This window comes from Deinococcus yavapaiensis KR-236, assembly GCF_003217515.1.
Lineage (GTDB): Bacteria > Deinococcota > Deinococci > Deinococcales > Deinococcaceae > Deinococcus_A > Deinococcus_A yavapaiensis.
Window position 1 is genome coordinate 193,042 of record NZ_QJSX01000002.1, and the last position, 173,057, is coordinate 366,098.

The window sequence follows — 173,057 nt, forward strand, 5'->3', positions numbered from 1 at the left end:
TCGATCTTCGCGAGGCGCGTTCCGACGTCGGAAGGGACGCTCGCTGCGGAAGTGGAGGTCGTTGCGCCGACCGCCGCGTCGCCCGCCAGCAGAGCGTGCGTGAGGGCGAGCTCGAGGCTCAGCAAGTCCGCCGAGCGCGCGAAGCGCGCTTCCTGCTCGTCGAGGGCCGCTTGAAGCTTCAAGAGCCGCCCGAGTTCGGCGCCCTCGATGCGCTCGCCCGTGCCGAGCCCGAGCGCGGCGTGAATGGCTTCGCGCAACGCGGTCTTGAGGCCGTCCACGACCGTCCTCGCCGCGTACCCCTCGCGGTACAATTCGCTCGCGCCCGCGAGCAGGGGCTCGACATCGCCGAGGGCGAGCGCGCGCGCCATGAACAGCGTGCGCTGCGACGGCGGCAAGCCCAAGGCGGCCTCCACGCCCGGGCGCGTGACGTCCTCACCTGCCGCGAGCATGCGTTCCAAGAGGCTCTCGCCGTCACGCATCGCGCCGTCCGCGAGGCGTCCGATCAAGGCGAGGGCGTCCGGCTCGGCGCGCACGCCTTCGCCTTCGCAGATGCGCGCGAGCTTTCCGGCGATCTCCGTTTCGCTGAGGCGCCGAAAGCGGTAGTGCTGGCAGCGTGACAAGATCGTCGGCAGGATTTTCTCGGGCTCGGTCGTGGCAAGCACGAAGATCACGTGGGACGGCGGCTCTTCCAGCGTCTTCAGCAAGGCGTTGAAGGCCGCGCGGGACATCATGTGCGCCTCGTCGAGGATGTAGATCTTCTTGCCGCCTCGCATCGCCGCGAGGCCGACCTTTTCGCGCAGTTCGCGCACGTCGTCCACGGAATTGTTGCTCGCCGCGTCGATTTCCAGCACGTCCGGATGCGAGTTCGAGCGAACCGCCATGCACGAGGAGCACTCGCCGCACGGCTTCACGCCGTCGCGTTCGCAGTTCGCCGTCATCGCGATGAGGCGGGCCGTCGTCGTCTTGCCGACGCCGCGCGGTCCGCTGAACAGGTACGCGTGACCGACGCGGCCGCGTTCGAGAGCGGCGCGCAGCACGTCCTTGACGTGTTCTTGGCCGACCACCTCGTCCCAGTGGACGGGACGGGCGCGCTGGTAGATGGCGCTCACTGCGGGCGACTCCGGAAGACGAACTTCACCGATCCAGTTTAGCGCAGACCGTAGGACGGCGGGCGCCCGAAAGCAGACGTGCGACGTGCCTCCCCGCGCGGGGCGCGTAGGGCCGTCGCGGCCGAAGTCACCGCGCGCCGCTGAGGGCGTCGAGATCGCGGGCGATGCGTTCGAGCGCGCCGCCCGCCCCGATGCGCTCGCGGCCCGCTCGTGACGCGGCGTCGTACGCGCGGTCGTTCGTCACGAAGCGTCGTACCGCGTCGGCGACCGCGTTCGGTTGAGCGTCGACGAGGGTCAGGGCCTCGCCGAGCAGGCGCTTCTGACGCCGCGCGAAGGTCGCGACGAACTGCGGACCGAGCGTCGGAAAAGCCACCACGGGCACGCCGAGGCCGGCGAGTTGTTCGGACGCGGTGCCCGCCGTCCCAATCGCGAAGCGGGCCGCTCGGGCGACGCTGCCGAAGGCGCCGCGCAGCACGGTCACGGTCGCGCCACCTTTGGAAAGGTGAACGGCCGCGTCCCCGAGCGGCTCGGTCGTCCATCCAGGCAAGTCGGGCAGGGCGCTCAGCGGTCCCGCCCACGCGACGACCGCGCGAAGTTCCCTCAGGCGAGCGGCGGCCTCGAGCATGATCGGCAAGCTGGAGATCGCGTCGCCTCGGCTGCCCGGCAGGAGCGCGAGGACGGGCCGATCATCGAGCAGGACGCTCAAGTCACGCTCGGGTTCGGGCAGGACGTCCATCGCGAACGACCCCAGGTAGCGTGCGGCGACCCCGCGCCGTCTCAAGTGTGCCGCGGACGCTTCGTCGCGCGTGAAGACGCTCCAAGCGCGGCGTTGAAGCGCTACTTCCGGCGGCAAGAAGACGTTCGCGCCGAGCGCGTTGAGTTCACGCAAATGGTCCGCGAGCGTCAAGCGTTCGGCGTAGCGGACGGTGACGAGCGGTTGGAGCTGCACGAGCGGTCGGCCCGCGCCCGAGGCGAGCGTTGCGAGCAGCAGCGCGTACGCGTCCCCAACGCTCACGACGACGTCGGCGCTTCGGGCCGCTCGCGCGCCCGAAGCGAGCTGCCGAAACGACGTGCCGATGAGGCCCGCTGCCAAGTCCGCCCGCAAGTTCGGGAAGCTCGCGAAGGGAAAGCCGCCCGACGGCAACGCGAGGGGCGGCCCGAGAACGTGGGCGACGCTCGCGTACGCCCGCCCTTCGCCGACGAGCGGCAACGCGAGAACGTCCGAGCGAAGGAAAGCCGCGAGCTTCGCGCCGATGAGATCCTCGGCGGTGCCGTTCGAAACGATCAGCACCCGCCCCGCGGGCGCGCGGGTCAAGGTTCGAAAGAGTCCTGGAAGGCGTAGCGATCGCCGCGCACCCAGTAATTCACGTACGACACGCGCCGCGCGCCGCTGTAAGTCGTGCGGCGCAACAAGAAGGCCGCCGTGCCGATCGGGACGCGCAGCAAGTCCGCTTCCTCTTGGCGCAGATTGACGGCTTCGAGCGTCTGCTCGACGCGCGTCAGGCCGAGTCCCAGCTTGCCGACGAGCACCTCGTGGATGCTCTCGACGGCGAGGTTGTGCGTCAGCAGTCCGGGCGCGATGGCGGCGTTGATGTAGCGCTTCTCGATGACGAGGGCCTCGTCGCCCGCGCTGCGCAGGCGATGCACGAACGACACGGGATCGCCCGGTTGCACTTGCAGCACGATCGCGATTTCCGGAGTGGCGGCGACTTCGGTGGCGCGCAAGACGACCGTGCGGTGGTCGGGGTGACGCGCCCACTCCTTGAAGGGCCGCACGCGAAACATCCCTTGTCGGAAGCGCTTCCCGGTCGGGAAGGTTCCGGCGCCCTGGACGCGGTACACGTACCCCTCGCGTTCTAGCTCGTCGATCGCCCGGCGAGCCGTCATCCGCGAGACGTCGAACTCACGCGCGAGTTGAGGCTCGCTGGGGAGGGGTAGGCCTTCCACGTAGTGCCCTCCGAGCAGACGCTCCTTGAGGGTGGTTTTGATGAGGGGGTATTTCGCCACGGTGCCTCCGAAGAATGAGAGAGCCTTAACGGGATCTTAGTGGGCACACTATACAAGCTGTCCAGATGACCGGTGTGAGACACGCACGATCAGCCGCCGATGTGCGACATTTCGATTTTGCGCCGCGCCCCGACCTCGAAGCGTTCCTCCGAGTAGCGATCCTTTCGTCCCGACCACACCTCGCTTAACAAGGTGAACAACGCGTCGTCGTCCGCGCCCGCCCGAAGAAGCGAGCGGAAGTCCGTTCCGTCTGACGCGAACAGACAGGTGTACAACATCCCTTGCGCCGACAAGCGCGCCCGCGAGCAATCACCGCAAAACGGCGCCGTCACGCTGGAGATGAGCCCCAATTCGCGTCCCTGAGCGTCACGGTAGCGCGCGGCGACCTCGCCCTTGTAGTTCGCGTTCGTCGCCTCGAAGCCGCCTCCAAGCAAGTCCAGCACTTCGCGCGACGGCACGACCTCCGTCATGTCCCAACCGTTGTGGTTGCCGACGTCCATGAACTCGATGAACCGCACGACGTGCCGGTCCCTCAAGGCTTCCCACAAAGGACGCAGCTCCTGCTCGTTCGCACCGCGCTGCACGACCGTGTTGATCTTCACGCCCAAGCCCGCGTCCAACGCCGCCTCGATGCCCCGCAGAATCCGCTCGGGATGCACGCCAAGGCCGTTCATGCGCCCGAACACCTCGGGATCGAGCGCGTCGAGGCTCACGGTGACGCGCGCCAAGCCCGCCTCGCGAAGAGGCGCGGCGAGCGACGGCAGCAGCAAACCGTTCGTCGTGAGGGCGATGTCGTCCACGTCCTCGATGCCTCGCAAAAGCGCCACGAGCTCGGGCAAATCGCGGCGCAGCAACGGCTCGCCGCCCGTGAGGCGAAGCTTTCGCACGCCGCCTCGCACGAACACCCGCGCGACGCGCTCGATCTCCTCGAAGCTCAGCAACTCGCTTTTCGGTAAAAAGGCGTACTGGGGTCCGAAGACCTCGGCGGGCATGCAGTACGTGCAGCGCAAGTTGCAGCGATCCGTCACGGAGATACGCAGGTCGCGAAGCGGGCGGCCCAGCGCGTCGTGCAGCGTCGTCCGAGAAGGCTGGGAAGTCACGACACCTTTATAGCGGCTTTACGAAGAGCCAACCAAGAACAAAACGACTATCGTCGAGCGCCTCGCCCCGCGGAAGTTCGCTACGATGCGCTCGTGCATCCCCGGGACGTCCTCTCGAGCGCTTTCGCCGCCGCCGTGAACGCCGCGCGTCCCGAGAGCGTCCTGCCGCGCTTCCTGCCCGAACCTCCCGCCGGACGTACGGTCGTCGTCGGCGCGGGCAAGGCCGCCGCCCGCATGGCGCTCGCCGTCGACGCCGCCTGGCCCGCCGATCTGACGGGCGTCGTGATCACGCCCTATGGCCATGCGGGTGAACGTCTGCCACAGCGAATTCGCGTGTTGGAGGCCGCTCACCCCGTTCCCGACGCCGCCGGGGAAGAGGCGACGAGAGAAGTCCTCGAAGCCGTTTCCAACCTCACGCCGAACGACCTCGTGCTGTGCCTGCTCTCGGGCGGCGGATCGGCCTTGCTGACCGCGCCGCGAGGCGTGACCTTGGCGCGCAAAGCCGAACTCACGCGCGCCCTCCTCGCGTGCGGAGCGAGCATTCACGAAATCAACGCCGTCCGCAAGCATCTCTCGCGCGTCAAGGGTGGCGGCCTCGCGAACGCCGCGAAGCCCGCGCGCGTCGTGTCGTTGATCGTCTCGGACGTCGTCGGCGACGACCTCTCTACGATCGCGTCCGGTCCCACCGCGCCCGACCCCACGTCCTTCACGGAAGCGTTCATGGTCTTGATGCGCCACGACGTGGCCGTGCCCGACGTGCGCCGCTTCCTGTCAGACGGCGCGGCCGGCCGACACGCCGAGACGCCGAAACCGGGTGACGAATTGTTCGGGCGCGTCGAGAACCACCTCGTCGTCACGAACCGCCTCGCCCTCGACGCCGCGAGCGTGCATCTCACGCGACTCGGCTTCACGTCGAGGATCGTGAGCGACCGCATCGAGGGACCGGCCCGCTCGGCGGCCCGTGCCCACGCCGCGCTCGCGCGTGACCTCGTTTCGGGGCGGGCGCTCTTGTCGGGAGGGGAGACCACGACGATCGTGCGAGAAGGCGCGGGACGGGGCGGGCGCAACCTCGAATTCCTGCTCGCCCTCGCCGTCGAACTCGGCGAGGATCACGGCTTGTACGCTCTCGCCGCCGACTCGGACGGAATCGACGGCACGAGCTTCGCGGCGGGCGGCTTCCTCACGCCAGATACCTTGCGGCGCGCACGCGACCTCGGCCTCGACGCCCGCGCCTTTCTAGGCGCTTCGGACGCCCACGGCTTCTTCGAGGCGCTCGGCGACCTCGTCGTGACCGGACCGACCGGCACGAACGTGAACGACATCCGCCTCGTCGTGCGGGCGTGAGCTTAACGTCCCGCCGCACATCGACCCCATGCTGATGATCGTCGCGTCGCACGTGGAAGCGGCGACCCTGGAGCGCTGCCCGTCGTTTTCGGAGTCTTCGGGACCGTTCGAGGTTGGCAACGGGGCGTTCGACGAAGTCCACGCCGACGAGCACGTCAGCTTCGAGGACGGGCTTCCCGGCGTGGACGGCGAAGGCTTCGAGCTCGACCTCGAAACCCTGCGCAAAGAGTCCCAGCGCACGGTTGGCTCTCCCGAAGAAGGCGTCTTCCAGGAGGACACCGTCTTCGTGCTGCGCCACGAGCCCGGCCGCTGAACCTGAAGCGGCAGTGCGAGTGATCCCAGGGGATCGCTCGCACTGCCGCTTCGGCGCGTCAGTAGTCGAGCACGCTCTTGATCGCTCGGGCGACGCGAGCGGGATTGGGGCGGTACGTGTCCTCGACGCTCGTGAACGGGGGGTACGGCGCGTCGAAGCCTGTCACGCGCACGACGGGCGCGAGAAGAGAGTCGAGCGCCTCCTCGGCGATCACGGCGGCGATTTCCGAGTGGAAGCCCGCCGTTCTCGGCGCTTCCGTCACGATCACCGCGCGGCCCGTCTTGCGTACCGACGCCAGCACCGCGTCCTTGTCCATCGGGACGAGGGTGCGCAAATCGATGACCTCCACCGAGATGTCGTGCTCGCGGGCCGCGTCCGCCGCTTTCGTGCACACCTCCACCATGCCGCCGTAGCAGATCACCGTGACGTCGTCTCCCTCGCGTACCGTCCGCGCCTTGCCGAGAGGCGTCGTGAAGTACCCCTCGGGCACCTCCTCTTTCACGGAGCGGTACAGCTTGATCGCTTCGAAGAAGAACACCGGGTCGGGGTCCTCGATCGCGGCGAGCAGCAAGCCCTTGGCGTCGCTCGGCGTGGAGGGAATGACGACCTTCACGCCCGGCGTGTGAGCGAGAATCGCTTCGGGTGAGTCGGCGTGTTGCTCGGGCGTGTGAACGCCTCCGCCGTACGGTGCGCGCACGACCATTGGAACCGAGAAGCGTCCGCGCGTGCGGTGACGGTACCGTCCGACGTGGCTGAGAATCTGGTCGAGCGCCGGATACAAGAAGCCCGCGAACTGAATCTCGGCGACGGGCCGCATTCCGGCGAGGCCCAACCCGACGCCCATGCCGACGATGCCCGCCTCGGCGAGGGGCGTGTCGAACACCCGCGCGGGGCCGAACTGCGCTTGAAGGCCGTCCGTCGCGCGGAACACCCCGCCCATCACGCCGACGTCCTCGCCGAACACGCACACTTTTTCGTCACGGGAGAGCGCCAACTTGAGCGCGTCGTTGATCGCGGCGACCATCGTCATCGTCTGCGTTTTCTGCGCGGTCAAGGTCATGCTCCGTACTCCTCGAGAAGAAGGGCCCGCTGCTCGCTCAAGGCGGGCGTTGGCGTCGCGAAGACGTGATCGACGATTTCCGACGGCGTCGGTTCGCCGTAGCTGTCGGCTTCCAGCACCGCCGCCTCGAACTCGTCGGTGATTTCTTGTACGAGCGCCGCTTCGTGCTCGTCACTCCACGTGCCCCTCGACGTCAGGAAGGCTCGCAGACGCACCACGGGGTCCTTCGTGAGCCACTCTTTGGTGAGGTCCTCGGTTCGGTAGCGTCCGGGGTCGTCGCTGACCGTGTGCGGCTTGACGCGGTACGTCACCGTCTCGATCAAGGTGGGCCCTTCGCCGCGACGCGCTCGCTCCACCGCTTCGCGCGTCGCGTGGTAGACCGCGACGATGTCGTTGCCGTCCACGCGCACGCCGGGAATGCCGTATCCGTCGGCGCGCTTGGACAGGTTGACGGCCTTCGTCTGCGCGCTCGTCGGAACCGAGATGGCCCAGCCGTTGTTCTGCAAAATGAACACGCACGGCGCGCTGAGGGCGCCCGCGAAGTTCAGCGCTTCGTGGAAGTCTCCTTCCGAACTGCCTCCGTCTCCGATGAACGCCATGGCGACGTTGCTTCTTCCCTGCATTCGCTCGGCGAGCGCGCATCCCACGGCGTGCGGGTACTGCGTGGCGATCGGAATGTAGAACGGCAGCACCTTCAGACCCTCGGGCATCGCCCAACCGTGCGGACTGGTGCGCCAGTACAACACGACTTGCGCGATCGGCAAGCCGTACGTGAGGGCCGCGCCCGTGTCGCGGTACGTCGGCAGCAACCAGTCGTCGTGCGTGAGCGCGAACGTCGTGCCCGCCTGGGACGCTTCCATGCCTCCATACGGCGGATACACGCCCATGCGCCCTTGACGGTGCAGCACGACCGCGCGTTCGTCGAAGTGCCGAATGCGCCGCATCGCGCGGTACAGGGCCAGCAGCGTCTCGTCTCCGGGCAGCAGGTCGGGCGAGACGAGCGTCCCGCCTTCGTCGATGATTTGCAGCATGTCCATTGCTTGACCTCAATCCACCTTACTTCGTATTGATCCAGACGCTCTTCGTCTCGGTGTACAGCGACAGGGCTTCCTCGCCCATTTCGCGGCCCCACCCCGACTGCTTGTAGCCGCCGAAGGGTGAAGCGGCGTCGAAGGCGTTGTAGGTGTTGACCCAGATCGTGCCCGTGCGAATTCCGGCGGCGACTCTGTGGGCGCGGCCGAGGTTCTCGGTGTACACGCCCCCAGCGAGGCCGTAATCGGAGTCGTTGGCGATCTCGATGGCTTCCTCTTCCGAGTCGAACGGCATCAAGACGGCGACGGGTCCGAAGATTTCCTCGCGCACGACGACGTTGTCTCGATCCGACGTGGCGAGAATGCCGGGCTTGAAGAAGAAGCCGGGACCGTCCACGACCTCGGCGCCCGCGAGAAGTCGCGCGCCCTGCTCGCGTCCCTGCGCGACGAAGCTGGCCACGCGATCTCGTTGCTGAGCGCTGACGAGCGGACCCATCGTCGTTGCCTCTTCACGGCCGTCGCCGAGCTTGACGTTGTCGACTTCCCGCGCGAGCAGTTCGGCGAACTGATCGTGAATGCTTCGTTCGACGAGGACGCGGCTTCCGGCGATGCAAATTTGCCCTTGGTTGTAGAAGACGCCCATCATCACGCCGCGTAGCGCCCGCTTGAGGTTCGCGTCCGCGAAGATCAGGTTGGCGCTCTTTCCACCGAGTTCCAGCGAGACGCGCTTGAGGTTGCCCGCGCTCGCCGCGACAATCTTCTTGCCGACCGCCGTGGAACCCGTAAAGCTCACCTTGTCGACGCCTCGGTGCTCCACAAGGGCCGCGCCGACGCGTCCGTCGCCCGTGACGACGTTCAAGGCGCCCGCCGGAAGGCCCGCTTCGCGCGCGAGCTCGGCGAGGCGCAAGGCGGTGAGCGGCGTGTGCTCGGCGGGCTTGAGGATGACCGCGTTGCCCATCGCGAGGGCGGGCGCGAGCTTCCAAACGGCGATTAACAGCGGGAAATTCCACGGTACGATCGCCGCGACGACTCCGATCGGCTCGCGCAACGTGTAATTCAGCATGCCCGGAATCGAGACAGGATTCGTCGAGCCGCCGAACTTCGTCGTCCACCCCGCGTAGTATCGGAAGTGCTCGGCGGCGAGTGGCACGTCGCCGCCCTTCGCTTCGCGCAAGGGTTTGCCGTTGTCGAGCGTTTCGAGCAGGCTCAACTCGTCGCGGTGACGCGAGATGAGGTCGGCGAGCTTGTTCAGTACGCGGGCGCGGCTGGCGGGCGTCTGGTTCGCCCACGTCTTGTGACCGACTCTCGCAGCCTGAACCGCTTGATCGATCAAGGCCGCGTCGCTTTGCACGACGCGCGCCAAGACGTGGCCCGTGGCGGGGTTGAGCGTCGCGAACGTCTCGCCGCCCGTCACCCAGTCGCCGCCGATGAACACGCCATGTTCGCGTTCCAGGAAAGCGGAAAGGTGTTCCACGCGCGAAGTCTAACACGAACGTTCGTTTTCCCCGTTGCTCGGCGCTGGCCTCTGCCCGTTCCACTCCTTCTGCTAGGCTGTGCTCATGATTCGACGCGCCGTGATGGTGACCCTGCTCGCCGCCCTCGTGACGCCCGGGGCGCTCGCCGATCATCAAAACGAGACGCTCAAGGGATTGCGAACCGCCGACCTCTGCGCGCCCGAGGTCTACGCGTACCTCGACGAAGACCGCGACGACGACTTCGAGGTGCTGCTCGTGAACGCGCTCAACCGCTACTCGCAAGCGCAAACCTTCACGTGGGGCGACGACAAGACCTGCACCGTCGAAACGTCGCTCGTGCTGAGCGCCTACGAGGAGGGCCGCGGCTCGTTCGTGTACATGCTGACGCTTTCGCTCGATCTCAAGGACGACACGACCGTGCTCGTCGGCGGCCGGCGCGTCAAGCTCGTCGCACCGACCATCTGGCAAAGCTCGTACTACGGTCGGTACGCGAGCAACTTCGAGGATCTCGCCTCGCGCGACTTGCGCGACTTGTTCTCGTCGTTCACGGGCGCGTGGCGCGGTACGCATCCCTGAATCGGCGTTCGACGCGAGAATCCGCCGTGCGCTACGCTGAATCGATGCGAGCCCGCCTTGTCGCCTTCGACCGTTCGCGGCGTCCGGCATGACGACCTGACCCCTCATGTCGAGTCCGTTCGATCGCAAAGAGCAAATCTTTCGTGTGAGCGCCCGCCTCTTTTCCGAGGCGGGTTACCGCGCGACGAGCATGCGTGACATCGCCGCCGCGCTCGACATCAAAGCGGGCAGCTTGTACTCACATATTTCCGGGAAGGAAGACATCCTTTGGGAAATCGTGAGCCGCGCGGCCGACGAATTCGACGCGGCGCTCGCGCCCGTGCGGACCTCGACGCTGCCCGCGCCCCGCAAGCTGCGCTCGGCCTTGCTCGCTTACACGGAGGTCGTGGCGCGCAACCTCGAGTTCGCGTCGGTGCTCTTCACCGAGTGGCGGCACTTGCCGCACGAGCGGCGCGTCGAGGTGACGCGCCGCCGCGACGCGGTGGAACGCGTCTTTCGCGACATCGTCGCCGAGGGTGTCGAAAGCGGCGCGTTCGACCGCCGCGTGAACGCGAAGCTCACGACGATCCTCGCGCTTTCAGGCGCGAACTGGCTGCCGAACTGGTACCACGAGGGCGGATCGCTCTCGGCGAGCGACGTCGCAGAGACGTTCGCCGCGTTGCTGCTGCAAGGTGTGGAGCCGCGTTCCTGAGCGCGCTCAAGAGCCGCTCGTCACCTTGAGGCCCACGATCGCCACGATCATCAAGACGACGAAGAACAGGCGGGCGACGTTCACGGGCTCGCCGAACAGTACGACGCCGAGAATCGCCGCGCCGACCGCTCCGATTCCGACCCACACGCCGTACGCCGTGCCGATCGGCAACGTCTTCGCTGCGAGGCCCAGCAAGCTCATGCTCGCCACCATGCTGATCAGCGTCAGAATCGTCGGGACGAGCTTCGTGAATCCGTTCGTGTACTTCAATCCGATTGCCCACCCGACTTCGAGCAGGCCCGCCAGCACCAGCAGCGACCAAGCCATGACGGCCCCCTTTCGCGCGTCGTCTTGTCGAACCGGGTACGGCGCGCATCTCGTCCGGGGAGCCCAAGGGCCATCCGAGAATCAAGGTAGCAAGAGCGTGTAAGCAGGAATTGAGGATTCACCCCAGGCGGCTGAGCACGAACGCCGCGAGGAAGCCGAGGGTCGTGACGAGGCCGACGCTCGGCCCGCCTTGCTCGTGTGCCTCGGGGAGCATGGTGGACGCGAGCATCGTGATGATGGCGCCGGCGGCGAAGCACTGGATGAACGCGAGGGTCGTGGGCGCCGCGTCGCCGAGCAGCACGTAGCCCAACCACGACGAGAGGCCCGACACGAGCAGCACGGCCGTCCACGTTACCAGGATGCGCCGCGTGGAGTAGCCGGCCTTCTTCATGCCGACGGCGCTCGACAAGCTTTCGGGAACGTTGCTGAGAAACACGGCGACCACCATCGCCAAGCTCACGCCGCTTCCGCCGAGCAGAGAAGCGCCGATCGCGACCGACTCCGGAATTCCGTCCATGAGGCTGCCGACGAGAATCGAGAGGCCGCTGCCGCCCTCCTCGTTCTTCATGTGGTCGCCCGACCGCTTGCGGTGCCGGGCGCCCCGGCGTGAAACGATTCGGTCGACGAACCAGTACGCCACCGCTCCGACGACGAGGCCGAGGAGCGCGACGTTCAAGCCGCCTTTCTTGGCCGCCTCGTCCACGAGCTCGAAGGCGACGCTGGAAATCAGGACGCCCGCGCCGAGCGCCATCACGTAGCCGATGACACGCCGCTTCGTCGGCACGTACAGCCCGATCAGCGCTCCGATCAGCAAGGCCAGTCCGCCGAGCGCTCCCCAGACGAACGCCATGAGTGCCATGAGGTCAAGGTCGCACGCGCGGCGCGCGGTCGGACGAGAGCCGCCTTGAGCGTTCCGTGGGTGACGAGGGCGGACGAAAGGCACTGTGCAAAGCAGGAGGCGTGAGCAAGGCCGCAGCGAAGATTGTAGACAGGCTCGTTGACAGCCACTGCGGCGCTTCGTAGACTGAACCTAACTAATGTTAGGCAGCCTCGGTTGCCCTCGCCTGCTCTTCTCGTGGAGGACCGCATGACGACGCTCATCAACGAAGATCCTGCCAAGCTCGCCGCCTTCGAAGCTCGCATCGCGCGCGGCGAGAAGATCGAGCCCGGCGACTGGATGCCAGCCGAGTACCGCCGCCAACTCATCCGGATGATCAGCCAGCACGCCCACTCCGAGTACGTCGGGATGCTGCCGGAGGGAGCCTGGATCACGCGGGCGCCCAGCCTGCGCCGCAAAATGATTCTCATCGCCAAGGTGCAGGACGAGGCGGGCCACGGTCAGTACCTCTACCACGCCGCCGAAACGCTCGGCGCGACGCGCGAAGAGATGATGGACGCGCTTTTGACGGGCCGCGCGAAGTACTCCAGCATCTTCAACTACCCGAGCCTCACGTGGGCGGACGTCGGCATGATCGGATGGCTCGTGGACGGCGCCGCGATCCGCAACCAGACGATGCTGGCGGGCTGCTCGTACGGTCCGTACTCGCGCGCGATGGTGCGCATCTGCTCCGAGGAGACCTTCCACCACAAGCAGGGCAAGGAAATGATCCTCGCGTACGCCAACGGCACGCCCAAGCAACGTGCGATGGCGCAAGACGCCCTCGACCGCTGGTGGTGGCCTTCGCTCATGATGCTCGGCCCGCACGACCAAGACTCGCCGAACTCGGGCCCCCTCATGAAGTGGGGCATCAAGCTCAAGAGCAACGACGAGGTGCGCCAGGAATTCATCAACGAGCACGTTCCCGAACTGCAGGAGGCGGGCCTCACGATTCCCGATCCCGACTTGCATCAAGACGAGCACGGCAACTGGGTCCACGGCCCCATCGATTGGAGCGAGTTCTGGCGCGTCGTGAAGGGGGGCGGCCAGTGCAACAAGGAACGCATGGACGCCCGCAACGACGCCCACGCCGAAGGCGCCTGGGTACGAGAAGCGATGCAGGCGTACGCGAGCCGCGCCCTGCAAGCGGCGGATTGAGGCGAGCGACATGACAACCGAAACGCAGTGGCCACGCTGGGAAGTCTTCAAGCAAGACACGCCCTCCAAACCTCACCAAGCGGTCGGCAGCGTTCACGCCGCCGATGCTCAGCACGCCCTCGTGACCGCCCGCACGGTCTTCGTGCGCCGTCCCAGCGCCGTCAGCTTGTGGGTGGTGCCCGCTGACGCCATCTTCGCCAAGACGGCGGAGGAACTGCAGAGTCGAGAAGCGCCCAGCGAAGCACCTTCGCCGCTCGCCGAGCGGCCTTCGCCCTTCCTCGCCTTTCGCAAGACCAGCCACAAGCGGTCCATGACCTTCGTGGACTTCGCCGGACAGGTGGACGCCGTCAGTCCCGAGGAAGCTTTGGACCTCGCGCGCGAACGCTTCGCCGACGGAGTCGCGCTCGCGTGGTGGATCGTGCCCCTGGGCGACGTCACGAAGAGCGACGACGACGCGGACACCATCGAGAGCTGGTTCGCGCCCGCCAAGGACAAGACGTACCGCCAGCAATCGAGTTACGGCGTGATCGGCTCGCACGTCAGCAAGCACAAACAGGGGAGGGCGACCGAATGACGACCCTCGAAGAGGCGTTGATCGCCAAGCTCACGGGCCTTGCCGACGACGAACTCGTCTTGTCTCACCGTAACGCCGAGTGGGTCGGGCACGCGCCGATCCTCGAAGAGGACATCGCCTTGGCGAACCTCGCGCAAGACGAACTCGGGCACGCCACCTTGTGGCTGAGCGTGCGCGGCGCCCTCGACGGCTCGGACGCGGACCGCCTCGCCTACTTCCGCGACGCCGCCGAGTTTCGCTCGTCGCGGTTCGTGGAGATGCCGCGCGGCGACTGGGCCTTCACGCTGCTACGCCAATTCCTGTTCGACGCGTACGAAGCCTTGTGGCTCGACGCCGCCAAGGACAGCGCCCACGTACCGCTGCGAGACGTCGCTCAGAAGATGCTGCGCGAGGAGAAATTCCACCTGAGGCACACCAAGATTTGGGTGGAGCGCCTCGGCCTCGGCACCGAGGAGTCCAACCGCCGCACGCAAGCCGCCTTGGACGTCTTGTGGCCGCTCGCCGCGCAACTCTTCGTCGAGATTCCCGGCGAGGATCTCCTCCTGCAGGCGGGCTACGTGCCGAACCTCGCGGACGTGCGCGAGAAGTGGACGGCCCTCGTCACGGCACATCTGCAAGCGTCGGGCCTCACCGTTCCCACGACGACTCCGCCCGCGTTCTCGCGCCAAGAGCACAGCGAGCACCTCGCGCCGATGCTGCGTGAAATGCAGGAAGTGGCCCGCGCCGACGAAACGGCTCTCTCTTGGTGACGTCATGACCGTGATGCTCGGCGAAGACGCCATTTGGAACGCCCTCTCGACGATCGCCGACCCGGAGATTCCCGTGGTCAACATCGTCGAGATGGGCATCGTGCGCGAAGTCCACCTCGACGGGGACACGGTGACCGTCACGATGACGCCGACTTTCAGCGGTTGCCCCGCCCTGCACGTCATGCGCGACGACATCTCGCGGACGGTTCGATCGCTGGGTCTCTCGCCCCGCGTCGAGACCGTGCTGTCGCCGCCGTGGTCCACCGATTGGATCACGTCCGAAGCCAAAGGCAAGCTGGAAAAGTACGGCATCGCTCCGCCCGCGCCCGCGTCGGGCACTTTGATCACCCTCGACGAGGACCTCGTGCGCTGCCCGAAGTGCGGCTCGTTCGACACCACCGTGAAGAACACCTTCGGTCCGACGCTGTGCAAGACGATTCACGTCTGCAACGCCTGCAAGGAGCCTTTCGAGGCGTTCAAGAGCTTGTGACGGACCTCAGGAGCGCGAGGAGCGCGCCATGAACGCGCGCAAGGCCGCGTTGAAGGCTTCGGGTTCCGTGCGCATGGGAAGATGACCGACGCCCGGCAGCAACTCCAAGCGCGCGTTCACGAGCGTACTCGCGAGGTAGCGTCCGACGGCCTCGGGCACGGCGGCGTCCGCGCGCGTCTGCGTCACGAGGACCGGAAGCGTGCAGTGCGGCAGCCACGCTCGAAAGTCGGCCTCGAAGATCGCTTGTCCCACGACGCGCACGACGTCGGGCAACACGCAATCGACGCCCTGCGCGACGTCCTCCAGCGTGACGGCCGCCGCTTCGCCGAGCAGCATGTCGCGCACGGCGTCCCGCCAGCGGGCGCGACCGTTCACCATCGCGTAGAAGGCGTCCAGGAACGCGCGGTCGAAGCCGCCGACGTACCCGTCGTCGTCGAGGTAACGCGGCGAGCCCGCCACGAAGACGAGGGCGTCGAAGCGCTCGGGGCAGATCGTGGAGGCGATGAGGCCCGTCATGGCGCTCATGGACGCCCCGACGAAGGTGACGCGCCGCAAGCCGAGCTCCTCGATCAAGCGCACGAGGTCGAGCGCGTAGCCTTCCAGCGTCGCGTAACGCCGCGCGCTCCACAAGCTCGCGTCGGCTTCACCGAAACCGGCGAGGTCGTACGTCACGACGCGGTGCGAATCCCGAAACGCTCTCACTTGCGCTTCGAAGACGCGCTGCGTGCAGCAAAAGCCGTGCGCGAACAGCAACGTCCTTTCGCCGTCGCCGTACACGCGTACGGCCGAGCGCTCGGCGAAGGTCGCGGCGGATGCGCCGAGGGCAGGCTCCGGGCGCACCGAGAAGTCGGAGACCGAGGTGTGTCGCTTCATAAAATCTCCCACGATCGTTGAACGTACCGTCACCTTACGGCACGCGTCGCCTCGCCGCTCATCACATGACGACATCGTGAAGGCGGGCGAAGGGCTCACGACCAGGTGGCGTTGAGCTCGTCGCGGAAGGCCCGCGCGGCGCGCACGCTCGCCTGCACGTCGAGCCCGCCCGCGTACTGAATGCCACGGCTCGCGTTCACGACCGCGCCGAGCCCGCCGGACCGAAAGGCGGGCGCGAGTTCGGACGCGCGGGCACCCTGCACGCCGAGGCCGGGCAGCAGCAAGAGCGCCTTGGGCATGAGTTGGCGAAAGGCGGCGAGTTCGCCAGGATGCGTGGCTCCCACGACGGCGCCGACGCACGACCAGTCACCGCCGTCCTCCTCGCCCAGTCGCGCGACTTCGCGCGCGACCTTCTCGGCGACGCCGCCGTCCTGCAGATCCGCGCTGCCGGGGTTGCTGGTCCGCACGAGCACGAAGATCGCGCCGCCTTCGCGCCGCGCGACGTCCACGAAGGGCGTCAAGGTCTCGAAGCCGAGGTAGGGATTCACCGTCAAGGCGTCCCCCGCGTGCGCGCCGCTCAACCACGCCCGCGCGTACGCGGTCGCCGTCGAGCCGATGTCGCCGCGCTTCCCGTCGAGGACGACGGGCAACCCGAGCGTCCTCGCGGTCGCGCACACTTCCTCCAACAGGAGCAGGCCGTCGAGCCCGAGCGCCTCGTAAAAGGCGAGTTGCGGCTTCATGCAGGCCACGAGGTCGGCGCAGGCTTCCAGCACGTCGAGGGTGTGCGCTTTCAAGTGGGCGAAGTCGCGGTAAGCGTCGATTCGAGGATCGAGCCCGAGGCACAAGCGTGAGTTCACTTCGAGAACGCGTTGCGTGAGGGTGTCGGCGAAGGTCATGGCGAGCCATTGTACCCTCGCTACCGTCCTCAAGACTTCCGGAACGCGCCGTGACGGTTCGATGGACCGTGAGGTGAGAAAAACAGCTTTCGAATTTAAGGAGCCGAGGCGTACCGTGATGCCTACGAGCGGCACCCTCGCGATCACGCGCACGGTGCGCGCGATCGTTCGGTGTGGCGTCGTTCAACGCGTGTCCTTCCGCCCACGGCGGTCCTTCACAACGGAGCTCTCCTCATGCGGACATCCTCTCGATCGTTCGGCGTTTCCCGTTCGCTTTCCTCGCGCGCGCGCCGCGCCTGCACAACATTCACCGTTTGCGCCGCGCTGACGCTCGCGGGAGGCCTGGCTCAAGGTGATTCGCGCGTGTCCGCCCGTCAAGCGCTCGACGAGGTTCTCGCCGTGATTCCCGGCATGAATTGTGACGAGCCCGAAGTCTGGACCGTCGAGGGTGACTCCGAGATGGCCGCGCGCTCGCTCATGAACAGGTTGATGGAACGTGGCTGGGACGTGATAGAGCACGGCTCCACCGGCAGCGGCTACGCGATCATCGCCGATCCCGATCCTGACGACCCCGCCGCCTACGCGATCGGCGGACTCGTCTTCGAGGAAGTCGAGCCGAACGTGTCCGCCGCGTACATCACGCGCTGCACGCGCGATTCTCAAAACGACTTCGTCGATCCGAGCTACTTTACCTGACGAATCGGCGCGTCACGTGACGCTCGACGTTTCCGGCAGCGCGTGAATCTTCCCGGCGTGCCCGCTCAAAAAGCCGCCTTCGTATCCGCGCCGCAGCGCCATCAACTCGGCGACGACGCTCAAGGCGACTTCCTCGGGCGTCTCCGCGCCGACGTGAAGACCGACCGGGCTTCGCGTGCGCGCGAGGGCCTCGGACGTCGGCGTGAATCCTTCGCTTCGCAACTCGTCCAGCATGCGCTCGAAGCGCGTCCTCGGGCCGAGCACGCCGACGTACCCGGCGGGTAAGGTCAGCAGGACGCGCAACGTCTCGCGGTCGCGCGCGAGATGATGGTTCATCACGACGGCCGACGTGCGCGCGTCGAAGGTCAGAGCGCCGCTCGTCACGGCGTCCTCGAACTCCTCGGGAGCGAGCAGGTGGCGCGTGGCGGCCGGAAAGCGTCCGCGCGTCAGGTAGGCTTCGCGGGCGTCCACGACGTGCACGTCGTACCCGAACTCGTCGCCGAGCCGTGCGAGCGGAATCGCGTCGTGCCCCGCGCCGAACAACACGAGCTTCGCGCTTTGCTGATGCACGCCGAAGAACAAGTCTGCTTCGCCGAACTCCTCGGCGGACACGGTTGCCGCGCCGCTGTACGCCTCGGCTTGGGCGAGCAGGGAGCGAGCGTGCCGCGTAGCCGCCTCCATCAAGCCGAGGGCGACGTCGCCGCGCCGCGTTAACATTCCGAGCGGAGGGCCGCTCGAGGAGACGAGCAAGTGTCCTTGAGCGCCTGTCAGGGGTGTGACGAGCACGGCGCTCTCTCCGCGCTCCAGCACGCTCAACCATGCTTCGAGGACGTCGTCGCCCGTGACGCGCTCCACGAGGATGTCGACGTTGCCGCCACAGCCGATGCCGAGGCTCCAAAGGGTGTCCTCGCTCAAGTCGTAGTGACGCAAGGAGCGCTCGCCGCTCGCGATGACGTCCAGGGCGGACTCCACGACTTCCGGCTCCAGGCACCCGCCCGACAGCATGCAAGCTTGCGCGCCGTCCTCACGCACCAGCATGGACGCGCCCGCACGGCGGTAGGCGTTGCCGCGCACGCGCACCACGGTCGCGAGCGCGACGCGTTGACCCAGCCTTTTGGCTTCGTGTGCGGCTTCCACGAGTTGCCGCGTCTCCGAGCGTTCCATGGTTCCTCCGAGCGAGTTGACGTTACGCTCGGAGTCTACCGCGATTTACTTCGAGCCGGACGGCGGCGTTCGGAGTGAAGGCGCCGCGATCGCCTCGACGACCGTGAACGTCCAGCCTTTCGCGCCGCTCGGCCAATCCGCCGAGGATGGAGCGCGGTCGAAGCGCGCTTGAAGAAGCGCGAGGCCCGGCTGGGAGGGAGAGGCGAGCAACTCGCCACCCAAAAATCCATCTTGCTGCGCGATCTCGCGCAGCAAGGTCCTCAGAGCGTCCTCGGCACCCTCACCTTTGAGCTCTACGTACGAGACGAACAGGTCGGGACTCAGCCTTCCACGTAATCGCGCAGCAAGTCGATCTTGACGATCATCGGCGTGCGGGGCCGCACGATCGCTCCCATCGCCTTGAGCTTGCCGAGGCTGTGGCTGACCGTTTCGCGCGTCGCGCCGACCATGCGCGCGATGTCTTCCTGATTGAGCTTGAGGCTGAGTTCGGTGCCTTGCGGATGCGGCTTGCCGAACTCGCGCGCCAAGCGGTACAGCAAGCTCGCGACACGCTCGGGCGCGCTGTACGCGTTCACTTCGGCCGTCCACGCCTGCGCTTCGAAAAAGCGCGCCGCCATCAGACGGATGAGCTTCATGGCGAGGGCGGGCTTGCGCTCCAACAAACGCTGCAACTCGTGGCGCGGCAGCACGATGAGGCGCGTGTCCTCGATCGCCTCGGCTTGGGTGGGGCGGCGTTCTTCGGGCTCGAGCAGCAGTTCGCCGAAGGTGTCGTGCTGCCCGACCACGCCGAGAATCGCCTCCTTGCCGTTCGGAAAGAGCTTGCTGATCTTCACGAGGCCGCTGCGCACGAAGTACAACGCGTCCGCCGGGTCGTCCATGCGGTAGATGACTTGGCCCGGCTCGTAGTTGCGGTAGGGGGTAGCGGCCGCCACCCGCTCCAGTTCGGCGAGTTCCAAGTCGGCGAACAACTCTGTACGCTTCAGGTGCCAAACCAAACTGGGGTAATTCATGACTGATTGTAGTTATACCAGTTCGTATGTCGGCAGCGCATGATTTTCAACGACTCCTGAGCGTTGCCGTCAATGAAAAACCCCTCTCGCTTCCGCCGGAATACCAAGCTCAGGACAAGAAGCGCCACAAGTAGCGCGACGCCAACGAACGGTATGGTCGCCACGCCTCGCTCACTTCCGGGCCGGCGTCCTCGCCGTACAACGCCTTCACGGCCCGCCGGATGCCGCCGTCTCCCCACGAGAAGACGTCGGGCCGACCCAGCGCGAACAACAAGAACATCTCCGCCGTCCAGCGGCCGATGCCAGGAATGCTCGACAAGGCGGCGATCACGTCCTCCTCGGACGCGCCTTCGAGGGCGCCGATGTCCAGCACCCCCGTCTCGGTGCGGTGGGCGAGTTCGTGGACCGTTCGAACCTTCGCGTTCGACAAGCCCGCTCCACGCAACGCTTCGTGCGGCAGCGCGGCCAACTCGTGCGGCGCGAGGTTCGGCGCGAGTTCGCGCACGCGCCGCTCGATCGCGTCGGCGGCCTTCACGCTGACTTGCTGTCCGATCACGCTGCGGACGAGCGACGCGAACGGTGAGGAAGCGGGCGGCAAGGGCGCCAGTTCCCCGACGCGTTCGATCACGAGCGCGAAGACGGGATCTCGGCGAAGATGGTCCGTTGCGGCGGAAGTCGAATCGGGCGTCATGAAACGAAAAAAGCGGCTTTTTCAGCCGCTGATAACATCAACATAGCGTGGAATCTTTTATTCGTCAAGAGTATGCACGCCGTGGTTGTTCCGGCGATCTCGCCGCACCATCAGCCCGAAGGCGACGACCGTCACGACGCTCGCGAGCCCCAGCGTCCACAGCAACCGCGCGACGTCCGCGCCCACGAGGACGATCAGCACGATCACCGGCGACGACCCGAGGGCCGTCGACAGCAAGAACTTGCGAAAGCCGTACTTCGCGGTGCCCGCCACGATGCTCACCGCGTCCGACGGTAGCAGGGGAGAGAGGCGCGCGGCCACGATCGCCCAAAAACCGTAACGCTCCACGAAATCGTGAATGTCGACCGCCGCCTTCGGATTCACGAAGCGCTCCATCGCCCGCCCGCCGAGCGTTCGGCCGATCCAGTAGCCGAGGCTCGACGCGAGCAGCAGCCCGCTCCACGCCAAGAGCCCGCCCCACAGCGGCCCGTACGCGAGGACGGACACGATCATGATCGGCAAGGCGGGCAGCGCGGCGAGCACGGCCTGAACGAGATTCAGCGCGAGCAGCGCGATGGGACCCCACACGCCGAACCCTGCCACGAGGTCGCGAAGCCGAGCCTCGTCTCCCACGCGCAACGCCGCCAAGGCCGCGTTGGCAAATTCGCGCACGTCGGGCACGAAGAAGTACGACGAGACCGCTCCCAACAGCAGGCCGCCGAGAATCAGAATGTCGAGGAGCGAGCGACGTGCCGAACTTCGGGCGTCGAAAGGCGAGGCGTTCATGCGCTCAACCTGCCGCGCGAACGTGAAGAGGAACCGTGAGGAAGCTGACGTGCGTCATGACGTTGTTCCGTACGACGCCGCGCCGCTACAAGTTCCAGCCGCCCGCGACTTCCATCACCTGTCCCGTCACGTACGAACTCGCGCCCACGAAGAACAGCACGGCGTCGACGACTTCCTCCACCGTTCCGAGCCGCCCCGCCGGGATGTCCGTCACGGGTTGCGACACGGACGTCTCGATCACGCCGGGCGCGACGACGTTTGCGGTGATGCCGTGCGGCGCCTCCGTCTTCGCGATCGCCTTCGTGAGGACCACCACGCCGCTCTTCGCCGCGACGTACGGCACGATGCCCGGCCGCGCGAGCAAGTTGGCGGCGCCCGCCATGCCGAAGTTCACGATGCGCCCGAACTTCTGCGCGCGCATGAGCGGCACGGCCGCGCAGCACGTCGAGAAGGTCGCCGTGAAGTTCGAGTCGAGCATGTCTCGCCACTCCTCGGGCGTCGTCTCCCACCACGGCTTCTTCACGTAGTTCCCGACGACGTTCACCAGCACGCCGAGCGAGCCGAGCGCCGCCTGCGCTTCTTCCACGACACGCCGCGCGTCGTCGGGAACCGTGAGATCGCCTCGCACGAGAATTGCTCGCCGCCCGAGGGCCTCCACGCGCCGCGCCGTTTCCCTCGCGTCGTCCGCCGAGCCTCGGAAGTGCACGGCGACGTCGTGTCCACGCTCGGCGAGTCCGAGCGCGATGCCGCGCCCGATGCCGCGCGCGGCCCCCGTCACGAGCGCCGTCGACACGGCGCTCGCCTCAAGCGTGCTCAAGAGCGTACTCCACGAGCGTCCTCGTGTAGGTGTTGAGGTCGAACGTCAAGGCGGCTCGCAAGTCCACCCACGCCCACTCCACGATCTCCTCGTTCGGCGTCACCGTCTCGTCGTTCGTTTCGGCGAGGAAGTCCACGAGGACGAAGTGCGCCTCCTTGTGAAACTCCGGGCTCAAGACTGCTTCTTGCAGTTGCGCGAAGCGAGCGTCGCGCAGCGTCAAGCCGACTTCCTCCCGAAATTCACGCTTCACGGCCGCCTCGAAAGGCTCGCCGTACTCGACCTTCCCGCCCGGGACGCCCCAGTGGCCGCGCCACTTCGTCGTTCGCGCGATGAGCCACTTCCCGCTCGGCCCCTTCACGAGCGCGCCGACGCATACGACCGGCTTATCCACGGCGTCCTCGCACGGCCTGTTCCCGCGCGGCTTGCACGCCGAGCAGCACGAGCGCTTGAAGCGGCAGCGACGCCAGGTACCACCTCGGCTTGCCAAGCGCGATCAGCGCGCCCGCGAACGCGAGTTGCGTCGTCAACCCGAGGTTCGCGGCGACGTGCGTAGCGAACCTCGGGTGGTACGTTCCCCGGTCCTCATCGCGTCCGTCGACCATCCGAAAGCGGCGTTCGAACACCTTCGTCAGCACCTTCTCCTGAGGCACGAACCACACGTCGTACACGCTCCTCAAGGTGTTCAGAAGCGGGCCGTCGCTGCCGAGCTTCGGTTCGGGCCGAAACACCTCGCCGCGCGCTTCCCGGTACCCCTTCTCCAGCAGGAAGTCCGCCGTGAGGATCAATCCTTGCAAGGCGAGGGCGGGCAGGCCGAGGCGGCGATCCATCGCGAGCAGCATCGCGGCGTTCACGACCGTGTCCATCTCCGTGTCGAGGTAGCGCCCCACCGCGCTCGTCTTGCTCGTCGCGCGCGCCAGTTGTCCGTCGGCGTTGTCGAGGACCGTCTTGACTTGAAGCAGCAGCGCGGGACGAACGCGCTCTCCGCGCGCGATCTGCCTCGCCGCCATCAGACCGAGGCCCGTGTGGAACATCACGACCGCCTCGGGCGGCACCTTCAGCTTCGCGAGAGGCGGCACGAGGAGCTGCGCGAGCGGTCGGTACACGAACTCGTTGAGGACTTCCACGCCCGGCCGCTGCTTGCGCGTTTCGCGAAGCCCGGGCGTCTTCACATCGGACATGACGAAGAGCGTAGCAGGGAGGCGCGTGAAGTGTGCGACAAATAGCCCAGTCGCCGCGCCGCCTGCTCGTTGACTTCAGGGCGGCCCGCGAGTACAAAGACATATGGAGAAACTCAGCGTCGACTTCTCGTCGGCTTCCTCGTTTCGTGCGTTGCCCGCCACGGTCGGCATGTTGACCTTCACGGCCGGGACGCGTCTGCCCGCGCAGGGCGTGAGCGTACACGCGCAAGACGAAGTTTCGTTCATCCTGAAAGGCGAGTTGCGAGCCACCTCGGGCGGCGAGTCGTGGACGCTGCGTGAAGGTGACGTCACCCTCATTCCGGCGGGCGAGGAGCATTGGGCGGACGTCGTGTCGGACGTGACGCTGTGCTACGTGCTGCTGGAGCGGCCTACCGAGAGGAACGCTCCTTGAGTCCGAGCTGGTTCGCGCGGCGCTTGCTGCTCGCCCTGTTCGCGGCGTTCGGCGTGGTCGTCTTGGTGTTCACGCTCATCCGCCTCGTGCCCGGCGACGTCGTCACGCAGCTCATCGGAATCGAAGGCAACGTCTCGGCCGAAGGCCAAGCGGAGCTTCGGCGCTTGTTCGGCCTCGATCGACCGCTGCCCGTGCAGTTCGCCGCGTGGTTCGGCGACCTCGTGCGCGGCGACCTCGGCACGTCGCTGCGCACGGACCGTCCCGTGTTGCAAGACTTGCTGCTGCGCTTCCCGGTGACGCTGCAACTCACCCTCATGGCGATGCTGTTCGCCTTGGTCGTCGCCGTGCCGCTCGGCGTCGTGGCCGCGCGGGCGCGAGGAAAGTTCGCCGACTTCGCGTCGAGCACCTTCGTCCTGATCGGCCTCGCCGCGCCCGAATTCTGGCTCGCCATCTTGTTCATCTTGCTCTTCTCGGTGCAGTGGGGCGTCTTTCCGCCGAGCGGTTTCGTGCCGATCACCGAGAGCCTCGGCAGCAACTTGTGGCACATGTTCATGCCCGCCCTCGCGTTGTCGCTGAGCTTCGCCGCCGCCATCACGCGCATCGTGCGCTCCAGCCTCCTCGAAGTCCTGTCGCTCGACTACGTGCGCACCGCGCGCGCCAAAGGACTCGCCGAGCGGCGCGTGCTGTACCGCCACGCGATGCGCAACGCCCTCATTCCCGTCGTGACCGTCATCGGGTTGCAGTTCGGCAACCTGCTCGGCGGCGCGGTCATCGTCGAGCAGATCTTCGGCTTGCCCGGCATCGGCCGCTTCGCCCTCGAAGGCATCAACTTGCGCGATTATCCCGTCGTTCAAGGCGCGGTGCTGTGGATCGCCGTGAGCTTCGTTCTCGTGAATGTCGTCGTGGACGTTTTGTACGCCCTCATCGACCGACGCGTGGTGTACTCTTGACGACCTTGCCGAACCCGAAAATCATGTCGCCCGCGCGGCGCTCCCTGCGCCTGTTCGTGCGCTCGCCCGGCGCGATGATCGGCCTCGTCATCGTGCTGGCCGTCGCGCTCGGCGCGATCTTCGCGCCGTGGGCGGCGCCGTACGACCCCATCCGCTTCAATCCCGTCGACCGCCTTCAAGGCCCGTCGTTCGCCCACCTTCTCGGCACGGACCTCTACGGACGCGACACCTTCTCGCGCGTCATGCACGGCGGGCGCATCTCGCTGTCCGTCGCGACGCTCTCCGTGCTCTTCGCCCTCACGATCGGCGCGTTCTTCGGAGCGCTCGCCGGCTTTCTCGGCGGCGTCGTCGACACCGTCGTCATGCGCGCCACCGACATTCTGCTCGCCTTTCCGGCGGTGCTGCTCGCCATCGCCCTGCTCGCCTTTCTCGGCGGCGGATTCTGGAACCTCACGCTCGCCATCGCCATCGCGTTCACCGCTCCGTTCGCCCGCGTCGCCAGGGCGAGCGTCTTGCAACTTCGCGGCGTGATGTTCGTCGAGGCGAGCACCGCCCTCGGCGCCACGCCCACTCGCCTCTTGTGGCGCCACGTCCTGCCGAACGCCCTCGCGCCCCTCATCGTCGAGATCACCTTGCGTCTCGCGTACGCCATCCTCGCCGAGGCGGCCCTCTCGTTTCTCGGACTCGGCACGCCGCCGCCCGCTCCCGCTTGGGGTCAGATGATCGCCGACGGACGCCCCCTGCTCGAACAAGCGCCGTGGGCATCCATCGGTCCCGGCCTCGCCATCATGATCGCCGTGCTCGGATTCAACTTGCTCGGCGACGGCTTGCGTGACGCGCTCGATCCCCGACTTCGTTGATCCACCTCTAGGAGGAAAGAATATGAAACGACTGCTGCCCATCACCCTGCTCATGACCGCCGCGCTCGTCACGTCGAGCGCCTTCGCCCAGACCGCCGGAGGCGTGCTGCGCGCGGGCATGCAAACCGATCCCGTCGGTCTCGATCCGCACGTCACGCAGGCGACGGCGACGCGCAACCAGCTCGAGAACGTGTACGACACGCTCGTCGCGTTCGACAAGTCGGGCCGCATCGTTCCGTCGCTCGCCACGAAGTGGACGACGAGCAAGGACGGCCTCACGTGGACGTTCACGCTGCGTAACGACGTGAAGTTCCACAACGGACGCTCCTTCGTCGCGTCCGACGTCGTGTATTCCATCAACCGCATCAAGGATCCCGCCACGAAGTCTCCGCGTTCGGGCGACTTCGACCTCGTGCGCTCGGTCTCCGCTCCGAACGACCGCACCGTCGTCTTCACGCTCTCCAAGCCGTTCTCGCCGTTGCTGTCCAAGCTCGCGTTCACCCTCAACGTCATCGTGCCCAAGGAAGCCGCCTCGACCCTCAACACCAAGCCCGTCGGTACGGGTCCCTTCGAGTTCGCCGAGTACGTGCCGCAAACGCGCATGGTGCTGCGCAAGAACACCGACTTCTGGGGCCGCGACGCCAAGGGCAACCGCCTGCCGTACCTCGACGGCATCACCTACTCGTACCTGCCCGATCCCACCGCGCGCGTCGCCGCCCTGCGCGCGGGCACCGTCGACTGGATCGAGTACGTGCCCGCCGCGAACATCCGCGAGTTGCGCGGCAACACCCAGCTTTCCGTCGTCGGCGGACCGAGCGCCAATTACCGCTCGCTGTTCATGAACGTGCAAAAAGCTCCTCTCAACGACGCGCGCGTGCGCCGCGCCATCTCCCTGGCCATCAACAACCAGGAAATCGTGGACGTCGCGCTGCTCGGCGACGGCGGCATTCCGGCGACGGGAACGACCGTGCCGCGCGGCAACTACTACGCCATCGCCGACAACACGGTCGGCAAGCCCAACCTCGCCCGGGCGCGCACCCTGCTGCGTCAAGCGGGATTCCCGAACGGCTTCCCGATCGAGCTCAAGGTCACGAGCACCTACGACTTCCTGCGCGTGCCCGCCGAACTCATCCAAGCGCAACTCGCGCAGATCGGCATTCGCGTCAACATCGTCGCGCAAGAGTGGAGCGTGTACCTGCCCGACATCCTGCGCAAGAACTACACCATGACGATCCTCGGCGAGTCCGGCCAAGGCGACCCCGACGACTACCTCTACAATCCCTTCGCGTCCGACAGCGGCGGTAACCTCACGAACTTCAAGGACGCGCAGATCGATCAGTGGCTCGAGCAGGCCCGCGCGACGTCCAGCGCCTCGTCGCGCCGCGCCTTGTACAACCGCGTTCAGCGCCGCCTCGTCGAGCTCAGCCCGATGGCTTTCTTGTACAACTCCACGCAGTACGAAGCGATGCGCGCGAACGTGGAAGGCTTCGAGCACTTCTCGAACACGTCTTACCTCGGCCTCAGGACGACTTGGTTGAAGAAATAAGCTTCGCGCTCGCTCACCCCGACCCCCTCGAAGGGGGTCTTTTCGTGGCGCCGTATTCGCCTCTCATGTCCGCCGCCCGAACGCGCGGGGGTTATGCGCTACACTGACTCGTTACCCCGTACGGGGAGGTTTCTTCATGGCGAAAGCAAAAATCGTGACTTACGGCTGTCAAATGAACGAGTACGACTCTCACCTCGTCGAGAGCCAACTCGTGTCGTTCGGCGTCGACATGGTGGACTCCATCGACGAGGCGGACTTCGTGCTCGTCAACACCTGCGCCATTCGCGGCAAGCCCGTCGAGAAGGTGCGTACGCTCCTCGGAACTCTGCGCAAAGCCAAGCACGAGCGCGGCCTCGTGGTCGGCATGATGGGCTGCTTGGCGCAACTCGAGGAAGGCCAGCAGATCGCCCGCAAGTTCGAGGTGGACGTCTTGCTCGGACCCGGCAGTTTGCTCGACATTGGCAAGGCGCTGGAAGCGAACGAGCGCTTCTGGGGACTGCAATTCAAGGACGAGATCAACGACCACATCGTGCCTCCGCCCAAGGGCAAGCTCGGAGCGCACCTCACCATCATGCGAGGCTGCGATCACCACTGCACCTACTGCATCGTGCCGCAAACGCGCGGTCCGCAAGTCAGCCGCTCGCCCGACTCGATTTTGCGCGAACTCGACCAACTGCTCGAAGCGGGCATCGTCGAGGTGACGCTGCTCGGGCAGAACGTCAACTCGTACGGCATCGACCAAGGACGGCGCGTGCCCGGCCTTCCGAGCTTCGCCGAGCTGCTGCGCCGCGTAGGCGCGTCGGGCGTGAAACGCATCAAGTTCACGACGAGTCACCCCATGAACTTCACCGAGGACGTCGCGGTCGCCATGGCCGAAACGCCCGCCGTGTGCGACTTCATCCACCTGCCCGTGCAGAGCGGCTCGAACCGCGTGCTGCGAAGGATGGCGCGCGAGTACACCCGCGAGAAGTACCTGGAACACGTCGAGACGATCAAAAAGCACCTGCCGAACGCGGTGTTCGCCACGGACATCATCGTGGGCTTCTCCGGCGAGACCGAGGAAGACTTCGAGCAGACCCTGTCGCTGTACGACGAGGTCGGGTACGACGCCGCGTACATGTTCGCGTACTCGGCGCGTCCCGGCACGCCTTCGTACAAGCACTTCGAGGACTTGCCGCGCGAAGTCAAGGTCGAGCGTCTCGCGCGCCTCGTCGAGAAGCAAAAAGAGTGGTCGATGCGCAAGAACGCCGCGCACGTCGGCAAGGTCATGGAAGTCCTGCTGCGCGGCGACGCGCACTCCGACGGCTTCTTGGAAGGGCATACCCGCGGCAATCACCCTATCGTCGTGCCGAAGGCCCTCGGAGCTTCGGGCGCCGGTTTGTATCGAGCGAGAATCGAGCACGCCACGCCGCACATGCTGTACGGCAAGCTCGTGAACGCGCACGGCGAGGTGCTGCCCGAGTTGCCGCGCTTCGATCCCGCCTCCGCGGAACTCGCCAGCCCCCTGCCGATGGCGTGAGGCATGACAAAGAAGAGAGGGAGGGGTTTTCCCCTCCCTCTCTTCTTGTGCGGAGCGCTCAACGCACGTCGACGGTCGCGGTCGCCGTGCCCGCGTCGTACGTCGTGAACGTCAGCGTGTAAGTCGCGGCCGCTTCGATGGCGGGAACCGAGACGGAGTACAGGCGGCTTTGTCCAGCTTGCAGGGTCGTCGTCGGTGCGTCGGCGACGCACAAAGTCGCCGCGATGTTTTGCAAGTCGAGTTGCTCGCCGCTCGCGCTTCTCGCCTCGATGCCGACGGGGCACAACTTCGTGCCGACGCGCTGCGCGGAGGCGCTCTTGTTGGTGAGCGTCAAGACGACGTTGAAGGATCGTCCGGCCGTGGCGACGCTCGGAGCGCGGGCCGTGAGGGTGAAGTTACGGGCGACGCTCGGGGTGTTGGCGGCGGGAGTCGAGGTCGTGGTGGACGAAGTCGTGCTGCCGCTCGCGGTGGACGCCGAGCCGCCGACGTTCACGCGCACGGGCTGACCGGAGAGGAAGACGGGCGCGTCGTTCGCGAAGCCTTTGACCCACACTTCCACGACGTACTCGCCCGGCTCGAGGTTAAGGTCGCGCTCGAACTTGAACTCGCCGTTCGCGGCGAGCGTCTCGGCGCGCAGTTCTTGCGTGCAGATGCGCGGTTCGGCGCGAGGATACACGACGTCGCGCGTCCCGACCCGCAAGACGCGCACGTGCGGCGCGAACGCGCACTCTTGGAAGTTGTTGCGTCCGAGGCTGAGCGTTTGCGAGGTGGACGTGGTGTTGCGCACGGTCGCGCTGACGTTGACTTTGCCGCCCGTTACCGTGGCAGCCGTGGAGGAGATCGTCAGGCCCGAGGTGTTCGCCTGGTTGGACTGCGCCAACGTGCCGACGCTCAGCGAAAGGCTAGCGAGCGCCAGAAGAGAGCGGAAGACGGATTTGGTCATGACCGCACTGTAAACGCCGTGCGTGACACCTGCCTGACCGCACCTCCATCCTTCCTTGGGCGAATCTCATGAAAGCATTTCTTACGGCGTGGCGCCCTCGACTTCGCTTTGCTGGAGGCGTGACGACCTTGATTCTCGGCGCGACGGGCGGCCTCGGCTCGGCCCTCGCGCGCGTCTGGCCCGACCGTCCGCTCGTCGTATCCGGGCGCGACGAAGCGAAACTCTCCGAACTCGCGTTCGAGCTTGGCGCGAGGCCCTGCAAGGCGGACGTTGGTTACGAGAGCCACGTGCAAAAGCTCTTCGCGTCCATCGAAAGCGTCGGGGCCGACCTCGACACCATCGTGTACGCCGCCGGGAGCGTGGCGCCCGAGCCGCTTTCGGGCGCGAGCGCGGACGTGACGCGGCGGGTGTGGAACGCCAACTACTTCGGCGCGTTGTGGACGTTGAAGCACGGCTTGCCGAAGCTGAAGTCGGGCGGCAGAGCGTATTTCGTCGGCGCTCGCCCGGAACTCGTGACGGCGCGCGGCTTCGCTCAGTACGCGGCGAGCAAGGCGGCTCTGGCGCGGGCGCTCGACATCGCGCGCCTCGAACACCGAGGCGTGACGATCACGCTCGTCTTGCCGCCCGCCGTGGACACGCCCTTGTGGAGCGCCGTGGGCCGCGTTCCGAGAGGCGCCTTGCGAGCGAGCGAGGTCGCCGAGGCGATCCTTCGCGACCGACTCGAGGACGCGGGGCAGACCGAGCTTCGCCCTGAGTAGCTTCTCACGATGACGTCCGAATGCCTTTTTCGCCTTGACTCGCCCTCCACTCGGTGACCCTCGACACCCGCGCGCCCCGCTCCTCTTCGCACAATCGCGGTGATTGCCATTTCGCAAGGAGGATTCGTATGACGAGAATCACCGCTGTCTTCGATTCGCAGCAGCACGCCGAGAACGCCATCGGGGAATTGCGCCGCATGGGTGTCACGGACGCGTACCTCTCGGTCATCTCTCGGCACGAGGGCACCTCAAGATCCGACGTCGGCAGCACGAGCGGCCTCATGGCGGGCGGCACGGGCGGCATCACTCCGAACGCGCCCGTCAGCGCCGACTCGGCGGGCTCGCTCGGCACGACGACCGGACCGGGGCTCAGCGCCCTCAACACCGACACCGGCCTGCCCGGCACGACCAGCGGCATGCTGACCGCCGACGCGATCGGCGGCACGACGCGTGACGGCCTCACGCCCGGCACCCAGACCGATTACCGGACGACTCCCACGTACGCGGGCGGAACCTTGACGCCCTCGAACGCCGACGGCTCACGCCGCGCCGACGAAACGTACCCTCCGGTGGGTGAGACGGCCACGTACGCCACGGACCGGACGACGGGCGCGCACGACCGTCCGCACGACGCGGCCGACGGGGCCGGAAAGGGTCTCCTCGCGGGCGCGGGCATCGGCGCGCTGTTCGGCCTCGCCGCCGCCGCCATTCCCGGCATCGGCCCGTTCATCACGGCGGGCGCGCTGGCGTCGACGTTGGGCGCGGCGGGCGGCGCCGTCGTTGGCGGAGCGCTCGTCGGAGGCGCGGCGGGCTCGCTCGCCGGAACCCTCGCTCAGCTCGGCTACACCGAGAACGAAGCGCGCACGTACGGTGAACGGATCGAGCGGGGCGGCGTCCTCGTCGCCATCGAGAGCGGTTCGGGCATCGCCGACGCGACGGTCATCGACGTCTTGCAACGTCACGGCGGGCACATCCACACCGCCTGAAGCCAGTTCGCGCTCGGTCCCCCTTCCCTTCGGAAGGGGGACTTCAGGTGCGGACGGTTTGCAGTTGACGCGCGACTTCCGCCACGGCCAGCAGGGCGTGCTCGCGGCCGTTTTCGATGAAGACCTGATTCGTGCGGCCCGCGAAGCCCGCGCTTCCCACGACGAACAAGCCTGCCACGCTCGACTCGTAGTGTTCGTTCAGGACGAGGCAGTCGTCTTCTTGCTTGGCCAAGCCGAGGTCGGTGAGGAAGCTCAGGCTCGGCTTGTAGCCCGTCAGGACGAAGGTGAAGTCCGTTTTCAGCTCCCACGGCTCGCTTCCGTCGCTCGGTTGCACGACGACGCTGTCCTCGCGAATCTCCACGACACGGCTTTCGAAGTGCGCGGCGACGCTGCCTTCCTTGATGCGGTTTTCCAAGTCGGGCTTCACCCAGTACTTCACGGTCGGCTTGAGATTCGGAGCGCGCACGACCATGGTGACCTTCGCGCCGCCCCGCCAGAGGTCGAGCGCCGCGTCCGCCGCCGAGTTGCCCGCCCCGATGATCGTCACGTTGAGGTTCCAGAACGGGTGCGCCTCGGTGTAGTAGTGACTGACGTTCTCGGCGTCCTCGCCGGGAATGCCGAGCATCACCGGGTGATCGTAGTAACCGGTCGCCACGAGCACCCGCCGCGCTTCCACGACGCCGTCCGTGCCGTCCTTGCGGTTCACTTCCACCGTGAAGCCCGCCGGGGCCTTGTGAACGCGCGTGACTTCGGTGTACTGCTCGATGTCGAGGTGTTCGCGCGCGGCGACGAGGCGGTAATAGGAAAGCGCCTCCTTGCGGTCGGGCTTTTCGCGCAGCGTCACGAAAGGGTGCCCGCCGATTTCCAGCTCCGGGGCGGTCGTGAAGAAGGTCATGTACGTCGGGTAGTCGAAGATGGCGTTCACGACGCACCCCTTCTCCAGCACGACGTAACTCAGGCCCGCGCGCTTCGCGGCGATGGCGGCGGCCAATCCAACAGGGCCGCCGCCGACGATGGCAAGGTCGTACATCACGGCGACGAGGCTATCACGAGCGTTCGCCGAGAACCGTGACGCCTCACCGTCCCGCGCTGAGGCTCGACCCGACGCTCGCGGCGATCACGAGGGTCATGGCGAGAAGTTGCTGAAGCGTGAGGGCCTCGCGCAAGAACAGGAAGCCGACCGTGGCGGCGATGGCGGGTTCGAGGCTCATCAGGATGCTGAAGGTCTTCGAGGGCAAGCGCCTCAGGGCCATCATCTCCAGCGAGTACGGAACGGCGGAGGACATGAGGGCGACGCCGAGCCCCAGCATGATCGTCGTCGGAACGAGCAAATCCGCGCCTCCTTGAGCGAAGCCGATCGGCAAGGCGACGAGCGCCGCGACGATCATGCCGACCGCCAGTCCTTGCCCGCCGCTGAACGCTCGACTGACACGCGCGCCGAGCAGGATGTACGCCGCCCAGAACCCCGCGGCGAGCAACGCGAGACCCACGCCGAGCGGGTCGAGGCTGTTCGCACCGTGAATCGGCGCGATGAGGAGGATGCCGGCTGCGGCGAGCACGACCCACAAAAAGTCCAACTTGCGCTTCGACGACAAGACGGCGACGCCGAGCGGTCCGACGAACTCGAGCGTCACGGCGATGCCGATCGGAATTCGCTCGATGGACGCGTAGAACGACAAGTTCATGAGGCCGAGCGCGAGGCCGAACACGACTGCCAAGCCGAGTTCGCCGCGCGTGTGCGCCCGGACGTTCGGACGCCACAAAAGCGCGAGGATGACGGCCGCGAATCCGATGCGCAAAGCCGACACGCCGAACGGCCCGACGACCGGAAAAAGGCTCTTGGCAAGCGCCGCGCCGCCTTGGATGGACACGGCGGCGAGCATCACGGCGAGCGTCGGCGGGAAGTTGAAAGGGGAAGGCGCAGCCCGCTCTACGCTCAAATTCGGCCTCGCATGCCGGCCACTCTACAAGAAGACGGGGCCGCTTGGCCCCGTCTTCGTTCACGTTGTCAAGTTCAGGCCCACTTCAGCAAGCCGAGTTCCAAGTCGTTCGACAAGCCCTCGTGCGCGGGCAGGACGCGCGCTTTGATGGTGTACAGGCCGCTGTTTTCGAGGGGTACGCGCGTTTCGTACGTACCGCCGTCGTTCACGGCGAGCGGCACGCTCGTGCGTGATCCTTCCCCTTCCAAGATGGCTTCGACGCGCACGTCGCGCGGCGTGAGGCCCGCGAGGTCGAGGCTCGCGCGCACCGTGACCGCTTCGCCCGGCTCGGCCGTGGCGGGCACGTCGGCGGACGCTTGAATGCTCACGCCGTTCCAACGATCGCGCACGTACCGCTTCCAGCCCGCGAGCTCCTTCGCGACGGCGAAGTCGTTCGTCTGAACGTTCAAGGCGCGTCGCGTGAGCGGCAGGTAGTACTTCGTGGTGTAGTCGATCACTTGACGTTGCATGGAGAAGTCGGGCGCGACCGTCATGATGGCGCGCCGCGCCTTTTCGAGCCACGCGTGGTTGAAGCCGCGCTCGTCTCGGTGGTAGTACAGCGGCACGATGTCCTCTTCGAGCGTTTCGTAGAGGCTGAACGAGTCCGCGTCGTCCTGAGCGTCGAGGCTGCTGAATTCTCGCTCGTCGCCGATCGGGTAGCCGTTCGTGCCGTCGTAGGATTCGCGCCACCATCCGTCCAGGATGGAGAAGTTCAGCGCGCCGTTGAGGCTGGCCTTCATGCCCGACGTGCCCGAGGCTTCGAGAGGGCGGCGCGGGTTGTTCAGCCAGATGTCGACGCCTTGCACGAGGTGCCGAGCGACGTTCATGTCGTAGTTTTCCAGCACGACGATTTTGCCCTTGAACTCGGGTTCCTGCGACAGACGGTACAGTTCTTGGATGAAGGCCTTGCCGGGATTGTCGGCGGGGTGGGCCTTGCCCGCGAAGACGAACTGCACGGGCCGCTCGGGATTGTTGACGATGCGCGCGAGGCGGGCGCGGTCGCGGAAGAGCAACGTGGCGCGCTTGTACGTCGCGAAGCGGCGGGCGAAGCCGATGATGAGGGCGTCCGGCGACAAGACGTTCGAGGCGGCCTTGATGTCGGCGGCGCTCGCCCCGTTACGGCGCGATTGCTGAGCGACGCGTTCGCGCACGAAGTGGATCATGTCGATCTTGAGGTCGCGCAAAGTCGCCACGAGGCTTTCGTCGGCAATGCCCGGCAAGGCCGCTTCCCACATCTCGCGGTCTTCGAGACGGTCCTTCCAATCGTCGGGCAGGACGGTCGCGTAAAGGTCGCGCAGTCGCTGCGCGAGGAAGGTGAGGGTGTGGACGCCGTTCGTGACGTGTCCAATCGGCACTTCCTCGGGCGCGGCGCCCGGATACAGGAAGTTCCACATCTTGCGGCTGACTTCGCCGTGCAGTTCCGACACGCCGTTCGCGGCGCGTGACAAGCGAAGCGCGAGGACCGTCATGGAGAAGGTCGGGCCCCACGGCTGGTCGTGGCGGGCGAGCTCGGTCATGCCTTCCCAAGTCGTGCCCATTTGCGTGGGGAAGTCGCTGAGGTAACGTCCGATGAGGTCGAGCGTGAAGGCGTCGTTGCCCGCCGGAACGGGGGTGTGCGTCGTGAAGATCGAGCCGCTCGCGACCGCTTCGACCGCCGACGCGAAGTCGAGACCGTTCGTGACGAGTTCGCGAATGCGCTCCAAACCCAAGAAAGCCGCGTGCCCTTCGTTCATGTGGAACACCGTCGCGTCCACGCCGAGCAGACGCAGGGCGCGCACGCCGCCCACGCCGAGAATGAGCTCTTGTTGAATGCGCCACTCTTGATTGCCGCCGTAGAGACGCGCGGTGAGAGAGCGGTCGTGCTCGTCGTTCTCGGGCAGGTTGCTGTCGAGCAGGTAGACGGGAATGCGCCCGATCTTGAGTTCCCACACGCGCAAGTGCACGTTGCGGCCCGCGATGGCGATGGACAGTCGCGCCTCGTCACCGCTCGGAGTGCGGGCGGGCTTGAGGGGCAAGGTGGTGAGGTCGAGCTCGTCGTACGCTTCCTCCTGCCAGCCGTCACGGTTGATCATTTGGCGGAAGTAGCCTTGGTGAAACAACAGGCCGACGGCCACGAACGGCAAGCCGAGGTCGGACGCGCTCTTGCAGTGGTCGCCCGCCAACACGCCGAGGCCGCCCGAGTAGATCGGCAGGCTTTCGTGAAAGCCGTACTCCATCGAGAAGTACGCGATTTTGCCGAGGCCTTGCGCGTGGCGAGTCGTCCAAGTCTCCTGCGCGTTCATGTAGGCGTCGAAGTCTTCGAGGACGCGTTGGACGCGCGCGACGTAATGCGAATCTCGCGCGAGTTCGTCGAGGCGGCTTTGGGAGCTTTCGAGGAGGGTGCGGACAGGATTGTGGTTGAAGCGCTCCCAAAGTTCGGGATTCAAATCGCGGTAGAGAGCCGAGGCGTTCGGCGTCCACGTCCAGTAGAGGTTGTAAGCCAGTTCCTCCAGCTGCCGAAGGGCTGCCGGGAGCTTCGGCAGGACGGTCACTTTGCCGAGAATGTTCATACCGCCCGATTCTACATCAAAGTGTCAACTGGACGCTTATCCCCACGGGACAATTGCCCGTCGCGTCAACCGCCCAAGTAGGCGTGAAGCACGCGCTCGTCGTTCACGAGGCGAGCGGAGGGACCGCTGAAGGTGATGGAACCAGCCTCCAGCACGTACGTCCGCGCGCTGTGATTCATCGCGAGCTTCGCGTTTTGCTCCACGAGGAGAATCGTGACGCCTTGATCGGCGAGCTCGCGAATGATCGTGAAGATCTCCAGCACGATGATCGGCGCGAGGCCGAGCGAAGGCTCGTCGAGCAGCAGCAGCTTCGGGCGGCTCATCAACGCCCGCGCGATCGCCAGCATCTGCTGCTCACCGCCCGACAAGGTCCCGGCGAGCTGATGCCGCCGTTCTCCCAAGCGTGGAAAGCGCTCGTACATGCGCCGCAAGTCCTCCACGACTTCTCGGCGGTCGCCACGCAAGTACGCGCCGAGCTCCAAGTTGTCCTGCACGCTTTGCCGCGCCAGCACCTGACGGCCCTCGGGACTTTGGGCGATGCCAAGCCGCACCACCGCGTCCGGGGCGAGCCGCGTGAGGTCTTGCCCGCGAAACACGATGCGGCCCTCGCGCACCTTCAACAGCCGCGACACGGCCCTGAGGGTCGTCGTCTTGCCCGCCCCGTTCGCTCCGATGAGCGTGACGACCTCGCCTTCCTCGACGGTCATCGACAAGGAGCGAATCGCCTGAATGGCGCCGTAATTGACGCTGACGTTGTCCAATTCCAGCAAAGCCACGCTTCGCTCCTTTCAAGCCTCGGCGCCGAGGTACGCCTCGACGACCTTCGGGTCGCGCGAAACGCTCGCCGGGTCACCGACGGCGATGAGCTCGCCGAAGTTCAGCACGGCGATGCGGTCGCACAAGTTCATGACGAGGGGGACGTGGTGCTCGATCACGAGCACGGTGAGGTCGAAGCGATCCCGAATCGTGCGGATGAAGGTCGTCAACACACTCTTCTCCGCCGAGTTCATTCCGGCGGCGGGCTCGTCGAGCAGCAGCACTTTCGGTTGTGACGCGAGGGCCCGCGCGATTTCGAGACGTCGCTGATCGCCGTAACTGAAGTTCGCGGCCAGTTCGTGCGCTCGGTCGGCCAGTCCCACGAGGTCCAGCAACTCCCAAGCCTGCTCGCTCACCGCGCGTTCCTCGGCTCGGTCCGCACCAAAGATGCCGCGCCAGAATCCGGCGCTCGTTCGAGTATGTTGCGCGATCTTGACGTTTTCGAGCGCGCTGAGCGTGCGGAAGAGGCGGATGTTTTGAAAGGTGCGGCTCAAACCGAGCGAGGCGACGCGGTGCGGAGCGGCGTTCGTCACGTCGCGTCCCTCGAACTGCAAAGCTCCGCCCGAGGGCGGCGTCAAGCCCGTCATGAGATTGAACAAGGTCGTCTTGCCCGCCCCGTTCGGCCCGATGAGCCCGAAGATCTCGCCTCGCCGCACTTCGAACGATACGTTGTTCACGGCGACCAAACCGCCGAAACGGCGCGTGAGTCCGCGCGCCTGCAAGATCGGCGCGCCGGATGCATCGGAAGTCACTTCGCCACCTCCGCCTTCGCGGGCCGCGCGGACGGAGCGCGGCGGCGCGTGAACAACCCGACGAGACCTTGCGGCAAGTACAAGCTCGCGAGGACGAGGACGAGGCCGTTAATGACAAGCCGCCAATCTTGCAAGGGACGCAGCACTTCCGGCAGGGCGGCGAGCAACGTCCCGCCGAGCACGGGCCCCCACATGTTGCGGCTTCCACCGATCAGGACGTACGCCAAAAAGGCGATCGAGGCGTCGAAGGTGCCTTGCCGCGCGTTCCAGGTGTTGAGGAAAGGCGCGCTCATCGCTCCGACGATGCCGGCGAGGACCGCGCCGATCACGAACGCCAGCACTTTGTAGCGCGTCGGCGGGATGCCCATGGCGTCCGCCGCGAGTTCGTCGTCGCGAATGGCGCGAAAGGCGCGCCCCGTGCGAGAGCGTTCGAGTTGCCGCGTGAACAGCAGGGTCACGGCGAGCAGCGGCAAGAACAGCAGCAGGTACTGCCAGCGGTCCTGAAAGCCGAACGCCTGCGGAATGCCGAACAAGCCGACCGCGCCGCCCGTCACGTCGAGGTTGAGGGCCACGTACTGCAGGATCTGCACGAAGGCGACCGTCGCGAGCGCGAGGTAGATGCCGCGCAGCCGCAAAGCAGGAATGCCGACGAGCAAACCGAGCACCGCGCAAATCAGCCCGGCGACGAGCCACGTCAGCACGAACGTCCAGTTGCCGAGCGCGTCGCGCAGGCCCGCGAACGCCGGATTGACCAGCAGGATCGCCGCGACGTACCCGCCGAGCGCGTAGAAGCCGGGCGACGCGAGGCTGAGTTGACCGGACAGCAGGGGAAAGTACAAGCTCAGACCGAGCAGCGCTTGCTGAACGAGCGTCGCGAGCAAAAAGCCGTAGTTTTGCAGAAAGTCCACGCGCCGCCTCACACCTTCTGAATGACCGCTCGACCCAGCAATCCTTGCGGACGGACGAGCAGGATGACGAAGAGAATCGCGAACGCGACGGCTTCCTTGTACGCGCTGAATTGCGCGGGCACGAACGCTTCGGCCAGACCGATCACGAGTCCGCCGACGACGGCGCCGGGAATCGAGCCCAGCCCGCCCAGCACGATGACGGCGAGACCTTTGAGGCCGTACGTCACGCCGAAGTACGGCCCGGAGATGCCGAAGGACGTCGACACGAGCGTTCCGGCGAGGCCGCCGAGAAAGCCCGAGAGGAAGAACGTGATGAGGATGTACCGATCGACCGAGATGCCGAGCAAGCTGGCCGTCGCGGGATTCTCGGCGACCGCACGAAGCGCCTTGCCGATCTTCGTGCGGCCGATGACGTAGCCGAGCAGCAGCAGGATCACGAGGCTCACCACGAAGATGATCACCTGCACCGTGCGAATGACGATGGGGGTATCGCCGACGTCGAAACGTACGGCGGGAGGCAAGCTTCCATAGATCGTGCTGGGAAAGGAGTAGATTTCCGCGCCGACGAGCAACTGGATGAGATTGACGAGCACGAGCGCCACGCCGAGGCTCGACACGAGCGCGAGCAAGGGGTCCGCGCCGCGCGCCCGCAGGGGACGAAAGGCGAAGCGCTCGATCAGCACGCCAAGCAGTCCGGCGAGCAGCGAGCCGAGCAGCAAGGCGAGCGGAAAGCCGATCGGCGAGCCGCCCTCGACGCCGGGAAACAGGTCGACGTTCTTCAAGATGCCGTTGATGCCGAATTCTCCCACCGCGAGCGTGAACGTCAGGTACGCGCCGAGGGCGAAAATCGCTCCGTGCGCGAAGTTGATGATGCCGAGAATCGAGAAGATGAGCGTGTAGCCGAGGGCGAAGATGGCGTACACCGAGCCGATGGAAAGGCCGTTGAGCAGGTTCTGCAAAAACTGCGCGAAGTCCAAGGCGGGCTCCTTTTGAAAGCCGTCAGCCATCAGCGACGCGAGGAGCGCCACGCTGACGGCTGACGGAGAACGCGTTACTTCAGGAAGACGAACGAGCCGTTGCGCGCGTCCTTCATCTTGATTTGCGCGACGTAGAATTCCTTCTGATTGAGCTCGCCTTCCTTGTCGAACGAGATCACGCCGAGCGGGGTGCGGTAACTGCCGACCAAGATGGCCTTGTTGAGTTCGGCGCGCAGATCGTCAAGGTCCCACGTGTTCAGCTTCTTCTTGCGGTCGATCTTGCGCAGAGCTTCGACGAACACCTGCACGCCCGTGTACGCCTGGGCGGCGAACTGAGGCGGGTCCTTCTTGTACTGCGCGCGGTATTCCTTGACGAACACTTGGTTGATCGCGCCGCTCTGCTGAGGCGAGTACGCCTGCGCGATGAGAATGCCGTCGCAGTCACGTCCGCACACCGAGAAGATGTTCGAGGTGTTCAGGCCGTTGCCGCCGATGATCAGGCCCTTGTACCCGAGTTGCCGCAACTGCTTGACGAGGTTGCCCCCGTCGGCGGCGAGGCCCGAGATGATGACGAGGTCGACTTTGGCGCCGAGAACGGCCGTGACTTGCGTCGTGAAGTCCGTGTCAGTCGTCTGGAACTTTTGCACCGTCACCACGTCGAGTTTTTGCGCCTTCGCGGTTTCTTGGAAGGTTCCTGTCTCCGAGACGCTGAACGCATCGTTTTGCGCGTACAAGACCGCCACCCGCTTGATGTCCGGATCGAGCTTCAAAGCTTGCTTGACGGCGTTCGGAGCGACCACGGCGACCGGGGCGGAGACACGCGCGATGAAGTCGCCGATCTGTGGAATGCCCTTGGCGGTGTTGCTCGGTCCCAGCACGGGCACTTTGGCGCGTTCGGCGATCGGGTCGGCGGCGAAGGCGTGTTGAGAGAGGGTCGGGCCCACGATGCCGACGACGCCGTCTCGAATGAGGTTCTGGAAGGCGTTGATGGCGCCCGCTTCGTCGCCGCCCGTGTCTTGAAACACGAGCTTGATGGGCGTGCCGTTGATGCCGCCTTGGTTGTTGAAGAACTTCTCGGCGAGGCGCGCGCCGATCACCTGCTCTTGCCCGAGAAGCGCGACGTTGCTTGTTTGTGCGACGGCCACGCCGATCTCGATCGGCGTAGCGACTTTTTGAGCGACGGTGAAGGAAAACAATCCAAGCGTCACGGCCAACAACGTTGCACGCTTCATACCAACCTCCTGGGGGTCCTACTCGAACTGTGAGTGGCGTTAGTATAGCGAACGATTTCACGAAACGATAGACGTCGAAAGGGAAGGAGGCACACCGTTCGTGGTGTGCCTCCTTCCCTGCCGAGAAGTCAGATTTCGATCGGTACGTCCACGCCGAGCTCGGCGAGCACCGTCCGAATCGCCTGCGCGTCGATGCCGCTTCGGGCGTGCACGCTCTCCACCGAGGCGTGCTCTTGAAATTCGTCGGGAATGCCGAGGACCCGCACGGGCGTCTTGAGTCCCGCCTCGCTCAGGAACTCCAGCACCGCCGAGCCGAACCCGCCGACGCGCGTGTTGTCCTCCACCGTCACGAAGGCGCGCGCCTTGACCGCGAGTTGCCGCAGCATCGCCTCGTCGAGCGGCTTCACGAAGCGCGCGTTCACGACGCCCACGCCCGGCAAGTCCTGGACGGCCTTGAGCGTGTACTCGAGCGCCTTGCCGCCCGCCAAGACGACGACGGCGTCGCCTTCCACGAGGCGCTCCCACGTGCCCCACTCCAAGTCGGGCCACGTGCCTTCGGGAACGCGCTCGGTGTTGCCGCGCGGGTAACGAATCGCGACGGGACCGCCGATCTTCATGCCTGCCTTCAGCATTCCACGAAGCTCGGAGGCGTCCTTCGGCAAGCCGATGCGCACGTTGGGGATGCTTCGGAGAAACGAGAGGTCGAACACGCCGTTGTGCGTCGCGCCGTCCGGCCCGACGACACCGCCACGGTCGATCGCGAACATCACCGGCAAGTTCTCGATGGCGACGTCGTGCACGACTTGATCATAGGCGCGCTGCAAGAACGTCGAGTAGATCGCCACGATGGGTCTCAAGCCCTGCAACGCCATGCCGGCCCCGGACGTCACGGCGACTTCCTCGGCGATGCCGACGTCGAGGTAGCGATTCGGGTGCTCGCGGCTGTACTTCACGAGGCCCGACCCTTCGCGCATCGCGGGCGTGATGACGAACACCCGCGGATCGTGGCGCGCGAGTTCCGTGGCGGCGTCTCCGAAGGCGGTGCTCCACGAGTACGCGCTGGACTTCGGCGCCTCGCCCGTCTCCGGATCGAACTTGCCGGGACCGTGCCACTTGATGGGGTCGGCCTCGGCGTAATCGAGGCCCTTGCCCTTCTTCGTCACGACGTGCAGAATCGTCGGGCCGTCGAGCTCCACGAGCTTTTCCACGAGGTACACGAGCTCGAGGACGTCGTGGCCGTCCACGGGACCGACGTAGCGCACGCCCATCGCCGCGAAGGGATTCACGGAAGCGGGGTCGAAGAAGTGCCGAGCGGAGTCCTTGGCGCGCGAGAGCATGTCGGCGAGCGGCTTGCTGAACGCTCCGACCGCCTTCTTGCCCGCCCCCTCGGACTCCTGGAACCACTTTTGCACTTGCAGGGTCCGCATGAACTTGTTCATCGCGCCGACGTTCTCGGAGATGCTCATCTCGTTGTCGTTGAGGATGATCAGCATCTTCTTGCCCGAGTCGCCGATGGTGTTGAGGGCGGCCAGGGCCATGCCGCCGGTGAGCGCTCCGTCGCCAATGACGGCGGCGATGCGGTAGTCCTGCCCGAGGCTGTCGCGCGCGTACGCCATCCCGAGCGCGTTCGCGAGGCTCGTCGAGGCATGCCCCACGGTGATCGCGTCGTGCTCGCTTTCGGAGACTTTCGTGAAGCCGCTCAGGCCGCCTTCCTTCTTGATGGTCGGCATGCGGTCGCGCCGACCTGTCAGCATCTTGTGCGCGTACGCTTGGTGGCCGACGTCGAACAAGATACGGTCGCGCGGCGAGTTCAGCACATAGTGAAGCGCCACGATGATCTCCACGGCCCCGAGGCTCGACGCGAGGTGCCCTCCGCCGAGCGAACACACCCGGATGATCTCGTCGCGAAGCTCGCGCGACACGTTCGGAAGGTCCTCCTTGCGAAGCTTCTTGAGGTCCTCCGGCGAAAGAATGGCGTCCAGCAGCACTTCCTACCTCCTTCGAGCCGCGTCAGCGACTCGAGTAATTGCGCCCGACTTGCAGCAAGCTTTCGGGCGTGCGCACTTCACCGATGTACGGCGCGAACCACAACTCTGACGACGCCGGAAAGAGGTTGCCCGCTCCCGTCTCGACGATCTGACGGTTCACGACCCACACGTCTCGCCGCTCTCCGCTCGGCAGCGTGACCGTGCGTTGTTCTAGCACCGTGAAGCGGTATTCGGCTTTGCTTTCGTGTTGCACCTTGCCGTCTTGCAAGACGCGAACGGTCATGTCGCCGCTCCACACCAGTCCCGCGCGCCACTCGCTCGGCGCGGGGTACTCGCGCATTGGAGGCGTCAGCGTCACGAGCAGGCCCGGAAGCGAGAAGCCCAGCAGGAATTGGCCTTGGCCGTTGACTTGTCGGTACAGCGAGCGGTCCACGCCGCGCCCGAAGAAGCGGTACCCCGTGGCGGCGTCGTTGCCGAGCAGCGTCGGACCCGTCACCGACAGGACGTAGCGTTCGCGAGTCAAAGCTTCGCCTTCGGGCAGATACGACCAAGACAAGCCCGTCTCCAGCGGGTAGAACGAAGCGGTCGAAGGCGTCGTGGACGCCGTGGCGGTCGGCGGCGTCTCCGCCTGCCGAGGCACACACGCACCCAACGCGAGGAGCAACGTAGGCGCCAAGGCCAAACGGCGCAACGAGGACGGACGGGGAAGCACGAAGTTCAGCATAGGAAGCCCTGCAAAGCGCGACTGTTAAGTTTAAGAGGATTGCGCGCTCCGCCGAAGGGCAGGATAGCCCAACCCCATGAGGACGCGTATCCCCACGCGGTCGTAGCACTCGTCGTAAATCCTTGAAAGCGGGCTCTTTGTCCGCTTTCAAGGTCTTCGAGCGATCACAGCTTGATTTCGTCCTTGTCGTAGAGGCGCAAGTCGGCCGTCGCTTCTCGTAGCGTCTCGCCGCGCGCGCGGTCCAGGTATTTTTGCGCGGAATCGACTTGCGTCGAGAGGACGTCGACGGTCTTTTGCATGTTGCTCAGCGCCTGGCTCTTGTAGTCGCTGATGGTGTCGAGCGCCGCGTACACGTTGTCGAACGCCGCTTTGAGCTTGTCGAGGCTCACGGTCGCGCTCGCCGCGCCCTCGTGAATCGCTTGGGATTGCTGGCGCAGCATCACGGACGTGCTCTCGATGAGGTTACCGGTGGTCGTGTTGAGGGCCGTGATCTGGTCGAGGACGAGCTTCTGGTTGGCGAGCGCCTGCGACACGAGAACCGCCGTGCGAAGCGCGGACATCGTCGTGGTCGTCGCGCGGTCGACGCCTTTGATGAGCTCCAAGTTGTTTTTGCGCACGAGGTCGAGCGCGAGGTAGCCCTGCACGCACACGGCGAGTTGCGTGAGGAGGTCCGTGACCTTTTGACGCGTGTAGAACAGCATCTCCTCCTTGACGATGCGGGCCTTTTCGGGATCGCGCTGCTCCAACTCGTACACCTTCTCGGCGAGGGCCTCGTCGAGGCGGCGCCCCACGTAGACGTATTGGCGCAACTTCTGCATCGTTTCCCAGAGGTTGACCTTCTCCTGCTCGATGGAGGCGTTGTCTTTGCGAAGCTCGTCTTGCGACTTCATCAAGGTGGTCAAGATGGCGTTGAGGTGTCCTTGCGCCGATTGATACTTCAAGAAGTAGTCGTGGACCTTGGCGGGCATGGGAAGCAAGCCGAAGAGGCGGCGACCGCCGAACATGTCGCCTTGCCGTGAGGGATCGAGGCCTTCGACCGTCTTGCGAAGCTCCAGCAGGCCCTTGGCGATGCCCGACTTGTCGTCGTACAAGCCGTTCTTCGTCGCCGTCATCGGCTTTTCCAGCAGTCGGTTGGAGACGCCCGCTGCCGCTCGCATCTCGGCGTTACCGAGGTTGTGGATGGAATCGATCTTGCTCTTGAATCCTTCGCTTTGCACGTCGAGGGTCAGCACGGCGTCGATGAACTGACGAGCTTGCTGATCGAGCTTCGACGCTTGATCCGGCGTGATCTTGACCATCTCACCGCTTTGTTGCGGCGTCACCGCGGGCGTCGGCGTGGGCGGCGTCAACGTCTCGGGCGGCGTGAGTTCGGGCAGGCCGTCGTTTCGGTTCGGATCGCTCATACCCTAGAGTACGCGCGCGTGCGGGGGAAGGTTGCGTCGCCCAAAAGGCTGAGTTGGAGGCGACACACCCTAATATTCCTTGACAAGAATATTCCTGTTGAGTTATAATCGATCCACGAAGAGAGGAAGGAGGTGATGGCACACGAACGCCGCGACCTTGAGCGCCTTGGCCGAACCCAGTCGCTTCCACATCGTCGAACTGCTGATCGAGCGACCCTTGACGGTCGGCGAAATCGCGACACGGCTGCACATTCGTCAACCTCAAGCGTCCAAGCACCTTCGCGTCCTGAGCGACGCGGGCATCATCGAAATCGAAGCGGTGGCCAATCGGCGCATCTGTAAGCTGCGCGCCGAGCCTTTCCAAGAGCTCGACGACTGGCTTCGGCCGTACCGACGACTGTGGGAGGAAAGCTTCGATCGTCTCGACGAATACTTGCAGCAACTGCAGCAGTCCGAATCCACCCCCGAACACGAGGAATGACGGCTGCGAGCCACAGGAGGTTTCTTATGACCAGCACCACGCCCTTCCCGATGACGTCACGCGTCGAAGCAGGCCGAGAACTGATTTTGGAGCGGATCTTCAAAGCGCCCCGCCACCTGGTCTTCGACGCCTTCTCGCAAGCCGAACACCTCAAGAAGTGGTGGGGGCCGCGCGGCTGGGACTTGTCCTTCTGCGCCGTCGACTTTCGCCCCGGCGGCACGTGGCACTACTGCATGAAGTGCGTCGACGAAGCCCAAGGCGCGTTCTACGGCATGGAATCCTGGGGCCTGGGCATCTACGAGGACATCGAGACGCCGAGACGTATCGTCTACACCGACCACTTCTCGGACGCCGACGCGCGAATCAACGACACTATGCCGTCGACGCTCGTGACGCTGACGTTCGAAGAAGTCGACGGTGGAACAAAAATCGTCAACCGTGCCGTCTACGCTTCCGAGGAAGGCTTGAAGACCGTTTTGGACATGGGCATGCTGCAAGGCGTGACCGAGACGTGGAACCGCCTCGCCGAACACCTGGACGCCGAACAAAGCTGACGTTCGCCCCCTGCTCGTAGAACGTTGGAAGGCCCGCTCGTTCGAGCGGGCCTTCCAACGACAAGCCGGGGGCGCCGCGCGAACGTCAGCTTTGCTGACCGCCCGAGCTCGATCCGCCCATGCCGAGCTGGGACTTGAGCTTCTCGAGTTCGTCGTCGATGGCCTTGTCGCGTCCGATGTTCTTGAGTTGCGCGTCGAGGTCGTTCTCTTCGCGCAACGAGCGCATGGCGCCCGCGCGGTCTTCTTGCTGGGCCACGCGGCGCTCCATCTCCTCGAAGGCGTCCATGGCGCTGCCCGACTTGTCGAAGCCGCTCATGCGCTCCAACGTCTGGCTGGCCTTTGCGGTTTGCGCGCGGGCTTGCAGAAGTTCCTTCTTGGATTGGAACTCGTCGATCTTGCCTTCGAGGGCGCGCAGTTGCGTCTTGAGTTCCTCGACGGTCGCGCTTTGCGTCGCGACTTGCTGGGAGAAGCCCGCGGCGATGTCCTCGTAGTTCTTCTTGCGGCGCAGCGCTTCACGCGCGAGTTCCTCGCTCCCCGCCTTCAGGGCTTCGGCGGCTTTCTCGCCGTACTCCTGCGCGAGCCGGGTGTTGGTGTTTTGCTCGCGTTCGAGCTTGCTCAACTGCGCCATCGAATCGGCGACTTCGCTGCGCGCCTGCGCATACGCGTCGCGCATGTCGAGCAAAGCCTGCTCGATGATCTTGGTGGGGTCCTCGGCACGCGAGATCAAATCGTTGACGTTCGCGCGAAGCAGACGGCTGAGTCGGTCCAGGATGCTCATTCGTTCCTCCTGTACCACACTACGAGGCGAACGAGGCCACGGTTGCAGCCCGACCTCAATTCGTCCTTCATCTCCCTTCACGCTCTTCCTCGAAACGCGTCAGACGGCGGTCAGGCAAAGCGCGCGAAACGCCGCGTACACTGCGGTCATGCTCAAGCCGATCTTTTCGACGCCCCTCGCGCGGGCGTTGTCCTTGGCGGTTCTCGGCACGGCACTGCTCGGCGGGTGCGTGCCGCGCGTGCCCGTCGTGCAAGTCCCGACCTTCGAGGTGCAAGAAATACGTCTCACGAGCGTGGGCTTCACGGGGCTGATTCCGTCGAGCGCCACCTTGTCGTTGAAGCTGCGCGTGCAGAACCCCAACCCCTTCGGCATTCGAGTGGCCCGTGCGGGCGGATCGCTGTTCCTCGACGGGCAGAACGCGGGCTCGATCGAACTCCCGAACGTCGCCCTCTCGGCGAACGGCGAGGCGACTCAAAGCGCGGACGTGACCTTGCCGCTCAATCTTTCCAACGCCGCGACGTTCCTGCGCGCGGCGCGAGGCGAGGCGGTGAGCTACCGAGTGGACGGGACCTTCTCGGTGGACGCGGGCCTCTTGGGACGACCGACGTTCGGACCGTTCACGTTGGCGCAAGGCGTGCTGCGCCAGCCGCGCATCCTGCCGTGAGCCACGAAGTGAATGCGGCCGGCGATCTCGGCATCTGGGCGTACCGTCCCGACGTACCGCTGCGTGGTGCCCCTGACGGCCAACTCGCGGACTTGACGTTCAGCGCGAAGGACTTGTTCGGCGTGGCGGGATGGCCGCTCACGGGAAGTACGAGAGCGTCGCTGCCCTTCGTCGAGGAGAGCCCGGTCGTGCGCACCTTGATCGATGCGGGCGCGACGCTCGTCGGCAAGACGCACTTGCACGAAGTGGCGCTCGGCGTGCTCGGCACGAACGCGTTCGGCGGAACGCGCAATCCGCTGGACGCCGAGCGAGTGGCAGGCGGATCGAGCGGCGGCGCGGCGGCGTCCGTCGCGACCCGTGAGGTGAACTTCGCGCTCGGCACGGACACGGGCGGCTCGGTTCGCGTGCCCGCGGCGTTTTGCGGCGTCGTGGGCTTCAAACCGACGTACGGCACCTACTCGGCGCGCGGGGTGCTGCCGCTCAGCTTGACGTGCGACCACGTCGGGACCCTCTCGAACAGCACGGAGGTCTTGGCACGCGTGCACGAGGTGCTGACGAGCGAGCAGGCGAGTCCTATGTCGTGGAGCGGCGTGAGGATCGGCGTGTGGAACGTCGAGAACTGGCTCACGCCCGACGCGGCAAACGCTCTCAGGGCGTTCGAGGCGCGCGTATTGGCGCTCGGCGCGACGTCGAAACCCTTCGACTTTCCGGACGTGATGGGAACGTACTCGCCGATCGTGCTGTCGGAAGCGGCGGAGGTGCACCGCGAGGCGCTCACGACCGAGTCGCCGGGGTTCTTGCCGTTCACGCTGGGCTTGTTGAGGGCGGGCCAAGCCTTGACGGCCCAAGAGGTCGAGGCTGCCCACGAGCGGCGTGACCGCCTCGGACGGCAATTGACCGACGTGTTCGGCGCGTTCGACGTGCTGCTCGCGCCCGCCGTGCCGAGCGTCGCGCCACGGGTCGGTGAGGAGGAATTGACGCTGTCCACAGAAACGCTGCCGTACCGCGCGGCTATCCTGCGTTTGACGGCGCCTTGGAGTCTGCTGGGCGTTCCGACGATCTCCTGGCCGCTTCCCGGTCCGAACGGGCTGTCCCTCGGCGTGCAGATCATCGCGCCTCGAAAAGCGGACGCACTCGTCTTGGGCCTCGCGCTGACACTCGAACGGCTCGACCTTGAGCGAGCCTTCCCCGAATCTCGAAGGTGAAAAGATGAAACGACTGCTGACAATCTCCGCTTTGCTCGCCGCCACCCCGTCCGCGTCCGCTGCCTTCGGGTGGGGAAGTGTGAACCTCACGACGAACGCGGCGACCGTGAACGCCGGGGTGGCGTTGCTGCCCGTGCCCTTCATCGGGACTTTGGGCGTCGAAGGCGGTTTCGAGCGGCCCACCGGCACGACCGCCAACGTCCTCACGGTCGGCGCCACCCTGCGCGATGTCGGCGTGCCCCTGACGGACACGGACTTGTTTCTCGGAGCGGGCATCGTGTTCTCCGCCACGCCCGAGCCTTATCTGCAAGGCGGCTTGCGCGCGAACCTCATTGGTCCGCTGGGCCTCACCGCCACCGTGCGCGCCTACCCGGCTTCACGAGGATTCCGCGCGGGACTCGGCGCCGAGATTCGCTTCTAATCCTTCTCTTTAGATGGCCTTCATGTTCGCACGGCAGACTCTGCCGACATGCGCCTGCTGATCCTCGAAGACGACCTCGACATCCGTGCCCCCCTCGCTCGCTTTCTTCGGGAGGCAGGCTTCGCCGTCGACGAGGCGAGCCGCGCCGACGAAGCGCTGAGCTTGTGTGAAGCCTACCCCCATAGCGCCGTCATCGCCGACATTCGCTTGCCGTGCGGTGACGACGCGGGCTTCACCTTCGTTCGGGCGCTTCGCTCCAAGAACATTCCTGTGCCCGTCTTGATGCTGAGCGCGCGCGACGGCCTCGACGATCGACTCGAAGGCTTGGAACGCGCGGGAGCCGACGACTACCTCACCAAGCCCTTCCACGTGCGTGAAGTTCTCGCCCGCGTTCGTGCGCTGCTGCGGCGCGGCGAAGGCGGCGTTCGCCTGGAGGTGCTGTGGCAAGACGTCGAGATGAACTGGACTTTGAAACGCATCACGAAGGCCGGGCAGGCGGTGCACCTCACTGCCAAGGAACTGAGCGTGCTCGAACTTCTGAGTACGCACCCCGGGCGCCTCTTTTCGCGTGAAGACATCATCGACCGTGTTTGGGAGGAGTCCTACGGCGTCAACGAGAACATCATCGACGTGTATGTCCGTAACATCCGCCGTAAGCTCGGACAGGACATCCTGGAGACCTTGCGTGGAGGCGGGTACCGCTTTCCGGCGAGCCGCGCGGCATGAAACGCCTGCCCACGGCACACCTTCGAACGCTGCGTGTCCGCATGTCGTTCGCGGTCTTCGTGCTGCTCGCCTTGGCGCTCGGCGCGCTCGTCGTCTTGTCGAGCGTTCAATTGCGCCGCACGAGTCTCGAAAGCCTCGATGCCCTGCTCGCCGAGAAGGCGCGCCAAGTGCATCATCACATGCTCGATTCGTCCGCCTCGCCCGAGGCATTGCGTGACGTGCTGAGCGACGGGGTGATGCTGGTGGACGCCCGAGTCTCGCTCGGTGCACGTCGCTGGTGGGAAAGCGACGTGCGCGACATGCCCCACGCTTCGAGCCTCGGCTTCTCCGACGTCGACGGCTGGCGCATGCTGCGCGTCGAAGCCAACGGGGCCGCCATCGAGGTAGGACGGCCGCTCGCCGTCGTGTGGGCGACGCAGCGAGACTACTTGCGGGCGGCCCTGCCCGTCGCGCTTTTCATCACCGTGATCGGCTGGGCGCTCGCGTGGATGGTGGTCCGCTTCAAACTGCGGCCTCTGCGTGACATCGCCGAGTGGGCGGCGCGCCTCGACACGCGCACGGACGACCTCACCCCGCCCGCCTTGAAATACCCGGACGAGATCGCCACGGTCGCTCGCGCCTTGTGGTCGGGCGTGATGCGCCTCAGGAAGGTTCGCGAGCGTGAGCGAACCTTCCTGGCAAACGCCAGCCATGATTTGCGCACGCCGATCGCCGCCCTGCAAGCCGAAGTCGAAGTGGCCCTCAGCCGTCGGCGCACCGCCGACGAGTACCGCGAGGTGCTGGAGCGCGTTTGGACGAAAACGCAGCATTTCGAGCGCCTCAGTGTGAACCTGCTGACGCTCAACCGCGTCGAGACCGCCCTGCCCGACTTACGTCCACTCGATCTGTGGAGCGTGGCGGCAGAAGCCGTGGACCGCTTCATGCCGCTCGCGCTTTGCCTTAACATCGACTTGGACGTGGAGGGCGAGCCGAGCGACATCGAAGGCGATGAAGTGCTGCTCGCGCGCCTGCTCGACAATTTGTTGCAAAACGCCTTTCGAGCCACCTCTCCGGGAAAAGTCCTCGTCGCGGTGCGCGGCACGACGCTCGTCGTGGAAGACAATGGCGTCGGCTTCCCGGACGAGGTCCTGCGCCGCGTCGACGCCGCTGGATCCAGGCGAACGCAAGGCTTCGGGGTCGGGTTGAACGTCGTGTTCAGCATCGCCGAACTGCACGGTGGAAAAGTCACGCTGGAGCGCATGGAGGAAGGCGGGAGCCGCGTGACCGTGACCCTGAGAGCCGCTCACGATGCCCGAGAGCGCGCCGCCTAGACTGAAGGCCTCATGCCACCGCGCCTCCTCGCGTCACTCGCTGCCTGGTCGTTCGCGCTGTACTCGTCGTCGCTCGCAGCGCCCGACGTGTTCGTCGCCTATCCACCGAACGCGTCGAGCGTCGCCTTCGATCACGTTCTCTTCGAAGGCTCCGTGACGCCCGGCGCGACCCTCTCCGTCGACGGACAACTCCTGCCGGTGGATCCCGACGGCTTGTTCATCGCGTGGTTGCCGCTGCGTCCGGGCCTCAACGTCTTGAAGCTGCAAAGCGAACTCGGCGGCGAGCGCAGCGACGTGGAGTGGTGGGTCACGTCGAAGCCCGACGTCGCCCTGCCAGCCGTTTCGACGGCGCTGCGCCTCGAATCGATCGAGCCGCGAGCGAGCGTGGAAGTTTTCGACCTCTCGGGAAGCTTGGCGGCGCGAACGATCACGATTCGCTTTCACGGGGCGCCGGGCGGAACGGCGACGTACCGAGCGGGGTCGAACGCGGAGCGGCCCATGACGGAACGCCTCGACGTACCGGGCCTCTACGAGGCAAAGCTGATCTTGGGAACGTCCGACCGCTTCGTGAACCTACCCGTGACCTTGGCGCTCGTGGGACGAGACGGGCAACGCGTCACGGCCACGGCGCCCGGAACGTTGAGCGCTCGACCGGGCGGGCCCAGGAACGCGCTCGTCGTCGCGCCCGACGTCGGCATGGGAGTGAACTCGTATCTCACCGCGATCACCGACGAGGACGGCTGGCCCATCGTCTTCTCGAAGGCTGGGCAAAGCTTTCCGGTCGTCGCTCGCGTCGGCGATCGACTGCACGTCGCCCTCGAAGCGGGCCGCTTGGGATGGCTGCCGTCGAGCGCCGCCTCGTTGTCGTCAGCGCCCGCCGCGCCGTTGACGGCTCACTTGAGTTCGCCGAGCGTTCGTGCCCTACCGGGGGGCAGTCCGAGCGACGCTTCGTTCGAGGAAGTGCGCCTGCCCCTCACGGGGCGGGCTGCCTTCGAGGTGGTGCAGCCTGACGAGGGTAACTTCGCGCCGCTCAGGCTTCGCTTATTCGGAACGTCGAGCGAGGCTGACACGATAGAGGGAGCGGGCTTCGTGCGGACGGTCGACGTGACTCGGGACGCGGACACGACGAACGTGACGCTGCACTTCGCCGGGTCGGGCGCGTGGGGCTACACGACGACCTTCGACGGCAATGACCTCGTGGTCCGCGTGCGCGTTCCGCCGATCTTGGACGACGCTCGTCCGCTTTCCGGACGGCGCGTCGTACTCGATGCGGGTCACGGCGGCCGTGAGCTCGGGGGCGCGGGCAGTTTGCGGGTCCCGGAAAAAGACCTCGTCTTGCCGGTTACCCTGCGGCTCGCGCAACTTCTGCGCGAGCGTGGCGCGACCGTCTTCCTGACGCGCCAAACGGACGTCACGGTGCCGTTGTACGATCGGGCGCTCTTCGCCGAAGCGCAGAACGCGGACGTGCTCCTCAGCATCCACGCCAACGCGTTGCCGGACGGACAGCCTCCGGCCTGCTGCCGAGGAGCGGGCGCGTACTACTTTCAACCGGGGGCGAGGCGCCTCGCCCGCACCCTCGTTGACGCCGTCGTGGCGGGCGTGCCCGGCAGCGTGCGCGACACCCAAGAGGACGGCAGCGGGGTTTTCCGCCGCAACTTCGCGCTCGCCCGCCCGAGCACGCAGCTCAGCGTCCTGATGGAACTCGCTTACCTCACCGACCGGGACGACTTGCGTTTGCTGATGAGCGGCGCGGGAAGGGAAGCGTACGCACGCAGCCTCGCCGACGGCCTCGAAGCGTACTTTCGCGCGTCAGCGCAAACGCCCTAGCCCCTTGCGAATGAGCTGATCGGCGCTGAGCGAGGGATCTTCGGACAGCAACTCGGAAACGACGGCGCGCACGCCGAGTTCACGGAAGCCGAGGGCAAGCAAGGCGTCCACCGCGTCGCGCTCCGCGCTGGAGTTGAGGCCCATGGGCCGCTTCGACGCCGAGACCTCGTTGGCGAGCCGAGGCGGCAACTTGCTGCGAAGCTCCAGCGTGAGACGCTCGGCGGTCTTTTTGCCGACCCCCGAGACGCTGCTCAACAAGCCGATGTCACCGTTCAAGATGGCGTGGGCCAGCACGGCCGATGGCATGGCGCTCAGCAAGGCGAGGGCGAGCTTGCCGCCGACGCCCGACACGGACACGAGGTAATCGAACAACGTCCCGAGGTCGGCTTGATGAAAGCCGAAGAGCGTCCAAGCGTCCTCGCGAACTTGCAGGCGGGTGTGCAGCGTGGCGACTTCGCCGATGGTCAGCGTTTCGAGCGTCGTCTTCGGGCACAACGCCTCGTAGCCGACGCCACCGGCCATGATCACGGCGCTGCTTTCGCGCAACTCGCGCACGGGCCCTTCGAGAAAAGCGATCACGATTCATCTTACCAGCCGCCTGCCACTCTGTTCGTAACAGAACGCCGCTCGTCGCTCGCGCTTCACCTTCGTGCGCTAAGCTCCGTGGGTGCGCCGTAGAACTTGGCAACTCGTCAAAGACTGGGTGCTCGGCGCCATCGTGCCCGTGTGGATCGTCGCGACCTTTTTGTGCATGCTCGCCCGCGTGGACGGCAACTCCATGAATCCCACCTTGCACGACGGCGATCTGCTGCTGCTCTACAAGTTGCCGCGCTGGTTGCACGTCTGGAGCGGCAACCACGACGACTGGCCACGCCGAGGCGACATCATCGTCTTCAAAGGCCCGGCGAATCAACCTGAAAGCTACGAGACGACGATGTTCGGCTTGAAGCACCGCCCATACCTCATCAAGCGTGTCGTCGGGCTCGCCGGGGACACGATCGAGATTCGTGGTGGCTGGCTGTACCGTGACGGACGCCGCGTCGCCGAGAGCACCACGACCGGCGAGGCCGGACAGGACGAAGCCCAGGTCGTCGTTCCCGAAGGGCACGTGTACGTTCTCGGCGACAATCGACGGCTCGGAGAAAGCGTGGACTCGCGCTACTTCGGCTTCGTCGCGTATCGAGACGTCGCGGGCGTGATCGGGCCGAAGTTGTGGAGCGCGCCACCCTGAGTAAGATGACCGCATGACCTCGCAAAACCCGGCGTTCGAGCATATCGTGGTGGAGGTGCGGCCCGGTCACGTCGGCCTCGTTCGCCTCAACCGCCCCAAGGTGCTCAACGCCCTCAATGCTGCCACCCTCGCCGAGATCGTGACCGCCGTGCGCGCATTCGACGCCGACTCGAACGTGGGCGCCATCGTCATCACCGGGAGCGAACGGGCTTTCGCCGCCGGAGCGGACATCGCCGAGATGAGCGGCAAGAGCGCGGCGGACTTGCTCGCCGACGTGCGCCTCGCGCAGTGGGAAGCGCTGCGCAAGACTTCCAAGCCCTTGATCGCCGCTGTCGCCGGTTTCGCGCTCGGCGGAGGCCACGAACTCGTCATGGTGTGCGACATCGTCATCGCCGCCGAGAACGCGGTGTTCGGTCAGCCCGAAATCAACCTCGGGATCATTCCCGGTGCGGGCGGCACGCAGCGACTCGCTCGCGCGCTCGGCAAGAGCTTGGCGATGGAAATCGTGCTGAACGACCGCCGTCTCAGCGCCGACGAAGCTTTGCGGGCGGGGCTCGTGAGCCGCGTCGTGCCGACCGAGCGCGTCCTGGACGAAGCCTTGAGCGTCGCGCGCCAAATCGCCGCTCGGGCGCCCGTCGCCGTGCGCCTCGCGAAGCAAAGCGTCCTCAAAGCCTTCGACACGACCCTCGAAGTCGGCTTGGAGTTGGAACGGCACAACTTCTACCTCTTGTTCTCCACCGAAGACCAAAAGGAAGGCATGCGCGCCTTCCTGGAGAAACGCCCGCCGAATTGGAAGGGACGTTGAACGAGCGCCAAGGCATTCGGCCTTGGCGCTCGTTCGACACACCCGTGGGCGCCGTGTTCATTTTCTCCGAATCCAGCCTCGGCGTCACACTTCCTGCGGCAGCATGACGGGCTTGATCGCGTTGCCCGCGCGAACCGCCTCGAAGACCGCCTCGAAGTGGGTCATCGGTACGTGGTGGCTGATGACGGCCCGAAGGTCGACTTTGCCGCGCGTCACGAGTTCGCGCACTTGATACCAAGTCTCGAACATCTTGCGGCCCGAGATGCCCGTGACGGTCGCCGCCTTGAAGACGATGTCGTTGGCGAGATCGAACTCGATGGCGCCCGCCGGAATGCCGAGCAAGCTCGCGTGCCCGCCGTACGTCAGCGATTGGAAGCCTTGGCGAATCGCCGCCTGATTGCCGCTGAACTCCAGCAAGGTGTCCACGCCGTCTCCACGGGTCGCGTCGTACACGGCCTTCACGACGTCCGTGCTTCTCGGGTCGAGCGTGAGATCTGCGCCGAGTTCGCGCGCCTTGTGAAGCCGCGTCTCGTTCGGGTCGGTCGCGATGATGAGCGACGCTCCGCTCGCCCGCGCCACTTGAATCGCCATGAGGCCAATAGGGCCACAGCCCGTCACGAGCACCGTCCGGCTCGACACGCCAGGTCCTGCCAACGTCGTTTGAACGGCGTTTCCGAAGGGCTCTTGCAGCGACGCCACTTCCCACGGCATGTCCGGATCGTTCACCCAGGCGTTTTCGGCGGGAATCACCGCGTACTGCGCGAAGATGCCCGGCATGTCCACGCCGAGGATGCGCAAGTTCTTACAGATGTGCTTGCGGCCCGTGCGGCACTGAAGGCAGTGACCGCACGCCACGTGCGTCTCTGCGCTGACGTGATCGCCGACCTTCACCATGTCGGGATTGACGCCCGGCCCGACTTGCACGACCTTGCCGGTCATTTCGTGGCCGAAGACCATCGGCGCGGGAAAGCGCGAGCGTGCCCACGCGTCCCAGTTGTAAATGTGCATGTCGGTGCCGCAAATGCTCGTCGCCATCACCTCGACGAGAATCTCGCCGTGACTTGGCGTCGGCTCTGGAACTTCGATAAGTTGGGCGCCCGGTCGGGCTTCTTTGAAAAGGGCTCGCATAAAGCGATTCACTGTAACGCAAACGAGCGTTAGGGAGGTGATCTTGCCGTGATGCTAAGAAATCAATTCGCCGCCCGGAAATACTTCAGAAAATCGTATCCGAGTGCCCACTTTCTTCGCTTACGCTCGACGCATGAATATCACGATTCTGTGCGATACGAACGATCTCTCCGGAGGCGCTTCCGGACGCGTCGTGGAAACGCAACTCGGCTGGCTCAAGCTCGGAGACCGTGTCTTGCTGCATTTGCACGGCGCGGAAGGCGGTCGGAGCTCGCTGCAGTTTCGAGGTCGCGAGTACGACGTCGTCGTCCACGCCTTCTCCAGCTATCCCAGCGGTCGGGCGCGCGTGTTCGCTCGAATGCTCGCCTGACGTCAAGCGCTCGGCGGCGGCTCGATTCCCGTCGCGAACAACTCGTCGCCACGCGCTTCGAGCCGTACCCTCGGTAAAGGGTACAGCGCCCGCCCGATGACGCTTCGTCCCTCGCGCGCCGGATCGAACACCGAGAAATGGCACGGGCAACCCAAGACGGGGTGATCCGGGCGGTAGTTGTACGTCAACGCGACCGCGTCGGGATTCGGCAAGTGGTTCACCAGACACCCGAGGTGTGTGCACACGCGGGAAAACGCGACGAAGTGCGCGCCGGACGATGTCAGGCTGTACGCGGTGGGGCGCTCCAACCGCACGAGGACGCACGACGTGCCCGCGAACGAGAAGTCGCGCATAGAGAAGGGCTCCGGGAAGTCAGCGATGGCGGCGACGCGCCGAGGAGGCTTCGAAACGTACTTCGGCGCCCCCGCCTCGCGCTTGTCGAGCGTGACGTGCTTGGCGTAGTCGATCATGTACCCGAAAGCTCCGAGCGTCGCGCCGACTGGCAGCACCCACCAGTACTCCAACAGCTTGCGGCGCTCGATCTTACGTACCGTGCGCTTCGGAAAAGACGGCTTGGGCGTGGGCGCGTCGCTCACGTCAAGAGCCTCCCTGCCAGCTCCTCAGCAACTTCACGAGGGCGTCGAGCCGCTCGTTGGACAGCTCGGTCGCGTCGTAGGCGGGCATTCCGGCGGCGCCGCCTCGCACGACCGCCTTGATGGCATCCTCGCTCAAACGCGACTCTTCGAGGCTCGGTCCGACGCCTCCTTGCCCTTCGGTGCCATGACACGAGGCGCAACTCGCCGCGTACGTCGCGCGCCCGAGGTCCGCCGCGCTGTCCGCGCCGCGCAACGTCGCGATGAGTTCGTCGGCGTCCCGTCCTTGCGGGTTGAGGGTCCGGTAGCGCTCCAACGCCTTCAACGCGCCTGGCACGTCTCCGCCGCGGGCGAGGGCGAAGCCGAGAAAGAGCTGCCCTTCGTCGCTGTTCGGCTCGAGCCGCGCGGCCAAATCGATGAATTGGTACGCTTCTCGCAGCTTGTCCGGATCTTGCAGCAGCACTCCGCCAACGCGGCGCAGCGCTTCCGCCTGCCGTGGATCGACGCGCAGCGCGTCGGCGTAAGCGCGGGCGGCATCCTCGAAGCGGCCCGCCTGGAAGTTGGCGCGGCCGAGCGTCATGTACGCTTGGAGGGTCTTCGACGACCTCGCCGCGCGCTCGAGCCGGGGAATGTCGAGCGCGCTTCTCAAGGCGTCCTGCTCGCCCGCCCCGAGACCCGCGAGTTGCCAGCGCGGCAGGAACGTGAAGGCGCCAATCGCCACGAGCGCCATCGCGCCGACGAGAGCGACCATGCCGGGCCGAACGGGGGAGACGCCGGGACGCTTCGGCGTGACGGGCAGTGCTTCGAGGGCGCTCAGCGCGCGGCCCGCGCGGCCCTGCAAGCGAAGCCGCTCCTTGCGCGCGGCTTCCTCGTCCGCTTCGCCACGCTCCACCGCATCGTCGAGTTCGCGAATGGCGGCGAGGACGACGCCGTACTCCTCTTCGAGGTCCGCGCGCACCTCGTCGGTCGCCGACGTTTCAGGAGCCGCCTTGCCCAGGGGACCGGTGACGACGATCAGGGCGGCGACGATCGAGACGACGAGGGCGACGACGAGGAGAATCAAGGCGTGTCCTTTCGAAGATCACGCTCGACGCGGGCGACCAACGCCTCGTCGACGCCTTCGCCGCGTGGCGCGCTACTCGCGCCGCGCAAGTAGCGCGCCAGCAGAAACGACCCGCCGAGCAGCGCGACGCCCGGAATCGCCCACAGCGCCAAGTTCACGCCTCGCATCGGCGGGTCGAGCAACACCGTTTCGCCAAAGCGCGACGAGAAGTAAGCGTAGATGTCCGTGTCGGAGCGCCCCGCCGCGATTTGCGCGCGCACTTCGCGCATCATGTTCTGCGACAACTCCGACGGAGAGTGCGTGATCGGCACGGCGCTGCACACCGGGCAGCGCAAGTTGTCCCCGATGCGTTGCGCTCGCCTTTCTTGCGTCGGCGTGAGGTTCTGCGCGGCGGCGATCGTCAAGGCGAACACGACGAGCAAGGTCAGGAGGCGGCGCACGCTCACAACTCCACCCCGAGCTTCGCGAGCTCTTGCGTGAACTGATCGCGCACTTGCGTGAGGTCGATGCGGAAGTGCCGGACGATCTTGCCGCTCGGATCGATGACGAACGTTTCGGGCACGGCGCCGACACCGTACTCAATGGCCGTCTCGGAGTTAGGATCGAGCGCGGTGGGAAAGGCGAGTCCGTACTCCTGCTTGAAGGCCTGGGCGTCCTTCTCGCGGTCTTGGAAGGCGATGCCGACGACGGCGAGGCCGCTCGCCGACTGCTTCTCGGCGAGTTGGCGCAGCAGCGGCGCTTCCTCTCGGCACGGCACGCACCACGACGCCCAGAAGTTCACGACGACGGGCCGTCCCTTGAGCGACGCGAGGCTGACCGTGCCTCCGTCGAGGGTGGTGAGGGTGAAGTTCGGAGCTTGCTTGCCGACGAGCGGCCCGCCCGCGTCTTGCGGATTGCCGCGCAGCAGCGCGAGGGCGAGGATGGCGACGAGCGCGGCGGCGAGGATAGGGGGGATCCAGCGTTTCAAAGTCTCACTCCAGATGCTCAGTCGGTGGCAGGGGCGACGCGTGTGGAGCGGCTCGGAACCCGCGCCGGGGCGGGCGCGGCGAGCGTGAGGCCCGCGCCGAGCACGACGACGAGCGTGCCCCACCAAATCCACGAGACGAGCGGCGACTCGATAAGACGAATGTTGACCCACGCGCCTTTCGCGTCGTACGCGGTCACCACGAGGTACGTGTCGCCGAGCAAGGCGTAGCGTACGGCGGGCGTCGCCACGGGATCGCGTGAGGTGACGTAGGCGTTGTTGCGCGGTCGGTACTCCACGCCGTCCACCAAGACACGGGCGTACACGGACTGACGGTCGGGCAGCCGCTCGGTGCCCAGCCCGAGGAAGGTCAGGCGCTCGTGCAAGGCTTTGTGCGCCTTGTTCTGCTCCAGCGTCACGATCGTCTCGGCGCGGTACGTGCCGCTGAAGGCGAAGCCGAGCGCGACGATCGCAATGCCGAGGTGCGCGAGGTACGCGCCGTAACGACGAGGCTGCTCGCGCACGAGCGTCACGAGGCCCGCGCGCCGCTGACGAGCGGCCCGCACGGTGAGTTGCGCGAGCCCCGCGATGTTGTACGCGACGAGCCCGCAGGTGAGCAGCACCCCGATTTCGTGCGCGCCGACCGCCAGTCCGGTCAGCACGGCGAGCACGAACATGAGGGCGGGAAACCGCAAAGCGTTCAGCAACTTCTCGCCCGGCGCGCGCCGCCACGGCAGCAGGGGGCCGACGCCCATCAAGAACAGGATGAGGAGCCCGAGCGGAATGGCGAAGACGTTGAAGAAGGGTGGTCCGACGCTGATGCGCGTTCCTTGAATGGCCTCCACGAAGGCCGGGAAGAGCGTTCCGACGACGACCATGATCGCGAACACGAGGAAGACGACGTTTCCGGCGAGGTACGCGCCTTCGCGTGAAACGGGTTGGTCGACGCTGTGCTCGTCGCGCAAAAGCGGCGCGCGCCACGTCGCGAGGACGAGGCCCCCGAGGATCAGCACGCCGAAGAAGCCGAGGAACACCGGGCCCACCGGCCCGTTGCCGAAGGCGTGCACGCTTTGTACGACGCCCGAGCGGTTGAGGAACGTTCCGAGGATCGTCGCGGCGTACGCCGCGACGATCAGCCAAACGTTCCAGCGCACAAGGATACGGCGACGCTCTTGGACTTGCAGCGAGTGCAAAAAGGCCGTCGCGAGCAGCCAAGGCACGAACGACGCGTTCTCGACCGGGTCCCACGCCCAGTAGCCGCCCCAGCCCAACACCTCGTAACTCCACCAACCGCCCGCGACGATCGCGGCCGTCAGGAAGGCCCACGCCACCAACGTCCAACGGCGCGTCTGCACGAGCCACAGGTTGCCCGTGCGGCCTGTCAAAAGCGCGGCGACGCCGTACGCGAACGGCACGGCGAGTCCCACGAAGCCGATGTACATCAGCACGGGGTGTACCGCCATCATCCAGTGGTTTTGCAAGAGGGGATTGGGTCCCGCGCCTTGAGCGGGCGGATTGGCGACCGGGGTGAACGGACTGGCGACCGTGGCGTTCACGCCGACGAAGAACAGCAGGCTCACGAACATCGACGCGAGCACCCAGGGCTTCAGGGCGTCTTTTTTCGCGACGGTCGCGACGAGGAAGGTGAAGAGCGCGAGCAGCCACGCCCATAGCAGAATCGAGCCTTCCAGCGCGCCCCAAAGCGAGACGATCTTCACCCACAGCGGCGAAACCGTCATCGAGTGATCGGCGACGAACCTCACGCTGAAGTCGTCGCGCAAAAGCGCCGACCAGAGAGCGATCAAGGCGAGGGTGGCGAAGCCGAACACGGCCCACGTGACGCGCGACGCGCTCTCCGTGAGGCGGTCGTCGCGGCGTACGCCGCCGAGCACGGCGAGCGAGAAGCCGCTCAGCGTGAAGGCGAGCGCGGCGAGCAGCGCGACTTGACCGAACGCCCCGAGCGGCGACAGGTCGAACGAGATGAGGTTCAGCACAAGAAACGCCTCCGAGGCGAGAAGTTCGACGACGTGAAAGCAAGAAGCCCGATCAGTCTACGAAGAGGCGGGCGGTCAGGTGTCCCTTCGCGCTTACTTCGTGTCTTCGAGCTTGGTGTTCTGCAGCAGGCGCTTGATGTCCGCTTGGGACTTTGGCGCGGCGTACTCCTCGGAGTGCTTCACGAGAAGATTGCTCGCTTGGAAGGTGCCGTTTTCCATCTTGCCTTCCACGACGACGCCGTTGTTGTTCTTGAACAGGGCCGTCACGGCGCCTTGGTACTTCACGGGGTACGACGCCGTTCCGTCGGTGATCGTGAAGTGCAACGCCTGCGACTTCGCGTCGTACTCGGCGTTTTGCACGAGGCCGCCGAGGCGCAAGGTGCGGTTTTGGAACTGCGCTGCCTTCTCCTGGTACTCCAGGGGCGTCAGGAAGTACACGAGGTTGTTGCCGAGGCTGGAAAACAGCATGTACCCGCCGCCCGCGACGAGAAGGGCGAGGGCGAGGGCGTACGGCAGCGGATTGCGCCTGCGCCGCCGAGGCGGCGCGAGGGGAGCGCCTTGCGTGGTCACTCGTCACGCTCCCGCCGCAAGCGGTAGAAGAGCAGGCCGACATAGCCGATCAGCGCGGCGAGGGTCACGCTGTACATCCACCAGACGAACGGAGCGAATTGATCCATCTCAGACCTCCTTGAGAGTCGGCGCGCCCGCGCGAACGTCGAACTCGCGTTCCTCGCGAGCTTCGACTCGCGCGGCCAACTTGGCGCGCAGACGCAGGAAGAAGAAGTACATGATGCTGAAGGCGAGCAAATTGAACAGCAGAGCTTGCACCATGCGCGGGTCCGCGCTGATGTTCGTCTTGCCGAGCAACTGGAACGTCGGGGTTTGATGAATGGAGCGCCACCAGTACACGCTCATGTAATTGACGGGAATGTACAGTGTGCCCGCGATGCCGATGACGGACGCGACGCGAGCGCGCCGGTCCGGATCTTCGATGAGGCCGCGCACGAGAAAGTAGCCGCCGTAGATGACGAGCGCGAGCGCCGTCGTGACGAGGCGCGGATCCCACGTCCAATACGTTCCCCAAGTGGGACGCGCCCACAAGCTGCCGCCGAGCAAGGTCAGCGCGGTCAGCAAAAGGCCGATTTCCGCGCTTGACATGGCAAGTCGGTCGAAGCGGCGCTGGCGGGTGATCAGGTAGACGAGGCCGAACAAGAAGGTGCCCCCGTACGCGATGTACGACATCCACGCGCTCGGCACGTGAAGATACATGAGCCGCACGAGGTCGCCTTGATTGACGTCAGGCGGCGACACGAACGCGAAGTACAAGCCGACGGCGAAGGAAACGAAGGTTGCGACCCCGAGGACGGGGGTGATGCGGTCTTTCATGCGTGACTCTCCTGAGCGAGGACGGCGCAGTCGCCGACGTCCGCACGACGCGGAAAAAGACGACGGTAGCGACCTCAGAATGCCGTTCCGGGCGGCGGTTGCCAAGGGCGAATATCCCATTGTATACGCCCGGAATCGCGTTCGGACGGCGGCTTTCAACTCTCGATGGCGTACGGAAAGAGCAAGGTGGAGATGACAATCGCGGCGACGTCGTACAGCAGCAGCAGTTGAACGGCCGCCGAGGTCTCGGCGCTCAGCCCTCCCGCGAACAAGAGGCCCGTGGCGCGCACGCTGAACAGCACGACGGGCACCAACACCGGAAAGGCGAGCACGGGCAGCAGCGCTTCGCGCGCCCGGAGATTCACGGTGATCGCCGCGTAGAAGCAACTCGTCGCCGCGAAGCCCACGAGACCGAGCAGCACGACGAGCGCGAAGCCGAACCACGACGAGGCGGACACGCCCGCGTCCGGACCGAGGCCGTACACGAGCGCCGCGATCGGCACGACGAGCACGGCGAGCACGACCAGTTGCACCACCGTCGACAAGAGCTTGCCGAGGTACAGCGTCTCGTGGGGCACCGGGTAGAGGGTCAGCGCTTCGAGCGCGCCCGCTTCCTGCTCGGACGCGAACGCTCGCCCGGCGGCGATCGCGGCGGCGAGGGCGAGGGCGCTCCACAAGATGCCCGCCGCCGCGGTCCTGAGGCGGTTTTCGTCCGGCCCAAGCGCGAAGCCGAGAATCAGCATCAGCATGCCCGCGAAGAACACCGTGGACGTGAGGACGTCGCGCGTCCGTCCAGACAAGCGTCCGTCCTTCGCGGCGACGACGAACACCGCGCGCCAACCGACGCCGCTCCTCACGCGTCTCCCAGCTGCCCGCTTCGCATAAACAAGGTCCGGTCGGTGACGCGGGCGGCGAGATCGGGCTCGTGCGCGGCGAGGATGAGGCTGCTGCCCGCCTCGCGCGCTTCGCGCAGCAATTCCAGCGTGAGCTGCCGACCCGCCGCGTCGAGATTCGCGAACGGCTCGTCGACGAGCAGCAAAGGCGGGCGGAGAAGGGCCATGCGGGCGAGCGCGGCGCGCTTTCTCATGCCCGCGCTGAGAAAACGCGTGCGGCGATTGGCGGCGCGCGAAAGATCCACGCGCGCGAGCGCCGCCTCCACGTTGCCTTTCTTGCCGTGCATGTCGAGCGCGAAACGCAAGTTCTCGGCGGGCGTGAGGTCCGGGTAGAGGCCCATCTCGTGCGACAGCAGGTGTACGTGCTCGCGTACCGAGCGGCGGTCACGCACGTCGAATCCGAGAATGCGGCCCTCGCCACGCGTGGGTGAAATTGCCGAGGACAGCATTCTCAGCAGCGTCGTCTTGCCCGCTCCGTTCGCTCCGAGAATCGCCACGCCTTCCCCGATCCGCACGTCGAGGTCGAGGGAGCGCAGGACGAATTCGCGCTCCAAACGCACGAAGATGCCGCGCAGTTGCACGGCATGGTCGGGAAGGGAGGGAGCTGTCACAACTTCAGCCACTGAGGCATCACCGCGTAGAAGAAGCTGGCCAGGCGCGTGAAGTCGCCCGTGAAGATCATGATGCCGACGACGATCAGCACCACTCCGCCGATCTTCTCGAACAGCGGCGAGAGGCGAGTGATTTTGCGGACGTTGAGGCTGCGCCACAGCAACGCCGCGATGAAGAAGGGCACGGCCAACCCCAGCGTGTACAACGTCAGCAGCAACACGCCTTGCGGAAGGCTCGCGTTGGACGACGCCAGGATCAAGATGCTGCCCAGCGCGGGACCGAGGCACGGGCTCCACCCGAAGCCGAACGCCGCGCCGAGCGCGATCGCGCCGTATCCTTGCGCGGACTCCATGCGGCGCGTGTCGCGCATCAGGAGCGGCAAGCGAAGCACGCCGAGCATCATGAGGCCGAACAGCACGATGAGAACCGCACCGACGCGGCCCAGCACGATCTTGTTCGGAGCGAGGAGGGCGCCGAGGTAGCTCGCGGTCGCGCCGAGGGCGACGAACACCAGCGCGAATCCCGCGATGAACCCGAGGGCGCGCAGAATCGGAGACTTGCCGCCGCCGAGCACCCCGAGGTACGAGGGCACGAGAGGCAGCACGCAGGGCGACAAGAAGGACAACAGTCCTGCCGCGAACGCGAGGCCGAGGCCAGGAGGAGCTTCCACGAGGCTCATTCTACAAAAGCGCTTTCAAAGCGCCCAAGTCGAACGTCCCCTCCCAGACGTTCAGGAGTCGACCCTCGCGCACGAGCAGGATCGTGGGGTAGACACGAACTTTCAAGGCGCGCGAAAAGGCGGTGGCGTCCTCGCCTCGCCATACGTCAAGTCCGTTCGGAGCGGACGCGGGAATCGCCTCGGCGTTCACGACCCGGATCGGGAGTTGCGAGGCGAGGACGTCCTTCCACAAAGCGCCGAGGTCGCCGCAATCGTGGCTGTACACGACGACGAGTTCCAACGCCGCCGCGCTCCACGGATGCCGTGGAAGGGCCTCGCCGAGCTTTGGCACGGCCTCCGCGGCGCTCAGAAGGGTGAGCGCCGCGAACCAGATCGTCCTCACGGAGCCCTCGCGGCCGGAGAGCCCGAAGAAGGCGTGGATGGCACGACCGGCGCTTGCGGCACGGCGTCCGTATTCGGTCGGTTCGACGCGGGAGTCGAGGGCTTCTTCGTCGCGTTGGGCGCTGGGGTCTCTTCGGGCAGGGGTGTGGGATTGGCGGGGGGCGCGTACCCTGGCAAGTCCTCGAGGCGCACGCGGCGCTCCACGATCGCCTCGGGCGGCGTGAACTCGGTGGCGAGTCGGCCGTTGCGGCGATCGAGCGCGACCCTCACGGTGTTGCCGTCGCCTTGCGGCGCGTTCACCTCGCGGTACAGCGGGCGCTCGTCCTCGTGCTGGATTTGGGTGTTCGCCGCCGATTGATACGTGGGGTCGAGCTTGGCGACCTCCACGCCGAGGCGCGGCTCTTGCGTGTACGTGATGCCTTCGGGCGCGGCGAACTGACGAGGCGGCTTTCCGGCGAGGGCGCCTTGCATCATCGTGCGCCAAATCGGCGGGTTATAGGTGCCCGAGAAGTCGCGGTTGCCCATTCCGCCGCCTTCCTGCTTGCCGACCCACACGGCGCCGACGTACATCGGCGTGACGCCCACGAACCACAAGTCCTTCACGAAGTTCGTCGTGCCCGTCTTGCCGCCCACTTGCCAGCCGGGAATCTTGGCGCGCACGGCGAGACTTTGCGGTCCCTGGTCGTTCACGACGCCCATCAGCATGTCGAGCCCGAGGTACGCCACTTGCGGACTCCACACGCGCCGTTGCGTCGGCCGCTCTTGCGCCGCGTCGTACAAAATCTCGCCGGCCGCCGTCGTGACACGCTGAATGAAGCGCGGCTGCTTCCACGTCCCGCCGTTCACGAAGGGCGCGTAGGCCGCCGCCATGCCGAGCGGAGTGGTTTCCAGCGTTCCCAGGGCGAGCGACAAGCCCGAGTCCTTCGGCGGATTGAGGCCGAGGCTTTGCAACTTCTCGCGGAAGGTCGGCAAGCCCACGCCCACCGCGAGCTTGGCGGTTGGGATGTTCAACGAGCGGTCGAGCGCTTCGCGCAGCGTCATGTCGCGGTAGTAGTACTTTCCGTCGAAGTTCTGGGGAGCGTACTTGCCGTTGGGGCATGTCGCGCACGGAAAGTCGGTCGGAGCGTCGAACTCCTCGTGCAACTGGTCGAACTGACCCGTCGAGAGCGCGGTCGTGTACAGCAACGGCTTGATGGACGAGCCGACTTGCCGCTGGCCTTGCGCGGCGTTGTTCCACTCCCTGGGCGGATTGTTGCCGACGAGCTTCTGGCCGACCATCGCCAGCACCTCGCCCGTGTACGGATCGAGCAGCACCGCGCCGAGGGTCGCGCCACTCGGCACGATCGCTTGACGCGACGCGAGTTCCGCCGCCGACTGGGCTTGAGGATCGAGCGTCGTGTACACGTTCAGCCCGCCCGAGCGGTAGATGCGCTCGGCCCCGAAGCGCTTGATGAGCTCTTCCTCGACTTGCCGCACGAAGTGCGGAGCGCGCGTCGTCGTGACGGCCTTGAGATACGTTTGCGAACGGTCGACCAGCTTGGCGGAAGTGATGGTGCCGTTGGCGTCGTACTGCACGCGCCAACCGCGCGGTTGCAACTTCTCGCGCCACGCGGCGTTCGCTTGGGCGCGCGTCACCCAACCGTCCTCGACCATGCGGTCCAAGAGGGCGCGCATGTACGGACGTTGCAACTCGTAGCGCGGATAGTACAAGCCGGGGCTCGGGACGAGGGTCGTGAGGTACGCCGCCTCGGCGAGCGAGAGGTCGCGCGGGCTCTTGCCGAAGTACGCTTGCGCCGCCGCGTGCAGTCCGTACAGTTCCACCGGACCCCCGTCGCCCCAGTAGATGACGTTGAGGTAGTCTTGCAAGATCTCTTCTTTGGTGAAGGACCGCTCGACTTGCACGGACAAAATCCACTCTTTGGCTTTACGCTCGATCGTTCGGGCGCGCTCCATGTCGCGCAACAACGTGTTGTTCACGAGCTGGTTCGTGAGGGTCGAACCGCCTTGCACACGCTCGTTTTGCAAAATGCGCCGCACTTGCCGTCCGATGCCGAACGGGTCGACGCCGTAGTGCTCGAAAAAGCGGCGGTCCTCGTTCGTGACGATGGAGGCCAGCATGTACGGGCTGATGCCGTCGAGCGAGACGATCGTGCGATTGACGTTCGCGTCCCCGAGGCGAGGAACGAGCGTGCCGAGCGGCGTGAGGTCGCGCGCGAAGACCCGCGTCGTGCTTTCGAGCGTCAGGGCGTCGAGCTCGCGGTAGTCGGGTAGTTCGCGCGCCCACTTCACGCCGTACGTCGCGATGACGCCGACGCCCACGACGCCGAGCGCGACGACCAACGAGCACAAAAACACCAACGTGCGCCAAACGTACTTCATTTCGTGCGTTTCCCCTCGATGAGGGACGCCACGCGTCCCCGCAGATTCTTGCCGCTCAGCGGCTTGTAGACGACGTCGTCCGCACCGACGAGCTTGGCGTGATCACGCAGCTGATCGTCGGTTTGGGCGGAGATGAGCATCACGGGCACGTGGGAGAGGCGCCGAATGCGCTTGACGCGGCTGCAAATCTCGAAGCCGTTGACGAAGGGCATGTTGGCGTCGAGCAGCATCGCGTCGGGCGTATGACCCCGAAGATATTCCAAGGCCGCCTTGCCGTCTCCGACGGAGACGATGTCGTGCCCGTCAGCGGACAAGATGACTTCGAGCATCGTACGAATGGCGGGCTCGTCGTCGGCGACTAGAATCGTGTACGGCATACGGACGTATTCTAGAGGCTTCCACGTGAAGAGAACCGTAGAGAAATCCGCGCCGCGTCGCGCTGCCCTCTCGTTGGGCGGCGCGACGCGAGCCGCGAGCCGAATCAAGTGCCAACGCCGACTTTGGCGATCTCCTCGTCGTGAAGCCGTCGGCGCAAAATCTTGCCGACCGCCGTCTTGGGAAGCTCCGCGCGCACTTCGAAACTGCGCGGCACCTTGTAGGGCGACAGTTCTCGGCGGCACAGCGTCTTGAGCTCTTCGGGCGTGGCGCTTTGACCGGGCTTGAAGACGACGAAGGCCTTGACGCTTTCACCGCGGTACTCGTCGGGCACGCCGATGACGGCGGCTTCCAGCACGGCGGGATGTCGGTACAGCACCTCCTCGACTTCACGCGGGTAGATGTTGTAGCCCCCGGCGATGATGAGGTCCTTCTTGCGGTCCACGATGCGGAAGTAGCCGCCGTGGTCCATGACCGCCATGTCGCCCGTGAGCAGCCACGTGCGCCCGTCCTTTTCGCACAGCGTCTTCGCGCTTTCCTGCGGACGTCGCCAGTACCCGCTCATGACGTTCGGTCCGCTGAGCCACAACTCGCCGATCTCACCTTGCGCCGCCTCTTCGCCAGCTTCGTTGACGACGCGCGAATCCACGCCGGGCAGCGGCAAGCCGATGCCGTCTCGTTGATCGCCGTGAACGGGATTGACGTGCGTGACAGGACTCGCCTCGGTGAGGCCGTAGCCTTCCACAAGATTGGCGCCGCCCGTGAGCTCGCGAAACTTTCTGGCCGTCTCGGCGGGCAGGGGCGCGCTGCCCGAGATGCACGCCTTGATGCTCGTGAGGTCGTACCTCGTGATGTCCGGGTGTTGGTTGATGGCGTTGTACAGCGTCGGCACTCCCGGAAAGACCGAGGGGCGGTGTTGGTCGATCGCGCTCAGCAGCATCTTGATGTCGCGCGGATTGGGCAGCAGGACGAGCGACGCGGCGATGGAGATGCCGAGGTTCATGGCCGTCGTCATGCCGTACACGTGAAAGAAGGGGATGGCGGCGAGCATGATCTCCTCACCGTCCTTAAGGCCCGGCATCCACGCGCGGCATTGAGCCGTGTTCGACGCGAGGTTGACGTGCGTGAGCATCGCTCCTTTCGGAGTGCCCGTCGTGCCGCCCGTGTACTGTAGCAGCGCGACTTCCTGAGGATGCACCTTGATCGGCAAGGGCTGACCGCCCGACTTCGCGAGGAGCGCGCGCCAGTCGTAGACGCTGCCGCGCGCCTTGACTTTCACGAAGGTCCCGTCCTTGCGCGCTTTGAGCGGATACAGAACGTTCTTGGGAAAGGGCAAGGCGTCTTGCAGGCCCGTCACGATGACGCGCTTGACGGGCACCTTGTCCTGGATTTCCTCGTAGCGAGGGTAGAAGGCGTCGAGCATCACGAGGGTCTCGGAGCCTGAATCGACGAGTTGGTGCTCGAGTTCGCGCGAAACGTAGAGGGGAGAGGTGTTCACGACGATCGCGCCCGCGAGCGCCGCGCCGTAGAAGGCGATCACGAACTGCGGAGTGTTGGGCAGCATGATCGAGACGCGGTCGCCTTGCCGCACGCCGAGGTCTTGGAGCGCGTGCGCGAAGCGATTGACGCGGCTCCACAACTCCTTGTACGTGAAGCGCGCTCCGACGAACTCGACGGCGAGGCGATCCGGAAAGCGCTCGGCCGAGCGCCGAAGCGCCGCGTAGATCGGCTCGGCGACTGCTTGGAAGTCGCGCGGCACGCCTTCTTCGTAATGCTGATACCAGGGATGGCTCATGTGCCCCTCTCCTCGATGGCGAAGTTGAACTCGGTTTAGTTCTGCACTCAGTATAACAAACGGTCGATAGGCGAACGAGCAGAACGGCCGCTCGCCTTGCGGGGGCAAGGCGAGGCCGGACGCCTGCCAACTTCGCTCTTCGTGCGCGTTAGCATGCCGTCATGTCCGACAACATGCGAGCCGTCGTCATGACCGGTCGAGGCGAGCCCGACGTTCTCCGAGTGCAAGACGTTTCCGCGCCGCGTGCCGGACCGGGCGAAGTGCGCGTTCGCGTGCGCGCCGTCGCCCTCAACCACCTCGACGTGTGGGTGCGCAAAGGCGTCGCTTCCCCGAAGCTTCCGCTGCCGCACATCCTGGGCAGCGACGTCACCGGCGAAATCGACGAGCTCGGGCCGGGCGTGACCGACCTCCAAGTCGGCACGAAGATCATGCTCAATCCCGGAGTGAGCTGCGGCCACTGCGAAGCTTGCCTCACCGGCCACGACAACCTCTGCCCGTCCTACCAGATTCTCGGCGAGCACCGCGCGGGCGGTTACGCCGAGTTCGTCGTCGTGCCGCGCGCCAACGTCTTGCCCCTGCCGAGCGGGCTCGACTTCGTGACGGGCGCCGCCGTCCCCCTCGGAAGCCTCACGGCGTGGCAGATGGTGTTCGACAAGGCGGCCGTGAAGCCGTGGCACACCGTTCTCGTGATGGCCGCCGGAAGCGGCGTGAGCACCTGGGCGATCCAATTCGCCAAACTCGCCGGGGCGCGCGTGATCGCGACGGCCGGAGACGACACGAAGCTCGATCTCGCGAAGTCGCTCGGCGCGGACGACGTCGTGAACTACCGCGCGTCGGACTACGGCAAGGCGATCAAGGCCCTCACGAACGGCGCGGGCGTGGACGTCGCGCTCGACCATACCGGCGCCGACAATTGGCAGACGACGCTGCGCGCCTTGAAATGGGGCGGCGTCCTCGTGACTTGCGGCGCCACGAGCGGTTACGAGGCGACGACGCCGCTCGCGCACGTCTTCTTCAAGCAGCTCTCCATCCTCGGCTCTACCATGGGCCGCAAAGGCGACCTTTACAAGATCGCGCGGCTCGTGGAAAGTGGGCGCGTGAAGCCTGTCGTCGCCGACGTCTTGCCCTTGAGCGAGGCGGCGCGGGCGCACGAGAAGATGGCCTCGCGCGACTTCTTCGGCAAGATCGTCCTCAGCGTGGACTGACGCCTGCGAGGGCGAGCGGTCGGTCACCGTACGACAACGGAATCGGCGCGCGAAAGGAGGGCGGCAGGGGTTGCAAGTCCCGCCCTCCTTTCGCGCGCAACGCCTCCAAGAACGCCAAGACATCGTTCGCATCCTGCAGCGTGCGGTTCCTGTAACGCTGATCGCGTGGAACGACGCCCCATACGAGCCCGCGAAACGGATACGCTCCGAGGACGTTCGGAGCGGGCAGGAACTGCGCGGGTCCCTTCGGGAGGCGCGCGGTGTCCTTGAGCCCGAGGGTCGCGGTGGGCGCGACGAACTCTCCGCCCTTGGCGAGCACGCGCGCCTCCCCGACTCCGGACGGCATGTTTTCGCGCGGACCCAGCACGGTCACGCTGCCCGTCACGCCGAGGGCTCCCGAGACTTCCCTGGCGTTCGCCCCGATCGACGCCGCGTGCGCTTGCCAAGAACTTTTACGCCACGCGCGCGGCCATTCGCCGCTGCGCACACACGCATCGGCGAAGGCGAAGCTCGCGGCGTTCGGCCAAGCGCGGGCGACGCTCAAGACGGGAAGCTTCGGCAAGTCCACGCCCGGATTGAGGCGCGCGAGTTCCGGATCGTCCCACGCTCGCACGCGTCCCGAGAACAGCCCGCAGGCGGCGCGGACGTCGAGGCGCAATTCCACGCCCGGCAAACGGTACGCGACGCGCACGGCGTACACGGCGAGCGGCACCCACAGCAACTCCCCGACGTTCGGCGGTGGCTCGGGAAGCGGCAGGGACACGAGGGCGACGTCCGCGCGGCCCGCCGCGACCTCCCTCATGGCGTCTCCCGCCGACCGGAGGGCGTAGGCCGCGTCACCTTGCCAAGGAGGTGACGTTCCCACGACGTCGAGGGCGAGCCCGATCGAAGCGAACGAGGCGACGAGCAGCCCCGCCGCGGTTCGCCGAGCAAGTTTGCGCACCCTTAAGAAGCGGCCATCCGCTGGCCCGTCACCCAGTACTCGACGCGCTCGGCGACGTTCTCGATATGATCGCCGACGCGTTCGAGGCTGCGCCCCACCCGCATGAGGACGAGGGCCTTGCCGATCGTGCGCGGATCTTCGAGCATGTACGTCACGAGTTCACGCTGCACGCTTTCGTACAAGTCGTCGACCTCGTCGTCCATGCGCAGCGTTTGGCGAGCAAGCTCCACGTCGCGCCCTCCGACCGCCTTCTTGAGATGCGCGACCATTTCCTCGAGCCGTTCGAGCATGCGGCCGAGCGCCACGTGCTTCTTGAACGCTTCGGAATTCGAGAGTTCCGCGCCGTCCTCGGCGACGTGCACGCAGTAATCGCCCATGCGCTCGATGTCGGTGAGGCTCTTGAGGATCAAGGCGATGAGGCGCAAGTCGGTCGCGACCGGTTGGTGCAAGGCGATGGTGCGCAGACACTCCGCCTCGATGCGGTGTTCGAGCGCGTCGACTTGCAAGTCGAGGGCGCGCGCCGATTCGAGGGCGGCCGAGTCGCGGTCGACGAGGGCAGCGCGGGCGAGGCCGAGCATTCGCTCGACGAGGCTCAGCATGTCGAGCGCGCCGTCGAGAATCACACGCAGTTCGTGTTCGAGAGCTTCACGCATAAGAAAAGAAATCCTTCCTGAGAGCATAGGGCAAGTGCGCGGCGCGCACACGAACACTGGGCTGGAACTTCACGCGCCCCGAACGGTGAAGCACGAGGCGGGGCCGTCCTCTCGGCGCGACGGGCACGCGCGACCGCTCGGCTTTCCACGAGGGGGCGCGTCGCAGCACCGCGCCGATCCAGTTGCTTCGAAACGCGTTCGGCAAAGGCTCGCTGTCCATTTCGTAGGTCATGACGTCGAACCGCCTTGCCAAGCGCGCATCCGGTACCCTTTGCCGCGCACCGTCTCCAAGAAGCGCGGAGACGACGGGTCTTCGCCGAGGCGCGCGCGCAGTTGCGTCACGTGCTGATCCACCGTGCGCTCGCCACCCAGGAAGTCAGCTCCCCACACCTTGTTGAGCAGCTCCGTACGGCCGTACACACGGCCGATGTTGTTCGCGAAGAACGCCAACAAGTCGAATTCGCGCCTCGTGAGGGAGAGCCGTTGTCCGCGCACCCTCGCTTCCGCCGCCCCGAGGTCGATCATCAAAGGGCCGTTCGTCAGGACTTGCGGCGTGTCGGGCGCGCTGCGGCGTAGCAAGGCCCGCACCCGAGCGACGAGCTCCGCCGCGCTGAACGGCTTCGTGAGGTAATCGTCCGCGCCGCTCTCCAACCCTTCGACCCGCTCGGTTTCCGCCGCTCGCGCGGTTAGCATCAAGACGGGCAGACGTTTGAAGTCGGCGTCGGAGCGCAAGCGGCGCAAAAAGCTCAATCCGCTTTCACCGGGCAGCATCCAGTCGAGGACGAGCGCGTCGGCGGCTTCGAGAGCGGGCAAGGCCGCGCTCGCCGACTCGAAGGACGAGACGCGCAAGCCGGCCCGCTGCAAGTGAAAACGCAGCACGTCACGCACCGTCGACTCGTCCTCCACCACGACAACGTGACTCACGAGACGTTCCGGGCGCACGCGCGCCTTGCTGGTCGTAGGTTGGCCGTCCACACGCTCCTTATTCTTCAGGGGAAGGTCAGGAAAGTGTCATGGCCTCGTCGCACGGTCGCGCTCACTGCAAGTACGGATTGCTTCGCTTTTCCACACCGACCGTCGTGGACGGGCCGTGGCCCGGGTAGACGCGCGTCTCGTCCGGCAAGGAGAAGAGCTGACGCTCGATGCCTTTCAGAAGCAAGGCGTGGTCGCCGCCCGGCAAGTCCGTGCGGCCGATCGACCCGCGAAAGAGCGTGTCGCCTGCCACGACGAACCCATCGCCGACGAAGACGACGTGGCCCGGAGCGTGTCCCGGCAAGGAACGCACCCTGAGCTTCACGTCGCCTGCGGCGAGCGCCTCACCTTCGCGCAGTTCCCCGTCGGGATCGGAAGGTTGCGTCATGCTGAGGCCGAAACGGGCGGCGCTGCTGGCCGCCGCGCGGTACAACTCCAATCCGTCGGCGTGTGCCAAGACGGGCACTTCGAGGATGCCGCGCAGGGCCTCCACGGCGCCGACGTGATCGAAATGGGCGTGGGTGAGCAGAATCGCGCTCGGTTGGAATTCCAGGGCTTGCAGACGCGCGCGGATCTTGCTCGCCTCGTCGCCGGGGTCGATCAGAAAGCCACGCTTTTCGTCGTCGTACACCAGCACGACGTTTTCCTGCACGGGGCCCGTGACGATCCACTCGACCGTGACTCCTCCGTGGCGCGCGGTCGTCGAAGCGTGTGAAAAGCCAGTCATGAAGGCAGTGTACGCGAGGTTCCCGAGCGCCGACTCGGCGCGCGTTACCCTGCCGAGATGAGCGACCGAGAAATCAACTTCGGCAAGACGATCCTGGCGGGCCGCTCGCACCGCGATCTCACCGACGACGAGGTGCTCGCGCGGGCCCGCGAGTTGCTGGAAGGCTGGCTGAACGGCGAGTTGCGCATGGAGCGCCCGAAGCTGTACGACCATTACGCTTTGCTGCTCGCCGCCCTCGTTCGCCGTGTCGAAGACTTGGAGGTGCGCGTGACGGCGCTCGAGCGAGGCGCTACGGCACTCGGAGAAAACGGTGAAGAACCCTTAAGCCGCTCCTGAGGTTCCCGAAGCCGTCAGCCCGTACCATCAATGAGGATTGATAAAGCCATCGATGCTTCTTTCCGACCAACTTATTTTTCAAGCATCCTTTATTGCTCGAACATTGTGATTCATCGGCCGCCGTCGGGCGGCATTTTATTTTTGGCTATCCTTCCTTCATGACTTCGAACGGCCGCACGGACTACTTGGTGATCGAAAGCGTGGAGGGTGACATCGCGGAAGTCGAGCTCGCTTCGGGCTTGCGCACGGAACTGCCCGCCGCGTGGCTCGGCGAGGACATCGACGCGGGTATGGGCTTTCGCGTGGAAGCGGGCGCGGGCGCGTTACGCTTCGTGGCCGACGAGCGCGCCGCGCGCTTCGTTCGCGAGCGCAACAAGCAAACCTTGCTGGACTTCCACGATGAAATCGAGTGAGGTGGCCGCGCGGCGCTAGACTGTCGCTTCGATGCCTTCCGTCTACTCCGTCGCCGATCTGCACGGTCGCCTCGATTTGTTCGAGGCGGCTTTGCGTACCTTGCCCGACGCGCACCTTCTCATTCTCGGAGATGTGATCGACCGCGGGCCGCACGGACTCGCGCTCGTGCGGCGCTTGCTGGAACTGCACGAGGCGGGCACCGTGACTCTGCTCCGCGGCAACCACGAGGCGATGGCGGAAAGCGGTTTGCGTCACTACCGCCGCTACCAACAAACCCGCGACTTGAACGCGTACAAGGTCGCCATGGCGCGCTTCTCGTGGTGGATGGAGAACGGAGGCAACGCCTTGCGCAAGGAGGCGGGCTTCTTCAGCGTCGAGACGTTTCCTCCCGAGCTCGTGGAGTACTTGTCGCGCCTCTTGCCGCTCGCCTTCGTGAACGAGGACGGTCGGGTGTCGGCCGAGCCGTCGGGTGAATGCGTCCTCGCGGTCCACGCCACGCCTCCCAAAGAGCATCCCGACTTTCCCGACCCGTTCACGGCGGCGTTGTGGTTGCGCCCGCACCAAGGTCCATTCGCGCTGCCCGAGGGCGTTCGCTGGAGCGTGCACGGCCACACGCCGCTTCGCGTCGCCGCGCGCCTCGGTGACCAGGTGTACACCGACCTCGGCGCGGTCACGACGGGCCGTTTGTGCCTCGTGCGCCTCGACGCGCCCGATCCGTCCGACGTGATCGTGGTGCAAGGGCGCGGCGACGCGAAGATGGCGTCGCGCTTGGCTTCTCTCGGGGTCGCGTTGACGGCGCGCACGATCGACGTTGGTTGACGCGAGGAAGAACAAGAACGCTACAACGAAAGCGACCCCGCGCGGGGTCGCTCGGAACTTACATGCGATTCAGGCTTGCACGGTGCTGCGGCGAGGTTTGACGACTTGCTGTTCTTGATGTTGAGCGGCGGCGTATCCGGCTTGCGCCCCGAACTGCCACGCCAACTTCAGCATGAACAAGATCGCCTCGTCGTCGCCGCGCGTGATCAGGTCGCGCAAGTGCTCGGGAAGCCCTTCGGGCAGCGGCATGGCGCTCAGTTGTTCGCCGTACTCGGCGCGCAACCGCTCGAACCATTCGGCGTACGGATTCGACATGCCCTCATCTTAACACGAAGGCACTCAAGCAATGTCACTTAACCGACATCACTTCGTTCGATGAAGTGACGCCTATACGCAGATCACGTGAGCTCTACGATCGAGGCGTCCGATAACGTGAGCCCCAGCGTCCTCGGCACGCGCTTCCCGCCGCGCACGCTCGCTCGCAAGCCGATCAGGCACTCTTGCAAACGCGTGTCCACCGAATCGATCGTCACGGACTCGTCGATCACGCTGCACTCGACTTCTGCCGCGCGAATCACGGACTTCGACCCGATCGACGTGAACGGCCCCACGTACGCGTTCTCGATCACGACGTTCTCGCCGATCAAGGCGGGACCCACGATGATGCTGTCACGTACGACGCTGCCCGCGCCGATCACCACGCGGCCGGAAATGCGCGAATTCACCACCTCGCCGTCCACCTGCGGCTCCAACGCCTCCAGAAGCAAGCGGTTCGCATCGATGAGGTCGAACGGCTTGCCGGTGTCCTTCCACCACCCGCTCACCCGGTGACCGAGCACCGGCCCGCCGGCCTCGATGAGCCCTTGGATGGCGTCCGTGATTTCGTACTCGCCGCGCGCACTCGGCGCGAGGTCCTCCAAAATCCGCAAGATCTTGTTCGTGAAGCAGTACACGCCCGCCACGGCCAAGTTGCTCGGCGGATTCTTCGGCTTCTCGACGAGACGCACGATACGGTCGCCTTCCATCTGCGCTACCCCGAACGCCGTTGGATTCTCGACTTCCACGAGCGCGATCACCGCGTCCGGACGGCTCGACTCAAACGCCTGGATGTACTCGGACACGCCGAATTCGAACAGATTGTCGCCGAGATACACGCAAAAATCGTCGTCGCCGAGCCAGTCGCGCGCCATCTTCACGGCGTGCCCGAGCCCGAGCGTCTCACGCTGCCAGATGTAGGTGATGCTCGACGCCGACGATTGCCCCACGACGCTCTCGATCGCTTCGTGCGTCAAGTCGGACACCACGATGCCGATGTCGGTCACGCCGGCAGCGACGAGGTTGTCGATGGCGTGCACGATGATCGGTTTGCCCGCCACGGGCAGGACCGGCTTGGGACGCGTGTACGTGAGGGGCCGCAGCCTCGTACCGAGGCCGGCGGCAGGAATGACACCTTTCATGGTTGAAACTCCTGGTAAATGAGTGCGTTCATGTGAACCCCAGTGTAACGTCCGTTCGGAAGGCGCTTCCTTAAGCCGATCTTTCGGCGTCGGCGATCGCCGAGCGAAGCGCTTCGCTCGGCGAGGAGCCGTCACCACGGTGCGCGACCTCCACACGGTCCAGCCACGCTTCGAATCCGCCGCCGCGCCGCCGCACGCGCACGTCCGAAAAGCCCGCCCGTTCCGCCGCCTCGAACAACGCGTCGAGCGACTCGGTGAGAGGATCGCTCGCCACTTCCCCGGGGAGACGAACGTGATCGAAGCCTTGCCGAAGCAGCACGCGGCGAAGCAGCACTTCTCGCGCTTCCATCGTGCCGTCCGACGCGAAGTACCGCGCCAGGCTCTGCGCCCAATTGCCGCGCGCCGTGATGGAGGCCATGTCCGCGAGGGCGCCGTCAAGCTCCTCGGGGCTCGGTTCGCGGTACGCGTCCTGATGCACGACGAGGTCGCGTGCCACACGCGGACGTGTCCTCGGAGCCTCGGCGGGCACGCCTACCACGAGACCCGAGAACGGGACCACGCCGCTCGGCAAGCGCAGCAAGTCCACGATTTCGGGCAAGGCGCTCAACACCCCGCCGATCCAGCATCCTCGGTAGCCCAGCATCTCCGCCGCCGTCAAAAGGTTCTGCCCCGCCAGCACCGCGTCCCCGATGGCGAAGTGCACGCTTGCCGCCGACCACGAGCCGTACGTGAAGTCACCTCGCTCCAACAAGAGGCGCAGACGATGCACGTCCGCGCAAACCACGAGCGCTTCACTCGCCGTGGCGAAATGCGGATTGTGCGTGAGCTCGGCGATCTTTCCTCGCAGCGCCGAGTCGACGAGCCGAACGAAGCTGTACATTTGCGCCGTCGCGTCCGTCGGCGCTCGCTGCGCGGCGTGCAGCAGGACGTCCAAGTGCTCGGCGGGCATGGCGACAGGCTGGAAGGCGCGCACCGTCCAGTGCGCGTCGAAGAACGCTTTCACGTCGTCAGGATTCACGCCGTTCAGTGTACGAACTTCCCGACGTCCTCTTGGCGCGCGTGCGCGCGGTCGCTATGGTGACTTCATGGATGTCCTCGACCTTTACCGCTCGGCCGGAGCGCTTCACGAAGGACGCTTCCTGCTCGCGTCCGGACGGCACTCCCCGATGTTCTTGCAGTCCACGACCGTGCTGCAACACCCGCACCTCGCCGAGCGGATCGGCCGCGCGATGGCCGAGAAGGTACGTGCCGAGGGCCTCACGCCCGCGTTCGTGATCGGGCCGGCCATGGGCGGCGTGACCCTCGCGTACGAAGTCGCCCGCCACCTCGGCGTACGCGCCCTGTTCGCCGAGAAGGACGGCGCGGGAGGCATGCGCGTTCGAGAAGCATTCGACATCGCCCGGGGAGAGCCGTTCCTCGCCGTGGAGGACGTCGTCACGACGGGCGGCAGCGTTCTCAAGGCCGTGGACGCCGCTCGCAAACGCGGCGGGACACCCCTCGCCGTCGCGTGCATCGTCGACCGGCGCCAAACGCCCGCGCCCCTCGGCGGCTTGCCCCTGCTGAGCCTCGCGCACCTGTACTTTGAGACGTACGCGCCCGACGACGTGCCCGCCTGGCTCGCCGAACGACCCCTCCAGGAAATCTGAAGTGCGCGCGATCGTCGTCGTCGCGAGCGAGTTGGAGGCGAGGCGCCTCTCGAACCTCGACCTCACCCTCTACGTCAGTGGCATCGGTTCCGTGAACGCGGCCCTCGCGACGATGCGTGCGATCGAGCGCGAACATCCGGACCTCGTGGTGAGCACTGGAATCGGCGGCGCGTATCCCTCCTCGGGCTTGCAACCCGGAGACGTCGCGATTTCGAGCGAAATCGTGTACGGCGCGCTCGGCGCGATGGACGGCGCCCGATTCCTCGACCTCGCCGAACTCGGGTTCCCGCTCGTCGGCGAGATGCACAACCGCTTGCCCGTTTGGCAAGGCGCGGCGAGCTGGGCGAGCCGCGCGAACGCTGCCTTCGGGCCTCTGCTCACCCTCGAAACCGTCACGGGCGACGACGAGATCGCCCTCGTCCTCGAACGGCGCTTTCCCGGCGCCCTCACCGAGGGCATGGAAGGCGCGGGCGTCGCGCACGCCGCCTTGCTGGCAGGCGTAGCGGCGGTCGAAGTGCGCGGCGTGTCGAACATGGTGGGTCGCCGCGACCGCTCGTCCTGGCGACTGCCGGAAGCGCTGGACGCCGTGAAAGGCACGCTCGCCCGGCTCGACCGTTGAGCTTCGTTACTTCCCACTCAAGCAACTCAAGGGCCGTCCGCTATCCTGACATGTCCTTGTAAGAGGCGCGGCGTTATGATGAGCGCGCTTCGCCGGAGGTACCGGATCCGCATGTCACGAGAATTGCGCCAGTCATTGCGAACGAACCGCTTGAGCGGGTTTCGGTGGATGTGCTGACGTGAGAAACACCCTTCCCTCGGCTTCGAGCGCTTATCCGGCGGGGTCGGAACGCAAGGTCGGGTTATCCGCGTTGCACACCGCGACCCAAGGAGCGGTGTTCGCCGTAATCGACTTCTTGGTGGCCTGGGGCTGCTGGGAAGCGACGCTCGCCATCCTACACGCGGTGGGGAGCACGCCTCCGTCACGCGCCTACGTGCTGGTGTGGATCGCCTTGTGGCTGGCGCTGCGCGCTTATCAAGGATCGTACCCGGGTCTGGGACGCTCTCCTCAAACGGAATTACGTCTTCACACCGTCTCCACCTTCTACACCATCTTGGCGCAACTCGCCGTGACCTTCGCCGTTCACGCGCTCGACAAAAGCCGCCTCGGCATTGGCCTTCTGTGGCTCCTGATCCTGCTCTTCGGCTTGCCTGCCCGCGCACTCACCCGCTCGTTTCTCATCCGCTTCGGTTGGTTCGGCCGCCCCGTCAGCATCATCGGCGCGGGAAAGACAGGCGCCGCCACCGTTCGGCACCTGCTCGCCCAGCCGCAGTACGGCCTCAATCCCACCGCTGTCTACGACGACAACGAGGACTTGGTGGGCGCGGCCCTCCACGGCGTGCCCATCGTCGGCACGATTCAAGATGCCGTCGAGCGTCCGCAAGCCGTTCACGCGATCATCAGCATCCCTGGCGCCCGCGCCGACGTGCAACGCGTTCTCGTGAACAGCATCTACGAGCAGTACCCTGTCACTTGGGTCACGCCCGACTTGCCCGGCGTGCCGAATCAAGCGCTGCTGCCGCACAGTATCGGCGTGAACGCCGCTCTGGAGATTCGCAACAACCTCCGCAGCGTGCGCTCGCGCTTCATCAAGCGCACCATCGACTTGTTCGCGGCGTTCGTCGGCGGTGTCCTGATCAGCCCGATCCTGCTGCTCATCGCGCTCGCCATCACACTCGACAGTCCCGGCCCCATCGTTTACCGAGCGCGGCGTCTCGGACGAGGCGGGCGGGAATTCGCGTGCCTGAAGTTTCGAACGATGCACCGCGACGCCGACGCCAAACTGCAAGCCTTGCTGCGCGTCCACCCCGAACTGCGCGAAGAGTTCGAAGCGACTCACAAGCTGCGCGTCGATCCGCGGGTCACGCGCGTCGGCACTTGGCTGCGCCGCACGAGCCTCGACGAGTTGCCGCAACTCCTCAACGTGCTGCGCGGCGAGATGAGTCTTGTGGGGCCTCGGCCCATCGTGGAGGCGGAGACTTCGAAGTACGGAAGCATTTTCGGCGAGTACTGCCGCGTCATGCCGGGCATGACGGGCTACTGGCAAGTGAATGGCCGGAGCGACACGACATACGAGGAACGAGTGGCCATGGACAACTTCTACATCACGAACTGGTCGCCGTGGCTGGACCTCGTGATCTTGATGCAGACTGTGCACGTGGTATTCAAAGGGCGCGGAGCGTACTGATAAGGTATCGTCGCGGTTTCAGCATGTCGCGCATCCGGGGAAAGGCGTCGATCCGTCGAGCTGCAGGCATGAGTGCGGGTGAAGCGGAAGCGCCGACGCGATTCTTCCGTAACGGACATGCCTAGGAAAACGACAAAGGAGTTCAGTTGAAGGCAGTGATTTTGGCGGGCGGTTTGGGTACCCGTCTCGCGGAGGAAACCTCGATTCGACCAAAGCCGATGGTCGAAGTCGGCGGCAAGCCAATGCTATGGCACATCATGAACATCTACGCCGCTCACGGCATCAACGAGTTCATCATTGCCTTGGGATACAGGGGAGAAGTCATCAAGGAATACTTCCTGAACTTCTATGCGATCAACAACGACATCACCGTTGATCTGCAGTCCGGCACGACCACCATCCACGACGGTAACCAGCCCAATTGGCGTGTGCACCTTGTGGATACCGGCGCGAACACACAGACGGGCGGCCGACTCGCGCGTGTGCGCCCGTGGTTGGGCAACGACGAAACCTTCATGGCGACGTACGGTGACGGCGTGGCCGACGTCGACATTCGCGCGCTGCTCGCCTTTCACGAACGGCACGGCAAACTCGCGACCGTCACGATGGTGCGGCCTCCGTCGCGGTTCGGCGGTGTCGAAACGGAGGGCGACGTCGTCACGCATTTCAACGAGAAACCTCAGACGGGCGAAGGGTGGATCAACGGAGGCTTCTTCGTACTCCACCGCCGCGTCCTCGATTACATCGACGGCGACGATAGTATCTGGGAGCGTGGGCCGCTGGAGGCGATCACGCGCGAGGGCGAGTTGATGGGCTACCGCCACGAAGGCTTTTGGCAACCGATGGACACGCTTCGAGAACGACAACTGCTCGAGGAGCTTTGGAACTCGGGCCGAGCTCCGTGGAGGGTGTGGTGAACCAAGCCTTCTGGAATGGCAAGCGTGTGCTCGTCACCGGCGCGACCGGCTTGGTCGGTTCTTGGCTCACCCGGCGGCTCGTCAATCTGGGGGCGAGCGTGACGGTCCTCGTGCGTGACTGGGATCCTCAAAGCGACCTCGTGCGCAGCGACCTCATCCGCAAGGTCGGCGTCGTGAACGGTTGCCTCGAAGAGTACCGGGATGTCGAGCGCGCCATCAACGAGCACGAGATCGACACGGTCTTTCATCTCGGGGCGCAGACGATCGTGGGTACGGCCCTACGCAATCCCCTGTCCACCTTCGAGGCCAACATTCGTGGAAGCTACAATCTCTTCGAGGCGTGCCGCGTCCATGCCAAACTCGTGAAGCGTGTTCTTGTCGCGTCGAGCGACAAGGCATATGGGGAAAGCGACGTCTTACCGTACGTCGAGACGATGCCCGTCAACGGTCGACATCCCTACGACGTGTCGAAGTCCTGCACGGATCTCCTCGCCCAAACGTACCATCACACGTACGATCTCCCCGTGGTGGTCGCTCGGTGCGGCAATATCTACGGTGGCGGCGACCTCAACTGGAGCCGAATCGTACCGGGAACGATTCGCAGTTTGTACGAAGGGCAACGTCCGGTGGTGCGCAGTGACGGAACGCTTACGCGTGATTACGTGTACGTCGAGGACGCCGTGGACTCGTACCTGCTGATGGCCGAGTCGGCAGAGCGTCCCGACGTGCGTGGCGAGGTGTTCAACTTCGGCCCTGATCGTCCTCTGAGCGTCCTCGACGTCATTTGTGCGGTGCAGCGCGTCATGAATCGCCCGGACCTTCCCCCCGTGATCCTCAACGAGGCGAAAGCGGAAATCCCCCATCAGTACTTGGACTCTCGAAAAGCCGAGCGCTTGCTGGGTTGGCGCCCTCGGTACGAACTCGATGAAGGCCTGGCGCGCACGGTGCGCTGGTATGAACAATTCCTCGCGGAGCGATCAGCATGACGACCACACCCGATCCGAAGACCCAAACTACGCCCGAGACGCCCGTGAGCGACGCCGAGAGTCTGCGTCGCCAAATCCTGGAGCTCACCCGCAAATACCAAGCGGCGAAGTGGCCGAAAGGCGAGTTCGTGCCCGGTGTCACGCCCGTACCCGTGAGCGGCAAGGTATTCGACGCTGACGAAGTCGAACTGGTCGTGGACGCCGGGCTCGACTTCTGGCTCACGACAGGTCGATTCGCGAAGCAGTTCGAGCGCGAGTTCGCCCGCTGGATGGACGTGCGGCACTGCCTGCTCGTCAACTCGGGCAGTAGTGCCAACCTCGTCGCGTTGAGCGCGCTCACTTCGCCTCAACTCGGCGATCGCCGTCTCAAGCCCGGCGACGAGGTCATCACGGCGGCAGAAGGCTTCCCGACGACCGTCAACCCGATCGTGCAGAACGGCCTCGTTCCCGTCTTCCTCGACGCTCACATCCCGACGTACAACATCGATCCGACACGGCTGGAGGAGGCGGTGACGCCTCGCACGAAGGCCATCATGATCGCCCATACGCTCGGCAATCCCTTCGATCTCGACGCCGTCATGGCCGTCGCCAAACGGCATGGCCTCTGGGTGATCGAGGATACGTGCGACGCCGTCGGGGCGGAATACAAAGGCAAGAAAGTCGGGACGTTCGGCGACCTTGCCACTGTCAGTTTCTACCCGGCGCATCACATGACGATGGGGGAAGGCGGCGCGGTCCTGACAAATCAGCCGCTTCTCAAGAAGCTCGTGGAGTCGTTTCGTGACTGGGGCCGAGACTGCTGGTGCGAGCCCGGCGTGGACAACACGTGCGGCAAGCGCTTCGATTGGCAACTCGGCGACTTGCCGTGTGGCTACGATCACAAGTACACCTACTCCCACATCGGCTACAACTTGAAACTGACGGACATGCAGGCCGCGGTCGGCGTGGCGCAACTCCGAAAACTTGATTACTTCATCGAGCGGCGACGCGAAAACTTCACGTACCTGCGCGAGCGTCTGAAATCGCTGCAGAACGTCTTGATCCTGCCTGAAGCCACGGCGGGATCCGAACCCAGCTGGTTCGGCTTCCCGATCACCGTGCGCGACGACGCGTCCATCACGCGCAACGAGCTCGTGCGCTTCTTGGAAGCGCGCAAGATCGGCACGCGCCTCCTGTTCGCCGGGAACCTCACGAAGCAGCCCGCGTACAAGGACGTCAATTACCGAATCGTGGGCGGCACTGAGAATACGGACGTCGTCATGAACGCGACGTTCTGGGTAGGCATCTATCCTGCTTTGGAGCGCGAGCACCTCGACTTCATCGCCGACTCGATCGCCGAAGCGCTCGGCGCGTCGAAGGACGTGTGAAGGGAATCTCGGGCTGATGGAATTCATACCGACGCCCCTGCCCGGCTGCTGGATTTTGAAGCCCAAGGTGGTTGCCGACGAGCGGGGCCGCTTCGTGAAAACGTACGTCGAGAAGGCTCTCGCCTCACACGGCCTGGCAACCCACTTTCCCGAGGAGTTTTACTCTGTTTCCCGAAAAGGCGTGGTGCGGGGCTTGCACTTTCAGCGTCCGCCGCATGAGCATGCCAAACTCGTGTACTGCAGCGCGGGACGCGTACTTGACGTCGTGGTGGACTTGCGCTCGGGCTCTCCGACGTATGGAAAGGCGCACGGAGTGGAGCTAAGCGCTTCCGAGGCGACGATGTTGTACGTGCCAATTGGCTTTGCACACGGCTTTTTCGCACTGGAGGACGCAACTATGCACTACAAGGTGACCAGCGTTCACGCGCCAACGCATGATGATGGCATTCTGTGGACTTCGATCAACTTTAAATGGCCTGTGCGTGACGCAATCGTGTCGGCACGAGATCGTTGCTTAGCTCCCCTTGACGAACTCAAGTCGATTTTTTCATGGACGGCGCCCTCGTGAAGCGTGCCCTTGTGACCGGTGCTACTGGCTTTCTTGGGCAGCGGCTCGCAAGAAGGCTACGGGAGTCCGGATGGAATGTATGGGCCTTTGTGCGCGAAGACGTGGGTCAAGTGCATCAAGCGCTCGAACGAGACGGCATTCGGCTGGCCGTCGGCAATCACCGTACACTACTCCAGTCTGTGCGGCCCGACATCGTGTTTCACCTTGCCACGCTGTTTATCGCCGAGCACACTTCCGAACAAGTCGAAGCGCTCGTTGACGCCAACATAAAGTTTGGCGCGCAGCTGCTGGAGGCGATGAGGGAAGCTGACGTAGAACGGCTCGTAACTGCCGCTTCCTTTTGGCAATTCGACGAGCACGGCGACGTTCTCCCGCTCAACCTTTACGCGGCTACCAAGCAAGCCTTCGACGTCCTTGTTCGCTACTATGAGGATGCCTACGACTTGCGTTCGACTACGCTCGTACTGTACGACACGTACGGTGAAGGCGATGCTCGTCGCAAGCTTCTCCGCTTGTTGCGCGACGCCTTACACTCGGGTGAGACGCTGCGCATGTCGCCCGGCCAGCAGCAAATTGACCTTGTGCACGCAGACGACGTCGCTCGAGCGTTCGTGCTCGCAGCTGACGGTCTTCTCGATGGTTCCTTGCCTTCGGGGCATCACTTCGTCGTGTCCAGCGGCGCTCCCATGACGGTCCAGTCCTTAGTGGCTGAGGTACGGCGCGTCACTGGCAAGGACTTGAAGGTGGAGTGGGGAGCACGACCTTACCGTCATCGCGAGCGGATGAAGTTGTGGCAGGGAGGAGAGCGCCTTCCGGTTTGGCACCCATCGGTCAGCTTGTCAGAGGGATTGCGGCGCTATTTGCTGGAAGAGCATGACAAATGAAGCCTTTGTTGAAGAAAGCAGCTACCCTCCTGCTCGGCTCCGGCTTGTCCAACCTCAGCGGTCTTTTGGTCTTCACGTTCGTCGTTCGCTTCGCAAGCAAAGAAGACTACGGTGTTTATGCCTTCACGCAGAGCCTGCTTGTCTGGTCGGCGATTCTCGTGCAATATGCCATGTCGATCACCGGCACAGCACTTATCGCGCGCGAACCCCACAACCGGGTAGCGGAAACGACGTCGTCGATCTTGTGGCTGCGCTTCGCGATCGCATGCGTGGTCGGGGTGCTGTTTCTAGTGCTTGCCCTGAGTAGCGAGGGCTTGGAGCGCGCGTTGTTCCTCACCAACATTCCTCTCTTGTTCGCTGCGGCCCTACAACTTGACTTCCTTGCCCTCGCGCAGGAGCGCGTAGGGGTCTTGTCGAGCACACAAAGCGCCGCAGCCCTTTTCTATGTCGTCGCGTCCGTCGCAAGCCTCGTTTCAGGAGCACCCCTATGGTGTCTGCCGCTGTTTCAGGCGATCGGCCAACTTGGATCAGCGTGGATGCAACGGGGGCACTTGCTATCGTCGGGAACTTTGATTGATTTTCGCGGAGCACGTGAGCAAGCGATGTATTTGTTTCGGGTAGGGTGGCCTGCGACCGCCGCCCAGTTCGTGCTGCTTGGATACTACAGCGTCGATCTCTTGACGTTGCGGTTGACGTCACACGTGAGTACTGCCAGTCTAGGCGAGTACGCGGCGACAAGCCGGCTCATGCAGGCAGGTATATTGCCCCTTGCGGCGATCGCTAATGCTCTCGCGCCTCGCTACGGCGCCTCGGTCGGCCGCGCACATGATCTCATGACTACCGTTCGGGCGTTTTTGCACCTTGCGCTCGTTATTGGCGTGCTCGGTGGGGTGGTATTCGCTTCGCTCGCGCCTTGGACACTTGAAGCGATCAGCGGTCGGCAGATGTGGGAAGCGCGCGAAGTTGCTAGCATCTTTGGGCTCGTTTATTTCGTAATTGCCCTTCACTCGCCGTTTTCGATAGCTTTGGCGTACGCAGGGTCGCGCAACGCTTATCTAGTCGCAAACACTTTGACGTTTCTCAGCACACTCGCCTGCTGTCTCGTGTTGGTGCCTACCTTTGGACTCGTCGGTGCCGCCTGGTCTCTGTGCATCGGTGTGCTCGTCTTGGTATCTTATTCGTTTCTAGCATACCGATCTCTACTGCGATCATTTGAAGGAGGCCGAGCGTGAAACCTACCATCAGTATTCTGATTCCGACCTACAACCGTGTAGGTTTGCTGAAGAAGTCGTTGCTTAGTGCACTCTCACAGGATTTTGAGGATTTTGAAGTTGTCGTTAGCGACAACGCATCAACCGACGACACCCCTATCTTTCTCCAAGAGATGCTTAACGGAGCTGGACATCCTCGCTTAAAGGTGGTGCGGCAATCTTCTAATATCGGTATGGCACGAAATTGGGATGTGCTTGTGAAATTAGCGCGTGGTCGCTTTTTCCTCGTATTGTCTGATGACGACGTTCTCGAGCCGTCGGCACTTCGTGTCCTTTATGATGCACTAACTCAAACCTTTGAGGCTCCGCTCGCCTTCTGTGCAGTGCGGGGCATTGACGAAGCTGACGAAGTCAAGTTCACTCGATCGGCGCCAAACGGCTCTCTCGATGCCTTGAGCTTTGCCTACGGCGTCTTGAGCGGCCGATTTTATCCTTGTTTATGCGCTACACTTTATGATCGCGAGAAGTTCATGGCCACCTTGAGTTTTTCAGGAAGCCAGTGCCAGATGGCGATGGATACTGTTGTACTGTTAAAGCTAGCCCTTCGTTATAGAAATGTAGGGTCAACATCCACATTTGCGAGTTGTTACCGTATTCATAATAACAGCGCCTCCAGTTCTTCGAGCATTGACTTATGGATGCGAGACATGGAGTTGCTAGCTCAAGAAGTCGAGCTAGAGGCTGCATCTGTGTTGCAGGACGATTTGGAACGTGCACAGCTAAAGCAATGGCTTGAGGTGTATCGTGCGCACATGCTTCGGCACCTGTTGCTCTCCTCGCCTCGCCCAAACCGTACGATCTTCGAGGCATATATGAAGCACACGTCGAAATTGACAGTTCTAGGTATATGGGACATGGTAATTCTGACTGCTCGCCTCATTATACCCACTCCTATAGAGGCAATCTTAAAACGCATGCGTACGATAGTCTATCCACAATCTGTACTCTGACGCCCATTGTAAATTGCAGAAAGCGTTGTATGAGTAAGAGTGGAATGTAGTGAGGTGCAACGAGATGTTGAAGATTTTGTACGTAATGCACATTGATTGGGATTGGATCAAACAACGTCCCCAATATCTAGCCGAGGAACTTGCTAAGGAAGCAGACGTGCATGTGGTATTCTTGCGCTCCTTTCGCCGCCCTCACTTGGGAAAAAACAATTCTTCATTGAAGCGCACTCCGCTTGTACCTGTTCCATGGAGGTACGCTTTCGGCTTTGCTTGGCTTGATTCCATAATTAATACAATTGTACTTTATTATATTTTAATTTCAATGCGTCCGGATGTGTTATGGTTAACGCATCCTTTGATGCAGAAGTATATTCCGCAATTTGTGCTCAGTAAATTGTATTGTGTGTATGATGTCATGGATGATCATGTATTGTTGCGAACGGGCAAGGTGTCGCGCAGTCAAATAGCACGAAGCGAAGCTGCGCTCGTCCACGAAGCAGAGCTAATGTTTGCCTCTAGTGAGCACCTTCGCGCAAAGTTGCTCGAGCGTTATGGCTCGGAGCTTATCGTGCATCTTATTCGTAATGGAGTTGACACCTCAATTATATCGACTGCAGAACAGCAGGTGTCGAGACGCCAAGATGTCAAGTCTGAAGTGACTAACCAATCGTGCAGCCTCTTGTACATTGGGACGGTCTCGCACTGGATCGACTATCCTTCAATCCTTGATACGCTTAAGCAGTTTCCGAATCTCGTCTTCCACTTCGCGGGACCACCGGAACATACTATCGAACATGAACGTGTGAAATATCTCGGCGTATGGCCGCACGAGCGACTTCCTGAACTTGTCGCTCGATACGACATCCTTATTATGCCATTTATTGTCAATGAGATGATTGCCAGCGTAGACCCAGTGAAATTGTACGAATACGTTTCGTTTCATAAGCCCATTATTGCCAGTAGCTACCCTGAGATAGAGCGCTTCAGCCCATTCGTGGAATTTTACTCACTTGAGAAACCCCTTGCTCAAGTTGTGCGAGATCTGCTTAAGCGTGGTGTGCGGCCAAATTACGAACTTTCGGATGCACACCATTTCCTTGGGCTCAACTCTTGGCGGAGTCGGGTGAAGCTTATTCTGAAGTTGCTCAATAGTAGATGATGAATATGGCTAAAAACTATGAAATCGTTGTTGCTACATACAATGGGGCGCCTTTCCTTTCGGCGCAACTCGATTCTCTGCTCCCGCAACTTGGTTTAGCGGGGTGGATCACGATTCGTGATGACGGCTCAAGCGACGATACGTCATCGCTTATTGAGGACTATGCCCGTCAATACCCGGCGCACATTCGTGTGCTGTCAGGAGCGCCTTCAGGAAGCGCTAGAGATAACTTTGGCTTACTTTTGCAAAACGCTACCGCTGACTATGTGTTCTGCAGCGACCAAGACGATGTATGGCTGCCCGACAAGGTGGAACGCTTGTTGCGGGTAATGCTTGAACACGAGATATCGCTTGGCCCCAGTACGCCCCTCCTCGTTCACTCCGACCTACTGGTTGTTAACGATAACATGCACATCCTCGCTAATTCGCTTTGGCGCTATCAAAAGCTAGATCCTACTTGGGGTAACTCGTTCGCGCTCTTGTTAACTCAGAATGTGGTAACAGGTTGCGCAATGCTAGTCAATCGAGCGTTGCTTGAAGCAGCACTACCCGTTCCCATACAAGCCGTGATGCATGACTGGTGGCTCGCGCTTGTCGCTTGTGCCCTCGGGCGCGTCGTAGCTGTGCCAGAGCCGCTTGTGTATTACAGGCAGCATGGGCAAAATGATGTAGGTGCTAAACGCTTCAACGCGCACTATATTCTGAACCGTTTTACACGCTTGCGAAGTGGGGAAGTGACGGGGCTTGCTCGACTCTCACTGCAAGCAGAAGCGTTCGCGATCCGATTTGACGGAACATCCTCGGCAAGCACGGCTAGGATGTTCGCGCAGTTGCCGCGTCTGCCGCGTTGGCAGCGACGACTTCAAATCGTTCACCATGGATTTTGGAAGGTAGGTTTCGCTCGAAACCTCGGATGGCTCCTGTGGGCGTGACTATTCTCTTGGTACTCTGAATGTGTGAGCTTAAAGAACCCAAATTGGTGAAAGTGGGTATCATCGTACCCACTTTAAATCCAGGCATACAGGCTGAGGCTTTGATAAGCGCTGTAAGTAAGCAGACACTTCAGCCGTTGCTACGCGTGGCTATAGATTCCGCGTCCACGGACGATTCGGTGCGGTTATGGCGTGAGGCGGGTTGGGACGTGTTGGAGATTGAGCGTGGACGATTCGACCATGGGGGCACACGTAACTTTGCCGCTCACTATGCGAGTGAAGCGGATGTCCTCGTGTTTCTTACCCAGGACGCGCAGCCCATCTCTCGGGACTGGCTGAAACGTCTCGTCGCACCCCTCGCATCGGGTGAAGTAGCAGCAACATTCGGGCGGCAACTGCCCAGGCCACAAGCAAGCCTTTTTGAACGATATGCGCGGTTCTTCAACTACCCGCCCGTGTCACATCGTATGACACGGGCGGACATTCCTACGCGAGGGGTGAAGGCGTTCTTTTTCTCGAACGTCTGTTCAGCCGTACGGCGGGACGCATTTTTTAAGGTGGGCGGCTTCCCCGAGCGGACGATCATGAATGAGGACATGTTACTCGCTGGGCGATTTCTTAAGCATGGATACGCTATAGGGTACGTCGCTGACGCACCCGTGATGCACTCGCATGAGTACACGCTCGCACAGCAGTTTCGACGGAATTTCGACGTGGGTGTTTTCTTCGCCGACTTTGCAGAGGAATTGGAGGGCGCGTCCGTCGGGCGGGAAGGCGTACGGTTCGTACTAGGTCAGACAAAATACGCTTTGAGGCACGGCAGACCAGATCTGCTCCCAGTCGTGGTGGTGGAAGCCGCTGTGAAGTACACAGCGTTTCAAATTGGGAAGCGGCACGCCTTTCTGCCACGCCGTGTGAAGCAGGTGCTAAGTATGCATAAGTACCACTGGGAGAAACAAGGATAAACATGAAGAACATTCTCGTCACAGGCGGATGCGGTTTCATCGGCAGCAACTTCGTTCGATACTGGTTGTCGAATCACTCGGACCGGATCGTCGTTCTCGACAAGCTGACCTACGCGGGACGTCGAGAAAACTTGGATGATCTCTGGAGTGACGCGCGCCTAAGCCTGGTCGTCGGCGACATCGCCGACGGCGATCTCGTGCGGCGCGTGTGCCGCGAGCAAGGCGTAACGACGGTCGTCAACTTCGCCGCCGAGACGCACGTCGATCAAAGCATCCTCGGCCCCCTCGTCTTCACCGACACCAACGTGCGCGGCACGCACGTCCTGCTGGAAGTCGCGCGCGAGCTGAACTTGCGCTTTCACCACATCAGCACCGACGAGGTCTACGGCCATATCCCGGACGGACACCAAAGCGTCGAGCCCGATTCTTTGGCGCCACGCTCTCCGTACAGCGCGTCGAAGGCGGCGGCCGATCAGCTCGTGCAAGCGTACTTCATCACGTACGGCCTTCCCGTCACCATTACGCGCGGCGCGAACAACGTCGGTCCGTATCAGTACCCGGAGAAGGTCGTCCCGCTCTTCGCGACGAACGCCCTACTCGGCGAGCCGCTGCCGGTGTACGGGGACGGAGGGCAAATGCGCGATTACGCGCACGTGCTGGATCACTGCACGGGCATCGAGGCCGTGCTGCAACACGGACGACTCGGCGAGGTGTACAACGTCGGGACGGGCCGCGAGATGACGAACATGGAGATGGTCGAGATCGTCCTCGACACGCTGGGCGCGTCGCGCGACTTGATTCGTCACGTCGCCGACCGCCCCGGGCATGATCGCCGTTACAGCATGAACGTCGACAAGTTGCGCGCCCTCGGATGGCAACCACGCTTCGACCCGCGCGAGGCCGTTGCCGAGGCCACACGCTGGTACGCCGAGAACCGCGCTTGGTGGGAGCCCATTCGGAGCGGTGAGTTCCGCGCGTACTACGAGCGCCAATACGCCGAACGCTTGGCGCGGGCGAACTCGTGACGCGGCGCGGCATCATTTTGGCGGGCGGCTCGGGGACGCGCCTGTATCCGGCGACGCTCGCCGTTTCCAAGCAGTTGCTGCCCATCTACGACAAGCCGATGATCTATTACCCGCTCACGACGCTGATGATGGCCGGGTTGCGAGACATCCTCGTGATTTCCACGCCCGAGGACACGCCTCGCTTTCGCCAGCTTCTGGGAGACGGCTCGCAGTGGGGCATGTCGCTGTCGTACGCGGTGCAATCCAAGCCCGAGGGACTCGCTCAAGCCTTCGTGATCGCCGAAGACTTCTTGCAAGGTGGCCGAAGCACCCTCATTTTGGGTGACAACATCTACTACGGGCACGATCTCGTGTTGAAGTTGCGTGAGGCCGGCCGCCAAGAGCGGGGAGCGACGGTCTTCGCGTATCAAGTGAGCGATCCCGAGCGGTACGGCGTGGTGGAGTTCACGGCCGAGGGCCGAGTCGTTTCGATCGAGGAAAAGCCGAACGAACCGAAGTCGAGCTTCGCCGTGACCGGCTTGTACTACTACGACGAGCACGTCGTCGACATCGCGAAGACCTTGAAGCCCTCGTGGCGTGGCGAGTTCGAGATCACCGAGGTGAACAACGCCTACCTGCGAGAAGGATTGCTGGACGTCCAACTGCTGGGCCGAGGCTTCGCGTGGCTCGATACGGGCACGCACGAGAGCATGCTGGAGGCGAGCGCGTTCATTCAGACCATCGAGCACCGCCAAGGCGTGAAGGTCGCTTCCCCGGAGGAGATCGCGTGGCGGCAGGGTTGGATCAGCACGGAGGACGTATTGGCGCAAGCGCAGCGATTCTCGAAGAATCAGTACGGCCAGTACTTGATGCGTGTATGCCGTGAGCCTCGTTGGGGCGCATCGGCCGGAGAGGAGGGCGCACAGTGAAAATCGAGTTGGCACCGGAATTCGCGCAGGCATTGTCGTTCGAGTCGTACCCGAGCGCGCCCGCGATCGAAGACGTCTGGACGCACGCGCTGCGCAAGAACCGAAGCGAAAACGGCGCGTTCATGGAGTGGTTGCGGTTGGGTGACGCGGGCGTTCAGCTGCTGCCCGGCGAGCTCGTGCCGCGCCAGATCAGCGTGTCGTGGGCGGCGCCCGCACGCATCAACGCCTTTCACATTCACGTGAAGGAAGTGCAGAACGAAATCTGGTGCGTCATCGGCGGGCAGCTCGTGGTCTGGCTTGTGGATTGCCGTGCAGGGTCGAGCACGCTGGGCGTACGACGTAAACTCGTGCTGTCGGGCGAGCAACCGACGTTGCTGTACATTCCGAGCGGCGTCGCGCACGGATACCAGGCGGGACGGGACGGAGCCACTCTTCTGTACGCGATGGACGCTCAGTTCGACCTTGCCGACCCCAACGAGGGGCGCTTGCCGTGGAACTTCTTCGGCGCGTCCCTGTGGGACGAGGACCGAGGGTGATCGTACTCACGGGAGGCTCCGGACGTCTCGGAACAGAGTTGCAGACCTTGCTGCCCGAGGCGCTCGCCCCGAACAGCCGGGAACTCGACGTGACGAGCGAGGAGAGCGTCATGTCGTACGTGCGTGGAGTTCGGCCCAGTGTGATCGTGCACGCGGCGGCTTATACCAACGTCGGCGCCGCCGAGCGAGAACGAGAAGCGTGCTGGCGCGTGAACGTCGTGGGCACTCGTCACGTCGTGCGGGCCGCCCACGACATCGGCGCGAAACTCGTGCACGTCTCCACCGATTACGTGTTCGACGGCGAGCGCGGCGGCTACACCGAGGAAGACCCTCTCGGACCGCCGATCAACTACTACGCCTTGTCCAAGTTGGTGGCAGAGGAAGTGGCGCGCACCGCGCCTCGTCACCTCGTCGTGCGCACGTCGTTTCGGCCTCGAGAATGGCCGTACGAAACGGCTTTCACCGACGTGTTCACGTCTCAGGATTACGTCGACGTGATCGCGCCGGACATCGCCTTGATCGTTCGAAACGCCCTCGAGATCGACGCGCCGACCCTTCACGTCGCCACCGAGCGCAAGAGCGTGTTCGACCTCGCGAGGCGTCGCAAGCCGGACGTCCGACCCGGAGCGCGAGGGCAGGTAGGCGTGCGGATGCCGTCGGACGTGAGCCTCGACACGACGAGGTGGCAAGCTCTCAAGGCGTCGCTGCAGGAGCGTTGACCGCCGTTCGTGGCGAGGGCGTCGGGGCCGTTCGAGCGAAGGCCATGCCGACCACGAGCCAGAAGAGCTCGGCGAAGTGCGGAGAGGGTCCGACGGTCACGACGTCCACGAGGCTGATGCCGAGATAGCCGAAGAAGATGGAGACGAGCAAGCCGTCGCGCGTTCGCCACACGGCACGGGCGGCGAACACGAGGAGAACGAGCAGCCCGAGGGTGCCTAAAACGCCCGTTTCGGCGAGGCTGTGCAAGAAGACGTTGTGCGCGGTGAGCCAGACTCCTCGGTACGGTTCGAGCCAGGTCGGGCACGTCATGCCCACGTCGGCGAGGGCGGCCGTGACCACACACTGATCGTCGTACAGAAACTTGATGTACGGCCCGATTTGATACGGTCCCTGCCCGCCGATTGGCGAGTCGCCGAACGCTTGCAACGCTCCTTGCCATACTTGGTCGCGCCCCGAGAGGGTGCCGTTGGCAAAGCGCTCTACCAAGGCGAATTGGCGCAGCCCCGGAACGAGTCCCAAAGCGGCCACGACGATCAAGACCGTGACGCCGAGCGCGCGCAGATACCGTAGGTTGCCGACGAGTACGGCGGCGGCGGCCCCGACGGCGAGGGCGAGGAAGGGGCCGCGGCTGCCCGTCGCGACGAGCGTGACGAGCGCGGCGGCGCCAAGGCCGAGGCGCCACCAGGGAGCCGCGCCTTTCCACGACACGAGCAGCCAAAGCGTCGTGACGGCGATCAAGCCGAGCGATACGGTGTAGTAGAAGGGATGGCTCAGCCTCGCTTCAAGCAGTCGGGACGTGCCGTGCGTCAAGAACTCGTACCCCCAAGCGACGGCGAACACGGACGCGTATCCCCAAACGAGCGGCCGCAGGTGACGGCTTTCCTTGAGGTAGAGTCCTGCGGCGATCATCGCCGCGAAGAACAACAGGCGGAGCGCGGCGAGGGCGAGGGACTCCAGAGGTCGTGGCGTGAAGAGTGCGGCCGCGATCTGCAGGGCCGCGCACAGCAGCAGGGCGTTGCGCGCGCTTCGAGACGAGCCGCGTAAGCTGGGCAGCGTCCAGAATGCCGCGAGATACAAAGGCGGGAAGACGGGAACGAGCGCGATGACCCAAGCGATCCACCGAGGAGCCGGAAGCGAAGGAGATTCGAACGGTTCGGGCTCGACGTGCGGTGGGGGAGGGGCGGTCAGGCTCGACACGCGCGCCAGTATACGGGCAAACGACATGAAAAAACCCCCGCCGAAGCGGAGGTTTCCTTGGTGACCCCAACGGGATTCGAACCCGTATCGCTACCTTGAAAGGGTAGTGTCCTAACCGTTAGACGATGGGGCCACACCTCAGGAACGTCGCGCGAACGCGGGTTTCTGCCTTTCAAGGGGCACCCTTTCGGGCACGCAGAGAACTATAGCCCAGGAGCGGCGGGGCGTCAACTCCCGCCGCTCCCGGATCGTGCGTCACATATGAATCGTGCGCTTTTCCACGCCCAGGGCGGCTTCTTTCACGACCTCGCTGAGCGTCGGGTGGGCGTGCACCGTACGCGCGAGATCCTCGCTGGAGCCCGCGAACTCCATCACGGTGACCGCTTCCCCGATAAGCTCGGAAACGTTCGGGCCGACCATGTGCACCCCGAGGATGCGGTCGGTTTTCGCGTCGGCCACCACCTTCACGAAGCCGCGCGTGTCACCGTGTCCTGCTGCGCGTCCGTTCGCGCTGAACGGGAACTGCCCCACCCTCACGTCGAGGCCGCGCTCCTTCGCCTGACCTTCCGTGAGTCCCGCCCACGCGATCTCCGGCGAAGTGTAGATCACCCAAGGAATCACCTCGTAGTTCACGTGACCCGCTTGCCCGGCGATCATCTCCGCGACCGCCACGCCTTCCTCCTCGGCCTTGTGTGCCAGCATCGCTCCGCCGATCACGTCGCCGATCGCGTACACGTTGGGCAGGTTGGTGCGGTAGTGCGCGTCCGTCTTCACGAAGCCGCGCTCGTCGAGCTCCAAGCCCACCTCCTGCGCGCCGAGGCCTTTCGTGTGCGGCACCCGACCGATCGCCACGACGAGCTTGTCGAACTCGGCCGTCACGGTCTTGTCGCCGTCTTGATACGTGACCTTCACGCCCGCCACGTCCTGCGTGACTTCTTGGATCTTCACGCCGAAGCTGAACTTCAATCCTTGCTTTTGAAATTGCTTCAGGGCTTCGCGGCTCACCGCCGGATCCGCCGTCATGAGAAAGCCCGGGAGCGCTTCGAGCACCGTCACGTCCGCGCCGAGACGCCGCCACACGGAGCCGAGTTCCACCCCGATCACGCCCGCCCCGATCACGCCCAAGCGGTCAGGAACTTGCTCGAACGCGAGCGCGCCCGCGTTGTCCACGACGTGCCCGCCGAACGGGGCGAGCGGCAGCTCACGCGGGGAGCTGCCCGTCGCGACGATCACGTGCTTCGCCGCGACTTCCTGATCGCCCACAGCGACGACCCAACCGCCTTGATCTTGCCGCACGAGGCGCCCCAAGCCGTGCAGGGACGTCACCTTGTTCTTCTTGAACAGGTACGTCACGCCGCCGCTCATCTTGTCCACGACGGCTTCCTTGCGCGCCAGCATCTTCGCGAGGTCCAGCTTGGCGGAGTCCACGAGGATGCCGTGCTCCGAAAGCTCGTGGTTCACCATCTCGAAGCGCTCGCTGGAGTCCAGCATGGCCTTGGAGGGAATGCACCCGACGTTGAGGCACGTTCCACCGAGGGAGGCCTTTCCGCCGCGCTCGAAGGCGTCCACGCACGCCGTCTTGAAGCCGAGCTGCGCCGCGCGAATCGCCGCGACGTACCCAGCCGGTCCACCACCGATCACGATCACATCAAAAACGTCCACGCCCGGAATGATACCGTGCGCGCCCACCGTGAAAGGCGCTCGAAGTCGGAATGCGAACAGCGGTCAACGACGTCGTTGACCGCTGTCGGTGCGCCGCGCTCAGATTTCGAGCAGCATCCGGGCGGGGTCTTCGAGGATGTTCTTGATGGCCACGAGGAACAGCACCGCTTCGCGACCGTCGATGATGCGGTGATCGTACGACAGCGCGACGTACATCATGGGCCGCGCGACGATCTGGCCGTTCTCGACGATGGGACGCTCGATGATGTTGTGCATCCCGAGGATCGCCGACTGCGGTTGGTTGAGGATCGGCGTGCTCATCATGGAGCCGAAGGTGCCGCCGTTCGTGATGGAGAACGTGCCGCCCGAAAGGTCCTCGAGGGTGAGCTTGCCGCTCTTGGCTTTCTGAGCGAAGGCCGCGATGTCCTTCTCGATCGTGGCGAGGCCCTTCTGGTCGGTGTCACGCAAGATCGGCACGACGAGACCCCGCTCCGACGCCACGGCGATGCCGATGTCGTAGTAGCCGTGATAGACGATGTCCTTGCCGTCCACCGACGAGTTGATGACCGGGAACTGCTTGAGGGCCTCGGTCGCCGCGCGCACGAACAAGCTCATGAAGCCGAGCTTGACGCCGTGCTTCGCCACGAAGGCGTCTTGGTACTTCTTGCGCAGATCCATGGCGGGCTTCATGTTGATCTCGTTGAAGGTCGTGAGGATCGCCGCCGTGTTCTGCACGTCCTTGAGACGCTCGGCGATGCGCGCCCGAATCCGCGTCATGGGCACGCGCTGCTCGGGACGCGCGCCCGCCGGAAGTTGCACGCTCGGCTGGAGCGTGGGCGTGCTCGCTGGCGCCTTCGCTTCCTGCTGGACGGGCGCCTCTCCCGCCGGGGCGGCGACGGCCGCGCCGCCCGCCGTGAACGACAAGACGTCGCCTTTCGTGACACGCCCGTCCTTGCCCGTTCCGGAAATCTGCGCCGGGTCGAGATTTCCCTCGGTCACGAGCTTGCGCACGGCGGGCGACAGCCCGTCCGTGTCGACTTGCGGTTTGTCCATCACGGCGGTCGTCGATTGCGCTTGCGCCGCCTGTGCGGCGGCGGGCGTCGGCGCCGCCGTGACGACCGCCCCACCCTCGCCGATCACGCCGAGGACTTCCTCGCTGAGGACCGTGTCTCCCTCGTTCTTCGCCACGCTCTGCAGCGTGCCGTCCGTGAGCGCCGTGACTTCCAGCACGACTTTGTCCGTCTCGATCTCGGCCACGACGTCGCCGCGCTTCACGGCGTCGCCAGGCTTCTTGTGCCACGCCAGCAAGGTGCCTTCGCTGACGGATTCGCTGAACACGGGAACTTTGATTTCGGTCGGCATACGGCTCCTATCTTAGTACCCCTCACCCTCCGGCCCCCTCGTCCACGAGGAAAGAGGGGAGACCGAAGCGCGAGAGCTGTCTGAAGCCCCTTCCACGACGCAAGGGGCAGGTGAGGGGTCAGGCTTTCGCCACGCCCAGCCCGAGGGCGACCGCGATGACGGCTTCCTGCTCTTTGTTGCTGCGGCTGGCGTAGCCGACGGCGGGCGAGGCGCTGCGCGGACGGCTGGACACCGCCAGGGTCTGCCCTTTGGCGAGCACGGCGCGCAAGTCATCTTGAATCATCAGCCACGCGCCCATGTTGTACGGCTCTTCTTGCGCCCAAACGACTTCCGCGCCGAGGTAACGCGCGAGTTCGGCCTTGAGGTCGTTGGAGGGGAAGGGGTAAAGCTGCTCCAAGCGAACGAGGGCGACTTCACCGCCGAGGCCGGCCTTTTCGCGCGCCTCGAAAAGCTCCCAGTACAGCTTGCCGCTGGAGATCACGACGCGCTTGGCTTTCGGCGCGCTTTCGTCACCGATGACTTCACGGAAGTGACCGCTCGCGAGCTCCTCGAGGGGGCTCGTCGCGTACTTGCTTCTCAGCAGGCTCTTCGGCGTCATCACGACGAGCGGCTTGCGAGCGTCACGAACGAGTTGACGGCGCAGCATGTGGAAGACTTGCGCGGGCGTGCTCGGCACACACACTTGCATGTTGTTCTGAGCGCAGAGTTGCAAGTAACGCTCCAAGCGGGCGCTGGAGTGCTCGGGGCCTTGGCCTTCGTAACCGTGCGGCAACAGCAAGGTGAGGCCGCTGAACCGCTGCCACTTGCTTTCGCCGCTGGAGATGAATTGGTCGATCACGACTTGCGCGCCGTTGGCGAAGTCGCCGAACTGCCCTTCCCAAAGCACGAGCGCGTTGGGCTCGGACGTCGAGTAACCATACTCGTACGCCATCACCGCTTCCTCGGACAAAGTCGAGTCGATGATCTCGACGTGGCCCTGCGAATCCGACAGGTTCGCGAGGCCGAGGTAGTCCTCGGCGAGCGGATCCGTCGCGTTTTGGTCGTGCACGACCGCTTGGCGGTGCACGAACGTGCCGCGTCCCGCGTCCTGACCGGTCAGGCGCACGCCGTACCCTTCGCTGAGAAGCGTCGCGTACGCCAGCATCTCGCCCATGCCCCAATCGAGGAGTTGCTTGCCTTCGGCCATGTCACGGCGCGCTTTCAAGACGCGCTCCGTCGCGCGGTGCACGCCGAAGCCTTCAGGCACGGACGCCAGCTTCACGCCGAGTTCGCGCAACGTGTTCAACGGCACGCCCGTCTCGACGACTTGATCGAGCTTCTGGCCGCGGAACTTGCTCCAGTCCGTCGCGAGGCTCGACTTGTACTCGCCCTCCATCTCCTCGACGACGGTGTCGCCCTTGTCGAGGAGATCGCGGTACCCCTCCACGAGTTTGTCGCCTTCGCCGAGTTGCAGCACGCCTTCGTGCTCCAGACGCTGCGCGTAGAGCGCGCGCGTTCCAGGATGTGCCTTGACTTCCCGGTACATCACGGGCTGCGTGATCGTCGGATCGTCGCTTTCGTTGTGACCGAGCTTGCGGTAGCACACGAGGTCGATGAAGACGTCCTTGCCGAACTTCTGGCGGTAGTCCACGGCGAGTTGCGCCACGAACGCGACCGCTTCCGGATCGTCGGAATTGACGTGCATCGCCGGAGACTCCACGACTTTGGCGACGTCCGTCGTGTAACGGCTGCTGCGCGCGTCACGCGGATCGGACGTCGTGAAGCCGACTTGGTTGTTCACGACGATGCGAATGGTGCCTGCCGTCGTGAAGCCGCGCAAGTTCATGAGGTTGACCGTTTCGAACGTCACGCCTTGCCCGACGATGGCCGCGTCACCGTGGATGGTGATCGGCAAGACTTGCGTGCGGTCACCGCCGCGGCGGTCTTGACGCGCGCGCGTCGAGCCCCCCACGACGGGCGACACGATCTCCAAGTGCGAAGGATTGAACGCGAGCGCGAGGTGCATCGGGCCGCCGGGCGTGTGGACGTCGCTCGAAAAGCCCATGTGGTACTTCACGTCGCCGGCGATGTTCGGATCGTCGCTGAGGGTTTTCTTGCCTTCAAACTCCGCGAAGAGGTCGGCGGGACGCTTGCCGAAGATGTTCACGAGGACGTTGAGCCGCCCACGGTGCGCCATCCCGATGACGGTTTCCTTCACGCCGAAACTGCCCGCGCGTTGCACGATCGTGTCGAGCATGGGAATGAGGCTCTCGCCGCCTTCGAGCGAGAAGCGCTTTTGTCCGACGTACGTCACGTGCAGATAACGCTCGAGACCTTCGGCGGCGTTGAGCTTCGTCAGAAGACGGCGCTTTTGCTCGACCGAGAAGCGCCCACGTCCGCGCCCTTCCTCGACGCGCGCTTGAAGCCACTCGCGCTCCTCGCGGGGCAAGTAGCCGAATTCGAAGCCGATCGCGCCGCAGTACGTCACGCGAAGCTCTTCGAGAACGTCGCGAAGCTTGCCCTTGAAGCCGCCGTCATGCACCTCGACGTCGAGCTCCGCGTCCGACAAGCCGTAATACGCCGGGTCGAGCTCCGGCACGCTGGGTTTGCCGCGCAGGCCGAGCGGATTGAAGCTTGCGGCGAGGTGACCGTACAGACGGTACGCGTTCACGAGGGCGCTGACGCCGTGATTGGAGGAGGAACTCGGCGTGGCGGTCGTTCCGCGCCCGGCGCCAAGCCGCTTGGTGAGGTCCGTGCCAAGTTCCAAAAAGGCTTGGCGGACGGGACTGTGAGGTGTGTCCTGCTGCCCTTGTCGCAGCGTATCGAAGTACGATCGCCACTCTGATGACACTGAAGTCGGGTCCCGGAGGTAATCTTCGTACAGCCCCTCGACGAAGCTGGCGTTCCCTCCGTACATGACCGATTGGGAATCTTCCATCGCGTTCCCCAGCATAGCGCGACGTCACAAGGCGAGTGTGGGTACTTTCCCCGTTACACACTTGATCTTTCGCCGCCGCACCCCTGGCAGCAAAGCTCTCGCCGTCGAGCACGGTGCGGACCGCTTCTTGTCGCCACCGCTTTTCGGGCCGATAAGGATGCGGGTCGGCAGGGTCGGTGCGCCGTACAGCGTGCTCACGAGGCGCACCTCGAAAGAGGCGTGACAAAGCGGCGTTCACCTTGAGGCGCGTCCCACCCGTCCCATGCAGCGTTTCTCGACACTGCCCTCATGACGACTCGTGTACGAGGTCGCCGCGTCCTCACCCTCATCCTCGCGGGCGGAAAAGGCTCGCGGCTCGGAAGCTTGACGAAGTACCGAGCCAAGCCCGTCCTTCCCTTCGGCGGCACGTACCGCCTCATCGACTTCGCCCTCTCGAACTGCGTTCACTCGGGATTGTCGGACGTGTGGGTGCTCGAGCAGTACGAACTGCACACTCTCAACGCGCACCTCGCCAACGGACGGCCTTGGGACTTGGACCGAACGCGCGGCGGCGTTCAGGTTCTGCCGCCCTTCACGAGCGACGGTAGCGACGACGCGCGCCTCGCTTCCGGCAACGCGCACGCCCTTCACGTCAACGCGCCCCTGCTGCGAGAGTACCGCCCCGACGTCGTGGTCGTGCTGTCGGCCGATCACGTCTACCGACTCGACCTCGCCGACGTGATTTCTCACCACCTCGACAAGAACGCTTCGGTCACGATGGTCACGACGTCCGTCCCGGAAGGCGAGACGGCCCACCGATTCGGCAATGTCGTTCTCGACGACGAGCGGCGCGTCACCGAGTTCGCGTACAAGCCCGACGAGCCCATCTCGGACGTCGTCACGACGGAAGTCTTCGTGTACGACGCGCCGCACCTCTTCGAGACGCTCGACCGCCTCGCCGCCGCCGGAGAGCTCACAGACTTCGGGCACGAGCTGGTTCCGGCGCTCGTGAGCGAAGGCCGCGCGTTCGCTTACCCCTTCGAAGGGTACTGGCGCGACGTCGGGACGCTCGACGCGTACTGGGAGGCGCACCAGCAACTCCTCGCCGGCAAGCTTCCGCCGCTCGACGATCCCGCGTGGCCCACCCTCACGTACCACGCGCCGCGCTCGGCCGCCCGCCTCGAGAAGGGCGCCGTCGTCGAGGACAGCCTCGTCTCCCTCGGGTGCCGCGTCGCCGGACGCGTCGAACGCTCGGTCTTGTCGCCGGGCGTCGTCGTGGAGGCAGGCGCGGTCGTCACGGACAGCGTGCTGCTCAACGACGTCACGGTGCGCGCGAACGCCAAAGTCGAGCGTGCCGTGGTCGACGAAGGCGCCACGATCGACCCGAACGCCTCCGTCGGCACCCCCCATGAGGTGACGCTCGTGCCCGCTCACACGCACGTCGAGGCGGGCGAGCAGCTCGAAGGTGACGATTTGCCAACCGAGCAGGCGCCACGGCGCCTCAATTTGCGGTGACGCGCGCGAGTCCCGCGCCCGGACGACTCAGAAGGCGACGTCGAGGCCCGCGATGCACTCTTGCGCGATCGCGCGCGCGAGCGGGTCCCGTGTCGAGCGCGCGTAACTCACGCCGAGGTGCAGATGCTCGCCCGCCACGAAGCGGTTCTCGATGGCGAGCGTTTGATAGTACGCGAGGTGCGTGTGAGCGAGCAGGATGTCGCGCGTGCGCTCGGGCGGCAGCGTGCGAAGCAGTTGCAGCGCCTTGTTGTACTCTTGCACCGCCTCCTGATCGTTGCCTTCGATGGCCGCTTCCCGCCCTTTTTGCAAGTGACGGGCCGCCGTGAGATACGCGGGACGCATGACCGTAGTCTAGCGTCCCGCGCGCGGCTCAAGCTCGAATTCGGTCAGCGCTCGCGTCGCTCGCGGTCGCCGCCTTCACGGCGCGGCCCACGGTCGCCGCCGCGACTTTCGCGCGGGGCGCGAAGCGGCACCTTGCCTTCGAGTTCCGGACGCACGAGGTCGATCTTGCCGCGATCGTCGATGTTCGCGATCTTCACGCGAACCTTGTCGCCGACCTTCATGACGTCCTCGACCGAAGCGATGCGCTCCTCGCTCATCTGTGAGATGTGCAGCATGCCGTCTTGACCGGGGAAGAGGTTGACGAACGCTCCGAACGGCGCGGTCTTCACGACCGTTCCGTCGAACTCCTCGCCGAGCTTCGCTTCGCGCGTGGTGCTGGAGATGCGGCCCAGGACTTCCTGCGCGGCGCTCGCGTCCGAGCTGAAGATGCGGACGGTGCCGTCCTCGTCGATGGTGATCTGCGCGCCGAGCGATTCGAGTTCACGAATGTTCTTGCCGCCCGGGCCGATGATCTTGCCGATCGAGTCGACAGGAACTTTCGTCGTGAGAATACGCGGCGCGTACGTGCTGAGCTCGCTTCGCGGCGCGGGCAGCGCCTCGGCCATTTTGCCGAGGATGTGCAGCCTCGCTTCCTTGGCTTGCGCGAGCGCTTCGCGCATGATCTCGGGCGTGATTCCCGTGATCTTGATGTCCATCTGCAAGGCCGTCACGCCCGCGGCGGTTCCACACACCTTGAAGTCCATGTCGCCCAACGCGTCTTCCAAACCCAGAATGTCCGTCAGGATCTTGTAGCGTCCGCTCTCCATCACGAGGCCCATCGCGACGCCTGCCACGGGCGTCTTGATCGGTACGCCCGCGTCCATCAGCGACAGACTGCCCGCGCACACCGTCGCCATGGAGCTCGACCCGTTGGATTCCAGCACGTCGCCCACGACGCGAATCACGTACGGAAACGTTTCGAAGGTCGGCAAGACCGCGCGAAGAGCGCGCTTGGCGAGGTTCGCGTGGCCGATCTCGCGGCGTGACTGTCCGCCCATGCGTTTGACTTCTCCCGTCGAGTACGGCGGGAAGTTGTAGTGCAGCAAGAACTTGTCGCCCGTCTCGGCCGAGAGGTCGTCGATGAGGATCTCGTCGCGTTCCGTGCCGAGGGTCGCCGTACCGAGCACTTGCGTCTCGCCGCGCGTGAACATCGCGCTCCCGTGGGCGCGCGGCAAGTACGGCGCCTGAATCCAGATCGGACGGACGGTGCGCGTGTCACGCCCGTCGGCGCGAAGATCCTCCTCCAGGATGAGGCGGCGAAGCTCGGTTTTTTCGACCTTCTCGAACGCCGTCTTGAGGGCGGCGATCTGGTCCGTGGCGCCTTCCGCTTCGGCGTCGGGCACGCGCTCGGCGATGAGTTGATCGCGCAGGGCCTTGAGCGCCACGCTACGGTCCTTCTTCTTGGTCGTCAGCAAGGCGTCGCGCAAGCCCGCGCTTCTCGCCGCTTCGGCGAGTTCCGGCACGAGGTCCGCCGAGTTGTCCACCTTCGCGATCATCTCGAACTTCTCTTTGCCGACGTCCGCGCGCATTTGATCGATGAGGTCGAGGACGGCCTGCATTTCGCGGTGCGCGAACTCGATCGCGCCGACCAAGCGCTCCTCGTCGACTTCCGAGGCGCCCGCCTCCACCATCAAGATCGCTTCGCGCGTGCCCGCCACGACGAGTTCCATCTCGCTGCGCTCGGCTTGCTCCACGGTGGGATTCACGACGTACTGCCCATCGAGAAAGCCCACGCGCACGCACGCGGTCGGACCGCCCCACGGAATGTCGCTGATCGACAACGCCGCCGACGCGCCGATCGCGCCGAGCACGTCGGGCGTGTTCTGCTGATCGGCGCTTTGCACCGTGATAATGACTTGCGTTTCCTGACGGTAACCCTTGGGGAAGAGCGGGCGAATTTGCCGGTCCGTGACGCGCGCGCTCAAAATGGCGCGCTCGCCAGGCCGACCCTCGCGCCGTTGAAAGGAGCCGGGAATCTTGCCGACCGCGTAGTGCCGCTCTTCGAACTCCACCGTGAGCGGCAGAAAGTCGAGGGTGCTGGGCTTGTCGCTCGCCTGCGCCGTGACGAGCAGGACCGTGTCACCGTAGCGCACCGTGACGCTTCCCGATACGAGCTTGGCGACCTTCCCGGTCTCCAAAATCAGCTCGCGTCCGCCGAGGGTCGTCGTGTACGTCTTGCTGTCCGGAAACGAACCGCTCGTGCCGGCGTTCGTTCCTTGGGCCCCCGCTTGGGGCTCGTTCGTTCGTTCTTCTAACATCAGCGCATTGTAACCGCCCCCCGCGCAATCAACGGTTCTGAGCGTGATGAATGAACGACAAGAGAACGTGGACGCTCAGAACGCGAGTTGAAGCCCCAACTTCGCTCGCGAGACGACCGCCGTGGGAAGGAACGTGTCGCCCGCTCGGTTCAGGAACGACGGATACACGTCCAAGCCGCCGTCGAGCACCATGCTCCACGGTCCGGTGACCGCGTACGTCGCGGCGAGCCCGCCGCCGAAGCCGTACTGCGCCTTCAAGGTCGGCCACCCACCGTCTTCGCCCGCGCCGAAGTACGCCGTGACGCGCGGTCCCGCGTACACGTCGAACCGCTGCGGCGTCTTCGACCGCACAGTGTAGAGCACGTCGAGCGTCCCACCGACCGTCACGCCCGCTTCCCCCTCGGGCGCCACGCCGCCAAGGAGCGCAGGCGTTCCTTGAAGCCGTGACGACGCGCCGAGGTTCGCCCCCACCCGCACACCAACCGCCGAGCCGAGCACTTCCCGCACGAACACGTGTCCTTCGGCGCCGAGGCCGCCGTGAAGACCTCCGGACAGGGTCAAGCCGAACGACGCGGCGGACGCCGACGATACGAACGAGGCGCCCACGAAGGCGGCGACCGACCACAAATGAACTTTTGACATGAAAACTCCTCCTCGAACTCTCGAGGAGGAGTTTGACGGCGCTTTCGGTAGCTGCCCTAAAACGTCACTCGTCGCGGCCGTGCATTTCGGCGGGCGGATGCGTCGCTTCGACCGCCGTGAAGGACTCCAAGATTCGGTAGGCGTGCTCGGCTCCCTTGGGCACGACCCACGAGTCGCCCGGCTCCAGCAGAATCGTCGAGCCGGAGATTCGCAGTTCCGCGCGGCCCGAAATCACGAAGCCGACCGTCTCGTAGTCGCGGGTGTGCGGCTCGTCTCCTTCGCTCGGCGCCTCGTTCTCCCACATGCGCATCGAAAGACTCTTGCCGTTGACGAGATACTTCTGGCCCATCGGCCCTTTCGGCGAGTTCTGCGAGTGGATCTTCTTCACGGTCGTGTCCGTCATGGTGAAGCCTCCTTCGACGGTTCACCGTAAGACGCGCGGACGCCAGAGGCGGCAGAAACACGTGAAGGTGCCCTCACTTTTGGAGAGGGCACCCTTTCCGTACAAGAGCGTCAAACTTCCAGCGCGAGCTTGTTGAGGTCGTTTTCGAGCGGAATGCCTGCCGGGTACTGACCGTTGAAGCACGCCAGGCACACGCCGGGACCGCGAATGGAAGCGCGCAAGCCCTCCTCGGAGATGAACGCGAGCGAGTCCGCCCCGATCATCGCGCGAATTTCCTCGATGGTGTGCGTGCTCGCCACGAGCTCCTTGCGGGCCGCCGTGTCGATTCCGTAGAAGCACGGGTGTTTGATGGGCGGGCTGGAGACGCGAAAGTGTACTTCCGTCGCGCCCGCTTCTCGCAGCAAGTTCACGATCTGACGGCTGGTAGTGCCGCGCACGATCGAGTCGTCGACGAGGACGACGCGCTTGCCGCGCACGGCCGACGTCGGCGAGAGTTTGAGCTTCACCTTGAGCTCGCGCGCTTCTTGCGTCGGCGCGATGAAGGTGCGGCCCGCGTACGGATTCTTGTACAAGCCGTAATCGAAGTGGATGCCGCTCGCCCGCGCGTACCCGATCGCCGCGCCGATGCCGCTGTCGGGTACGGGCACGACGATGTCGGCGTCCACGTGCGATTCGAGCGCGAGCGCCTGCCCCATGCGAATGCGCGCCTCGTGCACATCCACCGTGTCCACGAACGAGTCCGCCCGCGCAAAATAGATCCACTCGAACGAGCACGCCGTCGGCTGGTGCCCGGGAATCACCATGAGGGAATGCAGTCCGTCGCGGTCGGCCCACACCAGTTCGCCCGGAGCCACGTCCCGCACGAACTTCGCCCCGACGGAGAACAAGGCGCTCGGCTCGGACGCCATCACCCACGCGCCGTCGCCACGCTGCCCGATGCACAGAGGGCGCACGCCGTTCGGGTCGCGGAAGCCCAGAAGTTGCGTGCGGCTCATCAGCACGACCGCGTAGCCGCCGCGCATCTCCTTCATGGCGCGCGCCGTCGCCTCCACGAGGTCGAGCTTCGAGAGGCGTGCGATGCGGTTGAGCAGCACCTCCGAGTCGTTCGTCGTTTGGAAGAGCACGCCGTCGTCGAGCATTTCTTGACGCATCTCGCGGGCGTTCACGAAGTTGCCGTTGTGCGCGAGGCCGAGAATGCCTTTGTTCGTGCGAACCGTGAGCGGCTGCGCGTTGAAGCGCAAGTTGCTGCCCGTCGTGGAGTAGCGCACGTGCCCGATTCCGACGCGCGCCGTGCCGAGCCGCAACTTGTCGAGCCGCGTTTCGTCGAACACCTGCGACACGAGGCCGAGGTCCTTCTCGACGAGGAAGCGCTCGCCGTCCGACACGCAAATGCCCGCCGCTTCCTGCCCGCGATGCTGCAACGCGAAAAGGCCGAGGTACGTCAACCAGGCGATGTCGGCAGGTTGCGGCGAGTAGATGCCGAACACGCCGCACTCGTCTTGCGGCTTGTCCGTGGCGGGATCGAAAATCACCCGAGTACCTCTTTCAAGGCGTGCTCGTAGGCGTGCTGCGCGGCGTCGAGGGTCACGCCGAAGTGTACGGCCTGACGAGGCAGGGAAATAGCGACGTTCTCACCACCCACGAATCCGACGCGGGCGAAAGGCACGTCGAGGTCGCGCAAGACCCGCTCGGCTTGCTCTTCCTTGCCGACGGCAATCGCCGTGACGATTCGCGAGTGCGCCTCGCCGAACAACAAACCGTCCGCCCGCCCTTCGGCATCGATGGAGACCGTGACGCCCGCGCCGCTCGCGATGGCCATCTCGGCGAGGGCGACCGCGAGGCCGCCTTCCGAGCAGTCGTGGGCCGTCCTCGTGAGGCCGCCGCGAATCAAGGCGAGGATGCCTGCGATCACGCGCTTTTCGAGGTCGAGGTCGAGCGTCGGCACGCGGCCCGCTTCCAATCCGTGGACGCTTTCGAGGTACTGCGACGCGCCGATCTCGTCCGTGAGGTGTCCGAGGACGTACAAGGTGTGAGCGCCTTTCGCGAAGGCGGTCGCGGCCCGCTCGTCGACGTTCGGCAAGACGCCCACCATGCCGATCGTTGGCGTGGGATGAATGGCGACGGTCCGGCCTTCCTCGACGTATTGGTTGTAGAGGCTGACGTTGCCGCCCGTGACGGGCGTGTTCAACGCGCGGCAAGCGTCGCCGATGCCTTTCGTCGCCTGCTGAAGTTGGTAGTACACGTCCGGGCGGTGCGGATTGCCGAAGTTGAGGTTGTCGGTGATCGCGAGGGGCGTCGCGCCGACGCACGCGAGATTGCGCGCGGCCTCCGCGACCGCCGCCGCCGCGCCGACGTACGGATCGAGGTACACGAAGCGCGGATTGCAATCGGACGTGGCCGCCACGCCCTTCGCCGTGCCCTTGACGCGCAGAACGGCAGCGTCCGCCGCGCCGGGAACCAGCACCGTGTTCGTCATGACTTGATGGTCGTACCGCTCGAAGATGGAGCGCTTAGACGCGATCGTCGGATGCGCCAGGAGGCTCAGCAGCACGGACGAGAAGTCCTCGGGCATCGGCACGCCGCTCAAGTCGCGCTCGCGCTTGGCCTTGATCTCGTCGCTTTCCACGCCTTCACGCGTGTACTTCGGGGCCTCGTTGAGGACGCTGACGGGCAAGTCGCACACGACCTCGCCCCGCCAGAACAGGCGGTACTTGTCGTGGGCCGCGACCTCGCCGATGACCACGACGTCCAACTCCCACTTCGCGAGCAAGTCGATGAGCTCTCGCTCGAGGCCCGGCACGGGCACCAGCACCATGCGTTCCTGCGACTCGGAGAGGCAAAGCTCCATCGGAACCATGCCCGTTTCGCGCGTCGGCACCTTGTCGAGGTCCATGTCCACGCCGAGCCCCGCTCGGTACGCCATTTCGCACGTAGACGACACGAGGCCCGCCGCGCCCATGTCCTGCACGCCCGCGACGAGGCCGCGTTCGATGGCCTCCAAAGTCGCTTCCAGCAGCAACTTTTCCATGAACGGATCGCCGACTTGCACGGCGGGACGGTCCGCTTGCGACGCGTCGCTGAGGTCGGCCGAAGCGAACACCGCGCCGCCGAGCCCGTCACGGCCCGTCTTGGAGCCGACGTACACGATCTGGTTGCCGACCGCGCCCATCGTGCCCTTGGCGAGATCCTCGTGCTTGAGCAGCCCGAGCGCCATGACGTTCACGAGCGGGTTTTCCTGATACGACGGGTGAAAGGTTACCTCGCCGCCCACGGTCGGCACGCCGATCGCGTTGCCGTAATGCGAGATGCCTTCCACCACGCCGTTCACGAGAAAGCGCGTGCGGGCGCTCGCCGGATCGCCGAAGCGCAAAGAGTCGAGAACCGCGAACGGCCGCGCGCCCATCGCGAAGATGTCGCGCAGGATGCCGCCCACGCCCGTCGCCGCGCCTTGCACCGGCTCGACGGCGCTGGGATGGTTGTGGCTTTCCATCTTGAACGCCACGCCGAGACCGTCGCCGATGTCCACGACGCCCGCGTTCTCGCCCGGCCCTTGCAGCACTTGCGGCCCGGTCGTCGGGAAGACGCCGAACAGCGGACGCGAGTTCTTGTAGCCGCAGTGCTCGGACCACATGGCGCCGACGATGGCCGCTTCGAGCGCGTTCGGCTCGCGGCCGATGCGCGACACGAGCAAGTCGAACTCCTCGACCGTCAAGCCGAAGGTGGCGGCGCGGTCACGCAGGGAAGCGATTTGCGTCACCCGTGCACCTGTCCGATCTTGACTTGCCCGCGGTGGTAAGCGATGTGCCGAACGGTGCCCGTCACCGAAGCGATGAGGGGCCGTTCGCCGATCGGCGTGCGAAGCTTCGCGTCGGGCGTGAAGCGGTCGGACGCGAGGGCCGAAAGCGCGACACCGATTTGCGAGAAGGTGCGGTTGAGCACGTACATCACGATCGGTTTGCCGTCCTGTTCGGTCGCCTCGGTCGGGCCGGTGAGCTTCTTGACCCACGCTTGGTCTTCCCAGCCGAGAAAGCCGAAGGTACCGCCCGCCGGTTCTCCGGCGAGGTCCGAGAGCAGAAGGCGCGTCCACTCGGCGATGTGAAGCGCGTGCCACGCGGGCGAGTGACCGCCACCCGAAGGCGCCGTCTCGAACACCTCGTCGTCGATGCCGTCGAGCGCTTTCACGAACGCCGTCGCCTCCGTCTTGAACTGTTCGAGCAGCACGTCCTTGATGCCGTACGTCGTCGTTTCCGTCGTCACTTCACCACCGCCTTGAAAAGCCCTTCGAACACGCCTCGCCCGTCCGTGCCGCCCAACACCGACTCCACGACCCGCTCGGGGTGCGGCATCATTCCGAGGACGTTGCCGCGCTCGCTGACGATCCCAGCGATGTCGTTCAGGGAGCCGTTCGGATTGTCTAGGTACCGAAACGCCACGCGTCCCTCACCGAGCAGCCGCTCGATGGTCGCCGCTTCCGCGTAGTAGTTGCCTTCTCCGTGCGCGACGGGAACCGTGAGTTCTTGCCTTGGCGCGTACTCGCTCGTGAAGACGCTCGACGTGCTCTCGACCCGCAGGCGCACGGGACGGCACACGAAATGCAGATGGCCGTTTCGGGCGAGGGCGCCCGGCAGCAAGCCCGCCTCGCACAAAATCTGGAAGCCGTTGCAGATTCCGAGGACCGGACCGCCTCGTTCCGCGAAGGCCTTCACGCTCGCCATGATCGGACTGCGCGCGGCGATCGCGCCGCTTCGAAGGTGATCACCGTAGCTGAATCCGCCTGGCAAGATCACCGCGTCGACGTTGCCGAGGCTGTCTTCGGTGTGCCACACGAGCCTCGCCTCGCCGCCCATGACACGCACGGCGTTCACGGCGTCCGCGTCGCAGTTCGAACCGGGAAATTGAATGACGGCGACGTTCACTCAGGCGCCTGCCAACTCGCGCACTTCCACGCGAAACGACTCCATCACGGGATTGGACAGCACCGTCTCGGCGAGCGCGCGCGCTTGCGCCTCCACGGCGGCGCGTTCGCCTTCCATTACCATCTCGACGAGCTTCCCGACGCGCACGCCCGACACGTTTTCGTGACCGAGGTGAGACAAGGCGCGTTCCACCGTGCGACCTTGCGGATCGAGAATGGACGGCTTGAGAGACACGAACACTTGCACGTGGTACTTCACGCGGGCTCCTTCACGTCGCCGGTCGGCGCGTCCGCGAGAACGCGGCGCAACATCTCCTGATAAGCGTCCTCGACTCCGCCGAGGTCACGGCGGAAACGGTCCTTGTCGAGCTTCTCGCCGCTCGCGGCATCCCAAAAGCGGCAGGTGTCCGGGCTGATCTCGTCCGCCAAGACGATTTGCCCGTCGAGCGTCTTGCCGAACTCCAACTTGAAGTCCACGAGGCGAATACCTCGCGCCTGAAAGAACGGCGCGAGGAAGGCGTTGACCTTCAAGGCGAGGTCGCGAATCACGCTCAAGTCCTCGCGCGACGCCCACCCCAACGCGACCGCCGCGTCCTCGTTGATCATCGGATCGCCCAAGACGTCGCTCTTGTAGTACAGCTCCACGACGGGCAGGGAAAGCGGCGCGCCTTCGGTCAGGCCGAGGCGTTTGCTGAACGACCCGGCGGCGACGTTGCGCACCACCACCTCCACGGGCACGATCTCCACCGCCTTGACGCGCTGTTCGCGCTCGGACAGGCGCTCGATGAAGTGCGTCGGGACGCCCGCCGCTTCCAGTTGCGGAAAGAGCGCGGCCGTGATCGCGTTGTTCACGGCGCCCTTGCCTTGAATCGTGCCGCGCTTTTGCGCGTTGAAGGCCGTCGCGTCGTCCTTGTACTCCACGACGTACTCCGCCGGATTCTGAGTCGCGTACACACGCTTCGCCTTGCCCTCGTACCGCAGTTCACCCTTCATGCTCGCCCCCGGAAGGTAGCGGCGGCGACGCACAGAGACGTGCTTCGCCGCCGAATGGACGTATCTTGTCGTGCTGGGTCGTTCATGCTGCTCTCCAACGCCGCCTCTCGTGCGGCCATCGCCCGAAGCGCACTCGAAGCTCTCGGTTCGTCGCGGGCGCGCGCCTCTCGGGGCGCGGTTGTGGAACTTCTACGCCAGCGGTCGCCAGCACCACAAAGCTTAGCACCGAGCGTGAAGGAACAGATAAGCACGTACGCACCTGTTGGCCCGTTCGACCGCCATTGTGTTCCGTTCACTGTTTTCACGCTTTCCTCGGTATCATTGCCCCGTGCTGAAGTACGGTTGGCTCGCCCTCGTCGTTCTCGTCGTGTTCGGCGCGGCTTTCACGCTGCTGAGGCCGCCCGCGTCGGTGGGCAGCACCACGGACGTCGTGCTGCGAGGCGTTCGGCTTCGCATGTATCCCACGCAAGACCAAAGCGCCGAGTGGCGCTTCGCGGCGAGCGAGGTGACGTACGATCCGGTGGCGAGTCAGACGAACATCACACGCCCGACGCAAGGTGAACGGTACGTGCGGAACGCCTCGGGAATCTTCGAGCTCGACTCGACGTTGTCCACGAGCGCCCTCACGATCGACGCGAACAGCAACCTTCGTATGACGCGCGCCACCGTGGCCATTCCTTCGCAGTGCGCCTCGGCGACCCTCACGGGCTCGCAGGCGAGTCCGGTCGTCGTGCAACAAGACGTCGGTTTCGTCGCCCCGAAGGCGACCATGCGGGCCCCGTCGTACTCGGCGGACGTCACGGACATGCAGGCGACCTTCGCGCTCGTCGTGCAACGGGGTCGCAGCAAACTGCGCCTCAATCCTGACAGTACCGCCGAGTGTGTCGACGGGAAGATCATCCAACAGAGGTGACCATGAAGAAAGCTCAATCCCTGCTCGTTCTCGCTGCCTTGTCCACGCTCGCCGTCGCTCAGACGAGCAACAGTCGTATCATCGAGATCGAAGGCAACATCTCGGGCGATTTGCGCAACGGCCCCATCAACTTCACCGGGACGGCGTCCGATCCGGTCAAGGCGACGGTGAGCACCCTCAAGATCAACGCGCTGCGCGCCGTCTTCTCGGCGCCGACCGGCACGCCGATCACCAACGCGCGTGGAAAGCGCACCGCCGAGTTCAGCGACGCGGTCACCGTCACGCGCGGTCGCCTCACGGCGAAGGGCAGCAGCCTCACCTACTCCGAAGTCGAGGGCAGCGGCACCTTGCGCGGCAACGCCTCGGCCGTCTTCCGCCCCCAACAAGCCGACCAGGACCCTGTCAACATCACCGCCAACGCCATGAGCTTCGACGTCGACACGAACATGAGCACGTCGCGCGGCGACGTGAAGCTCGTGAGCGGCAGCCAGACGGGCACGGGCGATCAGCTGGTATTCGACGAGAACCGCGAAGTCGGCGTCATCACGGGCGGCGTCGCCATGAACCGGGCCGCCAAGGGCAACCAAAAGGCCCTCACGATCTCGGGTGAAGAAGCGCGCGTGCAGACGGACGACAAGCTCGTGTACATGAAGGGCAAGGTGCGCGTCGTGTCGGGAAGCATCACGACGACGGGCAACGAGATGTACTACGACGACGCGAAGAACATCGCCGTGATCGTCGGGAACGCCGTGAGCGTTGAGAAGACCGCGAGCGGCAACCGCACGGTTCGCGGCCCCGCCATCGAACAGCGCACGGATCTCGGCCGTGTGCGACAGCTCACGAGCTACAAGATCGACACGAGCAAGTTCAAGCTGTCGAACGAGAAGTAAAGGAACGCCCGCTTCGTGAAGACGCGCCGCACCTCTCTTTTGCTCGCCTTGTGCCTCGGGCTCGCGCTCGCCCAGACGGACGCTCCGACGACGCCCGACGCCGAGCCCGCGTCCGACGAGATCAGCATCACGCTGGAACGCCGGACGGAAGGAGGCGACGTGCGGCGCATCAAGATCGAGAACACGGGCCGCGACGAGCAGACGGCAGCCCTCGCCTGCACGCCGCAAGACGGAGATCCGCCGACCACGCCGACGCAAGTCGTGTATTACACGCCCGCCTCCACGGGCGTCGTCGTGACCGTCGACGAGAACGTCATCGTCGGGTCGCTCGCCGTCATCACGCAGCAGCCCGACGGGCAAGGCGGCACGAAGTCCGACGGGCACGTCGAGATGAGCGCGGGCAGCGCGAAGGTCCTCGACGAGCCCCCCGCCAACGCCGAGGCCTTCCTAGAGCGGTGCGGCGTCCTCGTGACGCCCGAGGTGAAGGCCGACGCGGTGCAGGTCACGCAAGGCAAGACGAAGTTGGGCGGCTCGAAACTCGTGTACGACGAGTCGGACGGCATCGCCCGAGTGGAAGGTCCCATCGCCTTCGAGCGCGATACGCTGCGCGGCAAGAGCGACCGCATCGAGGTGGACGTCGAGAAGGAAACGACGACCCTCGTGGGAAACGTGGAGTTGCGCGACGGAAACCGCGTGAGCAAGGCGGCCCGCGTGGAGTACGACGACGCGAAGAGCGTCGCCGTCTTACGCGGCACGATCGACGCGCCCGCCGAATCGTCGACGCCCAAGGAAACGATTCGCGCGCAGACCATTCGCTACAACCTCGATACCGAGGAGATCGTCGTGCAAGGCCGTATCAGCGGCAAGTTCGACGACGAGGGCGAGACGCAAACGCCGCCGGAGCAACCCGGCGACGCGGCACCCGACCAGCCTTAAAACACCGGGAAAAGAGAGCGATCAGCCGTCGTGCGTTCTTCGAGCCGACGGCTGATCGCTCATCGCTTCAGTCCATCGGACCGCCGACGCCGATTCCGTGCTTGTACACCAAGTGCCCGCCGAGGTAGGCGCTCACCCCGATGAGGGCGAGCCCGCCGTACGCGAGGGCCTGCCCGAGTCGGCGCCTGCCCTTCAAGCGAGCGAGGAGAGACGCGCCGTACACGAGGCCCGCGACCTCGTTCAGCAACCCGTGCGTCACGCCGATGCGCTTCGCGACGCCTTTCGTTTCGTGCCAGTCGGTCCAGCCCGTCACGACCGCGCCGCCCGCGCCGACAAGACCGATGGCGAGGACGGCGTTCGTCCCTTTCTCCAGCCCTTGCACGCCGAGCAACTCGAGGGTGTCCATCACGCCGACGGTCATCCAGGCACCGACGGGAATTTCGACGAGGACGGGGTGCAGCGGATGTCCGATCGGACGTCCGTGCAGCAAATCCTCGGTGGCTTCCCCGAAGGAGCCGCCAGCCTCGAAGGCCTTCGCGACGCCTTGCGACAAAGTGTCCGCGACGGGATCGAGCCAATCGGCCTGTTCGAAGAGCGTGTCGACGGCATGAGGCAACGTATTGGCGTTCATGCCTCACGGTAGCGAGACGCGCTCGCAGCGACGATCATACAATCTTGAGAACCGCGTTCGGCACCCACTGACGACCGTCACGGAAAGAGCCCGCCTTCCTCACGCTGGACCGTCTGACGGCGAGAAGGCGCCCGGCCTGAACGTCGACTCAGGGCGCTTTCCGCTCGCTCCTTTTATCGGAGGCTCTTTTGAAAGCGTCGGTTTTTGAAGGAAGTCGGAGTCGTCGCGAAGCTCGCCGAATGCCCGAGCTCCCTTTTGGGACAAGCTGCGACTTCGGTCGTTCACGCCTTCCCCTTCAAGGGGAAGGCGCGCCGCTTCACCGCGCCAACTTGATGAGCTGACGAACCGCGCCGAGATGGTACGTCACATGCGCGAGCGCGCCCGCCAAACCGCCGGGCTCGTCACCGTCCCAATTCGTATTGCTCGTCGCCAAGGCGCGCAAGTCTTGGTACGCGCGGCGAACGCGGTCGCGCAACTCACGCCACGCGTCTTCGTCCACGACGCTCGGTTGAAAGCTGTTCGGCCAATCGAACGGACCTCGGTCGCCACGTTCCCAGCGCACGACGACTTCCATGTGGTACGCCGTGTGCGCCGCCTGGGACGCCACGGTCGTTCCGAGCGCCGTGACGCGCGACGCCTGCTCGGCACCCAGTCCGTCCAGCGTCGCCAACAAACCGTGGTTGCCGCTTCCATCGGCTTTCGTGCCGTCGAGAAACGCCGTGCCCTTGCCGGGCTCGCCGCCCTCCACGGCTTCCTTGAGAATGTCGAGAATGCCTGTCACGAACGCTTGGTCGCTCATGCCTCACCGTACTCGTCGCCGCTCGACCCACCATGCGCTGAATGGCGTAGCCTTCACTTCGTGTCGAACCAGTTCGGCCCGACGCCGACCTCCACGCCGAGAGGCACCTTGAGATCGAACGCGTCCGTCATCTCGCGGCGAATGAGATCGGCGACGTCGTCCGCGACGCTCTCGGGCGCTTCCACGAGGATTTCGTCGTGCACTTGCAGCAACAGGCGCGCCCCGAGATTCGAGAGCTCGGGTTCCAGCCGCACCATGGCGAGCTTCATGATGTCGGCCGCCGTGCCTTGAATCGGCATGTTGTACGCGACGCGCTCGGCGGCTTCACGCACGTTCTTGTTGCTCGCGTTGATTTCCGGCACGTAGCGGCGGCGGCCCATGAGCGTCTCGACGTAGCCGTGTTTGCGGCAAAAGTCCAAGGTACGGTCGATGTACGCGCGAATACCGGGGAAGGCGGCGAAGTAGCGCTCGATGAAGCCGTGCGCCTCGACGTAACTGATTTTGAGGTCGTTCGAGAGGCGGTGCGCGCTCATTCCGTACAAGACTCCGAAGTTCACGGTCTTCGCGGTGCGCCGCTGCTGCGTCGTCACGAGCTCTTCGATCACGCCGAGCACTTGCGACGCCGTTCGGCGGTGAATGTCCGCGCCTTCCTTGAAGGCTTCCTGCATCTTCGGATCGTCGGCGATGTGCGCCAAGAGGCGCAGCTCCAACTGGCTGTAATCCGCCGAGATGAGGCAAAAGCCGGGATCGGCGATGAACGCCTTGCGAATCTCGCGGCCCGTGTCCGTGCGAATCGGGATGTTCTGCAAGTTGGGATTGAGGCTGCTGAGACGCCCCGTGGCGACCGATGTCTGGGAGAACGTCGTGTGAAGGCGGTTCGTCGTGGGGTTCACGAGGTTGGTCATGTTGTCGAGGTACGTGTTCTTGAGCTTGCTGAGCTCGCGGTGCTCCAAGATCAAGCCGACGATGGGATGCTCGTCGCGCAGAGGTTCGAGCGCTTGGACGGCGGTGCTTCGCTTGCCCGTCAGCTTCGTCTTCTTGCTCGTCGCGAGCTTGAGTTCGTCGTACAAGACGGTCTCGAGTTGGTCGCGGCTTCCGATCTGGAACTCTCGGCCCGCCTGCTCGTAGATTTGCGCCTCCAAGTCCGTGAGACGCGCGCCCATCGCCACGCTCATTCCCCTCAGAAGCTCGGCGTCGATGCGCACACCGCGCACCTCCATCTTCGCCAAGACGTCCGACAAAGGCTTCTCGATGTCGTCGTAGAGCTTCCTGCGCAAGTCGTCGAACTTCTCGGGCAAGACGGCGAGCAGGCGCGCGCCCGCCACGGCTCGTCCCGCCGCCTGATCGGGCCACGGATGATTGAGGTGACGCTGACAAGCCAACTCGGGATTCGTCACGCCCGAATCGAGGAGGTACGCCATCAGCATCGGGTCTTCGCCGGGGCGGACGTCCACGCCGCGAATGAGCAGGTGCGTCGCGAGCGCCTTCGCGTTCACGCCGACCAGTTCCCGTTGTCCCACGAACTCCGAAAGGTCCACTTCGGGCATGACGCGCGCCGTCTCTCCGTCGAAGGTCGCCGCTTCCAGCAATTCAGCCGTGAGGTCGTCCTCGCGCTTGAGACGGTAGCCCCACACGACGCCTTCGCTCGGCGTTTGCCACTCGCCGATCTTCACGGCGTCGGGCTCGGCGGGCACCGTCGCGGTCACGTCGTCGCCGCTTCCCACGATCGCCACGACGTCGCGCACCATCGAGTTGAACTCCAGGTCGCGAAGCTCGTTGAGCAAGGCGTCGCGGTCGACCGTTCCTCTCGGGACGCCGAGCGCCACGTCGATGTCGAGATCCGTGACCATGCACGACAACTCGCGGCTGAACTTCACGTCGTCGATGCTCGCCGCGATCTTTTCCTGCGCGCTCTTGGGCTTGAGGGTCCCGGCTTGCGCCTCCTCCAAGACCTTGTCGAGCGTTCCGTAGTCTTGCAAAAGCTTCGACGCCGTCTTCGGCCCGATTCCCTTGGCGCCCGGGATGTTGTCGCTCGCGTCTCCCGTGAGCGCGCGGTAGTCCACCCACTGCTTGACGGTCACGCCGTACTTCTCCAAGATCTCGGCGGGCCCGAGAAGCTCCTCTTTGGAGTTGATCACGCGCACGCGGTCGTCGAGCAATTGATACGCGTCGCGGTCCGACGTCAGGATGCGGACTTCGAAGCCTTCCTTCTCCGCCTTGCGGGTGATCGACCCGATGATGTCGTCGGCCTCGTAGCCTGGCATTTCGAAGCGCTGCAAGCCCAAGAGGTCGACGAGCTTGCGAATGCGGTCGATCTGCTTCGGAAGGTCCTCGGGCGTCTTCGCGCGGCCCGCCTTGTAGTCCTCGAACTGCTCGTGGCGGAAGGTCTTCGCGGGGGCGTCGAACACCACGATCACTTGCTGGTTGCCGTTGCGTAGCATGCGCAGCAACTGTCGCGCGAAACCGAAGACCGCCTGCACGGGCTCGCCGCGGCTCGTCGTGAGGCTTGAAATCGCGAAGTACGAGCGGTACGCGAGCGCGTGGCCGTCGACCAAGACGACGGTGGAAGGACGAGCGGAAGTCATGAGAACAGCCTACCAGTACGCCGACGTCAGAAATCGTCGATGAATCACCTCCATTCCCGTACGAACGGATGCGTGAAGGGATTCGCCGTCGCGAATCTAACGCCCGTTATAGACTGGCGGCAAATGTCGCAGACTTCAACGTCCAACGAAACGGGCGCGCACGGACCGACCAGGACGGTGGCGGCCATCGGGGTCGTCGGGGCGGGCACGATGGGCGCGGGCATCGCCGAACTCGCCCTCACGAAAGGCTTTCGCGTCGCCCTCTACGACGTGTCACCCGAGCAACTCGCCAAAGCGCAGGCGGGCATCGCGCGCAATTTGGAGAAGCTCGGGGCCAAGGGCAAGTTGAGCGCCGATCCTGCCGACCTGCTGATGCACTTCGTCGGCGTCACCGACCTTCACGGCTTGGCAGGCGCGGACGTCGTGATCGAAGCGGCGCCCGAACGCCTCGACCTCAAGAAGAGCTTGTTCTCTCAACTCGAAACGATGTGTCCTCGCGCCATTCTCGCCACGAACACCTCCACCTTGCTCGTGAGCGCCATCGCGGGCGGCTTGGCCGATCCGTCGCGCGTCGTCGGCATGCACTTCTTCAATCCCGCGCAAGTCCTGCCGCTCGTGGAGGTCATTCGAGGCGAGGAGACGAGCGAGGAAGCGGTCGCGGTCGTCGCTCAGCTTTCACGCGATCTCGGCAAAACGCCCGTGGTTTGCCAAGACACGCCCGGCTTCATCGTGAACCGCGTCGCGCGGCCCTTTTACGGCGAAGCGCTGCGTCTTCTCGGCGAGCGCGTAGCGGACGCGCCGACCATCGACGCGATCATGCGCGGCGTCGGCTTCAGGATGGGGCCGTTCGAGTTGATGGACCTCATCGGGCTCGACGTGAACTTCGCGTCGACCGTCAGCGTGTACGAGGCGTTCTTCCACGATCCGAAGTACCGCCCGCACCCCATCCAAGCGCGCATGGTCGCCGCCGGACGACTCGGCCGCAAGACCGGCAAGGGCTTTTACGAGTACGGCGAGGAGCAAAGCGAACGTCTCGCGCCCGAAGTGTCCCTGGAGTTCGCCGAACGCATCTCGACGCGCATCCTCGCGATGCTGATCAACGAGGCCGTGAGCGCCCTCGCCGACGGAGTCGCCGACGCCCGCACGATCGACACGGCGATGAAGCTTGGCACGAACTACCCGCGCGGCCCCTTGCTGTGGGCGTCCGAACTCGGCTTGCCGCGCGTCTTGGCGGTCCTCACGGAACTCCACGAGGAGTACGGCGAGGATCGCTACCGTCCCCACCCCCTGCTGCGCCGCGTGGTGAAAGCAGGCGAACCGTCGTTTTATCAGGAGTGAATTCCATGCAAGAAGCCGTCATCCTCTCCGCCGTCCGCACGCCCGTCGGGAAGCACGGCGGCGGCCTCGCGAGCGTCCGTCCCGACGACCTCGCCGCGCTCGTCATCAAGCAAGCCGTCGCTCGCGCCGGAATCTCGCCCCTCGAGATCGAGGACGTGTATTTCGGCTGCGCGAATCAAGCGGGCGAGGACAACCGCAACGTCGCCCGCATGGCCGCCCTTCTCGCCGGTCTGCCCGTGGAGGTGCCCGGAGCGACCATCAACCGTTTGTGCGGCTCGGGTCTCGACGCCCTCAACACGGCCGCCAAGAGCATCTTGTCGGGCGAAGGACACGTGTACGTCGCGGGCGGCGTGGAAAGCATGAGCCGCGCGCCGTACGCCATGCCGAAGCCCGAGAAGGGGTACGCGACGGGCAACACCACGATCTACGACACGACCCTCGGTTGGCGTTTCGTCAACGAGAAGATGCGTGACTTGTACGGCACCGAAGCGATGGGGGAGACCGCCGAGAACCTCGCCGAGGAGTACGGCGTCACCCGCGAGGAGCAAGACCGCTTCGCGCTGCGCAGCCACCAAAAGGCCCTGCGCGCGCAAGAGTCGTGCTTTTTCAGCCGCGAAATCGTGCCCGTCGAAGTCGTGGGACGCAAAGGCAGCGTCACCGTCTCCAAGGACGAGGGACCGCGCGCCGACACGAGCCTCGAGACCCTCGCGAACTTGCGTCCCGTGTTTCGCAAGGGCGGCAGCGTCACCGCCGGAAACTCCAGCTCACTCAACGACGGCGCGGCGGCGCTCGTGCTCGCCAGCCGAGAGTACGCCGAGGCGCACGGCTTGAAGCCGCGCGCGGTCGTGCGGACGTTCGCCGTCGCCGGAGTGCCGCCGCGTGTCATGGGAATCGGCCCCGTTCCTGCCAGCCGAAAGGCCTTGTCCCGCGCGGGCCTCTCGATCGCCGACTTGCACTCCGTCGAGCTCAACGAAGCCTTCGCCGCGCAAAGCTTGGCGGTGTTACGCGACCTCGGAATCGACGCCGAGGATCCGCGCCTCAACCCCAACGGCGGCGGCATCGCCCTCGGCCACCCGCTTGGATCGAGCGGAGCGCGCCTCGCCACGACCCTGCTGCACGAACTCGAACGTACGGGCGGCCAGTTCGGCCTCGCCACGATGTGCATCGGGGTCGGTCAAGGCATCGCCACGGTTATCGAACGCCTTTGAGCTCCGGAGGTTCCGACATGCTTGAAACGCCCGTTCAGTCCATGTTCAATCCGCACGCCGAGGCCATGCCGATCGAGCAACTTCGAGCGCACCAACTCGCCCGCTTGCAGGAGACGGTCGCTCGGCTGAACGAGCGCGTTCCGATGTACCGCGAGCGCTTCGCCCAAACGGGCCTCACGCCCAACGACCTGCGAAGCCTCGACGATCTCTCTCGCTTTCCGTTCACGCGCAAGTCCGATCTTCGCGACAACTACCCGTTCGGGTTGCTGAGCGTGCCACAGCGCGAGCTTCGGCGCGTGCACGCGTCGAGCGGCACGACAGGCAAGCCGACCGTCGTCGGCTACGATCAAAGCGACCTCGACGTGTTCGCGGAAGTCGTCGCGCGAAGCTTGTACGCGGCGGGCGCGCGGCCCGGCATGATGTTCCACAACGCCTACGGGTACGGCTTGTTCACGGGCGGACTCGGCCTGCACGGCGGAGCGGAACGCCTCGGGTTGTCTACCATTCCCGTGTCGGGCGGCGGCACCGAACGGCAAGTGGTGATCATCCAAGATTTCCAGCCCGAGATCATCGCCTGCACGCCCTCGTACGCCCTCGTGCTCGCCGAGGCGCTGCACCGCCAAGGCTACCGCCCCGAGGACAACTCGCTGAAGTACGCGATTCTCGGCGCGGAGCCTTGGTCGGAGAAGATGCGGCGCGACGTGGAAGCGAAGCTCGGCGTGAAGGCCACGAACATCTACGGCCTTTCCGAGATCATGGGTCCGGGCGTCAGCAACGAGGACGTCACCGAGCAAGCGGGCTCGTACTTGTGGGAAGACCACTTCTACCCCGAAATCGTCGATCCCGACACGGGCGAGAACGTTCCGGACGGCGAGTACGGCGTGCTGGTCCTGACTTCCATGACGAGAACCGCCATGCCGATCTTGCGGTACTGGACGGGCGACATCACGCGCCTCATCGCCGAGCCGAACGCGACGGGCCGAACGGCGCGCCGCATGGACATGATTCGGGGTCGCAGCGACGACCTCATCATCTTGCGCGGCGTGAACGTCTATCCCAGCCAACTCGAAGCGGTGCTGCTGCACATGGGCGAAGTCAGTCCGCATTACCACATCTACTTGTCGCGCACGGGCCTCATGGACGAACTCACGCTCAAAGTCGAGAGCGGCGCGCAAGATCCCGCCTTGCGCGCCGAGATCGTGCGCCTCGTGAAGACGAACGTCGGCGTGACCATCGAGTGCGAACTTTGCGAGCCCGGCAGCTTGCCGCGCTCCGAGGGGGGAAAGCTCAAGCGCGTGACGGACTTGCGCGGCGATCGCTGAGCGGCCGCGACTTTCGAACGATGACACTTCGCCCCGAGCTTCGTACGCTCGGGGCATGATGGATGTCATGAAGGCCGAATCGAGATCGTTCGGATGGCTGCGAACGTACTTCGGCGAGTTGCTCGACCCCGCCACGTACAAACGCCTCGTGTACCTGCTTCTGAGCTTTCCCCTCGGAATCTTGTACTTCGTCGGCATCATCGCGGGTCTCAGCGTCGGTGCGGGAACGTTCGTGATCGTCGCCGGAGCGTTCGTGCTGCTCGGCACGCTCTGGTTCGTGCTGGCGGGCGCGAACCTCGAGCGTTCGCTCGGAAGCGCCCTGCTCGGCGTGCCGCTCGAACGGCCCAAGCCGCTCGTGCGGACGAGCAACTGGTGGGAGTGGGCGAGGGTCACCTTGTCCGACGCGGGCACGTACAAGGCGCTTTTGTACCTGCTGCTGAAGTTCCCGTTCGGCATCGTGAGCTTCGTCCTCACGGTGGTCCTCCTCGCCGCGACCGTGTGCATGATGGCCGCGCCGCTCGCGCTGACGTGGGGGCCGCGATGGTCATCGCCCGTCTGGATCGAAACGGGCGCGTTCTCGTTCACGTCGTTCACGCTCGGCGCGCTGTTCATCGGCGGCGTCGCCTTGCTCGTCTTGAGCGTCACCGTGCTCAACTTGCTCGCCCGCGCTTGGGGCGCGCTCAGCTTCGCGCTGCTCACGACCTTCGGCGAGAGCGTCGTTGCCGAGCGGGAAGTCAAGGCTTTGCAGCAGGGCGCGCGCAGCGTCGCGTTTTCCGGCGATCTCGAGCAGACGCTGCGTGAACTGCTCGCGCACGGAGTGGAGGCGACGAGCGCGGCGGGCGCCCTCGTGCGCCGTGACGAGGTGGTCCTGACGAGTCACGGTCTGCCCGAAGGCGCCCCCGAGCAGCTGTCGGTCCTGCACGACCTCACGACGCGTCCCGCCATCGGACACGCCCGCCTCACGCGAACGGAGCTCGGAACGCTCGCCTTGTTCACCGTCGGGAAAGACGAGACGCTTGGCGAACTGTCCGTCGTGTTTCTCGACGGACGCGAGCCGTCACGCCGGGAAATCGAGTTCTGGAGCGCCGTCGCCGATCAAGCCTCGTCCGCCATCGGCCTCGACGACCTCTTGCGGCGCACCCGCACCGAAGCTTCCGAGCGAGAACGCGCGAGAATGGCGCGCGAACTTCACGACAGCGTCGCGCAGGCGTTGTACGGAATCGCCCTCGGCGCCAAGACGGCAAGGGCGCAACTGCAGCGCGACCCCGCGAAGGCGAGCGAAAGCCTCGAGTACACCGTGAGCCTCGCCGACGGAGCGGCCAGCGAGATGAAAGCCTTGCTGTTCGCTCTGCGGCCCGACGCGCTCGAAGAAGGCGGACTGACGCCCGCCCTCGCGCGCCTCGCGGAAGCTTTGAAGGCTCGCTACAAGCTCGACGCCGTCCTCGAAGCGCCCGAGGAACCCCAGGTGAGCGGCGACGTGAAGGGAGCCTTGTACCGCATCGCCCAAGAAGCGGCGCACAACGCGGTGAAGCACGCGAAGGCCACGAACGTCCGAATTCGACTCGACGATGACGAGGGCCGCTTGACCCTCACGATCGTCGACGACGGCATCGGCTTCGACCCGAGCGCTTCACGCAACGGCACGCTCGGCCTCAAGAGCATGAAGGAGCGCGCCATCGCCGTCGGAGCGTCGTTCGACGTCACGTCTCACCTCGGCGCGGGAACGACCGTGGCCGTACGGCTGCCGGGAGTCGTCGCATGATCTTGCCCGTTTCGCATCCGCGGGCCGTCGCGGTTCGTGTTCTCGTGAGCTTGTCGCTGCTCGCCGCGTGCGGCGTCGCCTTTCGAGTCAGCTTGAAGCCCCTGCCTCCGGTTCGACTTGCCTCGCACGTCGTCTCCGAGGACATGAACGGCGTCACGGCGGCCCAGATCACGCTCGACACGCGCATCGGGGCGGTCCGGGTGCAGGCGGGACGGCCGCGCACCTTGACGGGCGAAGCCGAGCTGGAAGGCACGCTGAAAGAGACGGTTTCCACGGCGAACGGCGTCAAGACGGTGCAGTACACCCAGCGGGTCGACGATCCTCGAAGGGCGAGCATGCTGTTCAGGGCCCACTCCGATCGGCAACGGCTTGACGTGAACCTTCCTTCGGCCCTTCCGATCGACCTCGACGTTCGAGGAGGATTCGGCGAGACCTCGCTCGACCTGCGGGGCACGGGCGTGGAGTCGTTGAGCGTTCGGCGAGGCGGAGAGGACCTCGACCTGATCCTTCCCGAACACGAGGTGACGGCCAGGATCGACGCGACTTTCGGTGAGACGCGCGTGACGGGCGTCGATTCGAGCGGAACTTTGGACGTGCGCGGTGAAGTCGGGCGCATCACCCTCGACCTTCGAGACGCGAAGGCGACGAACGTGCGCGCGCAGACGAAGTTCGGCGACTTGGACGTCTCGTTGCCCGCGCGCTTCGAGGCGGTCTTGAGGACCGAGTCGGGAGAGGCCGAAATCGAGGTGCCCGAGATCAGGGCGGCGAGTTCCCTCGACGTGCTCTCGAAGTTCGGGGACGTGACGGTGCGCGTTCCGAAAGACGCGAACGTGCGCGTCGACGCGCACATGAGATTCGGAGACGTCGTGGTGCCCGAAGGCTTCGAGCGACAGGGCGCGTCGTACGTGCACCGAGGACGTGGTCCCTTGCTGATCGTGAGGGCCGAGAGTCGCCAGGGAGACGTGACCGTGCGGGAGGTGGAGCAATGACGGTGAGAGTGGCCCTCGTGGACGATCATGACGTCGTCCGGACCGGCTTGAAGATGTACTTGTCGCTCGACGACACGCTGGAAGTCGTGGGCGAGGCGAGCAACGGCCTCGAAGGCGTCGCGATGGTGGAGCGCGTCCAACCCGACGTCGTCGTGATGGACCTCATGATGCCCGTGATGGACGGAATCGAGGCGACGCGTGAAATCCGCTCGCGCTTTCCCGACGTGGAAGTCTTGGCGCTCACGAGCGCCCTCGAAGAACACAAGGTCAACGGCGCGATTCGCGCGGGCGCCATCGGGTATCTGCTGAAGGACGCGTCGAGCGACGTGCTCGGCGAAGCGATCCACGCGGCGGCGCGGGGCGAAGTGCGCCTGCATCCCGAGGCGGCCAAGCGGCTCGTGCGGGAGTTTCGCGCGCCCGACATGCGCGAGCACCTCACGCCGAGGGAAACCTTGATTTTGCAGCGCATCGCGCACGGCCTCACGAACAAGGCGATCGCCGTGGAATTGGGCGTCAGCGAGCCGACGGTGAAGACGCACGTGTCGAACCTCCTGAGCAAACTCGGCGTGGAGTCACGCACCCAAGCGGCGCTGTACGCCCTAAAAGTTGGCATCGCGACGCTCGACCCATGAACTCGCTAGGTGCCTTCGCTTATTGAGCCTCACGTCACGTGAGGCTCTACGCTGCCCGCAGGAGGTGAGGAAATGCTTCGAACGGTCGGAGAGGTCGCGCGTATGGCGCGGGTGAGCGTGCGAACGCTGCACCACTACGACGAGATCGGTTTGCTGTCGCCGTCGGGACGCAGCGAAGGCAACTACCGCTTGTACACCCGTGAAGACGTCGAGCGGCTGTATCAAGTGCTCGTGTACCGAGACCTCGGCTTTCCGCTCGACGAAATTCGCCGCGTGATGCAAAGCCCGGAGTTCGACCGTCTCGGCGCCTTGAAGCGCCAACGAGCACTTCTCGCCGAGCGCGTGGGGCGCGAGCAGCGCATGCTCGCCACGCTCGACGCCCTCATCACCTCCACGGAAGGAGGAACGGTCATGGCAGATGAACGAGTCGGGACGTTGTTCGACGGGTTCGACCCGGACGAGTACGAGGAGGAAGCGAAGGAACGCTGGGGAGACACGAAGGCGTACCGCCAGTCGCAAGAGCGCGTGAAGCGCTACACCAAGGCCGATTGGGCGCGATTCAAAGCTCAGATGCAGGAAGTCACGGACGCGTACGTCGCTCTTCTCGACGAGGGCGTGCCACCCGAGTCGCCGAAGGCCGCCGCCGTTTCCGAACGGCACCGCTTGCTGATCGACCACTGGTTCTACGACTGCTCGCTCGACATGTTCGACGGGCTGGCGCGCATGTGGACCGAAGACCACCGCTTCACGAAGAACATCGACAAGGCGCGGGACGGGCTCGCCGCGTACCAATCGGCGGCGGCGCGAGCGTACGTCGCGGCGAATCGCGCGGCGGCGAAGTAGGAGGACGGCCGTGGAAACGACGTTGAACATGCGGACGGTGAAGGCGCTCGACGGCCTGCGCAAGGCGCTCGAAGCCCCCAAGGACGAGCGTGACGGCACCTTCGTCCGAGAAGTGATGGAACCGCTGCGCCCCTTGTGGGAGCCGAGCTTGAGGTTCATGGGTTCGATGGCGCGGGACGTCACGGAGCCGCTCGACGTGGCGAGGCTCTTTCGCTTCTACCGTCCGGAACTGGGCGCCGAGCGCGGCCTCACGGCGCTCGCCGAACTGGAGCGGGCCGGAACGTGGGCGGCGTGCGTCTCGGCGTTCCAGGAAGCGATGGACGCGCTCGATCCCGTCGGACACGGACTGCGACTTCCCGGCGCGAACATGTCGTTCGTGCTCGCCGACCCGGACGGCATGGACGCCCGGCTCGGTTCGTACACGGGCGTCGGGAACGTACCGGGCTGGTCGCTGCTGCTCGCTTGGCCGACCGAGTTCAACTTGCCGCGCCTGCCCGCGATCGTGACGCACGAGTTCCACCACAACGTTCGCTTCGCCTTCGAGCCGCCCTGGCCCATGACCTTAGGGCAGTACCTGGTGGCAGAAGGCTTGGCTGAAGCGTTCGCCGCGCACTTCCACGGCGAAGAAAAGCTCGGACATTGGACGACGGGCCTGAGCGAGGCGGAAGTCCGGGCGGTGCGGCCCCGTTTCGCTCAGGCCTTGCTTTCGCAGGATTGGAACGTCGTTCGCGGCTTCATCTTCGGTGATTGGGCGGCAAGCGAACACCAGTTCGAGGCGCAGGGCGTGCCCGACTTCGCCGGGTACGCGATGGGTTACCGTATGGTGCGAGAGGCGCTTCGTCGTTCGGGCTGGTCGGTCGTGGAAGCGACGTACCGTCCGTGGCGCGAGATCGTGGCGGCGTCCGGTTGGTTCGACGAAGTCCTCGCGGACGCCGCCGTGCGGTAAGCATTCTCGCTTGTTGCCATTGTTTCCTCATCGACGTAGAGTGAACTCAACGCGACGGGACCGGCCCCCATAGGCCGACTTGGTGGAGTCAGTTCAAAGCTGGCTCCACCCGTTGCTTTTGAGGACACGTTCCTCGTGCAAGGAGAGCGATATGACGAACACGGTGATCGAGCTTCGGGCGTTGAGCAAGCGGTACGGCGGCGATCGTGGATTGCAGGCGACGACGCTGGAGATCCGAAGAGGTGAGATCTTCGGCTTTCTAGGCCCGAACGGGGCGGGCAAGACCACCACGATTCGCACCCTGCTGGGCTTCTTGCGCCCGACGAGCGGCGAAGCGCGGGTGCTGGGACTCGACGTGGCGACGCGCAGCGTGGACATCCGCCGACGCGTCGGTTACCTGCCAGGCGAACTCGTTTTCGAGCCGCGTCGCACGCCGCGCGACCTCTTCGCGTTCTACGCGCGTCTGCGCGGCGTGCAGAACGTGGCGTACGCGCTCGACCTTTCACGGCGCCTCGATCTCGACGTCTCCCGACCGATCGGCGCCCTGTCGAAGGGCAACAAGCAGAAGGTCGGGCTCGTGTCGGCGTTCATGAGCCGCCCGGAACTGCTGATCCTCGACGAACCGACCGACGGGCTCGACCCGCTGATGCAAGAGGAAGTGCACGCGCTCATTCAAGAAGCGCGCGCGGAGGGCCGCACCGTGTTCTTGTCGTCGCACGTCTTGAGCGAAGTGGACCGCGTCGCCGACCGCGTCGGCATCATTCGTGCGGGCGAGCTCGTGATGGTGTCGAGCGTCGCGGACGTGAAGGCGCGGTTGCCGCACCGCTTGGAGATTCGCTTCGCCGTCCCCGTTCCGCAAGCGGTCTTCGCGTCCATCGAAGGGCTGCGTGACGTGCGCGTTCTCGGCAACGTCGTGTCGTGCGTGCTCGCGGGCGGCGCGGACGCCCTGCTCAAGGCCGCGAGCGCCTACCCCGTGCTGGACATCCGCGGTTCCGAGCCGAACTTGGAGGAAGCGTTTCTGTCCTTCTATCAAGCGCCGAGCGGCGAGCGAGGAGTGAATCATGTGGCTTGAAGTGCTTCGTGACCGCGTGGCGACGACGTGGCGCTCCACCTTGGGGTGGGCCGTCGGCCTGAGCGCCTTCGTCTTGATGAACTGGATGTTCTATCCCCTCGTGCGCGACAGCCCCGACATCACGCGCCTGCTCGAGCGGCTTCCGCAAACGTTTCGAACGGCTTTCGGCGCGGACGACTTCATCTCGCCTGGCGGATACGCGTGGGCGCGGTCGTTCAGCTTGTTGCTGCCGCTCACGCTCTCCATCTACGCCATCAACTTCGGTGCGCGCGCCATCGCCCGCGACGAGCAGGAAGGCCGCTTGGAACTGCTGTTCGCCCAGCCCGTCTCGCGACTCGGCGTGCTGTCGGGCCGCACGCTCGCCTTGGCGGTCAATCTCGCTTTGCTCGGCCTGAGCGTCGGCGTGATCTCCTGGCTCGGCGCCCTCCTCGTGGGCGCGAAGCTCGACGCGGGCGCCCTGCTCGCCGCGACGGCTCAAGTCACCTTGCTCGCTTGGACCTTCGGGGCGTTGGCCCTCGCGGTCGGAGCGGCCACGGGGCGCGCCGCCCTCGCGTCCGGCGTGGCGTTCGCCGTGACGCTCGCGGGCTACCTCGTGCACTCGCTCGCGCCGCAAGTGCGCGCTCTTCGCGACGTTCGCGAGTTCACTCCCTTTTGGTACGCGGTCGGCGAAAACCCCTTCTTGTCGGGCGCGCACGCCGTAAACTCGCTCGTGCTGCTAGGAGCGGGCTGCGTGCTGGTGGCGCTGGCGACCGCGCCGTTCGCGCGGCGCGACTTGGCGAAGTAACGGCGCTCGGTTTCGTCCGCTCGCCCGTTCGTGGCCGAGCGGACGCTTGTTATGCTGTCAGTCCATGCAAGTCATTCCCGACGGCTTCACACAGACGCTGACCGTGCTCGTCACGAACGAGATGACCGTCCACTTCGAGGAACTCGGACGCATTCACCCTGTCTACGCGACGTACTGGATGGCGAAGCACTTCGAGGAAGCGGGCCGCAAGATCATCTTGCCTTTCTTGGAGCAAGGCGAGCAAGGCATCGGCTTCGAAGTGAACGTCAAGCACCTCGCCTCGGCGCTTCCCGGCATGACGGTCACGGTCACGGCGACGTTCGAGCGGCAGGAGGGTCGGCGCGTGTACGCGGCGATGCAGGCCGTCAGCAGCCTCGGCGACGTGATCGGTACGGGAACCACGACCCAAGTGATCTTGCCGCAAGCCAGCATCGACGAGAACTTCGAGGCGTTGCGGCGCCGTTTCGAGAACGCGTGAAGACTCCGTACATTCGAAGGTGACGTCGACCCTGTAGGCTGCCCGTCATGAGCGCCCCGGCCGACTCCGTCCGTTTCGCCGTGTACCTCGTGCCGCCCGCCGAGGACCCGTACTACCGACTTGGCAGCGCCGCGCTCGGCTACGACGTGAGAGCACGCCGCGACGTCGAACGACTTCCCGGCACGCGCGCCGAGTGGGTGTCAAAGGCGGGTCCGTTCGGCTTCCACGCGACGATCGTCGAAGCCTTCGACTGCGCCCCTTCGAGCTTTCCGGACATCGAACGCGAAATCGAAGCGTGTCTCGCGTCCCTCTCGCCCTCGTCGGTCCTCGAACTCTCGAACGGACGTATCGAGACGTGGGACGGCGGCGAGGTGATCGTGCACCGCTTCGACCCGAACTCGGCGCTTCACGCCCTGCACGTCCTGCTGCTCGCGCGCCTGGGACGGTTCGTGACCGGCAGTTCCTTCGAGCGAGCGATGCGCTCGGGCGAGAAGTACCAAGAGCCGCACCAAAAGGCGCGCATCGCCTTGCTGCACACACCGCGCGGTCTCGACACTTGGGAGCCGCACTTCACGCTCGCCGATCCGTACGGCGGAGGCGACGCCGAAGGGCTCGCGGCAGATTTCGACGAGCGCTTCGAGTTGTACTCGACGTTGAAGTTCGACACGGTGACGTTGCTTCGCCAGAACGGAACGCAGCCGTACGAGATCGTGCGTGATTTCCCGGTGCGTGATTCCTCCGTGAACTCCGGCTCTCAGCAGACAAGTTGAGAACTGCCTAGAATGAGTTCACATGAACCTCTCTCGCGTTTTGCCCATCAAGCGGGCCGCGCACGTTTACCTCGTGCAGAACGACCATCTGCTGCTCGTGACCGAGCGCATGGACGATGGCAGCATCTTCTGGGGCCTGCCGGGCGGCAAGGCCTACGGCGGCGAATCCCTCGCGGACGCCGCCGTGCGGCAAGTGAAGGTCGAGACGGGTCTGGACGTGGAAGACCTCGATTTCGTCAGCCTGCTCGAAGGGGAGATCCTGTCGGGAAGCAAGCACCACACATACGCGACTTTCGGGCGCTTCACAGCGAAGTGCAGCGGTGACATCCACCCGACGGACCCCGAGGTGCTGGGCGCGCAATGGGTGCCGTTCGCGGACGTCTTGAACCTCGTGCGCTACGGTCCGCCGCCGGAAATCGAGGAGCGCCACCCGCTCATCTGGATTCCCACCCGCGACTTTTTGGCGGGCAATCCGCGCACGTACTACCCGATCTGAGGCCAAAGTCGATGAGCCTCGGTCGTTCTCGGCAAACGCGGCTGTACGTGCGCGGCCTCGGCGGTGAGAAGCCTCGCGTGCCCACGGACTTCGCGCGCTTGGAGCGAGCGGCGCACGAGAAGATGACGCCGCGCGGCTACGCGTACGTCGCGGGCGGCGCCGGCCTCGAAACGACCATGCGCGCCAACCGCGCCGCCTTCGAGCGCTACACCATCGTTCCGCGCGTCCTGAGAGGCTTGGACCGCCGCGATTCGTCCGTCACCCTCTTCGGACGCACGCTGCCGAGTCCGCTTCTGCTCGCTCCGATCGGCGTGTTGGAAGCGGCGCATTCCGAGGCGGACCTCGCCGTGGCGAAGGCGAGCGCCGCCACGGGCGTTCCCTTCGTGTTCTCCTCGCAAGCCTCCTCCCCGATGGAGGCGTGCGCGAAGGTCATGAAGGACGCGCCGAGGTGGTTTCAGCTGTACTGGAGCACTGACGACGACGTGACCCGCTCGTTCGTGAAGCGGGCCGAGGCGTGCGGTTGCGAAGCGATCGTCTTGACGCTCGACACGACCTTGCTGGGATGGCGTCCACGCGACTTGAACCTCGGGAGCCTGCCGTTTCTGCGCGGACAAGGCATCGCCCAGTACCTCAGCGACCCCGTGTTTCGCGCTCGCCTCGATCGGGAGGACGCCTCGCCGAGCGAGTCGCCGCCGCGCTCCCCGGCGCTCGCGCTCGTCGCCCGCGACCTCGTAGTCAAAGGCCGTCAATTCGACCTCGACTTGAAGAAAATGCGCGCCGCCGTGGCCCGTTTCGTCGGAACATACTCGCGTCCTGATTTGAGCTGGGACGACGTGAGCCGCCTGCGCGAGATGACGCGCCTTCCGATCCTCCTCAAAGGCGTTCTTCATGGCGACGACGCGCGCGAAGCGGTTGGGCGAGGCGTGAACGGCCTCATCGTCTCGAACCACGGCGGACGACAAATCGACGGCGAGGTCGCCGCGCTCGACGCCTTGCCCGACGTCGTCGAGGCCGCCGGGGCCGCGCCCGTCTTGTTCGATTCGGGCGTGCGGTCGGGCGCCGACGTCTTCAAGGCGCTCGCGCTCGGCGCGCGGGCCGTCCTGCTCGGCCGACCGTACGTCTACGGCCTTGCCCTCGCCGGAGCCGACGGAGTGCGCGACGTCATCGAGAACGTGCTCGCCGAGCTCGACTTGACGATGGGCCTCGCGGGCTGCGGCTCGCTCGCCGACGTGAACCGCGCGATGGTGAGAAGCTCGTCTTCCTGAGTTTGGAAGGCCGCGCGATTTCGTGAGGAACTCGGGGGGAGGGTGTTGACCGAGCGTCACTCTCGCGAAGCGAACTCTTCTCTGCGGAAAGGGGAGAGGAGGGGCCTTCAGAGTTGCGCGACGGCTTCTCTCAGGACGTTCGCGCTGTGCTCCAGCGCCTGCTCTTCTTCCCCGGACAGGAGTGGTTCGAGCGTCTCCAGAACGCCGTCGCCGCCCACGATTCTCGGAAGGGAGAGGCTCACGCCGTACTTCGTCGGGCCGCTCACGGTGAGGACGGCGCGGCGGTCGCGCACGACGGCCTCGGCGATGCGCGCGAGGGCCGCGCCGACGCCGTAATACGTCGCTTGCTTGCCGGAGATGATCTCAGCGGCGGCGCGACGCACGCCGTGGTCGATCTCGGCTTTCACGTCGTCGTTCCACGGCGTGCCGCGCCGAGCGAAGAAATCCGGCACGGTGATGCCCGCGATGGAGGCGCTCGACCACGCGAGGACTTCCGAGTCGCCGTGCTCTCCGAGGACGTACGCGTGGACGTTTTGCGGATCGACGTCGGCGCGCTCGGCGACGAGCGCGCGGAAGCGGGCGGAGTCGAGGACGGTGCCCGACCCGATGACGCGCTGGGCGTTCCCCGCGATTTGCACGGTGAGGTCCGTCATGACGTCCACGGGATTCGTGGCGACGAGCAGCACGGCGTCGGGCGCGAACTTCAAGACGCTCGGCACGACGTCCTCGAAGATCTTCTTATTGCGCCCCAGAAGTTGCAGCCGCGTTTCGCCCGGTTGCTGGTTGACGCCCGCCGCTAGAACGACGAGGCGCGCGTCCGCGAGCGCTTCGTAGCCGCCGCTGGAGACGCGCACGGCGTGGCTGACGGGCGAGGCGTGCGCGATGTCCGCCGCCTCGGCGCGCGCGCGCGCCTCGTTCTTGTCCACGAAGACGAGTTCGGTGCAACTGCCGCGCAGCACCATGGCGTACCCGGCGGTCGCACCGACGAATCCTGTTCCCACGATTCCGACTTTCATATCAGCAGCATAAAAGTCGGAATTACACGCTCGTTACGAGTCGCGCCAAGGCACGCTCAGTCGAAGATGTCCTTCATCGCGCGGCCCAAGCCGCCGCCTTGCCCTTGCTCGCCACCGCCGCCGAGGCCCTGCTCGAACTCCTCGTACGGTTGCACGACGACGAATCCGTCGCCTTGAAAGACCATCTGGTACGTTTCACCGCCGCCACGCCCGAAGATGGAGCGGAGGCTGGAGTCCACGCGCAGCTGAGGTTGCAGGTTTCCGCTCCACGCGACCGTCGCGTTCGGGTCGGTGAACACGGGCTCGTTGTGCGTCACCCTCAGCGTGAGGGGCTTGCCGTGACTGAGGATGGCCACCATGCCGTTGCCCGAGAGGCGCACGCTGAACAAGCCGCCCGACATCATGCTCGCCACGCGCCGCAAGAACGTGACGTCGTAGCGAACGGTGTCCTCGAAGGCCAGCAAGTCGTTGCCGTTCACGTTGATGGTGTCGCCCTGCAGCCGCAGAATCGTGATTTCCTTGCCTTGATCGGCGAGGTAGCACACGCCTTGCCCTTCGATTTTCGCGAGCGGTGACATCTCCTGCGACACGGCCCGCATGAGGGCCTTCATGAGGCCGCCTTCCATCATGCCTTCGCGCCGGAAGCTGAGGTTGCCTTTGTACGCCACCATCGCGCCGAGCTTGCTCCAAATGCGACCGCGTACCTTCACTTCCAGCATCTTCGAGCTTTCGAGCTCGAACACGTCGCCCGGACGGTCGCGTTCGGCGGTCTCGTTGAGGAACTGCTGCAAACTTTGGCTGGCGTCTCCGCTGTCGTACGTCATTTCATGCCTCCTTGAACTTCACTTGTAACGTACGACGCGAAGCTCAAGAAAGTTGCAAGTCTTCTCCCGACCTCTCTCGCCGCGCTCGAATCATGAATCCGCGCTTCGTGTGCACCATGACGACATGAGCGGACCTATCAAACCCATGGCCCACGGTGTGCTCGACTACGGCTCCGTCGCCCTCATGCTCGCCGCGCCCGCCCTGCTGAAATTGCCGCCCGCCGCCAAGACCATCTCGTGGGCGTTCGCGGGCACGTACCTCGCCGTGTCGGCCCTCACCGACATGCCGCTGGGACTCAGCAAAAAAATTCCTTTCCCGATGCACGGCAGAATCGAACTCCTGAGCGCGCCCGCCCTCCTCGCGTTGCCGTACCTGACGGGCGCGACTGCCGACCCGAAGGCCAGAAACTACTTCCTGATGCTGTTCGGAACGGTTCTCGCCGCGTACAACCTCACGGACTGGCAGGACAAGACGGAAACGACGCTGTCCTGAAGATGCAAAAACCGCCTCTCCCTTGGGAGAGGCGGCGGCGAGCGACGCGTCAAACGCCGACGCCCATCAACTTTCCGATTCTCGACAAGGCATCCTCTATGTTCTCGAGGCTCGTGGCGTACGAGAGGCGTACCCGTCCCGGCGCGCGAAAGTCCGTGCCGGGCACGACCGCGACGCGCGCCTCGTCGAGCAGCAGCCGCGCCGCCTCGAGTTCGTCGGAGGCGAGGCGCGACGTGTCGGCCATGACGTAGAACGCGCCTTGCGGCAAAGGCGTGGCAAGACCGAGGCCGTTCAGACCCACCACGATTCGGTCGCGGCGTTCTCGGAACTTGCCGCGCGCCTCCTCGATGAAGGCCCGACTGTCGCGGATGGCTTCCAACGCCGCGTATTGCGAGATGGTCGACGGGTTGCTGGTGCTTTGCCCTTGGATGGCGTTCATCGCCTTGACGAGGTTCGAAGGGCCGCCCGCGAACCCGATGCGCCAGCCCGTCATGGCGTACGCCTTGGACGCGCCGTTGACGGTGAGGGTGTGTTCGGGAGCGAAACGCGCGATGGACACGTGCGCCGCGTCGTACACGATGTGCTCGTACATCTCGTCCGTGACGATCACCAGACCGTGCCGCACCGCGAGGTCCGCGACGGCCCGCAAAATCGCTTCCGGGTACACAGCGCCCGTCGGGTTGGAAGGCGAGTTCAGGACGATCGCTTTCGTGCGCGGCGTGATGGCCGCGCCAATCGCCTCGGGATCGACGTCGTAGCCGTCTTCGGGGCGCGTGTCGACCGCCACGGGCACGCCGCCCGCAAACGAGACCATCTCGGGGTAACTCACCCAGTACGGCGCGGGAATGATGACCTCGTCGCCCGGATCGAGCAACGCGAGGAACGCGTTGAAGAGAGCTTGCTTGCCGCCGGTGCTGACGATGACTTGATCGGGCGTGTACGACAAGTCGTTTTCCCGTCGGAACTTCTCGGCGATCACTTCACGCAATTCCGGAATGCCTTGCACTTGCGTGTACTTCGTCTTGCCTTCCCGAATCGCTCGGTGCGCGGCTTCCTTGACGTGCGGCGGCGTGTCGAAGTCGGGCTCGCCCGCCGCCATCGAAATGACGTGCACGCCCGCGCGTTGAAGCTCGAGGGCCTTGGCGGCGACCCCGACGGTCGACGACGGCTTGAGACTCTGGACTTTTGAAGACAGTCGAACGTTGAACACGAAAGGCACCCCCTGAAAGCTCGGCTCAGTCTAACGACGCGAAGACGGGCGTTCAGGGGGTGCCATACACAAGCGTTACTGCAGCAGTTCTTCCGAGCCGAAGAACAAGCCGAGTTCGCGCTCGGCGTCTTGTTCGTTGGCGCTGCCGTGAATGATGTTCTCGCCGATTGTGGTGGCGTAATCGGCGCGGAAGGTCCCGGGGGCGGCGTTGGCGGGATTCGTGGCGCCCATCATCTGTCGCAGGCCCGCCACGACGCCTTCGCCTTCCAAGGCGATCGCGACGACGGGACCGGACGTGACGAAGGACACGAGCTCGCCGAAGAAGGGGCGCTCTTTGTGCTCGGCGTAGTGTTGCTGCGCGAGTTCTTGCGAAATCACGAGTTGCTTGAGGCCCACGACGCGGTAGCCCTTCTTGATGAGGCGGACGAGGATTTCACCGGTAAGCCCGCGGCGCACGCCGTCGGGTTTGATCATGGCAAAGGTGCGTTCCATACCGCCGATCAGCCTACACGATGCACGACGCCTACGCGATGGGCTCCGACCTGTCGACGCGTTGTCTAAACTGCGTACAATACTCGGGTGACGAGCTTCTCTGAACGCCCTTCGCGTTTCGCCGCGTACCTCACGCTCACGCTCGCCGTCTTGGCAGCGGTGGCGATGTTCGCGGCGCCTTACGCGACGTACGGGCGCAATTTCAACGGTTCGGGAACGCTGCTGCTGTTTCCGGGTCGAGCCTTGGACATCGCGGGTCTCGGCACGCAGAATCTCCCCTCGGTCGGCGGCGCCGTCGCCCTCGGGTGGGGCGTGCTGGCGGCCCTCGTTCTGACGATCGTCGCGGCCCTCACGCGCGCCCGCTGGATGTGGATCGCCGGCTTGCTGACCTTGCTTTTCGCGATCGGCTCGGCGTGGCTGTTCGAAGCGTCGCTTTCGACGGCGATCAACACCCTTCTCGCGCAAGGCTTTCCGAGGCAACGCATTCAGTACGTGTCGGGCGGCATGAACGTCGGGTGGTTCTTGCCGCTCGCGGCGGGCGCGACGGGCTTGCTGGCCGGCGTCAGCGCCTTTCCGACGTGGTACCACCGCCTCAACCGCCTGCGTGGAGTGCTCGTGCCGTTCGTGGCCCTCGCCTTGGCGATCCTCGTGGGCGCGCTCGTCGTGCTGATCATCCAGCCCGTGCCGACCCTTTCGCCGCTCACGTCGGCGGTCAACTGGTACGGCAAGTTCGACCTCGTGTGGTTCGTGTACACGACGCTCTTCGCGCCCCTCACGAACATCGGCGGCCTCTTTCAAGTGCTGACCCTGGCGACGCCCCTGATCTTCGCGGGCCTTTCGGTCGCGTTCGCGTTTCGCGCGGGCCTCTTCAACATCGGCGGCTCGGGGCAAATCCTGATGGGCGCCATCTTCGCGACGGCCGTGGGGGTGTACCTGCCCTTCCCGGCTTGGTTGCTGCTGCCCGTCGCCGTCATCGCGGCGGCGATCGGCGGGGCGTTGTGGGGCGCGATTCCCGGCTTCCTCAAGGCGCGCTTCGGAGTGAGCGAAGTCATCAACACGATCATGCTCAACTACATCGCCTCGGCGATTTTCATCTTCTTGATCGGGCAGAACTCCTTTCCGTTCTTCGGGCGCACGTACAACCTGCCCTTCCGTGCCGAAGGCTTCGAAGCCCGCTCACAGGAACTGCAAGTCGGGGCGCGTCTGCCGCAGATTCCCGAGTTGCTCGGCTTCAAGATCAACGAGCCCGCCTTCCTGCCGTTGTCGCCGCTCGTGGCGCTCGTGGTGTTCGCGTTGATGTACTTTCTCGTGTTGGCGCGCCGCAAGCAGCGTTTCGCGCTTTCGCTCCTCGCGAGCCTCGCGGCGCTCGTCGTGCTGTGGCCGTTCGTGGGCGCCCGCTTCGTGGCGACGGGTGACATCGCGGGCAGTAACCTCAACATCTCCTTCTTCATCGCCCTCGCGAGCGCCGTGTTCTTCTCGGTGTACATGTGGCGCACGTCGGGAGGCTACGCGCTTCGCGCCGTGGGCTTCGCGCCGAAAGCGGCCGAGTACGGCGGCATCAACGTCGCGCGTTCGACGCTGCTCGCCATGACGATCGCGGGCGCCTTCGCGGGCTTGTGCGGCACGCACTACGTGCTCGGCGGCGCGCTCGACGAGTACCGTCTGCGCCAGAACATCCCGGCGAACGTCGGCTTCGACGGCATCACCGTCGCGCTCGTCGGTCAAAGCACTCCGGCGGGCGTCGTCGCCGCGTCCGTGCTGTTCGGAACGTTCGACACGGGCGGCTTGACGGTATCGCAGCGTCTGCAAAACATCGACCGCAACATCGTCACGGTCCTCAAGGCCCTCATCGTGCTGTTCATCGCCGCGGGCGGCTTCTTGTCGCGCCGCATCACGAATCCGCCGCCCGCCCTCGCCACGCCGAACGTGACGTTGTCGAGCGCCGAGAACCGCGAGGTGTCGGGCGCCAAACCCGTGAACACGAGTGGCAATTTCGGCGAGGGGCCGGGCGCCAGACCCGCCGCGAATCCCGAGAACGACGGGAGGGACGCGTAAATGGACTTCTTCCTGAGCTTGCTGTCGCTGTCCTTCCTCGCGACCTTCGTCCGCTCGGTGGTGCCCTTGTTGCTCGCCGGGCTCGGCGGTTTGTACTCCGAGCGCAGCGGCATCGTGAACATCGCCCTCGAAGGCATCATCATCTTCGGCGCGCTCGGCGGAGCGGTCGTGACGCAGCAAATCGAGGGTTCCGTCGGTGGGGTCGCGCCGTGGATCGGCTGGGTAGCGGGAGCCCTCGCCGGCGGCTTCATGGCGTGGATTCACGCCGTCATCTCCATCAAGTACCGCGCCGACCAGATCATCAGTGGTACCGCCATCAACCTGCTCGCGCTGGGCTTTCCGCCCGTGTTGCTCGAAGCTTTGTACGGAAGCGCGACCGAGTCGGAACCCGTGCAGAACGCTTTGCCCTTATGGGGCATCGGGGACTTCCGCTTCAGCCCGCCCGTCTACTTCGCGTTTCTCGCGGTGATCGCGTCTTGGTACGTCTTGTACCGCACGCCGTACGGCCTGCGGTTGCGCGCGACGGGTGAAAAGCCCGAGGCAAGTGCCTCCATGGGCATCAACGTGCGCCGCATGCGGTACAGCGCCGTGATCATCTCGGGCCTCCTGGCGGGTACGGCGGGCGTGTTCCTTTCGATCGGGAACTTGTCGTCGTTCACGCAGAACCTCGCCGCCGGTCAAGGCTTCATTGCGCTCGCCGCGCTGATCTTCGGCAAGTGGCGTCCGTTCGGCGTGCTCGGCGCGACGTTGCTTTTCGGTTTCCTGCAAGCCCTGGCGATTCGCCTCGGCGGCGAGCAGTACTTGCCGTCGGGCCTCGTGCAGGCACTTCCTTACCTCATCACGATCCTCGCGCTCGTCTTCACCGGCCGCTCCAGCGCTCCTCGCGCTGTCGGCAAGCCGTACGACGCCTGAGAGAGCTTGAAGTCGTCTTCACGCGTCTGAAGGGCCACCGTCGAACACGGTGGCCCTTTCTCATGTATGGCGGCTTTCTCTCAGAGCCGGAAAGAATGCGCGTGCTAGCGTTTGGGCGATGCGGGACGCCACGCCGAGAAACGAATTGAAAGCCGCTCGGGAAGCGCGCGGATGGACCCTCGCGGACGTGTCCAAACGCACGAGCATTCGCGCGGAATTCCTGCGCGCCCTCGAAGAAGGCGACTTCTCGTCCCTTCCCGAACGTCCGTACGCTCGCAGCTATTTGCTGCGCTACGCGGCCGAACTCGGCGTGGAGGCCACCTCGCTTCTCGCGAACTTCGATCGCGCCGTGCCCGCCGCCTCGACCGTCACCCCTCGCCGCCGAGGCGTCGTCGTTCCCGTCGGCTTGGTCGCCGCGAGCGTCAGTGTGGTCGTCGTCCTCGCCACCCTCGGTTGGTGGGCGTACGCGGCGTGGCGATCGCACGAAGTGACAGGATCGAAGACCGTCACCTCACCGCAAGTCACGCAGGCGGCGAGAGGGGACGTGCGGGTCACGATCGACAGCGATCCGAGCGGTGCCCGCGTGTATCTCGACAACCGTTTCCTCGGAACGACGCCCGTGCGCAGCTTTCCGCTGCAAGCGCGCGCCTCGGGTGAACTGCGCGTCGAGCGTGACGCGTACAAGCCGGTCGTGCGACCCGTGACCCTCCAAAGCGGCCGCTGGTGGCGCGTCACCCTCAAGCCGACGGCGAGTCCCGACGCGTCCACCATCGTGGACATGCACCTTCGCAGCAAGCTCGCCGCGCAAAGCGTCAACATGAACTCCTCGGGGCGGTTCGTGCCGAGCTTCACGCCTGGCGTCGTGTCTCCCACCGATCCCGTCCCTTCCGCCGACGCCGAAGGGATGGCACGCCTTGAAGCTGCCGCCAAACCTGAAGAAGCGGTCGAGCCCACCGAGACCGAGGGGGGCGTCACCTTGAGCTTCGTCGGCGAGTCTTGGGTACGCGTCACCGATGCGAACGGGCGCGTGCTGTTCGAGGGCGTTCCCGCCGTGGGATCCTCGCGCGCCTTTCCGAAGGGCGTGCACGTACGCGTCGGTTCGGCGGGTGCCGTCACGGTCGCCGGTGTGCCACTCGGAACGATCGGCCAAGTCTTGGAGCGTGCCTTCCCCTGACGCGCGTGTTAGCGTGGCCTCCAGGAGAAGCACTTCATGACTCGAATGCAACCCGAAAGCAATGCGTTCGCCTACGTCTGGCGCAGTCCATACGTCCGTGTCGCCGTCTTCCTGCTGCTCGGCTACCTCGCGTACCGCTTCGTGGGCTCGATCTCGAGCGTTATTTCCCTGGCGCTCGTCGCGTACGTCATCGCGTACCTCGCCAATCCCTTTCTCAATTGGCTGCAGCGACGACGCGTTCGGCGCGGCTTCGGCATCTTCCTGGTTTTTCTGGTCGTCGCGGGCTTCCTCGTGGTCGCCAGTACGCTGCTTTTCGCGATCGGCGGGCAACTCGTGGAGTTCGTTCGGCAACTTCCGGAGATCGCCACGAACGCCGCGAACTTCGCGACGCGTCTGCTCGAACGGTACGACGACAACACTTACGTGCAGACGCTGCAAGAGCAACTGCAGAACTTGTCGCGCAACTCCACGACCTTGCTGCAAGAGCGCGCCTTGCCGCTGCTGCAAAACCTCATCTCACCGAACGGACCGCTGCTCGGCGGTTTGTCGGCCGCCGCGAACTACCTTGGCAACTTCGTGATCGTCCTGATTCTCTCGATCTACATGATGGCCGACTTCGACAAGATCGGCTTGACGCTTCTTCGGGCTTTTCCCCGCAAGTGGCAACCGCGCGTGCTGGAACTCGCCAACAACGTCGAGACGGCCGTCGGCGGATACTTGCGCGGCCAACTGCTGATCGCCGCCGCCGTGGGCTTTCTCGTTTGGCTCGGGCTGGAGATCATCAGCTTGCCGCAAGCCGCCGCCATCGGTTTCATCGCGGGCGTGTTCAACATCGTGCCGTACCTCGGCGTCATCATCGCCATCACGCCCGCCCTCCTGCTCGCCATTCCACTCGGCTGGCTCAAGATGGTCCTCGTGGTCGTCGTGTTCGTCGTCGCCAACCAAATCGAAGGCAACTTCTTGTCGCCGTTCATCCTCGGACGGTCCACCAACCTTCACCCTGTCACGGTCATCATCGCGATTCTCGTCGGACTCGGGCTGTTCGGAATCGTGGGAGCGCTCGTCGCCGTACCCCTCACGGCGCTCGGCAAGCTCTTGCTGCAGGAGTACTACTTCCCCAGCAAGATCTACAAGCAAGGACCTTGAACGAATCCGCGTGACGTGCAACTCGCCGCGAACGGTCAAAGGCGGCGGGCGACGATCGAAAACACGTGCCAGTGTTTCGGCGTGCCCGTCGCCGTCTGCCCGTCGTACTCCTGCTCGTCGAGGAACTCGACGTCGAAGGCGTCCAAAAGCTTCTGGACGCCTTCGAGCGTGTGAAAGTTGCCGTTGCCCGAGTTCGCCCAACTGTCACGCACGCCGAAAAGGTGCCCGGCGAAACGCCCGCCTCGCTCGACGGAGGCCGTGAGGCGCCGCCAAACGGCCGGGAAGTCAGCGTCGTCGCAAAACGGCAAGCTGAGGCTCGCGTTCACGAGTCGTGCGGGCGGAAAGTCGAAGTCCTGAAAGCGAGCGATGCGCGTTTCGAGGTGCTCCGCTCGTTGGTTTGGCACGCGTTCTCGTACGAACATCAACGCTTCGGGTTCGGCATCGACCGCCAAAACGCGCCAACCGTGCTCCAAAAGCGCGACCGCGTCGTTGCCCACGCCGCAACCGAGATCCACGGCGAAGCCGCCTTGTTCGCCGTGGGCTTCGAACAACGCCAACGCCTTGACGAGCGTCGCGCGTGGAGGGCCGTTCTTCACCGCTTCGTAGTACGCGCGCCATCCGTCCGTTCTCGGCATGCTTCAGCTTACCCTTGAAGCAACTCCACGTGCCGTCCGTCCGGATCGAGCGCGAAGGCGACTGGGTTGCCGGAAGGGGAGAGGTGGAGCGGGCGGGAGAAGGAAACGCCGTCCGCCTCGAAGGCCGCGACGGTGGCCTTCAAGGCGGGGACGCGAATCGCGATGTGCTCCATCCACGAGGGCGGCGTCGATGCGCCTTCCGAGACGAAGAATTGAAGTTTTCCGCCGCCGGGAAACTCGATCACGAGGCGCCGCGCGGCGTCCGACGACGTGACGTCCTTGACGAGGGTGCCGCCGAGGCGACCGTAGAACGAGACGACCGCTTCGGGCCGAGCCGTGATGAACGAGACGTGCTTGAGCATGGAGAAACGCTATCAGCCCCGAGTACCTTTGTCCTCACGGCTCACACGTACAATCGGCAGGTGAACTACCGTCAATTGCTCGGAACGGACCTCACGGTGAGCGCCGTCGGATTCGGCGTCTGGACCGTCGGGACGACGTGGTGGGGCGTGAAGGACGAGGAGGCGGGCAAGCGGTTGCTGCGCCAAGCCTTCGACCTCGGCGTGACCTTCTTCGACAACGCCGACACGTACGCCTCGGGCCGCGCGGAGGAAATCCAACGCGAAGCGCTGGGCGACGTGCGCGACTCGATCGTGATCGGCACGAAGTTCGGTTACGACATCTACAACCACCCCGACCGCCCCGGCCAGCAGGAACGTCCGCACGACTGGAGCCCGCAGCACCTGCGCAAGGCTTTGGAAGGCTCGTTGAAGCGCCTCGGCACGGACCGAATCGACTACTACCAACTGCACAACCCGCGCCTCGACGCGATCGAAAACGACGACCTCTTCGCCGAGTTGGAAAAGGCCAAGGGCGAGGGGCTCATTCGCGCGTACGGCACCGCCCTCGGGCCCGCCCTCAACGAGCGGCAAATCGAGGAAGGCGTCGCGTCCGTCCGCGATCGCCGTGCGCCCACGCAGATCATCGCCAACCTGCTCGAGCAAGTCCTCATCGAAAAGATCTTGCCCGTGTCGCGCGAAGCGGGCGTCGGTATCATGGCGCGCGTTCCGCACGCGTCGGGCTTGCTGGAAGGTACGATCACCGCTGACACGACGTTCGAGGCGGGCGATCACCGCAATTGGCGCCTCACGACGAACGCGCGCCGCAAAGCGTGGATGGAGGACGGCCTCAAGAAAGTCGAGGTTCTGCAAGCGCGATTCTGCGGTTCCGAACGCTCGATCGGTCAGCTTGCCATTCAATGGTTGCTGCGCGCGCCGGAGATGGCGACGGTGCTTCCGAACATCTACGACGAAGACGGACTGCGCAACTACGCCGCCACCTTCGACGCCAAGCCCCTCGCCGAAGCCGAGTACGCCGAGATTCAAGCGTTGTACGCGGACAACTTCGGCCTCGACACGAACCTCGTCGGCGAGACGATTCGATAACCACACATCATGAGCGAAGAACATCCGCACCAACCCGCGTCCGATACACCGCAACGCCCCGCCCGTCCGAAGATGATGGTCGACCTCGACCCGAGCGGGCAAGTCACGCAGAAGGAGCCCGACCGCGCCAAGCGGCAGTTTCTCAACTACGCCTTCTTCAAGCTCGACCCCGCCTTCCGCCGCCTCTCGAGCGCCGAGCAGCAGGAGATGAAGCGCGAGTTCGCCGAGGCCGTGCGCGCTTGGCACGAGGACGCGCCGCGCGAAGCGGGCCACATCCTGCGTTCGTACAGCACGGTCGGCGTGCGGGCCGACGCCGACTTCATGTTGTGGCGCATTGCCTTCGACGTGCGCGACTTCACCGAAGCGCAAGCCGCGCTCAACCGCACGCGTCTCATGGGCTACCTCACTCAGCCGTACAACTTCATCGCGATGCAAAAGCGCAGTCAGTACGTCAACCGAGTCGAAGGCAGCGGTCACGGTCTCGAACTCTTGCCGGGATCGGGGCAGTACCTGTTCATCTACCCCTTCGTGAAGACGCGGGCTTGGTACGACCTCACGCCGCACGCCCGTCAAGGAATGATGGACGAGCACATCTACGCCTCGGGTCCCTTCAAGGGCGTGCGCATCAACACGTCGTACTCGTACGGCATCGACGACCAGGAGTTCGTCGTGTCCTTCGACTCGGACTACCCGCAGGAATTCGTGGATCTCGTTCATCGCCTGCGCTACACCGAGGCGAGCAACTACACCCTCAGCGACACGCCGATGTTCACGTGCGTCAAGAAGAGCGTGGACGACCTTCTGAACGACCTCGCCTGAACGCCGAAGCGACGAGCCGCCGAGCACCTACTCGGCGCCTCGTCGCTGAAGCGCTTCTCAGTTTTCGAGCGCTTTGCGCGCCGCGAGCTTCACGGCAACGTCGATCTGCTTGCCTTCACGCATGACCGTCAGCGTCACGGTATCCCCGATTCGTTGCGAGCGGATCTTGAACGCCATGTCGTTGAAGTCACGCACGCGCTCGCCGTTGACCGCCACGATGACGTCCGCCGAGAAACGCCGCGTGAGCTCGCCGCCCGCGTCTCGGCGAGGCAGGAAACGCTCGGCGCGCAGCCCGGCGCGGTCTGCGGGGCCGCTCGGCGTGACGTTGCCGATCACGGCGCCTTCGACGTCGTACAACTCCGCGTGGTTGGACTCCGTGACTCCCATGACGGGCACGTCGCGCTTCTCGCCGTTCAGAACGGCATTGAAGATCTCGTCGTCGCGCGTGACGGGCACGGCGAACGACGCGACGGTCTGGACGTCGTCCGAGTTCGCGAGCGGCGTGAGGTCGCTGTTGGCGAGTTGGATGTAGCTCACGACGCCGACCGCCTCGCCCGCCGTGTTGATGATCGGTCCGCCGCTATCGCCCGGCGCGAGCGGCGCGCTCGTCATGACCGTTCCCTGCGGAAAGTCGAACTTGTAGGCTCGGGCGTCGTACTGCAGTACGCGTCCCAAACGAGGCTGCAAGAACTGCTCGTGGCTGTTGCCGATGGCGAGAATTGGCGAGCGAAGGGCCGGTTCGTTTCGCGCGACCGGCAAGAACGGCACGGTGCCGCGAACGTTCGCCTTCAGCACGGCGATGTCGCGCGCGACGTCGAATCCGACGACGTTCGCCGTGAAGCGCATGCCGGACAAGGTGGTGACGTTGACGTGCCCGCCGTCCTCGATGACGTGGTATGCCGTGAGGAACGTTCCCTTCGAGTCGATGAAAAAGCCCGTCCCGATCGATTGCGAGCCGTCGTTGCCGACCTGCTCGACACGTATGGTGGCGGGCCGCGACTTTTTGAAGAGCGTCTCGACGTCCGCCGGAAGCTTGAGCGACGACTCGAGTTGCGGCAGCGGGTTGAGGTTCAAGTTGAAATCGATGGCCCGCCCGCCTTCGCGTGGAGCGAAGTACAAGCCGATCGCGAGCAGCACGAAGATCGGAATCCAGGGCGAGCGCCTCATGAAGTAACTTTAGTGCGGCACGCTCAAGTTCAAGGTGGTGAAGGGTACGCTGCCGTCTTGAAGCGACCTTAACGGCAAGCTTCATGGCGCTGGCATACTGTTCGCCATGCAGCGCTGGCTTCTCAAGAGCGAACCCGACGTCTTTTCGTACGACGACCTCGTGCGCGTAGGTGCCGAGCCTTGGACGGGAGTGCGCAACTACCAAGCGCGCAACTTCATGCGCGCCATGAAGCAAGGCGATCTCTGCGTCTTCTACCAATCGAACGCGAAACCCAACGCTGCGGTCGGCGTGTGCAGCGTTCTACGCGAAGCGTACGAAGATCCCACGAGCACAGAGCCGGGTCGTTGGAGCGCCGTGGACGTCGCGCCCGTCTCGAAGTTCGTCTCGCTCGTCTCCCTCGAACGGCTCCGCGACTTGCCCGAGTTGCTCGCCTGCCCTTTGATTCGGCGCGGAAATCGCCTCTCGGTGCTGCCCTTGACGAACACCGAATTCGAGGCGATCGTCGCGGCAGGCGGCCTCGATCCTCACGCCCTCGACAGCGTGCCAATGTTACATTGAGCGGCATGACGAACGTCGTCGCCCTTTCCTCGGCTCAAGTTCTCTACCCGCTCGGCGACGACATCGGCAGCGTCGCCTTGATTCAACACGTCGGCGACGACAAGATGATCGTCAACTCCGCGCGCGTGAGCTTCGGCGGCGACAACGACGCGCCCCTCACCGAGCGCGACGAGAAGCTCATCAAGTACTTGCTACGCGAACACCACGGCTCGCCATTCGAGCACAACCTCGTCACGTTCAAGATCGTCTGCCCGATCTTCGTGGACCGCCAGCTCGTACGTCACCGAGTCGGCGTTTCGAAAAATGAGATTTCGGGTCGGTACGTGGAACTCAAGGAGCGAGGATACATCCCGCTGGAATTCCGCAAGCAAGCCAAGAGCAACCGTCAAGCTTCCGTCGCCGACGACGGCACCCTCGATCAAGAAGCTGCCAGCAGAGTGTGGAGCGAAGCGTGGCGCGTCGCCTTCGACAGCTATGAGAAGCTCCTTGCCCTCGGCGTCACGAGAGAGCAGGCGCGCGGTGTTTTGCCACTGGCGCTTTATACCGAGAGTTATTACACCTTCAACGTGCGCTCGCTGCTGCACTTCCTCGAACTGCGCGACCATCCGGGCGCTCAATTCGAAACGCAACTGTTCGCGCGCGCGATGGCCGAACTTGCCGAGCCGCTCTTTCCCGCGACCTTCCGCGCTTGGCGGGATTTGCACCGCGGGGAATGACGCCGATTGCCGTAAGCCAATCGGCGGCGGTTGGAGCGCGGCGACGCTGTTACCCTCGAGAGATGGAACCAAGCTACCGAATCGTTCATCAGGGTGGCAAGTCGTTCGTTGATGTGACGGCCCTCGCGGCGCCCCTAACGACCGAGCGGGACGCCGCCGACCTCGTCGCGGTGTCGTGGGAATGCGAAACGTCGCTGCTGATGCTTCCCCATGAAGCTTTCGCCGACGAGTTCTTTCGCTTGCGGACGGGCTTGGCGGGAGCGGTCTTGCAGAAGTTCGGCAACTACGGCTTGACGGTCGCTGCCGTCATTCCCGGATGGTACGAGCGAAACGACCGCTTCACGGAGTTGGCGCTGGAAAGCAACAAGGGACGGACCTTCGGCGTGTTCGACGACAGGTCGGCGGCGGAGGCCTGGTTGTTGAAGTGAGGGCCGCGCCGAGCGCTCTTGCTCGTGACCTTTCCGCGCCGCGTCGGTCGCGTTCCGAAAGCCAAGCTCAAGACAGCTCGTCACGCCCACGTCCTAGGATGCGGGCGTGAACGTTCGCGTCGCCTTCGAACTGCTGAAAGATGCCTACCTCGCCTTCGGCCAGGACCGTGCACCTCGCCTCGCGGCGGCCACCGCGTACTACGCAATCTTTTCGATCGCGCCGCTCCTCGTGCTGCTCGTCGCGATCGCGGGACAGTTCTTGAGCCGCGACGCGGTTCAGGAGCAAATCGTCAATGCTTTGACGTCGGGCGTCGGGCAAAGTGTGTCGGGCGACCTTAGAAGCGAGCTTCGACAACTGCTCGCTGCCAACTTCCAAAATTTGCAGCGCACGAATCTCGTCGCGTCGATCATCGGCTTCGGCACGCTCTTCCTCGGCGCGACCGGACTGTTCGCGCAGCTGCAAGACGCCTTGAATTCCTTGTGGGGCGCCGACCCGGCTCCACAGACCGGCTTTTTGCGCGTCATCAAGACGCGCTTGATCAGCTTCGCGCTCGTGTTGCTCTTCGCGACGCTCATCCTCGCGTTCGTCGTGGGGAACACGGCGCTTTCGGCGTTCGCCAAGCAACTCGGGGATTTGTTCGGGGTGGGCGCCATTCTCGCCGCCCTCGGCACGTTCGTGCTGTCGGTCGGCGTGTTTACCTTGGCGTTCGGCGTCATCTTCAAGTACTTGCCGGACGTGAAGTTGTCTTGGAGGGACGTCCGCTTCGGCGGTTTTGTCACGGCCTTGCTGTTCACGATTGGCCAACTGCTGCTCACGCAGTACTTCACGCGCGTGTCGCCGACGAGCGTGTTCGGCGCGGCAGGTTCGCTCATCGCGCTGCTGCTGTGGATCTACTACTCGTGCATGATCATCTTCTTCGGTGCCGAGGTGACGTGGGTGTACGCGCAAAGGGAAGGAACGGAGGCGGGCGGCGCGCAGAATCCGGACAAGAAGGCGGCCCTCGCCCAAAAGGGCGCCCACCTCGACCCCACGCCGAGCGAGAAAGAGCAGGAAGCGGCGGCGAGAACGCCGGGCGCGGCGGTAAGAGGGCGGCCTTCCGACGAGGCCCCGGCACCAAGTCGAACGCCTCCCTTGCCGGGCGCGCGCGGCTTGCTGTCACGCGCCGTCTTGGCCTTGCTCGCCTTGCCCGCCTTGCCGATCGTGCTGCTGATTCGGGCCTTCTCGCGCCGCCGCTGAGTTTGTTCCCTCATTACCATTTCGCGGCGGCAATGCCGTATTCTTTCGTTCGCCACCCGAAAGTCCGATGGCGGCAGAGATGCCGTAGGCTTTCCGACCCGAACGTGCGGGGCGGAAGCACCCTCATGTTCGAGATTCTCTCCTGGAGGTCCCGAGAATGTCGGAACAACAAGACTTTCTGCGTCAAACCGTCGAGCACCTCGACATCAAGCAAGTCAACGTCGTGCCCCTGATCGAAATGATGGGCAAGACGGCCTTCCAAGCGCGGAACCTGGCGCGCGCCGCCGAAATTTTCGACGAGATGGTGAACGACACCGACTGCGGCGTCATTCTGACCCTCGCGGGCAGCATGGTGAGCGCGGGCCAGCGTGAAGTCATCTTGGACCTCCTGCGCGCGAACGCCGTGGACGCCATCGTCTCCACGGGCGCGAACATCGTCGATCAAGACTTCTTCGAAGCGCTCGGCTACCGCCACTACCAAGGCGACATCTTCGCGAACGACGACCAACTGCGCCGTCTGCACATCGACCGCATCTACGACACGTACATCAACGAGGACGAGCTTCGCGTCACGGACGACACCACGCGCGTCATCGCCGACTCGCTCGCGCCCGGCGCGTACTCCAGCCGCGAGTTCATTCGTGAAATGGGCCGCTACCTCGTCGAGAACGGCCTCGGTGAAGGCAGCATCGTTCGTACGGCGTACGAGCTCGACATCCCGATCTTCGTGCCCGCGTTCAGTGACTGCTCGGCCGGCTTCGGTCTCGTCGCGCACCAAGTCGCCAATCCCGACGCGCACGTCTCCATCGACTCGGCCAAGGACTTCCGCGAGCTCACCGAGCTCAAGGTCAAGCACGGCAAGACGGGGCTGTTCATGCTCGGCGGCGGCGTTCCGAAGAACTTCGTCCAAGACGTCGTCGTGTCTGCCGAATTCCTCGGCTACGAAGACATCGAGATGCACGCGTACGCGGTGCAACTCACCGTTGCCGACGAGCGTGACGGCGCCCTCTCGGGCAGCACCCTCAAGGAAGCGAACTCTTGGGGCAAGGTCAGCCTCGCCCGCGAGCAGATGGTCTACGGCGAAATGACCGTGACCTTCCCGCTCATCGCCGGGTACGTCTGGCACAAGCGCAACTGGGAAAAGCGCACGCCGCGCCGCTGGGCGAAGCTCATCGACGGCAAGTTCCCCGTCAAGGTCGCGCAGTAAATCTTCTGAAACACGAAGGGCCGGTCCTCGACCGGCCCTTTTCTCATGGCTCCTACGCGTACGTGCCGACGCGCTCCACCAGCAGATCGTAGAACCCGTTCACGTCGATGTTCATGGCGACGTCGGCGTTCGGAGCCTTGCCCGTGACCCGCCAGAAGTCGCACACGGTTCGGCCCGCCGAGGGGCCGTTCGTCGTGTCGATCTCGACGTACATGGATTTCATTTCGAAGAGATCGGGCCGAACGAGATAGGCGACGACGCACGCGTCGTGGATGGGCGCGCCGTTCCAACCGTAGCGTTCTTCGTGGTGCCCGCGAAAGAAGTCCAGGAGGTCGGCCGTGAACGCGCCCACGGTCGTGCCCAAGGCGCGCAGGCGTGCGACGCGCTCGGGTGACGCGGGCGTTTGGTGCGTGGCGTTGAGGCCGAACATCGTGAGCTTCACGCCCGATTCGAAGACGATTCTGGCGGCTTCCGGGTCGCACAAGATGTTGAACTCGGCGGCGGGCGTCCAATTGCCAAGGTCGACACTGCCGCCCATCAAGACGATGCCCCGCACGTTCTCGGCGAGGCGAGGTTCGAGGCGAAGGGCGAGCGCGACGTTCGTCAGGGAGCCGGTGGGAACGAGGGTGACTTCGCCGGGATTGGCCATGACGGTGTCGACGATGAAGCGCACGGCGTGGAATTCTTCCTCGGAGCGAGTGGGCTCGGGAAGGTGGGGGCCGTCCAGTCCGGACTCGCCGTGCACGGCTTCCGCGCTGATGCGGTCTCGCACGAGCGGACGGTCGGCGCCGCGGTACACGGGCACCGTCGCCTGCAGGACTTCGCGGACGACGAGGGCGTTTCGGGTCGTCTTGTCCACGCCGACGTTGCCGTACACGGTCGTCACGCCGAGCACGCTCAGTTCGGGTGAGGCGAGGGCGAGCATCATGGCGATCGCGTCGTCGTGACCGGGATCGCAGTCGAGAATGATCTTGCGCGGGCTGAGCACGCGGCTAGTGTACACGGGCGAGCAGCACGAGCCCGTTGCGGTGCACGACCTCGTCGAAGTCGTGGTGACCGAGCAGACCGACGATTTCGGCGCTTTGCCGTCCCGAGATGCGCTCGACGTCCTTTGCGGCGTAGTTCGTCAAGCCTTGCGCGAGCGGTCCGCTCGGCCCGTCGATGCGAACGACGTCTCCAAACGAGAAGTCACCGTCGACGCGCATGATGCCACTCGGCAAAAGCGACTTGCCACTTTTGAGGGCCCGCTCGGCGCCCGCGTCGATGATCAAGGTGCCTCTCGGCGTAGCATGCAGCAGCCAACCACGCTTGGCCGTTTGGCGGCGCGGCAAGACGCGCGTGCCGGGGTTTTCGCCTTTCGACCAAGCTTCCAGCCCCGCGCCGCCGCCGCCGAGAATGACCGTCTCGACGCCAGCTTCGGACGCGATGCGCGCCGCCCTGAGCTTCGTCGTCATGCCGCCCGTTCCGAGCGCGCTGCCCGACCCGGACGCGAGGTGCTCGACGTCGCTCACGTCATGCACGACGTCGATGCGTCTCGCGGTGGAGTCGCTTTTCGGATTGGCGGTGTACAGTCCGTCGACGTCGGTGAGCAGCAACAACGTGTCCGCTTCGGCGAGGTACGCGACCCACGCGGAGAGGGTGTCGTTGTCGCCGACCCGCAATTCGGCCGTCGCGACGGTGTCGTTTTCGTTCACGATGGGAACGGCTCCGAGCTTCAGGACGCGCTCCAAGGCGTGCTTGGCGTTCACGAAGCGACCACGCGCCTGCACGTCGTCCGCGCTCAGCAGGATCTGGGCGACGGGTTTCGGCGCGAACGCCCGCGCCCACTCTTGCATCAAGACCGCCTGCCCGATCGCGGCGAGCGCCTGCTTGTGAGGCAGCGTGGCAGGCTTTCCGGCTCCCAGGACGCCGCGACCCGCCGCGACCGCTCCCGACGACACGAGCGTGACCTCGGCATTCAACGATAAGCACGCTCGTGCGATCGCCCAGAGTTTCGGGGGTTCGATGCGGCCCGCGGCATCCGTGAGGCTGCTGGAGCCGATTTTGACGACGACGCGCCTCACCGCACCTGCCCGTCGCCGACGACACGATATTGATGCGTCACCATCTGCGCGAGCCCCATCGGTCCCCGCGCGTGCAGCTTTTGCGTCGAAATCCCGATCTCCGCGCCGAAGCCGAACTCGAAGCCGTCGGTGAAGCGCGTGGAGGCGTTGACGTACACGCACGCCGCGTCCACCTCGTCTTGAAAGCGGCGCGCGGCGGTCAGGCTCTGCGTGACGATCGCTTCGCTGTGCCCCGTACCGTGCCGCTCGATGTGTGCGAGCGCCGCGTCGAGATCGTCCACGATGCGCACGGCGATCACGAGATCGAGGAACTCCGTGTCCCAATCGGCGGGTGAGGCGGGAACGACGCCGGGCGCGTACATTGCGGTGTCACCGTCGCCTCGCACCTCCACGCCCGCCGAGCGCAGCGCTTTGACGGCGGCCGGGGCGAAGAGGGGCGCGACTTCACGGTCGATCAAAAGCGTCTCGAGGGCGTTGCACACGCCGGGTCGCTGTGTCTTGCCGTTGATCAGGAGGTTCAAGGCCATGTCGAGGTTGGCGGCCGAGTGGACGTACAGGTGGCAGTTCCCGACGCCCGTCTCGATGACGGGTACGCGCGCGTTCTCGACGACGTGCGCGATGAGGTTGGCGCCGCCTCTCGGGATGACGAGGTCCACGAGGCCGCGAGCCGTGAGGAGGTCCGTGACGCTTCCTCGGTCGGTTGAATCGACCAAGGTGACGGCGTCCTCGGGCATTCGCGACGCGCGCAAACCTTCGCGCATCGCCGAGACGATCGCGCGGTTGGAGCGCAAGGCGGACGAGCTGCCCCTCAGAACGGCCGCGCTTCCTGCCTTGAGGCAAAGCGCGGCCGCGTCGATAGTGACGTTCGGTCGGCTTTCGTAGATCATGCCGATCACGCCGAACGGCACCGTGACTTGCTGAACGGCCATTCCCTTCGGGTGCCGCCAGCCGCTCACGACTCGCCCGACGGGATCGGGCAGGGCGATGACGTCGTCGAGGGCCGCCAACACGCTCTCGAAGCGGCTCGGCGACAGCGAGAGACGATCGACGAGCGCTTCGGACGTGCCTTTGGCCCGCTCACCCGCGACGTCGACCTCGTTCGCGGCGAGGATGCTCGGCGCCGCGTCTTGCAGCGCGACCTGCACGGCGCGCAGGGCGGCATTCCGATCGAGTCGAGCGAGGGGTCGGCTCGCCGTTTTCGCGCGCCGCAGCAAGTCGTGAATGGACAGCGAGGTCGTCATGAAGGCACTTTAGCGCGCTCGCGCCGAGAGGCGCCGAGACGTCAAGACGTCGGAACCGGATAGGGAAGGGTGCCTTCGTAGATCGCGCGCCCGACGATCGCCCCTTCGATGCCGAGGTCGTCGAGCAGGGCAATGTCTTCGACGTTGGCGACGCCGCCGCCCACGATGAGCTCGTGCGGCCACCACTCGCGCACCGCGCCCATCAAATCGCGGTCGAGGCCGCGCAAGGTACCGTCACGGCTCACGTCCGTGAAGATGAGGGTTTTGACGCCGTCGGCATGCAAGCGGTTCAGCAGCGCGTCCACGCGCACGCCGCTGCCTTCGGCCCACCCGGCGATCTTGACGTCCATTCCGCGCGCGTCGACGCTCACGACGACGCACGACGGGTCGAACTCGGTCAACAAGGTCGGCACGAGCTTCGGGTCCTTCACGGCGGCCGTGCCGATCACGACGCGTGAAACACCGCCGTCGATGAGCTGCCGAGCGTCCGCCAGCGTCCGCACGCCGCCGCCGACCTCGACGGGAACGCTCACGGTGCGAGCGATGTCCAGCACGAGTTCCCGGTTCGAGCCGCGGCCCGTCGCGGCGTCTAGGTCCACGAGGTGCAACAAGGTCGCGCCGAGATCGGCCCAGTGCGTCGCGGCGTCGAGAGGCGCGTCGAAGTAGACGGTCTCACGGTCGGGGTCGCCTTCGAACAGGCGCACGGCCCGACCTGTTTGGATGTCCACGCAGGGAATGACGAGCGGCATGAGCACGAGTATAGGCGCGCGGGCGACGTCATGTTCGCGCGCTACACTGGCGCAGGGGGAGCGCTTGAAGATCGGGATCATCACCGCGACGTACGCGCCGTCACGCAACGGAGTGGCGACGTCCACGACGCTGTTCGTGAAGGGGCTGCGGGCGCTCGGTCACGAAGTGCGCGTCTTCGCCCCCGAGCATCCTCGCCGGGACGCGGCGGCGTCCGAGGAAGGGGTCTTCCGCTTGCCGAGCACCGCGGTCAGCACGGCGCCCGACTACCCGGTGCTGCTTCCGTGGGCGGCCTCGATGCTCCGCCGCCTTCCTCTACGCGACCTCGATGTCGTGCACACGATGCACCCGTTTCAAGTCGGTCAAGCAGCCCGAGGGATCGCCCGGGCGATCGACGTACCACTTGTGTACACGGCACACACTCAGTACGATCAGTACCTTCACTACATCTATATGCCTCGCCGCTTCGGATTGCGCATGATTCGCCGTCAGGTGCGGCTGTTCGCGCAAAGCGCGGATGCCGTTCTCGTGCCCGGCACGGCGATGGAAGAGGTGTTGCGCCGCTACAAGTTCAAGGGGCGTGTGACGTTGATGCCCAATCCCATCGACTTCGCGGCGTTCGCGAGCGTGCGAGGCGGCGAAGCGCGCGCCTCGCTTGGAATTCCGCGGGACGTGCCGCTTCTGGTCTACCTCGGTCGCCTCGGGCAGGAGAAGAACTTGCCGACGTTGATCGAGGCGTTTCGGTCGGCGTCGACGCGTCTCCCGGGCGCACGCTTGCTGATCGTGGGCGACGGACCGCTGCGGCTCGAACTGGAACGGCGGGCGCGCGGCTTGGCGGTGACCTTCACGGGCGCCGTCGAGTACGCGCGCGTGCCCGCGTACCTCGCGGCGGGCGACGCCTTCGTGACGGCGTCGACCTCCGAGGTGCTGCCGATGAGCATGATCGAAGCGCTCGCGGCGGGGTTGCCGCTCGTGGCGGCCCAGTCTCCGGCGGCGCGCGACCTGATCGGTTCTGGCCCAGGAGGTGTGCTGTGCGCGCCGACGCCCGCCTCGCTGGCGGCCGGGATGGTCAGGGTCGTCACGTCGGCGCGTGCCGCCGAGGCACGCGCCGAAGCCCGCGCCATCGCGCGTCGCTACGACGTGATCGTCCGATCCCGCGAGTTGGCGGGCATCTACGAGACCGTGCAGTCCGAGCAGGGCGCGGTGACCTTGGGCACGCACGGCTTTTCGCCTTGAAGCCGGAATGAAAAGAAAAACACTCCCGTTTGGGAGTGTTTTTTGGTGCCGAAGATGGGACTCGAACCCACACACCTTGCGGCGCTAGTCCCTGAAACTAGTGCGTCTACCAATTCCGCCACCTCGGCACACTGGACGCCTGGGCATCCTCAGGGCGCGCTCAGTGTAGCGAAGGCCGTGAATCTTGTCAAGAAAAGAATGGTGTGCCCGTCTTGCACCGACTCGGGAAGACGCGCTAAGATACTTGGGTTGGAAACTGCCTGACCAGGTTGCGGTCGGGCGTTTCTGCGGCCCAGCAGCAAGAAGGGGAGCTTTCGTGAGAGAAAGCCGTGCTGACCGGAAGCGATGGGCGAAATTCCAGACACCAGAGGGAGTGATCACCACTTGCCAACCGTTCAGCAACTTCTTCGTAAAGGTCGCGCCACGCTGCGCAAAAAGACCAAGGTTCCCGCGCTCAAGAGCAGCCCGCAGCGTCGCGGCGTGTGCACGGTCGTCAAGACGACGACCCCCAAGAAGCCGAACTCCGCGCTTCGTAAGATCGCCCGTGTTCGTTTGACCTCGGGCTTCGAAGTCACGGCGTACATCCCGGGCGAAGGCCACAACCTGCAAGAGCACAGCGTCGTCCTGATTCGCGGCGGCCGTGTGAAGGACTTGCCGGGCGTTCGTTATCACATCGTTCGCGGCAGCCTCGACACCGCAGGGGTCAAGGACCGTAACAAGAGCCGTTCGAAGTACGGCACGAAGAAGCCCAAGGCGGGCGCCGCCGCCGGCGCCAAGAAGAAGTAAAGGAGGTCGTGAACCATGGCACGTCGCCGTAGAGCAGAAGTCCGCCCTGTGCAACCCGACCTCGTTTACAACGATGTCGTCGTCAGCGCGATGATCAACCGCCTCATGCAGGACGGCAAGAAGAACATTGCCTCTCGCATCTTCTACGGAGCGCTTCGCCTCGTGCAAGAGCGCACCGGTCAAAACCCCTTGACGGTCTTCCGTCAAGCCTTCGACAACGTCAAGCCTCGTGTCGAAGTGCGTTCGCGTCGCGTCGGTGGGTCCACGTACCAAGTGCCCGTGGAAGTCAACCCGCGCCGCACGCAAAGCCTCGCGCTGCGCTGGATTCTGGCCGCTTCGGACAGCCGTCCGGAGCGCACGGCGATCGAGCGCCTCGCGGGCGAACTGCTCGACGCCGCGCAAGGTCGCGGTGGCGCGATCAAGAAGAAGGACGACGTCGAGCGCATGGCGGAAGCCAACCGCGCCTACGCCCACTACCGCTGGTAAATTCTCCGCGCCGCAGGTCGCCAAACGCTTCGTGCCATTGGCGACCTTTCGGCGGTCAGGGAACCGAATTTTCGGACAGACACCCGCGACGCGTCGTGCTCGGGAGGAGGTGGGACCCATGAACCAGGACGTCACGGCAGACGAAGCATCATCACAGTTCTTCGCTGCCCGAACCCGTATCTTGCTCGGGTTCCATTTGCCCGAGCATCCTTCGAAGCTTCTCTGATCCACCGCTGACGCTTGTCAGCACCATAGAGGAAGTCATGACGACCCAGACCGGTACGTACCTCAGGTATTTCCGCAATATCGGAATTGCCGCGCACATCGACGCGGGCAAGACCACCACGACCGAGCGCATCCTGTACTACACGGGACGCACGCACAACATCGGCGAAGTGCACGACGGCGCCGCCACGATGGACTGGATGGAGCAGGAGCGCGAGCGCGGCATCACCATCACGGCCGCCGCCACCACCGCGAAGTGGACCCGCTCCGGCGAAGGCCAAGAGTACGTCGTGAACATCATCGACACGCCAGGCCACGTGGACTTCACCATCGAAGTGGAGCGTTCCATGCGCGTGCTCGACGGCGCCGTCGCCGTGTTCGACTCGTCGCAAGGCGTCGAGCCGCAGTCCGAAACGGTGTGGCGTCAAGCCGACCGCTACGGCGTTCCCCGCATCGCGTTCAGCAACAAGATGGACAAGACGGGCGCTTCGTTCGAGCTCGTCATCAACGATATTCGTGAACGCCTCGGCGCGATCCCGGCTCCCATTCAGTACCCCATGGGCCAGGAAAGCGACTTCAAGGGCATTATCGATATCGTGCGCCAGCGCGCGTACACGTACACGAACGACCTCGGCACGGATATCGACGAGCACGACGTGCCCGCCGAGTACGCCGACAAGGTCGCCGAGATGCGCTCGCAGCTCATCGAAGCGGCCGCCGAAGTCGACGAAGAGCTCATGCTGATGTACCTCGAAGGCGAAGAGCCCACCGTCGAGCAACTCGTCACCGCGATTCGCAAGGGAACCATCGAGAAGAAGATCTTCCCCGTGCTTTGCGGCTCGGCCCTCAAGAACAAGGGCGTGCAACTCTTGCTGGACGCCGTGGTCGACTACCTTCCCAGCCCGCTCGAAGTGCCCGCCATCAAGGGCCGCGACGAAGACGGCAACGAGACGGAGTTTCCCGCCGATCCGAGCGGCAAACTCGCTGCTTTGGCGTTCAAGATCATGGCCGACCCCTACGTCGGTCGTTTGACCTTCGTCCGCATCTACTCGGGCACGCTGTCCTCGGGCACGTACGTGTACAACGCTTCCAAGGGCAAGCGTGAGCGCGTCGGTCGCTTGCTGAAGATGCACGCGAACCACCGCGAGGAAGTCAGCGAGCTCAAGGCTGGCGAACTCGGCGCCGTCATCGGCCTCAAGGACGCGGGGACGGGCAACACCCTCATCGGTGACGATGACGACCGCGTGCTCCTCGAGTCGATCGACGTTCCCGAGCCCGTCATCAAGCTCGCGATCGAGCCGAAGACGAAGGCCGACCAAGAGCGCATGGGCAACGGACTGTCGCGCCTCGCCGAAGAAGACCCGACCTTCAAGGTCGAGACGGACGCCGAGAGCGGTCAAACGACGATCGCCGGGATGGGCGAGCTTCACCTCGAGATCCTCGTCGATCGCCTCAAGCGCGAGTACAAGGTCGAAGCGAACGTCGGCGCTCCACAAGTGGCGTACCGTGAAACGATCACGAGGGCCGTGGACGTCGAAGGCAAGTTCGTTCGTCAGTCCGGTGGTCGAGGTCAGTACGGCCACGTCAAGATCAAGGCCGAGCCCCTGCAGCCCGGCGAAGGCTTCGTCTTCGAGAACGCCGTCGTCGGCGGTACGGTTCCGCGCGAATACGTCGGCCCGGCACAGAAGGGGATCGAAGAAGCCATGCAGTCCGGCCCGATGCTCGGCTTCCCGGTCGTGGACATGAAAGTCACGATTTACGACGGCTCGTACCACGAAGTCGACTCGTCGGAAATGGCCTTCAAGATCGCCGGTTCGATGGCGCTCAAGGAAGCCGTTCAGAAGGGTGCTCCCGCCCTGCTCGAGCCGGTCATGCGCGTCGAAGTGACCGTGCCCGAAGACTTCATGGGCGACATCATCGGTGACTTGAACTCGCGCCGTGGCCAGATTCAAGGCATGGAAGCGCGCGGCAACGCGCAAATCGTGAAGGCCTTCGTGCCGCTGAGCGAGATGTTCGGCTACGCGACGGACATGCGTTCCATGACTCAGGGTCGCGCGAGCTACTCCATGTTCTTCGATCACTACAACCAAGTGCCGACGAACATCGCCAACCAATTGATGAGCAAGAAGTAACCGACTCGGTTGCTCGAAACGCCTCCCCTTCGGGGGAGGCGTTTTTGTGTACGATGAAGCGAAAGAAGCAATCGAACTTAGAGCTCGAAGCGATGCGGCGGCGAGTTGTCATAGCGTATTTCTCGCGCGGTGCACAGAAAAACTGAGACAAAGTGTCCAATCGTGGAGCATGTCCGGCCTCTGGAGTGGGATTCTTGCATTTTGTCGCTTAAAATGTGAACATACCGTCAGGTCAGGTATGAAGGCGCGGTTAAGTCGGCCACAGTGAGGGATCGGACCGCCGAAAGAGGCCCGCGAACGCGGGAAATCTTCGTTTGCGTTTTCTCGAATCTTTTGGAGGTCCCAGCATGACGGAACGTTTCTCGCCCCCCAACTCCGACCGGTTCGCGGAAATCTACCCACCGATGACCGAGCAGGAAGCCGTCGTCGAAGCCAATCGCTGCCTGTACTGTTACGACGCGCCCTGCCTCCAAGCTTGCCCGACGCACATTGACATTCCCACCTTCATCCGCAAGATCGCCACGGGCAACCTGCGAGGCTCTGCCAAGACCATTCTGGAAGCCAACTTCCTCGGAGGAACGTGCGCTCGGGTCTGTCCCGTCGAGGAGCTTTGCGAAGGCGCGTGCGTTCTCGGCAAGGACCACGAGCCCATCCAGATCGGGCGCCTACAACGCCACGCGGTCGACTTCGTGCAACTCAAGGGCATTGAAGTCTTTCAAGCCGGTCCGCCCAACGGCATGAAGGTCGCCGTGGTCGGCTCCGGACCGGCGGGCATCTCGACGGCCGCCGAACTCGCCAAGCGCGGGTACGCCGTGACGCTCTTCGAGAAGCGCGACCTCGCCGGAGGCCTCAGCACCTACGGCATCATCGTTTTGCGCGAGCCCGTCGAGGTCGCCCAGCGGGAAGTCGAGAGCCTCAAGCACCTCGGTGTGGACATCCGCACCGGCTACGAGCTCACGAGCCGCGAAGGACTCGACGCCCTGCTCACCGAATTCGACGCGGTCTTCCTCGGGCTCGGTCTCGGCGCCGTTCCCGCGATGGGCATGCCCAACGAGGAGCACGCGCTCGACGGCATCGAGCTCATCGAGAAGAGCAAGTTCGACCTTTCGAGCATCCACGTCGGTGATCGTGTCGCCGTGATTGGCGCTGGCAACACCGCCGTCGACGCGGCAACCGTCGCCCGCCGTCTCGGACGCGACGTGACGATGGTGTACCGCCGCGGCGAGAGCGAGATGACCGCTTACCGACACGAGTACGAATTCGCCTTGCTCGAAGGCATCAAGTACGAGTTCTACACGCAGCCGATCGGAATCGAAGTCGAGAACGGCCGAGTGACGGGCCTCAAGTGCATCAAGGTCGCGCTCGGCGAGCCCGACGCTTCGGGCCGTCCCGCACCTGTGCTCGTGGCGGGCAGCGAATTCGTCATTCCGTGCGACTCTGTCGTGAAGGCCGTCGGGCAGGAGAAGCCCGCGCTCGCCACCGAACTCGGCCTCGCCGTCCACAAGGGATACATCGAAGTCGATGACGATCTGCGTACCAGCCTTGCCAACGTTTACGCGGGCGGCGACTGCGTGCGAGTGCGCGGCAACGCCACGACCGTCATGGCGACGCAAGACGGAAAAATCGCGGCTCGTGCGATTCACGGTGACCTTCAAGCCAAATTGCAAGCCGCCATCAGCGCGGCGGGAGTGTGAGCATGGCAGACCTCAGCATCGACTTCGCGGGCATCCGCTCGCCCAACCCGTTCTGGCTCGCCTCCGCTCCGCCGTCCAACTCGGGCGCGCAGATCATCAAGGCGTTCGAGGCGGGATGGGGCGGCGCCGTTTGGAAGACCATCGGAGCGCCCGTTCTCAACATCTCCAACCGCTACGGCGGTCTGAGCATGTACGGCCAGCGGCTCGTCGGCCTCAACAACATGGAGCTCATCTCCGATCGTCCGATCGAAGTGAACCTTCGTGAAATCGCCGAGGTGAAGCGCCTCTTCCCGGACCGCGCCGTGATCGTCTCGGCGATGGTGGAAAGCGATCCGAGAGTCTGGGCCGACATCGTGCGGCGAATCGAGGACACCGGCGCGGACGGCATCGAGCTCAACTACGGCTGCCCGCACGGCATGAGCGAACGCGGCATGGGTTCGGCCGTCGGACAGGTGCCCGAGTACTGCGAGCAAATCACGCAGTGGGTGACGTCGGTCGCCAGCATTCCCGTGATCGTGAAGCTCACGCCCAACATCACCAACATTACGCATCCCGCGCGGGCCGCCGTCGCCGGGGGCGCGAACGCACTGAGCCTCATCAATACCATCAACTCGGTCATCAACGTCGACCTCGACACCTTCGAGCTCGTCCCGTCGGTCGGCGGGTACGGCAGCCACGGCGGTTACGCGGGCCCGGCCGTGAAACCCATCGCCCTGCACATGCTGTCCGAAGTCGCCAAGACCCAGGAAGTCATTCGCGCCGGCCTTCCGATCAGCGGAATGGGCGGCATCCAAACGTGGCGGGACGCGGCGGAATTCCTGCTGCTCGGCGCTTCCAGCTTGCAAGTGTGCACCGCCGTCATGCACTACGGCTTCCGCATCATCGATGACCTCACGGACGGCTTGTCGAACTGGCTCGACGACAAGGGGTTCAAGTCGGTGCGCGACGTCGTCGGGATGAGCTTGCCGCGCGTGTCCGCGTTCGGTGACTTCGACCTCTCGTACCGAGCGGTCGCGCGAATCGATCACGACAAGTGCATCCAATGCAACCTCTGCTACGTGGCGTGCAACGACACGGCGCACCAATGCATCGACCTCTACAACCCCGACGGCATTCGAGTCGAGCCGGGCTACGACGAGCGCCTCAACGGCAAGGGCGTCGTCTCCACGCGTCCGAAGCCCGTCGTGCGCGAAGACGACTGCGTGGGTTGCGCGCTGTGCTACAACGTGTGCCCCGTGGAGAACTGCATCGAGATGGTTTCCGTGCCTTCGGGGCGCGACTCCGTCACGTGGAAGCAGCTCAGCGTCAACCAACCGGCCGTGACGCAGGACTGGGCGGAGATGGAGAAGTACCGCGAGAAGGTCGGCATCGACATCCACTGATTTGCACGGACGAACGAAGGAGGCTTTCATGTCACTTCTAATCAAGAACGGCGAGATCGTCACGGCGGACGCCCGGTACAAAGCCGACATCTACATCGAGGACGAGACCATCACGATGATCGGTCAGGACATGCCGGTCCCGGCGGGCGCCGAGGTGATCGACGCGACCGGCAAGCTCGTGTTTCCCGGCTTCATCGATCCGCACGTGCACGTCTACCTGCCGTTCATGGCGACCTTCGCCAAGGACACGCACGCCACGGCGAGCAAGGCCGCGTTGATCGGTGGAACGACCACGTTCATCGAGATGTGTTGCCCGTCGCGCGGCGAAGACCTCATGGAAGGGTACGAACTGTGGAAGTCCAAGGCGGAAGGCAACTCGGCGTGTGACTACACCTTCCACATGGGCGTGTCGAAGTTCGACGACAAGACCGAAGAGCAACTGCGCGAGATCGTCGCGGACGGCATCACGAGCTTCAAGGTGTTCCTCGCGTACAAGAACTTCTTCGGAGTGGAGGACGACGAGCTCTACAAGACCCTCACGCTCGCCAAGGAACTGGGCGTGATCGTCACGGCGCACTGCGAGAATGCCGCGCTCGTCGCCGAACTGCAGCAGCAACTTCTCGGCGAGGGCAAGACCGGCCCGGAGTACCACGAGGTAAGCCGACCGGTCGAAGTGGAAGCCGAGGGCACCAACCGCTTCGCGACCTTTCTCGAAGTGACGGGCGCCAAGGGGTACGTCGTGCACCTCTCGTGCCAACCTGCCCTCAAAGCCGCCGTGGCCGCCAAAGAGCGCGGCGTGGACATCACCATCGAGTCGGTCATTCCGCACTTCATCCTCGACAAGACGTACGCCGAACGGCCCGGCGTCGAGGGTGCCAAGCACGTCATGAGCCCGCCCCTGCGCGAAAAGAGCAATCAGCAAGCGTTGTGGCGAGCGCTCGAAGCGGGCCTCATCGACACGGTCGGCACGGACCACTGCCCGTTCGACGTTCAGCAAAAGCACCTCGGGGACGGCGACTTCACGAAGATTCCCAACGGCATTCCCGCCATCGAGGACCGCGTCAACCTGCTGTGGACGTACGGCGTGTCGCGCGGAGGGCTCGACATCCACCGCTTCGTCGACGTCGCCAGCACGAAGGCCGCCAAGCTCTTCGGCTTGTTTCCCCGCAAGGGCGCCGTCGCGGTCGGCAGCGACGCCGACCTCGTCATCTACGATCCCTCGTACCGCGGCGTCATCTCGGCGAGCACGCACTCCGTCAACAACGATTACAGCGGTTTCGAAGGCATGGAGATCGACGGACGCCCCGAAGTCGTGACGGTTCGCGGACGAGTCGCCGTCCGTGAAGGCAAGTTCGTCGGCGAAGAGGGAAGAGGCCGCTTGCTGCGGCGCTCCACGTCCTCGACGCCGGAGAAGGCCCTCGTATGACGACGACGGTCGCGAGACCCTCGAGCGTCGGCGGCGCGATCAGCGTCCGCAACCTTGGCATGGTCTTCCCGACGGCCGGAGGCGAGACGGTCGCGCTCCAAAACGCCTCGCTTGAAATCGGGGCGGGCGAGTTCATCAGCCTGATCGGCCCGTCGGGATGCGGCAAGACGACCTTGCTGCGCCTCATGGCGGACTTGCTCACGCCGACGTCGGGCGAGCTGCGCGTGGCGGGCCAGACACCGCAGGAAGCGCGCGAACAGCGCGCGTACGGCTACGTCTTTCAAGCGCCCGCCTTGTTCGAGTGGCGCAACGTTCTGTCGAACGTCATGCTGCCCCTCGAAGTCATGAACTTTCCCAAAGAGGAGCGCCGCGCGCGCGCCGAGACGATGCTGAGGCTCGTGGGCCTGGAGAAGTTCGCGCGCTCCTATCCGTGGCAATTGTCGGGCGGCATGCAGCAGCGCGTGTCCATCGCTCGCGCGCTCGCCTTCGATCCACCGATCTTGCTGATGGACGAGCCGTTCGGAGCGCTCGACGAGATCACCCGCGAGCACCTCAACATGGAACTCCTGCGCCTGTGGCGCGACACGAAGAAAACCGTCGTGTTCGTCACCCACTCCATCTCCGAGGCGGTGTTCCTGTCGACGCGCGTCGTCGTGATGACGGCCCGGCCCGGCAAGATCGAGGGCGTCGTCGACGTCGACTTGCCGCAACCGCGCACTGCCGAAGTTCGCGAGACGCCCGCCTTCTTCGAAGCCGCCACGAAAGTGCGCGAACTGCTGCGCAAGGGGCACGGCTTCGACGTGGTGGAGTGAGCATGACGACCCTGCCTTCTCCCGGCGCGCGCTCCTCGCGCCCGAAGCGCTCGACGGGCAACTTCTGGCCGATGGCGATCGTCGCCTTCTTGGTGCTCGCGCTGTACTGGCCTTTGATGTTGTGGGTGAACGCCGGGCAAGCGCAGCGCATCATGGCGACTGGCGCCGACCTCGGATGTGGCACGGCGACTCAATGCGCGACGCAGCTTCGTAATCCGACGCTTCCCGCGCCTGGACAACTCCTCTCGGGCTTTCGCGCGCTCAGCGTTCCGCCCTTCTCCACCACGAGCGCGCCTTCCAACGCCTTGGTGACGGCGGGTGAAACGATCGTGGGACTCGCCATCGCGTCCGTCCTCGGCATCGTCCTCGCGCTCTTGCTGGTGATCAGCCGAGGCTTCGAGCGGGCCGTGCTGCCGTGGCTCATCGCCTCGCAGATGGTTCCGATCATCGCCCTCGCCCCGATGCTCGCCGTCGTGCTGGGACAGTACGGGGTGCAAGGCTGGGTGCCCAAGGCGATCATCGCCGCGTACATCGCGTTCTTTCCCGTCGCGATCGGCGTGGCCCGCGGCCTGCGCAGTCCCGACCCGCTTCAGCTCGACTTGCTGCGGACGTACCACGCGGGGCACGCGACGGTGTTCTGGAAGCTGCAACTGCCCGCCTCCATCCCATTCCTGTTCACGGCCCTCAAGGTCGCGGCGACGGCCGCCCTCATCGGGTCGATCGTCGCCGAGATCAGCACGATTTCGTTCAGCGGCCTCGGAAAAATGCTCGCCGAGAACTCGCGCGCTTCCGACACGATCGCCTTGTGGGTGATCATGATTTACGGAGCCGCCCTCGGGATCTTCCTCGTGGGCCTCGTCGGCTTGATCGAAAGGGCGGTGACGCCGTGGCGAGTCGGGCAGCCGAAGTAAAGCTGAGGCGCGGCGGCGTCGCCCCGCTCGCCCTCGGGTGGGGTCTCGTCGTCGCCAGCTTCGTGCTGCTGGGCGTGGCGATCTCGCAAGTGCTGAACGTCCAGTTCGGCACGACGCCCTCCAACCAGGGAACTGTCCTGCTTCTCACGGCGCTCGGCGTGGTCTTGGGCGTGTTCGGCATCGGCCGCATCGCCGACCGGACGCGGGGCCTGACGCCCGCCCTCGTCACCTTCGTCTTCTCCCTGCTCGCCGTCGAGGCGTTGCTGCGCGCGTACGCCGTCCCGCCCGGCCTCATCCCCACGCCGAGCCGCGTTTGGACGGCGCTCGTCAACGGCCTCGAAGTGCTCGCTCGAGACGCCGCCGTGACCTTCGTGCAAGAAGCGCTCGTCGGTTACCTAGGCGGCACCATCGTCGCGATCCTCGTGGCGCTCGCCGTGGTCCGCTTCCGCTTCTTGGAGCGCGGCCTCCTGCCGTACGCCGCGGTCGCCAGCAGCGTTCCCATCGTCGCGCTCGCTCCGGTCATCGTGAAGGCGTTCGGTCTCGAACCCGTCTCGAAGGCGATCATCGTCGGCATCACCGTCTTCTTCCCGATCGTCGTGAACGTCGTGCGCGGTCTGCAAAGCGCGAATCCACACCACCTCGACTTGATGCGGACGTACGCCGTCCCGCCCGCCCGCACCTTCTTGCTCGTCCGCGTGCCCTCGGCCCTGCCGTTTTTGTTCACGGCCCTCAAGATCGCCACGACCCTCGCCATGATCGGCGCGATCGTCGGCGAGTTTTTCGGCGCGACCGGCGAGGGGCTGGGGTTCCGCATTCAGATCGAGGCGGGACGCTTCAACCTCGACGTCGTCTGGGCGGCCATCGTCGTCGCCAGCGTTCTCGGTATCGCCTTCTACGGCCTCGTGTCGTGGCTGGAAAGTCGCTTCACCTTCCGCTTCGGAAGCGCGAAGTGATTCGCTCGTTTCCCACCTTCCCAAGGAGGAAGCTTATGAAGAAGAAGACGTTGCTGCTGGCCGGTCTCGTGGTCGTCACGGGAGCCCTCTCGACGGCGAGCGCGCAAAATCAGCGCCTCATCCCGGTTCGTCTGCAGTTGAAGTGGTTTCCGCAAGCGCAGTTCGCGGGCTTCTTCGTGGCGAAGGCGAAGAACTACTTCCGTGACGAAGGGCTCGACGTGACGCTCGTGCCCATCGGCGACCAAAGTCCCATCCAAACGGTCGCGACGGGCACGGCGGACTTCGGAACGACGTGGATCACCGACCTCCTCACGGCGCGTCAGCAAGGCTTGCCCGTCGTGCACATCGCTCAGATCTTCCAGCGAAGCGGGTACACCCTCGTGGCCTTGCGCAACTCGAACATCTCGAACGTCGCGGGCTTCAAAGGCAAGCGCATCGGCGTGTGGCCGAGCGGCAACGAATATCCGGTTCTCGCCTTGTTGAAGCGCAACAAGCTCACGAGCAGCCTCGAGTCGAACGTCGCACGGCCCGACGTGCAAGCCGTGACGTATCCCTTCGATCCCAGCCTCGTGTTTCCCGAAAAGGTCGACCTCGTGTCCGCCATGACGTACAACGAGCTCAACCAAATTCAAGGGCTCGGCTACGACATGAGCAAGTTGCGCGTCTTCCGCCTCGCCGACCTCGGGATCAACCTCCTCGAGGACAACATGTTCACGACGCAGGCCGTGCTGAACAACACGAACTTCAAAGGTTCGGGCTTGTCGGGCCGTGAAGTCGCCGCGCGCCTCGTTCGCGCTTCCATCAAAGGTTGGGATTACGCGGTCAAGAATCAGAAGGAGGCCGTTCAAATCGTGTTGCCGCAGTGTGGCAACACGTGCCGTGGCAGCGGAACGCGCGCCGATCCTCTGCAACACCAGACGTGGCAGATGGCGGAAGTCGCCAAGCTGTACAACGCGGGCCCGACGCTCAAGGGCAACGCCGGGCTTCTCGATCCCGCGACCTTCAAGGCGAACGTGACACTGCTCAAGAGTCTCGGCATCCTGAAGGCCGATCCGCCCGCGAACGTCGTCGATTACAAGGTGTGGGAAGCAGCGACTGGCAAGAAGGCGCCGTAACGCCTCGAGACGAGGGACGAGGGCCATGGAAGGACGGGGCTCTCGTCCCTCGTTCACGACTTTCGACGGGGGTGTGTATGCTCGATCCGAAACGAACCATCGACGAACTCAAAGAACTGCGGGCACTCACCGGTGACGAAAACGGCGCGCAACGCGTCGCGTTCACGCCGACGTGGGCGCGAGCGCGCGAGTTTCTGCGCTCGAAGCTCGCCGAGCTTCCCGTGGAAGTTCATCAAGACGCCGCCGGGAACCTCTGGGCGACGCTGCAAGGAGAGAGCGAGCAGGCTCTGCTGATCGGCGGGCACATCGACTCGGTGCCGAACGGCGGGTGGCTCGACGGGTGCCTCAACGTCTTGGCGGGCCTGGAAATTCTGAGGCGCCTCGCCGCCCAAGGCAAGCCGAAGTTCACGGTGCGCCTCGTGGACTGGGCGGACGAGGAAGGCGCGCGCTTCGGGCGCAGCCTGTTCGGGTCGAGCGCGGCGAGCGGCACGATGAATCCCGAGGAGTTGCGCGCCTTGCACGACAAGGACGGCGTGAGCCTTCCGGACGCGATCGCCCCGTACGACATCGACTTCGACTCGGTGCTGAACGCGCGCGAGGAACTCGAACACGCCGCCGCGTACATCGAGCTTCACATCGAGCAGGGACCGGTCTTGGAAAGCCTGGACCTTCCGCTCGGCGCGGTCCTCGGGACCTTCGGCGTGGAGCGCCACACGATCACTTGGAAGGGGCAGGCGGCGCACTCGGGCTCGACGCCCATGGACAAGCGTCGCGACGCGTTTCTCGCGGCGGGCAAGATGGCGCACGAAGTCTACGAGATCACGGGACGCAACGGCGGCGTGAGTACCATCGGGCGATGCTCGACGCTTCCCGGCATCGTGACGAGCGTCGTGGAGACATGCGAGATCAGCCTCGACCAACGGCACCTCGACTTGCAGATGTTGAATCGCATGTGGCAAGAGGCGCAGGACGCGGCGGCAAGGTTCGCGCAAGAAGGCGGCCTCTCCGTGTCCTTCGGCAACCTCTGGCGCATCGACCCGATGCCGTTCCATCCTGAGCTCATCGACTTTTGCGACGAGGCGATTCGTGAAACGGTCGGCGTGTCTCACCGTCTGCCGTCGGGACCGTTGCACGACGCGGCGGAAGTCGCGCGCGCGGGCGTCCCGACGGTGATGATGTTCGTGCAAAGCCTGTACGGAATCAGTCACAACAAGATCGAGGACACGAAGGAAGAGCATCTCCTCTCGAGCGTGACCGCCTTCGACAAGCTCGCCGACAAAGTACTCGCTTGGCTGGCGACGCGCCCGACCGAGACGCGAAGGGCGATCGGCGCGGACTGACCATGCTGCCGACTTTGCGCGAAATCCTCGATCTGCCCGCCTTCTCGGGCGCGCTCGTCCTGAGCGGTCAAGGTCAGCTGGAAGCGCGCGTGACGTGGGTGCATGTCAGCGAGGTGCTCGACGGGCACCGCTTCTTGTCGGGCGGCGAACTGTTGCTGTCGACCGGGTTGGAGCTGGCGAACGCGAGCGTCGAGGCGCGCGGGCAGTACGTGCGCAACCTCGCGCAGAGCGGCGCGACGGGGTTGGCGCTCGAACTCGTCCGCAATTTGCGTGACGTCCCACCGGAGATGCTGGGCGCCGCGAGAATGTTGAACTTTCCGATCTTGGCGTTTTCCCATGAGGTGCGCTTCGCCGACCTCACGCGCGCGGCTCACGAGCGCATCTTGCGTCCGCACGGCTCGCCGGGCGAGGGCAGCCTCGCGCCCGTCATGGCGGCGCTCGTGGAGACGGGCCGCGCAGAGACGTTCGTGAAAGCGCAACTCGGTCCCCTGCTCACCCTTCCGAGCCGACCGAGGGCGACGCTGCTCGCCACCCTCGACTTCCTGCTGCGGCATCACATGAACGTCGCCGAGGTCGCGCGTCAACTCGGCGTGCGGCGCCAGACGATCTACTACCGCCTCGACCAGGTCACGGGAATGCTCGGCGACATCGGCGAGGCGAGGCGCTCGGTCGCGCTCGCCTTGGCGTTGCAATTGTGCCGGGACGGCGCCGTGGAACTCGACCGCATCGGACAGAGTGTCTCTTGAGACGGGCGCGACGAAGCGCCTAGCATGAGGTCAATCAACTTCAACGGAGGTGGCGCATGACGCCCAGTAGGGAAGAGATCGTTTCCGAGAACCGCGAGTACACCCTTTTCTCGTGGTCCGTGCAAAGCGCCGCCAATCCCATCACGATGGTGGGCGGTCACGGCAGTCACTTCGTGGACGCGGACGGCAACGAGTGGCTGGACATCGCGTCTCAGCTCATCAACATCAACGTCGGGCACCAGCACCCGAAGGTCATCGAAGCGATCAAGAAGCAGGTGGACGAGTTGTGCTTCGCCGCGCCCGCCTTCGCGACCGAGGCGCGCGGCAAGCTTGGCAAGAAACTCGCCGAGGTGACGGGCCTCGCCAAGAGCTTTTTCACGCTCGGAGGCTCGGAAGCCAACGAGAACGCCATGAAGATCGCGCGGCTCGTGACGGGCCGCGACAAGATCATCACGCGCTACCGCTCGTACCACGGAGCGACGATGGGCTCCATGACGGCGTCGGGCGATCCGCGTCGCTGGCCGGTCGAGCCCGGCATTCCGGGCATCGTGCGGGCGTTCGATCCGTATTGCTACCGCTGCCCTTTCGGCAAGGAGCCGACCTCGTGCCGCCGAGAGTGCGTGTCGCACATCGAGGAGATCATCCAGATGGAAGGGCCGCACAACGTCGCGGCGATCATGGTCGAGGGCATCACGGGCAGCAACGGTTTGCTCGTGCCGCCTGACGACTACTACCCGAAACTGCGCGCCTTGTGCGACAAGTACGACATCCTTCTCATCACTGACGAGGTCATGAGCGGTTTCGGCCGCACCGGCACGTACCTGTCCACGCAGCACTACGGCATCCTGCCCGACATCGTGACGAGCGCCAAGGGCCTCACGAGCGGGTACATGCCGCTCGGCGCCGTCATCGTGAATCAGCGTATCGCCGACTTCTTCGAGAACAGCATGCTGTGGGGCGGCCTGACCTACTCCAGCCACCCCGTGAGCTGCGCGGCGGCCCTCGCGAACTTGCAAGTCTACGAAGAAGAGCACCTGTTCGAAAACGCCACGCTGCTCGGCGCTTACCTCGCCGAGCGTCTCGAAGGGATGCGCGCCTCGTACGCCTGCGTCGGGGACGTTCGCTACAAAGGCTTGTTCACGGTGATCGAGCTCGTGCGCGACAAGGAGACGAAAGAACCGCTCGCTCCCTTCAACGGCACCAGCCCGGAGATGCAAAAGCTCGCGGGGCACCTCAAGTCGAAGTACCTCTACGCCTTTTCGCGCTTCAACATGCTCTGGATCTGCCCGCCCCTCGTCATCACTAAGGACGAGCTCGACTTCGCCTTGAGCGCCATCGAAGAAGGCCTCGCCCTCGTAGACGAGATCATCGGCGCTCGGCAAGTCGTTTCCGCCGACGACTGATTCTCGTTCGTGAGGGGCCGCGCCTCTTCCTTCTCTCGCACGTGGAGACTCCCATGACCCAAACTCAGGAACACGTTCAAATCGCTCGCGTCACGCACTGGCTTTCGGGCGCTCCGGTCGCGTCGACGTCGGGGCGCAGCGCTCCCGTCTACAATCCCGCCACGGGTGAAGTGCAAGCCCACGTGGACCTCGCGTCCCTGCAGGAAGTGGACCACGCCGTCGAGATCGCGAAGGCGGCTTTTCCCGCTTGGCGCGCGACGGCGTTGTCCCGCCGCGCGGAGATCATGTTTAAATTCCGCGACCTCGTGGATCGGCATCGGGACGACATCGCCCGAATGCTGACCAAAGAGCACGGCAAGGTGCACTCGGACGCCCTCGGTGAAGTGGCGCGCGGCTTGGAGAACGTCGAGTTCGCGTGCGGCGTTCCGCATCTCCTGAAGGGCGGCTTCTCGGAGGGCGCTTCGCGCGGCGTGGACGTGTACAGCATTCGGCAACCCTTGGGCGTCGTGGCGGGCATCACGCCGTTCAACTTCCCGGCGATGGTGCCGCTGTGGATGCTGGCCAACGCCCTTGCGTGCGGCAACACCTTCATCCTCAAGCCGTCGGAGAAGGATCCCAGCGTGAGCCTCCTGCTCGCCGAGCTTCTGAAGCAAGCGGGGCTGCCCGACGGCGTGTTCGGTGTGGTGCAGGGCGACAAACTCGCGGTGGACCGCCTCTTGGAGCATCCGGATGTGCAAGCTGTTTCCTTCGTGGGCAGCACGCCCATCGCCAAGTACGTGTACGAGACGGGCACGAAGCACGGGAAGCGCGTGCAGGCTCTCGGCGGCGCGAAGAACCACATGGTGGTCCTGCCCGATGCGGACCTCGGGATGGCGGCGGACGCGGCGGTCAGTGCGGCGTACGGCTCGGCAGGAGAGAGGTGCATGGCCATCAGCGCCGTCGTGGCCGTTGGCGGGATCGCCGACGATCTCGTCGCCGCGATCGCCGAGCGCATTCCGAAGCTCAAGGTCGGTCCTGGCAGCGATCCGGACGCCGAGATGGGTCCGCTGATTTCGGGTGAGCATCGCGATCGTGTGGCGGGCTACGTCACGCACGCGCCGCAGGAAGGTGCGACGGTCGTCGTGGACGGAGCTCGGCACGGAGTGGAAGGTGACGGCTTCTTCTACGGACCCGCCCTGCTCGATCACGTGAAGCCGGGCATGCGCTGCTACGAAGACGAGATCTTCGGTCCGGTGCTGGGTGTCGTGCGCGTCGAGACGTACGAGGAAGCCGTGAACCTCGTCAACGCCAACCCGTTCGGCAACGGCGTCGCGATCTTCACGCGCGACGGTGGCGCCGCGCGTCAATTTCAATACGACGTGCAAGTCGGCATGGTCGGTGTCAACGTTCCGATTCCCGTGCCCGTCGCGTACTACTCGTTCGGCGGCTGGAAGGCGAGCCTGTTCGGTGACACCCACATGTACGGTCCCGAGGGCATCAACTTCTACACCCGCGCCAAAGTCGTGACGAGCCGCTGGCCGGACCCCAGTACGAGCAAGGTGGACTTGGGCTTTCCGCGAACGCGTTGATTGCGTCGAACGCCGGGGAGAGGGTATCGCCACCCTCTCCCTCATGTTATGCTCATTCTATGACCCTCGCTCGACCTGAGAAGTTGCCGTGGGTGACCACGTCGCTGATCGTGAACATCGTGCTCGGAGCCCTCGGTGTGTTGATGCTGCCCTTCGTCGGCGCGCTGCTCAACTTCCTTTTCGGCATGTCGGCGTCCAGCACCGACCTCAGCGCGGATGATGTGGCGGGGCTCAACTTCGCGCGCGTATTCACGGGCGCCACCCTGTGGATCTCGGCGTTCTTAGGACTCGCGTGGCTGGCGTTCGAGTTCTTCGCTTTGAAAGCCGTTCAGCAAGGTCGCGCTTGGGGACGGACGGCCGCCATCGTCATTTTTGTCTTCGCGCTTTTCAACTTTCCGTTCGGAACGATCGTCGGAATTTTTGGCCTGATCGGCGCCCTCGACCCTGAAGTGCAACGCTACACGAGCCGCTGAAGAGCAAAGACGAAGAGGAAAGGGGAAGCCGCCAGCTTCCCCTTTCCTCTTCGCCGACGTCGTGTCAGTCGTGAAAAACGCACGATCGCCATGACTTGCCATTCCTTGATCTTTCGTATAGCATAGTCCCTTGGTGCGCCGATCAAAGGCGAAGGCGCGCTTTTGTGCCGAGTAGGCGTCCGTGCAGTTGGGCACGTGGAGACCCTCGGCGAGAAGAAACCCAATGTGGACCCTCGGCGAATTGCTGATTCGCGTCCACCGCTTGGAGGAGAGAAAGTTATGGCAAAAGGCACGTTTGAGCGGACGAAGCCGCACGTGAACGTCGGCACCATCGGCCACGTCGACCACGGCAAGACCACCCTCACCGCCGCGATCACGTTCACGGC

Annotated in this window: 178 protein-coding genes, 2 tRNA genes and 1 riboswitch (1 of these 181 running past the window's edge); of the genes, 95 read left to right on the forward strand and 85 right to left on the reverse strand. The window is 64.9% G+C overall.

Translation table 11 applies throughout. From position 1 onward, the window contains the following. The 4 genes from dnaX to moaA form a co-directional block, all read right to left on the reverse strand. Positions 1 to 1,109, reverse strand: partial view of a DNA polymerase III subunit gamma/tau gene (gene dnaX / locus DES52_RS03285; protein WP_110885355.1) — the 5' portion only. The gene continues 1,039 nt to the left of window position 1, outside the view; the window shows 1,109 of its 2,148 coding nt (coding positions 1-1,109); its start codon is at positions 1,107 to 1,109; its stop codon lies off the left edge, out of view. Positions 1,110 to 1,236: 127 nt separating this feature from the next. Next, positions 1,237 to 2,424: a lipid-A-disaccharide synthase-related protein gene (locus DES52_RS03290; protein ID WP_110885356.1), complete on the reverse strand. Its 1,188-nt coding sequence runs from the start codon at positions 2,422 to 2,424 to the stop codon at positions 1,237 to 1,239. Beyond that, positions 2,421 to 3,116 carry a GntR family transcriptional regulator gene (locus DES52_RS03295; RefSeq protein WP_110885357.1) on the reverse strand — a complete coding sequence of 232 codons (696 nt, stop codon included), beginning with the start codon at positions 3,114 to 3,116 and terminating at the stop codon, positions 2,421 to 2,423. Before DES52_RS03295 ends, DES52_RS03290 begins: the two co-directional genes overlap by 4 nt. An 89-nt stretch (positions 3,117 to 3,205) precedes the next feature. Continuing rightward, the gene (moaA, locus tag DES52_RS03300) at positions 3,206 to 4,216 is read right to left on the reverse strand and encodes a GTP 3',8-cyclase MoaA (RefSeq protein WP_110885358.1); all 1,011 of its coding nucleotides are present in this window, start codon (positions 4,214 to 4,216) and stop codon (positions 3,206 to 3,208) included. A gap of 93 nt (positions 4,217 to 4,309) precedes the next feature. On the opposite strand from moaA, the gene DES52_RS03305 reads away from it, so the two are divergent. Together DES52_RS03305 and DES52_RS03310 are read left to right on the forward strand one after the other, a co-directional pair. Further along, positions 4,310 to 5,560: a glycerate kinase type-2 family protein gene (locus DES52_RS03305; RefSeq protein ID WP_110885359.1), complete on the forward strand. Its 1,251-nt coding sequence runs from the start codon at positions 4,310 to 4,312 to the stop codon at positions 5,558 to 5,560. 28 nt (positions 5,561 to 5,588) lie between these two features. Further along, complete coding sequence (locus DES52_RS03310) at positions 5,589 to 5,873, forward strand: hypothetical protein (RefSeq protein WP_110885360.1); 285 nt, start codon at positions 5,589 to 5,591, stop codon at positions 5,871 to 5,873. A gap of 58 nt (positions 5,874 to 5,931) precedes the next feature. On the opposite strand, the gene DES52_RS03315 is transcribed toward DES52_RS03310, so the two are convergent. Genes DES52_RS03315 through DES52_RS03325 form a run of 3 tightly spaced genes read right to left on the reverse strand, consistent with a single transcriptional unit; the run spans position 5,932 to position 9,438 of the window. Next, positions 5,932 to 6,933, reverse strand: a complete 1,002-nt coding sequence (locus DES52_RS03315) for an alpha-ketoacid dehydrogenase subunit beta (protein ID WP_110885361.1) — start codon at positions 6,931 to 6,933, stop codon at positions 5,932 to 5,934. After that, positions 6,930 to 7,970, reverse strand: coding sequence for a pyruvate dehydrogenase (acetyl-transferring) E1 component subunit alpha (gene pdhA / locus DES52_RS03320; RefSeq protein WP_110885362.1), 1,041 nt, complete (start codon positions 7,968 to 7,970; stop codon positions 6,930 to 6,932). Before pdhA ends, DES52_RS03315 begins: the two co-directional genes overlap by 4 nt. 19 nt (positions 7,971 to 7,989) lie before the next feature. Further along, positions 7,990 to 9,438, reverse strand: a complete 1,449-nt coding sequence (locus DES52_RS03325) for an aldehyde dehydrogenase family protein (protein ID WP_110885363.1) — start codon at positions 9,436 to 9,438, stop codon at positions 7,990 to 7,992. An 85-nt stretch (positions 9,439 to 9,523) separates the two neighbouring features. Between DES52_RS03325 and DES52_RS03330 the strand changes: the two genes are divergently transcribed. Both DES52_RS03330 and DES52_RS03335 read left to right on the forward strand, forming a co-directional pair. Beyond that, complete coding sequence (locus tag DES52_RS03330; RefSeq protein WP_146237176.1) at positions 9,524 to 10,015, forward strand: hypothetical protein; 492 nt, start codon at positions 9,524 to 9,526, stop codon at positions 10,013 to 10,015. A 106-nt stretch (positions 10,016 to 10,121) separates the two neighbouring features. Continuing rightward, positions 10,122 to 10,706, forward strand: a complete 585-nt coding sequence (locus DES52_RS03335) for a TetR/AcrR family transcriptional regulator (protein WP_110885365.1) — start codon at positions 10,122 to 10,124, stop codon at positions 10,704 to 10,706. Between the two features lie 6 nt (positions 10,707 to 10,712). Here the strand turns inward: DES52_RS03335 and sugE are convergent, their stop codons facing one another. After that, the gene (gene sugE / locus DES52_RS03340; protein ID WP_110885366.1) at positions 10,713 to 11,033 is read right to left on the reverse strand and encodes a quaternary ammonium compound efflux SMR transporter SugE; all 321 of its coding nucleotides are present in this window, start codon (positions 11,031 to 11,033) and stop codon (positions 10,713 to 10,715) included. Positions 11,034 to 11,046: 13 nt separating this feature from the next. Next, positions 11,047 to 11,110, reverse strand: a riboswitch (guanidine-III (ykkC-III) riboswitch). A 41-nt stretch (positions 11,111 to 11,151) separates the two neighbouring features. After that, positions 11,152 to 11,883 carry a ZIP family metal transporter gene (locus DES52_RS03345; RefSeq protein ID WP_245900650.1) on the reverse strand — a complete coding sequence of 244 codons (732 nt, stop codon included), beginning with the start codon at positions 11,881 to 11,883 and terminating at the stop codon, positions 11,152 to 11,154. 237 nt (positions 11,884 to 12,120) lie between these two features. On the opposite strand from DES52_RS03345, the gene paaA reads away from it, so the two are divergent. Genes paaA through paaD form a run of 4 tightly spaced genes read left to right on the forward strand, consistent with a single transcriptional unit; the run spans position 12,121 to position 14,881 of the window. Beyond that, positions 12,121 to 13,068 carry a 1,2-phenylacetyl-CoA epoxidase subunit PaaA gene (paaA, locus tag DES52_RS03350; RefSeq protein WP_110885368.1) on the forward strand — a complete coding sequence of 316 codons (948 nt, stop codon included), beginning with the start codon at positions 12,121 to 12,123 and terminating at the stop codon, positions 13,066 to 13,068. A gap of 10 nt (positions 13,069 to 13,078) precedes the next feature. After that, the gene (locus DES52_RS03355; RefSeq protein ID WP_110885369.1) at positions 13,079 to 13,642 is read left to right on the forward strand and encodes a phenylacetic acid degradation protein; all 564 of its coding nucleotides are present in this window, start codon (positions 13,079 to 13,081) and stop codon (positions 13,640 to 13,642) included. Continuing rightward, positions 13,639 to 14,391: a 1,2-phenylacetyl-CoA epoxidase subunit PaaC gene (paaC, locus tag DES52_RS03360; RefSeq protein ID WP_110885370.1), complete on the forward strand. Its 753-nt coding sequence runs from the start codon at positions 13,639 to 13,641 to the stop codon at positions 14,389 to 14,391. Before DES52_RS03355 ends, paaC begins: the two co-directional genes overlap by 4 nt. A 4-nt stretch (positions 14,392 to 14,395) precedes the next feature. Continuing rightward, on the forward strand, positions 14,396 to 14,881 hold the full coding sequence (paaD, locus tag DES52_RS03365) for a 1,2-phenylacetyl-CoA epoxidase subunit PaaD (RefSeq protein WP_110885371.1): 486 nt from the start codon (positions 14,396 to 14,398) through the stop codon (positions 14,879 to 14,881). 6 nt (positions 14,882 to 14,887) lie between these two features. Here paaD and DES52_RS03370 read toward each other — a convergent pair whose 3' ends face one another. Next, complete coding sequence (locus DES52_RS03370) at positions 14,888 to 15,754, reverse strand: alpha/beta fold hydrolase (RefSeq protein WP_170130873.1); 867 nt, start codon at positions 15,752 to 15,754, stop codon at positions 14,888 to 14,890. 95 nt (positions 15,755 to 15,849) lie between these two features. Beyond that, positions 15,850 to 16,650, reverse strand: a complete 801-nt coding sequence (gene pyrF / locus DES52_RS03375) for an orotidine-5'-phosphate decarboxylase (RefSeq protein ID WP_110885373.1) — start codon at positions 16,648 to 16,650, stop codon at positions 15,850 to 15,852. A gap of 363 nt (positions 16,651 to 17,013) precedes the next feature. Between pyrF and DES52_RS03380 the strand changes: the two genes are divergently transcribed. Continuing rightward, complete coding sequence (locus DES52_RS03380) at positions 17,014 to 17,346, forward strand: hypothetical protein (RefSeq protein ID WP_110885374.1); 333 nt, start codon at positions 17,014 to 17,016, stop codon at positions 17,344 to 17,346. A 12-nt stretch (positions 17,347 to 17,358) separates the two neighbouring features. Here the strand turns inward: DES52_RS03380 and DES52_RS03385 are convergent, their stop codons facing one another. From DES52_RS03385 to DES52_RS03420, 8 genes are all read right to left on the reverse strand, one after another. After that, positions 17,359 to 18,510 carry an XdhC family protein gene (locus tag DES52_RS03385; RefSeq protein ID WP_110885375.1) on the reverse strand — a complete coding sequence of 384 codons (1,152 nt, stop codon included), beginning with the start codon at positions 18,508 to 18,510 and terminating at the stop codon, positions 17,359 to 17,361. 45 nt (positions 18,511 to 18,555) lie between these two features. Continuing rightward, positions 18,556 to 18,765, reverse strand: a complete 210-nt coding sequence (locus tag DES52_RS03390; RefSeq protein WP_245900652.1) for a hypothetical protein — start codon at positions 18,763 to 18,765, stop codon at positions 18,556 to 18,558. A 65-nt stretch (positions 18,766 to 18,830) separates the two neighbouring features. Then, positions 18,831 to 19,520: a Crp/Fnr family transcriptional regulator gene (locus DES52_RS03395; RefSeq protein WP_110885376.1), complete on the reverse strand. Its 690-nt coding sequence runs from the start codon at positions 19,518 to 19,520 to the stop codon at positions 18,831 to 18,833. Between the two features lie 109 nt (positions 19,521 to 19,629). Continuing rightward, positions 19,630 to 20,211, reverse strand: coding sequence for a DNA-3-methyladenine glycosylase family protein (locus DES52_RS03400; RefSeq protein ID WP_110885377.1), 582 nt, complete (start codon positions 20,209 to 20,211; stop codon positions 19,630 to 19,632). 57 nt (positions 20,212 to 20,268) lie between these two features. Further along, positions 20,269 to 20,997 (reverse strand): TVP38/TMEM64 family protein, encoded by a 729-nt coding sequence (locus DES52_RS03405; RefSeq protein ID WP_110885378.1) that lies wholly within the window; start codon positions 20,995 to 20,997, stop codon positions 20,269 to 20,271. Positions 20,998 to 21,082: 85 nt separating this feature from the next. Beyond that, positions 21,083 to 21,814, reverse strand: a complete 732-nt coding sequence (gene tmpR, locus DES52_RS03410) for a bifunctional dihydropteridine reductase/dihydrofolate reductase TmpR (RefSeq protein WP_245900654.1) — start codon at positions 21,812 to 21,814, stop codon at positions 21,083 to 21,085. After that, on the reverse strand, positions 21,801 to 22,205 hold the full coding sequence (locus DES52_RS03415) for an NUDIX domain-containing protein (protein WP_110885379.1): 405 nt from the start codon (positions 22,203 to 22,205) through the stop codon (positions 21,801 to 21,803). The genes tmpR and DES52_RS03415 overlap by 14 nt, the downstream gene beginning before the upstream one ends. After that, complete coding sequence (locus tag DES52_RS03420; protein ID WP_110885380.1) at positions 22,198 to 22,992, reverse strand: CDP-alcohol phosphatidyltransferase family protein; 795 nt, start codon at positions 22,990 to 22,992, stop codon at positions 22,198 to 22,200. Before DES52_RS03420 ends, DES52_RS03415 begins: the two co-directional genes overlap by 8 nt. A gap of 103 nt (positions 22,993 to 23,095) precedes the next feature. Here DES52_RS03420 and DES52_RS03425 point away from each other — a divergent pair, with 103 nt between their 5' ends. The 5 genes from DES52_RS03425 (at position 23,096) to miaB (ending at position 28,279) form a co-directional block, all read left to right on the forward strand. Further along, a complete protein-coding gene (locus DES52_RS03425; RefSeq protein WP_110885381.1) occupies positions 23,096 to 23,404 on the forward strand; it encodes a cupin domain-containing protein in 309 nt (102 codons plus the stop codon). Next, complete coding sequence (locus DES52_RS03430; RefSeq protein ID WP_110885382.1) at positions 23,401 to 24,354, forward strand: ABC transporter permease; 954 nt, start codon at positions 23,401 to 23,403, stop codon at positions 24,352 to 24,354. The genes DES52_RS03425 and DES52_RS03430 overlap by 4 nt, the downstream gene beginning before the upstream one ends. A gap of 5 nt (positions 24,355 to 24,359) precedes the next feature. After that, positions 24,360 to 25,214 carry an ABC transporter permease gene (locus DES52_RS03435; RefSeq protein ID WP_245900655.1) on the forward strand — a complete coding sequence of 285 codons (855 nt, stop codon included), beginning with the start codon at positions 24,360 to 24,362 and terminating at the stop codon, positions 25,212 to 25,214. Positions 25,215 to 25,236: 22 nt separating this feature from the next. After that, entirely contained in the window at positions 25,237 to 26,760 is a 1,524-nt protein-coding gene (locus DES52_RS03440) for an ABC transporter substrate-binding protein (RefSeq protein WP_110885383.1), read from the forward strand. A 136-nt stretch (positions 26,761 to 26,896) separates the two neighbouring features. After that, on the forward strand, positions 26,897 to 28,279 hold the full coding sequence (gene miaB, locus DES52_RS03445; protein WP_110885384.1) for a tRNA (N6-isopentenyl adenosine(37)-C2)-methylthiotransferase MiaB: 1,383 nt from the start codon (positions 26,897 to 26,899) through the stop codon (positions 28,277 to 28,279). A gap of 58 nt (positions 28,280 to 28,337) precedes the next feature. Here the strand turns inward: miaB and DES52_RS03450 are convergent, their stop codons facing one another. Then, complete coding sequence (locus DES52_RS03450) at positions 28,338 to 29,222, reverse strand: hypothetical protein (protein ID WP_146237178.1); 885 nt, start codon at positions 29,220 to 29,222, stop codon at positions 28,338 to 28,340. Between the two features lie 119 nt (positions 29,223 to 29,341). On the opposite strand from DES52_RS03450, the gene DES52_RS03460 reads away from it, so the two are divergent. Together DES52_RS03460 and DES52_RS03465 are read left to right on the forward strand one after the other, a co-directional pair. After that, positions 29,342 to 29,980, forward strand: a complete 639-nt coding sequence (locus DES52_RS03460) for an SDR family NAD(P)-dependent oxidoreductase (protein ID WP_110885387.1) — start codon at positions 29,342 to 29,344, stop codon at positions 29,978 to 29,980. Between the two features lie 128 nt (positions 29,981 to 30,108). Continuing rightward, positions 30,109 to 30,966 carry a hypothetical protein gene (locus DES52_RS03465; RefSeq protein ID WP_110885388.1) on the forward strand — a complete coding sequence of 286 codons (858 nt, stop codon included), beginning with the start codon at positions 30,109 to 30,111 and terminating at the stop codon, positions 30,964 to 30,966. A gap of 43 nt (positions 30,967 to 31,009) precedes the next feature. Here the strand turns inward: DES52_RS03465 and DES52_RS03470 are convergent, their stop codons facing one another. From DES52_RS03470 to DES52_RS03520, 11 genes are all read right to left on the reverse strand, one after another. After that, a complete protein-coding gene (locus tag DES52_RS03470; protein WP_110885389.1) occupies positions 31,010 to 31,996 on the reverse strand; it encodes a YpdA family putative bacillithiol disulfide reductase in 987 nt (328 codons plus the stop codon). Positions 31,997 to 32,042: 46 nt separating this feature from the next. Next, a complete protein-coding gene (locus DES52_RS03475) occupies positions 32,043 to 32,849 on the reverse strand; it encodes an EamA family transporter (RefSeq protein WP_110885390.1) in 807 nt (268 codons plus the stop codon). A gap of 131 nt (positions 32,850 to 32,980) precedes the next feature. Then, a complete protein-coding gene (gene glgP, locus DES52_RS03480; protein WP_110885391.1) occupies positions 32,981 to 35,494 on the reverse strand; it encodes an alpha-glucan family phosphorylase in 2,514 nt (837 codons plus the stop codon). A 65-nt stretch (positions 35,495 to 35,559) separates the two neighbouring features. Further along, positions 35,560 to 36,270, reverse strand: a complete 711-nt coding sequence (locus DES52_RS03485; RefSeq protein ID WP_110885392.1) for an ABC transporter ATP-binding protein — start codon at positions 36,268 to 36,270, stop codon at positions 35,560 to 35,562. Between the two features lie 12 nt (positions 36,271 to 36,282). Continuing rightward, on the reverse strand, positions 36,283 to 37,062 hold the full coding sequence (locus DES52_RS03490) for an ABC transporter ATP-binding protein (protein WP_110885393.1): 780 nt from the start codon (positions 37,060 to 37,062) through the stop codon (positions 36,283 to 36,285). Then, positions 37,059 to 37,970, reverse strand: coding sequence for a branched-chain amino acid ABC transporter permease (locus DES52_RS03495; RefSeq protein WP_110885394.1), 912 nt, complete (start codon positions 37,968 to 37,970; stop codon positions 37,059 to 37,061). Before DES52_RS03495 ends, DES52_RS03490 begins: the two co-directional genes overlap by 4 nt. 8 nt (positions 37,971 to 37,978) lie before the next feature. Then, on the reverse strand, positions 37,979 to 38,947 hold the full coding sequence (locus tag DES52_RS03500) for a branched-chain amino acid ABC transporter permease (protein WP_170130874.1): 969 nt from the start codon (positions 38,945 to 38,947) through the stop codon (positions 37,979 to 37,981). Positions 38,948 to 39,021: 74 nt separating this feature from the next. Next, positions 39,022 to 40,179, reverse strand: a complete 1,158-nt coding sequence (locus tag DES52_RS03505) for an ABC transporter substrate-binding protein (protein WP_110885395.1) — start codon at positions 40,177 to 40,179, stop codon at positions 39,022 to 39,024. A 128-nt stretch (positions 40,180 to 40,307) separates the two neighbouring features. Beyond that, on the reverse strand, positions 40,308 to 42,164 hold the full coding sequence (gene dxs, locus DES52_RS03510) for a 1-deoxy-D-xylulose-5-phosphate synthase (RefSeq protein ID WP_110885525.1): 1,857 nt from the start codon (positions 42,162 to 42,164) through the stop codon (positions 40,308 to 40,310). 25 nt (positions 42,165 to 42,189) lie between these two features. After that, on the reverse strand, positions 42,190 to 42,879 hold the full coding sequence (locus DES52_RS03515) for a hypothetical protein (protein ID WP_110885526.1): 690 nt from the start codon (positions 42,877 to 42,879) through the stop codon (positions 42,190 to 42,192). Between the two features lie 176 nt (positions 42,880 to 43,055). Beyond that, positions 43,056 to 44,294 carry a toxic anion resistance protein gene (locus DES52_RS03520; protein ID WP_110885396.1) on the reverse strand — a complete coding sequence of 413 codons (1,239 nt, stop codon included), beginning with the start codon at positions 44,292 to 44,294 and terminating at the stop codon, positions 43,056 to 43,058. 157 nt (positions 44,295 to 44,451) lie between these two features. On the opposite strand from DES52_RS03520, the gene DES52_RS03525 reads away from it, so the two are divergent. Next, on the forward strand, positions 44,452 to 44,775 hold the full coding sequence (locus tag DES52_RS03525) for an ArsR/SmtB family transcription factor (RefSeq protein ID WP_110885397.1): 324 nt from the start codon (positions 44,452 to 44,454) through the stop codon (positions 44,773 to 44,775). Positions 44,776 to 44,801: 26 nt separating this feature from the next. Next, positions 44,802 to 45,329, forward strand: a complete 528-nt coding sequence (locus tag DES52_RS03530; protein WP_110885398.1) for an SRPBCC domain-containing protein — start codon at positions 44,802 to 44,804, stop codon at positions 45,327 to 45,329. Positions 45,330 to 45,414: 85 nt separating this feature from the next. Here the strand turns inward: DES52_RS03530 and DES52_RS03535 are convergent, their stop codons facing one another. Next, positions 45,415 to 46,107, reverse strand: a complete 693-nt coding sequence (locus tag DES52_RS03535) for a PspA/IM30 family protein (RefSeq protein ID WP_110885399.1) — start codon at positions 46,105 to 46,107, stop codon at positions 45,415 to 45,417. 148 nt (positions 46,108 to 46,255) lie between these two features. Here DES52_RS03535 and DES52_RS03540 point away from each other — a divergent pair, with 148 nt between their 5' ends. From DES52_RS03540 to DES52_RS03565, 6 genes are read left to right on the forward strand one after another with little or no spacing between them, the layout of a single operon-like run. Further along, a complete protein-coding gene (locus DES52_RS03540; RefSeq protein WP_110885400.1) occupies positions 46,256 to 46,771 on the forward strand; it encodes an LEA/WHy family protein in 516 nt (171 codons plus the stop codon). 8 nt (positions 46,772 to 46,779) lie between these two features. Then, complete coding sequence (locus tag DES52_RS03545) at positions 46,780 to 47,976, forward strand: amidase (RefSeq protein WP_110885527.1); 1,197 nt, start codon at positions 46,780 to 46,782, stop codon at positions 47,974 to 47,976. 4 nt (positions 47,977 to 47,980) lie between these two features. After that, on the forward strand, positions 47,981 to 48,397 hold the full coding sequence (locus DES52_RS03550; RefSeq protein WP_110885401.1) for a hypothetical protein: 417 nt from the start codon (positions 47,981 to 47,983) through the stop codon (positions 48,395 to 48,397). Between the two features lie 48 nt (positions 48,398 to 48,445). After that, complete coding sequence (locus DES52_RS03555; RefSeq protein ID WP_110885402.1) at positions 48,446 to 49,123, forward strand: response regulator transcription factor; 678 nt, start codon at positions 48,446 to 48,448, stop codon at positions 49,121 to 49,123. After that, positions 49,120 to 50,433 (forward strand): sensor histidine kinase, encoded by a 1,314-nt coding sequence (locus DES52_RS03560; RefSeq protein WP_110885403.1) that lies wholly within the window; start codon positions 49,120 to 49,122, stop codon positions 50,431 to 50,433. The genes DES52_RS03555 and DES52_RS03560 overlap by 4 nt, the downstream gene beginning before the upstream one ends. A gap of 12 nt (positions 50,434 to 50,445) precedes the next feature. Beyond that, positions 50,446 to 52,260: an N-acetylmuramoyl-L-alanine amidase family protein gene (locus DES52_RS03565; RefSeq protein ID WP_110885404.1), complete on the forward strand. Its 1,815-nt coding sequence runs from the start codon at positions 50,446 to 50,448 to the stop codon at positions 52,258 to 52,260. On the opposite strand, the gene ruvA is transcribed toward DES52_RS03565, so the two are convergent. Beyond that, a complete protein-coding gene (gene ruvA, locus DES52_RS03570) occupies positions 52,243 to 52,839 on the reverse strand; it encodes a Holliday junction branch migration protein RuvA (RefSeq protein WP_110885405.1) in 597 nt (198 codons plus the stop codon). The genes DES52_RS03565 and ruvA overlap by 18 nt on opposite strands. An 88-nt stretch (positions 52,840 to 52,927) precedes the next feature. Here ruvA and lepB point away from each other — a divergent pair, with 88 nt between their 5' ends. Together lepB and DES52_RS03580 are read left to right on the forward strand one after the other, a co-directional pair. Further along, positions 52,928 to 53,491, forward strand: coding sequence for a signal peptidase I (lepB, locus tag DES52_RS03575; protein ID WP_110885406.1), 564 nt, complete (start codon positions 52,928 to 52,930; stop codon positions 53,489 to 53,491). A 13-nt stretch (positions 53,492 to 53,504) separates the two neighbouring features. Next, on the forward strand, positions 53,505 to 54,296 hold the full coding sequence (locus tag DES52_RS03580; protein WP_110885407.1) for an enoyl-CoA hydratase-related protein: 792 nt from the start codon (positions 53,505 to 53,507) through the stop codon (positions 54,294 to 54,296). An 84-nt stretch (positions 54,297 to 54,380) separates the two neighbouring features. Here the strand turns inward: DES52_RS03580 and tdh are convergent, their stop codons facing one another. Then, on the reverse strand, positions 54,381 to 55,424 hold the full coding sequence (gene tdh, locus DES52_RS03585; protein ID WP_110885408.1) for an L-threonine 3-dehydrogenase: 1,044 nt from the start codon (positions 55,422 to 55,424) through the stop codon (positions 54,381 to 54,383). A 133-nt stretch (positions 55,425 to 55,557) separates the two neighbouring features. On the opposite strand from tdh, the gene DES52_RS03590 reads away from it, so the two are divergent. After that, the gene (locus tag DES52_RS03590) at positions 55,558 to 55,794 is read left to right on the forward strand and encodes a hypothetical protein (RefSeq protein WP_146237179.1); all 237 of its coding nucleotides are present in this window, start codon (positions 55,558 to 55,560) and stop codon (positions 55,792 to 55,794) included. 2 nt (positions 55,795 to 55,796) lie between these two features. Here DES52_RS03590 and DES52_RS03595 read toward each other — a convergent pair whose 3' ends face one another. The 14 genes from DES52_RS03595 to DES52_RS03650 all read right to left on the reverse strand — a co-directional run bounded on the left by DES52_RS03595 (position 55,797) and on the right by DES52_RS03650 (position 68,908). Then, complete coding sequence (locus tag DES52_RS03595) at positions 55,797 to 56,390, reverse strand: Rieske 2Fe-2S domain-containing protein (RefSeq protein ID WP_245900660.1); 594 nt, start codon at positions 56,388 to 56,390, stop codon at positions 55,797 to 55,799. Position 56,391: 1 nt separating this feature from the next. After that, positions 56,392 to 57,450, reverse strand: a complete 1,059-nt coding sequence (locus DES52_RS03600) for a c-type cytochrome (protein ID WP_110885410.1) — start codon at positions 57,448 to 57,450, stop codon at positions 56,392 to 56,394. Then, a complete protein-coding gene (locus tag DES52_RS03605) occupies positions 57,447 to 57,890 on the reverse strand; it encodes a cytochrome c-type biogenesis protein (protein ID WP_245900662.1) in 444 nt (147 codons plus the stop codon). Before DES52_RS03605 ends, DES52_RS03600 begins: the two co-directional genes overlap by 4 nt. Before the next feature lie 2 nt (positions 57,891 to 57,892). After that, on the reverse strand, positions 57,893 to 58,417 hold the full coding sequence (locus DES52_RS23385) for a TlpA family protein disulfide reductase (RefSeq protein ID WP_245900664.1): 525 nt from the start codon (positions 58,415 to 58,417) through the stop codon (positions 57,893 to 57,895). 17 nt (positions 58,418 to 58,434) lie between these two features. After that, positions 58,435 to 60,408, reverse strand: a complete 1,974-nt coding sequence (locus DES52_RS03610) for a heme lyase CcmF/NrfE family subunit (RefSeq protein WP_245900666.1) — start codon at positions 60,406 to 60,408, stop codon at positions 58,435 to 58,437. 93 nt (positions 60,409 to 60,501) lie between these two features. Further along, the gene (gene ccmE, locus DES52_RS03615) at positions 60,502 to 60,978 is read right to left on the reverse strand and encodes a cytochrome c maturation protein CcmE (RefSeq protein ID WP_110885411.1); all 477 of its coding nucleotides are present in this window, start codon (positions 60,976 to 60,978) and stop codon (positions 60,502 to 60,504) included. Between the two features lie 108 nt (positions 60,979 to 61,086). After that, positions 61,087 to 61,794 carry a cytochrome c biogenesis protein CcsA gene (gene ccsA / locus DES52_RS03620; protein ID WP_110885412.1) on the reverse strand — a complete coding sequence of 236 codons (708 nt, stop codon included), beginning with the start codon at positions 61,792 to 61,794 and terminating at the stop codon, positions 61,087 to 61,089. A 155-nt stretch (positions 61,795 to 61,949) separates the two neighbouring features. Next, a complete protein-coding gene (locus tag DES52_RS03625) occupies positions 61,950 to 62,651 on the reverse strand; it encodes a heme exporter protein CcmB (RefSeq protein WP_110885413.1) in 702 nt (233 codons plus the stop codon). Then, positions 62,648 to 63,298: a heme ABC exporter ATP-binding protein CcmA gene (ccmA, locus tag DES52_RS03630; protein WP_110885414.1), complete on the reverse strand. Its 651-nt coding sequence runs from the start codon at positions 63,296 to 63,298 to the stop codon at positions 62,648 to 62,650. Before ccmA ends, DES52_RS03625 begins: the two co-directional genes overlap by 4 nt. After that, positions 63,295 to 63,978: a cytochrome c biogenesis CcdA family protein gene (locus DES52_RS03635; RefSeq protein WP_110885415.1), complete on the reverse strand. Its 684-nt coding sequence runs from the start codon at positions 63,976 to 63,978 to the stop codon at positions 63,295 to 63,297. Before DES52_RS03635 ends, ccmA begins: the two co-directional genes overlap by 4 nt. A gap of 1 nt (position 63,979) precedes the next feature. Further along, positions 63,980 to 64,360 (reverse strand): penicillin-binding protein, encoded by a 381-nt coding sequence (locus tag DES52_RS22805; RefSeq protein ID WP_170130876.1) that lies wholly within the window; start codon positions 64,358 to 64,360, stop codon positions 63,980 to 63,982. Next, positions 64,357 to 66,738 (reverse strand): transglycosylase domain-containing protein, encoded by a 2,382-nt coding sequence (locus DES52_RS03640; RefSeq protein ID WP_170130877.1) that lies wholly within the window; start codon positions 66,736 to 66,738, stop codon positions 64,357 to 64,359. Before DES52_RS03640 ends, DES52_RS22805 begins: the two co-directional genes overlap by 4 nt. Then, the gene (locus DES52_RS03645; protein WP_110885416.1) at positions 66,735 to 67,115 is read right to left on the reverse strand and encodes a response regulator; all 381 of its coding nucleotides are present in this window, start codon (positions 67,113 to 67,115) and stop codon (positions 66,735 to 66,737) included. The genes DES52_RS03640 and DES52_RS03645 overlap by 4 nt, the downstream gene beginning before the upstream one ends. A 104-nt stretch (positions 67,116 to 67,219) precedes the next feature. Continuing rightward, a complete protein-coding gene (locus tag DES52_RS03650; protein ID WP_110885417.1) occupies positions 67,220 to 68,908 on the reverse strand; it encodes a long-chain-fatty-acid--CoA ligase in 1,689 nt (562 codons plus the stop codon). Between the two features lie 161 nt (positions 68,909 to 69,069). Here DES52_RS03650 and DES52_RS03655 point away from each other — a divergent pair, with 161 nt between their 5' ends. Next, positions 69,070 to 70,113 carry a zinc-binding dehydrogenase gene (locus tag DES52_RS03655; protein ID WP_211317849.1) on the forward strand — a complete coding sequence of 348 codons (1,044 nt, stop codon included), beginning with the start codon at positions 69,070 to 69,072 and terminating at the stop codon, positions 70,111 to 70,113. Here the strand turns inward: DES52_RS03655 and DES52_RS03660 are convergent. The 4 genes from DES52_RS03660 to DES52_RS03680 all read right to left on the reverse strand — a co-directional run bounded on the left by DES52_RS03660 (position 70,100) and on the right by DES52_RS03680 (position 73,408). Next, positions 70,100 to 71,056: a type 2 periplasmic-binding domain-containing protein gene (locus DES52_RS03660; protein WP_110885418.1), complete on the reverse strand. Its 957-nt coding sequence runs from the start codon at positions 71,054 to 71,056 to the stop codon at positions 70,100 to 70,102. The two genes, DES52_RS03655 and DES52_RS03660, sit on opposite strands and share 14 nt — an antisense overlap. A 2-nt stretch (positions 71,057 to 71,058) precedes the next feature. Then, positions 71,059 to 71,709, reverse strand: coding sequence for a phosphate signaling complex protein PhoU (gene phoU, locus DES52_RS03665; RefSeq protein WP_110885419.1), 651 nt, complete (start codon positions 71,707 to 71,709; stop codon positions 71,059 to 71,061). 228 nt (positions 71,710 to 71,937) lie between these two features. Next, a complete protein-coding gene (locus DES52_RS03675) occupies positions 71,938 to 72,633 on the reverse strand; it encodes a response regulator transcription factor (RefSeq protein ID WP_110885532.1) in 696 nt (231 codons plus the stop codon). Positions 72,634 to 72,745: 112 nt separating this feature from the next. Continuing rightward, positions 72,746 to 73,408, reverse strand: coding sequence for an MBL fold metallo-hydrolase (locus DES52_RS03680; RefSeq protein WP_110885421.1), 663 nt, complete (start codon positions 73,406 to 73,408; stop codon positions 72,746 to 72,748). A 57-nt stretch (positions 73,409 to 73,465) separates the two neighbouring features. Between DES52_RS03680 and DES52_RS03685 the strand changes: the two genes are divergently transcribed. The 3 genes from DES52_RS03685 to DES52_RS03695 all read left to right on the forward strand — a co-directional run bounded on the left by DES52_RS03685 (position 73,466) and on the right by DES52_RS03695 (position 74,977). Then, a complete protein-coding gene (locus DES52_RS03685) occupies positions 73,466 to 73,744 on the forward strand; it encodes a hypothetical protein (RefSeq protein WP_110885422.1) in 279 nt (92 codons plus the stop codon). A gap of 158 nt (positions 73,745 to 73,902) precedes the next feature. Beyond that, entirely contained in the window at positions 73,903 to 74,157 is a 255-nt protein-coding gene (locus tag DES52_RS03690; protein WP_110885423.1) for a hypothetical protein, read from the forward strand. 31 nt (positions 74,158 to 74,188) lie between these two features. Beyond that, a complete protein-coding gene (locus tag DES52_RS03695; RefSeq protein WP_110885424.1) occupies positions 74,189 to 74,977 on the forward strand; it encodes a metallophosphoesterase in 789 nt (262 codons plus the stop codon). A gap of 69 nt (positions 74,978 to 75,046) precedes the next feature. On the opposite strand, the gene DES52_RS03700 is transcribed toward DES52_RS03695, so the two are convergent. The 3 genes from DES52_RS03700 to DES52_RS03710 form a co-directional block, all read right to left on the reverse strand. Then, on the reverse strand, positions 75,047 to 75,292 hold the full coding sequence (locus tag DES52_RS03700; protein ID WP_110885425.1) for a DdrH: 246 nt from the start codon (positions 75,290 to 75,292) through the stop codon (positions 75,047 to 75,049). An 83-nt stretch (positions 75,293 to 75,375) separates the two neighbouring features. Further along, positions 75,376 to 76,434 carry a glucose-1-phosphate thymidylyltransferase gene (locus tag DES52_RS03705; RefSeq protein WP_110885426.1) on the reverse strand — a complete coding sequence of 353 codons (1,059 nt, stop codon included), beginning with the start codon at positions 76,432 to 76,434 and terminating at the stop codon, positions 75,376 to 75,378. A gap of 70 nt (positions 76,435 to 76,504) precedes the next feature. Beyond that, entirely contained in the window at positions 76,505 to 77,452 is a 948-nt protein-coding gene (locus DES52_RS03710) for a nitroreductase family protein (protein WP_110885427.1), read from the reverse strand. Positions 77,453 to 77,519: 67 nt separating this feature from the next. Between DES52_RS03710 and pyrE the strand changes: the two genes are divergently transcribed. From pyrE to DES52_RS03795, 17 genes are all read left to right on the forward strand, one after another. Then, positions 77,520 to 78,080 carry an orotate phosphoribosyltransferase gene (pyrE, locus tag DES52_RS03715; protein ID WP_110885428.1) on the forward strand — a complete coding sequence of 187 codons (561 nt, stop codon included), beginning with the start codon at positions 77,520 to 77,522 and terminating at the stop codon, positions 78,078 to 78,080. Position 78,081: 1 nt separating this feature from the next. After that, the gene (gene mqnB, locus DES52_RS03720; RefSeq protein ID WP_110885429.1) at positions 78,082 to 78,699 is read left to right on the forward strand and encodes a futalosine hydrolase; all 618 of its coding nucleotides are present in this window, start codon (positions 78,082 to 78,084) and stop codon (positions 78,697 to 78,699) included. Positions 78,700 to 78,877: 178 nt separating this feature from the next. Further along, positions 78,878 to 80,326, forward strand: coding sequence for an undecaprenyl-phosphate galactose phosphotransferase WbaP (gene wbaP / locus DES52_RS03725; protein ID WP_245900669.1), 1,449 nt, complete (start codon positions 78,878 to 78,880; stop codon positions 80,324 to 80,326). A 155-nt stretch (positions 80,327 to 80,481) separates the two neighbouring features. Continuing rightward, positions 80,482 to 81,243 (forward strand): glucose-1-phosphate cytidylyltransferase, encoded by a 762-nt coding sequence (gene rfbF / locus DES52_RS03730; protein WP_281268556.1) that lies wholly within the window; start codon positions 80,482 to 80,484, stop codon positions 81,241 to 81,243. After that, positions 81,240 to 82,229: a GDP-mannose 4,6-dehydratase gene (locus DES52_RS03735; RefSeq protein ID WP_211317850.1), complete on the forward strand. Its 990-nt coding sequence runs from the start codon at positions 81,240 to 81,242 to the stop codon at positions 82,227 to 82,229. Before rfbF ends, DES52_RS03735 begins: the two co-directional genes overlap by 4 nt. Beyond that, the gene (gene rfbH / locus DES52_RS03740) at positions 82,226 to 83,596 is read left to right on the forward strand and encodes a lipopolysaccharide biosynthesis protein RfbH (protein ID WP_110885431.1); all 1,371 of its coding nucleotides are present in this window, start codon (positions 82,226 to 82,228) and stop codon (positions 83,594 to 83,596) included. The genes DES52_RS03735 and rfbH overlap by 4 nt, the downstream gene beginning before the upstream one ends. A 16-nt stretch (positions 83,597 to 83,612) precedes the next feature. Continuing rightward, a complete protein-coding gene (gene rfbC / locus DES52_RS03745) occupies positions 83,613 to 84,164 on the forward strand; it encodes a dTDP-4-dehydrorhamnose 3,5-epimerase (RefSeq protein WP_110885432.1) in 552 nt (183 codons plus the stop codon). Further along, the gene (locus tag DES52_RS03750; RefSeq protein WP_110885433.1) at positions 84,146 to 85,048 is read left to right on the forward strand and encodes an NAD-dependent epimerase/dehydratase family protein; all 903 of its coding nucleotides are present in this window, start codon (positions 84,146 to 84,148) and stop codon (positions 85,046 to 85,048) included. Before rfbC ends, DES52_RS03750 begins: the two co-directional genes overlap by 19 nt. Further along, on the forward strand, positions 85,045 to 86,280 hold the full coding sequence (locus tag DES52_RS03755; protein ID WP_110885434.1) for a lipopolysaccharide biosynthesis protein: 1,236 nt from the start codon (positions 85,045 to 85,047) through the stop codon (positions 86,278 to 86,280). The genes DES52_RS03750 and DES52_RS03755 overlap by 4 nt, the downstream gene beginning before the upstream one ends. Beyond that, positions 86,277 to 87,269: a glycosyltransferase family 2 protein gene (locus DES52_RS03760; RefSeq protein WP_110885435.1), complete on the forward strand. Its 993-nt coding sequence runs from the start codon at positions 86,277 to 86,279 to the stop codon at positions 87,267 to 87,269. The genes DES52_RS03755 and DES52_RS03760 overlap by 4 nt, the downstream gene beginning before the upstream one ends. A gap of 64 nt (positions 87,270 to 87,333) precedes the next feature. Continuing rightward, positions 87,334 to 88,428 carry a glycosyltransferase family protein gene (locus DES52_RS22495; protein ID WP_146237180.1) on the forward strand — a complete coding sequence of 365 codons (1,095 nt, stop codon included), beginning with the start codon at positions 87,334 to 87,336 and terminating at the stop codon, positions 88,426 to 88,428. A gap of 5 nt (positions 88,429 to 88,433) precedes the next feature. Further along, positions 88,434 to 89,360, forward strand: coding sequence for a glycosyltransferase family 2 protein (locus DES52_RS03770; RefSeq protein WP_170130878.1), 927 nt, complete (start codon positions 88,434 to 88,436; stop codon positions 89,358 to 89,360). Between the two features lie 20 nt (positions 89,361 to 89,380). Then, entirely contained in the window at positions 89,381 to 90,325 is a 945-nt protein-coding gene (locus DES52_RS23675) for a glycosyltransferase family 2 protein (protein ID WP_110885438.1), read from the forward strand. 2 nt (positions 90,326 to 90,327) lie between these two features. After that, positions 90,328 to 91,350, forward strand: coding sequence for a dTDP-glucose 4,6-dehydratase (gene rfbB / locus DES52_RS03780; RefSeq protein WP_110885439.1), 1,023 nt, complete (start codon positions 90,328 to 90,330; stop codon positions 91,348 to 91,350). Beyond that, complete coding sequence (rfbA, locus tag DES52_RS03785; RefSeq protein WP_110885440.1) at positions 91,347 to 92,258, forward strand: glucose-1-phosphate thymidylyltransferase RfbA; 912 nt, start codon at positions 91,347 to 91,349, stop codon at positions 92,256 to 92,258. The genes rfbB and rfbA overlap by 4 nt, the downstream gene beginning before the upstream one ends. After that, complete coding sequence (locus DES52_RS03790; RefSeq protein WP_110885441.1) at positions 92,255 to 92,794, forward strand: dTDP-4-dehydrorhamnose 3,5-epimerase family protein; 540 nt, start codon at positions 92,255 to 92,257, stop codon at positions 92,792 to 92,794. Before rfbA ends, DES52_RS03790 begins: the two co-directional genes overlap by 4 nt. Next, positions 92,791 to 93,513: an SDR family oxidoreductase gene (locus DES52_RS03795; protein WP_245900670.1), complete on the forward strand. Its 723-nt coding sequence runs from the start codon at positions 92,791 to 92,793 to the stop codon at positions 93,511 to 93,513. Before DES52_RS03790 ends, DES52_RS03795 begins: the two co-directional genes overlap by 4 nt. Here the strand turns inward: DES52_RS03795 and DES52_RS03800 are convergent. From DES52_RS03800 to DES52_RS03820, 5 genes are all read right to left on the reverse strand, one after another. After that, entirely contained in the window at positions 93,488 to 94,711 is a 1,224-nt protein-coding gene (locus DES52_RS03800; protein ID WP_245900672.1) for an O-antigen ligase family protein, read from the reverse strand. The genes DES52_RS03795 and DES52_RS03800 overlap by 26 nt on opposite strands. Positions 94,712 to 94,769: 58 nt before the next feature. Further along, positions 94,770 to 94,844 (reverse strand) — tRNA-Glu (locus DES52_RS03805). Positions 94,845 to 94,966: 122 nt separating this feature from the next. After that, entirely contained in the window at positions 94,967 to 96,373 is a 1,407-nt protein-coding gene (gene lpdA / locus DES52_RS03810; protein ID WP_110885535.1) for a dihydrolipoyl dehydrogenase, read from the reverse strand. A 99-nt stretch (positions 96,374 to 96,472) separates the two neighbouring features. Next, complete coding sequence (odhB, locus tag DES52_RS03815; RefSeq protein WP_110885444.1) at positions 96,473 to 97,735, reverse strand: 2-oxoglutarate dehydrogenase complex dihydrolipoyllysine-residue succinyltransferase; 1,263 nt, start codon at positions 97,733 to 97,735, stop codon at positions 96,473 to 96,475. Between the two features lie 118 nt (positions 97,736 to 97,853). Continuing rightward, positions 97,854 to 100,652 carry a 2-oxoglutarate dehydrogenase E1 component gene (locus tag DES52_RS03820; RefSeq protein WP_110885536.1) on the reverse strand — a complete coding sequence of 933 codons (2,799 nt, stop codon included), beginning with the start codon at positions 100,650 to 100,652 and terminating at the stop codon, positions 97,854 to 97,856. Positions 100,653 to 100,940: 288 nt separating this feature from the next. Between DES52_RS03820 and DES52_RS03825 the strand changes: the two genes are divergently transcribed. Then, on the forward strand, positions 100,941 to 102,146 hold the full coding sequence (locus tag DES52_RS03825) for a glucose-1-phosphate adenylyltransferase family protein (protein WP_110885445.1): 1,206 nt from the start codon (positions 100,941 to 100,943) through the stop codon (positions 102,144 to 102,146). Between the two features lie 27 nt (positions 102,147 to 102,173). Here the strand turns inward: DES52_RS03825 and DES52_RS03830 are convergent, their stop codons facing one another. From DES52_RS03830 to purC, 10 genes are all read right to left on the reverse strand, one after another. Then, the gene (locus DES52_RS03830) at positions 102,174 to 102,488 is read right to left on the reverse strand and encodes an HlyD family secretion protein (RefSeq protein ID WP_110885446.1); all 315 of its coding nucleotides are present in this window, start codon (positions 102,486 to 102,488) and stop codon (positions 102,174 to 102,176) included. 44 nt (positions 102,489 to 102,532) lie between these two features. Beyond that, positions 102,533 to 104,785 carry a polyribonucleotide nucleotidyltransferase gene (pnp, locus tag DES52_RS03835; RefSeq protein ID WP_110885447.1) on the reverse strand — a complete coding sequence of 751 codons (2,253 nt, stop codon included), beginning with the start codon at positions 104,783 to 104,785 and terminating at the stop codon, positions 102,533 to 102,535. Between the two features lie 75 nt (positions 104,786 to 104,860). Then, positions 104,861 to 105,427, reverse strand: a complete 567-nt coding sequence (locus tag DES52_RS03840) for a hypothetical protein (RefSeq protein ID WP_110885448.1) — start codon at positions 105,425 to 105,427, stop codon at positions 104,861 to 104,863. A gap of 64 nt (positions 105,428 to 105,491) precedes the next feature. Continuing rightward, complete coding sequence (locus DES52_RS03845; protein WP_110885449.1) at positions 105,492 to 105,830, reverse strand: cupin domain-containing protein; 339 nt, start codon at positions 105,828 to 105,830, stop codon at positions 105,492 to 105,494. Between the two features lie 110 nt (positions 105,831 to 105,940). After that, positions 105,941 to 107,362 carry an amidophosphoribosyltransferase gene (purF, locus tag DES52_RS03850; protein WP_110885450.1) on the reverse strand — a complete coding sequence of 474 codons (1,422 nt, stop codon included), beginning with the start codon at positions 107,360 to 107,362 and terminating at the stop codon, positions 105,941 to 105,943. Beyond that, positions 107,359 to 109,587: a phosphoribosylformylglycinamidine synthase subunit PurL gene (gene purL, locus DES52_RS03855; RefSeq protein WP_110885451.1), complete on the reverse strand. Its 2,229-nt coding sequence runs from the start codon at positions 109,585 to 109,587 to the stop codon at positions 107,359 to 107,361. Before purL ends, purF begins: the two co-directional genes overlap by 4 nt. After that, positions 109,584 to 110,087 (reverse strand): DinB family protein, encoded by a 504-nt coding sequence (locus tag DES52_RS03860; RefSeq protein WP_110885452.1) that lies wholly within the window; start codon positions 110,085 to 110,087, stop codon positions 109,584 to 109,586. Before DES52_RS03860 ends, purL begins: the two co-directional genes overlap by 4 nt. Continuing rightward, positions 110,084 to 110,746 (reverse strand): phosphoribosylformylglycinamidine synthase subunit PurQ, encoded by a 663-nt coding sequence (gene purQ, locus DES52_RS03865; RefSeq protein WP_110885453.1) that lies wholly within the window; start codon positions 110,744 to 110,746, stop codon positions 110,084 to 110,086. Before purQ ends, DES52_RS03860 begins: the two co-directional genes overlap by 4 nt. Then, complete coding sequence (gene purS / locus DES52_RS03870) at positions 110,747 to 111,004, reverse strand: phosphoribosylformylglycinamidine synthase subunit PurS (protein WP_110885454.1); 258 nt, start codon at positions 111,002 to 111,004, stop codon at positions 110,747 to 110,749. It lies immediately after the preceding gene. Further along, positions 111,001 to 111,738, reverse strand: a complete 738-nt coding sequence (purC, locus tag DES52_RS03875) for a phosphoribosylaminoimidazolesuccinocarboxamide synthase (RefSeq protein WP_110885537.1) — start codon at positions 111,736 to 111,738, stop codon at positions 111,001 to 111,003. The genes purS and purC overlap by 4 nt, the downstream gene beginning before the upstream one ends. A 328-nt stretch (positions 111,739 to 112,066) precedes the next feature. Between purC and DES52_RS03880 the strand changes: the two genes are divergently transcribed. From DES52_RS03880 to DES52_RS03890, 3 genes are read left to right on the forward strand one after another with little or no spacing between them, the layout of a single operon-like run. Next, positions 112,067 to 112,651 carry a hypothetical protein gene (locus tag DES52_RS03880; protein ID WP_146237181.1) on the forward strand — a complete coding sequence of 195 codons (585 nt, stop codon included), beginning with the start codon at positions 112,067 to 112,069 and terminating at the stop codon, positions 112,649 to 112,651. A gap of 2 nt (positions 112,652 to 112,653) precedes the next feature. Beyond that, positions 112,654 to 113,541, forward strand: a complete 888-nt coding sequence (locus tag DES52_RS03885; protein WP_110885456.1) for an LptA/OstA family protein — start codon at positions 112,654 to 112,656, stop codon at positions 113,539 to 113,541. Between the two features lie 15 nt (positions 113,542 to 113,556). After that, positions 113,557 to 114,477, forward strand: a complete 921-nt coding sequence (locus DES52_RS03890; RefSeq protein ID WP_110885457.1) for an LptA/OstA family protein — start codon at positions 113,557 to 113,559, stop codon at positions 114,475 to 114,477. 67 nt (positions 114,478 to 114,544) lie between these two features. Here the strand turns inward: DES52_RS03890 and DES52_RS03895 are convergent, their stop codons facing one another. From DES52_RS03895 to polA, 3 genes are all read right to left on the reverse strand, one after another. Further along, positions 114,545 to 115,108: a DUF2231 domain-containing protein gene (locus tag DES52_RS03895; protein WP_110885458.1), complete on the reverse strand. Its 564-nt coding sequence runs from the start codon at positions 115,106 to 115,108 to the stop codon at positions 114,545 to 114,547. A gap of 316 nt (positions 115,109 to 115,424) precedes the next feature. Then, positions 115,425 to 115,907 carry a DinB family protein gene (locus DES52_RS03900; protein WP_110885459.1) on the reverse strand — a complete coding sequence of 161 codons (483 nt, stop codon included), beginning with the start codon at positions 115,905 to 115,907 and terminating at the stop codon, positions 115,425 to 115,427. A gap of 53 nt (positions 115,908 to 115,960) precedes the next feature. Next, positions 115,961 to 118,492: a DNA polymerase I gene (gene polA / locus DES52_RS03905; RefSeq protein ID WP_110885460.1), complete on the reverse strand. Its 2,532-nt coding sequence runs from the start codon at positions 118,490 to 118,492 to the stop codon at positions 115,961 to 115,963. Between the two features lie 123 nt (positions 118,493 to 118,615). Between polA and DES52_RS03910 the strand changes: the two genes are divergently transcribed. The 14 genes from DES52_RS03910 to DES52_RS03975 all read left to right on the forward strand — a co-directional run bounded on the left by DES52_RS03910 (position 118,616) and on the right by DES52_RS03975 (position 132,397). Continuing rightward, a complete protein-coding gene (locus DES52_RS03910; protein WP_110885461.1) occupies positions 118,616 to 119,830 on the forward strand; it encodes a 3-hydroxyacyl-CoA dehydrogenase NAD-binding domain-containing protein in 1,215 nt (404 codons plus the stop codon). Between the two features lie 5 nt (positions 119,831 to 119,835). Further along, complete coding sequence (locus DES52_RS03915) at positions 119,836 to 121,038, forward strand: thiolase family protein (protein ID WP_110885538.1); 1,203 nt, start codon at positions 119,836 to 119,838, stop codon at positions 121,036 to 121,038. 41 nt (positions 121,039 to 121,079) lie between these two features. Next, positions 121,080 to 122,360, forward strand: coding sequence for a phenylacetate--CoA ligase PaaK (gene paaK, locus DES52_RS03920; protein WP_110885539.1), 1,281 nt, complete (start codon positions 121,080 to 121,082; stop codon positions 122,358 to 122,360). A 55-nt stretch (positions 122,361 to 122,415) separates the two neighbouring features. Beyond that, positions 122,416 to 124,122: a sensor histidine kinase gene (locus tag DES52_RS03925; protein ID WP_110885462.1), complete on the forward strand. Its 1,707-nt coding sequence runs from the start codon at positions 122,416 to 122,418 to the stop codon at positions 124,120 to 124,122. Continuing rightward, positions 124,119 to 125,111, forward strand: a complete 993-nt coding sequence (locus DES52_RS03930) for a DUF4097 family beta strand repeat-containing protein (RefSeq protein WP_110885463.1) — start codon at positions 124,119 to 124,121, stop codon at positions 125,109 to 125,111. The genes DES52_RS03925 and DES52_RS03930 overlap by 4 nt, the downstream gene beginning before the upstream one ends. Continuing rightward, on the forward strand, positions 125,108 to 125,743 hold the full coding sequence (locus DES52_RS03935) for a response regulator (protein WP_110885464.1): 636 nt from the start codon (positions 125,108 to 125,110) through the stop codon (positions 125,741 to 125,743). Before DES52_RS03930 ends, DES52_RS03935 begins: the two co-directional genes overlap by 4 nt. A gap of 72 nt (positions 125,744 to 125,815) precedes the next feature. After that, on the forward strand, positions 125,816 to 126,586 hold the full coding sequence (locus tag DES52_RS03940) for a MerR family transcriptional regulator (RefSeq protein ID WP_110885465.1): 771 nt from the start codon (positions 125,816 to 125,818) through the stop codon (positions 126,584 to 126,586). Positions 126,587 to 126,596: 10 nt separating this feature from the next. Beyond that, on the forward strand, positions 126,597 to 127,532 hold the full coding sequence (locus tag DES52_RS03945) for a DUF2268 domain-containing putative Zn-dependent protease (RefSeq protein ID WP_245900675.1): 936 nt from the start codon (positions 126,597 to 126,599) through the stop codon (positions 127,530 to 127,532). A 151-nt stretch (positions 127,533 to 127,683) separates the two neighbouring features. Beyond that, complete coding sequence (locus tag DES52_RS03950; protein WP_110885466.1) at positions 127,684 to 128,604, forward strand: ABC transporter ATP-binding protein; 921 nt, start codon at positions 127,684 to 127,686, stop codon at positions 128,602 to 128,604. Next, positions 128,594 to 129,388, forward strand: coding sequence for an ABC transporter permease subunit (locus tag DES52_RS03955; RefSeq protein WP_110885467.1), 795 nt, complete (start codon positions 128,594 to 128,596; stop codon positions 129,386 to 129,388). Before DES52_RS03950 ends, DES52_RS03955 begins: the two co-directional genes overlap by 11 nt. A 64-nt stretch (positions 129,389 to 129,452) precedes the next feature. Continuing rightward, positions 129,453 to 129,866: a thioesterase family protein gene (locus DES52_RS03960; protein ID WP_110885468.1), complete on the forward strand. Its 414-nt coding sequence runs from the start codon at positions 129,453 to 129,455 to the stop codon at positions 129,864 to 129,866. 47 nt (positions 129,867 to 129,913) lie between these two features. Continuing rightward, positions 129,914 to 130,636 carry a hypothetical protein gene (locus DES52_RS03965; protein WP_110885469.1) on the forward strand — a complete coding sequence of 241 codons (723 nt, stop codon included), beginning with the start codon at positions 129,914 to 129,916 and terminating at the stop codon, positions 130,634 to 130,636. Between the two features lie 22 nt (positions 130,637 to 130,658). Beyond that, the gene (locus DES52_RS03970; RefSeq protein ID WP_110885470.1) at positions 130,659 to 131,132 is read left to right on the forward strand and encodes an NUDIX domain-containing protein; all 474 of its coding nucleotides are present in this window, start codon (positions 130,659 to 130,661) and stop codon (positions 131,130 to 131,132) included. A gap of 11 nt (positions 131,133 to 131,143) precedes the next feature. Next, positions 131,144 to 132,397 (forward strand): lactate 2-monooxygenase, encoded by a 1,254-nt coding sequence (locus DES52_RS03975; protein ID WP_110885471.1) that lies wholly within the window; start codon positions 131,144 to 131,146, stop codon positions 132,395 to 132,397. 107 nt (positions 132,398 to 132,504) lie between these two features. Here the strand turns inward: DES52_RS03975 and DES52_RS03980 are convergent, their stop codons facing one another. Both DES52_RS03980 and DES52_RS03985 read right to left on the reverse strand, forming a co-directional pair. Further along, positions 132,505 to 133,413: an L-lactate dehydrogenase gene (locus tag DES52_RS03980; RefSeq protein ID WP_110885472.1), complete on the reverse strand. Its 909-nt coding sequence runs from the start codon at positions 133,411 to 133,413 to the stop codon at positions 132,505 to 132,507. A gap of 56 nt (positions 133,414 to 133,469) precedes the next feature. Next, positions 133,470 to 134,237: an AIM24 family protein gene (locus tag DES52_RS03985; RefSeq protein ID WP_110885473.1), complete on the reverse strand. Its 768-nt coding sequence runs from the start codon at positions 134,235 to 134,237 to the stop codon at positions 133,470 to 133,472. 124 nt (positions 134,238 to 134,361) lie between these two features. On the opposite strand from DES52_RS03985, the gene DES52_RS03990 reads away from it, so the two are divergent. Further along, on the forward strand, positions 134,362 to 134,730 hold the full coding sequence (locus DES52_RS03990; protein WP_110885474.1) for a hypothetical protein: 369 nt from the start codon (positions 134,362 to 134,364) through the stop codon (positions 134,728 to 134,730). 49 nt (positions 134,731 to 134,779) lie between these two features. On the opposite strand, the gene DES52_RS03995 is transcribed toward DES52_RS03990, so the two are convergent. Next, positions 134,780 to 135,940, reverse strand: a complete 1,161-nt coding sequence (locus DES52_RS03995; RefSeq protein ID WP_110885541.1) for a pyridoxal phosphate-dependent aminotransferase — start codon at positions 135,938 to 135,940, stop codon at positions 134,780 to 134,782. A gap of 75 nt (positions 135,941 to 136,015) precedes the next feature. Then, on the reverse strand, positions 136,016 to 136,432 hold the full coding sequence (gene ndk / locus DES52_RS04000) for a nucleoside-diphosphate kinase (protein ID WP_110885475.1): 417 nt from the start codon (positions 136,430 to 136,432) through the stop codon (positions 136,016 to 136,018). Between the two features lie 87 nt (positions 136,433 to 136,519). Here ndk and DES52_RS04005 point away from each other — a divergent pair, with 87 nt between their 5' ends. The 4 genes from DES52_RS04005 (at position 136,520) to DES52_RS04020 (ending at position 141,719) form a co-directional block, all read left to right on the forward strand. Next, positions 136,520 to 138,487, forward strand: coding sequence for an ABC transporter permease (locus tag DES52_RS04005; protein ID WP_245900676.1), 1,968 nt, complete (start codon positions 136,520 to 136,522; stop codon positions 138,485 to 138,487). After that, positions 138,488 to 139,399, forward strand: coding sequence for an ABC transporter permease (locus DES52_RS04010; RefSeq protein WP_110885476.1), 912 nt, complete (start codon positions 138,488 to 138,490; stop codon positions 139,397 to 139,399). It begins immediately after the preceding gene. A 118-nt stretch (positions 139,400 to 139,517) separates the two neighbouring features. Then, the gene (locus tag DES52_RS04015; RefSeq protein WP_110885477.1) at positions 139,518 to 140,573 is read left to right on the forward strand and encodes a RodZ domain-containing protein; all 1,056 of its coding nucleotides are present in this window, start codon (positions 139,518 to 139,520) and stop codon (positions 140,571 to 140,573) included. A 36-nt stretch (positions 140,574 to 140,609) separates the two neighbouring features. Continuing rightward, positions 140,610 to 141,719, forward strand: coding sequence for an AI-2E family transporter (locus DES52_RS04020; RefSeq protein WP_170130879.1), 1,110 nt, complete (start codon positions 140,610 to 140,612; stop codon positions 141,717 to 141,719). Between the two features lie 35 nt (positions 141,720 to 141,754). Here DES52_RS04020 and DES52_RS04025 read toward each other — a convergent pair whose 3' ends face one another. Both DES52_RS04025 and DES52_RS04030 read right to left on the reverse strand, forming a co-directional pair. After that, entirely contained in the window at positions 141,755 to 142,354 is a 600-nt protein-coding gene (locus tag DES52_RS04025) for a class I SAM-dependent methyltransferase (RefSeq protein ID WP_110885479.1), read from the reverse strand. Between the two features lie 8 nt (positions 142,355 to 142,362). Next, entirely contained in the window at positions 142,363 to 142,716 is a 354-nt protein-coding gene (locus DES52_RS04030) for a VOC family protein (RefSeq protein WP_110885480.1), read from the reverse strand. A 60-nt stretch (positions 142,717 to 142,776) separates the two neighbouring features. Between DES52_RS04030 and DES52_RS04035 the strand changes: the two genes are divergently transcribed. Further along, complete coding sequence (locus DES52_RS04035; protein ID WP_110885481.1) at positions 142,777 to 143,799, forward strand: aldo/keto reductase; 1,023 nt, start codon at positions 142,777 to 142,779, stop codon at positions 143,797 to 143,799. A 72-nt stretch (positions 143,800 to 143,871) separates the two neighbouring features. Further along, entirely contained in the window at positions 143,872 to 144,618 is a 747-nt protein-coding gene (locus DES52_RS04040; RefSeq protein WP_170130883.1) for a chlorite dismutase family protein, read from the forward strand. A 57-nt stretch (positions 144,619 to 144,675) separates the two neighbouring features. On the opposite strand, the gene DES52_RS04045 is transcribed toward DES52_RS04040, so the two are convergent. Next, positions 144,676 to 145,785, reverse strand: a complete 1,110-nt coding sequence (locus tag DES52_RS04045) for a S1C family serine protease (RefSeq protein ID WP_110885483.1) — start codon at positions 145,783 to 145,785, stop codon at positions 144,676 to 144,678. A 106-nt stretch (positions 145,786 to 145,891) separates the two neighbouring features. Here DES52_RS04045 and DES52_RS04050 point away from each other — a divergent pair, with 106 nt between their 5' ends. From DES52_RS04050 to DES52_RS04070, 5 genes are all read left to right on the forward strand, one after another. After that, entirely contained in the window at positions 145,892 to 146,344 is a 453-nt protein-coding gene (locus DES52_RS04050) for an EVE domain-containing protein (RefSeq protein WP_110885484.1), read from the forward strand. Between the two features lie 5 nt (positions 146,345 to 146,349). Continuing rightward, complete coding sequence (thyX, locus tag DES52_RS04055; protein WP_110885485.1) at positions 146,350 to 147,060, forward strand: FAD-dependent thymidylate synthase; 711 nt, start codon at positions 146,350 to 146,352, stop codon at positions 147,058 to 147,060. 62 nt (positions 147,061 to 147,122) lie between these two features. Then, complete coding sequence (locus DES52_RS04060) at positions 147,123 to 147,488, forward strand: DUF4180 domain-containing protein (RefSeq protein ID WP_170130880.1); 366 nt, start codon at positions 147,123 to 147,125, stop codon at positions 147,486 to 147,488. A 106-nt stretch (positions 147,489 to 147,594) separates the two neighbouring features. Then, positions 147,595 to 148,725 carry a YihY/virulence factor BrkB family protein gene (locus tag DES52_RS04065; protein WP_110885487.1) on the forward strand — a complete coding sequence of 377 codons (1,131 nt, stop codon included), beginning with the start codon at positions 147,595 to 147,597 and terminating at the stop codon, positions 148,723 to 148,725. Between the two features lie 157 nt (positions 148,726 to 148,882). Continuing rightward, positions 148,883 to 149,932 (forward strand): 1,9-bis(guanidino)-5-aza-nonane synthase, encoded by a 1,050-nt coding sequence (locus DES52_RS04070; protein WP_110885488.1) that lies wholly within the window; start codon positions 148,883 to 148,885, stop codon positions 149,930 to 149,932. Positions 149,933 to 149,984: 52 nt separating this feature from the next. On the opposite strand, the gene DES52_RS04075 is transcribed toward DES52_RS04070, so the two are convergent. Genes DES52_RS04075 through hisA form a run of 4 tightly spaced genes read right to left on the reverse strand, consistent with a single transcriptional unit; the run spans position 149,985 to position 153,985 of the window. After that, a complete protein-coding gene (locus tag DES52_RS04075; protein ID WP_110885543.1) occupies positions 149,985 to 150,920 on the reverse strand; it encodes a nucleoside hydrolase in 936 nt (311 codons plus the stop codon). A gap of 4 nt (positions 150,921 to 150,924) precedes the next feature. Further along, positions 150,925 to 151,995 (reverse strand): glutamate 5-kinase, encoded by a 1,071-nt coding sequence (gene proB, locus DES52_RS04080; protein ID WP_110885489.1) that lies wholly within the window; start codon positions 151,993 to 151,995, stop codon positions 150,925 to 150,927. Continuing rightward, positions 151,992 to 153,236 (reverse strand): glutamate-5-semialdehyde dehydrogenase, encoded by a 1,245-nt coding sequence (locus tag DES52_RS04085; protein WP_110885490.1) that lies wholly within the window; start codon positions 153,234 to 153,236, stop codon positions 151,992 to 151,994. The genes proB and DES52_RS04085 overlap by 4 nt, the downstream gene beginning before the upstream one ends. Before the next feature lie 41 nt (positions 153,237 to 153,277). Continuing rightward, complete coding sequence (gene hisA / locus DES52_RS04090) at positions 153,278 to 153,985, reverse strand: 1-(5-phosphoribosyl)-5-[(5-phosphoribosylamino)methylideneamino]imidazole-4-carboxamide isomerase (RefSeq protein WP_110885544.1); 708 nt, start codon at positions 153,983 to 153,985, stop codon at positions 153,278 to 153,280. Between the two features lie 64 nt (positions 153,986 to 154,049). On the opposite strand from hisA, the gene DES52_RS04095 reads away from it, so the two are divergent. Next, positions 154,050 to 155,219, forward strand: a complete 1,170-nt coding sequence (locus DES52_RS04095; RefSeq protein ID WP_110885491.1) for a glycosyltransferase — start codon at positions 154,050 to 154,052, stop codon at positions 155,217 to 155,219. A 43-nt stretch (positions 155,220 to 155,262) separates the two neighbouring features. Here the strand turns inward: DES52_RS04095 and DES52_RS04100 are convergent. Beyond that, positions 155,263 to 155,347: transfer RNA gene (locus tag DES52_RS04100), tRNA-Leu, on the reverse strand. 256 nt (positions 155,348 to 155,603) lie between these two features. Between DES52_RS04100 and rpsL the strand changes: the two genes are divergently transcribed. From rpsL to DES52_RS04180, 16 genes are all read left to right on the forward strand, one after another. Further along, a complete protein-coding gene (gene rpsL / locus DES52_RS04105) occupies positions 155,604 to 156,005 on the forward strand; it encodes a 30S ribosomal protein S12 (RefSeq protein WP_110885545.1) in 402 nt (133 codons plus the stop codon). Positions 156,006 to 156,020: 15 nt separating this feature from the next. Then, positions 156,021 to 156,491 carry a 30S ribosomal protein S7 gene (gene rpsG, locus DES52_RS04110; protein WP_110885492.1) on the forward strand — a complete coding sequence of 157 codons (471 nt, stop codon included), beginning with the start codon at positions 156,021 to 156,023 and terminating at the stop codon, positions 156,489 to 156,491. A gap of 263 nt (positions 156,492 to 156,754) precedes the next feature. Continuing rightward, a complete protein-coding gene (gene fusA / locus DES52_RS04115) occupies positions 156,755 to 158,848 on the forward strand; it encodes an elongation factor G (protein WP_110885493.1) in 2,094 nt (697 codons plus the stop codon). Between the two features lie 347 nt (positions 158,849 to 159,195). Next, positions 159,196 to 160,542, forward strand: a complete 1,347-nt coding sequence (locus DES52_RS04120; RefSeq protein WP_110885494.1) for an NAD(P)-dependent oxidoreductase — start codon at positions 159,196 to 159,198, stop codon at positions 160,540 to 160,542. Between the two features lie 2 nt (positions 160,543 to 160,544). Next, on the forward strand, positions 160,545 to 161,924 hold the full coding sequence (preA, locus tag DES52_RS04125) for an NAD-dependent dihydropyrimidine dehydrogenase subunit PreA (protein WP_110885495.1): 1,380 nt from the start codon (positions 160,545 to 160,547) through the stop codon (positions 161,922 to 161,924). Between the two features lie 28 nt (positions 161,925 to 161,952). Then, complete coding sequence (gene hydA, locus DES52_RS04130) at positions 161,953 to 163,350, forward strand: dihydropyrimidinase (RefSeq protein ID WP_110885546.1); 1,398 nt, start codon at positions 161,953 to 161,955, stop codon at positions 163,348 to 163,350. Beyond that, positions 163,347 to 164,162 (forward strand): ABC transporter ATP-binding protein, encoded by an 816-nt coding sequence (locus tag DES52_RS04135; RefSeq protein WP_110885496.1) that lies wholly within the window; start codon positions 163,347 to 163,349, stop codon positions 164,160 to 164,162. The genes hydA and DES52_RS04135 overlap by 4 nt, the downstream gene beginning before the upstream one ends. A gap of 2 nt (positions 164,163 to 164,164) precedes the next feature. Then, positions 164,165 to 165,073, forward strand: coding sequence for an ABC transporter permease (locus tag DES52_RS04140; protein ID WP_110885497.1), 909 nt, complete (start codon positions 164,165 to 164,167; stop codon positions 165,071 to 165,073). Then, positions 165,049 to 166,026 carry an ABC transporter permease gene (locus tag DES52_RS04145; protein WP_110885498.1) on the forward strand — a complete coding sequence of 326 codons (978 nt, stop codon included), beginning with the start codon at positions 165,049 to 165,051 and terminating at the stop codon, positions 166,024 to 166,026. The genes DES52_RS04140 and DES52_RS04145 overlap by 25 nt, the downstream gene beginning before the upstream one ends. 35 nt (positions 166,027 to 166,061) lie before the next feature. After that, positions 166,062 to 167,141: an ABC transporter substrate-binding protein gene (locus DES52_RS04150; RefSeq protein ID WP_110885499.1), complete on the forward strand. Its 1,080-nt coding sequence runs from the start codon at positions 166,062 to 166,064 to the stop codon at positions 167,139 to 167,141. A gap of 77 nt (positions 167,142 to 167,218) precedes the next feature. Then, positions 167,219 to 168,481 carry a hydantoinase/carbamoylase family amidase gene (locus tag DES52_RS04155; protein ID WP_110885500.1) on the forward strand — a complete coding sequence of 421 codons (1,263 nt, stop codon included), beginning with the start codon at positions 167,219 to 167,221 and terminating at the stop codon, positions 168,479 to 168,481. 2 nt (positions 168,482 to 168,483) lie between these two features. Further along, positions 168,484 to 169,227: a PucR family transcriptional regulator gene (locus DES52_RS04160; RefSeq protein ID WP_110885547.1), complete on the forward strand. Its 744-nt coding sequence runs from the start codon at positions 168,484 to 168,486 to the stop codon at positions 169,225 to 169,227. A 56-nt stretch (positions 169,228 to 169,283) separates the two neighbouring features. Then, positions 169,284 to 170,630, forward strand: coding sequence for an aminotransferase class III-fold pyridoxal phosphate-dependent enzyme (locus DES52_RS04165; RefSeq protein ID WP_110885501.1), 1,347 nt, complete (start codon positions 169,284 to 169,286; stop codon positions 170,628 to 170,630). Between the two features lie 53 nt (positions 170,631 to 170,683). Further along, a complete protein-coding gene (locus tag DES52_RS04170) occupies positions 170,684 to 172,198 on the forward strand; it encodes a CoA-acylating methylmalonate-semialdehyde dehydrogenase (RefSeq protein WP_211317851.1) in 1,515 nt (504 codons plus the stop codon). A gap of 59 nt (positions 172,199 to 172,257) precedes the next feature. Next, on the forward strand, positions 172,258 to 172,671 hold the full coding sequence (locus DES52_RS04175) for a hypothetical protein (protein ID WP_110885502.1): 414 nt from the start codon (positions 172,258 to 172,260) through the stop codon (positions 172,669 to 172,671). 279 nt (positions 172,672 to 172,950) lie between these two features. Beyond that, positions 172,951 to 173,057 (forward strand): GTP-binding protein (locus DES52_RS04180; RefSeq protein ID WP_211317859.1); only part of this gene is annotated, 107 nt, incomplete at its 3' end.

Coding starts and splice junctions, on each gene's coding strand:
- DES52_RS03310 (WP_110885360.1), top strand. CDS start 5,589: ATGCTGATGATCGTCGCGTCGCACGTGGAAGCGGCGACCCTGGAGCGC.
- DES52_RS03315 (WP_110885361.1), bottom strand. CDS start 6,933: ATGACCTTGACCGCGCAGAAAACGCAGACGATGACGATGGTCGCCGCG.
- pdhA (WP_110885362.1), bottom strand. CDS start 7,970: ATGGACATGCTGCAAATCATCGACGAAGGCGGGACGCTCGTCTCGCCC.
- DES52_RS03330 (WP_146237176.1), top strand. CDS start 9,524: ATGATTCGACGCGCCGTGATGGTGACCCTGCTCGCCGCCCTCGTGACG.
- DES52_RS03335 (WP_110885365.1), top strand. CDS start 10,122: ATGTCGAGTCCGTTCGATCGCAAAGAGCAAATCTTTCGTGTGAGCGCC.
- sugE (WP_110885366.1), bottom strand. CDS start 11,033: ATGGCTTGGTCGCTGCTGGTGCTGGCGGGCCTGCTCGAAGTCGGGTGG.
- DES52_RS03345 (WP_245900650.1), bottom strand. CDS start 11,883: ATGGCGTTCGTCTGGGGAGCGCTCGGCGGACTGGCCTTGCTGATCGGA.
- paaA (WP_110885368.1), top strand. CDS start 12,121: ATGACGACGCTCATCAACGAAGATCCTGCCAAGCTCGCCGCCTTCGAA.
- DES52_RS03355 (WP_110885369.1), top strand. CDS start 13,079: ATGACAACCGAAACGCAGTGGCCACGCTGGGAAGTCTTCAAGCAAGAC.
- paaC (WP_110885370.1), top strand. CDS start 13,639: ATGACGACCCTCGAAGAGGCGTTGATCGCCAAGCTCACGGGCCTTGCC.
- paaD (WP_110885371.1), top strand. CDS start 14,396: ATGACCGTGATGCTCGGCGAAGACGCCATTTGGAACGCCCTCTCGACG.
- DES52_RS03370 (WP_170130873.1), bottom strand. CDS start 15,754: ATGAAGCGACACACCTCGGTCTCCGACTTCTCGGTGCGCCCGGAGCCT.
- pyrF (WP_110885373.1), bottom strand. CDS start 16,650: ATGACCTTCGCCGACACCCTCACGCAACGCGTTCTCGAAGTGAACTCA.
- DES52_RS03385 (WP_110885375.1), bottom strand. CDS start 18,510: ATGGAACGCTCGGAGACGCGGCAACTCGTGGAAGCCGCACACGAAGCC.
- DES52_RS03395 (WP_110885376.1), bottom strand. CDS start 19,520: ATGAATTACCCCAGTTTGGTTTGGCACCTGAAGCGTACAGAGTTGTTC.
- DES52_RS03400 (WP_110885377.1), bottom strand. CDS start 20,211: ATGACGCCCGATTCGACTTCCGCCGCAACGGACCATCTTCGCCGAGAT.
- DES52_RS03405 (WP_110885378.1), bottom strand. CDS start 20,997: ATGAACGCCTCGCCTTTCGACGCCCGAAGTTCGGCACGTCGCTCGCTC.
- DES52_RS03420 (WP_110885380.1), bottom strand. CDS start 22,992: ATGTCCGATGTGAAGACGCCCGGGCTTCGCGAAACGCGCAAGCAGCGG.
- DES52_RS03425 (WP_110885381.1), top strand. CDS start 23,096: ATGGAGAAACTCAGCGTCGACTTCTCGTCGGCTTCCTCGTTTCGTGCG.
- DES52_RS03440 (WP_110885383.1), top strand. CDS start 25,237: ATGAAACGACTGCTGCCCATCACCCTGCTCATGACCGCCGCGCTCGTC.
- miaB (WP_110885384.1), top strand. CDS start 26,897: ATGGCGAAAGCAAAAATCGTGACTTACGGCTGTCAAATGAACGAGTAC.
- DES52_RS03450 (WP_146237178.1), bottom strand. CDS start 29,222: ATGACCAAATCCGTCTTCCGCTCTCTTCTGGCGCTCGCTAGCCTTTCG.
- DES52_RS03465 (WP_110885388.1), top strand. CDS start 30,109: ATGACGAGAATCACCGCTGTCTTCGATTCGCAGCAGCACGCCGAGAAC.
- DES52_RS03470 (WP_110885389.1), bottom strand. CDS start 31,996: ATGTACGACCTTGCCATCGTCGGCGGCGGCCCTGTTGGATTGGCCGCC.
- DES52_RS03475 (WP_110885390.1), bottom strand. CDS start 32,849: ATGCTCGCCGCCGTGTCCATCCAAGGCGGCGCGGCGCTTGCCAAGAGC.
- glgP (WP_110885391.1), bottom strand. CDS start 35,494: ATGAACATTCTCGGCAAAGTGACCGTCCTGCCGAAGCTCCCGGCAGCC.
- DES52_RS03505 (WP_110885395.1), bottom strand. CDS start 40,179: ATGAAGCGTGCAACGTTGTTGGCCGTGACGCTTGGATTGTTTTCCTTC.
- DES52_RS03520 (WP_110885396.1), bottom strand. CDS start 44,294: ATGAGCGATCCGAACCGAAACGACGGCCTGCCCGAACTCACGCCGCCC.
- DES52_RS03530 (WP_110885398.1), top strand. CDS start 44,802: ATGACCAGCACCACGCCCTTCCCGATGACGTCACGCGTCGAAGCAGGC.
- DES52_RS03535 (WP_110885399.1), bottom strand. CDS start 46,107: ATGAGCATCCTGGACCGACTCAGCCGTCTGCTTCGCGCGAACGTCAAC.
- DES52_RS03540 (WP_110885400.1), top strand. CDS start 46,256: ATGCTCAAGCCGATCTTTTCGACGCCCCTCGCGCGGGCGTTGTCCTTG.
- DES52_RS03550 (WP_110885401.1), top strand. CDS start 47,981: ATGAAACGACTGCTGACAATCTCCGCTTTGCTCGCCGCCACCCCGTCC.
- DES52_RS03555 (WP_110885402.1), top strand. CDS start 48,446: ATGCGCCTGCTGATCCTCGAAGACGACCTCGACATCCGTGCCCCCCTC.
- DES52_RS03560 (WP_110885403.1), top strand. CDS start 49,120: ATGAAACGCCTGCCCACGGCACACCTTCGAACGCTGCGTGTCCGCATG.
- DES52_RS03565 (WP_110885404.1), top strand. CDS start 50,446: ATGCCACCGCGCCTCCTCGCGTCACTCGCTGCCTGGTCGTTCGCGCTG.
- DES52_RS03580 (WP_110885407.1), top strand. CDS start 53,505: ATGACCTCGCAAAACCCGGCGTTCGAGCATATCGTGGTGGAGGTGCGG.
- tdh (WP_110885408.1), bottom strand. CDS start 55,424: ATGCGAGCCCTTTTCAAAGAAGCCCGACCGGGCGCCCAACTTATCGAA.
- DES52_RS03590 (WP_146237179.1), top strand. CDS start 55,558: ATGAATATCACGATTCTGTGCGATACGAACGATCTCTCCGGAGGCGCT.
- ccsA (WP_110885412.1), bottom strand. CDS start 61,794: ATGAAAGACCGCATCACCCCCGTCCTCGGGGTCGCAACCTTCGTTTCC.
- DES52_RS03635 (WP_110885415.1), bottom strand. CDS start 63,978: ATGAGCCTCGTGGAAGCTCCTCCTGGCCTCGGCCTCGCGTTCGCGGCA.
- DES52_RS03640 (WP_170130877.1), bottom strand. CDS start 66,738: ATGAAGTACGTTTGGCGCACGTTGGTGTTTTTGTGCTCGTTGGTCGTC.
- DES52_RS03645 (WP_110885416.1), bottom strand. CDS start 67,115: ATGCCGTACACGATTCTAGTCGCCGACGACGAGCCCGCCATTCGTACG.
- DES52_RS03650 (WP_110885417.1), bottom strand. CDS start 68,908: ATGAGCCATCCCTGGTATCAGCATTACGAAGAAGGCGTGCCGCGCGAC.
- DES52_RS03655 (WP_211317849.1), top strand. CDS start 69,070: ATGTCCGACAACATGCGAGCCGTCGTCATGACCGGTCGAGGCGAGCCC.
- phoU (WP_110885419.1), bottom strand. CDS start 71,709: ATGCGTGAAGCTCTCGAACACGAACTGCGTGTGATTCTCGACGGCGCG.
- DES52_RS03680 (WP_110885421.1), bottom strand. CDS start 73,408: ATGACTGGCTTTTCACACGCTTCGACGACCGCGCGCCACGGAGGAGTC.
- DES52_RS03685 (WP_110885422.1), top strand. CDS start 73,466: ATGAGCGACCGAGAAATCAACTTCGGCAAGACGATCCTGGCGGGCCGC.
- DES52_RS03690 (WP_110885423.1), top strand. CDS start 73,903: ATGACTTCGAACGGCCGCACGGACTACTTGGTGATCGAAAGCGTGGAG.
- DES52_RS03695 (WP_110885424.1), top strand. CDS start 74,189: ATGCCTTCCGTCTACTCCGTCGCCGATCTGCACGGTCGCCTCGATTTG.
- DES52_RS03700 (WP_110885425.1), bottom strand. CDS start 75,292: ATGTCGAATCCGTACGCCGAATGGTTCGAGCGGTTGCGCGCCGAGTAC.
- DES52_RS03705 (WP_110885426.1), bottom strand. CDS start 76,434: ATGAAAGGTGTCATTCCTGCCGCCGGCCTCGGTACGAGGCTGCGGCCC.
- pyrE (WP_110885428.1), top strand. CDS start 77,520: ATGGATGTCCTCGACCTTTACCGCTCGGCCGGAGCGCTTCACGAAGGA.
- rfbH (WP_110885431.1), top strand. CDS start 82,226: ATGACGACCACACCCGATCCGAAGACCCAAACTACGCCCGAGACGCCC.
- rfbC (WP_110885432.1), top strand. CDS start 83,613: ATGGAATTCATACCGACGCCCCTGCCCGGCTGCTGGATTTTGAAGCCC.
- DES52_RS03750 (WP_110885433.1), top strand. CDS start 84,146: ATGGACGGCGCCCTCGTGAAGCGTGCCCTTGTGACCGGTGCTACTGGC.
- DES52_RS03755 (WP_110885434.1), top strand. CDS start 85,045: ATGAAGCCTTTGTTGAAGAAAGCAGCTACCCTCCTGCTCGGCTCCGGC.
- DES52_RS22495 (WP_146237180.1), top strand. CDS start 87,334: ATGTTGAAGATTTTGTACGTAATGCACATTGATTGGGATTGGATCAAA.
- DES52_RS03770 (WP_170130878.1), top strand. CDS start 88,434: ATGGCTAAAAACTATGAAATCGTTGTTGCTACATACAATGGGGCGCCT.
- DES52_RS23675 (WP_110885438.1), top strand. CDS start 89,381: ATGTGTGAGCTTAAAGAACCCAAATTGGTGAAAGTGGGTATCATCGTA.
- rfbB (WP_110885439.1), top strand. CDS start 90,328: ATGAAGAACATTCTCGTCACAGGCGGATGCGGTTTCATCGGCAGCAAC.
- odhB (WP_110885444.1), bottom strand. CDS start 97,735: ATGCCGACCGAAATCAAAGTTCCCGTGTTCAGCGAATCCGTCAGCGAA.
- DES52_RS03820 (WP_110885536.1), bottom strand. CDS start 100,652: ATGGAAGATTCCCAATCGGTCATGTACGGAGGGAACGCCAGCTTCGTC.
- DES52_RS03825 (WP_110885445.1), top strand. CDS start 100,941: ATGACGACTCGTGTACGAGGTCGCCGCGTCCTCACCCTCATCCTCGCG.
- DES52_RS03830 (WP_110885446.1), bottom strand. CDS start 102,488: ATGCGTCCCGCGTATCTCACGGCGGCCCGTCACTTGCAAAAAGGGCGG.
- pnp (WP_110885447.1), bottom strand. CDS start 104,785: ATGTTAGAAGAACGAACGAACGAGCCCCAAGCGGGGGCCCAAGGAACG.
- DES52_RS03840 (WP_110885448.1), bottom strand. CDS start 105,427: ATGTCAAAAGTTCATTTGTGGTCGGTCGCCGCCTTCGTGGGCGCCTCG.
- DES52_RS03845 (WP_110885449.1), bottom strand. CDS start 105,830: ATGACGGACACGACCGTGAAGAAGATCCACTCGCAGAACTCGCCGAAA.
- purC (WP_110885537.1), bottom strand. CDS start 111,738: ATGAAGGGTGAACTGCGGTACGAGGGCAAGGCGAAGCGTGTGTACGCG.
- DES52_RS03885 (WP_110885456.1), top strand. CDS start 112,654: ATGAAGAAAGCTCAATCCCTGCTCGTTCTCGCTGCCTTGTCCACGCTC.
- DES52_RS03895 (WP_110885458.1), bottom strand. CDS start 115,108: ATGAACGCCAATACGTTGCCTCATGCCGTCGACACGCTCTTCGAACAG.
- DES52_RS03900 (WP_110885459.1), bottom strand. CDS start 115,907: ATGAGCGACCAAGCGTTCGTGACAGGCATTCTCGACATTCTCAAGGAA.
- polA (WP_110885460.1), bottom strand. CDS start 118,492: ATGACTTCCGCTCGTCCTTCCACCGTCGTCTTGGTCGACGGCCACGCG.
- DES52_RS03910 (WP_110885461.1), top strand. CDS start 118,616: ATGTCGCAGACTTCAACGTCCAACGAAACGGGCGCGCACGGACCGACC.
- DES52_RS03915 (WP_110885538.1), top strand. CDS start 119,836: ATGCAAGAAGCCGTCATCCTCTCCGCCGTCCGCACGCCCGTCGGGAAG.
- paaK (WP_110885539.1), top strand. CDS start 121,080: ATGTTCAATCCGCACGCCGAGGCCATGCCGATCGAGCAACTTCGAGCG.
- DES52_RS03925 (WP_110885462.1), top strand. CDS start 122,416: ATGATGGATGTCATGAAGGCCGAATCGAGATCGTTCGGATGGCTGCGA.
- DES52_RS03930 (WP_110885463.1), top strand. CDS start 124,119: ATGATCTTGCCCGTTTCGCATCCGCGGGCCGTCGCGGTTCGTGTTCTC.
- DES52_RS03935 (WP_110885464.1), top strand. CDS start 125,108: ATGACGGTGAGAGTGGCCCTCGTGGACGATCATGACGTCGTCCGGACC.
- DES52_RS03940 (WP_110885465.1), top strand. CDS start 125,816: ATGCTTCGAACGGTCGGAGAGGTCGCGCGTATGGCGCGGGTGAGCGTG.
- DES52_RS03950 (WP_110885466.1), top strand. CDS start 127,684: ATGACGAACACGGTGATCGAGCTTCGGGCGTTGAGCAAGCGGTACGGC.
- DES52_RS03955 (WP_110885467.1), top strand. CDS start 128,594: ATGTGGCTTGAAGTGCTTCGTGACCGCGTGGCGACGACGTGGCGCTCC.
- DES52_RS03960 (WP_110885468.1), top strand. CDS start 129,453: ATGCAAGTCATTCCCGACGGCTTCACACAGACGCTGACCGTGCTCGTC.
- DES52_RS03965 (WP_110885469.1), top strand. CDS start 129,914: ATGAGCGCCCCGGCCGACTCCGTCCGTTTCGCCGTGTACCTCGTGCCG.
- DES52_RS03970 (WP_110885470.1), top strand. CDS start 130,659: ATGAACCTCTCTCGCGTTTTGCCCATCAAGCGGGCCGCGCACGTTTAC.
- DES52_RS03975 (WP_110885471.1), top strand. CDS start 131,144: ATGAGCCTCGGTCGTTCTCGGCAAACGCGGCTGTACGTGCGCGGCCTC.
- DES52_RS03980 (WP_110885472.1), bottom strand. CDS start 133,413: ATGAAAGTCGGAATCGTGGGAACAGGATTCGTCGGTGCGACCGCCGGG.
- DES52_RS03985 (WP_110885473.1), bottom strand. CDS start 134,237: ATGACGTACGACAGCGGAGACGCCAGCCAAAGTTTGCAGCAGTTCCTC.
- DES52_RS03990 (WP_110885474.1), top strand. CDS start 134,362: ATGAGCGGACCTATCAAACCCATGGCCCACGGTGTGCTCGACTACGGC.
- ndk (WP_110885475.1), bottom strand. CDS start 136,432: ATGGAACGCACCTTTGCCATGATCAAACCCGACGGCGTGCGCCGCGGG.
- DES52_RS04010 (WP_110885476.1), top strand. CDS start 138,488: ATGGACTTCTTCCTGAGCTTGCTGTCGCTGTCCTTCCTCGCGACCTTC.
- DES52_RS04015 (WP_110885477.1), top strand. CDS start 139,518: ATGCGGGACGCCACGCCGAGAAACGAATTGAAAGCCGCTCGGGAAGCG.
- DES52_RS04020 (WP_170130879.1), top strand. CDS start 140,610: ATGACTCGAATGCAACCCGAAAGCAATGCGTTCGCCTACGTCTGGCGC.
- DES52_RS04025 (WP_110885479.1), bottom strand. CDS start 142,354: ATGCCGAGAACGGACGGATGGCGCGCGTACTACGAAGCGGTGAAGAAC.
- DES52_RS04030 (WP_110885480.1), bottom strand. CDS start 142,716: ATGCTCAAGCACGTCTCGTTCATCACGGCTCGGCCCGAAGCGGTCGTC.
- DES52_RS04040 (WP_170130883.1), top strand. CDS start 143,872: ATGATGGTCGACCTCGACCCGAGCGGGCAAGTCACGCAGAAGGAGCCC.
- DES52_RS04045 (WP_110885483.1), bottom strand. CDS start 145,785: ATGAGGCGCTCGCCCTGGATTCCGATCTTCGTGCTGCTCGCGATCGGC.
- DES52_RS04050 (WP_110885484.1), top strand. CDS start 145,892: ATGCAGCGCTGGCTTCTCAAGAGCGAACCCGACGTCTTTTCGTACGAC.
- thyX (WP_110885485.1), top strand. CDS start 146,350: ATGACGAACGTCGTCGCCCTTTCCTCGGCTCAAGTTCTCTACCCGCTC.
- DES52_RS04060 (WP_170130880.1), top strand. CDS start 147,123: ATGGAACCAAGCTACCGAATCGTTCATCAGGGTGGCAAGTCGTTCGTT.
- DES52_RS04070 (WP_110885488.1), top strand. CDS start 148,883: ATGTCGGAACAACAAGACTTTCTGCGTCAAACCGTCGAGCACCTCGAC.
- DES52_RS04085 (WP_110885490.1), bottom strand. CDS start 153,236: ATGACGACCTCGCTGTCCATTCACGACTTGCTGCGGCGCGCGAAAACG.
- hisA (WP_110885544.1), bottom strand. CDS start 153,985: ATGCCGCTCGTCATTCCCTGCGTGGACATCCAAACAGGTCGGGCCGTG.
- rpsG (WP_110885492.1), top strand. CDS start 156,021: ATGGCACGTCGCCGTAGAGCAGAAGTCCGCCCTGTGCAACCCGACCTC.
- fusA (WP_110885493.1), top strand. CDS start 156,755: ATGACGACCCAGACCGGTACGTACCTCAGGTATTTCCGCAATATCGGA.
- DES52_RS04120 (WP_110885494.1), top strand. CDS start 159,196: ATGACGGAACGTTTCTCGCCCCCCAACTCCGACCGGTTCGCGGAAATC.
- preA (WP_110885495.1), top strand. CDS start 160,545: ATGGCAGACCTCAGCATCGACTTCGCGGGCATCCGCTCGCCCAACCCG.
- hydA (WP_110885546.1), top strand. CDS start 161,953: ATGTCACTTCTAATCAAGAACGGCGAGATCGTCACGGCGGACGCCCGG.
- DES52_RS04135 (WP_110885496.1), top strand. CDS start 163,347: ATGACGACGACGGTCGCGAGACCCTCGAGCGTCGGCGGCGCGATCAGC.
- DES52_RS04140 (WP_110885497.1), top strand. CDS start 164,165: ATGACGACCCTGCCTTCTCCCGGCGCGCGCTCCTCGCGCCCGAAGCGC.
- DES52_RS04150 (WP_110885499.1), top strand. CDS start 166,062: ATGAAGAAGAAGACGTTGCTGCTGGCCGGTCTCGTGGTCGTCACGGGA.
- DES52_RS04155 (WP_110885500.1), top strand. CDS start 167,219: ATGCTCGATCCGAAACGAACCATCGACGAACTCAAAGAACTGCGGGCA.
- DES52_RS04160 (WP_110885547.1), top strand. CDS start 168,484: ATGCTGCCGACTTTGCGCGAAATCCTCGATCTGCCCGCCTTCTCGGGC.
- DES52_RS04165 (WP_110885501.1), top strand. CDS start 169,284: ATGACGCCCAGTAGGGAAGAGATCGTTTCCGAGAACCGCGAGTACACC.
- DES52_RS04170 (WP_211317851.1), top strand. CDS start 170,684: ATGACCCAAACTCAGGAACACGTTCAAATCGCTCGCGTCACGCACTGG.
- DES52_RS04175 (WP_110885502.1), top strand. CDS start 172,258: ATGACCCTCGCTCGACCTGAGAAGTTGCCGTGGGTGACCACGTCGCTG.